We start from the raw sequence: 222,958 nt of genomic DNA, 5'->3' as shown, positions 1-222,958 counted from the left end.
ACCGCCAAGGCGTCAGTGGTCGCCGAATGGACGCTGCCGCCATCGGCGACGCTCGGCTCCTCCTTGCGCCTGAAAGGGATCGAACGCGAAATTCGAGCCCGCCTGCCGTGGGCAGTGAGGACGTTTGCCAAGGCCGATACCGGCCGCATCATATTGCGTATGTTGAAAACCGACACGGATGCGTTCCGGGCCGCCTCTGAAACCATATCCAGGACGCTGGAGGGCATCGAATCCCTGCCCGTGCTGCCGCGCGAGGCAGAGGACATTCTCACCATCTCCGCCCGCGAGCGCCACAAATGGCTGAAGGACGGGCGCCTGAAGAGCATCGGCACCCGCACCGTCAAGATGCGCGGGCGATCCAAGGCGGTGACCTTCCATGTTTTCGATCCGCGCCACATCGAGGACATTCTCGATCGTGACCTGGCCAGCGCCTGGCGCGAGGAAGATACGCGGGAAGTCACCGAGAACAGACGGCGCGGCGCCGGCAAGGCCGCCCAGACGCGAGCCGGAAAACGGCAGCGCAAGTCAGTGAAGAATGACGCTCAGACGCCGAATCTGGAAGGCTGGGACACATTCGAGGCCGAAGGCTTGTTGCGCTAGAACCAGAACCGGCGACGCATCCAGCCCGTCCGGACCGTCAAATCCAGCAGTGAAGTCGCCGCAATCTCATCTTGTCCGGCTTTACAACGCCGATCCCGGCCACGTGGCCGATCCCGTCATTAACAGGTATCGCTGAGCCTGGCCCGGGTTAACGATCGTGTGGCGCCTCTAGGCAATCGCGCAACCTGATTCGTTGGCCGCGTATCGCTGAAGACGCTACGCCATCAGGAGGTACAAAATCCTGCCCAATGCGCCGAAGAGCAGTGCAAATGCCGCAACGGCCTGGATGAAAAAGCCAGGATATCGTTTCAAGGGCGCGGTGCGATAGCCCACGAAATACACGATGCGGCCAGCCATCCAAAGTACGCCGAACACCGCGGCCCAGTTTGGGCTCCAATAGATCGCGAACAGCCACATGGACGGCAGGAAAATCGGCAGCCATTCGACCGTGTTTGCATGCGCCCGGATTGTTCGTTCAAGCAGCGGATCACCCGTCATCGCGGGGGCGAGGATGCCGGTGCTCTTGTGAGTTCGCGCGACGGTAAGCGCCATCCCGAAAATCATGAGGCTGCAAAACAGGGTCACGATAGCGTCCGCGTAGTACATCTCCATGTTCTCCTCCTTTCCATGGCAGCACGGATAAGCAAGCAAAGGTCGCCTTCACTGGCAATCGGTTGAGAAAATACTCCCCAACGATTGGTATCCGTTATGGGCGCTCGCGTTCAACGCTTCAACCCTGAAACCGGCAACAACGTGTTGCTTGGTGTCGCCAGCGGCATGGTGCGGCAAGAGCGGCCCGCCACGCGTGAGCCAGGCAAGCCGCTCGGTTCTCCGTTCACCGATGTGTGGAAGAAATCGAGCCGATGGAACGGATAGGTGCCCGAATTCAGCCGGCTGATCGCTCGCAGATTTCCGCTGAGCCGCCGCCGGCAACAAGGCCATGGCGCGCCGAACGAAAACAAGCGGCGGCCTGTCGGGACCGGCCCTGGTCGTTCGTCCTTTGTGTGCAAGCACCAGAACTGGACACCACGTGGAGCCTTCCAATGATCCCCACCATCACAGCCTTTGAACGATCGCCCGATGGCGGCAGGGGACTGGCGCGCGATACGCGCGTCCGCTGGGCGCTCGAGGAAGTGGGGCAGCCCTATGAGGTTCGTCTCGTCTCCTTTGCCGGAATGAAGGCGCCTGGCCATCTGGCCATCCATCCCTTCGGCCAGATCCCCACCTATGAGGAGGGATCTCTGTGCCTGTTCGAGACCGGCTCGATCGTCTTTCATCTTGCCGAGCAGCATGCGGGCCTGCTGCCCGGGGATCGCGATGCCCGCGCCCGCGCCATCACCTGGATGTTTGCCGCCCTCAACACCGTCGAGCCGCCGATCCTCGACTTGACGAACGCCAGGATATTCGAAGCCGACAGGCCCTGGGCTCAGCAGCGCCTGCCACTGGTGAAAGACCGTGTTCGGGCAATGCTGGACAAGCTCTCGGCCTATCTTAGCGCCGCGGAATGGCTCGACGGTGCGTTCAGCGCCGGCGATCTGTTGATGGTATCGGTGCTGCTGCGCCTCAGAATGTCAGGCATTCTGGACGAATATCAAAACCTTGCCGCCTATGTCGCGCGCGGAGAAGCGCGGCCTGCCTATGCCAGGGCCTTCGCCGCGCAATTTGCGATAAACGCCCCATCAGCCGGCTGACACACCACGGCGCCTTCAGCCTGACCGGTTGCCCAGGCAGGCACGGTTACGGATATTTCGCCTGTGCGGTCGCCGGGCTCGGATCACCCTGCAATTCCTTCGGCAAGGGCAGGCTCGAGCATTGCAGGTGCACGTTGCGGGCGAACAGCTTTCGCTGCTTGTGCTCGGCCTCCGTGGTTGCCGCGATGATGCCCAAGCCGTACGGGCCAAGCGCCACGAATTCCCAGCCCGGGTGCTGCTTTTCGCGAACCGCATAGTCCGCGGCCGCCGCGCGGGCCTGCTGGCATCCCGGCGATGCCCATTTCGGGTCTCGCGGCGAAAGCGACGCGCCATAGTCGACGGGAGAAGTCGCGCATCCAGCCACCGTCGCGGCCAGTGCGGACATTGCAATGCGTATCGCAAGTCTCATGCCGGAAGCCTCTGCTGTTGCCGTTCCGCTTTCCACGGACATTTCCGGCCGCGCCATCACGTATACGCGATGTCCCGCCCCAGCGCTTGCCATAGGCCTCGCTTCATGTCGATCTTCCCACGGCCAGATTCGGGCCGCGTGCCTGGAACCAAATGACCGGCGAGACTGTTCAGTTGTAACTTCGACACAGCGCTGACGCGCCCGGCCGGTTGGGCAAGCGGCGATTTTAAGGAGCTTTCATCATGAAGATTTCGTCCGGATTTCGGTCCGTCGCAATTGCCGCCATCGCCACGGCGGCAGCCAGCGTCGCCAGCGCCGCCCATGCCGACAGCGGCACGATCCGCTTTGCCGTCTACAAGGCCGCCTTCTTCGTCGGCGGCTCCGGCGGCGAAGGCACGTTCACCTTCCACGGCAAGACCTATCCGATCTCGATCGGCGGCGTCTCGGGCGGCCTCGCCTTCGGCGTTTCCAAGACCTATTTCCACGGCACTGTGCGCCACATCAGGCGCGCGCGCGACGTGACGGGGGTCTATGGCGCGGCGGGTGGCGGCGGCACGCTCGGCAAGGGTGCCCAGGTGATCGTCATGACCAATGACAAGGGCGCCCAGCTCGAACTCACCGGCAAGCAGGTCGGGCTGCAGGTCAACGCCGATCTCAGTGGCATGGCCATCTCGCTGCGGTAAGGGCGCTCATTCCGCCCTTTTAACAGCAAGCTGGTTCCAAGGGCGGCGTCGGCTCGACGGCCGCCCTTTTTGTCAGCTTCGCAAGCCCGGTGCTTCCTGCCCGGTGCGCTCGACATATTCCGTATAGCCGCCGCCATAGGTGTGGATGCCTTCGGGCGTCAGTTCCAGCACGCGGTTGGAGAGCGCGGCCAGGAAGTGCCGGTCGTGCGAGACGAACAGCATCGTGCCTTCATATTGCGAGAGCGCCTCGATCAGCATCTGCTTGGTGGTGATATCGAGGTGGTTGGTCGGCTCGTCCAGCACCAGGAGGTTGGGCGGGTCGAACAGCATCAGCGCCATCACCAGCCGCGCCTTCTCGCCGCCCGACAGCACCCGGCACTTCTTCTCGATCTCGTCGCCTGAAAAGCCGAAGCAGCCGGCAAGCGCGCGAAGCGGCGCCTGGCCGGCCTGCGGGAAATTGTCTTCCAGCGTCTGGAACACGGTGCGTTCGCCCTCAAGCAGCTCCATGGCGTGCTGGGCGAAATAGCCCATCTTCACGCTCGGCCCCCGCGCCACCGTCCCGGTGTCCGGGTCGGAAGCGCCGGCCACCAGCTTGAGCAGCGTCGACTTGCCGGCGCCGTTGACGCCCATGATGCACCAGCGTTCGCGGCGGCGGACCTGGAAGTCGAGCCCCTCATAGATGATGCGGCTGCCATAGGCCTTGTGCACATTCTTCAAGGTCACGACATCCTCGCCGCAGCGGGGCGCCGGCTGGAACTCGAAATTCACCACCTGGCGGCGCTTGGGCGGCTCGACGCGGTCGATCTTGTCGAGCTTCTTCACCCGGCTCTGCACCTGCGCCGCATGCGAGGCGCGCGCCTTGAAGCGCTCTATGAAGGCGATCTCCTTGGCCAGCATCGCCTGCTGGCGCTCGAACTGCGCCTGCTGCTGCTTGTCGGCGATCGCCCGCTGCTGCTGGTAGAATTCATAGTTGCCGGAATAGGCTGTCAGCGAACCGGCGTCGATCTCGACGATCTTGTTGACGATGCGGTTCATGAACTCGCGGTCGTGCGAGGTCATCAAGAGCGCGCCGTCATAGCCCTTGAGGAACTGCTCCAGCCAGATCAGGCTTTCCAGGTCGAGATGGTTGGACGGCTCGTCGAGCAGCATGACGTCGGGCCGCATCAGAAGGATGCGCGCCAGCGCCACGCGCATCTTCCAGCCGCCGGAGAGCTTGCCGACATCGCCGTCCATCATCTCTTGGCTAAAACCGAGGCCATCCAGCACCTCGCGCGCCCGGCCGTCGAGCGCATAGCCGTCGAGTTCCTCGAAGCGATGCTGCGCCTCGCCATATTTCTCGATGATCTCGTCCATGCGGTCGGCCTGGTCGGGATCGGCCATGGCGGCCTCGAGTTCCGCCATCTCGGCCGCCACCTCGCTCACCGGGCCGGCGCCGTTCATCACTTCGGCGACAGCGCTGTGGCCCGACATGTCGCCGACATCCTGGCTGAAATAGCCGATGGTGACGCCGCGATCGACCTGCACCTGGCCCTCGTCGGGCTGCTCCTGGCCGGTGATCATCCGAAACAAGGTCGTCTTGCCGGCGCCGTTCGGCCCTACAAGGCCGACCTTCTCGCCCTTCTGCAGCGCGGCCGACGCCTCGATGAAGACGAGCTGACGGCCGTTCTGCTTGCTGATGCTTTCAAGTCTGATCATGCGGTTTCCGGGGAATTGGAACTTGGAGGATTTTCCCGGGGCCATACGCGATGGCGCGCGTCAAAGGAAGAGGCGCTACCGCCGCAGCGGGCACGACACTCATCCTTCTCCCCCTGCGGGAGAAGGTGGCCTCGCGAAAGCGAGGTCGGATGAGGGTGCTCCAGCTTGGCGCCGACGGCACTCCGTCACCCACCCCTCAACCGTCTCAGCGCTACGCGCCGATCCACCTTCTCCCACAAGGGGAGAAAGAAAAACCCGTCAGACACACTTCAGAAACAAGATTCAACATCCGGGAAAAACTGAGGAAAACATCATCTGCGATAACCATCCTCGCGGCGGCCGGACAGAGACCGCCACACCAACGCAAAGGGATGGTCCCGACAATGCAACGACGTTCGACCGGATGGATGGGTGCCGTTTCAGGCATTTCACTTGCCATGCTCGCGGTCGCATCGTCGGGCGCGGAGGCGGCGGTTACCCGGAGCGAATATTGCAGCCGGCTCGGCCTCCAACTCGACGGAGCCATCCAGACCAAAGCCGAACCCGGTGCCAGCGTGAGTGAGATCGCGGAGGCAACGGCCCTCAAGGAAAAAGCGAACCGGTTCTGCGCCGAGCGCAAGCAGGCGCAAGGCATCCGGACCTACGCCAACGCCTTGAAGCTGCTGGGCGTGACACCGATCGACCTCAACCAGTGACAGCAACCCTCGAAGGAAAGCCCATCATGAACAAGCCCCTCCTCTCCGCGCTCGGCCTGGCCATCGCTCTCGGTCTGGCAATGCCTGTTGTCGGCACCGCCAACGCGGCGGCCACGACCACCACGACGACGACTGCTCCGGCGACGACGACCGCCCCCGCGACCGCTCCTGCCGTGGAGGCGGCGAAGACGCCGCTCAAGGCGGCCGCGCACAAGCGTCACCGGCACCACAGGAAGCACCACAGGCATGTGCGCAAGCACGCTCACCGGCACGCGGGCAAGAAGCACGGCCACCGGCACGCCGCCAGGAAGCATCACCACATCCGTACCCACAAGAAGCACGGCCACAAGCACGCCAAGGCTGCTTGAGCTGCCCTGACTTCCCCCTGACTTCCTCCCGGGAAAAAGCCGCCACTCGCATGAAGCGGGGGCGGCTTTTTCTTGCGCGTCAGGATGCGCGCGCTGCCCCTTGCATGCGCTATTTCTCGCCTAGATACTGGAAAACGGCCTGCTTCCACCAGTCGCTCTCCATCGTCTGCAGCAGGGCGACATCGAGAGGTTTGCGCAGCGGGCTGCCGAGCGGCAGCGCGATGGCGTATTGCTGCTGGTCGAAGCTCGCGTCGAGAACCTGCAGGTTGGTCGCGTAGTTCTGCCCGACCAGCCAGCCAAGCAGCGGCTTGTCGTGGACCAGCGCATCGATCTTGCCGGCGCGCAGCGTGTCGAGGCCCTGCTCGACCGTGGCGAAGTCCTGATGACGGGTATGGGTCGAATCCAGATAGGACGCCGTCGACGAATTCCGCACGGCGCCGACCCTGACCTTGGCGAGATCGCTTTCGCCCTGCACCATGCCTTCCATCTGCGTCACCGTCAGCACCGATGTGACGCCGGCGGTGAACACCGCGATCGCGATGATAGAGCCCATCATCCAGATCGCGGCGAGCACGCGTCCCGGCACGGTCCGCGGCCCGAAATCGCCGGTGCTGGCCTGTGTCGCGGCGATGGTCGACCACCACATGCTGGAAAACAGGCCCCTGGCGACGCCGCCGCCGAAATCATCATTGTGGCGGCGTTCGAACATCCAGATCAGCACGCCGACCACCACCGATATGACGATCAGCCCCAGCACCGCCTGCAGGAATCCGAACGAGGTCAGCGCGCGCAACACCGGCCGCCAGGAGGGCTGGCTGTTGAGCGGCGTGGCGATGCCGAGCCCGGTCGAGAAAAAGGGCTGCGTGAAATCGACGACCTTTTCGCGGTCGGCGGTGACCGTGATCGCGGCCATCGCCGCATCGAACTTGCCGCTGACGACGCCGTCGATCTGGTCCTGCACGCTTGGCACTTCGACATAGCGGAAGCGAAGGTTGAGCCGCCCGGCTATTTTCTGCCAGAGATCGATGCTCAACCCCGACCAGGTGCCGTCCTGCAGCTTGAAGGCGAAGGGCGGCGCGGCCTTGATCCCGACCGCTATCTCCTTGGCGGACAGGGACGAGGACTGATCGGTCTGCGCGGTGGCGCCGGTTGCGGCACACGCGACGGCGGCGACGAGGAACAACGTCATCGCCCACGAAGCAACTCTTCTCAACGGCAAGGACTCCGCGACCGGTTTCGCCGCGCGATCGTCGCGGCGTTCGAAAAGGTAGCGGTCATGCAGCCCTTCGTCCACCCGCGATGTTGGCGCCAACCAGGAAGCGAGGCACGGCAGCCCCGCGCCGATTGAAGCAAAAACAGGCAGTTAGCGCGATTTCGCGATTCACCTGTTGAACCGTCATCAGGCAATGCCGAGTGCGGCCCGAACCTGCGGACCGCTCATGCCGCTGTCGAAGACGGCAGTACCGGGATCGAAGCGGCGGGCCTGCGACAGCGGTCCGGCCACGACCGGATCGAAGCCGGCATCGCCCACCAGCCGCGCCGTGGTGGCAACGGCCCCGGCATCATCGCCGGCGAGCGGAATGCCGATCCTGTCGCCGGCGCAATGCGCCTGCGATCGCAGCGTCGTCCACATGACGGTGCTGAAGACGCGAACAAGCCGCGCGCGCGGCACGAGCGGCGTCACGGCAAGAGCCACGCCGTCCTCGCGGGCAAGCGCGGCGTCGCCGAACGCGCCGTCGCGCGGCGGATCCGGCACGGTGGCGTCGAGCAGCACCTTGTCGCCGAGTGCCGCCTCGATCTCGGCCGCGACATCGGGCCATGCCCGAAACGGAATGGCGGCCAGCACGGCGTCCGCGCCGGTGACGGCGTCAAGGACCGGTCCGGCGGTGGCGCTGCCGCCGAATTCGCCAAGCATCTTGCGCAGCCTTTCGGGATGCCTGACGCCGAAGGCCACGCTGTGTCCCGCCCCGACCCACAGCCGCCCGACCGTGCCGCCAATCATGCCGGCGCCCAGAATTCCTATTCTCATCGTCGCCTCCTGTCTGAAATCGCCCTCACCACGGCAGTCTTTTGCCGTCGCGGAAGAAACCGCCGGTCGGGCCATCATCGGGCAGGGTCGCGGCCCAGACGATGCCGGCCGCGCCTTGCGCTACCGGACGACCGCCCGGCCCGCCCATATCGGTGGCGACCCAACCAGGGCAGATGGCATTGACCAGCACGCCGGAGCCGCGCAGTTCAGCCGCCAGCACGCGGGTCAGCGCGTTGAGCGCCGCCTTCGATGTCGAATAGGCCGGCGCCCCTGCCCCCATCGAGGCCAGCGAACCGCCTTCGGACGACACATTGACCAGCCGGCCATGACCGCCCGCGCCAAGCAGCGACGCGAAGGCGGCCGCCACCCGCCAGGCGCCGAAGACATTGGTCTCGAACGCCTCGCGGATCACGGTCCAGTCGGGCCGCAAGGCGCGCGAGCCGGTGTCGTAGTGGATGGCGGCATTGTTGATCAGCACGTCGAGCCGGCCGAAGCGGCGTTCGACATCCATGGCGGCCCGCATTGCTACCTCCGGCGCAGCGACATCGAGCGCGATGGCCTGCGCATCGCCATCGATCTCTGTCGCCGCCGCCTCGCCCTTGGCGAGATCGCGCACGCCGAGCAACACGGTGAAGCCGAGTTCCGCCAGTTGGCGGCAGGTCTCCAGCCCGAGGCCGCGATTGGCGCCGGTGACGAGGGCGACTTTGCCATGATCTCCGTTCATCGGGGGAATGCCTCTGCTGTCGATCGTCTCGGGGAAAGATGGCATGGCCGACATTGATTTATTAGATGGTGGAGATCGCAGTCGTTGTGCGGCCGGATGCATGAATTGATTGCGCGGGAATCGGGTGTCGGCCGGCATCGCGCCATGCGATCGTTGATCCGTCACGAGGACCCGGCCATGCTCACGCTTCACGATTATCTGCCATCGCAAAATGGCTGGAAAGTCAGGGTTCTGCTCGGGCTGCTGAAGATCCCTCACAACACGCGCATCGTCTCGATTTTCGAGAGCGAAAGCCACACCGATGCTTTCCTTTCGCTCAACCCGGCCGGCGCGGTTCCCGTGCTTGAGCTCGAGGACGGCAGCGCCATCGCCGAATCCAACGCGATCCTCACCTACCTCGCCGAAGGCACCCCCTTGTTGCCTTCGGATCGCTATCAACGCGCCAAGATCATGCAGTGGCTGTTCTTCGAGCAATACAATGTCGAGCCCGTCATCGGCTCGCTGCGTTTCTGGACCTTGACCGGGCGGCTCGAGCGCAACCAGGCCATGGTTGCCGGCAAGCGCGAGGCAGGCGCGCGCACCCTCGCCGCCCTGAACCGCGGCCTTGGCGAGACGCCATTCCTCACCGGAAACGACCTCACCATCGCCGACATCGCTATCTATGCCTACAGCCACCGCGCGGAGGATTGCGGGTTTTCTCTTGCGGACTACCCGGCATTCCTCGCCTGGACCGACCGCGTGCGCGACGCCATCGGTCCCGGCTTCCCCGTCCACCTTTACGGCATCGATCCGCACGCGGGCGCCTGAGCCTATTTCTTCCCCTGCGGATGGATCGTCTCGCCGCGCTTCAGCATCTCGACAAACGTCTCAATCTTCTTCCGGCGTCCCGCCTCGGTCTTCATGTTGTGGGTGCGGAAGGCGAGCGAGAAGCGGTTCTGCGCGCTGAGTTTTTCCAGCATCGCCTTCGCAGCCGGCTCGGCATCGATTGCCGCTTGCAGATCGTCGGGGATTTTCATCTCCTTGCCGCTGCCATAGGCGCGCGCCCAGCGCCCGTCGGCCTTGGCGGCCTCGACCTGGCTCAGCCCATGCCCGGTCATGCGGCCCTCCTCGACCAGCCGCGCGACATTGTCGATGTTGATCTTGCTCCAGATGCTCTTCCTGCCGCGTGGCGTGTAGCGCTGCAGGAAACTGTTCTCGTCCAGCCCCTTGCGCACGGCGTCGATCCAGCCGAAGCACAGCACGACGTCGATGGCCTCCTTGGGCGTGATCGACTTCAGCCCCGAGCCGACCTTGTGCATCTTGATCCACACTTCGGTTTCCGTGGCGTGGTGCTGGCCGAGCCAGGCGTGGAAACTGGCCGCGTCGGGGAATTCCCGGACCTTGGCGGGATCGACCTTGACCGGCGCCATCAGCCAGCCCGCCGGTTCGGTATCATTGTCGCTGGCGCCACTTTCATATTGCCTCCGTCATGGTGCGATTGCCCGCATCATGGCGCAGTCCACTGTCAGTTTTAGGCAGCAGTGGGGCACGCCGACGCGAAGCAACGGAACGGCCCATCCATCGCCGCGTTGCGGCTTCGGTGCAACCGCCCGATGGAGGTCCCGATGGCGATAGAGACCATTTTCGCCCATGTCAGCTGTTCCGATCTCGAAGCGAGCATCGGCTGGTACGAAAAGCTCTTCGGCAAGCCGCCGCTGCGCCGGCCGATGCCGGGGCTGGCCGAATGGCACTTCACCGAGAGCGCCGAGCTGCAGCTGTTCGAGGACAAGGACAAGGCCGGCACCTCGACGTTGACGCTCGGCGTCCTGCCCCTGGCACCCGAACGGCAGCGGCTGGTGGCGGCCGGCCTCCAACCCGGCCCGATCGAGGAGGCCGACCATTTCTGGATCATGCGCATGCGCGATCCAGACGGGAACCTGGTGGTGTTCGCGAGCGCGGAACGCGAGTAGGAGAGCCAAACGGCTCGCGCGGGACGGCATTTCGCCAGCACAAGCAGGCGATTAACCGGCAGCCTCGAAGACTATGGTTATCTCGTCCGCTCCGACGGCGAAGGCGGCCACCGCTTTCTGGAAGATGGTCGACATATTGCGCGACATCGAGGAAGAGTGGCGCACCGGGCCGGAGCGCCTCGCCCAGTTGAAGGCGCTGCTGTTCGCCGTCTGGGACAGCCCGCGTTGAACGAGACGTCCCTCTGCCCGGCATCATCGGCATTTCCGATGGCGCCATCGGTTTCTTCCGTTTCCCTTGGCCCGCGCCGAACTGCCAATCCCTGCCTGCGTCCAATCCAGCAAAGGCAGAGCGAAATGAGCATTTCGAACCAGAAGATCCTGATCGTCGGCGGCGGTTCCGGCATGGGCCTGGCGCTGGCCCGGCGTTGCGTCGAGGCCAGTGCGACGGTCACCATCGCCGGACGTGGTGAGCAGAGGCTGCAACAGGCGCGCGAAGCGCTTGGCAACCCAACGAACCTCGATGTGTCCGTGGTCGACATCGCCCGGGAAGACCAGGTCGCCGATCTCTTCGCGCGCATCGGCGGGCTCGACCACATTGTCAGCACGGCGGCCGATATTCAGGGCGCCTACAGGTTGCTTCCGGAACTTGACCTCAAGGCGGCGCAACGCGTGGTCGAGAGCAAGGTCTATGGCCCATTGCTGCTCGCCAAGCACGGCGCGCCACGGCTGGCCGGAGCCGGCTCGATGAGCTTCGTTTCCGGCATCGCTGCCTACCGGCCGGCGGCGCGCGGCTCGGTCGTCGCCGCGGTCAACGCCGCGCTCGAAGGGTTGGTGCGGGCGCTTGCCGTCGAACTCGCGCCGATCCGCGTCAACGCCGTTTCGCCCGGCTGGGTCGATACCGAGATCTGGGCGCAGGTCGCTGGCGACCGCAAGGCCGAGACGCTTGCCGCGATGGCCGAGCGGCTGCCCGTCGGCAGGGTCGGCCGACCGGACGACATCGCCGACGCCATCGTATTCCTGATCGGCAATGGCTTTACCACCGGAACGACGCTGCATGTCGAGGGCGGGCACCGGCTGGTTTAGCTGGTGGCGCCCGTCTTCAGGGAGTTGTTTGGAAACAAGGCCTTGGACCTATCACCCGATTCAAGACCTGAACGAGCCCCGGAGCGTTCCGGCGCCAGCATGTCGCGCGCCGCGGCGAGCAATTGCCCGAGCGCCGGCGGCTGGACGCGCCGGCGCCGCCAGATCATCGCCAGCGCCGCCGCCCGCATCCGGCCGGGCCATGGCAGTTCGACAAGATCGCCACGCGCAAGCGCGTCGCTGACGGCAAGGCGTGGAACGAGGCCCAGGCCGGTGCCGGCCGCCACCAGCCGGACGATGGCGCCGATGCTGCCGACTTCGGCGGCAAGCCTCGGCGCCGCCATGCCCGCCTCGGCGAAAGCAGTGTCGACTATATGACGGTAGACGCACCCGGGCTCCGTCGCCACGAAACGCAGCGCGGCAAGGTCTTGCAGCACGCATGGCGCGGTGGCCTGCCCCGGAGCCGCGACCAGCACCAGGGGTTCGGCCCCGATCGTGCGGCTGGCCAGGCGTTCATCGGCGGCAGCGCCCCCGCCGTCGCGACGCTCGAAGCAAAAGGCGACATCGATATCGCCGTCCTCCAGCAGGTGCCGCAGCGTGCCGCTGTCGGCCACCTTCATCCGCACGGTGATCTCGGGATGGCTGGCCTGGAACCCCGGCAGCCAGGGCGCCAGACGGGCCGAGGCGATCGTTTCCAGCGCGCCGATGGTCAGCGCCCCGCTTGTCTGCCCGGCGGCCAGCAGCACTGCCGCGCGCGCCTCGCCGTCGAGCCGCAGCAGTTCCTCGGCGATCGGCTTCAGCGCCAGTCCCGCCGGCGTCAGGTCCAGGCCCGACTTCGAGCGCGTGAACAAGGCAGCGCCAAGCTCGGCCTCGAGGGTCTGGATCTGGTCGCTGACACTCGATTGCGCGAGATGAACCGCCTCGGCCGCGCGCGTGATGTTGCGGCCGCGCGCCACCGCGAGAAAGGTCCTGAGCAGTCTTGGATGCATCGCCCGGCCGACGCGCCTACTGCAACTGCGGCTTCTTCAAAAAACTGCCCCGGTCCGCGGATTTGACGCGCAGCCAGGTCTCGCGGCCGTCGCGCACCACGCGCATCGGGATTTCGGCACCGGCCGAGCCGCTGTCCCATAGCTTGCGATAGAAATCGGCGAGCCCATCGACGGCGCCGTCGCGGACCTCGGAGATGACGTCGCCCTGGCGCAGGCCGGCTTTTGCCGCCGGGCCGCCCTCGGTCACGCTCATCACCACCACCTTGCCGTCGCTTTCGGCCGACAGGGCGCCAAGCCATGGACGTGGCGGCCTGGCCACCTGTCCGCGCGTCAGCAGATCGTCGAGGATCGGCGGCAACAGATCGATCGGCACCACCATGTTGATATCGGCGACCTCGCCGGCGCGGCTCATCTGCAGGCGCAGCGAGCCGATGCCGAGCAGTGCGCCATCGGCGCCGAACAGCGGCGCGCCGCCCCAGGACGGATGCGCGGGGGCGATGAAGATCGCCTCATCGAGCAGATACTCCCAGTAGCCGGCGAATTCCTGCTTGGTGACGATCTTGGCCTCGACCGCCCGGCCGATGCCGTCGGCAAGCACCACCGCGTCGCCGATCCTTGCCTTGCCGGCATCGCCCAGCGGCACGGCCGGCAGGCCGGTCGGCGCCAGCGCCTGGACCAGGCCGAAGCCCGATTCCTGGTCATAGGCCAGCGCGTGCGCCGGGATGACACGGCCGTCATGCGCGGTCAGCCAGACCTCCTCGGCCTCGGTGATGAGATAGCCGATGGTCAGCACCAGCCCGTCATCCCTGATGACGACGCCGCTGCCCTCCCTGAGCGTGCCCAGCGCGCCGGCCGTGAAGGCATCGTCCGGAACGGTGGCGCGCACGGCAACGACGGAGCGCGGATTGGGATTGATGGCCATGATTTTGTCCTGCGATGCAAATGCCTTGGCGGCTTCTTCTATAGGTATGCGCTGGGGGAGATCGCGCAAGGGTAGAGGGTTCAATTGTAGAAGTCGGCGCCGCCCCTCACCTGCCTGCCGGCATCCTCTCCCGTATAGTGACGGGGAGAAGGGAAGCCGCGCTGGCCTCGGCGCTCTTCTTGCGACATTGGTGATTGGCGAAAGAGCCAATGAGAGCGTCTTTCTCCCCGTCACTGTACAGGGAGAAATGTCCGGCAGGACAATGAGGGGCAGCGCTGACATTGACAATAGTTCAACGCAAGTTGAACTTCCCGCCCTGCAGCCCTAGCTGTAGATGGATCTGCTCAATCCCGTTCTTCCCTCCCCCACCATTCGAGGCCGACATGACAGAGTACACCCCGCCGAAAGTATGGACCTGGAACAAGGCAAATGGCGGCGCCTTTGCCAGCATCAACCGGCCGATCGCCGGGCCGACGCATGACAAGGAATTGCCCGTCGGCAAGCACCCGCTGCAGCTGTACTCGCTGGCGACGCCGAACGGCGTCAAGGTGACCGTCATGCTGGAGGAGCTGCTGGCGCTTGGCCACAAGGGCGCCGAATACGATGCCTGGCTCATCAGGATCAACGATGGCGACCAGTTCGGCAGCGGCTTTGTCGAGGTCAACCCCAACTCCAAGATCCCGGCTCTGATGGACCGCAGCGGCGCCACGCCGGTGCGCATCTTCGAATCCGGCTCGATCCTGGTCTATCTCGCCGAAAAGTTCGGCGAATTCCTGCCCACCGAGCAGCCGGCGCGCGCCGAAGTCTTGTCCTGGCTGTTCTGGCAGATGGGCTCGGCGCCGTATCTTGGCGGCGGCTTCGGCCACTTCTACGCCTATGCGCCGCAGAAATTCGAATATGCCATCGACCGTTTCTCGATGGAGGTGAAGCGGCAGATGGACGTGCTCGACCGCCGGCTGGCCGAGACCGAATATCTCGGCGGCAAGGATTACTCTATCGCCGACATGGCGGTGTGGCCCTGGTATGGCGGGCTGGCGCTTGGCCGCATGTACAATGATTCCGGCGAGTTCCTGTCGGTGCAGGACTACAGCCATGTGCAGCGCTGGGCGAAGGCGATCGATGCCCGCCCCGCGGTCAAGCGCGGCCGCATGGTCAACCGCGCCTTCGGCGAGCCGGCCCTGCAGCTGCACGAGCGCCACGACGCCGGCGACTTCGACACCAAGACGCAGGATAAGCTGGCCGCCGAATAGACGGCGGCAAGGGCCACTTCACAAGAAAGCCCGCCACGAACCGTGGCGGGCTTTTCCCAAGGCTGGACTGGTGTCGCACCCACTATGGCCGAGCCATGGATCAGTGCAGCACTTCGACGATCTGACGCGTATCGGGATCGACCAGGACAGTCTGGTCGTTGATCACGGCGACGCGGTACTTGACATTCGGCACCTCGCGCAACTCGACCTTGTCCGGCACCGCGGAGCCGAGCTTGAGCTCGACGCCGAGCAGATTCACCGACGCCAGCGGCTGCTTCTTGACGTATTCGCGAACCACCGTCTCCTGCTCGGGTTGGACGACGATTGTGTCCGCCATAGCCACACCCATGCCGCCCATCAGGACGATCGCGGCTGCCGCACTCGAAAGATAATGTTTCATGGTAACCTCCATTGTATATGTCCTATTGCCACCCGGAAGGAAAACTCGGCCGGCGCCATGAGGTTCCATTGCGCTTTGTGGAATAAATGCGGCACGCCCAACAAAAGACAATCTTAGTTGATTTTACGCATGAGCGGTATCGCTCGGATTATGACGCAATAACTGGAAATTAATTCTCAAATTTAATGAAATCAATCAAAGATACACTTGGTCCGGAAAGATGCGTATAGCGCTTCTTCCGTAAGCACGATTCCGCGATTGCCTTAGCGATAGCTAACGTGAAGCGTGCGATGTCGTTCCGCATGCGGTTGCGCAATGCGACGAAAAAGGCCCGCCCTGCCGGGAGCAGAGCGAGCCTCAGACGATGCCGGCGGAGGTGGCAGCCTCACCGGGTCACATCTGGAAAACGCCTGCGCCGGCATCCGGTTCCAGCCACGGCGGCATGGCCTTGCCCTCGATGCAACCAGGACGCCCCGGCGACGTTGTGCACGCATTCGATGAAATCCCAGCAAGGATATGGCGCCATGGCTCCCCGCCCTCCCGTGACCAAGCATCCCTTCACGCTGATGTTTGTCGTTATCGCGTTGATGGCGCCCTTTGCCGGCCTTGCCTGGCGCACGCGCGAATGGATGGGCTGGTAGGCCTTCCAGGCAGCCGAAACACCAGGCCACGGCCACGCCGGACGGGCATATCTGGCGGCAACATGGCCGCCTGAGTGGCCGCTTGGATATATCTCTTTTAGCTAAAATAACGGAACGTCCAATGGACATTGCCGGAACTGAACAGGGCCTCCCGGACCTTTGCTGCAGCCACCTAAGACCTTGGTCCTGCAAGGAAACGCAAAGGGCCGGTAACACTCTTCACCAGGAACATCCCGCCCCCGCCGTCGTTTGCCGCAAGGTCCCAGACCTGATCATTTCGGAGGAAGAGTGATGTCACATCGGTCCATCATCACCAGGACAGGCCACGGCCCGGGTACGGCCATCGCCGTGTTGATGGTCGGGCTGGTGGTGGTGGGGATTGTGTTCCTCGTCCTTGGCGGCGCGCTCTATTTCGGCGATGCGTCCTCGGACTCACACGCCCTGTCTTCGGTGCCGGCGCGATCGTTTCAGCAAGCTGATCGCGAAGCGGCTAATTGACCGATCCGCGCTCCGGAGCGTTCCAGCGCCTTGGAACGCCGCCTCAGCGCGCTAGTATCGTCCCGTCCCCGGCCACCACCTTGCCCCGACGATAGACCGTGCGGTCCTTCGGCACGGCCACCACCGCCTCGGGCACATGCAGCGCCCGCATGGCGACAAAATCGGCCTTGGCGCCAACCATGATGCCGTAATCCGCCAGCCTGAGCGCCTTGGCGCCGGCATGGGTCACCACATCGAAGGCGTCGGCCAGTTCGCGGTCCTCGTAGAAGCCGGAGCGGTAGCCGATCATGTTGGCGCGCGAAAGCATGTCGCCATCGCCATAGGGCCACCAGGAATCGCGGATGTTGTCGGAGCCGCCGAACACGGTGACCCCCGCCTGTCGCAGGGCCGCCACCGGCGGAAAGGCATGGTTGCCGGGCGCGTTGGTCATGATCGCCACGCCGGCGGCGGCCAGCATCTCGCCGGCCTTCGCCAGCGCGTCGGCCGGAATATCGCCAAGGCCATAGGCATGGCTGACCGTGACATGGCCTGCCATGCCGAGCGCCTTGGTCCGCGCCGCGATCTCCTCGACCTGGAACAGACCGAGCGTGCCGCCATCATGCAGATGGATATCGACGCCGGCGCCATGCTTTTGCGCCAGCCCGAACACCGCATCGAGATGACCCTTCACATCGCGGTCGAAACTGGCGGGGTCGAGCCCGCCGATGAGGTCGCAGCCGAGCTTCAGCGCCTCGTCCAGAAGCTCCGCCGTGCCGGGCGAGGACAGAATGCCGCTTTGCGGGAAGGCGACGAGCTGGATGTCGATGAGGTCGCGGTATGTCTCGCGCACGGCAAGGACGGTCTCGACATGGCTGAGCCCGACCGAGCCATCGACCATGACATGGCTGCGCATGGCCAGGCTGCCATGTCCGATACACAGTTCGAGCTGGTTCTTGGCGCGCTCGGCCATCGGCGCGGCGGCGGCAAGGTTTTGCGCTTGGAAGGCAACGCGCTCGCGCACGTCGAAACCGTTGGTGCAAGGAATATGCGGCCGCCAGGCGTCGCCATGGAACGATGTGTCGAGATGGATATGTCCCTCGACAAAGGCCGGCACGACAAGCTGGCCGCCAAGGTCCACCATGATGGCTGCAGGACCGGCCGGCGGCGCGTTGCCGGCGGGCGCGATGGCGTTGAAGCGGCCGTCGGTAACGCAGAGATCCGCCAGCGACCCATCGGCCAGTTTCGCGTTGCGGAAGATCGTCTGTTCGCTCACCGGTGCCATTCCTGTTGAAAGCGCCAGTCCTCGCCGCCCGCCCGCCGCGGGTCAATGCGGCAGAGTCGAGAAACTGTTTCACGCAACAGCCCCGGCGAACCGGCTATCAGATCCTAGCTCCTGCCTATTCCGCTTTCGCGGAAGTTTCGGCGGGCCCGCGATATGCAATGATGCTGTCGCGGTGGTACGAGCCGCCCTGGTTGACGCGGGCGCCCAAGCACACCCCAACAATGCGCCCCCCCGCCCGCGTCGGCCACGGCAGACCCTTGGTCACATCAAGGCTTTCCCGTCAGCCTGGCAAAAGCCAGCAATGGACCGATGTCGTGCCGGTCGGCTGCCTTCAATGCCGAGATGTAAGCCGCCCGCCTTTCGTTCATTTTCAGAAGATCGGCCCCGGCGGTCCAGTCGACCGGCCCGACGCCGTACAGCTTCTCAAGCATGGCATCAGCCAGGATGCGGGCATGGCGCCCATTGCCGTTTGCAAACGGATGAATGAACACCATCCGGTGGTGAAGCCGAATGGCTGCTTCCAGCGGCGCGTAGGTGTCACGATCCACCCAGTACAGCGCATCATCCAGCGCCGCACGCAACTGCACCCCGATCTGCACCGGATCGACGCCGATGTTCTTGCCCGTCGTCCTGAATGTTCCAGCCCAGGTCCACACGTCGCCGAACAGCCGCCGATGAAGCTCGACGGCAAAACCGGGAGTGAGCACGTCCTTCCTCCGTGTCCTGGAAAGCCACAGCAGGCCGGAGGTGATGTTGGCCTGCTCCAGCTCATCAAGCTCGGCCTGAGTGGTGATGTGCCTGTGCTTCAGTCCGGCGAGCTCGTTGAGATCAAGTGGCGTCGCGCCGTCGGGATAGTCCGGTGCAATCATTTGTCCTGCCAGAAATCGGACGGCATTTCATGGATCAGCTCGTTCATCAGCCGGGTCATTTCTTGCCGAGTCCGGCCCTCGGTCACGGTCTGGTCTTCCAGCGCCATATGTTTGCCCGCCGTCGCGACAATCGCCTGCGCCTTCTTCCGCGCCTGCGCGATGATGAGGTTCTCGATGGTCTCGGGCGGCACGAAAGCATAGACGAAGCGGCACCCCATCGCCTCGGCCGTGGCCTGCATCGACTTCAGGGTGACGCCGCCTTCCAGTTCGGCTTGTTCCACCTGGGCAATACGGGCGCGGGTTACGCCCATCCGCCTCGCCAGTTGGGCACCGGACATGCCGAGCGCCTTTCGCACCGTCCTTATCCAGCCCTCCGAAGGGACCTGGATGTTGCCGCCTTGGGTGAGATCCACAACGGCCTGGTATTGTCGGCGAACGGCCTGCTTAACGCTCATTGTAAACTCATATATTGTCAGAAAAGGACAATCTGTAAATATATACATATACAAAGAATACGATAATGTCAATTTATGTGTTGACATATCAACGAGGCTGACGCTTTTCGGCATTCACTGCGGCGCACCGGCAAACAGCACCACGCCGTCGCCGCCGGCCGCTGGCCAATCCCTGATGGTGCGGTCGTAGCCGCCGGTCAGCACCGTGCCGTCGGGGGCGAAAGCCACCGCGTAGATCGGGCCGGTCTGGCTGTCGAACATCGCGATCTGGTTGCCGGTTTCCATGTCCCACAGCCGCGCCGTGCCGTCGAGCGAACCCGACAACAGGCGCTTGCCGTCCGCCGACAGCGCCAGCGTGTAGACCGTGCCCTCATGGCCCTCGAAGCGCTTCACCTCGCGGCCGCTGTCGAGATCCCAGACCTTGATCGTCAGATCGCCGCTGCCGGTGATCAGATGGTGCCCGTCGGCGGTGAACACGGCGCCATAGGTGCCTTGCTCGTGGCCATGCCAGCTGCGTAGCTGCTTGCCGCTTTCGACGTCCCAGAGTTTCAGCGTGCCGTCGATGCTGCCGCTGAGCGCCTGCTTGCCGTCGGGCGAGACGGCCACCGCGCTGATCGACCAGTCGTGTCCGGTCAGCACATGCAACACCGAATCGTCGACGAGATCCCAGACGATGACGTTTCCGGTATCGTGTCCGCTGACGGCGCGCTTGCCGTCCGGGCTGATCGCCAGCTTGTTGACGCCGCCATTCTGGCCGGCCTGGAAGACATGCAGCACGGCGCCATCGGCGAGTTTGCGCAGCACGATCTCGCCGTCGTCGCCCCCCGTCAGCGCGCTGACGCCGTCGGGCATGTAGAGCGCCGTGCGCGCCATGTCCTTGTGGACGCCGAGGTTGCGGATCAGGTGCTTGCCGCCAATGTCCCACAGCTTGATCAGATGGTCGGTGCTGGCGCTCATGATCGATTGGCCGTCGGGCGCCACCGCCAGCCACACGACCGCGTCGCGATGGCCGTCGGGCTGCGTTGGGACCGCCGGCGGCGGTGGCGGCAACGGCGCCACCGTGGGCGGCGGAATGACCGCGACCTCCGGCGGCGCCGGCGCGACGGGAGCGGGTGGCGGTACGGCCACGGGCGGCGCTGGCGGCACCGGTGCCGGCGGCGGGTTGGCGGCTACCGGCGGCGGAGCTGGTTGCGGTGCAGGCGCGGGTGCCGGCTCCGCTGCCAATGGCGCGGCGGCCACGTCCTGGCCTTTTGGTTCGCCGGGTTTGGGCTCGGCAAGTTTGGGTTGATCTGGCTTGGGCTCACTGGGCTTGGGTTCAGCCGTCTTCGGTTCATTTGGCGGTTCGCTCGGCTGGCTGGCAACCTCGCCGCCGCCATCATGCCACGGGCCGAACCGGTCGGCGGCCAGCGCCGCCAGCACGATCAACGGCAAGGCGAAAAAGATCTTGCGCAGGCCGGGCCTGCCGGTCTCCCGCACCTCGGCCGCGCGGCCGAACAGCGGTGTCCCGCCCAGATGCGCCGGCCGCCCCGGCAACAGACCGGCCCAGAACAGCACCGCGCCGAGCAGGCAGGCAAGTGCCGCCACGGAGAAAGCCGCCAACCGGGGCAAATCCGCGCCCGGCCCGGAAAAGCCATGCGAGGCAACAGCGCCGAGCAGCGGAGAGACCAGCGCCAGGCAGGCGATCGCAAGCGCGGCAAGGACAAGCGCAGCCAACCTGTCAGCCAATCTGTTCATCGCGCTTCCCCTCGCCTGGCTCTCGGGCCAGACTACCAGCGTCAACCGTCTATCGCAAAACGCATCGGTGCCCGCATGCGACGGATGGATGCGTCTGAAATCCCGAAGAAGATCGGCTAGTGACCTCGATCAAGAGATCAGTTCGAAGCTGATCACGACCGCCTGCGTCGCGGCGCAAAAATGTGTTCTTCGGCTTGATCAATCGCCACAAAAAGAACCGGTGTTAATTTGCCACAGTCATCACTGATACGCGTTGGACTATCCCCGGCGAAATATTGACACCAGGCGGCGTTGTGTCACTGTCCTCGTGGGATATAGTGGAGAGCTTGCGTTATGAAGAAGATTTATGAACGGCCCGTATTGGTCAAGAAGGACAATCTGAAATCCATCGTCGCTGCGGTGCCCTCGACACCCTCGCCGCAATAAGAATATCGCGCCTTCGCCGGATTTTCCGGCATGGCCTGGCTGTCAACGGTGTTGATATGACGCTTTAAATGATTTTACGCCATCGCCATTGTCGAGAGCTTGAAACATGAAGAAAACCTATGAACGGCCCGTCCTGGTCAAAAGGGGCAATCTGAAATCGGTCACGGCTACCGCCTCGGCTCCGCCGGTCCTAATAGATTGAGCCTCGGAACCTGATCGACCAACACCGCTGGGGCTGGATTGACGGCGAGCACGGATAGGCCGCTGAAGCGGTCTACGCGTTGGCATTGCTTGTTCGTGTGACGATTGTCGCGCGGCCGCTCACTTCAGCTCCACCCAGACAGGCGCATGGTCGCTGGCGCCGTCCTGTCCGCGCACGTCGCGGTCGATGCCCGCCCCCTTCAGCCGGCGGGCGAGCGTTTTTGACAAAAGGATGTGGTCGAGCCGCAAACCCGCATCGCGCTGCCAGCGGTTACGGCGGTAATCCCAGAAAGTATAGAGCGTCTCCTTCGGATAGACTTTTCGCAGCGCGTCGACCCAGCCCTGCTCGATGAGGGCAGCGAACGCTGCCCGGCTCTCCGGTTGCACGAGCGCGTTGTCGTCATAGGAGCGCGTGGTGTAGATGTCGCGCGGCTCGGGCACGATGTTGTAGTCGCCGGCCAGCACGACAGGCAGGCCGGTGTCGAGAAGCTGTTCGGCATGCGCTTCCAGGCGCTTGTGCCAGGCGAGCTTGTACTGGAATTTCGGCCCCGGCTGCGGATTGCCGTTCGGCGCGTAGAGGCAGGCGATGACGATGCCGTTCACCGCTGCCTCGATGTAGCGGCTCTGTTTGTCGGTATCGTCGCCGGGCAAGGCGTCGCGGGTCAGCACCGGTTCCGCGCCGCGCGCGAGGATGGCGACGCCATTCCAGGTCGGCTCCCCCTTCCACACCGCGCCGTAGCCGGCATCGGCGAGCGCGGTGCGCGGAAACTGCATATCGCGCGCCTTGAGTTCCTGCAGGCAGACGACATCGGGTTTTGCGGCCGCCAGCCACGCCAGAAGGTTTTCCAGCCGGCTGTTGATGTTGTTGATGTTGAAGGTGGCGATTTTCATTCAGTGCATGAAAGCAGGAAACGGAAGACGGTCGCAAGGGGCTGACGAAACGGGTTCCTAGAGCAATTCCAGGAAAAGTGTGAAACGGCTTTCCGTCCGGAGTTGCGTTAAAACAATGAGTTAGAGCAGTTCGCCGTTTCCGTGAAACGGTGAAATGCCCTAGGCCTCCGCCAATTGCAGATGGTGGCGCTGCCCCTCATTGCCCTGCCGGGCATTTTTCCCCGTAAACGGGGAGAAAGAGGCTGGCCGCATCGCCACGCCATTTCTGAAACGTTGGCGATTGGCGAAAACCGGCGACGAGAGCGCCCTTCGCCCCGTTTACGGGGAGAAGATGGCGGCAGCCAGATGAGGGGCGGCGCCGACTGTCGAAAAGGGTGCGAGGCGTACGCGCCCTAAAGCCTGCCCGCCCACGCCCTCACCGTCTCCGCCAGCGTCTTCAGATGATCCGCCGCCGAAAATCCGGAAATGCTCTTGCGCGGCTTGAGATCATGGTCGCCATCTTCCAGCCACACCACCTCGATCGCATCGGACAGCCCATAACCGGCCACCTCGTCGCGCGTGCCGAACTCGTCGCGCGTGCCCTGGAAGATCAGCGTCGGCGTCTTCAGGCCTATCAGATGCTTCGTGCGCAACTGATCAGGTTTGCCGGGCGGATGGAAGGGATAGCCGAGGCAGACCAGCCCCGAAATCTCGCCCTTGGCGAACATCTCGTCCGCGACCATGGAAGCGACGCGCCCGCCCATCGACTTGCCGCCGATGATCAGCTTCCCGGTCACGCCCCTGGCGCGCAAGTCGGCGATCGCCTTGACGTATTCCGGGTTCACCGTCTCGGCGCGCGGCGGCGGCTTGCGCTGGCCGTAGCGGCGCGCCGCCATATAGTGGAATTCGAAGCGCGCCACCTGGAAGCCCGCGGCGGCCAGGGCCTTGGCGGTGGCGGTCATGGAGGGCGAATCCATCGATGCGCCCGCGCCGTGGGCGAGCAGGATGGTGGCGGGGGCGGTGTCGAAGCCGTCGAAGAGGAAGCTGGTCATGGAAACTCCGGCGTTGACGACCCCTTCTCCCCTTTTGGGAGAAGGTGACCGAGCGAAGCTCGGTTGGATGAGGGGTGTTCCAGCTTGGCGCACACGGTCATCAACGCCTCTGCAAACAACAAGCTCGTCAACCTCTCATTCCTTCCAGCACCCCTCATCCGTCTCGGCGCTGGCGCGCCGATCCACCTTCTCCCACAAGGGGAGAAGGAAAGGGCCTCAACCCGCCGTCCGCGCCAACTGCATATCCACGAACTGCACGCCCTTGGCCGCCACCCCCGCCCATTCGGACTCCGCGTCGAGTTCCAGATACCGCACCCACAGCCGCCGCGCCTCAGGCAGATTGCCGGCGTCGAATTCCAGCCGTGCCAGGTTGAACACCGGGTCGGCATAGGCCTTGTCGAGAGCGATCGCCTTCTGCAGGTGCCGTCGCGCCGAGGCGTCGCGGCCTTGCTCGCTCATCAGTCCGGCGAGGTTGAACCAGGCTTCGACGAAAGCGGGGTCGAGTTTTATCGCCCTGGCATAATCATGCGCGGCATCGGCCGCGTGGCTGGCGGCGCGCAGGCAGTTGGCGCGGTTGAAGGCGGCGATGGCGTCATTCGGGTCGATGGCGAGGCAACGCTGGTAGAGCGCGGCGGCACCTTCATGGTCGCCCCCCTCCTCCACCGCTTCTGCCTCGGCGAACAGGTCTTCCAGCGTGTCGTCGCCTTGTGGCGCGCTGCCCAGGTCAAACAGCAACTGCCCGTCGAGTTCGCTCTGGCCGCCCTCGAGATAGATCCCGTCGGCGCGGCCATGCTGCGAGCCGACAGCGAGCGACTTGGCGGTGAGCGAAGCCACCGGGCCGGAGCGGTGCACGGAGCGCGCGATCGCTCCCCAAGTCGCGCCGCTGGCCACCAGCCCGGCATATTTGCGCGCCAGGATCAGGTCGCGGAAGGAATAGGGCTCCGCATCATGCTCGAACGCGTCGAAGAGCGACAGCAGATCGAGGTTGTCGCCGGACAGCCGAGACTGGTCGATCAGCGACTGCCGGGACAGCGACGATGCTTCCGGCGCCATCATCAAGCCGAGCAGGCGCAAGAAGCCGTTCTCGCTGATCAGGATGCGCCCTGCCGCACGTTCGGCGGCGACGCGGCGCTCGATCCCGGCATCGCCGTTTTTCGTGAGGCCAGCCTTGGCGAGAAGCGTACGGCCGAACACGACATGCGTGGTGCGCCGGGTGATGCCGCGCCTGAGCTGGCCATGCCGGCGCTCGACCTCGCGAGCGGCGAGCCTGAGCGGAAACGCCGCCAGCGCGCCGATCGTGCCGAAGACGCCGCCCGCGACGGCCGGTGCCGTCATTTCTTGCTCTTGCCGACCGCCTTCAGCAGACTGGCCTTCAGCGGATTTTCAGGAGCCCCGCCCGCTGCCGCCTTCTTGGCGGCAGGCTTCGCCGCCTCGTCGGCCTTGCTCTTCGACTTGGCCGGCGGCTTCGACTGCGACAGGCTGGCCTTCAGCGCATCCATCAGGTTGATGACATTGCCGCGCTCGGGCGCCGCCGCGATGATCGGCTTGTGGCCCTTGAGCTTCTCGCGGATCATCGCCATCAGCGCGATCTCATAGCGGTCCTCGTAATTCTTCGGATCGAAGGTGGTTTCCTTCTGCTTGATCAGCGCTTCGGCGAGTTCAAGCATTTCCGGGTCCGGTTTGCCGGCCGGAATGTTGCCGAAATATTCAGCCGTGCCACGCACTTCGTTCGGGTTTCTCAAGGTGCACACGAACATGCCGTTCTCGCGTGCGCCGATCGTCACCACCCGTTCGCGGCTGGACAGCACCAGCCGCGCGATCGCCAGCTTGCCGGATTTGCGCATCGCCTCGCGCAGCACGGCGAACGTCTCCTCCGCCATCGCCCCATCCGGCGCCAGGTAGTAGGGCGCGTCCTGGTAGATGACGTCGACCTCGCCCTCGTCGACGAAGGCCTCGATGTTCATCGTGTGATTGGATTCGATGCGCACCGCGTCGAGGTCGGCATCATCGATGATGATGTACTGCTTGTCCTCGTACTCGTAACCCTTGACCAGATCCGAGCGCTCGACCAACCCGAGTTCGGGATCGACGGGCTTCATGTTGATGCGGTTGTGGGTCTTCTTGTGCAGCTGGTTGAACGAGATGCGTTCGCTCGCGCTGGTCGCGGGGTATAACCGCACCGGACAGCTGACGAGGCTGAGCTTGAGATAACCCTTCCAACTTGCCCTGGGCGCCATGATACACTCCTACGCGGCCATGCACTGACATTTTCGACTGAGCATGATCTTGTCCAAAAACCGGTTCCCGCTTTTTGGGATCATGCTCTCCGCAGCGCTTTCGTCCGAAGGACGATTGGCGCCGTGGAAATCCTACACCGACCCCGCACAATACCGGCAAATCCCTGACGAAATCTTCCGCTGCGTCTTTTCAGGTCGCGGGGAGAGAATAATTCAAATTGTCGGAAGCGTCGATGGCGGTTTAGGCGCTGGTGATTGGCCGAACGCCTCGAGGCTTCGTCATCCTAGGGCGAAGCAAGGAGCGAAGCGACGCGGCGCAGACCCTAGGATGACGAACGCAGTGTCGGCAAATCCCGCGCAAACTCGTCGATCTCAGCCCACGGATCGCCCGACGTCTCCAGCAAGCCCGGCAGCGACGAATAGTTCAGATCCTGCGGAGCATCGATCGCTTCCAGGTCGCTCCAGCTCACCGGCGTCGAGGCCGGCAGATTGGTGCGGGCGCGCAGCGAATAGGGCGCGGCGGAGGTGTGGCCGCGCGCGTTGCGGTGGTAGTCGATGAAGATGCGCTTCTTGCGGTTTTCCTTGCCCATGGTGGTGGTGAAGGTGTCGGGCGCGGTTGCCGTCAGATGCGTGGCGATCGCGCTGGTCGCCTGGTGCAGTTTCTTCCAGTTCTGCCTTGGCGTAACCGGCACGGTGATATGGATGCCGCTGCCGCCGGACGTCTTGGCGAAAGGCACCAGCCCCAGCCCCTCCAGCTCGCCCTTGATGTGGACGGCCGCCTCCACCACCTCGCGCCACGAAATCCCCTCGCCCGGGTCGAGGTCGAAGACGATCTGGTCGGGCTTGTCGAGACTGGCGCGGTGCGTGCCCCAGGTGTGGAACTCCACGACGCCGAACTGCGCCAGCGCCAGATAGCCCTTGGCGCCTTCGACCGAGAGATAGGATTTGGTTTCGCCTTCGGAATTGGTCGACTGGAACGTCACCACCGAGGGCGGCATGCCGGTGAAGGCGTGGCGCTGGAAGAAGCAATCCTTGGGCAGGCCGGTCGGGCAGCGCACCAGCGACACCGGCCGGCCGAGGATGTGCGGCAGCATGAAATCGCCCACCAGCGCGTAATAGACGGCGATGTCGAGCTTGGTCGGCCCGGTCTTGCCGAACAGCCGCCGCTCCGGATTGGTCACCCAGATGGTGGCGAGGTCCGCCTCGGATATCAGCCGCTTGCGCTTGGCCGAGACCGGCGTCGACAGGCCGACATCCCTGAGGCCGCGAAACACGCCATGGCGCAACGAATTGTCCGCCGTGCGGTTGGCATAGTGGATGCGCGCCGAAAACAGCGGCTTCACCCAATGCATCTCGCGCATGATTTCGCGCGGCACGCCTTCGGGCGCGGACGCGCCTGACGTCAGCGGCTCCAGCCGGGCCAGCAAATCCTCCGCCGTATCGCGGTCGAAGCCGGTGCCGACCTTGCCGCGATAGTGCAGTTCGCCGTCCTCCCACTCGGCCATGCCAAGTGCGGCCAGCCCTTCCGCCGCTTGCGAGGTCGTGTAGCCCGCGATGACGAAATCGTCCTTCTGCAGCGCCTTGCATTTGGTCCAGCTCTTGGTGCGGCCGCTCTGGTAGATGGCATTGGCGCGCTTGGACACGACGCCTTCCAGCCCGAGCTCCGTCGCCTGGTCGTAAAGCCCCTGCCCCGAGCCTTCGACATGGTCGGAGAACTGGATGGCGGAATTGGCGCCGAGACCGGCGAGCAACTCGCCCAACATCGCCTTGCGCCGGATGAGCGGCACCTTCGTCAGGTCCCAGCCGTCGAGATGCAGGAGATCGAAGGCATAGAAATGCAGCTTGCTGCCGGCGCCTTCGGCCAGCGCGTCCTGCAGCAGCGCGAAGCGGCTGATGCCCCGGCCATCCAGCACGACGATCTCGCCATCGATGATCGCCTCGCGGCACGGCAATTTGGCGAAGGCGTGCGGCAGGTCGCCGTAGCGTCTTGTCCAGTCTATGCCGCCACGGGTGATCAACCGCACCTGCCCGTCGGAAACATGCGCCATGGTGCGGTAACCGTCGAACTTGATCTCGTGCAGCCAGGGCTCGTTCGTGTTCTCGGCAACGCTTTCGCCGCCCGGCGGCTTTGGCACCTGCGTCGCCAGCTGCGGCTCGATGCGGCTGAGCGCCGGTGCCTTGACGGCGCCAGGCAGCGTGCTTGGTTTCAGCGAACCCGGCTTGGGCGCGGACTTCGCGGCCGGCTTCGCCGCCGCCGCCAGCTCCTCGATGCGCAATCCCGATTTCACGCTTTCCGGCCGCGCTTCGAGGATGTTCAGCGCCGTGTCGGCGGCAAGGTCGCGCTCCTTGAACAGCAGCCAGTTTTTCTTCTCCGCGTCCTCGCCGGGCTTGGGCTTCAGGCGCGTCAGCATCCAGCCGCCATTGAGCTTGTCGCCGGCCAACCGGAACTTGAAGGCGCCGGTCCTCAGGCTCTTCTCCACATCGTCCATCGGCGCCCATGTGCCGGCGTCCCATACGATCATCGGCCCGCCGCCATACTCGCCCTCGGGGATGACGCCCTCGAAGTCGATATATTCGAGCGGATGGTCCTCGGTCTCCACCGCCAGCCTCTTGTCGGCCGGGTTGAGCGAAGGCCCGCGTGGCACCGCCCAACTCTTCAGCACATCGCCGACCTGCAGGCGCAGGTCATAGTGGTCCGCCGTGGCGTGGTGCTTGTGGACGACGAAGCGGTTGCCGCCGCCGGCAATGAGCCCGCCCGCCGGCTCTGGCGTCCTGGAGAATTCGCGCTTGGCGCGATAGGTCTTGAGTTTGGCGGGAGCCGGCATGGGTCAGCGCCCAAGGCGTTTGGCGAGCGGGAGCAACCGCCGCGTTCCGGAACCGATGGAAATCACGCTCTCAATCGTCGGTGGCCGGCGTCAGTTCGAGCTCGGCCGGCGACAGGCCCTGCTGCAGTTGGCTCAGCCGGAACTCATCCACCCAGTAGGCCTCGCCGTCGACCAGCACCCGTGCCTTGTAGGCACCGTCCGAAAAGCTCTGTGCGGTGATGTAGACCTTGTGGGCGTCGAGCGCCTTGCGCACCGCGGCGCGCTTGGCATTCTGGCTGGTTACGGGACTGAACATGACGCTGCCCTCGGTCGCCCTCACACATCGGGCGACTGGGCTCAAGGATGACGGAGACAAGCAGTCCTGTCAATTTCGGGCGCGGGGCCATGCCGCCGGTCCTGCGAAAATCCGGCATGCCTGTCGAAATCCGCTCCCGGCGAACGACATTGGTGCGGCGCCGACGCGGCGCGATCACCTCAAACAGGGAGCACCACCATGGCCAAGATGCTCGTCATCTACAAAACCCCCGCCGATCCCGTCGCCTTCGAGCGCCATTATCACGACATTCACGTGCCGCTGGCCAAGCAATTGCCCGGACTGCGGCGCTACGAGATCAGCCGTTCGCCGATCATGAATGTCCTGCCGGGCGAGACGCCCTACAGGGTCGCCATCCTCTATTTCGACAGTCCGGAGGCCATTCGCACGGCCTTTGCCAGCGAGATCGGCCGGGCCTGCGCGGAGGACCGGCGAAAGTTCGCCAGCGATGACGATCTGGTGACGATGCTGCTCTTCGACACCGAGCCGCTCTGAACCATCACCTCATCGCGCACGGCCATCAATTCCTGCTCCCGAAGCCGCTTCGGGAGCCGTTCGTCAAGTCTTCAATCGCCGCAACCGGCGCATCACACCCTGCACGGCCTTGTACAGTTCCGGCTTGGAGCGCACGAAAAGCTCGATCCTGTTGCGCAGCTTGATATAGGCGGTCGCCCCGCTGCCCCGCAGCGTGATCGGCTCGCACAACTCCGCCAGTACCGAGCTTGAAGCGCCGATATGCTGCTTGTAGCCCTGGCTGCCGACCGACAGGTCGAAATAGCCGAGCCCTTGCGTCACCCCCCACATCATCAGCTTGCCGATTGTCGTCAGGCCCGGCGAGGCGTTGGGCACCGCGTCGTGGTCGATCCCGAGCAGAAGCGCATGCAAGGTGCCCTTCATGACCAGCACGTAGATGACGGCGAGATAGGTTTGCCCGACACGCAGCCCGAACAGCCGCACCGAGCCGTCGGACAGGCCTTGCAGGGCGGCGTTGCGATAGAACTCGACGACCGGTGCCTGCGTCAGCAGGTCGAAACGCCCGAGCTCGCGGAAGCGATTGAGCCTGAGTTCCAGCAGCGTCGCGAACTGCTTTTCCACCATATCCGGTGTCTCGGCCTCGGCCAGGTCGAGCCTGCCCATCTGTTCGAAGCGGCGGCAGTGCTTGTGGAAATTCTTGGCGAAGGACGATTTGCAGATGCGCTTGATCAGCGTCGCCGGCTCGCCATGCATGGCCAGGCCCGAGGCGATCTGGATGGAGTCGCGCGTCGCCGAAAGCAGCGCCAGCGGATTGGCGACGCCGTGGATCTGTCGCGGAATGCCCGCGATGTGAATGCGGTCCGCCGGCGGCAGCACGGCGCGGACCGCTACCCATGCCGCATCGGCACCTTGCCTGGTCCAGGGTCTCGCATCGGCCAGCAGCGGCGCTGAGTAATCGCACACGCCGCAGCTCAGCCATTCGATGACATGGTGTCCAAGCGCCCGGCGCCGCATCAGGGGCAGCAACATGGCCGGCGCGCCCGTGACGGCGTCGTTGACCTCGACGACCAGCAGCTCGGCACTTCCGGGCATCAGCCGCTTGGCGATCCCTTCCACCCAGGCAAGGCCTTGATGGCCGGTGCAGAGGCCGGTCGCCTCAAGGCGCTGCCACAGCGGCCTTACGCTGTCGAAGCTGGAGTGCAGACGCGCCGTATAGTGCGCGATGGCGCCCAGACCGACGACATCGGGGGAAGCCGGTTGGCCCGCTTGATCCGCTACCGCTACTATTCGCATTGCCTGGCCTGCCACGTCCTTCTCCCGTCGTTCAGGCCCGCCCTCGTCATCCTCCGCGAAGACGCCGCAAACCCCGCATCATCCCCTGGGCCGCGCTGCGCAGCCGGGGGTTGGAACGCACGAAGGCCTCGGTCCGGTTGCGCAGTTCGATGGCGGCGCTCGCGACACGGCCCCGCACCGTCAACCCATGGCGTAGTTCGGCCAGCACCGAAGCCTTGGCGCCCATGCGTTCCTTGTAGCTCTGGTCGCCGACCGACAGGTCGAAATAATCGAACCGCCGCTCGCGCGCCCAGCCTATCAGCCGGCCCATGATCAGGAGGCCCGGCGAGACATTGGGCACCACGCTCTGGTCCATAGCTATCAGCAGAGCATGAACAGTCCCTTGATGGACCACCGCATATTGGACGGCTATCAGGGCATCGCCGACGCGCAGCCCGAAGAGCCGCACCGATCCGTCCGGCAGACCCTGCAGGGCGGCGTTGCGGTAGAAATCGACAACCGCCTCCTGCGTCAGCAAGTCGAAGCGGCCAAGCTCGCGAAAGCGGCTGAGCCGCATGCGGATCAGTTCGCCGAAGAGTTGCTCCACTTCGGCCTGCGTGGCGGCCTCGACCAGCTCCACGCCGCCGAGCCGTTCGAGCCGGCGCCAGTCCTTGCCGAATTCCTTGACGAAGGATGGCCTGCACAGGCGCTTGAGGACGGTTTCCGGCTCGCCGTCGATGGCCAGGCCGAAGGTGGTCTGGAGGGAATCGCGCGTTGCCGGAAGCAGCGCCAGCGGGTTGGCGACGCCGCCGATCCGCCGCGGAATTCCCAGGATGTTGACGCGGTCCGCCGCCGGCAGCACGGAACGCACCGCCGCCCACGCGGCCTGCGCGGATTGCGCCGTCCACGCGCTCGCATCGGCCAGCAGCGGTGCCGAATAGTCGCAGACGCCACAGCTCAGCCATTCGATCACCCGATGGTGGAAGGCTGGCCGCAGCATCAGCGGCACCAACATCAAGGGCGCGCCCGTCACCGCGTTGTTCACTTCGACGATGAGCGGCTCCGCGCCTGCCGGCATCAGCCGCGCCACGATCCCCTCCACCCACGCGAAATGCTGGTGGGCGGTGCAGACGCCATCCGTCTGGAAGCGCAGCCAGAGCGGCCTGACCGCTTCGAGACTGGTGTGCAACCGCGCCGTGTAGGCGTCGTTCGCCGCGACGATGGCGGGATGAGAAGCCTGCCCGTCGGGCAAGTCGGCCACCGCGGCAATGTGCACTGCCTGTTCTGCCACATCCTTCTCCTATCGCTTTGCCGCGGCGAATGTGACCGCCCGTCGCCAGGAGCCCAGGCGGCTATACCGCTGCTGGTCCGGATGCTCGATGTTCCACATGCGGTGATGCGCGAAATACCATGATGCCACGAGCACGAAGGTCTCGGAGACCGCCGAGCCCAGCAGCGCCCATGGCGGGGACGCGACGGCCAGCAGGATCGCGATCAGCGCCAGCCCGACGATCGCGCCGCCCATCGTGATGAACGCGACGATCCGGAAATCGCCGAAGATCTCGAGCACGATGCGGGGCATGATGTAGAGCATGATCGGCACGAAATTCGCGATCACGAAAAGCCCGATGAACCCGACCGAGGCATCCTGCAGAGCCTGGGATTTTATCATCGGCAGGACGAACATGATGGCGCATCCATAGGCCAGGCCGCCGAGCCCCATGACGAGCGACCAGATCTTCGCCTGCGCCCAGACGCGGCGCGTTTCGTTGGCCTGCATCAGCTTCGCGAGTTCCGGCTGCGTCATGTTCACGAAGGCAAGGCTGATGATGCGCAGCGGCGCGAACAGCACGAGGACCGCCGCCAGCGGCGCGTAGGCGGCCGGTCCGGCAATGCCCGCGACCAGCAGCGCCAGGCTTTGACCCTGGATGTTGGTGGTGGTCGCGCTGAAGGCCGACCAGCACAGCTGGCGCCAGAGCCTGGTGTAGCGCCGGCGCGTTGGCATGCGGAAACTGACGCGAACCCTGCGGCCAGCCAGCCGGACCAGGACGAAGATGCCAAATAGATTTGCCGCCGCAAGGGCGTAGAACACGGTCTGCAGCACGTCCGTGGCAAACCAGATCGCCAGCCCGGTGAGCACGGTGCCGGCGATCGTGAAGGCGGCGTCGCTGATGGAGACGACCACCTGCTGGCGACGCGTGAAGAATGCCGTGCGCATATGGCTGCGCAGCGACCAGGCGCCGACGAAGCAGCCGGCGGCAATGCCGCTTGGGTCGCCCAGGAGATGCATCAGGATAGCCGTGCCGGCGGCCATCAGCAGCGCCACCACCAGCGCCGCCGTTCCGAAGGCCACGTCATGGGCATCGACGCCGGCCCTGTTGCTGCTCTTGCTCATCCATATCGAGGCGGGGACGGCGGTGAGCGACCTGATGTAGGACAGGCCGACGCCGCCCATCACCATGGCGAGGGCGAAAAGGCCGTAGCCTTGGGCCGACAGCATGTGCAGCAGCGCGAGGTTGAGGGCGAAGTGGAAGCCGCTCTGCATTGCCTCGCCGCCGATCATCAGCACGAGGCGCCGCACCAGATGGACGGGGAACTTCACGGCTGCGTCTCCGCCTGGCGGGTGGTTGCCGCCTTGCCCGGCCTTGCCATGGCCGTCTTCAGTTTGTCGGCGGCGATCGCGGCGATCGCCGCGGCCGCGACCGGCTCGCTGAACATCGTCTCGTAGCGCTTGCGCCCGGCGGCGACGAACCCGCGCCAGGCTTCAGGGGCAAGGACGATCTCCTGCAATTTCGCGGCAAGCGCGGGGGCATTGTCAGGCGGAACATGCCAGCCGGTCTCGCCGTCGCTGACCACCTCGACCAGTCCGCCGATCGCCGACACCAGAGGCGGCCGGCCATAGGCCATCGCCTCGATGGCGACGCGGCCGAGCGATTCCGGGCGCCGCGACGGCACGGTGACGATATCGGCCCAGCGGTAATGCTCGGAAGGGTCGGAGATGAAAGGCAAGGTGCTGACCTGATCGGCCAGCCCCATGGTCCCGACCAGTTCGGCCAAGGCGCGCTCGCGCTCGACGCTTTCGAAAGCGCCGCCGACCAGCCGCACCTCGATCCTCGACTTCAGCTCCGCCGGCATCGAGGCGATCGCCTCCAGAAGCACTTCCTGGCCCTTGATCCGGTTGATGCGGCCAAGCAGCAGCACCCGTAGCGGGCGCTTGCCGTCATAGGTCATCGCCTCGGCCGCCGCCGGGCCGGCAACGCCGTTGTAGACGACGTATGAGCGCGCGGATTTGGGATCGCCGAACGCGGCGCGCGTGGCGCGCGAGTTGAAGATGAGATCGGCACGGCTCCAATGCATCAACCCGACCAGGATCCGGCGCAGCACGCCTTCGGGAATCTCGTGGATGTGCAGCAGGGCCTTCGTCGGCAGCAGGCGCGAGGCCAGCGCATAGTCGGCGACGATCGAGGTGTTGACGTAGACCAGGTCGCAATCGCGCAGGCGCCGCCATGCCCGCCACAGCGCGACCGGCAGCCGCGCCATCTCGATGGTCGCCAGCCGCAGCATCGCCTGACGCCTCAGCACCCAGAGCGGTTCAAAGACGATCCGGCTGGCATGAGGTTCCAGGATCCGCAGGATCGGCCCGCCGCGCGGCAGGACCACTTCGATGTCGGCGGACGGAAACGCGGCGCGCAGCGCCGCCACGCTCTCCGCGAAGCTGCGGTCGGAGCCGTAGAGTTCGTAGCCCTGGTGGATGCAGGCAATCCGCATCTTCACATGCATCTTTCTGTCAGGGGTGGTGTGACGATCCCGCCGCCTGACGGTACCGGCGACCGGAAACACCCCTTTGGACTTCACTGGTTGCGAGTGTGGTCATGAACGGGATCACCACACCAATGCTGCACGCCCTCCGCCGATTCCGGCGCGCAGAAGTCCATCAGCAAGGATCATACCGGGCTAATGTACCCATCTGCGGGCCGGCCGGCCCCGGCATTGCCTCGTTTCGATACACATACGTGCGGAAAGTTGACCGATAGTGAAACAACTCCGGCGGTTGGAAGAAATATTTTACAACCCCGGTGCGATGATGGCCGGAACCCGGTCTGGCATGGATATCGCTAGGCTGCGGTTCTGAGATGACACAGCCTCGCATCACGGATCGAGCGGACCTGAAAGTACCAGCAGCCATGAAACCGGAACAGCCTTCCATCCTGATCCTGGGAACGCGCGGCATTCCCGCGGCTCATGGCGGCTTCGAGACCTTCGCCGAGAAATTGGCCCTTTTCCTGGTCGCACGCGGCTGGAAGGTCGGCGTCTACTGTCAGGAAGAGGTCGAACGGGTCGACCAGCGGGTGCGCCTCGACAGCTGGCGCGGCATCGACCTGATCCACATCCAGGTCGCCTCGAAAGGACCGCGCGCGACGCTGGAATTCGACTGGCAGTGCGTGCTCGACGCCGCGCGCCGGCCCGGCGTCTGCCTGGTGCTCGGCTATAATGGCGCGGTCTTCCTGACCTGGCTCAGGCTGATGCGGCGCAAGATCATCACCAATATGGACGGCATCGAGTGGCGCCGCCCGAAATGGGGACCAGCGGCGCGCACCTGGTTCTGGCTCAATGAATGGATCGGCGCCTGGGCTTCGCACCGGCTGGTCGCCGACCATCCTGTCATCGCCGATCACCTGGCGACGCGCCGGCCGCGCAGCGCCATTGCCACCATCACCTATGGCGCCGACCCGGTGACGTCGGCGCCCGAGGCGCCAGTACGCGCGCTCGGGCTCGAACCTGGAAAATACCTCATCTCGATCGCGCGCATCGAGCCCGACAACAACATCCTGCCCATCGTCGAAGCCTTCTGCAGCCAGAAACGCGACATGAAGCTGGTGGTTCTGGGCACGCTCTCCGACCAGAATCCCTATCATGTCGCCATCCGCAAGGCCGCGAACGCCTCGGTGGTGCTGCCGGGCGCCATCTACGATCAGGCGGCGGTGAAGGCGCTGAGGTATCACGCGCGCGCCTACATGCACGGCCACACCGTCGGCGGCACAAACCCGTCGCTGGTCGAGGCGCTGGCCGCCGGCAACATGGTGATCGCGCACGACAATCCCTACAACAGGTGGGTCGCCGGGGCCGCAGCCGTCCACTTCACCGATACGCAAAGCTGCGCCGAGCGGATGCGGCAGGCGATGGAGGATGACGCGCTGGTCAAGGCCTGCGGTGAAGCCGCCAGGACGCGCGCCCGCGAAGCCTTCCGCTGGGAGGATGTGCTGCTGGCCTATGAGGATGAAGCCTACCGGCTTCTTGGGGTGACATCGGAGCGGACAACGGCAATCGACCGCCCCTCGCCCGGCGCCGTATGACGGGCTGGTCGCGGCGGCGGTTGCTGCGCGCCGCGCTGTCGACGGCGCTGGTGCCCGCGGCGATGGCGCAGCTTCCCGCGCCGTCCGCGCTTGCCGCCAGCGGCGAATGGCGTTTCCGCCGCGGCGTCAACGCCTGGCCCTGGTTTGCGCTGACGCGTGAATTCCCCGCCCCGCGCACCGACTATGACTGGCCGCCCTTCCAGTCGCAGCGGCCGGTGCCAACCCCAGACGACCTCCGCCGGCTACGTGCCACCGGGCTCGATTTCATCCGCCTGCCCGTCGATCCCGGCCCGTTCCTGGCCGCCGACGCCACCACGCGCGGCAAATTGCTGGATATGCTGGACCCCGCCGTCGCCGCCACGATCGACGCCGGTCTCGGCATCGTCGTCAACGTCCAGGCCAACGGCGCCACCCATTACTGGAACCCCGACCGCATGGTCTCCAGCACCGCGGCACCCGAATTCGCGGCCTATCGGGCGCTGGTCGGCGAACTTGCCGGCATTCTGGACCGGTTCACACCCGGAATGGTCGCGCTGGAGCCGGTCAACGAACCGGCGCAGTCCTGCGATTCCAACGTCTGGTCGCAGGTTCAGGCATCCCTGCTGACGGCGGCGAGATCGTCATCCCAGGCCTTGCCGCTGGTCGTCACCGGCGGCTGCGGCTCGATGGTGAGCGGGCTGGCCGCGCTCGATCCGGCGCCGCTGGCGGCCTTCGAGCCGATCCTGTTCACCTTCCACTTCTACGAGCCCTATCTGTTCAGCCACCAGGGCGCGCCGTGGATGCGCGAGCCCGTCTACCGCGCGCTGAACAATGTGCCGTGGCCGGCCTCGGCGGGCTCGCTCGAACAGACGCTGGCCTCCGTCCGGGCGCGCATGGCCGCGGATACCGAAACCTCCGAAGCGGACAAGAAGGCGGCCTACGCGGAGACCGAGCGCGTGCTGAAGGTCTATTTCGACGCCCAGCCCGACCGCTGGTTCATCGACAAATATCTCAGCCAGGCGCGCGACTGGGCCGACAGAAACGGCATCGCGCCGCAGCGCGTCATCATGGGCGAATTCGGCGCACTGCGCACCGACGCGCGTTACGTGGCGGCACCCAACCCCGACCGCGCCCGCTACATTTCCGATGTCAGGCAAAGCGCCGAGGCCGCCGGCTTTCCCTGGGCCTTCTGGGACCTCTTCGACGGCATGGGCATGATGGACGACAAAACCCGCGCGCTGGACCCGGCGATGGTCGAGGCGCTGGGGTTGAGGATGGCGGAGCAATAACGCCGACCGTCCAGATCTTCGTCATCCCAGGGCGGAGCAAGGAGCGAAGCGACGCGGCGCAGACCCTGGGATGACGAAAAGCGGAGGCCTGACGCTAACTGCGGGGGTTCAGCCCGCGCACCTTTTGCCTCACCCCACCCCGCACCGGCCGATACAGCACCAGAGCGATCACCACGAATTTGGTCATGAGCGTCGTCTTCGACGCCAGGCTCTCTGAGGTGTTGAGCAGGATCAGCCAGCCCAGCATCAGCAGCCAGATGCCGGCATGGCAGCGGCGCGCCACTTCATGCATGAACAGCGCGAAGCCGACGAACAACAGCAAGGTGAAGAAGGCGCCCTGGTAGAGGACCGTGCGGATGATGGGGTTCTCGATGCCCTGCTCAAGGCCGCTGATGCGGCGCAGGCTCTCGATGAGGTCGATGTCTGGCCCCACGATCACGTCGCGCAATTCCAGATGATTGAACAGGTCGAACATCTCGACGCGGGCATTGGCGCTGCCGGAGTCCGACACGAAGCGCTCGAGCAGCGCGTCGAAAAAGCCGTAGGACGCCGCGACCGCGATGACCACCGGGACCAGCGCGGCAAGGATGAGGCCGAGGGCCGCGCCAAGCAGGTTGACGCGCCCCGTGCGCAAGCCGCGCAGGCCCTGGATGAGCAGGTAGCAACCGCCGAGCACGATGGTCAGCACCATCGCGGAGCGGCCGCCGAAGGCGACGAGAGCCGCGCATTGCAGGCCGATCATCCCGAGCCGCAGCGGCATGGACAGCGATTTCGAACCGGACAGCAGCGCCAGCACATAGATGGAGGTCACCGTGGCATTGGACAGCGGATGGCCCTGAAGCGCCGTCGAGCGCAGGTCGGTCATGAACGCTTCGCCGTCGAGCCGATAGGGAAAGATCAGCGTCTTGGTGGCGAACTCGAACAGGGCCAGCAGCGCGTTCACGGTCATGATGGCGTGAACCACGGTCTGCATCCGGGCGAAGGTCTTCTCGTTTTCCTCGGCCAGCATCATCACCAGCAGCGCCGGCGCCACGAACGTGTCGATCATGCCGGCCATGCCGGGGCGCTGGCGCGCGATGACGACGACCAGGAGCACGATCGACATGACCGCCATCAGCGCGCTGGCTGGCCGCCGGTCGGCGACGGCAACCATGTAGCCGACCGGATTGCCGAAGGTGCAGGCGCGCCAGGCAAACACGAGTATCAGCAGGTAGGTCGAAGGATGGATCTTGGTCGCGGGGTTGCCGGTCAGGCCGTCGTAATTATAGCCCACCAGCCACAGCATGCCGCCGGAGATGGCGAACAGCAGCGCCACGACCGTGACCAGGCCGAAGCTGGTCAGCCAATCGACGGAGCTGCCGGCGCGGGCCTGACCCGGACCGGCCCAGCCGGCTGCCGGGTTGGCGGTCCGGATCGCAGCCATGTCAGGCCGCCTCGTCGACCAGCAAGGCGCCGGTCGGCAGCCGCCCCATGACGGAAATGGCCTGCGAGGCCGTCGTGACATCGCGCATCGGCGTCGAGTTGAGCGTCGCGACCATCACGATCTCGTCGACCATGGCGACCAGAGGCGAGGCGTTGAGATTGTCGGCCAGCGCGCCGCCGTCGACGACGACGAGGTCGAAATTGCGGCCCGCCTGCGCCAGCATCTGCTGCGTGAAGTAGACGCCCTGCGCCTCGGAAAAGACGGCCTTTTGCCGACCCCTGCCCAGCACCGCGACATTGCTGCCGGCCGTGTACTGGCTCAACGCATCGAAGGCATATTCGCCGCGCAGAACGTCGAGGAGACCGGGTTGCGGCTCCTTCTTGCCGCCGCCGGCATTGTTGGTGTCGATGAACAGGACACGGCTACCCCTGGCCGCCGCCGCATTGGCGAGCAGGCGCGCCACCCTGCCCCGCTGCGCGGCGTCCTCGGGCGGCGATGTCAGCAGGATGGACGGCACCAGCGGCCAGTTCGGCGGACGCCGGCTGGAGGCGAACAGGCGCCGCAGCGCCAGGCCCGCGACCGCATCCGTCTTCTGCCCGGCCGAGGCGGCGGCGCCGCCGAAAGGCCACCAGCGGCGGCGCGCCGATTTCGCCGGCAGAACGCCAAACACCGGCGCGTCGATAGCCGACTGCATCTGCGCGCTGGAAAGCACCGTCGGCGAGGAATATTCCGCGATCAGCGCCAGCGCGGTGCCCAGCCCCAGCCCGCCGAAGAGGGCACCGAAAAGCAGCAGCGGCAGCGGCGGCCAGCTCTTCTTCAAGGCAGGCATGGCCTGCGAGATGATGCGCGCATTGGTGCTGTCGACATTGATCTGCTCGCGCGTTTCCTGCGCCCGCTGCAGATAGGTGGCGTAGACCGAGCGCACCGCCTCGAGGTCGCGCTGCAATTCGCGCAGCTTGACCGAGGCCTGGTCGGTGTCGAGCGACTTGCTCTTCATGCCGGCGACCTTGGCTTCCAGCGCCTGCTGGTTGGCCAGCGCCCGCTCGTAGTCGGTCTCGGCGGCCGCACTGATGCGGCCGAGTTCGCGCGCGATGAGGGCGCGCGTGTCGCGCAGCTGCTGCTGCGCGGCGATCATCGAGGGGTGGCGCGGCCCGAGTTCGGTGCCAAGCTGCGAGACCTGGTCGACAAGCGTCGCCTCCTGCGCCCGCAGGCTCGATATCACCGACGAACGCATCGCTTCCGAGGTCGCGTCCGGCGCGCCGCCGGACCGGCGCAGCTGGTCGACCTGCGCCTTCAGCGTCGCGGTACGGCTCTGCGCGGCGGAAAGCTGCGTGTTGATCTCGGTCAGCTCCTGGTCGCTGACCAGGTTGCCCGCCGCCATCACCATGTTGTGGGCGGATTTGTAGGCCTCCACCGCGTTCTCGGCCTGCTGGACGCGCTTGCGCTGTTCGTCCAGCCGCGCGGTGATGGAATCGGAAGCGTCGGTGGCCATCTTCGCGCGCGCGCTCGCCTGGTCGGCGAGGTAGGCCTGCGCGATGGCATTGGCGAGCTTCGCGGCCTTGTCGGGGCTCTTGGCGGTGACGATCACATCAAGGACCAGCACCTTGTCGGCCCGCTTCACCGCCAGCCGCCCGCGCAGCGCATCGAGCGTCTTTCCGGTCCTGTCGGTTTCGGCCGACCCCGAACCCAGCAAGCCGCCAAGCAAACGGCCCACCAACCCGCCCTGCCCGTTGAATTCCGGATCCTCGGTCAGGTTGGTTGCCTCGATGGCCCTGAGCAGCACGCCCGTCGACTGGACGACGCTGACCTGGCTTTCCACCATGGTGATGCCGCCATCGGGCGGAACGCGGCTTGGATTGACGTCGTTGGTGACCACCTGCAGGTCTTGCGGATCGATGATGATCTCGGCCACCGAACTGTAGAGCGCCGGCGTGAACAGGCCGTAGAGCAGCGTCACAAGGGTCAGCAGCGCGGCGGTGGCGAGGATCAGGAAACGGCGGCGCACCAATATGCGCTTCAGGTCACCCAGCTCGACTGTCGAGGATGCATAGGACGCCGTCGGCGCCGGCTCCGGGGCGTATTGCGTCACCTCTGGAGCGTGTTGTTGCGGCAACGAGAGCAGGGATGATTGCAAAGGTCGCTCCGACAACACTCCATGTGCCTGCAAGGATTAATTGCGGCCTCAGCCTAGCTATTCCTCCAACTGTTAAAACACTGTTAATTATGTTGGGAGCTCTTCTGATTTTTGGCACGGAGTTTGCCTAATAGAGGCACGAGCGTGGTGACGCGGGCGCGGGCGAGCAGGAGACGGACGCAAATGGGGCAACACTTCACTTCAACCCATCCGTCCGGGCCTCTCGCGTGTCCAATTTTCGAACACCGGCCAGATGCGCAACGTCGCAATGCCAGGGGTGCGACATGCGGGTGAGCCTGCGCCTGGACGGCGAGCGCGTCCGTGCTTTTCACCTGCTGCTCCTGCGGCGTCTGGCCGAGCTGGCCCCTGTCGAGGTTTCCGTCGACGCCAGGCCGGCCGGGGGCGGCATTCCAGGCAGCGCCACGGCGCTGTTTCAGCTTGAGACGGCCATCCATGGCCTGCCGGCGGACGGGCTGGCCAAGCGCCTGCCGCTTTCGGCTTTGGCGCCCTATCGGACGCAGCCGCCCGCCTCCCCCGACCTGGTGATCGACCTCTGCGGCGACGTCCACCTGGAAGGAACGCGGGTCTGGCGCGTGACCTATGACGGCGCCGCCGGCGAAGCGGCCCTGCTGGCGCTGATCCTCGACGGCCGCACGCCCATCGCCCGCATCGAGGAGAACGGCGCCGCCGTCGCCGAAGGACGCCTGGGCACCGAATATGGCGGCATCGCGCTTGCCTCGTTCCAGGACATGCTGGCGCGCACGGCAAGCCTGATCGTCGCGGCGATGCCCCCCTCGGCAATGAATGGCACGGCGCGCACCGTGCCCGTCCTGCCTGAGCCGGCGCAGGCCGGGGCCTCACCACGGATACCCTCCACCACCAGGCTTGGCATCAGGGCGGGCAAGGCGCTGGCGCGGCGCATTGTCCAGAAGATCTATCACCTCTGCTACAATGCCCCGCACTGGAAGGTCGGCTGGCGCCAGACCGACGGCCGCGACCTGTTCGACCTGCGCGCCCATCCGGCAACGGGCTGGCAGGTGCTGCCCGACGACGGCAGCCGCTTCTACGCCGATCCGTTTCCGATCCTCCATCAGGGACAGGTAACCCTGTTCGTCGAGGATTATATCCACCGCCTCGGCAAGGCCATCATCTCCGCCGTGCCGTTTGGCCCATCGGGGCCGATCGGACGTCCCGAGCCGGTGCTCGACCTGCCCTACCACCTCTCCTACCCCTTCGTCTTCGAGCGCGACGGCGAGGTCTGGATGGTGCCGGAAAGCTGCGCCAACCGCACGGTCGACCTCTACCGCGCCACCGCCTTCCCCGGCGGCTGGGTCAAGGAAGCGACGCTCCTGTCCGATATCGTCGCCAGCGACGCCACGCTGGTCGAGCATGGCGGCCGCTGGTGGCTGTTCGCCACCGTCCGCGACGGCGGCGGCGCCTTCTCCGATGCGCTCCATCTGTGGTCGGCGCCGGACTTTCGCGGGCCGTGGGCGCCGCACCCCAGGAATCCCGTACTGGTCGACATCGCCTCGGCGCGCCCGGCCGGCCGCATGGTCAAGCGCGGCAACGACCTGCTGCGCCCGGTGCAGGATTGCCGCAGGAGCTACGGCGCGGCCCTCGGCATCGCACGCGTCGCTCACCTTGATGTGAACGGCATGGAGCAGGTTGTCGAGACCATCTTAACCCCAGGCGCGCTATGGAATGGGCGCAAGCTGCACACGCTCAACGAGGCGGGCGGCCTGGAATTCATCGATGGCTCGGCGATCGCGCCGCGCTGGAAACAGGAGAGGCGCCCACCATTAACCTAAACACTGGTTACCACCAGCCACCCGTGCTGGTTGCTTGAGGTTGCTATGGGCCCGGAAGATATTTCCACCAGGGATTGTGGAGACGAAAGATGACTAGCATAGAGGGCGTCGACATACCCCTCGCCGAGGCTCCCCCGGCCGAAGTCGACGTAGCGATCATTGGGGCCGGAATGGCCGGCACCACCCTGGCAACGCTGTTGGGAAACGCCGGCCGCAAGGTGGCGCTGATCGATCCGCACCGCGTCCATCACGACGAGTTCCGGGCCGAGAAGATCGGCGCGAACCAAATGCGGCTGTTCGAGAAGCTCGGTCTCGACAAGATGGTCATGCCTCTCGTCACCCCGTTTACCGACGTCGATGTCTTCCGCCTCGGCCAGTTCTTCGCCCGTGAAAAGAAGTGGGAATACGCATTTTCCTACGGCGCGCTGATCAACGGCCTGCGCGACGCCTTGCCGCCACAGGTGCCACTGACGGTCGGCAAGGTAACCGAGGTCTCGACCGGGCCGGACCGGCAGCGGCTGGTGCTGGCCGACGGTACCGTCATCAATGCCCGCCTGCTGGTGGTGGCCACCGGCTACAGCGAATTGGTGCGGCGCGCCATCGGCGTCGAGCGCATCGAATTGTCGAAGGCGCATTCGCTCTCGATGGGATTCGATCTCGCGGTCGCGCCGCGTGACTGCGCCTATCGCGCCGTCACCTGCTATGGCAAGCGGGCCTCCGACCGCGTCGCCTATCTCACCGTTTTTCCCATCGGCGACAGGATGCGGGCCAACATGTTCGTCTATCGCACCGTCGCCGACCAGTGGACGCGGGATTTCCGCGCCGATCCGCAAAAGATGCTCTGCGAGCTGATGCCCGAAATATCAGCGCAGTGCGGCAATTTCGAAGTGGCGAGCCCCGTCGAGGTCAGACAGGTCAATCTGACCACGACGCAAGGCCATCGCCGCGATGGGGTCGTCTTCATTGGCGATGCCTTCGTGACGACATGCCCGACGCCGGGCGTCGGCATCGGGCGGGTCATGATCGATGTCGATCAGCTCCATTCGGTTCACATTCCGCGCTGGCTGGAAACGCCAGGCATGGCGGCTGACAAGATCGGCGCTTTTTATGACGACCCGGTCAAGGTGGCTTCGGATGAGGAAGGTATGCGGGTGAGCATCTACGCCAAGCGGATCACCACCGAAACAGGGCTGGAATGGCGCGCGCGGCGCCTGCGCAACAACACGGCGCGCCGGCTGATGATCATCGGCCGCAAGGTGCGCCATCTGGGACCAAGGCGGGCGCCCGGCATGGCGTGAGGGACCTCCCCTGTCCCGCCAAAAAGCAAAAGGCGCGATCGAGCGACCGCGCCTTGCACCTCGCCCCATCGGGCGAAAGCGTCGTTCCGGCCCGCTCAGGGCGGCGGGAGCAAACCTGATGATGGGCTCGTCTGGGCCGTGACGGCCGAGAGCCGCTCACGCTTCTGCCAGCTTGGCTTCTCGTATTTCTTCACCGGATAGTGCCCTCCGCGTTGGATACCGCGCCATAAGAAATGCTTCGGCACGCTGTGTCAATTATGCCAGGACAGGCTTTCACAACCTCGCACTGCCTGAACGATCTCCCTCGGAGGCCAGCGGATCCAGGCGGAAGCCCAATTGCTCGACGGCATCAAGGACGCGTTGCGCGTTCTCGGGCTTTACCGTGGTGACGCCGGCCACGACCTTGGAGACGGTGGCGGCCGACACGCCGGCGCGGCTCGCCACGTCGTGGATCGACGGACGCCGCGGCTGTCCTGCCTGTGTGCCATGGCTCCTCCTCCCGAGGCGCGGCCGGGCGCATTTTCTTGTCCGCCGAGGGCATGAATAGTCGATTTTTCCGAGTTGTAAATCGGTTCACGCGAGGTGATTATTGCCTTGAGTGCGCGGGCCGCGCCGGGAGGAATCATCATGTCGAACAAGGATTTGCCGCTGGTGATCAGCGCGCCGGAACCACGCACGCTCGAGCTGATCTTCACGCCGCCGCAGCTGGCGCGCTTCAGGGCGAAATACCGCGTCGTCGAAACCACGGCCGATGGCGTCGCCGGGCTGCCGGCCGATGTGCTGGCGCGGGCCCGCTACATCGTCGGCCAGCCGCCGATCGCGCCCGGAACGCTGGACGCCATGCAGGCGCTGCGCTGCGTCTTCAACGTCGAGAGCAACCTCCTCGACAACATGCCTTACGAGACGCTGTTCGCGCGCGGCATCCATGTCGTCACCACCGGCCTCGTCTTCGCCGATCCGGTGGCCGAGCTTGGCCTTGCCATGGCGCTGAACCTTGCCCGCGGCATCGTCGATGCCGACCTCGCCTTCCGGCAAGGCAAGGAGTTGTGGGGCGGCGACGGCAATTTGACGGCGCGGCTTTTGTCGGGCGCCGATGTCGGCATCGTCGGCTTCGGCGATCTCGGCCGCGCGCTGAACCGCCTGCTGTCGGGCTTTCGTACCCGCACCCGGGTCTTCGACCCCTGGCTGCCGCCATCGATCCTGATCGACAATGGCGTCGAGCCGGCCTCGCTCGACGAGGTGCTGTCGCGCAGTGACTTCGTCTTCGTCGTCGCCTCGGTGACCTCCGAGAACCAGGGCTTTCTCGGTGCCGATGCCTTTGCCAAAATGCGCAAGGGCGCCGCCTTCATCCTGCTCAGCCGCGCCGGGGTGGTCGACTTCCCGGCCCTGATGGCGGCGGTGAAAAGCGGCCATATCGTCGCCGCCAGCGATGTCTTTCCGGAAGAACCGCTGGCGCCGGACCATCCCGTGCGCACCCTGCCCGGCTTCCTGCGCTCGGCCCACCGCGCCGGCGCGCTCGACATCGCCTTCAAGCGCATGGGCGACATGGTGCTGGAGGACATGGACCTGATCGACCGCGGCCTGCCGCCGCTGCGCTCCAAGCGGGCCGAGCGCGAGACGGTGTCGAGGATGCGCTCGAAGCCGGTGGACAGGAACTGACGGGAGAGCGGAGAGCGGAACCTTTGCGCGGCGTTTACGTTTCAGAGGTGGATCGTCTCCCATTCGATCCGTTACTCCTCCAATCAAGCCCCGCCAGGCTCCTGCCGGCGGGGTTTCTTTTATCTGGCGATCAAGGTCGCCCGCATGCGTCGCGGAAGACGGGCTTTTCGTCACCATGGAACGATCGCCCCGCTGACAGGTTTTGCAAATGGCCGGGCGGTGGGACGCCCGGTCTACTCCAGAAGGCCCGTCACCTGTCGCGTCGGTGGCGGGCCTTTCCGTTTGCCGCGCTCTCCGCGGCATGCGGAACCTTCCCGACAAAGCGACGTTGGTCCTCGCCGATCAGGCAGACAATTTGCAAAAAGGAACATTCCATGGGAAGCACCAGTGACAAGGCCGCGGGTCTCGCCAATCAGGCTGTAGGCAAGGCCAAGGAAGGTGTCGGCAAGGCCGTCGGCAATGATCGCCTGCGCGCCGAAGGCGCGGCACAGGAAGCCAAGGGCAAGGTCCAGAAGGCTGTCGGCGACGCCAAGTCCGCCGTCAAGGACGCGACCAACAAGACCGCCGCCGCGATCAACAAGAATCTCTGAGAGCTTCTTTGCTCTTGGGACGTTTGGAGGCCGCCGCGCCAACCGGCGGCCTTCTTCACGTCGGCATTTGAAATCGGCGGGGAACACATTGCCCTGCCAGAGATTGAGGAACCAGCGCAGCCCGCGCATTGACCCCTCGAGGACTTCAGTCATGGCCAAGCAAACATCCAGGCCGGCCGGAACGGCCGCGACCATTCACGATCAGAAACCGCAGCGCGGCGAAGGCGGCGAACTGCACCAGACCGCATCCGGCTCGACGCCGGTGCTGACCACCGCGCAAGGCGGGCCGGTTTCGGACGACCAGAACTCGCTCAAGATCGGCGCCCGTGGCCCGACGGTGCTGGAAGACTTCCATTTCCGCGAAAAGATATTCCATTTCGATCACGAGCGCATTCCCGAGCGCGTCGTCCATGCGCGCGGCTATGGCGCCCACGGTTATTTCGAAACCTATGAATCCCTGGCCAAATACACCCGCGCCGACATCTTCCAGCGCGCCGGCGAGAAGACACCGGCTTTCGTGCGCTTCTCCACGGTCGCCGGCAACAAGGGTTCGGCCGACCTTGCCCGCGACGTGCGCGGCTTCGCCGTCAAGCTCTACACGCGGGAAGGCAACTGGGACATTGTCGGCAACAACATACCGGTGTTCTTCATCCAGGACGCGATCAAGTTTCCCGACCTGATCCACGCCGCGAAGGCCGAACCCAACAGCGATTTCCCGCAGGCGCAGACGGCGCACGACAATTTCTGGGACTTCATCTCGCTCACGCCTGAAAGCATGCACATGATCATGTGGGTGATGTCCGACCGCGCCATCCCGCGCTCGCTGCGCTTCATGGAAGGCTTCGGCGTCCACACCTTCAGGCTGCTCAACGCCAAGGATGAATCGACCTTCGTGAAATTCCTCTGGAAGCCGAAGCTCGGCCTCCAGTCGGTCGCCTGGAACGAGGCGGTCAAGATCAACGGCGCCGACCCCGACTTCCATCGCCGCGACCTGTGGGACGCCATCCATGCCGGCAATTTCCCGGAATGGGAACTGCAGCTGCAGCTCTTCGACCAGGCGTTCGCCGACAGTTTCGACTTCGACATCCTCGATCCGACGAAACTCATTCCCGAGGAGGTGCTGCCGCCGATCGCGGTCGGCCGCCTGGTGCTCGATCGCATGCCCGACAATTTCTTCGCCGAGACCGAGCAGGTCGCTTTCATGACGCAGAACGTGCCGCCCGGCGTCGATTTCTCCAACGATCCATTGTTGCAGGGCCGGAATTTCTCCTATCTCGACACGCAGATCAAACGGCTGGGCAGCACCAATTTCACCCACATCCCGATCAACGCGCCGAAATGCCCCTTCCACAATTTCCAGCAGGACGGCCACATGGCGATGCGCAACCCGGTCGGGCGCGCCAACTACCAGCCCAACTCATGGGATGAAGGCCCGCGCGAATCCCCGCAAAAGGGTTTCCGTTCCTTTGCCGAGGTCGAAGCCGGACCGAAGGCACGGCTGCGGTCGGAAACCTTCGCCGACCATTACAGCCAGGCGCGCCAGTTCTACATCAGCCAGGACCCCGTGGAGCAAGGCCATATCGCCGCCGCACTGACCTTCGAACTGAGCAAGGTGCAGACGCCTGTCATCCGCGAGCGCGTCGTTTCCCACCTTCTCAACATCGATGACGGCCTGGCCGGCAAGGTGGCGGATGCGCTCGGCTTGAAAGCCATGCCGAAGCCCGCCGACGCGGCGGTGCCGACGCGCGGGGATCTTCCCGCCTCGGACGCGCTCAGCATCCTCAAGAACGGCCCCGGCCGTTTCGAAGGCCGCAAGCTCGGCATCCTGGTGACCGAGGGAACGGATGCCGGTTTGCTGAATGCCTTGAAGCAGGCGCTGACCAAGGCCGGCGCCAAGTTCGAGATCATCGCGCCGAAGGTCGGCGGCGCCAAGGCGAGCGACGGCGGCTGGATCGACGCGCAGCAGATGATCGCGGGCGCACCGTCGGTTCTTTACGACGCCATCGCGCTCCTTCCGGCAAAACCCGCAATGGCCGACCTGTTGAAGGAATCGACCGCCCGCGACTTTGTCGCCGACGCCTTCGCGCACTGCAAGTTCATCGGCTTCGTCGAAGCGGCGGCACCTCTGCTGGAGAAGGCGGGCGTAGCCGAGGACGAGGCGGTGATCCCGCTTGCATCGGCCAAGGACGTCGCGGGCTTCGTCGCCAGTCTCGGCGACCTGCGCTTGTGGGCGCGCGAACCCAAGGTGAAGCTGGGCTGAAGCCGGTCTTTGGTGACATCAGCTGGAACCGGCTTCCTTCTCGGACATTACATTAGCTGGTCCGATCGGCGGGTTGCCGATCGGGAAGGAGCCCGCCGCCTCCACGGGGATGGCGGGCTCCTTGCATCCTCAGGCGGAGATTTGGGTGGACAAACCTCTCTATGCCCTCGCCGAGTTCTTCTCCAAGCCGCCGGGCTTCTACGTGATGCTGGCCGCCGCCCTTGTCTGCGCGCTGCTCACCAGCGCCACGCTCGGAACCTACATCATATCGATTTCAGCGATGTGCCTGACAGGCGTGGTCCTGATCCAGAACTACCGAGACACCTCGGCCATGCAGGCGAAACTCAACGAGATAATCGTCGCCCTGGACGCCGCCCGCAACGAGGTGGTGGGGCTTGAACATGCTTCGCCCGCGGCCATCGACGCAGAGCTGAAAGACATAGAGAACAGGGCCTCGGCCGCGTCCTCACGCGAGGTTCAAGGAGGCTAGAGCAATTCCAGGAAAAGTGTGAAACGGTTTTCCGTCCGAGTTGCGTTAAAACAATGAGTTAGAGCAGTTCGCCGTTTCCGTGAAACGGTGAAATGCTCTAGCCCCTTTCCGCCTTTGCCGTCTTGGCCCGCTCGCAGGCGGAGCGAAATTCCTCCACCTCCCGCTCCGTGAGATGCTCGATCCCGATAAAGTCATTCTTGCCCATACCGGACCGTATGAGTTCGTCCAGCTTGGCCTGGATGGCCGCGCCATCCCGGTTCTGGGTGTTCTGGATGAGAAAGACCATCAGGAACGTGATGATCGTGGTTCCGGTGTTGATGATGAGCTGCCAGGTCTCGGAATAGTGGAAGACCGGACCGGTCGCCGCCCAGATCAACACCGATGCCAGGCAGAGGGCGAAGGCCGAAGGTCTGCCGGCGGCCCGGGCGACCGCGCCGGCCATGCGGTTGAACGTTTTTTCCATGCGGGAGCTTTCGAAAGGTTGGAGGAACTTCGCCACAACTTCCCCGTCGACCCCCGGTTCCGGGCAATGAGTTCGTTTTCGTCCCATCCTTCCGGGACATTCTTCCCAAGACGCGCACCTGGCTGCATCGAAGGAGAATTCCCTTGGCCGACCGCCGCCGGACAAAGCGGATTGAACGCGCCACCCGCGAATCTCAATCCATCATTGCCGGAAAACGTCGGGCGCGTGAGGCCAAGACTGCTCGGCCGCGGACACAGCGGCTCTCTTCCGACGGACCAACTCCGGCCCAATCCGCCGGCTCGAAGCCCAGGAACGCCGCCCGCAAATCTTCACAAAAAATCATCGACGCCGACTGACGCCGCGCGGGTCTCTTCGGCGGACGGCAAGCCTACTTGGCCACAATCCAGTCCAGAACGTCCGGGTCGATCTCGTCAATGCCGGTCAATTCGCGCACCAGCTCCTCGGCGTGCATTCGCCATTGCTGTTCGGCAATGCGATTTTCCACGACCGATTTCCTGAAGGCGCCGCGAAGAATCTCGCAGTCCAGGGCGGATATATTCTTGCTTGAATGGTTGTCAGCCATTTTAGCCTCCGCATTGGTGGCGGTAGCACCTGATTTGGCTTCCAAGCGTCCGGATGCCGTGAAAGGCGGACGACCGGGGGACTGTACGCCCCCATGCGGCAATGGCGAGTCAATTCATCATGGGGAACGTTGCAACCACTCGGTGGTTGTAGCGTGAGGAGGGCTGCCCGTGTCAAACCAACCCAGCGTTGTCGAGACCTTGCGGATCGTCAGGGGATTTTTGATCCTCGCGCGAAAGGCGGTCATCGATGCGCACCATATCGAAGCCATCATCGAGATCGATACGCTGATGCAGGTCGCGCAGGCGGAGACCGACAGGCGCATTGCCGTCCTCGAACGGGCGGCGGCATCAAAGACATAGGTGCCGCGCGCGATCCCCGAGGGCACGGCGCGAGCCCATGCCCCTGGACGGTTGCCGGACCAGCGCAGCCGTCGAACAGTGCAAGGGCCTATTGGCCAAAGGTCCCATTCGCGTCAGCGCCATGGTGTGAGAGATTGATAAAATATAAGCAATTGCTTGAATAGTGGTCCGAACGGCTGTCGAGAGGCGTGTCGTGCCAATCCGCAGGAATCTTGCCGAGAATCTCCGACGGCTGTCGAGCAGCCATGCGTCGGTGGCCGCCGTATGCCGCGGGCTGAACATGAACCGCACCCAGTTCGACCGCTATTTACAGGGCAAGAGCGTGCCCAACCGGGCGACGGCCAAGCTGATCTGTGACTATTTCCGGATCGACGAGGATGAATTGTACCGCGCGCCGGAAGCGCCCGAGCCAGCGGACGCGGGCCTGTCACCAATCCACCGGATGCTTTACGAGAACATGGTGCGCGGCCCGTCCCCCGCCCTCGCCGGCGGCACCTATTTCACCTATTTCGCGGTTCCGGACCGCCCCGACCTTGTGATGCAGTCGGTCACCTTCGTGCGGCGCGAGGCCGAGCGCGTGACCTTCAGGCGCGTGACCCGATGGGCCGAAGGCCATCGCCAGGGTGGAGCGCGGGTGCCGGGCTGGCACTATGGCGTGGCGGTGTCGCGGCTGAACTGGATTTATTTCGCCGGCATCAACCGCCGCCAGACACGCGAACCGTCGATCGTGGCCGTGCAATGGGCGCCTTACTCGGAGCCGGTTCTGGTCGGCAACGCCTTCGTCCTGACCGGAGCTGGACCGCTCTGCGTAAAGGTCATCATGCGCCAGGAGGTCCGCGGGATCAGCCTTCGGCAGGCGCTGCGCATGTCCGGCGTCGTCAGCCTCGACGACCCGCGCCTCGACCAGCTCGTGGCAAGCCTTGCGCGCGAGGGCTAGAGCAATTCCAGGAAAAGTGTGAGCGGTTTTGCCGGGACAAGCGCGTAGAGCTTGCCCTTGGGAAATGCGTCAAAACAAAGAGTTAGAGCGGTTCGCCGTTTCCGCGAAACGGTGAAATGCTCTAGAGTGCTGTCCCGGGTCAATTGGCCCGGAGCAACAAGGGTTCGCGATGCTCAGCAGTTTCGACTATGGCGGCAAGGAAGCCGACACCGTGCACGCGCTGGAGGAGGACATCATCTTCGGCCGGCTGGCGCCCGGCACGCGCCTGGTCGAGGATGTGCTCCTGGCGCGCTTCCCGGTTTCGCGCCACTCGATCCGCCAGGCGCTCTACCAGTTGGAGAGGCTGGGCATCGTCACGCGCGAGCGTAACAAGGGCGCCATGGTGCGCCGGCTCTCACCCGAGGAGGTGCGGCAGATCTATGAAGTGCGCGAAATGCTGCAGCGCCAGGCGGCACTGATGATCCCCCTGCCGGCCAGCGACGCGCTGATTGCCGAACTGACCGAGATCCACCGCATCTACAGCGGCCATGTCGACGCAGGCCACCTCAGGGGCATCCACGAGACCAATGACCGTTTCCACCTCACCATGTTCTCGGCCTGCGGCAACGCCTATCTCGTCTCGTCGATCGAACATTACATGCGCCTCAGCCTGCCGGTGCGGGCCAACTCGCTGGCCGACCGGGAAAAACTCGACATCTCCCGGCAACACCACTTGATGATGATCGAGGCGCTGAAGCGCAGGGACAATTGGGTGCTGGCGCAGCTCTGCGTCGACCATCTGCAGCCGAGCAAGGCGTTCTATCTCCAGGAGATCGAAGCGGCACCGGCGGGCAGCGACGCCGGCTAGGGCAATTCCGGGAAAAGTGTGAAACAGCCTTCCCTGGAAAAGCGCGACAGACCGGCCCGAACAACAGCCCTGCCGGTGGGGCCTTTTTTCAGCGTCCGCCAGGGAACAATCACGGGGCCGGGAAATTCTGAAATTGGCCTGATGCTGCTGCGGCCGGCCCTCTAGCGCACCCGCGTTTCGCGTCGGCAGTGCACTGTCGTCATGCGGCAAGAGTATTTTTATGCAGTCTTATGGCAAAAATCAGGAAAAATTTCAAGATTTTTAGAATACGTTTGCAAAATCAAGCGCGCCTCGCGCCATAAACCGGAACTTTACCAAAATTCTTCCGTTAAGACATTGATCGTTGCTTAGACGGTCACGAAGCAACAGGGAAGGATCCTATCATGAATATCAAGATCATCTGTCTTGGCGCCATGGCGCTTTCAATGGCCGCCGGCTCTGCTTTCGCGGGCGGCAGCACTGGTACATCCGCTCTCGACGACCCGGCCAAGATGCAGCCCTTCTACACGGATTCCAGCATGAAGACGCTGCGCGGCAATGACGATTTCGTCAAGGCCTGGAAGGCGCTGACGCCGGGCGACCAGGCGTCGATAAAGACGGCTTGCGCGGACGAGGCCAAGAACGCCACTCCCGCCAATTCCCATCCGGAATTCTGCAGCAGCGTGAAATTGAACGGCGGCAGCTGATAGCTTGCCCTCCATTGAAAAACAGCCCCGTTGCGGGGCTGTTTTGTGATGGCGGGCTGCCGAAGAGTCGAGGTACCCGACAACGGTGCGCCTCGCCGCCTGCGAGCGGCGAAGCCCACCCGGGCTTAGACGGGCGTTCCCGATGGCGCGGCGATCGCGGTAACGCGGGAAAGTTGCTCGCGCTTCACGAGCACCGGCTTTTCGTAGGTCTTCTTCATCATGATATCCCCTTGCCCAAGTGACGAGCCGGGATCGCATCGCCGCCGCATCGCGTCAAGCAATGGCCAGACACGGTTCCGTGATCGACCGCGCGGCCTTCGCACGCCTTGAGTCTCCCGTCTCCTTTTTCTGGCCATGTTGCACTGCGAAAAACTTGCTGCATTGCGATAACGGCCTGCCCGGCCGAGAGTGGCGGGCGCTGGGCAGGGTTGTTGGGCTTGGGGGCAAGAAGGAGGCCTCGTGGCGGCATCATTCCGTCCAGACATACAGGGGTTGCGCGCGCTGGCCGTCGGCGGCGTCGTTGCCTATCATTTCGGCCTCACGGCCCTGCCCGGCGGCTTTGCCGGCGTCGACATCTTCTTCGTCATTTCCGGCTGGCTGATCACGACGCATCTGATGGGCGAGATCACCACGACCGGCCGGATCGACCTCTGGCGCTTCTACGCCCGGCGCGCCCGGCGACTGCTGCCGGCGGCCCTGTTCGTCATCCTGGCGACGCTTGGCGCGGGCTATTTCATCCTCGCGCCGCAGGAGCAGGCGCTCTATTCGCGCGGCGCCATGTATGCCTCGGCCTACGCCATCAATCTGTGGCTGCTGCGCTGGTCGTTCGACTATTTCGCCGCCGATGCCTTGAGCAACCCCTTCATCCATTTCTGGTCGCTGTCGGTGGAGGAGCAGTTCTATCTCGTCTGGCCGGCGCTGCTGCTCTTCGCCGCCTGGCTGCACCGGGGCAAGCGCATGGCGGTGGTGGTGATCGGCGTCGCCGGCCTCGCCTCCTTCGCCGCCTGCCTGTGGCTCACCAGCCTTTCGCCGGCCTGGGCCTTCTACTTCTCGCCGCTGCGCGCCTGGGAGTTCGCCGCCGGCGGCCTGGCGACACTGGCGCCGGCGGCCTTGTGGCAGTGCCGGCCATGGCTGCGCGCGGCGCAGGGCTGGCTCGGCCTGGCGCTGATCGCGGCGGCCTATCTCACCTTGAGCGAAGACCTGCCCTTCCCCGGCTGGTACGCGGCTCTCCCGGTGGCCGGCACGGTGCTGGTGCTCTTGAGCGGCGCCGGCGAAGAACGCGACGCGGCGGCAGCCAGCCCGGCCGGCTGGCAGGCGCTGGCGCCCGCTTCCGTCCTTTCGCTGCCGCCCTTGCAATGGATCGGCACGCTCTCCTATTCGCTCTATCTCTGGCATTGGCCTGTCATCGTCTATGCCGGGATGCTGGCGCCGGACCTCACCACCCCGCAGCGCCTCGGCTGCGCCGCGCTGGCGCTGGTGCTGGCATTCCTCACCTACCACCTGATCGAGAACCCGGCGCGCCTCGGTGGCGGGCTGATGGCCGGCGCTCGAGCGCTCGCCCCCGCGCTGGCGCTGACCGGCGTGGGCGTGGCCGTGGCCTATGCCAACGCGCATCTGGCCACGCGCAACATCGACTGGGCCCAGCGCGGCATCGAACAGGCCGCCGAACAGCCCTCCATCGCGCGCGCCACCGACAAGAACTGCCTGCTCGATTTCCACACGGTGAAGCCCAAACCCTGCACGTTCGGCCCGGCGGACGCCGCCCACACCATCGTGCTGTTCGGCGACTCGCATGCCGATCACTGGTCGACGCCGCTGGTCGAGGCGGCGAGCCGCAACGACACCAAGGTGGTCACCTATCTCAAATCCTCCTGCCGCGCCTCGCGGCTCTCCACTTTCAACACGGTGCTGAAGCGCGACTACACCGAATGCGACGCCTGGCGCGAACAGGCGATAGCGGAAATCATCCGCCGCAAGCCGCGCCTGGTGGTGATCTCGGAATTCTCGATCGGCAATCTGACGCGCGACATGACCGCCGCCGGCCGCAAGCAGGAAACCGCGCGCTGGCAGGCCGGCCTGCGCTCCACCTTGCAGGCCTTCAGCCAGGCCGGCGTCGAGACGGCGGTCATCCGCGACACGCCGATCGGCGACAGTTTCGCCGATTCCTGCGTGGCCCGCGCGCTGTGGTGGCGCGAGGCTCCCTCGCGCTGCGACACGCCGAGGGCCCAGGCCGCCAATGACGGCACCGCGGCGCAAGAGCGCGCCGTGGTGAAAAGCGTGCCCGACACGCTCTATGTCGACCTCACCGACCGCTTCTGCGGCCCGACCGAGTGCCACGTCTACATCGGCGGCAAACTAGCCTTCCGCGACCGGCATCACCTGGCGACCGCGTTTGCCGAGACGCTGGAAGGGCCGCTGGAGAAGGCGCTGTTTTAGGGGGGCTCAGCTTCCTTTTTCACCTGCGGGAGAAAGGAGGACCACGCCTCTACCGCCACCCGCCAGACGCCGTGATCCGCTCTCCGCTCACCCACGCAGCCTCGTCGGATGCCAGGAATACCGCCACCTTGGCGATATCGTCCGGCTGGCCGAAGCGGCCGAGCGGGGTGACCGCCACCAGCGCCTTTTCGGGCTCGCTGCCGACGATGCCGGCATGCCGCAGCCCCTCGGTGTCGACGCCGCCCGGCGCGATCGAATTGACGCGGATGTTGCGGCGGCCCAGTTCGCGCGCCATCGACAGCGTGATCGAATCCACCGCAGCCTTCGTGGCGGCATAGACCAGTGAATTGGGCTGCGGATTGAAGCTGGCGACCGAGCTGATGTTGACGATGCTGCCGCCTTGCGGCCCGAAATGCCTGGCCGCCTCCTGGATGGCCAGCACGACGCCCAGCACATTGGTGTCGAATTGCCGGTGGAACTCGGCCTCGCTGACCGCCTCCAGCGGCTCGAAGCGGAACACGCCGGCATTGTTGACCAGGATGTCGGCGCCGCCGAAGGAGGTTTTCGCCGCTTCGAACAGGCCGCTTATGTCGGCCGCCCGCGCGACGTCGCCCTGCACGGCGACGGCACGGCCGCCGCCTGCCTCGATTGCCGCGACGACGCGGCCGGCGCCTTCCCGCGACGAGGCATAGTTGACCACCACGGCCGCGCCCGCCGCCGCCAGGCCCTTGGCGATGGCCGCGCCGATACCCTTCGAGGCGCCGGTGACGATGGCGACCTTGCCGCTCAGACTGCTCATCCATTCTCTCCTTGTGACGATGACGAGCGCTATTTAAGCTTGCCGGAAATGCGTATTAGCTGGGCATCAGGCCGATCTTTCCTGCCTGGAATTCCGTAATCGATCCCGTCCCGACATGCGATGTTGCCGCCATGACCACCATCCTCGAAAAGACCGCCGGCCTCGTCGCCTTCGTGCGCACGGTGGATGCCGGCTCCTTCCAGGCCGCCAGCCGGCTGATCGGCTCCAGCCCGTCGGCCGTGTCGAAGAGCGTCGCAAAGCTGGAACGCCGGCTCGGCGCGAAGCTCATCCGGCGTTCGACGCGCCGGTTGGGGCTGACCAGCGAAGGCATCGCCTATTATGAGCGCGTCGCGCCGCTGCTGCGCGCGCTCGACGATGCGCAGGATATCGTGCAGGGCACCGGCACGGCGCGCGGCCTGTTGCGCGTCACCGCTCCTGTCGAGCTCGGCCGCGGCCTGATCGCCTCATGGGCCGAGGGGTTCCTGGCCGAACAGCCCGACGTGAAGCTGGAGCTCAGCGTCACTGACCGCCACGCCGACCTGATCCGCGAAAACTATGATGTGGCGGTGCGCATGGGCGCGCTGGCCGATACCGGGCTGACCGCACGCCGCATCGCCAGCCTGCCGATCGTGCTGGTGGCCGCGCCCGCCTATCTCCAGCGTCGGGGCTTTCCAGCCTCGATCGCGGATTTGCGGGACCATGATTTCATCCGCTACGTCTCGGCCGGCCGGCCGCTGCCGATCACCTTCGCCGACGGCACGGAGATCGTGCCCGACGGCCGCCTCGACACCGATGACGGCGGCGCCATCCGCCACGCCGCCCTTGCCGGCACCGGCATCGCCCATCTCATGCGTTTCGCCGTGCAGGACGACCTCGACGCCGGCCGCCTGGTTCGCGTCTTGCCCGAGGTGCCGATGCCGACCATGCCGGTGCATATCGTGCATGCCTTCGGACGGCAGTTGCCGGTGAGGGCAAGGCTGTTCGTGGAGTTTCTGGCGCTGCGGATGGGGAGGCTCGGTCGCTAGGGCAACGCGGCCCCCAGTCCCGGTGCACCCTACGCATGCCGCCTGTAGCGCAAATGCTCGACGAGGGCCGCAAGCGCGGCCGATTTCTGGTGCCTGCTCGGGTAGTAGAGATGGTAGCCCGACCAGACGGGGCAGAACGTTTCCAGGCACGTTTCCAAACGTCCCGAGGCGAGATGCCCGGCAACGTGTGGTTCGAAGATGTAGGCCAGCCCCAGGCCAGCCAAGGCGGCTTCGATCATCACGGGCGCATCGTTGACGATGACGGCGCCCTCGACCGGCACGTCGACCGTGCGCGCACCGTCCCTGAACATCCAGCGGTAAACGTCGCCATGGCTTGCCGTGCGAAAGTTGATGCAGCCATGCGCGGCAAGATCCTCGAGCCGGACAGGCCGGCCTTTCCTGCGAAAGTAAGCCGGCGCGGCGACAATGGCCGCGCTGACATCCGGCCCCAACGGAACGGCCACCATGTCCTTCTCCAGATGCGCTCCGAAGCGAATGCCGGCGTCGAACCCTCCCTGGACGATGTCGACGAACCGATCGCTGACATGGATGTCGACCCGCACGCCCGGATGGCTGGCCAGGAATTCGCTCAGCGCCGGCACCAGGATGGCGCGCGCCGGATATTCCATCACGGTCAGCCGCAACGTGCCTGACGGCTGGTCGCGGCTGTCCTGCAGCTCCAGCAGCCCGCTTTCGATCTGGCGCAGCGAAGGCGTGATCCGATCGAGCAGGCGGCGGCCCGCCTCGGTTGGCCGCACGCTGCGGGTGGATCGCGCAAGCAGGGGTACGCCCAGCCGCGCCTCCAGCGCACTGATGGTCTGGCTAAGGCCGGACTGCGCACGCCCCATGACGGAAGCGGCCCGTGTGAAGCTGCCCGCCTCCACAATGGCCTGGAATACGAGCAGGTCGGCGATATCGCGACGATCCATTTATCAGCCTGAGTGATAGACCCATTCATATAAATCACCCTACTGGCGAAATGCAATTCGCCTTAGGTCTCTGGCTCCCACCAACCGGAGCTCCAAGATGGACAGGATCAGCACCCTTCTCGCCTCGCTCATGATTGTTGCCGCCGCCGCGACACTGCCCGCGCCCGCCGCGGCGAAAGCCGGCAATATCGTGCTCGTGCACGGAATGAACATGGATGGCGGTGCCTGGCGCGGCGTCTACGACCGCCTGACAGCCGACAAGTACCGCGTCACCGTGGTGCAGCTGCCGATGACCTCCATTCAGGACGATATCGCCGCCACCCGCCGCGCGATCGACGCGCAGGATGGTCCCGTCGTGCTGGTCGGTCACTCCTATGGCGGCATGGTGATCAGCCAGGCCGGCACCGAGCCCCAGGTCCGTGCCCTCGTCTACGTGGCGGCGTTCCAGCCCGAGATCGGCGAAAGCCTGGGCTTCCTCAACGCCTCCATCCCCGGCAAGCTGCCGGCGGACGCGCTTACCGTGTTCAAGGACGGCTTCTACCTTGTAAAGCCCGACGCCTGGATCGCCGATGTGGCGAACGGCCTGCCCGAGGCCGAGGCACGCTATACCGCCATGTTCCAGGCGCCCGCGAACACGGCGATTTTCGGCTACAAGGCCGAAGCCGCGGCATGGCACAATGTGCCAAGCTGGGCAGCCATTGCCACGGAAGACCGCACCATCGCGCCGGAGCTGCAGCGGCGGATGTCCAAACGCTCGGGCGCCAAGGTCGTCGAGATCCACGGCGGCCACTTGCTCCCGATGTCGCATCCCTCGGAAGTCACCTCGGTAATCGAGGATGCGGCCGCTTCGGTAAAGTGAAGCGGGTCTTGCGCCCGGCGCCGCATGGGTTGCCTTGCGAATCCATGGAACGAGGTCCCGCCTTGCGGGTTATATTAGATCAGCCTTGAAAAGGAGGTAGCCATGAAGAAGCTCCTGTTTGCCTCGGTTATCGCCATTGCCTCGGCTGCGGCGATGATCGCCCCCGCCGAGGCCCGCAGCCACGTCTTTATCGGCATCGGCGGCTACGACAATTATTACGGCAACGATTACGGCAATGACTATTACAATGGGGACTATGGCGGCCGCTATGTCTACGGCCCCTACGACCCTTATGACGACGGTTACAGGTACAGGCCGCGTTATTTCCACCGGCACCACCGCTGCCACCTCGAACTGGTCAGTCATTGGCGCCACCACCACCGGATAGTCGAGGAAGTCCGCGTCTGCGGATGACCTGATCCTGGTGAAGCGGATCCGGCCGGCATCGCCGGCCGGATTTTCGCGGGTCTCACCCCGCCCGCCGCTCCATCATCATCCCGTAATGCACCGCCAGCAGATCGAGCCCGATCTTCAAGAGCTTCGTCATCACGTCGCGGCCCTCGCCGGTCTGTTCCGCCAGGCTCTTGATCGACTCCCCCGCGCAGCAGACTTTTTGCACCACGACGGCCACCTCCCAGTGGCCGAGCGCGCGGGTGGCGGCGGCATGCGCCCGGCCGGCGTCGAGCACGCTGTCGGCGATGCCGCCGCCCTTGCGGCCGCCGTCGACCCGTTCGCTCCAGCGCATCGGTTTCACCCCGGCCTGCTGGCTGCACTGGAAATCCTCGCGGTAGCGCTGGCCGGCCTCGCGCTGCTGGCGCGACAGCGAGGTGATGCCGATGAGCGGATCGACCGTGCGGACCCGCACGATGCCGCCGGTCGAGGTATGGCCGTCATTCGACACCTCATAGACGCGCCGGGCTTCGGCCGTGCCGGCCGCCAGCCGCTTGCGGTCGAAGGCATCGTCGCTCAGCGCGAAATCATGGCCGATCTCGCGGCGGATGCGCACCTGCTCGGCCTCGCCCTTCGGCAGTTTCGGCGCCTGCGGCTTGGCGGCTTTGGTTTTCCTGGGCATGGGGTGGCTCCTTGGTTTTGGGGTGTGGTTTTTGGTTGAGAGGGCGCTGTCCCGACGACCTGTCCGAGATGATCATCCAGTCACCTGCTTCACGGGTGCCTGCACCGCCCTTCTCGCCATCAGTTCCCGCATCGTGCGTCGCTCCCGCACTTCGATGCAAAGCTGGGCGCTCGACGGGCAGAACTGGGCGTTGCCGTTTCTGACCTCGCCGCGGACGAAGCGCTGGATGGCGGCCTGCAGATCGGCAAGCTCGGCGTCGCGCACCGCGCCGAGATAGCCGCGCATCTGCATCTCGACATCAGTCAGGGCGGATTGCGGGAAGCATGAGAACATCGCGGCCAGCGCCTTCGTCGCCTGCTGCAGTTCGGCTGCGGTCATGGCTGCGGATCTCCTCGATGATGGCGTTGGCGGCGTCGGTATGGGTTTTCGGCCTGACCCAGCCGGGTTTCTTCCCCGGGAAAACGGGAGCTGTATTGCCCGCGCGGGACAAAGGCTCCGCCTTCTCCCGGGAGAGCGCCGCCGCTTGTTCTCCATGCGCCGAAAAAGCTTCCGCATTTTCAGGCGAAAAAGCGGAAGCTTTTTCATTCTGGTTTCTGGAGTCTGGAGAATGCCGCGGCAACACGCCGGCATTTGGTGCCGCATGCGCCTTTGTTTTCAAGGCGGTAGCGGCCCCGCCGCGTGCGCCGGCGGCGGCCCTCGCCTCGCTTTTGACCAGTGCCTTGTGCAGTTCCTTCGTCAGCCTTTTGTGGCCGATCTCGCCCGCCTCGCGCTCGAAGAAGGTCAGAAGATCGGCGCTGATGGCACGCCATCTCTTCAGCGACAGGCGCGCCACGCGCGCGAGCTTGGCGTCGTCATCGGGAAGCCGGCCGCCGGCATTCCACATCGCCATCAGGATGAGCATGTAGGCGCCGATCTGCTCGGTGGAGAGCTGCAGCGTGTCGCCGACGAAATCGGAGACATAGAGCTGCATGAAGGGCCGCTCGCTCATGCAGCACTCCACGCCGCGTCGCCCGCCAGGTGGATGGAACCAGCCGCCTGCCTGCACGTTATGACGCGTCCACGCCAAGGGGAGGTTTGCCGATGACAGCTTTCATACCGGTTACGCTGCGCTTTTGCGACAACAAGACCATGCTGGTTGGGTCCGTGGCCGAAGCCGAAACGGCGTTGCAGCACCAGTGGCCCGACAAGACAGCACCCGCCTTTCTCGACGCCGCGCGGCTGGTCAGGCAGGCGGTAGAAGGCAATTGCTGCCCGCGCACCGCCTTCGAAGCCTTCACTGGCGTCGCCGGGCAACAAGGCATATTGGTGGTCAAGCCGCGAAGCCGCGCGCATGACTGGCTCGACGCCGCCGCCAGCCCCTGAGGCAGGCACGAAGGCAATGCAACCGCCTGACGGTCTCGCGCGTTTATAAGCGCAGGCTTGGAAGCCGCGCCCAGAGCGAAGGTGAATGCCGTGGGTACGATGAAAACCGGAGTGCCGCTTAAAGTGTCGATGGACGGACATGTCGAGGAGATCGACAGCGTCAGCGACGCCGCGGATTTCCTGCAGCGCTGGCCGATCGAGCGGCGTGGCCATGTCTACCGCAGCGCACTCAACGCCTGCAGCGCCGCGATCGCGGCGCAGATTTCCGAATCCGACGCGATAAAAGTGTTCACCGGCTTCGCCCGCGTCACCGGCATTCTGGTTGCCGACAGCGGCCCGGCCATGAGGCTTGAGGCACGCACGGTGCAGAGCCGCATGCCCAAACAGGGCCGCCAGATGCCGAAATAGGTTTGTGAGGGCTCTTTCTCCCCGTTTACGGGGAGAAATGCCCGGCAGGGCAATGAGGGGCGACGCCAGCGCTTCGGTAAGTGGCATTCGCGCTGTCCAAATCCATCTCACGACGCTTAATCCTGTTAGCTTGAGCTGCCCCTCATCCGGCACCTTCTCCCCGTGAACGGGGAGAAGAGACCAAGCCTCACCCCGCCTCAAAAACCCTGCGTTGAAACCGCGCCTGGTGGTAGCCGCAGTAGCTCTTCAATGCCTTCGTGCGCATGCCGCAGCACAGCATCTCGGCGCCAGGCCGGCCACCCGGCGCATCGCTCTGCGGATCTTCTTCCAATGTCAGGTCGAGCGGCGCCCGACAGCGGGAAAACAGGCAGTCGATGAAGCGCATCGCCACGCCATGCGGCTGGGGGCCGATGGGTCCGCGCTGCGGCGCCGGCACCTTGAAGCGGTAAGCTTCGCCATCGGCGATCAGCACCCCCACCTCGCGCACGAACAGGCGCGGCGGCAACCATGCCGGCGACGAATCGTGCCTGGCCCGGACCTTGTTCTTGCGCGCGACGGCGGCCTTGGCGGCGTTCGCTTCGGCGGTCGCCCCCGCTGCCACCTTGCCGTTGGCCTTGTCCTTCGCCGGCTTTGCGGCGGCCGGCTTGCGCATCGCCCGTTCGGCACCCGGCAACACCCCACGGCCATTGGCAAAGCCGATCGCGCCCAGCATGGCGTTGCGATGCACGATGCCGATGATGGCGTTGCGCGAGACCGGAGTGCCGCGCAGCGCGCTGAACGCCGTCGCGATTCGCGAGGCTGAAAGCCCATCCTTCAGCCAGCGGGCGATCTCTTGCAATTCGGCGTCGCTGTAGCTTGCCATGTCCAGGCTCCATCCAGGGCTCCGCCTTCGGCAGCGCTCGGGAGCGCGCTGTCGGCCAGGCGTCAGGGCTCGGGCCCGGTCAGGGCCTCGGTCAGGGTGTTCGGTGCGAAAGCCGGCTCGCCGCCGGCATCAGTCGGAGGCGGATCAGCCGGAGCGGATCGAGTGCCCGGCGGTCAGGCGCGCCAGCCGCGCCTCCGCTGTCTTTCTGTCGGGGGCGGAAACCGCCCTGCCCGTCATCGGCTCGAACAGGATGACGGTGCCGTCCTGCGTGCGGATGCAGGAGCGCGCACAGGGACCGGCGGCATGCCGGTCGAATGGGGGGCCGGAGCCGAGGGGAGCGGCGGCTCCGGCCGTTCCGGCCGCCGGTGACGGGCGGGCCGGACCCGAGGCATCGAAGCGCTCGGGCTTCGCCCCGGCCGGGGAGGAGGACGGCCGGGACGGAAGGGAATGGCTGGCGACTTCGGTCGCCGGGTGCGCCTCACGGGAGGCCGGCGCTACCGCGCCATCAAAGCTGGACAGGTTCTGCATGGCCAGATATAAGCATAACTCAAAAATAGATGCAAGCCATTCTTTCATAGACGAGAGCCGCTTTCATCGCTCACATGGGCGCCATGGCAAAAACGGAACTGTCGATCAAGGTCGGGGCGGCGATACGCCAGGCACGCAAGCAGCGCGGCCTGGTCATGCGCCACATTGCCGAGCACAACGACACCGATGTCGCCGCCGTCGGCAATTGGGAAACCGGGCGCAACCTGCCCAAGACCGAGAACCTGTTGAAGACCGCCGCTTTCCTGCGCGTCGACCCGGTCGCGCTCGGCCAAGGCCAGGTCGTCTTCCTCGACGATGCCGGCCCCGTGGCCGACGCCGAGATCGTCACCGATGCCGGCCCGATGCCCGCCGGGTCAATGGATATCGAAGTGCTGGGCGCCGCGGTCGGCGGCGATGACGGCGACTTCACCTTCAACGGCGAGCCTGCCGGCTACGTGCAGCGCCCGCCGGGCGTGCGCAACCTGCCGAAGGTCTTCGCGCTGCATGTGCTCTCCGATTCCATGGTGCCGCGCTACGAACCCGGCGACCTCATCTATTGCGGCGGCCGCGACGCCGTGCCCGGCGACCATGTGGTGATCGAGACGTTTCCGGAAGAAAACGAGCGCAACGGCAAGGCCTTCATCAAGAAGCTGGTCAAGCGCACGGCGGGCGAGCTGGTGGTCGAGCAGTACAATCCCCCCAAGACAATCACCTTCAACCGCTACGCGATCAAGCATGTCTGGCGGGTTATACCGCTGAAGGAATTGCTGGGGTATTAGTGGCTGGGCGGTTTTTCCTTCTCCCCTTGCGGGGGAAGGAAGAATCAGCGCCTGCCCCGCCCGCCCTCAAGCCCGCCTCGCCTCCACCAGCACCTCGCGCTCGCTCAGCATCTGCGCTTCGCTACGCACCCGCTGGCGCTCGTCGACGAACGCGGCCTGGATCGACACCGCCGTACCCGGCAGCCCGTCGGCGCGGCAGGCCGAGCAGACGATGCGGCCCGAAAGCTCCGCCAGCGGCGTGCCGCCCGTCACCCCGAAGCGCCGCAGTTCATCGGGTTTCCACCACCTGTTGCGGCCGCAATCGGCGCACTCGACCGATATCGAGACGACATGCGCGATGACTGGTTTCCTGCCCGGCAATGCCATTGCCTCTCCGCCCCATTTGTTCCTGATTTGTTCTTATATTCCTGCCTTTTCAGCCCGGAGTCGAGTCGCAGTTTCAACACTTGGCCAAAAGTTTCACTTCTATAGTTTTTTGAGTTATGCTTATATATCCAAATAAATGTGAGTCACCTGCCGCACTGACCCGGGAGCAATGATGGATGCCGCCGATTTCGCCCGCGCCTGCGGTTACACCGGCGACAGCCCTGCTTTGCTCGAAGCCTTCGAGGCGATCCGCCGCAACGGCATCGCGCAGGCTCGCCAGGACCATTTTCGGCGCAAGGCCCTGATTGACGAGCTGAAACAGTCCGAGCCGCTGTTCCTGGCCGCGATCGGCCCGGCGCTGTCGGCCGACGAGGCCATCGAGGACACCACCCGCTTCATCGCCTTCTGGCGCGCCATGCCGCGCTGGCGCCAGGAGCGGCGCCTGCCCGACCTCGCCAGGGCCAGGCAGCAGCGCCTCCTGGCGCGCTTCTTCCGCCGCTACGGCCACCGCCTGTGGGCGCTCGAAGCGGCCTGAGGCCCGGGGGGCGTGGCTGGACCTGCCATTTGCGGGTTCGATCAGCCGAGTTTCTTTCCAGATTGCGTGCGGGTGCCCTCCCCGCGCCGGCAGCACGTCGGCCCTGATTCCGTCGGATTGCTGCGCTGATTGGTGGCCTCGAAAAAAGCGCCCGAGGGACCCGCTATGACTCGCACCGTTCTCGCCGCCCTGTGGATGCTGGCGCTTGCCCTGTCCGCACACGCCGCCGGCGACGGCACATCAGGGCTCGCCGACGCCACCGTGCTGATCGTGCGCCATGGCGAAAAGCCCGACAGCGGCACCGGCCTGTCGCCCGAAGGCGAAGCCCGCGCGCAGGCCTACGTCGCCTATTTCCAGCCCTTCATGCTCGACGGCGTGCCGTTCCGGCCCGACATGCTGGTGGCCAGTACCGATTCCACAAACAGCGCGCGCGAACGGCTGACGCTGACGCCGCTCGCGGAAGCCCTGAAACTGCCCATCGACCAGCGCTTCGCCGACAAGGACGTCAAAGCCCTCGTCGCGGCGCTCTCCAGCGAAACCCACGGCAAGTCGATCCTGATCGCCTGGCATCACGGCCAGCTGGGAAAGCTCATCAAGGCCTTCGGCGCCGACCCCAAAACGCTGCTGCCGGACGGCAAATGGCCCGGCGATGTCTTCAACTGGGTGGTGGTGCTGCGCTTTGATCACGCCGGCCAGTTGGTGCCGGGGTCGACGCGGATCATCGAGGAGAAGTTGCCGGGATAGCGACCTTGCCTTCTCCCACAAGGGGAGAAGGCAGACCCCTACCGCCTCACCCGCGACTTCAGCCACCGGTCGAACGCCACCGCCAGGATCAGGATCAGCCCGATCACGATGCTCTGCGTGTAGGACGACACATTGTTGAACTGCAGCCCGTTCTGCAGCACGCCGATCAGCGCCGCGCCCACCACCGTGCCGCCGACCGAGCCGATGCCGCCGAACAGCGAGGTGCCGCCGATGACGACGGCGGAAATGACCGTCAGCTCGTAGCCGATGCCGGCGACCGCTTCGGAAGAGTTCAGCCTGGCCGACAGCACGAAGGCGGCCAGCCCGGCAAAGAAGCCGACGATGACATAGACCGAGACCAGGATGCGGTCGACGCGCAGGCCCGACAGCCGTGCCGCCTCCGCATTGCCGCCGACGGCATAGACGGCGCGGCCGTAACGCGTGTAGCGCAGCACGATGTGGCACAGGATGGCGGCGATGGCGAAGATGATCGCCGGCACCGGCACCGGGCCGATCAGCCCCGTGCCGAACCAGCGCATCGAAGCGTCGAAGCCCGAGATTGGGCCGCCATTGGAGATGGTCAGCGTCAGTCCGCGAAACACCGTCAGCCCGCCCAGCGTGACGACGAAGGGCGGCACTTTCAGCCTGGTGATGGCAAGCCCCTGCACGCCGCCGGCGGCGGCACCGACGATGACGGCGGCCAGCAGCGCGGCGAACCAGCCATAGCCCTGCGTGCCTGATGTCGACAGCGACAGCGTGTTGGCCGCGCCGCCCTTGGCGACGACGGCCGCCACCATGCCGCAGAAGGCGAGCAGCGAGCCGACCGACAGGTCGATGCCGGCGGTGAGGATGACGAAGGTCATGCCGAGCGCGATCAGCCCGGTGATCGAGATCTGCCGGGTGATGTTGAACAGGTTGATCGGGTCGATGAAGCTCGGCTTCAAAACGGTGAAGACGATGACCAGTGCCGCCAGGAACAGCAGCGGCCCGAAACTCATCAACAGCCGCGCGATCGTCGCGCCGCCGCGCTGGCTCTGCTCTTCGGCGATGCTCATCGTGCCTGCCCCTCCGCTGGCTGTCCTTGCGCGTCCTGGCTCAGCCCATCCTGCCTGTCGAGCGCCATCAGTTCCATCAGTTTTTCCTCGTTTGCCTCGACGCCCGGCATTTCGCCGGTGATGCGCCCCCGGCGCATGGTGACGATGCGGTCCGACACCGCCAGCACCTCGGGCAGTTCGGACGAGATCATCATCACCGCTATGCCGCGCGCCGCCAGTTGCACCAGGATCTGGTGCACTTCCGCCTTGGCGCCGACATCGACGCCGCGCGTCGGCTCGTCGACGATCAGCACTTTGGGATCGCGCGCCAGCCAGCGCGCCAGGATCACCTTCTGCTGGTTGCCGCCCGACAGGCCCTCGATCGCCTGCTCGGGCGAGGCCATGCGGATCGACAGCATTTTCCTGAAACCCGACAGCGCATCGCGCTCGCGCCCCTCGGCCATGAAGCCGAAACCGTTGCTGAACGTGGCCAGCGAGGCGACGGAAAAATTCGGCAGGATACCCAAGGCGGCAAAGATCGCCTGGTGCTTGCGGTCCTCCGGCACCAGGCCGATGCCGAGCGCGATGGCGTCGGCCGGCGAGGCCGGCGCGATGGATCTGCCCTCGAGCGTGATCGTTCCCGCAGCGATGCGGTCGGCGCCGAAGATGGCGCGCGCCAGTTCCGTGCGGCCCGAGCCGACAAGCCCGGCGACGCCGAGGATCTCGCCCGCCCTGAGGTCGATGTCGACGCCGTCGAGCACGATGGCATGCGGCGCCTCGGGGTCGCGCACGGTGCGCAGGCCGCGCACCGACAAAATGACATCGCCCGCCACCGCGCGCTGCGCGGGTCGCGCGTAAAGTTCGGAAGCCGCGCGGCCGACCATCTTCTCGATGATCCGCGGCAACTGGATCGGCCGCCCTTTGTCACGGTCGAGATGCCCGGCCAGCCTGCCGTCGCGCAGCACCGTCATGCGGTCGCAGATGGCGGACGCTTCCTCCAGCCGGTGGGTGACGAACATGATGGCAACCTTGTCCTGGCGCAGCCGGTCCATGATCGACAAAAGCCGCTGCACCTCGGTCTCGGTCAGCGCCGAGGTCGGCTCGTCCATGATGATCAGCCGGCTCTTCAGCGACAGCGCCCGGGCGATCTCGACCAGCTGCTGTTCGGCCACCGACAGTGCCGAGACCGGCGTCATCGGATCGATGGAAAGCCCGACGCGGGCGATGATCGCGCGGGAGTCATCCTCCATCTTGCGCCAGCTCACCAGCCCGAGCGGCCCCGTCGGCGCGCGGCCGATGAAAATGTTCTCCGCCACCGTCAGCGTCGGTATCAGGCTGAGTTCCTGGTAGATGGTGACGATGCCGAGCCGCTTGGCATCCTGCGGGCTGGATGGCGCGTAGTCGGCGCCGTCGAAAGTGATGCGGCCGCTGGACGGCGGCATGACGCCCGACAGGATTTTCAAGAGCGTCGATTTGCCGGCGCCGTTCTCGCCGAGCAGGCCGAGGATTTCGCCGGGACGGATATCGAGCGAGACGTCGCTCAGCGCGGTGACACCGGCGAAATGCTTGGTGACGCCCTCGACGGCGAGCAGGACGGGCGATGGCGATGCGGTTTCAGCTGCGGGCAATGGTTGCTCCCCGAGACACAAGACGACGGCGCCGCCCCTCACCCTTACCCTCTCCCCGTGAAGGACGGGGAGAGGGAGATCGCCAGCGTGGCGGCCATCTCCTTCTCCCCCTCACTATACGGGGAGAAGGTGCCGGCAGGCGGATGAGGGGCGGCGCTGACTTCGGCCGGCTCGTCGCCCTACTTCGTCTCGTTCAGCCTCTCGGCCTTGTCGAGATTGTCCTTGCCGATGACGATCGGCGTCAACAGCACCAGCTTCTCCTTCGGCTCGGTCTTGTTCTTGGCGTAGGCGACCGCGATCTGCACGGCGGTGCGCGACTGCTGGCCGGGGAACTGTTCGACCGTGCCGGCGAGCTTGCCGTCGCGGACCGCGACCAGCGCTTCCGGAAGCGCGTCGAAGCCGTAGATCTTGACGTCGGTGAAGTTGCGCGCCGCGCACGCCTCGAGCGCGCCGAGCGCCATGTCGTCATTGGCGCAGATGATGGCGTCCGGCTTGCCGTTGGCGGCAAGGCCGGCTTCCGTCACCGACAGCGCCTCGGCGCGGGCGAAGTTGGCGGTCTGCTCGAAGATGATCTGGTACTTGTCCTTCAAGGGATCGAGCACGTTGTGGACGCCCTTGTTGCGGTCGATGGCCGGACCGGCGCCCGGCTGGCCCTGCAGGTGGAAAAGCTTGGCGCCATTGGGGAACGCCGCCACGACCGCCTGGGCTTCCGCCTCGCCGCCCTTCACATTGTCGGCGCCGACATGGGCCAGTATGCCCTCGACGCCGTCGACGCGGCGGTCGATCGTCACCACGGGAACGCCGGCCTTGACCGCTTCCTCGATGGCCGGAGCCAGCGCGTTGACGTCGAGCGGCGAAATGACGATGGCGTTGACCTTCTGCACCAGGGCCGCCTCGATGTCAGCGGTCTGCTTGGTGGCCGAGTTCTGGCCGTCGCTCTCGGTCAGGTTGACGCCCTGCGCCTGCGCTTCCGCCTTGATCTCGTTCAGCATGTGCACGAAGAACGGAAAGCCGAGATTGGGCACCGAGCCCAGTATGGTGAGCTTGTCCTCGGCGAACGCCGAACGTGCGGCCAGCACCATGGCGCCCGCGGCCACGGACGTCATCAGGAATTCACGTCTGTTCATGGTTGATCCTCCTCCACAAGAACGCACGATCCCCAGGACCGGGATCGGCCTTGGGAAGGGATCATGCGTCGGTTCAAAGTGTTGGAGCATCCTCCTTGCGCCCGATCACGCATGCCGCTCCAGCTGATCGCCGTTGCAAAAAACTGCCTCCCATCGGCATCAGCAGATGGATGCTAACCCAGGGTCAACCATTTGTGCAACATCGATATAACAGTGCCAGGCGACGAATTATCGGAATTGTCGGATTTTTGACCAAACCGACCTGTCCGGCTTCCATTCCGGGGCCGCGACCCTAATTTGAATCGCCGAGTCCATCCTGAAGATCGGTCCACCCTGGAGAAATCATGAAGCCGCACATCATCTGCCATATGCTCGCCTCGCTCGACGGCGGCCTTCACCCCAGCCGCTACACCACCAGCCCGGACGGAACCCGGGCGGAGTGGTCAGGCCTCTATGAGCAGATCCACGGCGACCTCGAAGGCGATGCCTGGATCGTCGGGCGCGTCACCATGGCCGAGATGAGCAAGGCGGTGGCGCACCCGCCGGCGCATTCCGGCAAGGTCGAGCGGCCGCACCATTTCGCGCAACGCGATGCGGGACCCTATGCCGTTGCGCTCGATGTCTCCGGCAAGCTCCACTTCGCCAAGCCGGATGTCGGCGGCGACCATGTCGTGGTGCTGCTTGGGCATGATGTCGCCGACAGTCATCTGGCCGAGCTCGCCGCCGACGGCGTGTCCTACATCGTGTCGGAAACGGCCGAGATCGATCTCGCCGCCATGCTCGACGTGCTCGGGCGTGAACTCGGCATCCGCCGGCTGCTGCTCGAAGGCGGCGCCAGCATCAACGGCTCCTTCTTCGCGGTCGGGCTTGTCGATGAGCTCAGCCTTCTCATCGCCCCCGCGCTCGATGCGCGGGCGGCAAACCAGGGCTTTGTCGAGTTCGGCGAAAGCGGCCTCGCCGGCAAGATGCAGCTGTCGCTGACAAGCTGCGAAACGCTGGCGCATGGGCTGATCCACCTGCGCTATGCCGTCAGTCCCGGCTGATGCCGCTTTATCAGCCCCTCAATAGCGCATCGCATCCAGATCGGCGATCAGCGTCGGGCCGGTCGGATGCCAGCCGAGCCGGGCCTGGGTCAGGGCGCTCGAGGCAGGCAGGTCCATGGGGGCGAACATCGCCATCCAGCCGAAATGCTCCGCCGCCTTTTCCGGCGGGATCGAGACGACCGGCAGGTTGAGGCCGCGGCCAAGCGCCTCGGCGATGGCACGCACTTCGACGCCTTCCTCGCCGACCGCGTGATAGCGCGCGCCCGGCTGGCGCTTTTCCACCGCGAGCCGATAGAGCCGCGCCGCGTCCAGGAGATGCCCCGCCGAATAGCGGTTGCGGCCTTCGCCGACATAGGCCGAGACGCCTTTCTGCCGCGCGATCTCGATGAGCGGCGAGATGAGCCCCTGCTTGACCGGATTGTGGACCTGCGGCAGGCGCACCACCGACAGATTGACACCGGCCTCCAGCAAGGCATTGCCGGCGAGTTCCGAGGCGATACGGGGATTGGGATGGCTGGCATTGAAGACATCCTCGACCGCCAATTGGCCATGTCCGGGGCTGCCCATGCCGACGCCCGACGTGATCACCAGCGGCCGGTCGGATCCGGCAAGGGCCGCGCCGAGGCCTGCGATGACATGGCTGTCCTTTTCGCAGTTCTCGACGAACCGCGAAAAATCATGGTCGAACGCCGTGTGGATCACGGCATCCGCCTTCGCGGCGCCGTCGCGCAGGCCCTCCGGCTCTTCGAGGGTTCCGCGATGCACTTCGGCGCCAGCGGCGGCGAGCGCCTCGGCGCCTGCCTCGGAGCGGGTGACGCCGACCACCTGGTGGCCGGCCTGGATGAGTTCGGGAACGAGCGCCGAGCCGATGAAGCCGGTCGCGCCGGTCAAAAAGATACGCATGCAAATCTCCTGCGGTTGCCTGCGTAATATCGACGGTCTATTATTCCATTAAAGTAGTGACCTTATCATGGTATAATCTTTAACAGGGTGCCTGACAGAATGCCTTCCCCCGGTTCGCTCGCAGCCTTCCTGAAAGACCGGCGCACCCGGCTCGATCCGGCCTCGTTCGGCTTTTCCGGGCGCCGGCGCACGCCGGGGCTGCGCCGCGAGGAGGTCGCCCAGCGCGCCAACATCAGCCCGACCTGGTACACATGGCTGGAACAGGGCCGCGGCGGCGCGCCTTCGGCCGATGTGCTGAACCGCATCGCCAAGGGGCTGCTTTTGACCGAGGCGGAGCGCGAACATCTCTTCATGCTCGGGCTCGGCCGCCCGCCCGAGGTCCGCTACCGGGGCGACGAGGGCGTCAGCCCCCGACTGCAACGCCTCATCGACACGCTCGATGCCAGCCCGGCGCTGGTCAAGACAGCGACCTGGGACGTCGTTGCGTGGAACCGCGCCGCGGAGGTCGTGCTGACCGACTATGGCACCATCCCCGCCGGCCGGCGCAACATCCTGCGCTTCATGTTCCTCACGCCCCACATCCGCGCCAAGCAGCACGATTGGCAAAACCTCGCCCGTTTCGTGGTCGGCGCCTTCCGCGCCGATGCGGCGCGTGCCGGCGCGGTCTCCGAGGTCACCCAGCTGGTGGACGAACTGTGCAACGGCAGCCCCGAATTCGCCACCCTGTGGCGGGAGAACGACGTGCTCGCCCATGGCGACGGAACAAAGCGCCTGAAGCACCCGGAATTGGGGGACATCGAGCTGGAATACTCGTCCTTCGCGGTCGACGGCAGGCCGGATTTGAACCTGACCGTCTACAACCCGATCGACGGCAAGGTCGCCGACCGCATCCGCGCGCTGGCCCGGCACCCCAAAGCGCAAAGCCTTTAGGCAGTCACCCGCCAACGACACTGCTGGCACCTGCCTGGCAGCCGACTGGCCGGTCAACGCCGCCGAGACGTTCTTGTCCTCCTGCCAGGACCCGACGTAGAAGTGACCGAACAGGAGACACAGGCAACATGGTGGGCGACACGAACCTTCGGGCTGGGCAGTGCCATTGCGGCGCGGTGCGTTTCGAGGCGACGCTCAGCGACGGCTTCAATTCGATCCGCCGCTGCACCTGTTCTTACTGCCGGATGCGAGGCGCCGTCGTCGCCATGGCTGAAATGGGCGGGGTCAAGATCCTCCAGGGGGAGGATGCCCTGACGACATATCGCTTCCATACCGGATCGGCGCAGCACTTCTTCTGTTCCCGCTGCGGAGTATACACACACCACCAACGACGCTCGAACCAGAACCTGTATGCCGTGAACGTGGCCTGCCTGGACGGGGTAAGTCCGTTCGATTTCCCGGAAGTGCCCGTCATGGATGGCGTCAATCATACGAACGACACCGGCCGGCCGACGCGCCGGGCAGGCACGCTGCGCTTCATCCCGGCTGACTGACCGCCGTCATCAGTGCCCTTCGCAGACCGTCTTCAGGATCCGCAAGGTCGGGCCCCAATAGAGATCGGCATGCGGGCGGATCGCCGGTTCGGCGAAGTCGCTGAGCGTCAGCGTCAGCAGCGTTCCGCCGTCGGCCGGCGCCAGGGCGAAACTGACCAAGGTGTGGTTCTCGGGCAAATCCGCCAGGCGCGAGGCCGACAGCGTGCTCCAGTAGCTGTAGGCGAACCGCCTCTCCGGCTCGAAGGCGCGCACGGTGCCATGGTTCTCGAACGGCATGCCGTGCAGCAGCCCGCGTATCACGATCATACCGCCTTCATGTCCCTGCAAGCTGACGGTCAGCTCCTCGTCCGACATCCATTGCGGGATCATTCGAGGCGTCGTCAGCACCCGCCAGACCTTCGCCGGCTCGGCATCGATGGCGATCGCCTTGACGATCGGCGCGGCGCCGGCGGAACCGTTCACGGGTACACGGTCCGCGCGGTTGCGGCAGCGATGGTGCCGGGACCATGCCGGGCGTGGCCGGCCGTCAAAGCGACCGCATTCGCGCGCCGCATCATCCGACAGATCACACTTGCAAGATCCGGCCCTGGAGGGTAGCGAGGCACCATCCCGCACCCATCCGCACAGGTAGACAGCTGACTGCGTTTTGCGCCTATGCCGGCCTGTTCCTGAGCGCCCTGGTCGCGGCCACGATCCTTCCTGCCCAGTCCGAGGCCGTTCTGGCCGTCATGCTGGCCAGCAAGGCCTATTCGGCCCTGCTGCTGCTCGCCGTCGCCAGCGCGGGAAATGTCCTGGGCGCCGTGATCAACTGGTTCCTTGGCCGGGAAGTCCGGCGCTTCGCGGGTCGCCGCTGGTTTCCGGTCACGCCGGCCGCCCTTCAATCCGCCTCGAAATGGTACCATCGCTACGGCAGATGGTCGTTGCTGGCCAGTTGGCTGCCGGTTGTCGGCGACCCGCTCACGGTCGTCGCCGGCGTGTTGCGCGAACCGTTCTGGAGCTTCCTTGTCCTGGTCACGATCGGCAAAACGGCGCGCTACGCGGTGCTGGGCTGGATCGTCCTCAGTTGGACATGACAAGCAACCGCTTGCCGGCGACGTCCCCGGCAGCGTCATTGCGCCGGCTCGGGCGCCAGCACCAGCGCGATCTCCCGCGCCGCCTCCGCCGCGTGGCGGCGCACGGTGGCAAGGTCGAGCATGCTGTAGGTGGTCGCCACATAGGGCACGGTAAGTGCGGCGACCGACTGGCCGAACGGCCCGATGACCGGAAAGGCAAGATCGATGACGCCAGGCTGCAGCCCGTCCGCCACCTCCTCATGACCGGCGGCGCGGATGCGGGCAAGCGCGTCGTGCATCTCCGCCTTTTCGTCAGGGATACCAGAGGCTTGCAGCCATTGGCTGATTCTGTCTTGCGGCTGGAACGCCATCAGCGTGCGGCCTGTCGCGGTGCCGAACAGCGGAAATTCGGCGCCGACGCGGACACGGAAGCCGAACGCCGCCGGGCTTTCCACCTGCGCCAGGATCAGCACCCTTCCGGCATTGTGGACGCCGAGATTGCAGGATTGCTGGATGGCGTCGGAGAGCCGCCGCATCGACGGCAGCGCCGCCTGGACGAGGCCACGCAACGGCTCGTGCCGGTGTGCCAGTTCGAACAGGCGCGGCGACAGGAAATAGAGCCCGGCCGGGCGGTCGCGGAAGATGTAGCCGCGCCGCTCCAGCGCCTGCAGCACGCGGTAGATCTGGTGGATGGAGCGGCCGACCGCTTCGGAAATCTGGCCCTGGTTCAGCCCGTCCTTCTGCTCGGCCAGCAGTTCGATGATGTCGAACGCCTTTTCCAGGGCCGGTACCGAATAATCCGGCGCTTCCGCGGTCTTGCCAGCCATGCCCCACAACCTTCCCGGATCATCCAGAATCAGGGGCCTAGTATAGTTACAAGGCGGCCCCCATCGTAGCCATCATCAGCCGGGCGATGCGCCGGTTGATGTCGTCGGGCACCGGCTGCGCGCCCCCCACCAATCCCTCAGCCCTGGCCACCCGCTCTAGCGACAGCGCCTGCAGCATGAAGCCGATATCCATGGATTCGATCGAATTGCCCTTCGGCTCGACGCCGGCAAGGTTGAACATGCGCCCCTCGGCCACGAGGATGACATGGCGTCCATTGGCAAGGTCGAGGCGCCGCAACGTGCCGTCCAGGTCCGTGGCGGACGTGGTCATGGCGTTGAGACCTTCGGTGTCGATCTCCCACGGGAAATGCCCGGAATTGGCCAGCACCGCGCCGTCCTGCATGACGGCGACCGCTTGCGCCGGCAGCACGCCTGCGCGGCCGGTGGCGGTGATGAACACTTCCGCCCACGGCGCGAGGTCGGCGAGCGGCGCCACGCGGTAGCCGTCGAGTGCCGCCTCCAGCGCCTTGATCTCGTCGATTTCGACGATGGCCACGCGGCCGCCCAGCGCCCGCAAATATTGCGCGATGCCGCGCCCGCACCAGCCATAGCCGATGACGCAGAAGCGTCGGCCGGGGATCATCAGGTTGGTGATGCGCATGAAGCTCTCCACCACCGACTGGCCGACCGCGTGCTTGTTCTCGCCGATCGCCTTCAGCGGGCTGTCGTTGATGACGATGGAGGGGAACGGCACCTTGCCGGCCAGTTCGCCGCGCAGCCGGTCGCCGCCCGAGGTCGTCTCCTCGGTGCCGCCCAGTATGGATGCAGCCCTGCCCCGCTCGACGATGCCGGAGGCGAGGTCGGCGCCATTGTCGAGCAGCATGTCGGGCCGCGCGTCCAGCACCCGCGCCAGATTGGCGTGATGGTCGGCGAGCGAGTCGGCGCGGCGGCCGAAAATGCCGATGCCCTGGCTCTGCAGGAAGGCGACGACATCATCCTGCGTCGAGCCGTGATTGCCGGTGCCGACGATCTCGGCGCCGCCTTCGGCCAGCACTTCGAGCAGCACCGCCGTCTTGGGCTCGACATGCAGCGACACGCCGATGCGCCGGCCGGCAAATGGCCGCGTGCGGCGGAATTCCCCGCGCAGTCCGGCCAGCAACGCCATGCGCGAACGGATCCAGGCGATGCGGGCGCCACCGCGCTCGACCAGCTCGGGGGTCGCCGGATTGGCCTGGGCGTGGGTCATTCGAAGTCTCCGATCACGATTCAGATTCAGCACTTGCAAAAAAGTTTTTTGCATGTGACAAATCTTGCAGAGGGTCGTCAAGCCCCCACGAGAAGGGGCAACGGACAGCAGCGCGGCGCGCCCCAAGGCGTTCGGCGCGCCATCGGCTTTGCATGTGAAGGGGTACGAAATGGGAAATCTGGATATAGCTGTCGTCGCCATCTATCTCGTGGCGGTCACCGGCATCGGGCTGTTCTTCGCCCGCTCGATCAAGACCGAGGAAGACTACATCGTCGCCGGCCGGCGCATGGGGCCGCTATGGCTGACCATCTCCGCCTTCGCCTCCTGGACGGGCCTGGCCGGTCTGTTCGGCACGCCCGAAATGGTCGTGCGCTACGGCATATCGGGCACCTGGTGGTGGTTCACCTTCCCGATCGGCCTGCTGTTGATGGGCATCTTCCTGGCCAAGATCGTGCGCCAGCGCATGCATGTGACGACGCCCGACATCGTCGCTCGGGATTATCCCGATTCAGTGCGTGTCGCCGCCTCGCTGGTGACGAGCTGGAACTATCTCGCCTGGGCGGCGGCTCAGGTGTTCGGCATCTCCATGGTGTTCACCCTGTTCTCCGGCATGGATCCGAAGACCGGCGCCATCGTCGCCTTCCTCGTCGTCATCGTCTACACCATGCTCGGCGGCTTCCTCGCCGTGGTGGCGACCGACGTGCTGCAGGCAGTCATCTTCCTCATCGTCATCGGCGTGGTGGCGCCTCTGTTCGTCATCTTCGGACCCGGCGTCCCGCACATCTATGAAGCGACCAGGGACATTCCCGGCTTCTACAATTTGTTCGCCAACGTGCCGCCGGCGACGCTGTTCGTCTGGTTCCTGCTCCTGCCCGCCGGCTTCATCGACACGATCGGCTTCCAGCGCGTCTTTTCCGCCAACTCGCCCGAGACGGCGCGCCGGGGCATGATCAACGGCTTCCTCGTCATGGCCGTGTTCGGCGTCATCCTCACCTTCCTCGGCGTCGCCGCCAAGGCGCTGCTGCCGGCCGACACCAACCCGGTCAACGCCATGCCCGACCTGATGGTGCAGCTTCTGCCGCATGGCGTCATCGGCGTGCTGGTCGCCGCCTTCCTGGCGGTGGCGATGTCGACGGCGAGCACGACCCTGCTGGTGACAGCCACCACGCTGCAGCGCGACGTGATCTCGCGGCTGCGCCCCGATGCCAGCGACCGGGAAAGGCTGTGGACCAGCCGCATCCTGCTGCTCGTGCTCGGCCTCATCGCCCTGGTCGTGGCGCTCAGCGTGCCCGGCATCGTCACCATCCTGATGCTCGGCTTCTCGGTCTATGTGCCGGGCCTGCTGCTGCCGGTGCTGTCGGCCACCTTCGGCTGGCGCATCCCGTCCTGGTCGATGCTGGCGACCATCGTCATCGGCTCCGGCTCGACCGCGATCCTGGTGCTGCTGGGCGAACCGGGCGGCATTCCGGCCTCGCTGGTCGGCTTCATCCTCTCGGTCGTTCCCTTCGTCGCGGGACTTGTCACGCGATCGGAAAGGCAGCCGGCCTGAGCCAGCGAAAGACCGGGAAAAGCAATAAGATAAGGCTCCATCCTGAATCAGTGCGAGATGGAGCCCGAATGCGGAGAAACCAATGCTGAAGACCACTTTCGACAGGCTTTCGAGTGCCGACCAGGCGCTCGTCACCGCCGCGGCGCAGGCGCGCGACAAGGCCTACACGCCCTACTCCAACCACAAGGTCGGCTCGGCTGTGCGCACCGCATCGGGCCGGCTTTTCGCCGCCTGCAATGTCGAGGTCGTCACCCTGCAGCAATCGGTCCATGCCGAGCGCAACGCCGTGATGCAGATGGCGGCGGCGGGCGAGCGCCAGATCGAGGCCATCGTCTGTCACGGTCCCTATTCGGGCGTGCCCTGCGCCGAATGCCGGCAAGTGATCTGGGAGTTCTGCTGCGACGATCCGGAGGTCAAGATCATCGGTTCGACGCTGGACGGCGAGATCGAACTGATGACCATCGGCGAGATCTATCCCAGCCCCTACGGCCCGGGCACCAAGGGCATCGACCCGCGCAAGTTCTGAGGCGGGAGGCGCGCCCTCCCGCAAGGTCACTTGCGGACCACCTTAGGCAACCGCACATTTCACCGCCGAGCGGGACACGTATGTGCTGGGCGAGGCACTCGACGGCCGCATGTCATCCCGGCATAGCCCCGGACAGGAAGCGTGCGCTATCGACCCGGATGCCCGAAAATGCGCGATGTCGATGTCCTCTGCCGCTGCATCGGCGCGTTCATCCTGGCGGCCGATCCGGAGTCCTGGACAGGCGTCTGAGCCGGATTCCGTATCATCCCTTGTGTTCGAACACCGCCCCGTAATGATACGGCGGCAGATCAACCATTCGCAGAAGCCGGAAACCGGCAGCCTCCAGCACCGCCGACACCGCTTCAGGTGACATGCGCATCTCCGTCCTGGGCCCGCGCGGCTGACCAAGCACGGTCGTTTGCTCTCGCGGCAACTGGTGCCAATTGACCAGCGCGAACAGGCCGTGCGGCTTGAGCGTACGGGCGACGGCCTTGACGAGGGCCGGCTGATCGGGCACCCCGTGGAAGGTGTTGGCGATCAGCACGAAGTCGACCTTTTCAGGGATGAGGTCCGCGACGTCGCCGGCATCCGCGACGATCCACTTCAGGACCGAAACGCCGAGCCGCTTCACCTCGGCCTTGGCCGCCACGATCATGTCCGGGTCGAGGTCGAGCGCATAGACACGGCCGCCGACGATTTTCGCAAGCGGTGCGGTGAAATAGCCGTCGCCGCAGCACAGGTCCAGGGCCGTCATGCCTGGCTCGACGCCCAACGACAGCAAGAGGCCCGACGGGTCTGGCCAAAGCGCCTCCCACCAATCGCGGTCGGGCATGGAGGTGGCGGGAAACATTCCAGTCATGGGCGGACGCTTTAGAGCAATTCCAGGAAAAGTGTTAGCGGTTTTCCGTCTTGAATTGCGTCAAAACAAAGAGTTAGAGCGGTTCGCCGTTTCCATGAAACGGTGAAACGCTCTAGAATTGCGCTGGGGGACAGCTTTGACCGGCACACAGCCAAAGGCAACGCCTCCGTTGCCGACGGCGGGTCGAACCGGCGAAATCCGCCCGAGCATTGTCGCCCCGACACCAAAGGCAGCCCCCGGCATGGATTCTGATGACTGGGGCACCGGCCCGGTCATCCAGCCGCGTGTGGCGCGACCGCGGCCGTGCCGCTCTGCGCACCCTTGCGCGATTGCCGGCTGATCAACGCGATGGCGGCGAAGGCCGCGATCCCGAACAGGCCGACCACGACATTGAGCCACAGAGCCGGCAGGACGCCGAGGCCTGATATCATCAGCGTCAGGCCGAACGGGGCGAAGGCGGAACTGAACTGGCGCGCCGCCGTGATCCAGCCGACATGGGAACCGAAGCGCTCCTGGCCGAACAATTCGAGCGGCAGCGTGCCGCCGACAATGCTCATCAGGCCCGAGCCGAATCCGAAAAGCACGGCAAACAGCATGGCGCCGGGAACGGAGGGCGCCGCCACCAGCAGCACCGCAAGGCCGCCGGCCAGCGCGGCGGTCGCTCCGAGCGCCAGCGATGTCTGCGACAGGCCCCGGCCGAACAGCATGTTGACCAGCCGGCTCGCCACTTGCGACGGCCCAAACAGGCTGGCGACCAGCACCGAGGCCCCGCCGAGACCGACCAGTGTGAGCAGCGGCACCATCCGCACAAGGATCGCTGAAAGCACGAACCCCTCTATGGCAAATCCGGCCAGCACCAGGATGAACAGAGGCGACCATCGCCGGTCGGGCGCGGCGGCCGACAGGCTTGATGTCGCCGGGATGACCCTCTCCCGCGGCTTGCCGGTGCGGCGCGAGAGCCGGGCCAGCCACCAATGGATCGGCAGGCAGACAAAGGCGTTGAGCGCGGCAAAGAGAACCAGCACCTCACGCCAGCCGAGATGCTGGTGCAGCAGCGTCGTCAAGGGCCAGAACAAGGTCGAGGCGAAGCCGGCGATCAAGGTGAGATGGGTGATGCCGCGACGCGCCCCGCCGAGCTGCACGATGGCGACGAAGGCCGTGCTGTAGAGCACGAAGCAGGAGGCAAGCTCCATGGCCAGCACGCCGATGGCAAAGCCGGCACGCCCCGGCGCCAGCGCGCACAACAGCAATGCGCCGGCCGCGGCCAGCGATCCCGGCACCATCAGGCGCCCTGCCCCGACCCGGTCCGCGAGGCTGCCCGCGAACGGCGACAGGATGGCGCTCGCCAGCAGCGACACCGACAGCACGGCGAACACCCATTGCTGCGACCAGGCGAGTTCCGCCGCCACCGCCGGCGCCAGGATGCTGTAGCTGTAGTAGAGCGTGCCGTAGCCGATGATCTGCGTGGCGCCCAGCGCCCAGATGGCGGAAGCGGGGATCTTGCCGTCGCTCACTCGGCGGCTTCCATCTTGCCGGTGCCTGCGCAGCCGCAACCGCCTTTGCCGGCGGCCTTGGCGTCGGCATCCGCCGCGCAGCAGGCATCGGTCGCCGCCGGCACTGGTCCGCCGCAACAGCCCTTCGACAAGCGGCCCGCCGGCACCGTGCAGACGCCGGTTTCGGGCAGCACCAGCTGCACCATGTCGGCCGCCGCCATGTCGCCGGCGATCGCCGCCGCGACCGAGCGGACCTGTTCGTAGCCGGTCAGCAGCAGGAAGGTCGGCGCCCGGCCATAGCTCTTGATGCCGACCGTGTAGAAGCCGGGCTCCGGATGGCTGAGCTCGCGGTGGCCATGCGGCGGCACGTCGCCGCAGGAATGCTCGTTGGGGTCGATGAGCGGACCAAGCGCCTTGACGCTTTCCAGCCATGGATCGAGATCGAGCCTGAGCTCCCGGGTCAGCGACAGGTCCGGACGCTGGCCGGTCGCGGCGATGATGCGGTCGACAGGCCCCAGTTGCATCAGGCCCTCCTCGCTTTGCCCCGCCACGACCAGCCGGCCATCGCGCTCGCTTATCGCAAGCGTCGCAAAGCCCGTCACCAGCCGAACGCCACCGCTTTCGGCGAGGTCGCGCACATCGGCGCCGAGTTCGCCGCGCGCCGGCAACTGGTCGGCATCGCCGCCGCCATAGATGCGCACGAGGTCTGTTCCGCGCACCGCCCAGATGAAAGCCGTGCCGGGCTCGTCATCCGCCAGCCTGGCAAGGTCGAGCAAGGCGTTGGCCGCCGAGTGACCCGAACCGGCAACCAGCGTCGTGCGGCCGGCATGGAGCGCACGGTCGCGGCCAAGGATGTCGGGGATGCCGTAGGCGATGCGGTCGGCAAACTCCGCCTCGCCTTCCGCCTCGATGCCGCCGGCGCCGAGAGGATTGGGCGTGCGCCATGTTCCGGAGGCGTCGATGACGGCCCGTGCGCTGTCGCGCCTGGTGCCGTCGGCGGTCTCGACAACGAGCATGAAGGGCCGCGTCCCGCGCTCACTGCCGCGCACCTTGTCGGCGCCCCAGCGCGATATGGCCACGACACGCGCATTGGTCTCGATCGCCGGCGCAAGTTCCGCAAGCCTGGCAAGCGGCTCGAGATAGTGCGCGACGAGTTCATCGGCGGTGGGAAAGGCTTCCGGGTCCGGCATCCGCCAGCCATGGCTTTCGAGCAACCTGCCGGCCGCCTGGTCGATGCAATAGCGCCATGGCGTGAACACCCGGACATGGCCCCAATCCCGCAGGCTGGCCGCGACGCCGCTGCCGGCCTCGTAGAGTTTTACCGGCAGGCCCCGCGCCATGAGATGAACGGCGGCCGCCAGCCCAACCGGACCGGCGCCGATGACGGCGATTGGCGGATCGTCTCGCGTGGCCATAGCTTCCATCCTTCCGGTATTATCGAAATAAAAGGCAAAAAATCAGGCGGCCGCGTCATCCGCCGCCGGATTGCAAGCCGCATCGGCGCAGCATTCGTCGGCCAGGAAGCCGATGAGATCGTTCATCATGGGATAGTTGGCGCGGCAGATCAGCGTCGTCGCCTGCCGCTCCTGGCTGACCAGCCCGTTGAGTATCAGGCGGTGCAGATGGTGCGACAGCGTCGAGGCGGCGATGCCGAGGCTCTCCTGCAGGAAGCCGACCGGCCGGCCCGCTTCGCCGGCCCTCACCAGGAGACGATAGAGGTTCAGCCGCGTCGGATTGCCGAGCGCTTCCAGCTGCTTCGCTGCTTGTTCGAGTTTCATGGAAATAGCATGCGGCCGGCGACAGGACTCGTCAAGGGCTATTTCGAGAAATATCGAAATAGCAAGTCAGACGACCCGCTTGCCGCCGGCATCGACGACAACCTCGCCGTCCTCCTTGGTGAACGGGCCGATGTCTGGATTGGGCAGGATATCGAGCACCCTTTCGGATGGCCGGGCCAGCACGACGCCGAGCGGGCTCACCACGATCGGCCGGTTGATCAGGATCGGATGCGCCAGCATGAAATCGAGGATCTCGTCGTCGCTCCATTCGGGGTCGCCAAGGCCGAGCTCCGCATAGGGCGTGCCCTTCTCGCGCAGCAGCGCGCGCGGCGTCATCCCCATTGCCGCGATCAGCCCGACAAGCTTTTCGCGCGACGGCGGGTTCTTCAGATACTCGATCACCTCCGGCTCCTCGCCGGACTGGCGGATGATCGCCAGCGTGTTGCGCGACGTGCCACAGGCCGGGTTGTGATAGATGGTGATGGTCATTGCGGGGCCCTCTCGCTGGACGCGGCGTGGCGGACGGCACTCCCCCGCTCGTACCAGCCTTTGCTTCGGTTCACGATCCACACCACGGAAAGCATGACGGGAACCTCGATCAGCACGCCTACCACGGTTGCGAGCGCCGCACCGGAGTTCAGCCCGAAAAGCGCGATCGCCGCCGCGACCGCCAGTTCGAAGAAGTTGGACGCGCCGATCAAAGCCGATGGTCCGGCCACGCAATGCCGCTCGCCGGACAGCCGGTTGAGCATATAGGCAAGACCGGAGTTGAAATAGACCTGGATCAGGATCGGTACCGCCAGCAGCGCTATCACCAACGGCTGGGCGATGATCTGCTCGCCCTGGAAGCCGAACAGCAGCACCAGCGTCGCCAGCAGGGCAATCAGTGACAAGGGCTGCATGGCAGCCAGCAGCGCATCGAGCCCGCCCTGCCCCTTGGCCGCCAGCAGGCGCCGGCGGATCAGTTGAGCGACGAGCACCGGCAGGATGATGTAAAGGGCAACCGACAGCACCAGCGTGCCCCATGGCACGGTGATCGCCGACAATCCAAGCAGCAGCCCGACGATGGGCGCGAAGGCAACGATCATGATCGCGTCGTTGAGCGCCACCTGCGACAGCGTGAAGTTCGGCTCGCCGCGCGTAAGGTTGGACCAGACGAACACCATGGCCGTGCACGGTGCGGCTGCGAGAATGATCAGTCCGGCTATGTAGGAATCGATTTGCGCGGCTGGCAACCAGGACCGGAACAGCCAGCCGATGAAGAGCCAGCCCAGCAGCGCCATGGAAAACGGCTTCACCGCCCAGTTTATGAACAGAGTGACCCCGATCCCGCGCCAATAGGTGCCGACACTGGCCAGCGAGGCGAAATCGACACGCAGCAGCATCGGCACGATCATCAGCCAGATCAGCACCGCGACGGGAATATTGACCTTGGCGATCTCGGCGGACGCGATGGCGCCGAACGCACCCGGGAGCGAATGGCCGAGGACAACACCGGCGACGATGCACAGGGCCACCCACACCGTGAGGTATTTTTCGACGAAGCCGATGCTCGGCTGCGCCGTTTCGCCGGCATTCAGGATGTGATCCGACATCGCTATTCCTCCTGGGCCGGCCGGCCTTGGCCAGGCTTCCGCCGATCTCGTCCAGCCGCTTCCGCGGGGCGAACCGACCACTTCAACATTTACAGGTCACGGCCTGGATGATCGGCTGGCAAAGCTCCGGGGCGCCATTGCAGCAATCCTCCATCAGATAGGCCAAGAGATCGCGAAACCCGGTCATGTCGGCCGTGTAGCGGATGCTGCGGCCCTCGCGTGCGGCATGCACCAGCCCGGCCTGGCCGAGGATTTTCAGATGCGCCGACATGGTGTTCTGCACAATGCCCAGTCGCGTCGCGATCTCGCCTGCCGGCACCCCCTCGGCCCCGGCCCGAACCAACAGCCGGAACACCTCCAGCCTTGTTTCCTGACCGAGCGCGGCGAGCGCCAGCAATGATGTTGTCTTGTCCATGAATCCATATATCCGGATTTATGGATTAATAGCAACCGACGATGACGTTGATATGACAGCCAAGGCTCACGCCTTGCGCTGGGGCGCGGTCGAGCGTGGTTCGCTGAGATGCGGGCGCCAGCCATGCACGCGGTCCCGTCCGGCGGCCTTGGCGCCGTAGAGCGCCTCGTCGGCGCGCCGAAGGAGATCGGCGATCTCGATATCAGCGCTGCCGTCGAACGTGCCGACCCCGATGCTGACGGTGACAACGCCCTTTTCGCTGCCGGCATGCGCGAGCCCGAGGTCGCGCACCCTGGCCCGCAGCGTTTCGGCGATGACGAAGGCGCCCCTTGCGTCGGTTTCCGGCAGGACGAGCGCGAACTCCTCGCCGCCATAGCGGGCCGCCGCGTCGGCCGGCCGCCGCGCCGTCGCCTCGATGCAGCGGCTGACGGCGCGCAGGCATTCATCGCCCGCCGGATGGCCATAGTGGTCGTTGAAGCGCTTGAACCAGTCGACATCGATGATGAGCAGGCTGACCGGCGCCATGGTGCGCCGGCCGCGGCCGAATTCGCGCGCCAGCGCTTCGTCGAAGGCCCGCCGCGTCAACAGTTCGGTCAGCCCGTCGCGGTGCGCCAGAAGGTTCAGCTTCTCGTTGGCCGCCAGCAACTCGGCCTCGACCTGCTTGGCCTCGGTGATGTCGGAAAACACACTCAGGCTGCCGCCATCGCCAGTCGGCCGGGTCCGCACGTCGAGCCAGCGGCCGTCGGCGAACCGGACCTGGCGATGGTTGGCAACCGTCTGCATGGCCATGATGTCGGCGATCCACTCCTCGACCGCATCGGGCGGCGTGACGCTTTCGCCGCGCGCCGCCGAGGCGCGCAGAATATCGCGGTAGTCGGCGCCGGGCACCCTTATGTCGGCCGTTTTCGGAAACAGGGCGCGGTATTGGGCGTTGCACAGCACCAGCCTGCCGTCCGGGTCGAACATCACCAGCCCGTCCGCCATATGCGTCAGCGCGTCTCCCAGCCTGGCCTGGCTTTCCGCCAGTTCGGTCTCCAGCCGCTTGCGCAGGGTGATGTCGCGATTGTGCGTGATCAGGCCGATAACCGCCCCGGCCTTGTCGCGGAACGGCGCTTTCAGCGTCGCCAGCCAGGCATCGGTGCCATCCTCATGAAGCAAGCGCTGCTCGATGGTGGAGGAGACGCCGGATGCCAGCACCGCAAGCTCGTCCTCGCGGAATTCCCGCGCCGTTTCAGGCGGATAGAAGTCGAAATCCGTCTTGCCGATGAGTGCCTTGGTATCAGCCGCCTGCATCAACTCGGCCGTTGCGGGATTGGCGGCGATGAACCGCCCATCGAGGTCCTTGACGTTGAGGCAGTCGGGCAAGGTCTCGACCACCGCCTTGAAGATGCGCCTCGACCGAAGCGCCTCGATGCGCCGCCGCTCCTGGTAGATCGCCAGCCCCGACATCGCCACGGAGACAAAGATGAGCAGGCTGGACGGGAACACCACCTTGGGCAGAACCGTCTCGATGACGGACCGCGGCAAGACGCTGAAGCCAAGCAGCGATCCGCCCGCGGCGGCGACGCCCAGGATCATGATATCGCCCATGCCGGGCGAACGGCCCCTGAGCGCAAGATTGCCGACAATGCCGACCAGCATGGTGACCGCGATGCCGACCGCGCCGGCAAAGGCGCCGACACCGCCCTCGAAGGTCCGGTAGGCGCCGGCCATGACCCCCGCGACGATACCGGCGACAGGACCACCGAAGAAGCCGGCAACGGCAATCATCGTCGCCCTGAGATCGACCAGGACGCCCGGCTGCAACTGCATGGGCGTCAGCATCAGGATGATGGCGCCGGCGCCCATCAGCAGGCCGAAGGCCGTGGCCTTTACAGCGGCCGGCCTGCGGTCCAGCCACACATGCGTGTGGATCCAGACCGAAACGAACATCGCAACGACCGCGAGATTGGCCAGCAATTCGGACCAGGGCGAACCCATGGCTGGTCCTTTCCTTATACCGGGCTTTCGCCGGATCGGCTCTTCGATAGGCCCTCAATGACAACAAAGTGTTACATCAGGCATTTGACCTTTGGTCGAAAGAGACCGTGGCGGGCAAATTCCGGCGGCTTGCATCGAACGTTGCGGCAGAAGCATGTCAGCGCTCCCCGCGATAGCGGTGCTACGACATTCGCGGTTTCATGCGGGCAAGAAGAATCTTGGCCAGCGCGGGGTAGTTTTCATCGAAGTGATGTCCGCCCTTCATTTTCAGCGTCTGGATCCCCGCAAGCAAGGGATCGGTGCAGGCCGTGTCATCCTCGTCCTCGCCATAGACGCACAGCAGCCGGTCGCGCGGAATTGTGGCGATCGCCGGTGCGACGACATGGTCGCCTCCACCGCCGAGCCAGCTACCAACGGTCACCTGGAAGGTAATCGTCTTTTGGGTGGCGAGGAGGCCGACAAACCGGATGCGATCCTTTATCCGCTTCGGCAGCAAGGTCCAGGCGAACGGAAAGACATCGGCGCCAAATGAATAACCGTAGACCGCAACGGGCATTTTGCCCGAGGGATCAGCGCGGTCGATCATGGATACGGTATCGTTTGCGATTTGTCGTGGTGTGCGTTCCGCCCAGAAGTAGCGAAGCGAATCGATGCCCACCACATGAACGCCGTGTTTGCTCATCTCATCGCCGATCACCTTGTCGAGGTCGCGCCAGCCGCCGTCGCCTGAAAAGAACAGCACAAGGGAATCTGGCTTCGAACTGGCGGGGATATCGATGGTCGGCAGGTCATTTGACGATGCATCGCTGGCGGCGATCGAAACCACGGCTTCAACCGCCGCGTCGAGGCGGCCGGACACGCTATCGACAACAACCGCCTTTGCCCGCATCGCATTGTCGGACGATTGCGTGGAAATACCCGCAAGCGGTGCGGCCGAAACCAGTGTCGCGGGTGAGGGCAAGTCCGCGTCGAGGGCATAGTTGAAGCCGCCCGCCGGATCCGGCGTCGGTGCGGCGCCGCCCGGGCATGTTGGCAGCGGCGTAACCAGGCTGCGCGTCGGCTCGAGCGCGACGGCGCCGGCCAGTGTCGTCACCGGTGCATCGGCCAACGCTGCATATGCGAGCGTGCCTCCTTCGCCGATACCCGCCACCACCGGATGAAAATAGCTGGTGCCGCCGGTGGCGCGGATGGCCGCCTTGGAAAGCGCCTCCAGATCGGACCCGAGATACATGCACTCGCCACCGGCCGCGCTCAGCCTCTTGCGATATTTTTCGAGGTCGACCGGCAGCACGATCAAGCCCTTGTCGACCAGGGCGGCCGCCAGATCGACGTCACGCTGACCAATGCCGCCTTTTTGCGAGAACAGGATGACCAGCCCCACCGGATCCTGTTGCGGCAGCTGAACGGGAACATCGACCAGACGCTCGGCGGAAACGCGGATCTGGCGCGGGACGGCCCGTGTCCGGTTGAAATGCAGCGCCAGGCCAAGGCCGGCAGCGACGACCAGAGCCGCCAGAACCAAGCTCGCGCGGCTCTTCGTCATCTGCGCGAAATACGCAATCATTTCCGAACGAGTTCCATCGGACCGCCGCCGATCAGAGTGGTGACATCGAACAAGGATCGTATGGTGTCCAGTCCGGGCGGGCATATGAAATAATGCGGGGTCCAGACGGGATCGAACTTGTCCTTGAAAGCCTTGAGCCCGTCGAAACGATAAAAGGTCTGGCCACGCCGGTAGAGAAAGGACCCGAACCGGTTCCACCGGGAAGCCAGCCGGCCCGCGGACAATCCCGAAAGCGGTGCCGCGCCCAGATTGAACCAGCGATAACCCTGCGACTTGCCATGAAGAAGCAGTTTGGTCAGCAACGCGTCCATGACGATCTTGGGCGAGTCAGGCGCATGGCGCATCAGGTCGACGGTCAGTTCGCTTTTGTCGGCGCTGCCCCACAAATTGGCAAAAGCGATGATGCGGCCCTGCCAACGAATGACGGCCATGTCAAATCTGCTGACATAGTCGTCTTCGAAATAGCCCAACGAAAAACCCTTCTCGGAGCTCGCCTTCATCTGGAGCCAGGCATCCGACACCTCTCGCAATTGGCCAAGAAGCGGTCTCACATTGGCGGCTTCGACGATCTCGAAAACCAGACCATCCTTCTCGGCGCGTCGGTTGGCGTAGCGCAGCGGCTGGCGGCGTGGGCCGTCGAGGTTGAAAGCCGCCAAGTCGACGCGCGCGACCTCGCCGAGCTTCAGCGCGACGAGGCCCATGTCCAGGTACATGGGCAATTGGTCAGGTTGCACACCGTAAAAGGCCGTACGGACCGCGCAACGGTCGGCGAGGTCGTGAAAGGCCCAGGCGAGCTTGCTGTCGCCCGCGACAGGCCCGATCGGCCCGCCGAGCGCGATAAGGCTGCCGCCCGAGCGCGCATACATGATGAAGCCCCGGCCGTCCGGCGACATCAGGAATTGCTTGTCGCCGAGCATTGCCAGAGCCGCATGGGTCACGTTCGAGGCGGCGACGATCGCGCTGACGGCCGTAGGGATTTCGGCGCGCTGTTTGCGGTCGATGGCTTTTCGATTGATGGCCGTGTGAAGCGCCGCCGCTGCCGTAACGATCAGGATCACGATGCTGGCGCGCAGGAAGCGCGGGGCGTCGCCGTCGACGGCGAATTGCCAGAACAGTTGATTGGAATAGTCTATGTCGCGATAGCTGAAGAACCCAAGCCAGATCGAGATGGCGACGATGCTGATGACGCTGGCGAGCCAGCCCCATGACAGCGTTCCGATCCCCTCGATCGGGCGGCGATAGAAAGCCTTGCGGAAGCTGATCAGGACTGTCGACAGGATCAGGAGGACGCTCGCATCCTCCCAATTCAGACCCTTGCCGATCGAAAAGGCGGCCCCCAGGACGAACAGAATGAGCGAGGCCGCCCATGCCTGCTGAAGCCGCCGCGCCAGCCCCCGCGCAAGGATCAACATTGCAATGCCGGCGAAGCTGGCCGCCAGGTGCGAGACCTCTATGAATGGCAGCGGCAGCAGGTCGGACAGGAGGTCGAGGCGTTCGGCAGCACCTGGAATGGAACTCGAAAACAACAGCATTATCCCGCCCAGGAAGGTCGCGCCGGCGGCAAGCGGCGGGATGAGAGGCTCCAGGACGCGGCCTGCGTAGAGCACCCGCTGCGACACTTCGGCGTGCCGCGCGTAGATCTCGAACGACAGGACACCGATGGCGGCAACCAGAAAGGGCAAAAGCGTATAGATGATACGGAAGGCAAGAAGAGCTGCGATAGCATCCGGATTGTTGCCCAGGCCAAGGCCGGCGATCATCGATGCCTCGAAGGCGCCGAGACCGCCTGGAGCGTGGCTGGCGATGCCGATGATGGTCGCCACGACAAAGACAAGCGCAAAGACAGCTGGACCGGTGGTGACCGTCTCAGGCATCAACACGTAGAGCGTTCCGGCGGCGGCGCAGACGTCGACCAGGCCGGCCACGATCTGTGTCAGCGCGCCGCGTGAATTGGGCAATTTGATGGAAAACTTTCCCATCGTCAGCGTGCGTTCGCCGCGCGACAGCCACCCGACCAGCAGACCAACCGAAAGCATCAGTGCGATGCCGAGCGTCAAGCCCAGGCGAGGATCAAGCTGGTCGACAAACGGTGTACGAGCCGGGTCAAGGACCAGGGCAAGAGCGATCATCACGGTGAAAGCGAACCAGATCGCTAGCCACGAGGTGGCGATGATGCGACCGATATCGGACAAGGCAATGCCTTCGCCGGCATAGATGCGATAGCGCAGCATCCCGCCTGTCAGCAGCGAAAAGCCCAGCGCATTGGAGATGGCGTAGCCCGCGGCACCGACGCATGCCGACAACAGCTTTGGGACGCGGCCTGGCGCGATCGTCTCCACAGCCACGACATCGTAAAAGGCGACAGCGGCAAAACTCAAAAGTGTAAGTGCAAGTGCGACCAGGAGGTGCTTGCCGGGGATGCTTCGCGCCGATTGCAGGACATGGTCGAGCGAAAGGTCATTCAAGAACCGCTGCAGCACCACCACGGTGATTGCCGCTATGGCCACGCCCGCGACGGGCATGGCAAAATGCTGGTAGCGCCCCCAGAAGCCGAACATCTGCAAGCGCGCATCCCGTGCGGTCATCGGATCGGCTGTGGGATCCAGAGCGCTCGGATTGGGGAATTCAGGCTTCGGAATCATACTGTTCAAAAAGTCCTCGGTCTTGTCGGAGCTCGCGGGGCTCACGATAAGGGTTTTCAAGATTGATGCTCGCTGGGGCCGGACGTTTGCAGGCAAGGCCCGCCTTCGGCAGCGAGACTCTCGTATCCTTCATCCCGAAAGCCCATGGCTCAACGGGCGCTTCCCAGCTTCCTCGCCTAACGTTCTTGTCGCTTTTGTGTCCCTAAGCGCCGGCTGCAATACAGATGACGGCGTTCGCCGGGGCATTTACAGCACGACGACGACAGCACTACGACGAATGAACGACGGTATAGGTCGTCTCAATGGTGGGAGGAACAGCGGACCGTGCGGCCGGGACTCTTCGAGTGAAGCGAGAAACGACATCGCCATGACGGTGTTGCCGACGAAGCCTCGGCGTGGTCGCAACAAGCGCAACGATCGGTATCGCGACGATTGCAAGCGCCACGCTCAGAACCGGCACGAACACAATTCGAAAGGTTTTCGCGATCCTGTTCATTGAAACGACTCCATTCCCCCGAAACAATGGACCTTTGAAATTTCCCCCGCATTGCCGCTGGCATAAATATCCGTAAGGTCCCTTCGACAGGTCGGGCACGAAAATATGAGAAAGGCTCGCTTTCCTTCATCGCCGCTTCGGTTCGACGAGGCAAGCATGCGACAGGCGAATCACCGGGCAAGACAGCCGGCACACCCGGCGCCACGATGCCCGTCCGTCACCCCCAGCGCATCGTGCCGACAAAGTCGATGAAGGCGCGCAGCGGTGCCGGCGTGAGGCGGCGGCCGGGATAGTAGAGGAACGGCCCGGAAAATTCCTGCCACCAGGGCTCCAGCACCGGCTCCAGCCGGCCATCGTCGAAATAGGGCCGCAGCCAGTCCTCGAACAGCGAGACGATGCCGCCGCCGGCAACCGACACCTCGAGCGCAAGGGCCATTGCCGTGCCGGTGCTGACCAGCAGCGGGCCGGTCGGTTCGACGCTCACCACCTCGCCGTCGCGTTCGAATTCCCAGGCCGGCGTCAGGCCGCTGGCGAAGCGGCCGCGCAGGCAGGCATGGTCGAGCAGGTCGCGCGGGTGCTCGGGCCGGCCGCGCCTGTCGAGATAGGCCGGTGCGGCTCCGGTGGCGAAGCGCTGCCGGCGCGGGCCGATCGGCACGGCGATCATGTCCTGTTCCAGCCGCTCGTCATAGCGGATGCCGGCGTCGCAGCCGCTCGCCAGTATGTCGACGAAACTGTCCTCGGCTGTCACTTCCATGCGGATCTCGGGATAGGCGGCGAAGAACGGCGGCAAGAGGCGCGGCAGCACCAGTTTCGCCGCGACGACAGGCACGTTGAGCCGCAGCGTGCCGGCCGGGCGTCCGCGAAAGCCATTGACCACGTCGAGCGCCGCCTCGACCTCGCCGAGCGCGGGACCAAGCCGCTCGAGCAGCCGGGCCCCGGCCTCGGTGGGCGCCACGCTGCGCGTGGTGCGGTTGAACAGCCGCACGCCGAGCCCGTTCTCCAGCCGCCGCACCGTTTCGCTGAGGCTGGAGGCGCTGACGCCGCCCACCCGCGCCGCTTCGCGAAAGCCGCCGGCGCGCGCCACCGCCATGAACGCCTGGAGGTCGCCGAGATCCGTCGCCATTGTTCGCCTTTCCGCACAGGGTGTGCCGATTGCACCATATTATCGTGCAGGCGCGCTTTGTCTACATTGGGCCGATCCAAAGGAGATGAGACCATGACCGACATCAGCAAGGCCGGAACCTTCAAACTCGGCGACCGCACCGTGAAGCGCCTCGGCTACGGCGCCATGCAACTGGCGGGACCGGGCGTCTTCGGTCCGCCGAAAGACCATGACGGCGCCCTCGCCGTGCTGCGCGAGGCGATCGCCAGCGGCGTCGACCACATCGACACATCGGATTTCTATGGCCCGCACGTCACCAACCAGATCATCCGCGAGGCGCTGCACCCCTACCCCGCCAACCTCACCATCGTCACCAAGATCAGTGCCCGGCGCGGCGCCGACGCATCGTGGCTCCCCGCAATGTCGCCGCCGGAGCTGACCCAGGCCGTGCATGACAATCTGCGCAATCTTGGCCTGGACGTGATCGAGGTCGTGAACCTACGCTCCATGCACGGCATCCATGGCCCCGCCGAAGGATCGCTCGAGCCGCAATTGAACACGCTCGCCGAATTGCAGCGCCAGGGCCTGGTGCGCCATATCGGCATGAGCAACGTCACCCGCGCCCAGATCGCTCAGGGGCGCGGCATCGCCGACATCGTCTGCGTGCAGAACCAGTACAACATCGCGCATCGCGAGGATGACGCGCTGATCGACGAGCTGGCGGCCGACGGCATCGCCTATGTGCCCTTCTTCCCGCTTGGCGGCTTCACGCCGCTGCAGTCGGACACGCTGGCCAATGTCGCCCGCAAACTTGGCGCGACCCCCATGCAGGTGGCGCTCGCCTGGCTGCTGCAGCGCTCGCCCAACATCCTGCTCATCCCGGGCACTTCGTCGGTCGGCCATCTCCGTGAGAACCTTGCGGCGGCCGAACTCGACCTGCCTCGCGAGGCGATCGATGTGCTGAACGGGATCGGCGGCGAAGCCGAGCAAGCGGCATAAGGCGGGTCCTGCTGCCGGTCGGCAGCCTACCGGCTGCCGACCTTGGCGATCCTTGTCAGCGGATCGCAATAGATGCCATAGAGCGTCTGCAGGATTCGCTCGACCTCCACCGATGCCAACCGGTAGTAGACCTGCTGGGCGTCGCGCCTCGTGTCCACGAGCTTGAGCGCGCGCAACTTTGAAAGCTGCTGCGACAGCGCCGACTGGTTCATCCCAACCAGTTCGGCCAGTTCGTTCACGCTCGTCTCGCCGTCCAGCAGATGGCACAGGATCATCAGCCGTTTTTCATTTGCCATCGCGGCGAGCAGTTCGGACGCTTCGCGCGCCTGCTTGTCCAGTTCGGCTATTTTTATGTTGCGCATATGAACACATTATCATATTAAGAGTTACAAATAATATTAGCCTGACGCCGGCGCCTGTCAAGCCGATGGATCGATGCGCTGGAGAGTCACGCCAGCGCGCTTGTTTGATCCGCATCAAGTCGCGGCCGGCCACAACGGCGCAGGATCAGCCAATGCCGTTCCCTACGTGGGAACCGCAATATCGGCGTTGCGCCAAAGGCCACGCCGCGAAGGAGGAAGAGCATGGCGCATGTTGTCGTCCTTGGTGCCGGACTGGGGGGCACGATCATGGCCTATGAGCTTCGCGACGAACTGGCCGGGGAACACAAGGTCTCCGTAATCAACAATGGCAGCCACTATTCATTCGTGCCATCCAACCCCTGGGTCGCCGTGGGCTGGCGCGACAGGCAGGCGGTCGAGATCGACCTTGCTCCGGTGCTCGCCCGGCGCAACATCGGTTTTCATCCGCAAGGAGCAAGGCGCGTCCACCCGGCCGAACGCACGGTGGAACTCAACGACGGCTCATCCGTCTCCTATGACTATCTGGTGATCGCCACCGGCCCCGAACTCGCTTTCGACGAGATCGAAGGCCTCGGGCCGGAGCACAACACCCAGTCGGTCTGCCACATCGACCACGCACTCAAGACCAGGGAGGCCTTCGACGCGCTTGTCGCAAGGCCGGGTCCGGTCGTCATCGGCGCGGTCCAGGGCGCGTCCTGCTTCGGGCCCGCCTACGAATTCACCTTCATTCTCGACAAGGCGTTGCGCGACGCCAGGGTGCGCGACCGCGTGCCCATGACCTTCGTCACCTCGGAACCCTATATCGGCCATCTCGGCCTCGACGGCGTCGGCGACACCAAGGGCCTGCTCGAGAGCGAGATGCGCCAGCATCACATCAAGTGGATCTGCAACGCCAGGGTCGACAAGGTCGAGCCCGGCAAGATGTTCGTCCAGGAAATCGCCGACGATGGGTCGGTCAGGCAGGCGCATGAATTGCCGCACGCCTTTGCGATGATGCTGCCGGCCTTCCGTGGCGTGGCGGCGGTGCGCGGCATCGAGGGCCTCACCAATCCGCGCGGCTTCATCGTCGTCGACAAGCACCAGCGCAACGCGGCCTTCCCCGAAATATTCGCGGTCGGCGTTTGCGTCGCCATCCCGCCGATCGGCAAGACACCTGTACCGGTAGGCGTGCCCAAGACCGGCTTCATGATCGAATCCATGGTCACGGCGACGGCGCGCAACATAGGCCGGCTGGTGAAGGGCGAGGAGCCCGATGCCCAGGGCACGTGGAATGCGGTCTGCCTCGCCGATTTCGGCGATTCCGGCGTCGCCTTCGTGGCGCAGCCGCAGATCCCGCCGCGCAACGTCAACTGGTCGTCCTCCGGCAAATGGGTGCACACCGCCAAGGTCGGCTTCGAGAAGTATTTCCTGCACAAGATCAGGACCGGCAAATCCGAGCCCTTCTACGAGCGCCTCGCACTGCAGGCGCTGGGCATCGACAAGCTCAAGCAGATCAAGGTCGAGGCGGCGCCGGATGTACCGGTTGCCTGACCGGGGCAAGCCACCGCGGCTGGCCCTCGGGCGGACGGCGGCTGGCGGCCCAAACGAAGGCCCGCAACCGCCGGCGGAAAAGTCGGCGCCACCCCTTGCGGCCAATTATAACATTCATATATTTACATATGATCATATACAAATGGAGATGACGATGTCCCTTGACCGTTCCATTCTCGCTTTCGCCGGCACCATGGTGCTTTTGTCCGTGGTGCTTACCGCCTTTGTCTCGCCGCTGTTTGTCTGGCTGACGGTCTTCGTCGGCTTGAACATGCTGCAATCGGCGTTCACCGGCTTCTGTCCGGCGGCGATGGTCTTCCGCAAGCTCGGCGTCAAGCCGGGATGCGCATTCTAAGGATGACCCGCATGCGCATGCCCCTTTTGGTCGCCGCGTTGCTGGCGACCTCTCCAGCGCTTGCCGGCACGCTGACGCTGGCGCCGACGACCGTGACCGAATGGAAGGCGGTCTATGGCCGTGTCGAGGCGCGCGACACCGTTCCGGCGCGCGCCCGCATCGGCGGGCTGATCGTCGACCTGGCCGTCACCGAGGGTGAAGCGGTCAAGGCGGGGCAGAAGATCGCCACCGTTCAGGACGACAAGATCGCCTTCCAGGTCGCGGCGCTGGACGCCCAGTTGCGCGCGCTGCGGGCACAGCTGGACACCGCGCAATCCGAACTCGCGCGCGGCCAGACGCTGGTCGACAAGGGTGTCATGACCGCGCAGCGTCTTGACCAGCTGCGCACCGAGGTCGACGTCGCGCGCAACCAGCTTGCCGCGACCCAGGCCCAGCGTTCGGTGATCGTGCAGCAGGGCGCCGAAGGCGATGTCTTTGCTCCCGGCGATGGCCGCGTGCTGACCGTGCCGGTGACGCGCGGCGCCGTCATCATGGCTGGTGAAGTGGTCGCCACCATCGGTGGCGGCGGCGTGTTCCTGCGGCTGGCCGTTCCGGAGCGTTACGCTGCGTCCCTGAGGGAGGGAGCCGCCATCCGCATCAATGCCGGCGGCAAGGGAGCAGCCGGCCGCCTCGCCAAGATCTATCCGCAGATCGACAATGGCCGCGTCATCGCCGACGTCGAGGTCGACAATCTCGATACCAATTTCATCGATGCCCGTGTCCTGGTCGAGCTGCCGGTCGCCGAGCGCTCCGCGCTGCTGGTGCCGGCGTCGGCGATCGCAACCCGCTCGGGCATCGACTTCGTCCGCGTCACCGCCGGCGGCACACAGGCCGAACGGGCGGTGGTCGCCGGCGAGCGGACCAGGCGCGCCGACGGCGACTATGTCGAGATCCTGACAGGCCTCGCGGCCGGCGATGTCGTGATCACGCCATGAAGGGCCCTGCCTCGTTCGGTATCGCCGGCGCGCTGACGCGGGCTTTCATCGCCTCGCCGCTGACGCCGCTGTTCCTGGTCGCCGCATTCGCCTTCGGGCTGGTGGCGCTGCTCACGCTGCCGCGCGAGGAGGAACCGCAGATCTCGGTCCCGATGGTCGACATCTTCGTGCGCGCCGACGGGCTGAAGGCCGACGATGCCGTCAAGCTGATCACCGAGCCGCTGGAGACGATCGTCAAGGGCATCGACGGCGTCGAGCATGTCTATTCGCAGACGCGCGACGACCAGGTGATGGTCACCGCCCGCTTCGTCGTCGGTACCTCGTCCGACGCCGCCGTGCTGCGCGTCCACGACAAGGTGCGCGCCAACATGGACCGCATTCCCGTCGGCGTGCCCGAGCCGCTGATCGTTGGCCGCGGCATCGACGACGTCGCGATCGTCACGCTGACACTGTCGCCGAAGGCGGAGGCGGCCGCGCGCATGACGCCGAACGACCTGACCCGCGTCGCGCGCGAACTTCGCACCGAGATCGCCAAGATCGACAATGTCGGCCTGACCTACCTGGTCGGCGACACCGGTGAGATCATCCGCGTCGATCCGAACCCCGAAAAGCTCGCCCTTTACGGCGTCACCTTGCAGCAGCTTGCCGCCAAGGTGTCGGGCGCCAACAAGGCCTTTCCGGCCGGACGCGTGCGCGACCGGGGCGAGCAGATCGACATCGTCGCCGGCGAAACGCTGGCCTCGCCGGACCAGATCGGCAACCTGCTCCTGACCTCGCGCGACAACCGCCCCGTCTATGTTCGCGACGTCGCCGACGTCGCCTTCGCCACCGACACCGGTGATGCGCTGGTGTCCACGGTCACCAGGGCTGGCGCCGGCGTGGAGCGCGTGCCGTCGGTCACGCTCGCCATCGCCAAGCGCGCCGGATCGAACGCCGTCGCGGTCGCCGACGCCATCCTGCACCGGGTCGCCCTGCTCCAGGGCGGACTGATCCCTGGCGATATGGCGATCGACGTGACGCGCAACTACGGCGAGACCGCCAACGACAAGGCCAATGAGCTCCTCTACCATCTCGGCCTGGCGACGATCTCGATCATCGTGCTGGTCTGGGTCGCCATCGGCCGCCGCGAAGCCATGGTCGTGGCCGTCGTCATCCCGGTGACCATCCTGCTCACGCTATTTGCCTCGCGCGTCATGGGCTACACGCTGAACCGCGTCTCGCTGTTCGCGCTGATCTTTTCCATCGGCATCCTCGTCGACGACGCCATCGTGGTGATCGAGAACATCTCGCGGCACTGGGCCATGGGCGGCGGACGCGACCGCCGGCAGGCAGCGATCGAGGCGGTGGCCGAAGTCGGCAACCCCACCATCGTCGCCACCTTGACCGTGGTCGCCGCACTGCTGCCGATGCTGTTCGTCTCGGGAATGATGGGGCCTTACATGAGCCCGATCCCGGCCAACGCCTCGGCGGCGATGATCTTCTCCTTCTTCGTCGCGGTGACGGTGACGCCGTGGCTGATGCTCAAACTCGCCGGACGGGCGCCGGCACATGCCCATCGGGATCATGGCAATGGCGGCCCGCTCGGCCGCGCCTACACCGCCGTCGCCCGGCCGATCCTGGCCTCGAGGAAGGCGAGCTGGGCCTTCCTGCTTGTCGTCGGCCTGCTGACGCTCGGCTCGCTCGCGCTGTTCTACACCGAGCATGTCACGGTCAAGCTCCTGCCCTTCGACAACAAGTCCGAATTGTCGGTCACCATCGACCTGCCGGAAGGATCTTCCGTCGAAGCGACCGATGCGGTTGCACAGGCCGTCGCCGCCAGGGTTCTCGAGCTGAAGGAGGTCCGGTCGGTGCAGACACATGCCGCAACGGCGGCGCCCTTCAATTTCAACGGCCTCGTGCGCCATGCCGTCCTGCGCACCGAGCCGCGGCAGGGAGACGTGGCGCTCAACCTGCTGCCGAAAGCGAACCGTACCCGGTCCAGCCACGAGATCGCGCTCGACGTGCGCCAGCGCATCGCCACGATCCCGGTGCCGCAAGGCACCAGCCTGAAGGTGGTCGAGCCGCCGCCCGGTCCGCCCGTGATGGCAACGCTGCTGGCGGAGGTCTATGGACCCGACGGCGACACGCGCCGCAAGGTCGCCGAAAAGATCGAAACGGCATTCCGTTCCGTGCCCTTCATCGTCGACGTCGACAATTCCTGGGGACAGCCGGCACGCCGGCTGCGCGCCACGATTTCCACCGACGATGCGGAGTTCTTCCATGTCGAGGAAAGCGACGTCTTCGACACGCTCGCCATCCTCAATGGCGGCAAGACCGTCGGCTATTCGCATCGCGGCGGTGGCCGCCAGCCGATCCCGATCCGCATCGAGCGGCCGAAGGGTGAAAGGACGCTCGACGAGCGCTTCCTGACCACGCCCATCCCGGCCAATGTCCTGCCCGGCGGCCGCGGCGTGGTGGAACTCGGAGATGTCGTGCGGGTAACGCCGGAGCGCGCCTCGTTCCCGGTGTTCAGGCACAACGGCCGCGCCGCCGAAATGGTGACAGCCGAGCTTGCCGGCAGCTTCGAGGCGCCACTTTACGGCATGCTCGCCGTCAGCAAGGCCATCGACGCGCAGGACTGGACCGGATTGCAAAAGCCCGCGATCTCGCTGCATGGCCAGCCGGAAGATGAAAGCCGGCCGACGCTTCTGTGGGACGGCGAATGGGAAGTCACCTGGGTGACCTTCCGCGACATGGGCGCGGCCTTCGGCGTCGCCCTGCTCGGCATCTACATCCTGGTCGTCGCCCAGTTTGGCTCGTTCAAGGTGCCGCTGGTGATCCTGACGCCGATCCCGCTGACCTTCATCGGCATCCTCGGCGGACACTGGCTGTTCGGAGCGCCGTTCACCGCCACCTCGATGATCGGCTTCATCGCGCTGGCCGGCATCATCGTGCGCAATTCGATCCTGCTGGTCGACTTCATCCGTCACGCCGCGTCGCCCGACAGGCCGTTGCGCGAGGTACTTATCGAGGCCGGCGCGATCCGGTTCAAGCCGATCCTGCTGACAGCACTTGCCGCCATGATCGGCGCGGCCGTGATCCTGACCGACCCGATCTTCCAGGGGCTGGCGATCTCGCTACTGTTCGGCCTGGCCTCCTCGACGCTGCTGACGGTGCTGGTCATCCCCGCGATCTACCGGGTGCTGCGCACGTAAAAAGGGTCAGGGCGACCTGATTCTGACCTGGATCAACTTCTGCTTCCTGCAAAGAGGCTAGAAACACTGGAACGGCGCCCGCCAGGCGGGCTGCGAAGCAGGTGGCACCATGTTCGAATACAGCATTGAAGCCAGACGGACCGATGCGCGAGGCAGCGTGGCCACGACCAAGAACGCCGCGCTTGTTCTCGACACCTGTCTCGAGGGCCGGGCCGATGCCTTCAATCCGGCCGAACTGCTTCTGGCGGCCGTTGGCGCCTGCATGATCAAGGGCATCGAGCGCGTCACCCCGATGCTCGGTTTCAAGCTGCGCGGCGTCAGGGTCGCGTTGCATGCCGTTCGGCGCGACAGCCCGCCGGGGATTGCCTCCATCGACTATGAGCTTGTCGTCGACACCGATGAAACCGACCAGCGGCTGGAGCTGCTGCACAAGAACGTCCGCAAATACGGCACGATTTCCAATACAGTCGCCGTCGCCACGAAACTCGAAGGCACGATCCGGAGAAAAGCATGAGCCGCCTGCATGTCGAAAACCATTTGGTGTCACGCATCGGCTGGCTGCGCGCCGCCGTGCTGGGGGCCAATGACGGGATCGTCTCGACCGCCAGCCTGATCGTCGGCGTGGCGTCGGCCGCGGCACCGACTTCGCAGGTTCTGGTCGCCGGCATAGCCGGCCTGGTGGCGGGCGCCATGTCGATGGCGGCTGGCGAGTATGTCTCGGTCAGCTCCCAGTCGGACACCGAGAATGCCGACCTCGCCCGCGAACGCGAGGAACTCAGGTCCCAGCCCGAATTCGAGCGCGAGGAACTGGCGCAGATTTACGTCAAGCGCGGGCTGGAGGCAGGCCTGGCGCGCCAGGTCGCCGAGCAGCTGATGACCAGGGATGCTCTGGCCGCGCATGCCCATGACGAACTCGGCATCTCCGAAATGACCACGGCGCGGCCGATCCAGGCGGCGCTGACCTCGGCGGCGACCTTCAGCGTGGGCGCGGCCATGCCACTGCTCATGGTGCTGGTGTCGCCCGCCTCCATGCTGGTGCCGGCTGTCTCGGTGGCGTCCCTGCTTTTCCTCGCCTTGCTGGGCGCCATCGGCGCCAGGGCGGGCGGAGCCAACATCCTTCGAGCAACGCTGCGCGTCACCTTCTGGGGTGCCTTCGCCATGGCGCTCACCGCCGGCATCGGCGCGCTGGTCGGCACGGCGGTGTAGACGCCCGACAGTCGCGGCCCGCATCGATGCGTGGGTGGTTGAGGCGATGCCATTGAGCCATAAGGTCAACTTCAGACAACGTCCTTCACCTTGATGTCGACGCCAATCTCGCCTTTACCGACATCAAAGCGCGTCACGCAATCGTTCAATCAGGCGTCGAGGACCAGACAACGGATGCTCGAGCAATGGAGGCATCTGCGAATCCGGAATGACTTTAGGTAGCGGCGGGCCGGGGCAGCCGTCCTGAACCTTGGTCCAGGACGAAGCATTGAGCACGGTGTCGCAGCGCGCCAGGTGCGCGCCGCCGGCCACGACGAGGCAGGCAAAACCGCCGCCCGGGATGAACTGGCCGTTGGCCCGGCAGACCGATGCAGCCGGAGCGGGCCCCGGCGCCGGATCGCCCCCCGGGCAATGGTCGAGGACCTGTTTCCAGGACAGGATATTGAGGTTCACCTCGCAGCGGGCCAGGTGGCTCGCCCCGCCGACCCCCAGGCAGGCATATTGCCCGGGTTCAAACCGCCCGATGTTAGCCATGCATACCGCATCGGCCCACGCCGGCACCGTCATACCGGCAAGTAGCACGGCGGCAGGAAATACGGCGCTCTTCAACTTGTTGGATCCATAGCTGATGCTGGCTCTATCGCATTGTCCGATTGTGGCAACATGAGGTCCGCTTGCGATGCCCACATCACCCGTGCCATCTGTCCGATGCAACCGACCGACCCGGATCAGCATGGCATCAAGACCACCACCCACCGGCAGGCCGTCCAAAGCCGGCGTCAGCCTGAACCGCGCGCTCTCCAAGCTCGGCCTGTGCTCGCGCACGCAGGCCGAGGTGCTGATCGCCGCGGGCCGCGTGCGCGTCGGCGGCAAGGTGGTGCGCGATGCCTCGCTGCGCGTCGACCTCGGCCGCGACCGCATCGTCGTCGATGGCGAGCATGTGGTCGCCGAGCGCAAGGTCTATGTCATGCTCAACAAGCCGCGCGGGCTGGTCACCACCCGCGACGACCCGCAGCAGCGCGACACCGTCTATGCCTGCCTGGAAGGGCTCGATTTGCCTTTCGTCTCGCCGGTCGGCCGCCTCGACAAGGCGAGCGAAGGCCTGCTGCTGATGACCAACGACACGCATTTCGCCAACCGGCTGATGGACCCGGGCTCGCACCTGCCCAAGACCTACCACGTCCAGATCGGCGCGGTGCCCGACGAAGCGATGCTGGACAAACTTCGCGCGGGCGTCACCGTCGACGGCGAGACCCTGACGGCCAATTCGATCGCGCTTTTGCGCAGCGGCGGCCGCACCGCCTGGCTGGAGATCGTGCTCGATGAAGGCCGCAACCGCCACATACGCCGGTTGCTCGCCGCGCACGGCATCGAGGTCAAGCGCCTTATCCGCATCGCCATCGGCCGGCTGCCGCTGGGCGACCTCGCCAAGGGCGCGGCGCGGCATCTGACGCCGGAGGAACTGGCGCTGCTGGCGGGCTGAGCGGCGAGGTCGCGAAGCACTATTCGACGTCGATGCTCACGACCGTCTTATGGGCATTTCCCATATAGGTATGGGTCGAAAACGTGACCTCGTCATGCCCTTGAACCCAGGATTCGACCGGTAGAGCCCCTTGATGCCATCGACCTTGTGCGTGTTGCATTTCCAGCGCTCGTTCGATTTGGGGAAACCGGAATAGAGCTTTGCGTGCACAAGCCTGACCTTGCCGTGGCTTGGGCCGGCGATGACCCTGACATCGTTGGCGCCCGCGCTCGAACAATCCTCATTGAGGCTCACATCCCTGAGGATATAGATCTCCTGTCCGGACAGCGCCGTCTTTCGATAGCTCTCCGTCCCCGCGGCCGCGGGCCAGGCCGCCAATCCCAGAACCGTCAATGCGGCGACGAAGCCTGCGGTTTTACGCACCATCTTTCAGCGATCTCCCTGGCTGCATGAAGTCTCCTCCCGGCCGAGAGGCGGGCGGTTGCGGCACCGCCGCTACTCGACCTTGATGTTGGCGACAAATCTGAAGGCATTGCCCTCATAGGTGTGGACCGAGAACGTGACCTGGTCCCACCCCGTGAAACCGGGTTTCGACCGGTAAAGCGCCTTGACGCCATCCGCCATGCGGGCATTGCATTTTGAACGCTCGTTCGATTTGGCATAAGACGGATGCACCTTGCCGTGAACGAGTTTTACATTTCCATGGCTCGGGCCGGAGACCACTCGCACGTCATCCTTGCCGGCGCTGGAACAGTCCGGGTTCAGGGTCGTACCGCCGAAGACATAGATCTCCTGACCCGAAAGCGCGGTCTTCTGGTAGGTGGACGAGTGGGTGTAGGCAGCCGCGGGGAAGGCCGCAAATCCCAGAAGCGCAAGCCCCGCAATGACACTTGTCGTACGGAAAACCATGTCACCCCCTCAGCCGATGAATTCTCCACCGACGACGCTATGATGACGCCAAGCAAACGGCCAATCACGGAAGCGGTACGTCCAATCAATTCTTGGTTATCAGAATAGAGCCCTGATACGACGCTGATGCATTTTGATTTTTACAATAAATCCGCCCTGGCGCCTCCGACGGACGAACAGCGTCGCACCGGCCAGGCCGGAAGCGGCCTGGGCCGTTCAGTGCGCATGTGCAATCGGACAGGCCGGGCGATCAATCAAGCCTTGTTGGTGATCCACATGCTTGGCGCGCCGACCACGCCGGCGCTCGCCATCGCCTCTTTCAATTTTGGGTTTTTGATGAAGGCCTGCGCCTCGGCGACACTGGCGAAATCATGCGTCACGGTGACGTCGTTGGGGTTGTCCGCCGCCTGATAGACGGTCTCGGCTTTCACGCCACCGGCCTTTTGCACCGGCGCGAACCCGTCATAGACTTTGCGCCAGGCCTTGTAGTCGGACACGGTATGTCTCACGAACAAAGTCGTCATCATCCATTCCTCCCAGTTACCGTTGCGCCCAAGAGATCGACGATGGGCCGTCCAGTTTATCGCCCCAATCGGGCCCCTGGCAAACCCGCGAACGAATGAGAGCCGCCCGACAGGCGCCCGCAAAAGATTTTTTACCGTCGCACCGATGATTTCCACCCGCCTCGACTGTCCTGATCATCAGGCGCCGGAATTGTCCGGGCCGGAAAAGCGAGGTGATCCATGGGATCGTTGCAAGGTCAAAATGTCGTCGTGGTCGGAGGCAGCCGGGGTGTCGGCCGCTCGATCGTGGAAGCTGCCCTGGGTGAAGGCGCGACCGTGCTCGCCGTCGCCCGCGGCGCGGAAGCCCTGAAGGAGCTTTCCTGGGAGGCGTCCGGGGTCAGGACGCTGGCCGCCGACGCCACGCACGACACCGCGCCCGACAGGGTGTTCGCCGCGCTGGAGCCGGACGTGCTGGCGATCTCGGCCGGCGCGTTCGCCCCGTCGGCCCCGATCCAGGACCAGAGCTGGGAAGACTTCTCGGCGAATTGGGAGACCGACGTCAGGGCCTCGTTCCTGTTCTGCAGGGCCGCCCTCCAGGGCCGGCTGAAGCCGGGCAGCCGCGTGGTGCTGATTTCCAGCGGCGCGGCGCTGAGCGGCGGCCCCCCGAACTCCGGCGGCTATTCCGGCGCCAAGCGCATGCAGATGATCCTTGCCGCCCACAGCCAGAAGGAAGCCGACCGGCTTGGCCTTGGCCTGCGCTTCATGGCGCTGGCGCCGATGCGCATCATGGCCAGCACCGGCGTCGGCGAGCGCGGCATAGCGGGCGTCTCCGCTTATCTCGGCATCAGCCCGGCCGATTTCCTGGCCAGCATGAGCGATGTGCAGACACCCGCCGATGTCGGGCGCGCGGTGGTCGCGATGGCTGGCGGCAAGATGCCGGGCACGGCCTTCACGGTGAGCGGCAGCGGCCTTGCCGCCGCCGCGTGAGGCGCGCAGGATGCCGGCCGCAATGAGCATGGCGGGTTCGACATGACAGACGCTCCCGGCGCTTCCGAGCCCCAGGATCGGATAGGCCGGCCGGTTCTCGACCGGCCGGCCTTCGAGCGCCTGGCGACGACCCACCGGCGCGAACTCAAGCTCCACTGCTACCGGATGATGGGTTCGCTGCACGAGGCCGACGATCTCGTCCAGGAAACGTTCCTCAAGGCCTGGCGCGGCCGCATGCAATTCGACGGGCGCGGCTCGCCGCGCGGCTGGCTCTACACGATCGCCACCAACGCCTGCCTCAACGCCATAAAGGCACGATCGTCGGCGCACCGCGTTCTCGAAGAGCCCGCACGGCCGCCGACCGAAGGGCCCGCCGCGGCCGGGCCGGCCGCCGGGCTTTCCTGGCTGGAGCCCTACCCCGACGCCGAGTTGCCGGACCTTGTCGATGGCGAGCCCGGCCCGGACGCGCGCTACGAGACCGGCGAAGCCGTGCGACTGGCCTTCGTCGCCGCCATCCAGCTGCTGCCGCCCCGGCAACGCGCGGCGCTTCTGCTGTGCGATGTGCTGGGCTGGTCGGCGCTGGAGACGGCGCAATTGCTGGGCGGCACGACCGCCTCGGTCAACAGCGCCCTGCAGCGGGCGCGGGCGACACTTGGCAAGCGTTATCCGCAGGGACGTCCCTTGCAGCGATCGCAACCCAACCCCGAAGAGGGCCGGCTGCTCGAACGCTATGTCAGGGCCTGGCGGGCCGCCAATCTCGACGGCTTCATCGAACTGCTGCGCGAGGACGCCACCTACCACATGCCGCCATGGCACGACTGGTATCGGGGCCGCCCCGCGATCCACGATTTCTTCAAGACCGTCTGGGGCAATTTCGCCGGCTACCGCGCCGTGGCCACGCGGGCCAACGGCCAGCCCGCCGTCGCGATCTACGCGCGGCGCCGCCAGGACCCGGAATGGCGCGCGCAATCGCTGCACGTCATCGAGCCCGCCCAAGGCGCCATCGCCTCGCTGACCGTCTATGTCGGCCCGCTCGGCGCCGGCTTGTTCGCCGCCTTCGGCCTGCCGCCGACCTGGTCCGAACCGGAGGCGTGAAGCCCGCATCTCTCTCCTGACGGAAAGGTGGCAGGAGGCCTGGCCTATAGGGAGGCCGGGAGCCCGGCCGCGGCTTCGACGATCAAGGAGCCCTGCGATGAATTTCGTCTCTGTCCGCATCATCACATCCGACGTCCAGCGCCTCGTGCGCTTCTACGGCGAGATTACCGGCATGCCGGCGACGGTCTACACCGAGGACTTCGCCGAACTGGCGACGCCTTCCTGCACGCTGGCGATCGGCAGCACGCGCACCTTGATGCTGTTCGGCGGCGACATCGCCCGCCCCGCCGACAACCACACCGCCATCCTCGAATTCCGCGTCGGCGACGTCGATGCCGAATTCGCCAGGCTGTCCGACTTGATCAGGAACGTGACCGTGCAGAAGCCGACCACCATGCCCTGGGGCAACCGCTCGCTGCTGTTCCGCGACCCCGACGGCAACCTGGTGAACTTCTTCACGCCGGTGACGGCGGAAGCCATCCGGAAGTTCGACAAGTAGGAGGCGGGCCGTGCGGTTTGAGTTGCTTCAGCGCCCGGCATCTGGAATTAGCCGAAGCCACCAACGCGTTCGTCATCCCAGGGCGAAGCAGGAGCGCAGCTCCGTCGCGGAGACCCTGGGATGACGAACGCGAGGAGACGTCCGCGCCGAGCCTGCGCCGCTGCCGCTACTTCAGGTTCCACTTGCGCACGACAGGCTCGCTGAGGTCATGCTCGTAACCGAGCACGCTGATGCTGGCCGTATCGAGCACGAACAGCGCGCCGCCTTCTGGCGGCAGGCCGAGCCAGCGGGCGGCGAGCACGCGCAGGAAATGCGCGCTGGAAAAGATCAGGATCGAGCCGCCGGCGTCGCGAAGCCGCCTGATGATCCTGTCGGCGCGGACGCCGACATCGGCCGCCGTCTCGCCTTGCGGGCAGCCGTCGCGAAAGACGGTCCAGCCCGGCCGCTCGGCCAGGATGTCCTTGGTGGTGCGTCCTTCATAGGCGCCGTAGTCCCACTCCTGCAGGTCATCCATCTTGACGCTCCGCGCGCCGAAGCCGGCCAGCACGCTGGTGTTGTAGGCGCGCTGCGACGGGCTCGACCACACCGCCGAGAACGAAAGGCCCTTGAGCCGCTCCGCCACGCCCCGCGCGGCGGCCTCGCCGGCCGGCGTCAGCGGCATGTCGGTGCGGCCGGTATGCTGCCCCGAAAGGCTCCACGCCGTCTCGCCATGCCGGACCAGATGGATTTGCGGAAACGCGCTGCTCATACGCTCGGCCTTTCGTGGATGTCGGGCCAAGCTGTAGCGGTCCGTACGGCACAGCGAAAGGCCCGGCGGCAATGGCGGCGCTGGCCGGGGCAATCTTTGCGCTGCATCACCGCTGGCTTACAAATCCGTAAGGTCCTCGCCAGCGCGTTTTCATGAACCTGTCATATCAACGCGCCTATCCTTGATCCATCGCGAGGCTGCGAGACGAGGGACACTTCAATGAAAATGCTATCTCTGGCGCTGGCGGCGGGCACGCTGACGGCGGCGTTCGCTGGCGCGCTGTCTGATTCCAGCGCCGTCGCCGCACCCTACAAGCACGTACTGCTCATCAGTATCGACGGGCTCCATGCGCTCGATCTGGCAAACTATGTCGCCGCGAATCCGAAAAGCTCGTTCGCCACGCTCGCCCATACGGGGATTTTCTATCCCAACGCGCTGACCAGCGCCCCGTCCGACTCGTTCCCCGGTTTTGTCGCACAGGTGACCGGCGGCACGCCCAAATCGACGGGCGTGTTCTACGACGACAGCTACGACCGCACCTATTTCGCCCCGGCTTCGGATTGCAAGGGCGAGCCGGGTGCCGAAGTGGCCTTCGCCGAGAATATCGACGTCGATCCGACGCGCCTTGATGGTGGCGGCAGGCCGGGCGATTTCCGCAGCCAGATCGACCCGGCAAAGTTGCCGATGACGCTGGTCAAAGGCAAGTGCTCGGTGGTCTATCCGCATGATTTCGTGCGGGTCAACAACGTCTTCGAGATCGTGAAAGCCCATGGTGGCCGCACAGCCTGGTCCGACAAGCACCCGGCCTACGAATGGCTGAACGGACCTTCGGGCAAAGGTGTCGACGACCTCTACGCGTTGGAACAGGACAGCCTGATCCCCGGTACGAAGGTCAAGACGACGGGCAGCTTCAAGGCCGAACGTGACTTTGACGAAGCGCGGGTCCAGGCGGTGATCAACGAAATCAAGGGCCTCGACAGCACCGGCGCGCATCACGTTGCGGTTCCCGCGCTTTTCGGCATGAATTTCCAGGCGGTAAGCGTGGGGCAGAAGCTTCCCAAGGCCGGTCCTGGCGACGAGGCCGGTCTGGTCGGCGGCTATGTCGATGCCAGCGGCGCGCCGGGCAGTGGTCTTGCGGGGCAGCTCGCCTATGTCGACGGCGCCCTCGGCGAACTGATGGCCGCGCTCAAGGGCAATCATCTCGCCGACTCGACCCTGATCATACTGGCCTCGAAGCATGGCCAGTCGCCGATCGACCCGGCGACGTTCCAGCCACTGGACGATGATCCATACACGAAGACGCCGGGCTATGCCTTCCACATCGCCGACGACGCCGCGCTGATCTGGCTCAAGCCGCAAGACAGGGTGAAGAACCTGGCGGCGGCGCAGGATTATCTCGAGAAATCGAGCAAGGCTGAAGGCATCGCCCAGATCCAGCCGCCGAATGCGCTGGCTCTCGCCTATCAGGATCCAGCCACCGACAGCCGTACGCCGGACTTCATAGCCACGGTCAATCCGGGTGTGGTTTACACATCTGGTTCGAAGATTGCCGAGCATGGCGGCGCCAATGCGAACGATCGCAACGTGGCGCTCCTCATCAGCGGTCCTTCGCTCAAGCCGAGGTCGGTGCCAGCCCTGGTGCAGACGACGCAGGTGGCGCCCACCATCCTGCGGGCCCTTGGCTATGACCCGAACGAGCTCCAGGCCGTGAAGCTCGAAGGCACCCAGGAGCTGCCGGCGACGCCGTTCTAGGCCTGGAACGGGATCATGCGGTTTCACATTGGCCGCCGGGCCTGCCCGGCGGCCAATTGTTTGCGACCGGCATTGTTTGCGCAAAGGCGACCGCATCGCCAATGGCAGGCTGCATCGGACCGGCCCGACGCTGGCTTCAGGCCCTCCTCGCCTGGCCCTGATCCACATGAAGCTGGCCCTGTGAGGAGGCCCACCGCGCAACTATATCAGGCCAAGCCGTTCCAAGGCTCCCGCCACCCCAAGGGCATCGGCCCTTGCACAACAGGTCAGATCACCATGTACAAACATCTGCTCATCGCCACCGACGGATCGGAACTGGCGGACAAGGGCATCGCCCATGGCCTCACATTGGCCAAGGGCATCGGCGCCACAGTCACCTTCGTCACCGTCTCGGAACAATTCCCGATCTTCGCCTGGGGCGGAGCCATGGCCGGCTATGCCGCCGGCGATGAACTGGCCGTCTACCAGGAAGAATCGCGCAAATACGGCAAGGAGGTTCTGGCCAAGTGCAAGGCTTCGGCCGATGCGGCCGGCGTCTCCGCCGAGGTGGTCCATGTCGAGGACAAAAGGCCCGCCGAGGCGATCCTGGACCTGTCGCAGGCGCTGGGCTGCGATCTGATCGTGATGGCCTCGCATGGCCGCCGCGGACTGGGCAAGCTGCTTCTGGGCAGCCAGACGGCGGAAGTGCTGTCCTACACCGCAATCCCGGTGCTGGTCGTTCGATAGAGCGCCGCAAGCGCGGCTAGTGCAGCGCCTCCCCCGCGAGGTAGGCGCCCAGCACCAGCAGGCCGATCAGGAACACCGTGCGAAACGTCTCGACGCTCATTGTCCGGCGCAGTGCCTGGCCGATGAACAAGCCGGCCAGCGCCGGCGCCAGCGCCAGGACCGATCCCGTCAGTTGCGTCGCCGGCGACGCCAGGGCGCCTGTCCGCAGCAGGCCGATGGCGAGCGCGACCGTCGATATGGTGAAGGACAGGCCGAGCGCCTGGATCAGGTCCTCCTTCTCCAGCCGCAGCGACTGCAGATAGGGCACCGCCGGGATGACGAAGACACCGGTGGCGCCGGTGACCAGCCCGGTCGCCAAGCCGACCAGTGGTGAGGCCCACACCTCGTGACGCGCCGGCGCGGTGAAGCCAGACTTGAACAGGCCGAGCAAGGCATAGAGCACCAGCGCCGCGCCGAGCCCTGCCGAGGCAGCGCCCGAATGCGCGCCGGTGAGCACCCCTGCCCCGGCGACGGTGCCCAGCATGATGCCGGCCATCATCGTCCACAGCCGCCTGATGAGCCCACCGAAGGAAGGACCGGTGAACAACTGCCAGAGATTGGTGACCAGCGACGGAATCAGCAGCAGCGCGGCGGCCTCGGCCGGCGGCATCGTCACCGCCAGCAGCCCTATCGCCACGGTCGGCAACCCCATGCCGACGATGCCCTTGACGAAGCCGGCGGCCAGAAAAACGCCGCCGATCCACGCGATGACGCCGGCGCTCAGCACGACCGCACCTTCTCCGCGGGATCAGTCATGCTGCAGCATGTCCGCCGCGTCGGCATCAGGGCTGAGTCTTGGCGCGGCATCGCGGCTGACGGCAACGGCCGATGCCGTGCATTCCCGCAAACCAGGCTGCGCCTGCGCCACGGCAAGCGAGGCCACCGCGACCGCCAGCACGATCGCCGCGCTTTCAAGGATGCCGGGCCGGCCCGAGGTCTTGTCACTCATCGCACATCTCCATGGCGAATGATTCTCAGGCAATGAGAGCGTTCTGCAAGGCATGGACTTTTGCCCTATGCCCTTCGCCCAAGCGGGACGATGAATCGGCCTGTCGGCGAAACCACCCAAGGCTCGCATAGTTCTTGCGCGGCCCCTTGACCCGCCACGCCTCCACCCATTCGTCCCGGCCGCGAAAGAAGAAACGCCCGACATAGAGATCGGCGCCACAGAGATGGCGGACGGTCTGCGCCGGCTCCGGCCCTAGCTCGATGAAGTCGCGGCCGTCGGCATGAAGGATGCGCACCGAGCGCTCGCCCGGCTCGAGCCGGTAGCGCCGGCTTGCCGGCATTTCCTGGGATCCGATGCGCATGGTTCCATACTCGGTGAAGGCATCGGCCGTGACGACGGCGTCACCGGCGAAGCAATGGGTCGCGCCGGTCAGGAAATCGATCATGGTGCGGCGGACTCTCCAGTCGCCGACGAGGTGGTCCGCCATTGCCCCCTTCCTCGTCACAGGGATCAAGCATGCTTCTCCGGTCAAATGCGATAGAGCCCCATGTCGACTTGATCAGGCAAATTCCCTATCGCCGCAAGTCACCGTGGAAAAGAAATCCGGTCAAGTCAGGCCAGTTCAATGCCCGCGCGTCTCGGCCAAATCCGGCCGCGCATCAGCGCGATGGCGGCCGGCTCCCCATCGAGAGCCGGCCGTTCCGATGGGCGGCTCAGGCCGCCGTCGGATAGTCCGTATAGCCCTTGGCATCACCGCCATAGAACGTCGCCTTGTCCGGGGTGTTCAGGTCGGCATTGCGCTTCAGCCGGCTGACGAGGTCGGGATTGGCGATGAACAGCTTGCCGAACGCGACAAGGTCCGCATAGCCGTCGGCGACAGCCTTTTCGGCCAACTCCTTGTCGTAGCCATTGTTCACCAGCCAGGCACCTGTGCCGCCGGCCTTGCGATAGCTGGCCTTGAGTTCTTCGTAGTCGAACGGCTTGTCGCCCTGGCTGAAATCGCGCGCGCCGCCGGTCGCGCCTTCGACGATATGGACATAGGCCAGGCCGCGGCCGCCCAGGCCTGCCACCGCGTGGTTGAAAAGCGGCTGCGGATCGGCATCCGAAGTGTCGTTGGCGGGCGTCACCGGCGACAGCCTGATCCCGGTCCTGCCGGCACCGACAGCGCCCGTCACCGCGTCGACCACCTCGAACAGGAATCGCGTCCGGTTCTCGATGGAGCCGCCATAATCATCGGTGCGATGGTTGGTGCCGGAACGCAGGAACTGGTCGATGAGATAGCCGTTGGCGCCATGGATCTCGACGCCGTCAAAACCCGCCACCTCGATCGCCGCTTTGGCGGCGCGGCGAAAATCATCGACGATGCCGGGGAGTTCGGCCGCATCGAGCGCGCGCGGCTCGGAGGTCTCGACGAACTCACCGCTGCCATCGGGCTTGACCAGGAAAGTCTTGGAGTTCGCCCTGATCGCGGACGGCGCCACCGGCTTGCCGCCGCCGGGCTGCAACGCGGTGTGCGAGATGCGCCCGACATGCCAGAGCTGGACCACGATCTTGCCGCCGGCTTTATGGACGGCGTCGGTGACGCGCTTCCAGCCGGCAAGCTGATCCGCGCCATAGAGACCGGGCACGTCGGCGTAGCCCTGGCCCTGATGGCTGATGGCGGTGGCCTCCGTCACGATCAGCCCGGCCGTGGCGCGCTGGCTGTAATAAGTCACCGACAGGTCGCCGGGCACCGCATTGGGTGAGCGATTGCGCGTCAGCGGCGCCATGACGATGCGGTTCGCCAGCGCCAGGTCGCCGACCCGCAGGGGATCAAAAAGGGTAGCCATGAGAAATGCCTTTCATGCATTCGGGGGAGGAAGCGGGGAGGATCGTCAGAGATCGGACAAGGCGGCCTGAAAGGCGGCGATGGTTTCTTCGTTGCGCTTGTAGAACACCCATTGGCCGACCCGCCGCGTGGTGACGAGGCCGGCCGACGCAAGCGTCGCCAGATGCGCCGACACGGTGGACTGCGCCAGGCCGCAACGTTCGAACTGGCTGGCGCAGACGCCCATTTCGAGCGGATGCTCCTGCGCGGTGAAGTGCTTTTCAGGCTCCTTCAGCCACGCCAGGACATCACGCCGAACCGGATGCGCCAGCGCCTTCAATATGATGTCATGTTCCATCTTCACCCGCATCGATCTCGATCGATATATAGATCGGGCGGAGGCGATATGGCAGGAAATCCATGCCCTTATTTGCGGCAATCACGGCATATTGATCTCCGGCCAGGGCACGAACCGGAATTGCCGCCGCCAGCGGCGAAACGCGCCGCCATGCAGTCACACGACCGCCAGCACCTTGCCGGTATCGTGCTGGCGCACGAAGTCGACGCGCGCACCGTCCCAGTGGTAGCTGTAATGCCGGCCCTGCACCGGAACAGGGATGACATCAGGCCAGAAGATGCCGATGCATTGCCCCCCAGGCATGCGCACGCTGTTCCACACCAGCCCGTCGCTGCCTTGCGCCCGCAGCGCCTGCCCTTCCGCCTGCGAGGCGGTGTAATCGTCCGGGTCGAGCACGCCGGGCACGGCGTTGACGTCATCGAGATCGCGGTCGACGCTGCCGATCAGCACGCGAAAGTCAGCCGTCCAGCCCGGATCTTCCTTGGTGGCGCGCATGAAATTCTGGTGATGGTGGATGGTTTCGGCCAGCGCCACATCCTCGCTGTCGCCGGCATAATAGAGGCCGTAGCTGCCATCCGAGAAGCGCCCGGGCCGCAGCGTCGAACAATGCACGAAGGGCGCCATGACGAAGCTGGCGCCGGGGCCGGACACCCGCCTTGCCGCCGCGACCTTGCCGAGGTCGCCGATCTCAAGCCGGATCCGCGGATTGGTCTTCTCCTCGACCGAGGCCAGCGCCTCCCAGTCGCGCGGATCGGCGATGTCCTCGAACAGGTCGATCGGCGGATGGATGGAACGGATGATGCGATAGGTCTGGGGCCAGTGGACGCGGCGCCGGACCGCGAGTCCACTCACCATGCACCACGCTCCGCATCGAGCCATTCGCGCATGGCGGCAAGATCGGAGATTTCGCCGCGCAGCATCAGGTCGAGCGCCGACTGGCCGCCGAAAGTGGCATTGGGCTTGCGGATCCAGGCATAGCCGCGCGCCGGCTCGGTGAAGAGATAGCGCAGGCCCTTGTGGATGCCCATCAGATGCGCCATGCGGGTGCGCAAATCGCGGTCGATCCGCCCGATGCCGCCCTCCTTCCACCGCGCCCAGGTGCGCGCCGACATGCCGCCGAGCAGGATGCAGGCCTCGAGGTCGGTGAGGCCCCACGCCTTGAACAAATTGACCGTGGTGCGCGCAAGCGCCCCCGCCTCCTCATCCGAGATGGCGCTGCCGACCGTGGCCGGCGTCGTGACGATCGATTGAAGCTGCATTTGCTCACCCTGCTATTGGCATACATATAGCATGTATTTGCCAATTGGCAAGAAACGGCTAGCGGAGCTCAAAAGGCGATTGCTCCGGATCAACGATCGCTTTGGCTTGTGATGAAGGCCACCCATCGCCGAAGCTGGCGCCGCCCCTCATCGCCCTGCCGGGCACTTCTCCCCGTATAGTGACGGGGAGAAGGGGCTGGCCGCAACGCTGGCGTCCACCTTTGCAACGCTGGTGATTGGCGAAACCGGCTATGACAGCACCCCTCTCCCCGTCACTATACGGGGAGGATGCCGGCAGGCAGGTGAGGGGCAGCACCGGCCTCGGGCGATTGCCCAAGTCCCACAAAGTCGCGCGCCGCCTGTAGGGGCTCTATCGGTCCTTACTCAGCCGCCTCATACCCCGCGATGCCCTTGATCTCGAGGAAATCCTCGAGGCCATATTCGGCGTATTCGCGGCCATTGCCGGACTGCTTGTAGCCACCGAAGGGCAGGCCGGCGTCCCAGGTCGGGTAGTTGATGTAAACATTGCCGGAGCGCATGCGTGCCGCGACGTCGCGCGCCTTCTGGATGTCCTTGGCCTGGATGTAGGAGGCAAGGCCGTAGACGGTGTCGTTGGCCTGCTCGACCGCCTGTTCGACCGTGTCATAGGGCAGGATCGCCAGCACCGGCCCGAAGATCTCCTCGCGCGCGATGCGCATGTCATGGGTGACGTCGGCGAACACGGTCGGCCTGATGTAATAGCCGCGGTTCAGCTCGGCCGGGCGGCCGGGGCCGCCGGCGACCAGCGTCGCACCCTCGTCGATGCCGCTCTGGATCAGGTCCTGGATCTTGTCGAACTGGACCTGGCTGACGACAGGGCCAAGCTTGGTGTTGGCGCCGTCGGCCGGGCCGACCACGAACTTTTCCGCTGCCGCCTTGGCGTGAGCAGCGGCCTCGTCATGGCGATCGCGCGGCACGAACATGCGCGTCGGCGCGTTGCAGGACTGGCCTGAGTTGCCGAAGCAGCCGGCGACTCCCTTGGAGACGGCGGTGGCGAGGTCGACATCCGGGAACAGGATGTTGGCCGACTTGCCGCCAAGCTCCTGATGCACCCGCTTGACCGTGTCGGCGGCGGCCTTGGCCACCAGGATGCCGGCCCGGGTCGAACCGGTGAACGACATCATGTCGATGTCGGGATGGCTGGACAGCGCCTGGCCGACGCCTGGGCCGTCGCCGTTGACGAGGTTGAACACGCCCTTCGGCACGCCGGCCTCGTCGATGATCTCGGCGAAGATGATGGCGTCGAGCGGCGCGATCTCAGACGGCTTCAGCACCATGGTGCAGCCGGCGGCGAGCGCCGGGCCGACCTTGCAGGTGATCTGGTTCAGCGGCCAGTTCCACGGGGTGATCAGGCCGACGACGCCGATCGGCTCCTTGACGATCAGCGCGCTGCCCTTGACGTGGCGGAACTGGAACGTCTTCAGCGTTTCGGCCATCTTCTGCAGATGCGCGAGGCCAACGCCAACCTGGCTGTCGAGCGCGAATTGGCGCGGCGCGCCCATTTCGCGCGATACGGCAAGAGCCAGATCGGAGCTGCGCTTCTTGTAGACCTCGATGACGCGGTTGAGGATATCGAGGCGCTCTTCCACCGAGGTGAAACCGAACGTATTGAAGGCGCGCTTGGCGGCGGCCACCGCCTTGTCGACATCGGCCTTGGAGCCGAGCGAGATCTGCGCGAAGGCATCCTCGTTCGAGGGATCGATGACATCGAGCGTGTTGGGCACGACAGGATCGACCCACGCGCCATCGATATAGAACTGCAGATTGTGTGACATGGTTTTCTCCTTGGGGGGCCGCGGGGCCGTTCCGGCCGTGATATCCAGCTAGAGATAACGATGCACAAACGCCGGTGTCAAACGCAACCCCCGAAGTGGTTGAGCCAGCACGCCAGTGATTGAGCCACAGACGTCGGGCCATGTAGCGGCTCGACGGCTACCTGCATCACGCCAGTATTCGCTCAAATTGCAAGCGTATGTCCCGCCTCGCCCAACAGCCGCCTCGCCGCTTCCTGATCCGCCGCTTTCACCAGCAGATGATCGCCGTCGAAGGTGGATACCAGGAAGATGCCCAGTCCGTTCTCAGACAGCGGCTGGATGACCGACAACACGATGCCGGTTTCGTCGAAAGCAAAGGGCCCCTGCAATTTGAAGGCGACCCAGTCGCGATCGTGCTTGACCGTGCCGGGAACGCGATCCTGCAGGCACGTGACCGAAAGCTCGTCATCGGTCCTGGTGATGCTGACGAAGCCCGGCCCATCCGCCCAGCCGGGAATCCCGTCGCCCGCCCCGAGCCGTGAAATCGCGTACAGCCCGGGAAGTTGCTTCAATTTGACCCTGGCAGCCACCGTCGTTTCCTCCGCTTGCCCGCTATCGCGCCAGTTTCTTGCTCATATAGACCGTCATGCCGCCCATGAACGGCTCCTCCCGGTCGATCACATAGCCGTGCCATTTGTACAGCGACACATTGGCGGCGAAAGCACCGTTGGTCAGCAGGCGCAGCTCCGGGCGACCGGCTTCGAGCGCCTTCTGTTCAGCCCGCTCCAGCAACAGCCGCCCGATGCCCCTGCCCTGCGCCTGCGGCGCCACGCAGACATTCTCGATCCACAGGTGGTCGTCGGCCAGCACGGTTTCGATCATGCCCACGACGCGGCCGTCCGCGATTGCAAGATCGAACGGATGCTCGGCCACGGCCTTGTCGTAGTCGGCGCGCATCGGCAGCGGCTCGCGGCCGATCACCGGCACCCATTTCGCATAGGCTGCGCGCACGATGTCCCGGATCGCGGCGGCGTCGGCGGTTTCGGCCGGCCGAAACCGGATGGAATTGTTTGTCATCACAAGGCTCCAGGCATGAAAAACCCCGCCGGCGTTGTCGCGGGCGGGGCTGGAAACGAACGAACCGGATCTATCCTGCCGGCCTTCGTCGTCGCGCACTCAGCTTGCCGCTCCGTGCAGGGCGGCGGCGTCGGTTGGTGTTGGTGGGCGCGAGGGTGAACATGGCGCCAAGCTGGAGCAGGAAAGGCATTGCTGTCAAGGTTTGGAAATTTGCAACGCCCCCAACACTTCGTCATCCACGGGCGGAGCAAGGAGCGAAGCGACGCGGCGCAGACCCGAGGATGACGAAGTGTTGGACGTTTGCGCCAATCACCGAAGGCGTGCGGCGCTTCAATGCGAGCGAGCGTCAAACATCCCTGCCGCGCCCTAATACTCCTGCGCCGTCGGCCTGAACAGGATCTCGTTGATGTCGACCTCGTCGGGCTGGCTCATGGCGAACACCACCGTCCTGGCGAACGAATCGGCGGGGATGGCCACCCGGTCATAGAGCGCGCGCACGCCCGCCGCGACATCGGCCTCGGTGACGCTGTCGGGCAGCTCCGTCGCCACGGCACCGGGCGAGATGATGGTGGTGCGGATGTTGTAGGGTTTTACCTCCTGCCGCAGCCCTTCGGAGATGATGCGCACCGCGTGCTTGGTGGCGGCATAGACCGCACCGCCCGGCCCGACCTTGTGGCCTGCCACGGAAGACACGTTGATGATATGGCCGCTCTTCTGCGTCTTCATATGCGGCAAGGCGGCGGCTATGCCGTAGAGCACGCCCTTGATGTTGACATCGATCATGCGGTCCCAGTCCTCGACCTTGCCGCGCTCCAGCGGCGAGTGCGGCATCAGGCCTGCATTGTTGATGATGACGTCGACGCGGCCATGCGTCTTCACCGCCTGGTCGACGAGCCGCCGGACCTGGCCGACATCGGTCACGTCGGTTGCCAGGACGGCATCCTTGCCGAGCGACAACTCGCCAGCCAGTGCCTCGAGCCGGTCGAGGCGGCGCGCGCCCAGCACCAGCTTGGCACCCTCTTTCGCCAGCAGCCGCGCGGCGGCTTCACCCAGCCCGCTGCTGGCGCCGGTGATGACGACGACCTTGCCCTTGATGTTCTCGGTCATGATGATTTTCCTTCCTGTTCCGCCTCAGCGATCGATCCTGGCCGCCTGTTGCGGCGAATAGCGTTCGCCCTGCACCGCAATCGCCGAGACCGCGTTTTCGATGCCGGCAAGATCGTCCGCCGTCAGCGCGACGCCGCACGATCCGATGTTCTCCTCGAGACGATTGAGCTTCGTCGTGCCGGGGATCGGAACGATCCATGGCTTTTGCGCCAGCAGCCAGGCGAGCGCGACCTGTGCCGGGGTCACCTTCTTTTCGCCCGCGGTCGCGACGATCGCGTCGACCAGCGCCTGGTTGGCCTTGCGGGCCTCTTCCGCGAAGCGCGGAACGGTGTTGCGGAAGTCGCTGCTGTCGAAGGTCGTGCTGGCGTTGATGGCGCCGGTGAGGAAACCCTTGCCCAGCGGGCTGAACGGCACGAAGCCGATGCCCAGTTCCTCGAGCACCGGCAGGATCGCCTCCTCGGGTTCGCGCCACCAGAGCGAGTATTCGCTTTGCAGGGCCGCGACCGGCTGCACCGCATGGGCGCGCCGGATGGTGCGCGCACCCGCCTCTGAGAGGCCGAAATGCTTCACCTTGCCTTGGCTGATCAGGTCCTTGACCGTGCCCGCCACCTCCTCGATCGGCACGACCGGATCGACGCGGTGCTGATAGAGGAGATCGATGCGGTCTGTCCTCAGCCGCTTGAGCGAGGCCTCGACGACGTCGCGAATATGCCGCGGCCGGCTGTCCATGCCTTCATGTCCGGCCGTGCCGGCGATGTCGATGCCGAATTTGGTGGCGATCACCACCTGGTCGCGGATCGGCCGCAGCGCCTCGCCGACGACCTCCTCGTTGGTGAAAGGTCCATAGACCTCCGCGGTGTCGAAGAAGGTGATGCCGCGCTCGAACGCGGAACGGATCAGGCGGACGGCATCCGGCGTCGCCATCGGTGCCCCGTAGGACTGGCTCATGCCCATGCAGCCGAGCCCGATGGCCGAGACTTCGAGGCCGCTTGTTCCAAGTGTGCGCTTTTGCATTGTCTTGCTCCTTTGTTCAGGCCTGGTACTGCGCGTCGCTGACGTGCTCCATCCAGTCGACGGCCTTGCCGTCGAGCGCCTCCTGGATGGCGATATGGGTCATGGCGGTGGTGGGCGCCGCGCCGTGCCAGTGCTTTTCACCGGGCTCGAAGCGGACCACATCACCGGGCCGGATCTCCTCGACTGGCCCGCCCTCGCGCTGCACGCGGCCGCAGCCGGCGGTGACGATCAGCAACTGCCCGAGCGGATGGGTGTGCCACGCCGTGCGCGCGCCGGGCTCGAAGGTAACGGCATTGCCGGCCGCGCGGGCAGGCGCGATGGCCGCAAACAGCGGGTCGATGCGCACCGTGCCGGTGAACCAGTCGCCCGGGCCTTTCGCCGAAGGCTGCGAGCCGCTTCGCTTGATGTCCATGGGTTTTCCCTTTCGAAGCCGGGGCAGGACGCCGCCGGTTTTCAAGGCCGCCGTCCTCGGGCAGCCGATGGCGCTTATTTAGCGGCTGCGATTGGCCTGGATTAGGTGCTATATCCGGCATGTACTTATGAGACAGGCTCATCAATGCCGCGAGACAACCTCAACGAGCTCACCGCCTTCCTTGCGGTTGCGCGCGAAAAAAGCTTCACCAGGGCGGCGGCACAGCTTGGCGTGTCGCAATCGGCGCTCAGCCACACGGTGCGCGCGCTGGAGGAGCGGCTGGGCGTGCGGTTGCTCACCCGCACCACGCGCAGCGTGTCGCCCACCGAGGCCGGCGAGCGCCTGGTGCGCTCCGTCGGGCCGAGGCTTGACGAGATCGAGACCGAACTTGCCGCCTTGAGCGCCTTGCGTGAAAAGCCCGCCGGCACCATCCGCGTCACCGCCGGCGAGCACGCGGCCGACGCCGTGTTGTGGCCGGCGATATCAAGGCTTTTGCCCGACTATCCCGACATCAGGGTCGAGATCATCGTCGACTACGGCCTGACCGACATCGTCGCCGAGCGCTACGATGCCGGCGTGCGGCTTGGCGAACAGGTGGCGTACGACATGATCGCGGTTCGCATCGGTCCCGACATGCGCATGGCCGTGGTCGGCTCGCCGGCCTACTTCGCCCGGCGCCCAAAGCCCCGCACGCCGCAGGACCTGACCACTCACAATTGCATCAATTTGCGTTTGCCGACCTATGGCGGGCTCTATGCCTGGGAATTCGAAAAGGCCGGGCGCGAGCTGAAAGTGCGCGTCGAGGGACAGTTGATCTTCAACACGGCGGGGCTGCGCATGAATGCCGTGCTGGCAGGCCTCGGCCTTGCCTACCTGCCGGAGGATCAGGTGAAGGCGCAATTGACCGACGGCCGACTGGTGCGGGTGCTGGCCGACTGGTGCCCGCCCTTCCCCGGCTACCACCTTTACTACCCCAGCCGCCGCCAGGCGACGCCGGCCTTCTCGCTGCTGGTCGACGCGCTGCGGCACAGGGAATAGTCCCGCTCCATCTGGACTGTCTCCACGGTCGTTCTATCTTTGCCGGATCTGACGAACCCGGAGCCGTTGCCGTGACCCAAACCGACCTCTATCGAGGCTATATCGACTGCCTCAACAACCAGGATTGGCAAAGGCTGCATCGCTTCGTCCATGACGAGGTGCACTATAATGGCGACCGGGTCGGCCTTTCGGGCTACCGCGCCATGCTGGAACGGGATTTCCGGGAAATCCCGGATCTCTATTTCGACGTCCAGCTGCTGATTGCCGAGCCACCGTTCATCGCCAGCCGCCTTCGGTTCAACTGCACGCCGAAGGGGACCTTTTTCGGCTTGCCCATCAACGGCAAAAAGGTCTCCTTCAGCGAGAACGTGTTTTATGAATTTCTCAACGACCGGATCAGGAACGTCTGGTCGGTCATCGACAAGGCGGCGATCGAAGCGCAGCTCTGATTTCAGGTGCGATGAATGTCTCTCCTCGCAGCTGGTGGTAAACTTGCCTACCTTGCGTCGCAGGAGACACACAGATGGCCAATGTCGAGAAAGTGAGCGTTGCCCTCACCCCTGAAATGGCACGCATGATGCGCCAGGTCGTTGCGGCGGGCGAATACGCCTCGGCGAGCGAAGTCATGCGTGAGGCGCTGCGCGAATGGAAATTTCGCCGGATGCAGCGTGATCAGGCTGTCGACGAGTTGGGCCGGCTTTGGGATGAAGGCATGGCAAGCGGCAACGCCGTCGACGGTGGCGAAGCCTTCGCCCGGATCAAAAGCAAGCTCGACGCCAGGATCGCCGAGCGCACGTCGCGATGACGCTGCGCCTACGGCCGGAAGCCGAAGCGGATATCGAAGCCATCGCGCTCTATATCGCCGAGCATAGTCCCTCGGCGGCACTGCGCTGGTATGACGAAATCCATGCCCATTGCCAGCGGATCGCCGACATGCCGGGAATGGGTGTTGCCCGGCCGGACGTGCGGCGGGGCTTGCGCACCCTGCAGGAAATTACCTGATCCTCTATCGCCAGATTGACGACGGCGCGGAGATCGTGCGCGTGGTTCATGGCGCGCGTCGGTGGCAGGAATTGTTGTAGCCGGACTTGGTCCCCCACTACGATCGTTCGTAAAAATCGATCATTCTAACCACAACAATTCGTTGGAAAGATCGATTGTGAAATGGCATTCCTCCGGCATACCCGCCTGGAGAATTGCATTGTCTTCCGCCGCCCGCATCGCGAACGATATTCCGAAAACCACGATTTCCGCCGACCTGGCCGCCGGCCGCAAGCGCCTCGATTCGATGTCGAACGGCATCATCCCCGGCATCGTGCTGGTGGCGATGATCACGGCGGTCGCCTTCTCGGCGCACAATGTCTCCGGCTTTGCCCTGTTCAGCCCGATGATCCTGGCCGTCGTCGCCGGCATGATCTATTCCAACGTGCTCGGCACGCCCGCCCATGCCAAGGCCGGCATCGCCTTCTCGCAAAAGCGCCTGCTGCGCTTCGCCATCGTGCTGCTCGGCTTCCAGCTGACGCTCGGCCAGGTCGTCTCGATCGGCGCCAGCGGCGTCGGCATCGTTGCCCTGACCCTTGGCGCCACGTTCGTCTTCACCACCACGCTCGGCCGGCTGATCGGCGTCGACCGCAAGCTGGCGCAGTTGATCGCCGCCGGCACCTCGATCTGCGGCGCCTCGGCCATCGTCGCCACCAACATCGTCACCGATGCACGCGATGAGGACGTGACCTACGCCGTCGCCTCGATCACGCTGTTCGGCACCGTCGCCATGCTCGGCTTCCCGCTTTTGGCGCCGCTGCTCGGCCTCGACCAGCACGCTTTCGGCCTGTGGGCCGGCGCGTCCATCCATGAGGTGGCGCAGGTCATCGGCGCCGGCTTCCAGAACGGCACCCAGTCCGGCGAGATCGCCACTGTGGCGAAGCTGACGCGCGTTGCCATGCTGGCGCCGATGGTCATCGCGCTCGGCCTGATGGCGCGCCGCAAGACGAGCAGCAGCCAGCCAGGCGATCAATCCGGGGCGCGTCCGCCCATGCCATGGTTCGTCGCCGCTTTCGTCGCCATCGTGGCGCTGAACAGCCTGGTCACCGTGCCCGCCGAAGTGAAGTCGGCGGTGGCGCTCGCCACCACCATCATGCTGACCATGGGGCTCGCCGCCATGGGCCTGCAGGCCGACATCTCGCAACTGCGCTCGCGCGGCCTGCGCCCGCTGGCGCTCGCCTTCTGCGCCTTCCTGTTCATCGGCGGCTTCAGCCTGATGCTGGTGAAGTTGGTCTAATTTCAGCTTGCTATAGCGGCCTCTTCATCACGTCGAACATCGTCCGGACACCTCCACCCTGCCGACGGGGCGCCAGCCAAAATTGCTGTATCAGGCAGTCAGCCACCGGCTGGCCGCATAGAGATGATAGCGCGCCCAATTAGCCCAGAGTTGACCGTGGCAAAAAGTCAGACCTTAATCCGGACTTCGTCGCTTAATCGGAGGCCACCGTGCAGAGCTTGTCCAAGTTGCTTTGTTTCATCTCCGGCATGCTGGTGGCCGGCGTCGCCAATGCTGGGCAAGCGGAACGGGCCTATAAGAGAGGAGACTACGCAGCGGCTGTCTTGTTGTGGCGCGTCCTTGCTAACACCGGTGACCCCAAAGCGCAGGACAATCTTGGCACCGCCTACGCCGAAGGCCACGGTGTTACAGAGGATTACGTTCAAGCTGCCGCTTGGTACCGTAAGGCAGCGGACCAGGGTGATGCTCAGGCAGAGCACAATCTCGCCTACCTCTACGACCGTGGGCTGGGCGTCAAGCAGGACTATGCCGAGGCTGAAATTTGGTATCGCAAAGCGGCTAGTCAAGGACTAGCGGACGCTCAAACCAATCTCGGGTTGCTGTACAGAGATGGAAGGGGCGTCCCGCAGGACTATCGAGAAGCCGCCACTTGGTTCCGTGAGGCCGCTGAACAAGGAACATCCGTTGCCCAGTACTTTCTGGGTTTGGCTTATTTCAAAGGTCAAGGTGTCGCCCAGGATTATCCTGATGCAATCGCATGGTATCGCAAAGCAGCGGAGCAAGGGAATGCCCTCGCCGAGCATGATCTTGGTGTGGCCTATGGGGAGGGTCTCGGCGTTACGCTCGACTATGCCCAAGCCGACTCGTGGTTCCAGAAGGCAGCGGACCAAGGAGATGCAGGTGCTCAGTACGACCTTGGTATTTCGTACTTTAAGGGGCTAGGGGTTCCTGTAGACTATGTGCAGGCCGTGGCCTGGGTAAGAAAGGCTGCCGAGCAAGGATACGCTAAAGCTGAGAATAGCCTCGGAGTAGCATACCTCGAAGGCCGTGGTGTAAAGCAGGACACCGCCCAAGCTCTTATCTTATTTCGCAAGGCCGCTGATCAAGGTGATCCAACTGCTAAAGCCAACCTTATCAAGTTGGAGCCGCCGGCAAAAAAGGCTTGAGATTCGCTGTTTCCTGCGATTTCGGCGCTCATAACTGGCGGGCACGGCCTGCCAGAGCTATGGCCATCCGCCAACCCTCGCCGTTTCCAATGGCCGATACCAAGGGCCGGTCAGGGCGCGGACTAATCCTCGAACGAGCTCGACGCGGCATAGATCGCCGCGAGCTTCTCGATGCCGGCCTGGTCGGCCTTGTCGAAGCGGCCAGGCAGCGGGCTGTCGAGATCGAGCACGCCGAACACACCTTCCTCGTCTTCCAGAAGAACGACCAGTTCCGAGCGTGAATCGGCGTCACAGGCAATGTGGCCGGGGAAATCGTTCACGTCCTTGATCAGCATGGAGGTGCCGAGTTCGACCGCCGTCCCGCACACACCCTTGCCGACGGCGATGCGCACGCAGGCCGGCTTGCCCTGGAATGGTCCGAGCACCAGTTCCTCGTCCGAGGCCAGGAAATAGAAGCCGGCCCAGTTGAGGTCGGGCACCATCTGGAAGATCAGCGCCGCGGTGTTGGCGGCATTGGCGATCGAATCACTTTCGCCTTCGAGCAGCGCCTTCAGTTGAACGGCGAGGTCGCGGTAGAACGCGGCCTTGTCCGTGATGTCGATGGCCTTGGCCGCAAACATGGCTTGTCTCCGAACTGAGAATCGCGGTTCCGTTTCCGCAAGCTCTGTGCACCAAACGACCACCGGGCGATACTATCTTGAATTCACGTCGCCGCGAAGTCGAAACAAGATGCCCTGTCCGGTGCTCGGCAGCACGGCATCGAGCCGTGCTGCCTTGATCAGGAAGGCAAGTCCATCAGCCGGCGGGTTTGTACGCGCCGGCAGCCTTTTTGGCGGCCGCGAGCACTGCCTTCATGTCGAGTTCTTCCAGTACGACCATCTCGGTCAGCGAGCCGCTCGCCCGCACCGCAAGGGACATGCCAATCCCAGCCGACTGGTCCGGCACCTCGCCATTGACAACGACGTCATAGATGCCGCGCGTGAACATCACGCTGGTCACCTTGCCGCCAACGCTTTCAAAAAGCGCCTTGACCGCGGCCTGCCTGTCCGAGCCTTGCATCAATCCTTTGGCGGCATGGGGCGCATAGTTTGCCAGGATAGTCACTTTCATGGGTATTTCCTCCAAATGTCATGTCTCGTGCTGCTCGACAGTTCGAGCGTCACGGAGCGATTTATTTTTCGGAACAATTGCAGGCGCCCTTCGACGCGTTGGCGGCCAAGGGCACACCGCCGGATAAATATGCGCTTAAGCTAATATAATGACAATACCGGACACGCCGACACCGCCGGCAGGAAGGTGTCTGGCTGGACCACGCTCGGCCCGCGACGATCGAACCCGCGCCGTTGACCCGCGATGTGGTCTTTGAGGTTGAACGGCCGGCAGCGCCGTGGCGCAGCCTTACATCGGGCGCTTCGGTTCGCCCTTTTGTGGCGTTGCCGTATCGGAATCGGATTTCTTGTGCTTGTCGGCGGCAATCCTGCGGATGCGGTCGAAGCGGCTTTCCTCGGTGGTTTCGGTCGTGACGACCGTCTGTGGCTTCTGCGCGAACACGATCATGGATCGATCTCCTGGGCTAGAGGCCTGTGCGCCGGGAGGCAATCCCCCGGCGGTAGTCTTCCGGCTCACAGAAGAGCCGACTTGGCGAGATTCAGGTCAGGTCGAAAGGCGGCTTTCATGAAGCCGCCTTTCGGCCAGCTGAGCCTTAGTAGCCGCCCATGCCACCGCCATTACCACCCGCAGGCGCGGCATCCTTGGCCGGGATGTCGGTGATCATGGCTTCGGCGGTGATCAGCAACGCCGCGATCGAGCCGGCGTCCTGCAGGGCGGTGCGCACCACTTTCGCCGGGTCGACGATGCCGGCCTTGATCATGTCGACATAGGTCTCGTTCTGGGCATCAAAGCCCTGATTGTGGTCCTTGCTGTCGGTGAGCTTGCCGACGACGATGGAGCCTTCGACGCCGGAATTCTCGGCGATCTGGCGGATCGGCGCCTCGAGTGCGCGCAGCACGATCGAAATGCCGGCGGTGACATCGTCATTGGCGCCGGTCAGGCCTGATAGCGCCGACCTGGCACGCAGCAATGCCACGCCGCCGCCGGGCACGATGCCTTCCTCGACCGCCGCGCGCGTCGCGTTCAGCGCGTCGTCGATGCGGTCCTTCTTCTCCTTGACTTCCGACTCGGTGACGCCGCCGACGCGGATGACGGCAACGCCGCCCGACAGCTTGGCCAGCCGCTCCTGCAGCTTTTCCTTGTCGTAGTCGGAGGTGGTCTCCTCGATCTGGCCCTTGATCTGGGCGACGCGCGCCTGGATGGTCGCCTTGGTGCCGGCGCCGTCGATGATCGTCGTGGTGTCCTTCTCGATCAGCACGCGCTTGGCGCGGCCGAGCATCTCGATGGTGACGTTCTCGAGCTTGATGCCGAGATCCTCCGAGATCATCTGGCCCGATGTGAGCACGGCGATGTCTTCGAGCATTGCCTTGCGGCGATCGCCGAAGCCCGGCGCCTTGACCGCCGCGACCTTGAGGCCGCCGCGCAATTTGTTGACGACCAGCGTGGCCAGCGCCTCGCCTTCGACATCTTCCGAAATGATCAGCAGCGGCCTGCCGCTCTGCACCACCGCTTCGAGGATCGGCAGCATCGCCTGCAGATTGCCGAGCTTCTTCTCGTGGATAAGGATGTAGGGCTCTTCCAGTTCCGCGCGCATCTTGTCGGCATTGGTGACGAAATACGGGCTGAGATAGCCGCGGTCGAACTGCATGCCCTCGACGACGTCGAGCTCCGTTTCGGCGGTCTTGGCCTCTTCGACGGTGATGACGCCGTCATTGCCGACCTTGTCCATCGCCTTGGCGATCATCTCGCCGACGGTAGCGTCGCCATTGGCGGCGATGGTGCCGACCTGCGCGATCTCGGCCGACGACTTGACCTTCTTGGCCTTGGCCTTGATTTCCCCGACGACGGCGGCAACCGCCTGGTCGATGCCGCGCTTCAAGTCCATCGGGTTCATGCCGGCGGCGACCAGCTTGGCGCCTTCGCGCAGGATCGAGGCGGCCAGCACCGTGGCGGTGGTGGTGCCGTCTCCGGCGAGGTCATTGGTCTTGGAGGCCACTTCGCGCACCATCTGCGCGCCCATGTTCTCGAACTTGTCGGCAAGCTCGATCTCCTTGGCGACGGTGACGCCGTCCTTGGTGATGCGCGGCGCGCCATAGGCCTTGTCGATGATGACATTGCGGCCCTTGGGGCCGAGCGTGACCTTCACCGCATTGGTGAGGATCTCGACGCCGCGCAGCATGCGGTCGCGCGCGTCGGTGGCGAATTTGATTTCCTTGGCAGACATTTTTTCAATCCCGTTCGAATTTGGAGTGGACGAACCCCGCGCGGAACGCGCGGCGCTCCAGTCAGGCGGCCTTCTTGGCTTCGACGCTCTTCTCGATCACGCCCATGATGTCGGCTTCCTTCATGATCAGCAGGTCCTCGCCGTCGATCTTGACCTCGGTGCCGGACCATTTGCCGAACAGGATCAGGTCGCCGGCCTTGACATCGAGCGGCACAAGCGCGCCGTTTTCGTCGCGCGCGCCGGGGCCGACGGCGATGACTTCGCCTTCCTGCGGCTTTTCCTTGGCATTGTCAGGAATGATGATGCCGCCCTTCGATTTGGTATCGCCTTCGGCGCGCCGGATGACGACGCGGTCGTGGAGTGGCCGAAATTTCATGAAAACTTCTTTCTGGGGCCGGCATAGGCGGCCGCTGCTCTGCTATAGGCGCTTTGGCACTCGATAGATAGGAGTGCCAAAAATTATTCGCGAGCCGATGAAATATTTAAAAGTATTATTTCGGGAAGCCGTTTCGTGATATCGCCCATGGCATAAATAATTCAAAAAATTGAATTTTGCCGGTCGAGTGCCTATTTATCGGACAAGTTCATTTTCACGATTTCACACACTAGGGAGATTTGCTCTATGGCCGATGGCAATCAGACGATCATGGAAAAAGCTGAAGCCCGCTTTGTCGACAAGCAGAAGAAGACGGCCGAGCGCAACAAGGCAACCGCCGAATATATGTCCGAGGCAAGGGCAAGGGAGATCAAGACGGCAAGGCTGCGGGAATTGCGGCTGGCCAAGGAAGAAGCCGACCGCGTCGCCGAAGCCCTGAACCCGACGCCGAAGAAGAAGCGGGCGACCAAGAAGGCCGCCGCAACGGAGGTCAAGACATGAGCCTCACCTTCCCCAATCGCAGCCGCAGCTATGACGAAGCCGGCAAGCGCATCCGTTTCGTCGGCCATGACGGCATGTTCCAGATTTCCTTCTCGGTCGCGGCCGATGCGATGACCCGGATGCAACCGGCGACCGCCGCCAACGAGGCAGGCTACCTCGCCACATTCGACACGCAAAGCAGCACCATCCGCGACGTGGCGTCGAAGGCTTACGACCGCACCCGCAAGAGCATGTATGTGTTGACGGCCGCCGACTTCGGCTGAAGCTGCAACGGTCCAGATGGCCCGGGACGGCCAGAGGTCAGGGCTTGCGCTCGGCCCTCTCCCGGCGCTTGATGTCGCGGACATTCATCTGATCGAGCATGGCGTGGGCGTCGCGCGGGTTCATGCCGACCATGACTCTTTGCCTGACCTCGACCGGCTGGCCGGTGAAGACATCGATGATGGCCCAACTCTGGGGCAAGTCCATGCGCAGTGCGTATCGATTTGCCATGCTGGTCAGCCCTGCATCATGAAAAACACCGTGCCCAGGACCAATATCGTCCAGGCAATCACCGACAGCTTCAGCGCCATGCCGCCATGCGTGGCCATTGCCTCGCGCAAGCGCGACACGATCCCCGTCGAAGCGGCCGGCGTCGCCTTGACCGCGACGGACGGCTTGGTGCCAAGTTTTCCAAAGACAGGCAGCAGCGACGGTTCACGCACGAAAACGACCTCGAATGTCGGGGAAAATCCGAGCAAGCATGCCCGCCCCTTGCCATAGCACTCTTTTGGCGAGCGCCCTGCATGCCAAATTCAAATAGATGGTTTTAAGCTCGGCCCCGCGCCTTCGTGGCCGGAACGCGCAAATCGGCCGCGACAAGGGTCCGGCGCCGGGTCTCTCTAAATGATTTTGGAGGCCTCGCCTCGGGATCGAACCGAGGCTTCAGAGATTTGCAGTCTCCAGCGTCGCCGCTCCGCCACGAGGCCATCGCGGTCGACCTAACCGGCAAATGCTTGCGGAAAAGTTAAGCGTGGAGCGCGTTCTGTCGGCACGTTGCAAAATGCCTTCCCGGGTCGTCATCACCGGCAGCAGCGACAATCCGCGCACGATATTTGCATCCCTGCCAACGCATCCTTTTCGCGAGCACCCGCATGACAAAAGAAAACGCGGCTCTGGCAGGCGGCTGCAGCTTGCCCCTCACGCGGCGGCACTGCGGCCTTTCGCGCCGGTTTCCGCCTTGAAGATGCGGAACGTGTTGCGGCCCGCCGCCTTGGCGGCATAGAGCGCGGTGTCGGCCTGCGCGAACAGGTCGCAAGGCAAGCCCGCCCCGGCGAACGCGATGCCGACCGAGGCGCCGAGCCGCAGCGACTGGCCGCGGATCGCGACCGGCCTGCTCATCGCCTCGATGATGTCGCGCGCCACGCCGGAGACGGCACCGCGGTCGAGATGCGACCCGACCAGCACCGCGAATTCGTCGCCGCCGACACGCGCCACCAGTTCCGCCTCGCCGCACCCGCCGGCAAGGCGCTCGGCCGCCGCCTTGAGGCACTCGTCGCCGATGACGTGGCCGAACGTGTCGTTGACGGCCTTGAAGCCGTCGAGGTCTATCAAAAGCAGCGCGCCGAGCGGACGTGCTTCATCCGCATGCGCCAGCCGTGCCTGGAAGCGGGCGCGGTTGGCAAGCCCGGTCATGGCGTCGAATTCGGCGAGATAGCGCATCCGGTCCGACAGGATCTTTTCCTCGGTGATATCCTGCTTCATGCCGAAGATGCGCACCGGCTCGCCGGCTTCGCACTCGACGCTCGCGGTGATACGGATCCAGCGGCTATGTCCCGCGAAAGTGGTGATCTCCGCGTCGAGGGTAAAACCGCTGCGTTCGGCGATGGCGTGGCTGCGCAGACTGTCCAGCGCCTTGCGCGACTCCGCCGGATAGCACTTGATGATTTCGCTTCGATCGAGCGCCGCGCCGCGCGGCAGATCGAACAGATCATAGATCACATCGGTCCAGGTCAGCCGCTCGTCGGGCAGGCTGCATTCCCAAACGCCGATGCGCGCCGCGACCGACGCCCGGTCGAAGATCTTGCGGCTGTGGGCCAGCGAAACCTGCTGCGTGGCGATCAGCGCGGCCTGCGCGGCGAGTTCCGCCTTGAGCCTGGCGATGGTTGCGGCGTCGCGGCGCGGTTCGTCGGCGCTGCCCTGCCCCACCCGCTTGCCGGGCTGCGGGGCCGGGCCTTTCGGGGTGTATGATGTATCGGGCATGGAGAAACTCCTGGCGGGCGACCACCATGGCGCAACAGCCCTTAAAACTTCGCTGACAAGCCGTCCTCGCCTCCACGAGAGTGGCAATGGCTGCGCTGGTCGACCCCCACCCCGTCTCGGCTTCGCCGAGCCACCTAGCCGGGGCGAGCCACGGGTCTCGCCCGTCCTTCGGCCCCCCGATCGACGGGGTAGAGGAAGGTGCCAGGCTTTCCGTCATCAACGCTCGTTCGGCAAAGCTCCCTTCCTTTCCCTCCGAAGGGGGAAAGGTGGCGCTGCGAAGCATCGACGGATTGGGGGAACCACGTGGCAATCAAGCCTCGCACCGATCAGTCCCGCCAGTCACCGAAGATGCGTGCATGGCATAGTGGAACCCATCGTCGATCGGGCTTGGCCGTGCGCCGAGCCTCATTTCGCGAACCCAGCGAGATGCTGGTGTGGCTGCGGGACGGCTGGGCCGGCCTCCCGTTGCTCGACTATGGCCGGCTTGATTGGGCGGCGGCGGCAGGCAGAGCCGCCTTCGATACAGCTTGCGGCGCGCTGTTGTCGACATGCGCCCAGGCCGGCCGCTCGAACAGGAACATGCCGAAGCCGACGCGCTGGATGATGAGGTAGAGCACGACAGGGCTGATGATCGAGACCAAAAGCACCGCCAGGCTGAGCATGCCGGTGTCGGTCAGCAGGCCGCTCGCGAGTGCGGCGCCGCGGAAGAGTGACATCGGGATGGTGAAGGCGACGTAGACGACCAGCGAATGTTCGCCGAGCCAGCGCAGCCACTCCATGGCGGCAAATTGCGACAGGAAGCCGCCGAGCACGCAAAGCGCCACGGCGCCCGCGACGGCCAGAGTGAGATGCAGCGGCGGCCATGCCGCCAGGCCCATCTGCATGCCGACCGGCTGCATGGCATAGCCCGGCGAATAGACGAGCAGCCCGTTGACGACAGCCCACAAGAGCAGGCCGCCGACGGCCAGCATTGGGCGCGGTTGCGTCCACTCGACGAGGCGGAAAATCAACGGCGCCAGCACGAAGCCGAGATAGAAGAACACGAAATAGGCCGCGAATTGTTCAAGCGCGTAGCTGTCGGGATGCGGCGCCCACATCTGCAGGCCGGCAGCGGCCGGGATGACGATCCAGGCCGGCACGCGGAATTGCCGCAAAAGCTTCGCGACGAGGCCGAACACCGCCAGCATGTAGATGAACCACAGCACGCCATAGGGCTGGACGACGGCCATTGCGAGATCGTGCAGCATGCCGCCGGGATCCCGGCTGAAGATGCCGATCTTCAGCCCGATCGAGATGATCGCCCACAGCACGTAGAAATAGAGATAATGGACGACGCGCCGGTCGACATAGCGCCGCCACGGCCGGTCGATCACCTGCGACAGGAACAGTCCGGAGATCAGGAAGAATTCCGGCATGCGAAACGGCGTCGCGAAGCCGATGACATAGTGCAGGAAGCCGACGCCGCCCGTGTACTCGCCGGTGTTGTAGGCGGAATACATCATGACCACGAGGATGATCGAGAGGCCTTTGGCCGTGTCCACCCACGGCATGCGCATCGGGCTGTTCATGGCAAATCCATCCGGGGCCGGCCAAGGCGGCCAGCCATCATTCCGAGATGTCTAGCACCATCAAGCTTCCCAGATCGTAAACGCGGCTGGTTTTGTGGAGTGGCTGGCGGCCCAATCTTCCGGCGTCGGCGCTGCCCCTCACTGTCCTGCCTGACATCTCTCCCCGTATAGTGACGGGGAGAGAGGGCTTGACGCGCTGTCGGCGCTTTTCTTGCGGCGTTGGAGATTGGCGAAATCACCGATAACAGCCTCCCTCTCCCTGTCACTATACGGGGAGAGGTGTCCGGCAGGACAGTGAGGGGCAGCGCTGACGTCGGAAGATCGATAACAATCTACGACGCAGCTACTTTCTGCCCTTCGACTTGTTCAGCGCCACCGCAGCCCGCACCAGCGCCTTGAAGGCCTCTTCGTCGACCTCCTCGCCCTTCTGAAAATCAATAGCCCGCCTCGTGTTGCCTTCGAGGCTGGAGTTGAACAGGGCCGCGGGATCGGGCAGCGCCGCGCCCTTGGCGAAGGTCAGCTTGACGACGCTCTTGTAGGTCTCGCCGGTGCAGATCATGCCGTCATGCTCCCACACCGGAACCCCGCGCCATTTCCACGTCTCGACCACATCGGGATCGGCCTGGTGGATGAGCGCGCGCAGCCGGCCGAGCATCTCGCCGCGCCAGTCGCCGAGTTCCGTGATCCTGCCGTCGATCAGTTCGGAGGGGGATTTGCTCTCCTGCGATCCGGTCATGCCGTTCTCCTCAAAAAATGAACAATAGCACTCACATGCGCTCGCCAGGCAATTGGCTGGCCTGCTTCACCCAGGCGCTGAATTGCGCCTCGTCGAACGGCTCGTCCTCACGGATGTCGAGGTAGCGCGTGTCACGGCTCCGGGATTCGCCCGGTGGCACCGGATCCAGCGACATGCCGCGAAAGAAGGCCACCTTGATATACCTGGTGAAGCAATGGAAGCTGAGGAACCAGCCCTCGCCTTCGATGCCATAGAACGGCGAATTCCATTTCACCGCCTTGTGCACGCCGGGCACGGCGCGCTCGATGAGCGTGTCGAGGCGACCGCCCATTGCGCGCTTCCAGCCCGGCATGGCCGCGATATAGGCCTGCACCGGGGCATCGCCATGGCCCTTGGCGATCTGTGGGTTGCCGCCGGAAAGCAGCTTCGGCTCAGGCTTGATGCCGGTCGACTTGGCCATACCCTTCCCTTCCTATCCCGCGTCCTTTCCCGACATAGGGCAGCACGAACATATAGAGGCCGCTGAACAGCATAAGGAAAAGCGGCGGCAGTGGCGAATAGACCACCCAGGCGGGCGGCTGTCCAAACGCCATGGTGACGAAATTGGCGACGACGGTCGCCGTGAAGATGATCGACAGCCAGCGATGCGCCTGCCTGATCCACTTGCTCCAGTCCAATCTTACCTCCCGTGAAAACGCGTGAAACCGTGCGCGGCTACCAACGCGCCAGCTGTGTGATCTGGATGAGATTGCCGCAGCCATCGTTGAGCTTGGCGATGGTCGAGCCGGTCACCTCGGTCGGCGCCATGGCGAACGTGCCGCCATTGGCCGTGATGCGCTGGTGGTCAGCCTTGATGTCATCGGTGAAGAACATCACCGCCGGCTGGCTCTGCTCGAACATCGCCTGCTGGTAGGCCTTGGCGGCCGGTTGGTTGTTGAGGGCCAGCTGCAGCTCGGTGCCTTCGGGCTCATCCGGCGAGGCGACCGTCAGCCAGCGGAACGGCCCATTGCTGAAATCGGCCTTCTTGGCCAGGCCGAGCACGCCGGTGTAGAAGGCAAGCGCCTTGTCCTGGTCGTCGACATGGATGCTGGTCAGTTTGATCTTCATCGTCTTCCTCCATAGGCTTTGCTGGCGGCCAGGCCGCCCGGTGAAGTCAGGTGTTGGGTTCGTTCGGCCGGAGCTCAGTCCGTCCGGTCGAGAAGCTGCTCCAGCTTCTCGAAGAATTGCGGCCAGCCGGTTCTTGCGCCGCCATAGGCGCGCCGCTGCTCGGGCCGGAAGCCGGATTGTTCCATGCGTAGATGCGTTCCCGTTGGCGTAGGGGTGAGCGTGAAGGTCACCACGCTCCTGAGATCGAACGCCGGATCCTGATGCACGAGGTTCCAGCTGTAGGACAGCGTCTTGTTCGGTTCGACGGCCAGCACCTCGCAATCCAGCACGCCGCCCCAATCGGCGCTGATGTTGAAGCGGTGGCCGACAGCGGGCTTGAAATCATTCCTCATCAGCCACTCCTCGATCAGATGCGGTTGCGTCAGCGCGCGCCAGAGCTTTTCCGGCGGATGGGAAATCTGCCGCTCGACGACGACAGTGCGGGTCTCCTGGGCACTATCGTTCAATGGTCCATCCTTTTGAGCAAATCCTCGAGATCGTCGAACCGGCTTTCCCAGAACCCGGCCATCTCACGTGTCCAGTCCATCAGCGGCGCCAGCGCGCCAAGCTGCGCGCTGTAATGCGTCTGGCGGCCCTCATGGCGGTCGCGCACCAGACCGGCCTGCTTGAGCACGCCGAGATGCTTCGACACCGCCGGCTGCGAGACCCCGGACTGGCTCGTCAGCGCCCCCACCGTCTGCTCGCCCTGCCGGCACAGCCGTTCGAAGATCGCCCGCCTGGTCGGATCGGCGAGTGTCCTGAAGAGCATGTCATGAGCGTCCGGCATGTCGGATCGATAACCCGTTGGCTATTGGTTGATGTATAACCGCAGGGATATATGTCCGTCAAGAGCGAGATTGGAGCGGCAGGAATGATCCTCGTCACCGGAGCCACCGGCCGTATCTCCAGCGATTTCACCGCGCTTACCGGCAAGCCGCCGGAAAGCTTTCGGGATTTCCTGGTTCGCGTGGCCCCCGCAAGTCCCGCGGGCGGCTAGAGAGCCGCTTGGGTACGCCCGATCTCCTGCGCCACCAGTTCCTGCAGCTGCCACAGATTGCGATCGCGTATGCCGCAGGCGTCGAGGTGGCGGATCGTCTCGAACAGATATTGCGCGCCTGAGCCCCAATGGCCGACGGCCCTGGCCAAAGTCGCCGCCACCGCGGCCTTGTCCAGCTTGCCGGCATAGCGCGGATTGGCCGGATCGACGACGAAGCCCAGCGCCCGGCTCGCCCCGCCTTCCGTGCTGACCCGCAGCCAGCGCGGCACGTTGACGGCGGGCAGGATGGTCATTTCGCGGCGCAGCAGCGCCTCCAGATTGGCCGCGACCGGCTCGGCGATCTCGAACACCATGCCCTGGCACTGGCCACCACGGTCGAGCGCCATCATCAGGCCGGGTTGCTCGAGCGTGCCGCGAAAGCGCTGAACCGTGAAGCAGAACGACCGGTGCCAGCCCCGCGCCACCGCCCGTTCGCCACCCCGCACCTCGCCGGCCGGCTTCCACAGCAGCGAGCCATAGGCAAACAGCTTCAGCGGTCCAGGCGGCGCCGAGGCCAGGATCTCGTCGCGAAACCGCGCATAGTCGGCGTCCAGCATATAGACCATGCCCGGCGTCGGCCCGGCATCCTCGACCACCCGCATGGTGCGCGCGACGAGTTCCTCGGTCAGCGCCATTTGCGATTTGCGCGGTGGGGTGGAAGTCGGCTTGTGCATGTTCGTCATGTTGCTGAAGGCAGAGGGATTCTCAAGGGCAAGCCGCCGGGCAATCTCTTTCGGTTTCGAGTTCGGCTGTGACATTCAACAGACGTCAGCGCCGCCCCTCACCTGCCTGCCGGCGTCCTCTCCCCGTATAGGGACGGGGAGAGGGGCGCTGTCATCGCCGCTTTCGCCAATCACCGACGTTTGCAAGAAGAGCGCGGCATCGCGGCCAGCCCCTTTCTCCCCGTCCCTATACGGGGAGAAATGCCCGGCAGGGCAATGAGGGGCGGCGCTGACGCTGACAATCGGGGACGACCGCGCAGACTCAAAACCTGAGCCGCCTGGCCCAAGCCCCTGAAAAGACTCTGCTCTCCTACCGCCCCGGCGCGGCACTCAGCTCGCTGCGCCGCCAGGCGGCCGGCGAAATGCCCACAGAGCGTTTGAACTCGCGCCCGAAATGGTAGACGTCGCAGAAGCCGCAGGCTTCCGCCACTTCGGCCAGCGGCTGATCACCCTGCACCAGCAGCGATTGCGCTTGCATCAGCCGCTCGCGCATCAGCCATTGGTGCGGGCTGGTGCGCAGATGTTTCTGGAACAGCCGCCGCACCTGCGAGGCGCCGAGCCCGGTGACGGCGGCAAGGTCGGATGCCGCCCACGCAAAGCCGGGTTCGGCGCGCATGGCGTCGAGCGCCGAGGCAAGCGGCTTCGGCAGATCGTCATTGCCGGCGCCGTTCACCGCGCGGTCGACCAGAAGCAGGAACTCGGCGACCAGCTGGTTCAGCCGCAGGTCGAGGCCGGCGTCGCGCCGGCGCAGCGCCGAAAACAGCCGCTCGAACCATGGCGCCGGGCTGGTCGCTTCCGTGAAGCCGGTGCGCAACACGCCCTCGCCGAACAGCTTGCGCCGCAGGATCGCCGGGTCCGGGCCGTCGAGCCGAAACCACAGCAGCGTCCACGGCTCGTCCGGATCGGCGCAATGCACATGCGGCGCCTCGTTGGCCATCCACACCAGCTGGTGAGCACGCACGTCCAGCCGCTGCCCAAGCGTCTCGACATGGCCCCTCCCCGACAGGCAGTAGAGGATGTCCTGGCCGGGATAGACCGGCCGTTCTATGCGGTAATCGCGCGCCGCCGCCACCTTGCCGGCGCGCAGCACGCTGAAGGCCGTGCGCGTCCAGCCGGCGGCCGGCACATAGTGGAAACTCTCGAAAACATCCGTCTTGTTCATATGCGCGTTTTATACAAAACAAGCGTCTTGCTGTCCATTTTGTTCGCCGCCCAGCGTCGCTATGGTTGCTCGCATGAGGTCGGGGATTTCTGCGGGCTTTTACCGAGAACCCCAGTTTCACGGGTTTTCCCGGCGCCTTGCGCCGCTGGCGGCCCGACAGTCCAGGGAGGCAAGACGATGCTGGCGATGACGAGGAAAGAGGCGGAAGACTACGCCCGTGATGGCTATATTATCCGCAGGGGACTGCTCAGCGTGGCGGAAGTGGAGGATTTTCGCGACCATGCCCGTGCGCAGCTGGAAGCGGAAAACAAGAATGGCGCCGTGATGGCCAAGGGCGACAAGGAGGGCAAGACCACCCTTCTGAAGATGTGGACCAAGGCCGAGGACGACAAATACGGGCTGCTCGCCCGCGACGAGCGCATGGTCGATCTGGCGGAAGACGCCGTCGGCAAGCCGATCTACCTTTACAGCCACAAGATGACGATGAAGCAGCCCAATGAGGGCGGCGCTTGGGAATGGCACCAGGATTTCGGCTACTGGTACAATTACGGCTGCCTGGCGCCGGAGATGATGAGCATCTATGTCGCGCTCGACAAGGCAACACGGGAGAATGGCTGCCTGCAGGTGCTGAAGGGTACGCACAAGCTCGGCCGCCTCAACCATATCCGCGAGAACGACCAGACCAATGTCGAGCAGGAACATCTGGAAGCAGCACTCAAGCGCTACGAGCACATCTATGTCGAGATGGAAGCCGGCGACGCGCTGATCTTCGACGGCAATCTCCTGCACCGCTCCGATGCCAACCGGTCCGACACCTATCGCTGGGGCTACATCTGCTCCTACAACGCCGTCGAGAACGCGCCGTTCAAGAAGGTTCGCGAATACGGGAATTTCGACGAGCTGCGCAAGGTGCCGGCCGGTTCGTTCCGCCAGGCGTCCTGACGCGGCGAGAATAGCGGCATGGGCGGCGACGCCCACGCCATGGCCATGATCCCTTTTCGAAAGATCATGGCCGAACAGGGGGATAGAGCCCGACCCTGAATCAGTTTGGGATCGGCACGAATGCATCGGCCCGCGCACGAGCTCGGCTCGGGTCGATGGAATGGAAGAGTGGTCACGCTGGTGAGGACCGGCCGATCACGCTGAGGGAGGATGCTGTATGGCCCATGCGGTCAGGACCGGCGCGCGCGCGCCAGCCACGGACCGATTCACGCTGGCGCGGCTTTTGCGGGCGCGCGAGGCAGGTGTGTTCATCGCCCTGCTCGTGCTGTGCCTGTTCCTGTCCTTCGCCACCGATGGATTCCTGACATCGCTCAACCTGCTCAATGTCGGGCGCCAGATCTCCTTGCTCGGGATCATGGCGGTCGGCATGACGTTCGTGCTGATCGCGGGCGAGGTCGACCTGTCGGTCGGCTCGACCTATGCGTTCTCGGGCCTCTCCACCGGCATGCTGATCATCGCCGGCTGGGCGCTGCTGCCGGCGATCTGCGTCGGCCTCGCCACCGGCGTCGTCATCGGCCTCATCAACGGCGTGCTCTCCACCTATGGCCGCCTGCCCTCGCTGATCGCCACGCTCGGCATGCTGTCCATCGTGCGCGGTGCGGCGCTGATCCTGACCAACGGCCAGCCGGTGACGGTCAACGCCCGCAATGGCGCGCTGCCCGATGTGCTGCAGGCCTTCTCCTTCATGGGCCAGGGCTATCTCTTCACCATCATTCCCATGCAGCTGGTGTTCCTGGTCATCGTCGCGGTGCTGGCCTGGCTTGTCCTGTCCTTCTCCAATTTCGGCTTCCGGGTCTATGCCGTCGGCGGCAGCGCCAAGGCTGCGCGCGTTTCCGGCATCTCCGTCAACAAGGTCAAGATATCGGCCTTCATCCTGATGGGCGTGCTTGCCGCCTTCGCCGGCATTCTGGGCCTTGCCTTCCTGCCGTCCAGCCAGGCCGGACGCACCGGCCTTGGCCTCGAGCTCGACGTCATCGCCGCCACCATTGTCGGCGGCGCCTCGCTGTCGGGCGGCGAAGGCACGATCCTCGGCACCATCCTGGGCGTGCTCATCATCGGCGTCATGCGCAACGGCCTTGTGCTGCTCGGCGTGTCGCCCTTCGTGCAGGAACTGATGATCGGCCTGGTCATCATCATCGCGGTCGGCATCGACAAATGGAGCACGCGCCGAGCGGGTTAATCGCAGAAGACAGAAGCAACCAGAACCAAAAAGGGAGGACTATCCATGAACATCAGACACGTCATTCTCGCGGCAGCGATCGGCCTTCTTCCGCTCTCGGCCCATGCCGAATCCAAGCTCGCCGATTTCCAGCTTGCGCCCCGCATCAAGGCCAAGATCGATGCCGGCCAGCCGCTCGACTTCTACGTCTCCTACCATGACGTCTCCAACGAATTCGCGCCGTTCATGAAGGCGGGCGTCGAGCGCGCCGCCAAGGAGGACAAGGTCGGCGCTCAGTTCATCGGCCCGGTCGGCGCCGATGCCGACGGCCAGATCTCGGAGATCGAGACGCTGATGGGCAAGATGGACGGCCTGGCGATCTCCTCGGTCTCGACCGACGCGCTGGCGCCGGTGATCGACCGCGTCATTGCCGCCGGTATCCCGGTCGTCACCTTCAACACCGACAATCCCCAGAGCAAGCGCCTCGCCTTCGCCGGCCAGGACCTCGTCCAGTCCGGCCGCGAGGCGGGCAAGCTGATGTCCAAGGTGCTGGGCGGCAAGGGCAAGGTGATGATCACCACCATCGACGCCGCCGCGCAATGGTCGCTCGACCGCGAGAAAGGCGCTCGCGAAGCGCTCAAGGCCGAGCCCGGCATCGAAGTTGTCAACACGCTCAACACCGGCACCGACCCGCAGAAGATCTATTCGGCGATCGAGAACGCCATGCTCGCCAACCCGTCGATCTCGGGCGTGCTGTCGCTCGAATGCTGCTCGACGCCGGCCGCCGGCACCTGGGTGGAACGCAACAAGGCCGCCGACAAGGTCAAGGTGGTCGGCTTCGACCTGCTCGACCAGACGGTGCAGCTCGTGCAGGACGGCAATGTCGATGCCACGATCGACCAGGCGCCGGAAAAGCAGGGCTTTGCCGCCGTCGACCTGCTGGTGAAGTTCCTCAAGGGCCAGCCGATCGACAATGTCGACACCGGCGTCGGCATCTACACCAAGGAGAACATCGCCGAAGTCGCCAAGAAAAAGTAATCGACAGCCCGCACGGCCGCCGATCCCAGTGGACCGGCGGCCGCTTGCACGCATTCAGCCAGCCCCAAGCCAGCAGGTTCATGACAGACACCCAGACCCCTGCCCCGATCGTCGAAATCTCCGGCCTGACCAAGCGGTTCCCCGGCGTGCTGGCGCTTGACCGCATTTCCGTCGCCTTCCGCGCCGGCGAGGTGCATGCCGTGATCGGCGAGAACGGCGCCGGCAAATCGACGCTGATGAACATGCTGGCCGGCGACCTGCAGCCCGATGGCGGCGAGATCCGCATCGACGGCAAGCCGGCAATTATCGCCTCACCGCTCGCCAGCCGCGCCGCCGGCATCACCGTGGTCTACCAGGAGCTGGCGCTCTGCCCGACCCTGACCATCGCCGAGAACATCATGATGTCGGACATGGCGACGCGCTCCGCCGTGTCGCTGGTGCCGCGCGACGAGATGCGGCGCGAGGCGCGCGCGGCGCTGACCCGGCTCGGCATGGGCACGCTCGATCCCGACACCAGGGTCTCGCGCCTGTCGGTGGCCGAGATGCAACTGGTCGAGATCGCCGGCGCCATCCGCCAGCGCGCCCGCGTGCTGGTGCTGGACGAACCCAATTCGGCGCTCTCCAAGCGAGAGAGCGACCGCCTGTTCGAGATCGTCAAACAGTTGCGCGGCGAAGGCGTCACCGTCATCTACGTCTCGCATCATTTGAAGGAAGTGCTCGACCTTGCCGACCGCATAACCGTGATGCGAGACGGCCGCACCATCGAGACCATGGACAATGACGGCCTGTCGGAGGACCGGTTGATCCGCGCCATGGTCGGCCGCGAACTCGACACGGCGGCGCAGTGGTCGCTGCAAGCCGAGGCGCGCTCGCATGAGGCGCCGATCGTGCTCGCCGTCGAAAAGCTGACCGCGCCGAGCCTGGACGAGCTGAGCTTCCATGCCCGCGCCGGCGAGATCCTCGGCATTGGCGGCCTGCCGGATTCCGGCAAGGACATGCTCGGCGAAGCCCTGTTTGGCCTCTGCGCCCGGCGCGGGCGCGTCACCATCGACGGCACGGAATTGCGCGCCGCCGACCCGCGGGCCTCGATCCGCAACGGCATGGCGCTGGTGCCGGCCGACCGGCGCGGCGCCGGCGCGCTGCTGAGCATGAGCGTCGCCAACAATGTCGTCTCGGCCTCGCTGCCGCGCTTTTCGCTGGCCGGCTTCATGCGGCGTGGTGCCGTGCGCCGCGAGGCGCGCGCGCAGGTCGCCCGGCTCGATGCGCGCATTTCACATCTCGGCCAGAAGCTAGCCACGCTGTCCGGCGGCAACCAGCAGAAGATCATCCTTGGCCGCAGCCTCGTCACCAATCCGCGCGTGCTGGTGCTGCACGAGCCGACGCGCGGCGTCGATGTCGGCGCCAAGGCCGAGATCTACGCCATATTGCGCGGCATTGCCGGCGAAGGCGTGGCGGTGGTGATGATCTCGTCGGAGATTCCCGAATTGATCATGAACGCCGAACGCGTTCTGGTGCTGCGCAATGGCCGCGTTTCCGGTGAACTGACCGGAGCCGGCATCAACGAGGAAGCGATCCTGGCGCGCGCCATGGCGTCCTGAACGAGGCGATTGATGAGCAAACCCCAGACCGCACCAAGGATCACCATCGTCGGCAGCTTCGCTGTCGGCCTGACCATGCGGGCGCCGAAACTGCCGATCTTCGGCGAAACGATGCTTGGCACCGATTTCGACATGGGCGCCGGCGGCAAGGGCTCGAACCAGGCGGTGGCGACATCCAGGCTCGGCGCCGCCTCCTCGCTGGTCGCCATCATCGGCACCGACAAGCTGGCCGGCATCGCCACCGACCTCTATGCCGCCGAGGGCGTCGATGCGAGCTTTGTGACGACACGGACGGAACGCGCCACCGGCGTCGGCTTCATCATCCTCAACGACAAGGGCGAGAATTTCATCATCCTCGACATGGGCGCCAACGAGCTGATGGACGCGGCGGTCGTCGACACCGCCGAACAGCGCATTGCGCAGAGCGATGTGGTGATGACCGTGCTCGAAGTGCCGATACCGGCCGCCGCCCGCGCCATGGAGCTTGGCCGCAGGCACGGCGCCCGCACCATCCTCAATCCAGCGCCCGCGCGCCAGCTTCCCGACGCGATCTTCGCCAATGTCGATTATCTCACGCCCAACGAAAGCGAATTGCGCATCCTGCTTGGCCTGCCCGCCGACGATCCGCGCTCGTCACGCGAACTGGCCGGCGAACTGCGCCGCCGTGGCGTGCGCAACGTCGTGGTGACGCTTGGCCGCAGCGGCGCGCTCATCCTCACCGACGAACTCGACATCATGGTGCCGGCCGTGCCGGTCGAGGTGGTCGACACCACCGGCGCCGGCGACGCGTTCAACTCCGGCTTCGCCGTGGCGCTGGCCGAGGGCCGCGACATTGTCGACGCCGTGCGCTTCGGCGTCGTCTGCGGCGGCATAGCCTGCACAAGGCTCGGCGTCATCCCCGGCCTGCCCGAACGTGGTCAGGCCGACGCGCTGTTCGCCGAAGCCCTCAAGACGACATGGCCCCAGAAATAACACGGAAGGAAAAGAGATGAACCGGAACCGCCTGCTCAACGCCGAACTGTCGCATGCCATCGCCTCGATGGGCCACGGCGATCTGATGATCGTCTGCGACGCGGGCTTTCCGATCCCGTCGAGCGCCTGGCGCATCGACCTCGCCATCTCGCCCGACGTGCCGGACCTGGAAACGGTGCTCGGCCCGATCGCGGCGAACCTGATTGCCGAGCGCGTCGGCTATGCCGACACGCTGCCGGTGCACAACGCGCCGCTGCTGGCGAAGCTCAAGCGCCTGTTTCCCGACGCCGATTTCGAGACGACCACGCACGAGACCATCCTCGGCGAGATGGCCAGAAAGGCCAAGGTCATCGTGCGCACCGGCGCCTTCGACCCCTGGGGCAACATCCTCATCTATTCCGGCGTCGACGTGCCGGCCTGGTTCTCCAAGCCCGGCGTTGTCGCGCCCGACTACTACGCGAAGAAGCTGAAAGGCTGACATGCCCCGCATCTTCGACTTCGGCGGCCGCGAGGTCGAGCGCTCCGCAACCGTCGCCAGCCTGCGGGCGCTGAAGGGCAGCGGCCGGCACGTCGCGCAGGTGACGGCCGAGACGGCGGACGAGGCCGCGGCGGCGGAGGCCGCCGGCATCGAGATGGTCGTCTGCCGTGCCGCCAATGTGGCGCGCGTGCGTGAAGGCTCGCGCCGTGTCTTCGTCACCGCCGCCCTCGGCTTCGCCGACGCGGTGACATCGGACGAGATCCTGCGCACCGCTTTCAGCGCGATCACGACCGGCGCCGACGCCGTCATCACCGGACGCGGCCATGAGACCGTGCGCATGCTCGCCAACGAGCAGATCCCGGTGATGGGCCATCTCGGCTTCGTGCCGCGCAAATCGACCTGGGTCGGCGGCATCCGCGCCGTCGGCAAGACCGCCACCGAGGCGCTCGAATTGTGGGACCGCTTCCGCCGGCTGGAAGATGCCGGCGCCTTCGCCGTCGAATGCGAGATCATTCCAGCCGAGGTCATGGCCGAGATCAACCGCCGCACCGGGCTGGTCACGGTCTCGCTAGGGTCCGGTCCATCAGCCGATGTGGTGTTCCTGTTCACCTCGGACATATCAGGCGAAAGCGCCCGCCTGCCCCGCCACGCCCGCGCCTGGGGCAATCTGGCCGCCCTCCACAAGGCCGTCCGCGAAGCCCGCGTCGCGGCGCTGTCAGGCTTTCGCAAGGAGGTCGCCGCCGGCAGCTACCCGGCCGAGGCCGAGATCGCCGGCATTGCCGATGCCGAGCTGGAGGAATTTCGCACCCGTCTCGAGTCGGGCGAGATTAGCTAGGGATAAACAAGCGGATAGAGCCGTACCTTGAATCGTTCAGGGCCGGTTCTCGATCATCTGCCGCAAGCTGCGATAGGTCCGCTCCAGCCGCTCGAAACCGCCCTCGGCAAGCGTGATCGGCGCGGCATTGTCGGCTATCACCGCGAACAGCAGCGCGGCATCGGCCGGCACCACATTGGGCGCAAGCTCGCCGCGCCGATCCGCCGCCGACAGCGCCTCCGCGAAGAGCGCCGAGAGCTCGACGCCGAAATGGCCGAGCATCTGCCGGCCGCGGTCGCCCAGCAGATCTGCATCCTGGCGCAGCCGCGAGATCAGGCTCCAGCCGCGCCCTTCGGTGCCGGTCGGATTGAAATGGCTGAAACGCGCGCGGCTGTAGGCGATCATCGCCTCGACCTGATCCGAGAGGCTGGATCCTTGCGCCGACCAGACCGCGCGCAAGCCGCTCAGCGTCTCCTGCATGTAGTCGCCAAGCACCTCGTCGACCAGCGTCTGCTTATTGCCGAAATGATAGTGGATGTTGGCGCGCGTCGTGCCGAGCGCCGCCGAAATATCCCCGAAGCTGGTTCCGCGATAGCCATGGCGCACCAGAAGCTCCAGCGCCGTATCCTTGATCGCCTGTCTGGTGTCGGTCTCGTCCATGCCTTCCATCATAGCCAAATGCGTTGGCCTTGGACGCCGAAGCTTTGCGGCATCCCCAGCATTTGACGGAACACTGACTTGCAGGTAAGTAAGTAGAAAATCGGCGGGAGGATACGTGGTGCGGATGCAGACATTCAGCGATATCGAGGGATCGGCGCCGCAGGCCGTCCGCGCCGGTGATCTGGTCTTCATCGGCGGGCTGATGGCGACGGACGCCAGCGGCAATATCGTTGCAACCGGCATAACGGGTCAGGCGCGCGTTATTTTCGACCGGCTGGCGGCCCTTCTCGCCCAGGCCGGCGCCGGCATGGCCGATGTGGTCAAGCACAACATCTATTTCAGTTGCGAGGCCGATGCCGTCGGCGCCTTCCTCGACGAACTCGATGCCGTGCGCGCCGGCTGTTTCGCCGCCCCCGGCCCGACCACCACGGAAATCCGCTGCGGCCTCGACCGCGAGGGCGCGCTGCTGATGGTCGACGCCTGGGTGGTGGTCGGCGGCAAGCGCGAACAGCTCGACCCGCCGGGTCACTGGCGCTGGCGCAGGCAGTTGCCCTTCGTCCATGGCTGGAAGGTCGGCGACATGCTGTTTGTCGGCGGCCAGCGCTCGCTCGATGCCGAAGGCAATGTGCTTGGGCTCGGCGATATCGAGGTGCAGACCGACGAGGCCTTCCGCAATCTCGACACCATGCTGCGGTCGGGTGGCGGCGACCGCCACAGCCTGATGCGCCAGAACACCTATTTCCGCTTTTTCGGCGAGGGCCGCGAGGTCACCGACTACTGGGAGAAGATGACCAATGTGCGCCGCCGCTACATGTCGGTGCCTTCGGCGGCCGGTGCCGGACTGCGCATCCAGGGCATGGGCAATGCCGACGAACTGATCCAGGTCGAGGGCATCGGCATGCTCGGCGACGACAAGCAGCGCCTGCAGCCGGCCAACCATTGGGACTGGAGCATTCCCAACACCCAGTTCACGCAAGGTTGGAAGATCGGTGGGCTCGCCTTCATCGGCGGCCAGATCTCGGCCGACAACAAGGCGCAGGCCGTCGGCGACGACATGGAAACGCAGACCCGCAACGTCTTCGAGTTCATCCGCCGCACGCTGGCCGAAGGCGGGCTCGACGAAAGCGACGTCGCCAAGCTCTATATCTACTATCATGCCGAAGGCAGCTGGGCCGGGATCGAGGCGACGCGCGCGGTGATTGCCAGCGTGCAGCGCGAATTCTACCCCGAGCCTGGTCCGGCGGTGACCGCGATCCGCGTCGCCGGCTTTGCCTTCGAGAACCTGCTGATCGAGATCGAGGCGATGGCGGTGACGCGAGACTGATGTCGAAACACGATTTCACCGCCGCCGAATTCGCCGATCGGCTGGCGCGCGTGCGCGCCGCCATGGCCGCACGCGACCTCGACTGGCTGGTTGCCGTCCACCCCGCCTCCATCCATTGGCTGACCGGCAGCGACGCCAAGAGCTACCAGGAATTCCAATGCCTGCTGGTCGGCGCGCGTGACGAGCCGCTCGTCGTGCTGACACGCCAGGGCGAGGTGCATGAATTCGAGACGGACGCCCTTGCCGGCGAGGTACAAGGCTATGGCGGCGGCGAGAACGAGGATCCGGTCGCGGCCTTCGCCTGCATGGCGCGGCGCCACGGCGTGCTCGGCAGGCGCGTCGGCCTCGAAGTGCCGGCCTACTACCTCCACCCGCATCACTATCTCGGCCTTCGCGCCGTCATCGGCGATGCACTGCTCACCGAGGCGACCGAGCTGATCGCCGGCCTGAAGCTGGTGAAGTCGCCGGCCGAGATCGACTATATCAGGCGCGCGGCGGCCCTTGCCGACCTTGGCATGGAGCGTTTTGCCGGCGAGCTCGCGGCGGGCCTGTCGGAACTGGCGCTGGCCGGCGGCATCCACGAGACCTTGCTGCGCAATGGCAGCGGCATCGCCGCCAGCCCGATCAACCTCGTCTCCGGCCCGCGCTCCGCCTACAGCCACGGCGCGCCGACCGCGCGCCGGCTTGAACATGGCGATTTCGGCAACATCGAATTCGGCGCCACCTTCAACCGCTACACAGCCACCATCGGCCGCAATTTCGCGCTGGGCAAGCCGACGCCGCGCATGGCCGAACTGCACGACATCGTGCTGCGCGCCGGCGACGCCATGATCGCGGCCATTCGCGACGGCGTGCCGGCAACCGTGCCGCACCAGGCGGCTCGCGCCGTCATCGGCGAGGCCGGGCTCGAAGCCTGCCGCGTCCACACGTCCGGCTATGCGCTGGGGCCGGGCTTTCCGCCGAGCTGGGCCGAGCCGCTGCACATGATCGGCGACAGCCCGCATATTCTGAAGGCCGGCATGGTGGTCACCATCGAGCCGCCGGTCTATATCGGCGCCGAGGGCCTTGGCGCCCGCATCATCGACAATGTGCTTGTCACCGCGACCGGTGCGCAGGTGCTGTCGCGCACGCCGCGCGACATCATCGTCGCGGGCTGAGCCCCCTACCCTCCAAGCTCATGCGCGATCTCGGCGCAAGCGAGCTTCAGCCGCGCCAGCATGGCCTCGAAATTGGGCGCGGCGCTGCGCCGGCTGACCGCCGCCACCGTCACGCAGGCCACGGCGCGCCCGTCGCCGGCGATGATCGGGCAGACGACGTCGGTCACGCCGATGATGTCGCGGCTCTCATGGATGATGGCACCGCGCTCGCGCACCGCGTCGAGTTCGGCGGCGAGCGTCGTCGGATCCGGCGGCTCGCGCATCAGCATCAGGCATTCGGCGATCATCCGGTCACGCACGGGCTTGGGCTGGAACGCCATCAGCACCAGGCCGGAATGGGCATCCGCCAGCGGTCGGCGATAGCCGAGCTTGAGCGAGAAGTTCATGTCCGCCCCGCCCGATGCCGCCGCGATGATGACGGTTTCACCGCGATGCGCGACGACCAGGTGCGCCGCCTGGTGCACCTCCTCGGCGAAACGCTCGACGATGGGGGCCGCCGTGCTGACCAGGTCGCGGGCGCGCGCCGTCTGCATGCCGAGCCCGAACAGCTTGTTCGACAGCATCAGCCCCTCGCCGCCCTCATCGCGCTGGAGGTAGCCGCGCGCAAGCAGCACATGGACCATGCGGAAGATCTCGTTCTTCGATCGCCCCAGTTCCTCCGCGATCTGGCGCGTGCCCATGGGCTGGCCGGCATTGGCCAGCAATTCGAGGATATCCAGCCCCTTTTCAAGGGCCGGCGCGCTGTAATTGAGCTTGTCGTCCGTCATTTGTATCCGCTTCATAGATGACGCTTGACGTCACATATGAAGCGACGATAGCGTGGTGTCCAGCAAATCCGAGCGGAAAATAGCGATCTGCCTGGAGTTGCATAGGGGACGCTCTGCATCCATGAGCTATAATTTCAAATTTGATGTCCTGCTGCGCTATATCCCCGAGATCGTGCAAGGCGTGCTGCTGACCTTGCAGTTCTCGGTCGTCACCATGCTCTGCGGCCTTGCCATCGGCTTGATCGTCGCCATGGCCTCGATCAGCCCGCTGATGCCGCTGCGCGCCTGCGCCCGCGTTTATGTCGAGGCGCTGCGCAACACGCCGCTGCTGGTGCAGCTGTTCATCGTCTTCTTCGGCCTGCCTTCGATCGGCATCAAGCTTGGCGCCAACACCGCCGCGCTGATCGCGCTGTCGATCAACATGGGCGCCTATGGCGCGGAAATCCTGCGCGCCGGTTTCCAATCGGTGCGCCAGAGCCAGGTCGAGGCCGGCCGCTCGCTCGGCCTCACCGCCGGCCAGACCTTCCGCCATGTCGTGCTGTTCCAGGCGATCAAGACCATCTATCCGGCGCTGGCCAGCCAGTTCGTGCTGATCATGCTGACCACCAGCGTCGTCTCCTCCATCGGCGCCACTGAGCTGTTCCACCAGGCCGCCTTCATCGACTCGCGCACCTACCGCTCCTTCGAGACCTACACGCTGATCACCGTTTCCTATCTCGTGCTGACGCTGGGCTTCCGGGCCTTCTTCGCCGGCGTCTACTGGATGGTCTTCGTCAGGAGGCCGCGCCGATGATCCGCGAATTTGGCGGCACCGATATCGTCTACCTGATCGAGGCCGCGCGCTGGACGCTGCTACTGGCGCTCACCGCCACCGTGGGCGGCGGGCTGCTTGGCATCGTCGTCGCCGTCCTGCGCGTCATCCCGTTCAAGCCGCTCAACTGGCTGGCGATCGCCTGGATCAACCTGATCCAGGGCACGCCGCTGCTCGGCCAGCTCTTCGTCTTCTTCTTCGGCCTGCCGCTGGTCGGCCTCTCGGTCGACGCCTGGACGGCGGCGGCACTTTCCCTGTCGATCTACGCTTCGGCCTTCTTCGGCGAGATCTGGCGCGGCAGCCTGCAATCGGTGTCGCAGCGGCAATGGGAGGCGGGCGCCGCGCTCGGCCTCACCTACGCGCAGCGCCTCGGCCATGTCGTGCTGCCGCAGGCGATCCGCATCTCGGTCGCGCCGACCGTCGGCTTCCTCGTCCAGCTGGTGAAGAACACCTCGCTCACCGCGCTGATCGGCTTCGTCGAACTGACCCGCGCCAGCCAGATCATCAGCGGCGCGACGTTCGCCCCGCTGCCGGTCTACCTCACCGCCGCCGCCATCTATTTCGTCATCTGCTTTTCCCTCTCCCAGCTCGCCCGCATGCTGGAAAGGAGACTTCATGTCGCTCGTTGAGATCGCCGACATCCGCAAGCGCTTCGGCGCCGTCGAGGTGCTGAAGGGCATCTCGCTCAACGTGGAGAAAGGCGAGATCGTCGCCGTCATCGGCCGCTCGGGCTCGGGCAAGTCGACCATGCTTCGCTGCATCAACGGGCTGGAGAAGGTGCAGGCCGGCCGCATCGTCGTCGACGGCATCGACGTCACCGCGCCCAGGGCCGACCTCAACCTGCTGCGCCAGCGCGCCGGCATGGTGTTCCAGAGCTACAATCTGTTCCCGCACCTCAATGTCGAGCGCAATGTCACGCTGGCGCTGAAGCTGGTGCGCAAGCTCGACACGCCGGCCGCCCGCGAAGTCGCCCGCGCCGTGGTCGCCAAGGTCGGCCTCGCCGACAAGCTGCTTGCCTATCCCGACGAATTGTCCGGCGGCCAGCAGCAACGCGTCGCCATCGCGCGCTCGCTGGCCATGCAGCCGACCCTGATGCTGTTCGACGAGATCACCTCCGCGCTCGACCCCGAACTGGTCAGCGAAGTGCTGCGCGTGCTCGAAAGCGTCGCCAGCGAAGGCATGACCATGATGCTCGTCACCCATGAGATGAACTTTGCCAAGAACGTCGCCGATCGCGTGATCTTCATGCACGAGGGCCGCATCCACGAGGATGGGCCAGCGCGTGAGACCTTGCTCGAGCCTCGTACGGCCGAACTCAGGAGCTTCCTGAGCGCCGTCCTTCACTAAGAAAAGAAAGTCCAACCAGAAAAAGGGGAAGTTCCATGTTCAAGCATCTCACCAGGATCGTCACAGCCGTGCTCCTGGCCGGCGCCGTCTCGGCGATGCCGGCGCGAGCGGCCGACCTGCAGAAAATCCTGTCCGCCGGCACGGTGCGCATCGGCGTGCCGATCGACGTGCCGCCCTTCGGCTCGGTCGACGCCAAGAACGAGCCGGTCGGCCTCGATGTCGACATGGCCAGGAAGATCGCCGAGGCGCTGGGCGTCAGGCTCGAGCTGCAGCAGATCACCGGCGCCAACCGCGTGCCCTACCTGGTCACCGACCGCCTCGACATCGTCATCGCCGCCATGGGCGCGACGCCGGAACGCGCGCTGCAGATCGCCTTCACCTCGCCCTATGCGGCGCTCTCGATCGGCGTCTTCGGCCCCGACAGCATCACGGTGAAGAGCCCGGCCGAACTCAAGGACGAGACCATCGCGGTGGCGCGCGGCACGACGCAGGATCTCGAACTGACCAAGGCCGCGCCCAACGCCAAGATCGTGCGCTTCGACGACGACGCCACCGCCGCGGCCGCTTTCACCTCCGGTCAGGCGCAACTGCTGGCCACCGCCGATGTCGTGGCCAAGGATTTGATGGACAAGGACGCCAAGGTGCAGCTGAAGCCCAAATTCATCCTGCAATTCTCGCCCTGCTACATCGGCATCCAGCATGGCAGCCCGGAGCTGCTGCGCTGGCTCGACACCTACATCCATCTCGGCATGCTCGACGGCTCGCTTTCGGCGCTGTCGCAGAAGTGGATCGGCACCACGCTGCCGACCCTGCCGCCGATCTGACGTCTTCGGCGGCGGGGGCCTTCCCGCCCTCGCCGCCTCTCCCTCGCCACCTCCATCCCTAGAGTTTCAAAGAGAAACATGGCCCGCATGTCCACCGCCCGCACCACCATCGATTTCGACCGTTCCGGCAAGCAGATCGGCTTCGTCGACATTCCGCATTCGCCGCATGACGATGCCTGGGGCGCGACCCGCATTCCGCTCGCGGTGATCCGGAACGGCAACGGGCCGACCGTCATCCTGCAGGCCGGCAACCATGGCGACGAGTATGAGGGGCCGATCACGCTCGGCGAACTCATCCGCGATCTCGACCCTGGCATGGTCAGTGGCCGCATCATCTTCCTGCCGGCGATCAACCTGCCGGCCGTGCTGGCCGGCCGCCGTACCTCGCCCGTCGACGGGCTGAACCTCAACCGCACGTTCCCGGGCGATCCGACCGGCACCATCACCCAGCAGATCTCGGCCTATGTCAGCGACGTCGTCATGCCGCTTGGACATGCCTATGTGGATCTTCACTCCGGCGGTTCCTCGCTCAACATTCTGCCCAGCGCCATCATCGAGCCGGCGCCCGACGCCGCCCACCGCAAGCGCAACATGGAAGCGGTGCTCGCCTTCGACGCTCCGCTCACCGTCGTCATCGACAATCTCGGCGAGCCGCGCACCTCCACGGCCACATCGGTGCGGGCCGGGCTGACCACGGTCGGCACCGAGATGGCCGGCGCCGGCACGGTCTCGCTCGACGCGCTCGGCATCTGCCGCAAGGGCGTGCGCAATGTGCTGAGCCACCTCGGCGTGCTGCCGCCGACAGGTGGGCCGCCTGCCGCGAGGCCCGAAAACATCCTGCGCATTCCCGGCCATGACGGCTATGTGCTGGCCACCACCAATGGCGTGTTCGAACCGTTCCACGCGCTGGGCGCCGAGGTGCATGCCGGCGAGGACGCCGGCCGCATCCACAATCTGGCCGACCCCGGCCGCGCGCCCGAGACCGTGCGCTACCTGTCGGACGGCATCGTCTATGGCCGCCGCCAGCCCGGCCGTGTCGTTGTCGGCAATTGCTGCGTCACCGTCGCCACGCGCTATGAAGGAGAGCTGGCGTGATCGCGCTGGAAGACATCCGCACTGCCGCCGCGCGCATCGAAGGCAATGTCAGGCGCACGCCGATGATCGCCGCCGGCAACCTCAAGACGCCGCTGGCCGGCGGCGTCGACCTGACGCTGAAGCTCGAACTGCTGCAGGTCACCGGATCGTTCAAGGCGCGCGGCGCCACCAACAGGCTGCTCTCGCTCGACCCCGCCGCGCTTGCGCATGGCATCGTCACCGCGTCGGGTGGCAACCATGGCATAGCCACCGCCCGCGCGGGCTTCATGGCCGGTGTGCCGGCAACCATCTTCCTGCCGACCAACGCCTCGCCGGCCAAGATCGAGAAGCTGCGCGCCTGGGGCGCGGCCACCCGCATCGTCGGCTCGGCCTGGCACGAGTCCAACGAGGCCGCGCAAGCCTTCGTCCGCGAAACCGGCGCCGTCTATTTCCATCCCTTCGCCGACCCGGCGGTGGTCGCCGGGCAAGGCACGGTCGGCCTCGAAATCCTCGACCAGATGCCGGATGTCACCACGGTGCTTGTCGCCATGGGCGGCGGCGGTCTGGTCAGCGGCGTGGCGACAGCGATCAAGGCGCTGGCGCCGCATGTGCGCGTCGTCGGCATCGAGGCGACGGGCTCGCCGGTGCTGCTGCGCGCGCTCGAGGCCGGAAGCAATGTCGCGCTGGACAGAGTGACGACCTCGGTGGCGACCATGGCCTGCGCCAAAACCGACGACCGCATCTTCGACATCGTCCGCGACAAGGTCGACGAGATCGTGCTGGTCGACGACGACGAGATGCTGCGCGCCGCCAGAAGCCTGTGGTTCGAGATGGGCCTCGCCGCCGACCTCAGCGGCGCCGCCGCCATCGCGGCGCTTGCCGAGGACCGCGTGCGGATAAAGCAAGGCGAGCGCGTCTGCGCCATCGTCTGCGGCGCCGGCCCGGATGCTATTCTGGGATGATGGCGAGTGGCGATGCGAGAATGGACACGCTTCAGTCCTTCGCGCCCGCTCTGTCCTGCCGACTGCCAGTTGATCGGCCAAAACTACGACAGCACCGGCACCGGCGCCTCCAGCCCCTCCAGCAACGCGTCGCGAAACAGCGTGATCGGCCGGCTCAGCCGTCCGGCGGGTGGGCGATGCAGCATCCAGGCACGCACCCGCGGCCTGAAATCGGTGCAGTCGATGATCTCGACCTTGTCGCGCCACGGGCTGTCGGCGAAAGCGGCCGGGGTGACGAGGCCGATGCCATGGCCGCGCGCCACCAGTGACATGCGCAGGTCCGCGCTCATCGCCTCGACCCCGACCTGGAAAGGCAGCCGCGCCGCCTCCAGCGTGTGGCGGATGAAGGCGCGGAAGCCGCAGCCATTCTCGTTCATCACCCAGGGAAAGCGCGAAAGCATGGCGAGATCAACGGGCTTCGGCACGCCGAGACCAGGTGCGGCGACCAGCAGCACCGACTGCAGGCCGAGATCGTCGCAGACCAGTTCGTCCGGCGGCTTGACGCCGTCGGGAAGACAGACCGCGACCGCGTCGAGTTCGCTGCGCACCGCCTGCTCCACCAGGCGTGGCGACCAGCCGGACGTGATGCGCAAGGTGAGGTCCGGAAACGCCGCGCGCAGCCGGTCGAGCGGCAGCGCGAGGGCCGCATCCGACAGGTAGGGCATGATCCCCAGCCGGAACTCGCCGTTCAATTCGCCTTGCGGCGACACGCCGGCCTTCAGATCCTCCAGCGAACGCAGCACGCGCCTTCCATGCTCATAGGCCTGGCGCCCCGAGGCGGTCGGCTTCAGCGGCTTCGACTGGCGGTCGAGCAGTGCCGTCGCCAGCCCGTCCTCGAGGTTCTGGATGCGGCGCGTGACGCCCGGCTGGGTGAGGTTGAGCCTTGCCGAGGCGCCGACGATCGAGCCGGTCTCAACCACCGCGATAAAGGCTTCGAGATCATGGATATTCATGCGTATCTCGCATAATCATTATCGAATTGATTGAATTGTAGCATGATAATCCTTCGGCATAAAGTCCTCGCTCAATATGCAACTTCATTGAGGACCTTATGCTCGACACCAATGACGGCCAATTGTGCGAGCGGCTGCCCGCCGGCACCATCACCGGTCCGCAGACGCTGCTTTTTGCCGCCTCGACCGGCATCATCGTCACCAACCTGTTCGCGCCGCAGACGCTGGTCGGGCTGATCGGCCCGTCGCTCGGCGCCAGTGCCGCGAGCGTCGGTCTCGTCGCCATGGCCACGCTGCTCGGCTATGCCGCCGGCCTGTTCTTCCTGGTGCCGCTGGCCGATCTCGCCGAGAACCGCGCCTTGATCCTGCGCATGCTCCTGGCGGCCGCCCTTGCGGCCGGCATCGCCGCCTTCGCGCCCACGATCGCCTCGCTGCTGATCGTCCTGTTCGTCCTCGGCGCCGCCTGTTCGGCGATCCAGATCCTGGTGCCCATCGCCGCCTCGATGGCGCCGCCCGGCGCGGCAGGCCGCGTCATCGGCGATGTGATGAGCGGGTTGATGATAGGCATCCTGCTCGCGCGGCCGCTGGCCAGCCTTGTCGCCGGCGCCTGGGGCTGGCGAGCCTTCTACGGCCTCAGCGCCGCGGCACTCGTCCTGCTCGCCTGCGTGCTCGCCTTCACCTTGCCGCGCCGGCGCCCGGAGGCGAAGTCCTCCTACGGCGCGCTGATCGCCTCACTGTTCGACCTGCTGCGCGACGAGCCGATGCTGCGGCGCCGCGCACTGACGGCGGCCCTGGTGATGGCGGCGTTCAGCCTGTTCTGGACCGCGGTGGCCTTGCGCCTCGCGGAGCCGCCCTTCGCCCTTGGCCAGCGCGGCATCGCGCTGTTCGCATTGGTGGGCGCCGGCGGTGCCGTGGTCACGCCGCTGTTCGGCCGCGCCGGCGACCAAGGCTGGACGCGATCCGCAACCATTTTCTGCCATCTCGTGCTGATCGGCGCGATGGCGCTCGCCGCCTGGGCCGGCTCCTCCCAGTCCGGAGCGTCTTGGCAACCGCTTATGCTGATGGGCACCAGCGCCGTGCTGCTCGACATCGGCGTCACCGGCGACCAGACGCTCGGCCGCCGCGCCATCAACCTGTTGCAGCCCAGGGCGCGCGGGCGCCTGAACGGCCTGTTCGTCGGCATCTTCTTCCTTGGCGGCGCCGTCGGCTCCTTGCTGGCCGGCATGGCCTGGAGCTGGGGCGGATGGCCCTGTGTCTGTGCCATCGGCGCGACCTTCGGCCTTGCCGCCCTGCTGGTCGACTGGATCGGCGGGCCGCGGTGACGGCCAGCCGGCTCAGGGAAACACGTTCACCTTGCTGACCTTCACCTCGGCCGATCCGTGGTTGTGACGGTAGAAGAAGTCGAAGACCCAAGGCAGGCCGAACACGGCATCGTTGACATAGACATAGAGCTCACCCGATGCCTTGGGCTTGATCTCGGCGGTCAGCTTCATGTTCGCGCATTGGCCGGGGATCACCGGCTCGACGGCGTTGAGGACATACTCGTCATTGCCGAAGCGGCCGACGCGGGCGATGGGCTTGAAATAGGGCTCCGCCCACCAGCGTTTCATCAGCGTTCCCAGATAATGCGCGACACCGCCGCTGGCGACGCCGCGTGTATCGGCACACGCTTTGACCTTGTCCCCGTCGCCGTCGATCCATGGGTCCCCTGCGATGATGGAAATCTCCACCTCGTAGCGAACCCCTTGCTGTAGCCAGTTGCCGGTGTCGCCGCACATGTCGGCGGTGTGGAGGAGATAGGGTGTGCCCGTCAGCCTTTCGCCTTCCGGCGGGTCGCCAAGCCCGGGTTTGGCGCAGAAGGCGCCCATCGAATCGGCGACCTCGAATGTGGCCTTGTTGACGGCAAACAGGATGAGGCCGATCGACAGGATAAGGAATACCGCCGGCAGCACGAACTCCCTCAGCTTGTCGTAGACCCACTGGGCGAGCGGGTTCGTCCGCACGGCGCGGGCGAAGCGGAGCGAAACCGGGGTCGGCGCGACCCCGTGGCGCGGTCCCCTGCGGGTCAGCAGGAGATAGGTCGCGAACGAGCCGAGCGCGCCTGCGGCGAAGACCCAGCCGGTGTAGTAATTTCCGCCAAGCCACACGGCCAAGGCGCCGATGCCGAGGCTGACCGCTCCCAACAGCGACGTGCGGCGATGCGCATCATTCCTGCTCGATTGCAGCATTGTCGCGCTGCGCCCGGCGTTGACATTCCAGGCGGCCCGCGCACGGTCGTTGATACGCGTGCGCAACACGCCGTTGACCCAAAGGAGAATGCCAAGCAGCGCGGCCAGGATTGCGGCCGCCGGCGGATGATTGACCACCGCATCGATCCATGGCGCGGCAAAACCAGGCAGCAAGCCGCTGACCAGGCCAAAGATCGGCCCGATGAGGCCGGAGGCGGACTTTCCGAGCTCACCGCCGACATCGAGCGTGACGTAGCCGGCAAACAGCGGAAACGCCAGGAACAGCACCCCGATCGACAACAGCGCATAATACAGCCCACGGCGCCACCACACGGTGTCGCGCATCAGCTGCGCGCGTTCCAGGCGGCCCTTCGAATGATCGCGGCCGGCGGCGTTCTTTTCGCCGGGCGCCGGCGCCTCGCCATTGTCGTTCTCCTGAAGCTTGCCCAGCGCTTCGCGGAAGTTGTTTTCCATGTCGGCCAGATCGCGCCTGCGTCCGGCCGGGAGCGGCAATTTGTCGATCGGGGCGGCCTCGCTCATCGGCGTCAAGCGATTGTCCGGCAGGCCGGTAAAAGGTATCCGCGCGCCGAGCGGCGACAGCACGTCGATATGTTCGGGCAGCGCGATCGGCGCGTAGTCGTCGCATCCCTTGGCCATCCGGATTATGACGCTCGCATCGACCAGCGGCTTTACGCCATGATTGATGCGCTGGCCGTCACGCTGCATCAGATCCTGGGCGTCGCGCGGATGGTAGCGGTAAAAGACGCTGACGCCGGATCGCGAATCGTAGATGCGCCCGGCCTCGGACGCGTAGTCCCAATAGTCGGCGACCAGGTCCTTCTTGAATTGCAGCCCCTGCTCCGCGGCTTCGCCGATCATCCAGCACAGCGGTATGTGGGCAAGCCTGTCGTCCGGGTAGCCGCCGCCGACATTGGCATGGCAGCCGGCGAACCAGACCTGCAGCAGGCGCGGATCGGCCATTGCCGCCGCGCGCTCATTCCAGGGAATCGGAAAGAATGTGCGCCGCTCATCGTCGATGCTGAAGGCCTGCCGGGCACAATCGACGGCACCGAGAAGGTCCCTGTTGGCGAATGTCATTGGCCAGACCCATTTGTCCACCGCCTTGGTCAGCTCGTCGACCGGCAGGCCATAGGCGGAGACGGTGTCCCACACACCAATGAAGGCGACGCGGATCCTGGTGGCGGAACGGTCTTCGTCATTCCCGGGTTTGACCGCGCTGTAGGGGCGGCTCCCCGTGATCTCATTCCAAAGGTCGACCGCCCTGTCGCGCACGAAGCGGGCGAACACGACCCAGGGCAGCGAGGAACCGAAGGCCTGGGGGCGGTATGCCCGATAGGTGGCGAGCGCGTTGCGGTCGAGTTCCTCTTCCGACTTGAAGTTGACCAGCCCTTCGCGGGCGATCATCCCGACCAGCACGCGAATGGTGAAGGCGCCGCGGCTGAACCCGAAGGCGAAGATCCTGTCGCCCGGCTCATAGTTGAGGCAGAGAAACTTGTAGAGCGCCAGCACGCGGCGCTTGACGCCGAAGCCAAGCGCCAGGCCGATGATCTCGAACGGCTTGAACTGCGAGGTCCCGACGCCGTCGCTGAACACGGCGATCTGATCACCCCCGGTGAGGTCCAGCGCTTGGTAGAGGCGCCAGACATTGGTCTTGAACGCCTTGGCGGCGCTGTTGCCGGTGCCGTCGGCGAAGACGACGATGTTCCTGCCCATCTCCTGCCCCTCCAAGACGTTACACTGCTTTGCCACTCCTGTTCGATCGCCGGCGCTGCCGGCTTCAAGCCATCAATCGGCCGCGCCGCCGATACCCAGCCGCGCAACACGGATGCGCACGGCTCGCCCTTTATCCTGTCCTGCGAACGGCAATGGACATGCCGCGCCTGCGCGCCGGGTCTGGAATGAGGCAGCCAGGGCCAGAAGCCTCCTGGCGACCCACCTGATTTTCACTCGAACCCCAGTTCGTTGGCGTCACTATCCAACAAGCAGGGGCGGCGTGCAAGTTGAGGCAGTAAAATCGTCGCTTTGACTTCCGCGAGTGGAAAATCCACTGGAATAGAACCTGACTGTATCTTTCCGGACGGCCTCTCGGCACGAATTTCCGGATTCTCCCAAAGCAAACGGCGCTCCCCACCGCGGGGGAATGTCTTTCCGTCTTCAGAACCGCGTCGAGAAGCTTGCCTTGAAGGCGTTCTCCATGGCCCCGGGGGCGAACTGGCCGTCATGGGAACGGTCGCCGGCTCGCGATTGCCGTCACGGCGCTGTCGCCGGGACAGAATCGCTCCTTTATCGCGCCGATCGGCGATCTGGGCGCTGGCCGCGCACGCCCGGAACGATATTGCCGGCAAACTGTTTTAGTCCTTGCCGGAGGATGCCATGAACGACGCGTCGGCAAAGCCTGCTGGCCCCGCCCTTTCATCGACGGAGCGCGTGAACACGCTGTCGCATTTCCACCGTGCCGAGATCGCGCGCATGGCCGGATGGCGCGATCGTCTGGACAGGACGACGAACTGGGCGATCACCGTCGTGGCGGCCATGCTGTCGGTGTCGCTGTCGACGGCCAGCGCCCATCATGGCGTGCTGCTGTTTGCCATGCTCCTGATCCTGCTGCTGTTGTGGATCGAGGCGCGCCGTTACCGCTTCTTCGACTTCTACCGGGCACGCGTGCGCCAGTTCGAACGCCATTATTTCGCGCAGATATTCTCTCCGCAGCCCGACTTCGCCTCGGATTGGCTGCTCATTGTCGGTGAAGGTCTGCGTGCGCCGAAGTTCCTGCTGTCGCAGCGTGCCGCCCTGGCGCGCCGCCTGCGCCGGAATTACATCTACCTGCTCCTCATCCTGCTGCTGGCCTGGGTGCTGAAAATATCGACACCCAGCCTTCAGTCCGTCGGCGTCAGGACCGGTTTTGTCGGCTCGCTGCGCGAGGCGGTCGACAGCGCCGCCCTTGGTCCCATTCCAGGCGTCGCCATCGTCGCGATCGTGGCCGCGTTCTATGTGGGACTGCTCGCCATCGTCCTTTTCGCGGCGGGCGACGACGGCGAACTCTCCTTCGGCGATGTCCATGTCTGAGTTCGATGCCTGAGGCCACGCGGCTGCAACAGGCCACGCGGCTGCAACGCAAACACCGATCGCGCGTTGTGATGGCCAGTCCGCCGCGGCGCATCTCGAGGGAACCCATGAACCGTCAACCGGCTACAAGGTCACACGGCATCGTGGCCGCCCTTCTGCCCGCCCTTGTCGTGCTGGCGCCGGCAAGCCAGGCATTGGCCGCGCAACCGGCCGGACATGCCTCGGGCATGGGCGGCTCGGCCGAAGGCGTGTTCGTCGCCGAGATCGTTCTTCTCCTGCTGGTCGGCCGGGGCCTGGGCGAAATCTTCCAGCGCCATGGCCAGCCGGCGATCATGGGGCAGTTGATCGGCGGCATCCTGCTCGGGCCATCGCTGTTCGGCTGGATATGGCCCGACGCCCAGCACCATATCTTCTCCAACGACCCGGCGCAAAAGAGCATGATCGATGCCGTCTCCCAGCTCGGCATCCTTCTCCTTCTGCTGCTGACCGGCATGGAGACGGACCTGCGCCTGGTGCGCCGGGTGGGCGCAGCCTGCTTCTCGATCTCGATCACGGGCGTCGTCGTACCTTTCGCCTGCGGCTTCGCGCTGGCGCGGTTCCTGCCGGACTCGCTCTTGCCGGACCCAACGCAGCGCGTCGTCGCCGGCCTGTTCATCGGCACGGCGCTGTCGATCTCCTCGGTCAAGATCGTCGCCATGGTGGTGCGCGAGATGAACTTCATGCGCCGCAATCTAGGCCAGGTCATCATCTCCTCGGCCATTATCGAGGACACGATCGGCTGGCTGATCGTCGCCGTCACCTTCGGCATCGCCACCAATGGCAGCCTGCAGGTACTGCCGCTCTTCACCACGGTGGCCGAGGTGGCGCTGTTCATGGTGTTTTCCTTCACCATCGGCCGTCGCCTGGTATTCACGCTGATCCGCTGGAGCAATGACTCCTTCCGCAGCGAATACGCCGTCATCACGGTCATCCTGATCATCATGGGCGTGATGGCGCTGATCACCAACCTGATCGGCGTCCATACCGTGCTCGGCGCCTTCGTCGCCGGCATATTGGTCGGGGAATCGCCGATCCTGTCCGATCACATCGAGGGCCAGCTGCGCGGCCTCATCACGGCTCTGTTCATGCCCGTGTTCTTCGGCATGGCCGGCCTCTCGGCCGACCTCACCGTGCTTACCGACCCGACGCTTGCGTTGCTGACGCTTGCGCTGGTGGCGATCGCCAGCGTCGGCAAGTTCGGCGGCGCCTTCCTCGGCGGCCGGCTGGCCGGCATGTCGCTGAAGGAAGCCACCGCCGTCGGCAGCGCCATGAACGCGCGCGGCTCGACCGAGGTGATCATCGCAAGCATCGGCCTGTCGATGAACATCCTGTCCCACAATCTGTTCACAATGATCGTCACCATGGCCGTCATCACCACGCTCGCCATGCCGCCCATGTTGCGCTGGGCGCTCGGCCGCCTGCCCGTCGACGATGCCGAGAAGCAGCGCGTCGAGCGCGAACTGCTCGACGAGCGCGGCTTCGTCTCCAGGCTGGAGCGGCTGCTGCTGCTGGTCGACGACAGCCCGGCCGGCAAGTTCACAGCTTACCTCGCAGGCCTGGTCGGCGGCGGCAGCGGCATGCCGACCACACTGCTTCATCTCCAGGATGGCAAGCTCGCCCGGCAGGTCAGCGACCAAGGTCCGGAGCGCGCGTCCAGGGAAGTCAAGAAAGGTGCCGCCAGGAGTGCAAAGGCCGTCAGCAAGGCCGAGGACACGCCTGTCGACAAGGTTCATCTCACAGCCCGTACCGAGCTTGAAGCCAGCGCCGAGACAATCGCGGCGGAAGCGCGCAAGGGCTATGGGCTTCTGCTGGTTGGGCTGGAGAACACTGTGAGCGACGAAGGTACCTTCAGCGGCACGCTGAAGGACATCAGCAGTGGCTTCGACGGCCCGCTCTGCCTCGTGCTGAACGGCGCCAAGGCGAATGGAAAGATGCCCGTGCTGCGCGCCGGAACGACGATACTGGTCCCCGTCAACGGCACCGAGGTCGCGCGCCGCGCCGCCGATTTCGCGCTGGCGCTGGCGCGGCCGCACCAGGCCCGCGTCAAGGTGCTCTATGTCTCGCAAGCCAGGCAGGGCAACCGGCCCGGCTCGGTTTCGCACCGCCGGGAGGAAGCCGTGCTCAAGGACGTCGCCGATCTCGCGGACCGCTACGGCGTTGCCGTCGACACCGCGATCCGCACCCGGGCCACGGCGGACAGATCGATCGCCAGGGAAGTGGCCAAGGGGGCCGCCATTGTGGTGATGGGCGTCACCCAACGGCCGGGCGAGGAGCTATTCTTCGGCGACACGGCGACAGCGGTACTGGCCGCGGTCGCCTGCCCGGTCGTGCTTCTGGCCAGCGAACGCGTCAGGCGGGCTGACGCCAGCGCCGAACAGACGGCGGCCGAAATCGGCGCCTGATACCCTCGCCCGGTGTGCTGGAACCTATATGCCGAAGAACTGCCGCCCGATCATGTAGCCCAGCGCCGCCACGACGAGCGGGAACAGCGCCGGCGCGGCCTTGCTGATGAAGGACGCTTTCGTGTCCTTGGGCGGCATATAGCGTGCATTGCCGAGATTCTTGGTCATTGCGTACCCCGCGCGCCAAACCAATCAGTTTCGCGCATATCGTTATCCCGAAACCGTCACGAGGTTTCGGTGGACATGCATTAGAATGAACTTATTAACAGCATGGCCGAATTAACGGCTTGCAAAGAAATTAGATCAAATAGCCGGCTTTCCCTCCTCGATCCGACAACCCTGTCGAAGGAAAATCGACAGGCACCGGGAACCTAAGGGCCTGTCCCGGGGTTGTGGCGATCGGGGGAGGAAATGCCGGTTCACGTCTCGCCAGAATACTATCTGTCATGGCCACGGTCGCCCGTGCCGCGATGTCGCGCGGCCCGGGATAGAGCGAACGATCGACAGAATCCGGCACGTTAGCCAGCACAATCGACCCCTCGAACAACGCCGACCGATCCGGGACTTCATGCCGCAAACCAGCACAGCGACCGTAGGCAATCCTCACCTCGCTTTCCTGTCGGGCGGCGGAGAGCTTGGCCGCCTGATCGCCGCGTTCGACTGGGCCTCGACGTCGATCGGACCGATCGGGGGCTGGCCGCAGAGCCTGAAGACGGCGATCTCGCTGATCCTGCGCTCCAGGGTGCCGATCGTCATGCTGTGGGGCGAGGACGGCGTCATGATCTACAATGACGGCTATTCGGAGTTCGCCGGCGGCCGCCATCCGCAATTGCTCGGCTCGAAAGTGCGGGAAGGCTGGCCCGAGGTGGCCGACTTCAACGACAACATCATGAAGGTGTGTCTGGGCAAAGGCGGCACGCTTGCCTATCGCGAACAGGTGCTGACCCTGAACCGTACCGGCAAGCCCGAGCAGGTCTGGCTCGATCTCGACTACTCACCGGTGCTCGACGAAAGCGGCGAGCCGGCCGGCGTCATCGCCATCGTCATCGAGACGACCGCCAAGGTCGCCGCCGAGCGCTGGCGCGCCGGCGAGCGCGACCGCCAGCGCCAGATGTTCGAACAGGCGCCGGGCTTCATGGCCATGCTGTCCGGTCCGCAGCATGTCGTCGAACTGACCAATGCCGCCTACATGCAGCTCGTCGGCCACCGCGACATCATCGGCCTGCCGATCCGCCAAGCCTTGCCGGAGGTGGAGGGCCAGGGCTTTTTCGAGCTGCTCGACCAGGTCTTCACCAGCGGCGAGGCATTCATCGGCTACGCCTTGAAGGCGGAGTTGCAGCGCACGCCGGGCGCGGCGATCGAAGACCGCTTCATCGACCTTGTCTACCAGCCGGTGCGCAACCCCGCGGGCGAGGTGTTCGGCATCTTCGTGCAAGGTGTGGACGTCACCGACCGGCTGATTGCCGAACAGGCGCTCCGCCAGAGCGAGACGCAGTTCCGCACCTTCGCCGAGGCGATGCCCAACCACGTCTGGACAGCCACGCCGGAGGGGTTGCTCGACTGGTTCAACCCCCGTGTCTATGATTATTCCGGCGCCAGGCCGGGCGAGCTTGACGGTCATGGCTGGGCCGATATCCTGCACCCCGACGACATCGCCGCGGCCTCGGACAAGTGGCAACAGACGGTGGCCGCCGGCACATTCTACGAGACCGAGTTCCGGCTGCGCCGCCATGACGGCATCTATCGCTGGTTCATCGCGCGCGCCGTTCCGATCCGCGATACCGACGGCGCCATCCTGCGCTGGATCGGCACCAACACCGATATCGACGACCAGAAGCAGGCGGCCCAGGCCCTGCTGCAGAGCGAGCGCCGCCTGCAGCTGTCGCAGAACGCAGCCGGTATCGCGGCCCTCGAACTCGACATCGCCAGCGGAACCGTGGTCGGCTCCGAGGGCTTCTGGGGTCTCTGGGGGCTTTCGCCGCGCGACAGCGTGCACATCTCCGTGCTGGAAAACATCGTCATTCCCGCCGACAAGGACGTCCGCTCCAACCCGGAAACGCGCGAGAAGGGCACCGCTGTGCCCGCCGTGGAATACCGCATCAGGCGGCCCGACACCGGCGAGCTGCGCTGGCTGTCGCGCCATATCGATTTCGTCCACGACGAGACGGGCAAGCCGGTCAAGATGTTCGGCGTCATGCAGGATGTCACCGACCGGCGCGAGGCGCAGGCGCGGCAGGAGCTCCTGACCCACGAGCTCGAACATCGCATCAAGAACATCCTGGCAATGGTCGCGGCCATCGCCTCGCAGACGCTGCGCAACACCGACATCGCCACGGCAAGCGCCACCTTCAACGAACGGCTGCGCGCGCTGGCCAATGCCCATGACATCCTGAACAAGACCCGCTGGACCAGCGCCTCGATCCGCGAGGTGGTCGACAACACCGTCGCCACCTTCCCGCTCGAACAGATGTCGATCTCCGGCCCGGCGCTGCCGATCAATCCCAAGATGGCCCTGACGTTGGCGCTCGCCGTCAACGAGCTCGCCACCAACGCGCTGAAATATGGCGCGCTGTCGACACCGGACGGCAAGGTGGCGATCGAATGGTCGCTGCAGCCATCCCAAGACAAGCCGAGCGACATCAGGCTGATCTGGCGCTGGCGCGAGAGCGGCGGTCCGCCGGTGACGCCGCCCAGCCGGCGCGGCTTCGGCCGTTTCCTGATCGAGCGGGTCTTCGGCACCGATTTCGGCGGAACCGTGCGGATCGACTACCACCCCGACGGCGTCGAATGTGTGTTGAACGCACCGGCACCCCAGTTGCCGACAGCACCGTACTGACTACATAGGGCATGCCATGATCACTCAGAGCCCCGTCACCGTCCTCGTCGTCGAAGACGAAGCCTTTCTGCTGTTCGCCATCGCCGACGAACTGCGCGAGGCGGGGTATGACGTGCTCGAAGCCAGCAATGCGGACCAGGCGATCAGCCTGCTGGAAGTCCATCAGGACATCCGCATCCTGTTCACCGACATCGACATGCCCGGCTCCATGGACGGGCTGCGCCTGTCCGCCGCCGTGCGAGACCGCTGGCCCCCGGTCAAGATCATCGTCACCTCCGGCAAGCAACAGCCGGCGCGGGACGCGATGCCGAGCGGTGGCGTCTTTCTACCCAAGCCCTATGCGGCCGCGGCGGTTGCGGCCACCATCCAGGGCCTGCTCGGCTAGGCTCCACGACTTACTTGTCGTTGTTCTCGAAGGCGCCGATGCTTTGCGCGATGAGGTTGGTGGCCATCACCAGCGAGATGATGGCGGCTGAATTGAACACCACCACCCACCATTTGCCGCCGGTGAGGAAGCCGTAGCCGTCGGCGATCGCCAGCCCCCAGTCGGCCGATGGCGGCTGGATGCCGAGGCCGAGGAAGCTCAGCGTCGCGATCGAGAAGAAAGCATAGCCGAGCCGGGTGATCAGCTCGATGAGGATGGTTTCCCGCACATTGGGCAGGATTTCCAGGAACATGATGGCCAGCCGTCCTTCGCCGGCGAGCCGCGCGGCGCTGACATAGTCGCGCTCGCGCTGTTCGCGCGCTGCGGTGCGCACCGTGCGCGCCACCAGCGGCGCATAGGCAAGGCCGATCACCAGGATGACGGTGAGGTTGGACGGGCCGATCGCCACCAGCGCCATCGTCACCAGCACGATGAAGGGCAGCGACATGACGGCGTCGAGCAGCCGCGCGCCGACGGCATCGACCAGGCCGCCAAAGGTGCCGAGCACCAGCCCGATGATGCTGCCCGCCGTGACGCCGGCCAGTGTCGCCAGCGGCGCCACCAGCAGGATGTCGCGCGAGCCGACGATGATGCGTGAAAGCACGTCGCGCCCAAGCTGGTCGGTGCCGAACCAATGCACCGCGTCGGGCGGCGTCATCATCGAGAGGAAATCCTCGGCATAGGGGTCGAACGGCACGAACCGCGCACCGAACAGCGCGCAGGCGACCCAGAACAGAAGCACCACCGAGCCGACCAGGGTCGAAGGCGCCACGTCAGGCACAAGACCACGCAGCCGGCCGATCCAGGAAAGCCTGATGTCGCTGCGCACGGGAGACTGCGCGAGATCGGTCATGGCGCGTTCCGGCGGCGCTGGCGCGGATCAAGCAGCGCCTGCAGGAGATCACCGATCGCCGCCGTCGACACGAAAATCGTCGCCATCACCAGCACGCCGGCCTCGAGCATCGGGAAGTCGCGCGCCTTGGCCGCGCTCAGCACGAGGTTGCCGAGCCCCTGTATGCCGAACAGCGCCTCGATCACCACCAGCCCGCCGAGCAGGAAGCCGCTCTGCGTGGCGATGACGGCCACCGTCGGCACCAGCGCGTTGCGCAGCACATGCTTGAACAGCACTTGCGACGGGCTCAGGCCCTTGAGGATCGCGGTGCGCGTATAGTCCGCCGCGCGGGCCTCGATCACCCCTGCCCTGGTCATGCGCGCGACATAGCCGATGAGGTTCAGCACCAGCGGCAGCGCCGGCAGGATGAGATGGTAGCTGGACGTCCAGAAGCCGGCCCCGTCCGGCGCCGCACCTGTGATCGGAAACCAGGCCAGCCACAGGCCGAAGACCATCAGCAACAGCAGGCCGGAGACGAAGTCCGGCACGATCGAGAGCGAAACGCCGGTCAGCACGATCAGACGGTCGGCAAGGCTCCCCGAGCGCAGGCCCGCGACGACGCCGGCGCCGATGCCGATCGGCACCAGGAACAAAAGCACGACGCCGGCCAGTGCGGCGGAATTCTTGATGCTCGACACAACGAACGGCGCCACCGGCGCGCGCATCGACAGCGAGTCGCCGAAATCCCCTGAAATAGCCCGGCTGAACCAGTGCCAGTATTGGGCAAGGATCGGCTGGTCGGTGCCGAGCTTGCGATTGAGTTCGGCGACCGCCTGCGCATCGGCGAACGGTCCGAGCATGACGCGGCCGACATCGCCGGGCAGCACCTGCCCGGCGAGGAAGACCAGCGCGCTGACCAGCCACAGCGTCAACAGCAGCGAGCCCGCGCGTGCCGCCAGCGGCCGGACGATCGCCATCGAAACGGTGCCGTTCAAACGAACGACACCTTGTCGAGCAGCAGGTGCGAGATCGCGGTGAAGCGCACGCCTTCGACCTTCGAGGAGACGATGCGGCTGTATTGCGAGAAATAGCCGATGATCAGCGGCGTCTCGTCGAGCAGCAGGGTCTGGATCTTGCCGGCTGCCACGCGCTGCGCCTGCAGGTCGCGCGCCTTGCCGTAGTCGACCAGCAGGGCATCGTAGTCCGGGCTGTTGAAATGCGCCGCGTTCCAGGCGCCCGAACTCTTCAGCGTCGCGTTGAGGAAGATGTCGGGCGTGCCGCGATGGCCGAAATCGGTGATGCCGAGATTGGAATCCAGCCATGGCGAGCTGCCGAATGTCGCCGAGCCGTAATAGGCATCCTGCGGCAGCACGTTGAGCTTGATGTCGATGCCGGCCTTCTTGGCGAAATTCTGGATCAGCACCGCATAGTCGGGAATGTCGTAGGCGCGCTCGGTGGTGAGCGTCACCTCGAAGCCGTTGGGCACGCCGGCCTCGCCAAGCAGCCGCTTGGCCTCCTCGATGTCCTGCTTGCGCTGCGGCACGGAGGGATCGGCCGAGGGGAAGATCGGCGCGAACGGAGTGTCGTTGCCGACGATGGCGCGGCCCTTCAGCAAGCCCTTGACCACGGCCTCGCGGTCGATGGTGAGCGCCAGCGCGCGGCGCACGCGCTTGTCGGTGAACGGCGCCTGGTCGGTCCGCAGATGCACTTCGTCATGCGAGCTTGCCTGCACGCTGAGCAGCTTGAAGTTAGGATTGCCTTCGATCGCCAGCTCCAGCCGCGTGGTGGAGGGGATGACGTCGAGCTGGCCCGCCTGCAACGCCAGCACCTGCGCCTGCTCATCGTCGAAGAACTTGATCTCGACCCGGTCCGGCAGCGCCTTGTCACCCCAGTAGTCGGCATTGCGCACAAAGCTGGCGCCCTGCTTGGGACGGAAGGATTCGAACTTGAACGGGCCAGTACCGATGAAATTCTTTTCGAAATCGCCGGCATAATCAGCCGGCAGGATGACGGCGTTGAACACGTCCGACGAGACATAGAACGGAAAATTGCTGTTGGGCTGGTCGAGATCGAAGGCGACCGTCTCGTCGTCGACCAGCTTGGCGCCGCCCTTCGACAGGATGCCCTTATAGGCCGACAGCGCCCCGGAGCCGGTGCTCGGATCGACAAGCCGCTCGAATGTCGCGACCACATCCTTGGCCGTCACCGCGCGGCCATCGTGGAATTTCACCCCGGGTCTCAGCTTGAAGGTCCAGCGCTTGGCCGTCTCGTCGGCCTCCCATGACAAGGCAAGTTTCGGCTGCACGCCGTCCTTGGGGTCGTCGAGGATCAGATATTCGCCGACCTGGCTGATCACGCCGATGCTGGCCGGATCGGTCACCGTAACCGGGTCGATCGCCTTGGTCGGCTGGCCGAGCCCGACGCGCACCGTGCCGCCGCCGGCCCCGGCCGCGCGGGCAGCCCCCGACGTGAACAGCCCTTGCGAGGCGGCAAAGCCGGTGAGACCGAGCAGTGCCGCGTATTTCAGGAGGTTGCGGCGCTTGAGAAACCCCTGCGCATATTCATCGACAGCGACATTCCAGATGTCGCGGGACGGATTGCGGGGGGACTGGCCGCGCAGAAGATCGATGTCGGACCGTTTCGTCATTTTTTCTCTTTCTTGAACTGGATGATGAGCATGGATGGGTGGGAAAGCCGCCGTCAGGCCGGCTGACCGTCGAGATGGATGCGGTCGACCGCTTGCGGATAGAAGGCGATCAGCCCTTTGATTTTCGGCATCTCATCGATCGGGTCGCGGTAGCTCCAGGCGATGTCGGGGCGAACCGACCCGTCCTTCAAGAGACCCGACCAATAGGAGGCGATGCCCTTGTAGGGACATCGCGTCGTCGAGTTGGACGCCGTCAGCCGGTCCAGCCGGACATCCTCCGGGGGAAGGTAGAAACGCGTCGGCAGATGGGTTTCGAACAGCAGCACCGGACGGTGGCTGTCGGCGATGATGTCTCCGTCGAACCAGACCTGGACATGGCTGGAACTGTGCAGCACGTCGATGCGCGCATAGGGGTCGCGCGCGTGGACGAAGACCTCTTCCTCCTCCTCGAACCACTGGTCGACCGCCTTCCAGGTGAAGGCGATGCGGCCGGCGAGCGGCGCCAGGTTTTCATCCGGCGGTGCCGTGAACGACCACGCCGCATTGGCGGCGCGCCTGCCGCCGCTGTCGATGTCCCAATAGGCGGTCTCGCCGCCCACCGCGTGCGGCTCGCGATGCAGTGACGGCTTCAGCACCGACGGATCGACCGAGGACGGCGGGAAGAAATAGATCGGCAGGAAATGATTGGAGCGCAGCACCAGCACATTGCGACTGTCGGCGATGGTGCGGCCATCGAATTTGACGCGGATGCGCTTGGGGCTGTGCAGCACGTTGACAAGACGCGGAGCCGTGGCTTCGCGGGGCTGAAGGTTCGGCGATGCGGTCATGGCCGTTTCCCTCAGGACACGGCGCGCGCATTGGCGCGTTGCTCGGCGAAGCGGTTGGCCGGGCGGGCGAGCCCGAAGCGGTCGCGCAACGTGCCCGGCGCATACTCGGTCGGGACCAGGCCGCGGCGCTGCAGTTCCGGCACCACTTGCCCGGCGAAATTCACCCAGTCCTCGGGCAGCAGCGGGAACATCAGGTTGAAACCGTCGGCCGCACCCGCGACGAACCAGTCCTCAAGCTGGTCGGCGATCTGCTTCGGCGTGCCGGCAACCGTCGGCACCGAGCCGCTGTTGGCGAGCTTGCGGGCGATGTCGCGCAGGCTGAGATTCTGTTTCGACCATTGCTTGACGCGGTTGAGCGAGGTGCGTCCGCCATTGAAGGTGCTTTCATCCGGCAGCGGCGGCAGCGGGCCGTCCGGCGGGTAGGCCGAGAGGTCGATGCCGCTCCAGCTCGACAGAAGATCGATGCCGACCTGGTCGGGAAGCAGCGTCTGCAGATATTCCTGCTTGTCGCGGCCTTCGGCCTCGGAAGCCGCGACGATCGGCAGGATGCCGGGCAGGATCTTGAAGCTTTCCGGCCGCCGGCCGTGGCGCGCCAGCCGCTCATTGATGTCCTGGCGGTATTTGATGCCGTCTTCCCTGGTGCTGTAGATGGCGAAATGCGCATCGGCCTGGGCGGTGGCGAAATTCTTGCCGTCCTCGGACGAGCCGGCCTGGACGATCAGCGGATGGCCTTGCGGCGGGCGCGACACGTTGAGCGGCCCGCGCACCTTGAAGTGCTTGCCCTTGTGGTCGATCGGATGGACCTTGTCGGGGTCGGCGAAATAGCCCGTCTCCTTGTCGATCAGGAGCGCCTCGTCCTCCCAGCTGTCCCACAGCGCCTTTACGATATCGAGGAACTCGCCGGCCCGCTCGTAGCGGAAAGCGTGCTCGATGTTGCCGTCGCGGCCGAAATTGCGCGCCTCCTCGTCCATGGCCGAGGTGACGACGTTCCACGACGCCCTGCCCTTGGTGATATGGTCGAGCGAAGCGAACAGGCGCGCGACATTGTAAGGTTCGCTGTAGGAGCTCGACGCCGTGGTGATCAGGCCGATATGCTTGGTCACGCCGGCCAGCGCCGACAGCAGCGTCAGCGGTTCGAGGCGGGCATTGGCGTAATGCGCGACGCCGCTCTTCACCGAATCCCAGATCGACACGTGATCGGCGACGAAGATGGTGTCGATGCGTGCCCGTTCGGCCGCCTGCACCAGCTCGCGATAATAGTCGAAATCGAGCACTTCACGGCCCGGCGCGCGGGGGTGGCGCCACGCCATGCGATGGTCGCCCTGCGGGTTGAAGAAGAACGCGCTGAGGATCATGTGCGACATCTGGATACCCTTCCCTGCGGATGCGGAAAACCGCCGGCGCCGCGGCCTGTGGCCGTGCCCCGAAAATCTTCCAGTCAGCGAAAGTTAGATTGCGCTCGGCCTTAATTCGAGTAATTTTATAGAGATTGTTCCATATGAAAGCGGAAGCGATTGCCCCTGATCGCCGCGCGCGCAGAAAGTGGTTTCCGGTCCCCAATGCCTTCGGTTTTGCCAACCATGTCTTCGGTTCTTGATGTCGAGCACCTCTCCGTTTCCTATGCCGGAGCCAGGCGCATCCACCGCGCGGTCGATGACGTCTCGCTCTCCATCGCCCAGGGCGAAGCGCTCGGGCTGGTCGGCGAATCCGGTTCCGGCAAGAGCTCGGTGGCGCTGGCCGTGCTGCGCTACCTGCCCAGGCACGCCCGGGTCGAGGCCGCGCAACTGGCCTTCGAAAATCGCGAAATCCGCGACCTCTCGACCAAAGAGTTGCGCCGGCTGCGCGGCGACCGCATCGCCGCCGTCTACCAGCATCCGGGCTCGGCGCTGAACCCGAGCATGACCATTGGCGGGCAGATCACCGAGACGATCCTGCGCCATCGCCCGATACACCGTGACGATGCGCTTGGCCGCGCCGCGCAACTTCTCGGCCGCGTCCGCGTCGCCAATCCCGAACGCGTGCTGCGGCTCTATCCGCACGAACTGTCGGGCGGCATGCAGCAGCGCGCCAACATCGCCATTGCCATCGCGCTCGACCCGGCGCTGCTGGTGATGGACGAGCCGACCACGGCGCTCGACGCCAGCGTCCAGTCCGAGATCATCGCCATTCTCGACGATCTGCGCCGCGAGCACCGGACCAGCATCCTTCTGATCAGCCACGACATCAACCTGATCCGGCGTTCCTGCGACCGGGTCTCGGTGATGCAGGCGGGCTCGATCGTCGAAACCGGCGCCGCCGGGGAAGTTTTCGACAACCCGCGCCATGCCTACACAAGGGCGCTGGTCGCCGCCATTCCGACGCTCAACCGCACCAAGCGCGACGGCAGGCTGGCCGAGGATGCCAGCGCCGTGGACCTGAGTTCGAACGTGCCGCCCGGCGAGCAGGCGGAAAGCGCCCTGCCCGCGCCGCAGCGCGAAATCGCCGTGTCTTGCCGGGGCATAAGACAATCCTTCGGCGGCCAGCCGGTGCTGCACGGCATCGATCTCGACATCGCCAGTGGCGAGACTTTCGGGCTGATCGGCGAATCCGGCTCCGGCAAGTCGACGCTGGCCCGCATCGTCACCGGGCTGCAGCCGCCGACGGCGGGCACGGTCGAACTGTTCGGCAAGACCGTGGCGCCACTGGTCGAACGGCGCCAGCCAGGCGAGCGGCGCGATGTGCAGATGGTATTCCAGTCGCCCGACCGCACGCTCAACCCGCGCCAGCGCATTGGCCGCATCCTCGGCCGCCCGTTGCGGCGGCTGGCCGGCCTGCCCCGCCGCGCGGTGCCGCGGCGCGTCGGCGACCTCCTGACCTCGGTGCGCCTCGCCCCCTCCACGGCGGAACAAAAGCCCGGCACGCTGTCGGGCGGCCAGCGCCAGCGCACGGCCATCGCGCGCGCCTTCGCCGGCCTGCCGAGGCTGGTGGTGCTGGACGAGCCGACCTCGGCCCTCGATGTCTCGGTGCAGGCGACCGTGCTCAACCTGCTCAACGACCTGCAGAAGAGCAAGGACACCGCCTACCTCTTCATCAGCCATGATCTCAGGGTCGTGCGCTACATGGCCGACCGCATCGGCGTGCTCTATCGCGGCCGCCTGGTCGAGACCGGTTCCTCCGACCAGATCTTCGCCGGCCCCAACCATCCCTACACGCAAGTGCTGCTGGCGGCGTCCTCGAACGATGGGCTAGCGACGACCATGGCCGAAGCGCAGGCCGCCATCGAAGCCGGCCCCGGCGGCTGCGCCTTCGCCGGCCGCTGCCCGCTGGCCGATGCCGGCTGCCTTGAGGCCGAACCTGTTGCCCGGGAGGTTGAAGCAGGCCACTACATCGCCTGTTGGAAGCGCGCCGGCTGAGGTTGGCCTACCCGCCGAGATGAAGCGGGTGCACCGGCGACTCGAGCAGCTTCATGCTGAGCGCCAGATCCGGCAGACCGCCATGACGAAGAACTCGCGGTAGCAGAAGTCGGGATCATCGAAATGAAGATCAAGCCAACCGGCCTCGCTCGCTTCGTGGCCGGTGGACGTTTGGTTCCTGGCGGACAAATGATGCCCCCCCATGGCGCGGCGGGGATAGAGGCGCACCCAACGGAACCGACGCCGGCCTACGCCGGCAGCGATGGCTCGGTGTTCGGCTCCAGCGGCTCTTCCGCCTCGTGGTCTTCCGGAAGCACGTCGCCATGCACCCCCAGCGGCCGGCCGATCCAGACCGGATCGACCAGATGGTCGCGCTTGGGGTTCTCCGTATTCGGGTGGATGAGGATGCTCAAGCCGCCATGATTCAGCATCAGCCAAGGCACGAGCGTGCCGAAAATCTCGTTGGCGAAGGAGACCTGGTACATGGCCTGGTCATGCGGGCCGACTTTCCCGTCGTGCCAATTGCCCAGGCGCACCCGGAACCGCTCGCCGATGCGAAGACGCAGCCATTCGGCATGTTGCCGCTCGGTCTCTCCGTCATAGTAGATGTGGGCGTGATAGCTGGCGATTTCCGCGAGAGGCCTTGGACTGGCTTCGTTGATCACAGTGCTCTCCTTCGATGCTTGTCGCGCCCGGCAGGCCGAAGCGCGGAGGCGGACCCTGTTCCACTTGTTTCGGCAACGTGGCGAATGTCCAGGCATTCAGCCCAAGAACGAGGTTTTAAGCAAGGTCATCCGACCGCCCCGAGGTTCTCGGCACCACGGCCGATGCGAAGCTCACCAGCGGACGAGAGATCGGGACGGCCTTGCCGCCATCGCGCGACATTGCGCGCAAACGTTTTTGTTGTTTGAGGGCGAGCGCGCTCGGGCCGACGTCGGGAGTCCGTCCGGCTATGCAGTGATTTCCTGTCGCCCCGCTTACGCCACGGCGGTCTCATTGACATGCTCTCCCAGGATTCGCTTGATGATCTTGTCGAAATCGTGAGAGTCGGCGCCGTTGACTTTAATCAGGGGCCATCCGCCCTGGCGCAGGCATTCGCCGACCTCCCGCGATATACTGGCTTGCTTCAGGCCCCTCTCCACGCCGAGTTCGAACAGGAGGACCTCGATGAGCGGTTGCGCGGCATGGCGGTCCATAAGACGGCGGCGCAAGGTTTCCTGCGGCGCATCGATTTGGATAAGGACATCCGGCCGCGGCAGGAACGCCAGCGTGTCACGAACCGCGTCGATGCTTGGACTGCGCGCCAGCAGAACCAGCGCGCATAAAGCCTGGATCAGGCCTTCCTCGAAAATGAAGTAACCTTCCGATTCCTGCGCCTTGCGCCAGGACTCGCATAGCTGGGCGATGTCGACCTTCATGCGCCACGACCATGTGCGGCTCCGCAGGGGGATTGATGCCAGAAGCCGCGCCGCTACCCCGTCCTTTGGCAAGGTCGATAGCAAGACAGGGGCGGAGGTGGCGATCTTTTTGCCAATACGGCCAATGCCATGACGTACCTCCGGGCCGTCATCCTGGGCCGAGCCGTATTCGATCAGGCGATAGCCGTTCACTGTCTTGACGTTGATGCCTTGCTTCGCCATCCCTTGGCAGAGGCCGCGAAGAAGTGTGGTCTTGCCTGCACCAGGCGGCCCAAACAACTCGATAATCATGCCGAAATGCCCAACGTCTCCAAGCAGGCACACACCCACCTGCGACCCAAAGCTTAGCCGGATTACACCCCCCACCAACATTCATTTGAATGACCCTTCAGCCCCGTGGACTCTTGGGAAGGCTCAGAGGTTCCCACCGCCGGAGACACGCGGCATTGGCCCTGGGCAAGCGTCTCGCGGCCGGGGAAATTGAGGCGGACCCGGCCGTTTTCCGGAGGGGAATTAGAGTAGTTCCGGCGAGGATGGATCGGGAAAAAGCTGCCCGGTCAAGATCGAGACATCATCCGAATGATTGATGAAAAGATTCCGGTGGCGAGCGATGGTCGACATTCAGCTTGGTGGGGCTCTGAATGTCTCCAGCGTACTTGCAATCGGAAGCGGTGGATCAGGATCTACAGGCGGAGTGTCGAACAACGACACTCCGCGGATGGTCAACCGTGCCCGAATATGCTCTCGACGAGGGTGGGCCAGTCTGGCGCCCCTATCAGCGGATGGGCGCCGATTTCGCGGACATTCCCATCTTCGATCACCTTGCAGACGTCGCAAGGCAATATCCGGACAAGCTCGCGATCAGCGACGGCGCCGACCGCCTGACTTACTCCGAGCTTTTGCGGGCTGTCGAGACACTGTCACGCCGTCTCGCCGCCGTCGTCCCCGAGGGACAGGCGGTCGGAATCCTTCAGGCCAACTCGGTCTGGTACCCGGTGGCAATGCTGGCGAGCATGGCGGCCGGACGGCCTTCGGTCCCGCTCAACATCAGGGACCCGGGCTCCCGGATCATCGAGATCGTGAATGCCGCGCGGCTCGGCGCCATCATAGGCGCCGGAAATGGCCGTCCCATCGATCTGGCGCGGCACGTGTTGTGGGTCGACATTGCCGCCGGCGTCGCGCCGGACGCTCAACGGGCATCACAACAACCGCCGCCCGTTTCCGTCGATGCGCCCGCAATGGTGCTTTACACCTCGGGTAGCACCGGACGTCCCAAGGGGATCGTCAACAGCCAACGCAGCCTGCTCTGGCGGGTCCTGCAATATGTCGACGCGTGCCATATAAACGCGGATGACGTCTTCCTGCCGCTGACCGGGCCAGCCACGATTGCCGGTTGCCGGGAGATTCTTGCCGCGCTGCTGACGGGCGCCGCGTTGCATCTTGTCGAGGTGGAGGCGGTCGGCCTGCGCGCGGTGCGCGCCCGCGTGCAAGCCGAAGGCGTAACGGTCGCCTATCTTGTGCCGGCGCTGCTTCGGGCGCTCTTGACCGAGGCCCCCGCCGACGCTTTCCACTCACTCAGAGTGGCCCGGATCGGCGGGGAGAAGGTGTCGTGGACCGATATCGCGTTGCTGCGCAAGGCCGTTTCGGACCAGTGCCTGATCCAGATCGGCTACTCGTCGACCGAGACCACCGGTTCGCAATGGTTCTTGCCGGCGGACTGGCCGGAGCAGGACACGTCGGTCCCTGTTGGCAGGCTGCTTCCCGGGATGGCATTCGCCATTGTCGACGAAGCGGAGCGCAGCGTCGGGACAGGAGAGAGCGGGGAGCTCCTGATCAGGAGCCCCTATGTTCTGCTTGGTTACTGGGAGAACGGTGTCGTCGTTCCCGTGCGACCGGACCCGGACGATCCCCGTGTTCGGATTTTTGCGACGGGCGACCTGGTTCGGCTGGACGATGACGGGTTGTTGTGGGTCGTCGGCCGCAAGGGGCGCCAGATCAAGATCAATGGCCGGCGCGTCGAACCCGCCGAGCTCGAGCGGGTCCTGCGGGGCGCGCCTTCGGTCGCGGATGCGGTGGCAATCGTGACGCCGGAGAAAGAACTCGTCGCGTTCGCGGTTCCCAGGCACCTGGCCGGGGCTGCTTTCGCGGAGGAGCTTCGCCAGCTCGTCAGAACGACGCTGCCGGCGCCACTGCGCCCCTCGCGGTTGCACACCATCGCCGCCATCCCGCGCCTGCTGGGCGGCAAGGTCGACCTGGCGAGCCTCACCCAAATGGATCGTTCGGACAGAAGGACGGCGCCAGCCGCCCAACCGCCGGCTGCCAGACCGCCGCCCGCCGGAGGCGAACCGAACACCCGGCAAATCGTACAGCACGCCTGGATGCAGGTTCTCAACACGAGCGTTGCGGCGGGAAACTGGGACGATGCGGGAGGAGATTCGCTGCAGCTGCTGCATTGCGTCATGGCGATCGAGAGCGCCATCGGCCAGGAACTGGGCCTTGAGGCCTTCACCGTCGGAATGAGCTTCAACGAGATGGTTGAGGCGGTCGCATCCGCACAGGCAGGCGACCGGCGCGAGAAGAAGCAACACCCCCCGGTTCTTTTCCTGTTTCCGGGATCCGTCGGCTATGGTCCGAGCCTGGCCGCCTTCGCGGCCGCCATGGGCAAGGTCGCCAGGGTCAACCCCATCAGGTACCCTGGCCTCGCCGCGATATTGGACGGGCATAACTCACTTTCCGCCATGGCTGCCGCCGCGCTCGAACAGATAGGGCGCGCCCAGCCTGCCGGGCCCGTGCGACTTCTCGGCCATTCGCTTGGCGGCGCGGTTGCGTTCGAGGTTGCCGCACGGCTGCTGGCCGCCGGTCGACCGGTCAGGTTTCTGGGCATCCTCGACACGAGCCTTCTGAACGAACCGAGCGACCCCTGGGCGACGCTGACCCGCACATTCCATCGCATTCGGACAAATCGCATATCCGCCCACCGGATGGCTTGCCGGGCCCTTGCGAAGATCACCGTTGCAATGGGCTGCGAGGGATATCTCGCCAGGTTCCTCGACCGCTCTGCCAAGGGAGAATTCAACCCGACGAGCTTCAGAACCAAACTGGAACTGCAGGAGGTGCTGCGAGCACGGTCTTTCTTCCAGTGGCTGGACGCACCGAAACCGGCCCTGCCGATCGGCGGCACCTTGTTTCGATGCCGCCGGGAGGGAATGCCTCAGGCCTTGGGCTGGGATAGCGCCTTGGCCCGGCTGGACGTGGTTCCGATCAACGGCAACCATATCGACCTTGTCGTGGAGCCGCATCTTGCCACCAACCGTCCCCTCATCGAGAGGGCCGTTGTGCAGACCTACTCCCCGGCCGAGTCTCGCAAAAGGGAGGATTTGTCATCGACGTGATCTCGCACTTCGGCAAGGACGCGCTGCTGCTCGATGCTCCCGCGGAGGTCGATCGCATCGTGGACACCTTGCGCACGCAGGTCCTTGGCACGCTCCATCGTCGCGGCGTGGTTGTCGGCCTTTCCGGCGGCATCGACAGCTCCGTCGTCGCCACCTTGTGCACGCGCGCGTTCGGCAAGGACAAAGTCTTGGGACTGTTCATGCCGGAGCGGGATTCCTCCGGCGATTCGCTCAGACTTGGCCGCCGTGTCGCGGCACAGCTTGGCATTGAAAACGTCGTGGAAGACATAGCACCGGCACTCGAGGCCACCGGCGCCTACAGCCGGCAGGTCGAGGCGATCCAAACCGTCGTTCCCGACTATGGAGAGGGCTGGAAATGCAAGCTGGTGCTCGCATCGGTTCTGGAGAGCAACGGCCTCAACATCACCCGGCTCACGGTCCAGGATCCAGAGGGCAAGGTCGACACGGTGCGCCTGTCGCCTGCCGCCTACCTGCAGATCGTCGCCGCGACCAACTACAAGCAGCGCCTGCGCAAGATGACCGAATACTACCACGCCGACCGCCTCAAATACGCGGTTGCCGGGACACCGAACCGCCTTGAGTACGACCAGGGCTTTTTCGTCAAGCAGGGCGACGGAACCGCCGACGTGATGCCGATCGTCCACCTTTACAAGACCCAGGTTTATCAACTCGCGGACTATCTCGGGGTGGACGAGGAAATCCAGCGGCGGCCACCCACCACCGACACCTTCTCCATGGCGCAAAGCCAGGAGGAGTTCTATTTCGCGCTGCCCTATCACCTGATGGATCTATGCCTCTATGGCCTGAACCACGGGATCGCCGGCGATGAGGTCGCGGCGGCGGCGGGCCTCACCGAGCCCCAGCTTCAGAAAGTCTTCAAGGACATCGACGCGAAACGGCGGGCCGCCCACTATCTTCACGCGCGGCCCTTGCTGTCCGCCGGAATTGACGAGGATTGACCGGGGATGTGCGGCATCGCTGGAATAGTGGCGCTGAACGCCGCGGCGGCTTCTCCTTCGCGTGAAGCGCTGATGCGGATGGTGGGCGCGCTGGCGCATCGCGGCCCCGACGAGCACGGCCTTTACCGGGACAGACGCGCGGGGCTGGCGCATGCGCGGCTTTCCGTCGTCGATCTTTCCAGCGGCCAGCAGCCGCTCGCCGACACCGGCGACACGACCTGGATCGTGTTCAACGGCGAGATCTTCAACTACGTCGAGTTGCGGGAAAAGCTGATCGCGCTCGGCCACCGCTTCCGGACTCGCAGCGACACCGAGGTCGCGCTCCATGCCTACCGTGCGTGGGGCGAAGCAGCCTTCGAGCGGATGAACGGCCAATGGGCAATCGCAATCTGGGACTCGATGGCGGGGCGTCTCGTATTGTCGCGCGACCGGTTCGGCATTTGCCCCCTGCATTTCTGCGAGCACGCGGGCCGGCTTTATTTCGCCAGCGAGGTGAAGGCCATCTTCGCGGCCGATCGAACCATATCTCGCGCCTTTGATCCGGCCGGCATCGACCAGACTTTCACGCTCTGGACGGTCGTTCCGCCGCAAGGGGTATTCCAGGGGATCAATGAACTCGAGCCGGGGCATGTCCGCACCTACCAGGATGGCACCGTTCGCGAGCGGGCCTTTTGGCGACCTTCCTACCCCGAGATTTCCGGAGCGCGGCAGGGCGAGTTCACCGGGTCGTGCGATGAGGCGGTGGACCGCGTGCGTGGCGCCCTAGAGGCCGCGACGGCGCTCAGGATGGTACGCGCCGACGTGCCCGTCGGGTGCTACCTCTCCGGAGGACTGGACAGTTCGCTCGTGGCCGCGCTGGGAAGGCGCTTCGCCGGCGAACGCTTCCAGACCTTCTCGCTGCGTTTCGCCGACGCCGAATATGACGAGACCCGCTTCCAGCGCCTTGTTGCCGAGGCAACCGGCAGCGAGCACCATGAGGTGGTGGTTTCGCGCGGCGATATCGCCGCGATCTTTCCGGAGGTGATCCACCACACCGAGCGCCCGATCCTGCGGACCGCCCCGGCGCCGCTGTTCCTGCTCTCGCGGCTGGTGCGCGAGCGTGGCATCAAGGTCGTGCTGACCGGCGAAGGGGCTGACGAGATGTTCGCCGGCTACGACCTGTTCCGCGAAGGCAAGATCCGCCGGTTCTGGGGCCGCCAGCCGGCATCGACACGACGCTCGCGGCTGCTGGAACGCCTTTACCCCTACCTCACCCGCTCGCCGGTGCAACAGCAGGCGATGGCGCGCCAGTTCTTCGGACGCAACATCCAGGCCCATGACGCGCCCGGCTTTGCCCATGACACACGCTGGCACACCACCAGCGCCATCAAGCGCTTGTTTTCCGCCGACATGCGCGCCGAGACCGAGCGCCGCGACGCCGTGTCCGAGTTGCTCGCCCGCCTGCCCGCGGAGTTCCCGCGCTGGAGCCCGCTTGCGCAGGACCAGTATCTCGAGGTCCAGACGCTGATGTCGGGCTATCTGCTCTCCTCGCAAGGCGACAGGATGCTGATGGCCCACTCCGTCGAGGGGCGTTTCCCCTTCCTGGACGATGAGCTTGTGAGCCTCGCGAATTCGCTTCCGGCGGCCTACAAGCTGCGCGTCCTCGACGAGAAGCACGTGCTCAAACGCGTGGCGGAACCGATCGTGCCCTCCGAGATCGTCACCCGCAAGAAGCAGCCGTTCCGCGCGCCCAACGCGCTTTGCTTCGTCGCCGGCGACGCACCGGAATACGTTCGCGAGGCGCTTTCGGAGACGGCGCTGCGCGAGGCCAATATCTTTGATCCGAAGGCGGTCACGCGCCTGCTCGGCAAGTGCCAGGCCAGGACCGGCGACGGCGATCTGTCCAATGCCGACAACATGGCGCTGGTCGGCGTGCTGTCGACCCAGCTCCTTCATCGACAGTTTGTCGCGAGCTGCCCCAGTGCAACTCGCGAATACGCGCTCAGCGTCGACGTCGACCGCGAACATCGGGAAGAACGCTTGCATGTTGCATGATGCCGTACCCCTGCTGCATGACTACCTCGCCCATTCCGCCGGCCGGCTCGGCGGCAAGGTTGCGCTGGTGTGCAACAAGCAACGTGTCACCTATGGCGAGCTTGAAACCCGCGCCAATGCGATCGCCGGGGATCTGGCCGCGTCAGGGGTCGTGCGCGGCGATCGCGTGATGATCTTCGCCGACAACACCGTCGAGACGGTGGTGAGCTTCTGGGCGGTGCTCAAGGCGAACGCGGTGGTGTGCATCGTCAACCCGCTCACCAAGAGCGACAAGCTCGATTACCTGCTCAACGACTGCAAGCCGACGGCGCTGATCACGGATGGGCATCTGCAGGCGGTCTTCCGCGAGCCGGCGCGCGGCTGTCCCTCGCTTCTGCGCATGATCGTTTCCGGGACGATCGACGACGTCGAGCTCTCCCGATTGCCGCATGCCGTGCGCTGGGCCACCGCGGTCGCCATCGACGGCGGCGCGCCGCCGCCACGGCGCTGCATCGATGTCGATCTCGCCGCCATCATCTACACCTCCGGTTCGACGGGTGAACCCAAGGGCGTGATGCTGACGCACAGGAACATGATGACCGCCTGCACGTCCATCGCCTCCTACCTCGAGCTTGGCGAGGACGAGGTGATCCTCAACGTCCTGCCCCTGGCTTTCGACTATGGCCTGTACCAGATGATCATGGCGTTCCGCACCGGCGCCCGGCTGGTGCTCGAACGTTCCTTCGCCTTCCCGGCGCGGGTCCTTGAACTGATCAGGCAAGAGGGAGTTACCGGCTTTCCCGGCGTGCCGACCATCTTTGCGGCGCTCTCCGAGCTCAAGTCGCTCAAGGACCAGGATTTCTCACGCATTCGCTACGTCACCAACACCGCGGCCGCCTTGCCGCTCAAGCATATTCTCATGCTTCGCGAGCTGTTTTCGAGTGCACGCATCTATTCGATGTACGGCCTCACCGAATGCAAGCGTTGCACCTATCTGCCGCCAGAGGACCTCGAGCGAAAGCCGTTGAGCGTCGGGATCGCGATCCCGAACACGGAAATGTGGATCGTTGACGAACATGACAGGCGGGTCGGCCCCGGCGTCGTCGGCCAGCTCGTCATCCGCGGCGCGACGGTGATGAAGGGCTATTGGGGCAAGCCCGAGGCGACGGCCAGGAAGCTCAAGCCCGGCCCGCTGCCGGGCGAGCAGGTCCTGTACACGGGCGACTACTGCCGGATGGACGCGGAGGGTTACCTCTACTTCGTCGGCCGTGGCGACGAGATCATCAAATCGCGCGGCGAGAAGGTGGCGCCGAAGGAGGTCGAGAACGTGCTCATGAATATTCCAGGGGTGCGGGAAGCGGCGGTCATCGGTGTTCCGGACGAACTCCTCGGCCAGGCGGTGAAGGCGTTTGTCGTAATGGAGAATGGACGAACCATCGGCGAAAAGCAGTTGCAGATGGAGTGCCAGAAACGGCTGGAAAACTTCATGGTGCCGAAGTCCATCGTCGTCGTGGCCAGCCTGCCGATGACGGACACCGGCAAACTGAAGAAGACGGCCCTGTCATGAGGCGGGCTGGCGCATGTCGCTCGAAAGTGACCCCGGTCCTGGGAGAACGACATGCATGAAAACAAGGACCTGGAAGGAGCGTCGCATGAATCCGTTTCAGCGCGATGCGCTTTGGGGGACGAAGTCGCTAGATTTACGAGGCCGCAACGGAGGGCGAATTCATGTTGACTACCAAGGAACGCACCGGAATCTACAGCGAGCAAATTCGCAGTTTCCTGATTTCGAATTTCTACGTGAGCGACGCGAGGGCATTGGTGAACGACACGTCCCTGCTCGATCAGGGCATCGTCGACTCGACGGGCGTGCTCGAGATTATCGGCTTCATCGAGGAGACCTTCGGCATCATCGTCGAGGACAGCGAGCTCTTGCCTGAAAACCTCGATTCCATTCAGGGCATCGAGCAATACATCCTGCGCAAGATGAACTGATTGCCGGGCTTGACGCATGCCGCCCGGAAGCGACCTCGGTTTTGGGACAACGGCATGCATGAAAACAAGGACTTGAAGCGCATCGCATGAATCCGTTTCAACGCGAAGCGCTCCATGTCTTTGTTTTCACGCAATTCCGGACGGAAAACCGCTTCACACTCTTCCTCGAATTGCTTTTGTTTTCACGCAATTCCAGACGGAAAACCGCTCACACTTTTCCTGGAATTGCTCAGGCGCACGCTCATGCCTGCGCCCGGGCCTGACCCAGGACCACCCGGCCCTCGCCTGCTTCGTTGGAGACGGCGCGGATGTTCTCGTATGCCTTGCTGCGCTCCAGCAGGGCCATCACCTGCCGGTCCTGGCCAAGGCCGACTTCGAAGAGCAGGACGCCGCCGGGCCGCAAATATCGCGGCGCGTCCTTCACCACCCGCATATGGATGCTGAGGCCGTAAGGGCCGGCCGCGAAGGCTTCACGCGGTTCGAGCTCGACCAGATGCGCGCGGTCGCCCTCGAGCCGCTTTTCCGAAATGTAGGGCGGATTGCAGACGATCACGTCGATCGCCCCTTCAAGTCCCTGGCCCGCGAGGGCGCCGAACAGATCGCCCTGATGCACCGAGACGCGGTCGGCCATGCCGTGATGGGCGGCGTTGCGTCGTGTCGCCTCGACGCATCCATCGGTGAGGTCGCTCGCCCAGACGCGCGCGGCGGGCACGCGGTGGGCGATGGCACAGGCGAGGTTCCCGGCGCCGCAGCACATGTCGATGATGCGCGGCGTTGGCAGGTTCATCCGGTGCAAGACACCAAGAGCCGTCGTGCCGAGCAGCTCCGTCTCCGGCCGCGGCACCAGCGCACCGGGCGCGACGAGCAGTTCAAGTCCCATGAAGACGGCGCGGCCCGTGCCATAGGCGTCGGCGACACTGAACTCCTTGCTCATGGCAACCCCACGCGGCTGATGTTCCCAGTATAGGTGTTCGGCATCCGCGCGCCAGTCAAACCTGCGCCGAAGCCATGAATTTCTCCGGCCTTTGCCTCGAAACCGGGGCACGCTTGACCCGGAATCACGGAGGCTTCCCGCGGTCCTCCGCCACGGCCCGCCGCCCGCCCCTATTTGAGAGATACGCCGTAAACCGCTGAAATCCTTAACAGGATTTTCATTCCACTGTCCTAATCACCATGCCATGGCAGGGCATTTCGAGCGCTTGTTTGCTGGCCCCTCTCGCCAGGGGCAGAGCGAAGCCGTGGCAACCGGGATCCTCCGCGATCAGTTCGCTGATCTGCGGAAAGGGATCTTCATTTCCATGCCGATCGCCACGGTGCTTTCGGCGCTGATCCTGGCCGTGCAGATGCTTTCGCATGGCGGTGTTGGCGCGGTGCTGTGGTTCGCCGCGGTCAGCATCATCAACAGCGCCCGCCTGGCGCTTGCCGCCGCCCAGCCCGACATTTCCGGGAGCGGCGCGAGGCCGGTCAGCGCCCGGCTTTCCCTTTACGGCGCATTGGCGCTGGCATCCGGCATTGCCTGGGCTTTCCTGGCCGTGCTGGCGGACGGATACACCACGGCACAGGCGCCGCTCTATCTGATCGTGCTCGCGGGCCTGTCGGCCGGCTCCGTCACCTACTCGGCCTCCTATGCGCCGGCGGCGATCAATTTCATGACGCTGCCGCTTCTGGCCGCCGCCGGATGCGTGCTGGCCAGGGGCGGCATCGAGAATTACGTCCTGGCTTTCACCATCGTGCTGTTCCTCGGCGGAATGGTCAGGAGCGCGCTGATCGGGCAGGCCGGCTTCCGCGAGACGAGCCGCCTCAAATACGAGGCGCGGGAATTCGCCGCCGAGATGGACCGCAATTCCAGGCGCGATCCGCTGACGAATTTGCTCAACCGGTACGGGCTCGAGCAGGCGATCCGACAGCTAGGGCCTTCCGACGGCCCGTTCGTGACCATGCTGGTCGACCTCGACGGCTTCAAATCCGTCAACGACACCTATGGCCACAACATCGGCGACGACCTGCTGGTCAAGGTCGCGCGCAGGATCGAAGACCATGCGCCGCAAGGCGCCACGATCGCGCGCATCGGCGGCGACGAGTTCGTGCTGCTGTTTTCCGCCGCGAGATCCGCGCGTCCGGCCGGCGCGCTGGCCGGCGCGCTCATCGCGGCGATCGCGCAACCGGATCCGGCGTTGAACTCGGTGCGCGTCGGCGCCTCGGTCGGGATCTACGTTTCGGACAATCCACGCTTGACGGAAATGCTGCTGCGGGCCGATTTCGCGCTCTATGCGGCCAAGCGCAAGGGCAGGAACGAATACTGCGTCTTCGATGCCGGGCTCGACCAGGCGCTGGAGCGCAAGCACTGCATCGAGCGCGACCTGCGCGGCGCCATCGAGGCCGGCGCGCTGTGCTCATGGTTCCAGCCGCTGGTGCGCCTGGACACCAGCGCGGTGGTCGGCTTCGAGGCGCTGCTGCGCTGGCGGCACCCGCTCCATGGGGCGATCTCGCCGCCCGAGATCGTCACCGCCGCGCGCGAGACCGGCCTGCTGCCGCTGCTGACGGAAACGGTGTTCCGCAATTGCTGCGCCATGATCGAGGCGCTGGCCGGCAGCGGCCGCGGCGATGTGCGGGTCGCGATGAACCTGTCGCCGCGCGAGCTCGAGGCGGGCAATGTCGACGACATGATCCTGGACATGCTGAAGGTGAGGCACCTGCCCGCGGCGATGCTGGAGATCGAGATCACCGAGGAAGCGCCGGTCGACCGCGAGCGGGTCGACGAGAAGATCGGCCGCCTCGCCGACGCCGGCATATCGATCGTGCTCGACGATTTCGGCACCGGCTTTTCGACCCTGGTCGCGCTGAAGGACAGCCGCATCCGCAAGATCAAGATCGACAAGCATTTCGTGCGCGACCTGGCCAAGTCGGTCGAGGACCAGGCGCTGGTCAAGACGGTCATCGATCTCGGCCGCGCGCTGGGCATAGAGGTGATGGCCGAGGGGGTGGAGACGGACGCCGACCGCCTGATCCTGCGCTCGCTCGACTGCATGGTCGCGCAAGGCTTTCTCTTCTCGCCGGCGCTGCCCGCGCCCGAGGCGCTTGCCTACGAGGCGGCCCATCCGAGCCGCACGCTCGCGGCGGAAGCGCTCTTCGACCCCGCCGCAAGGCGCCAGAGCGGCAGCGCGGCCTGACCCGCCGTCACGCCGCTCGCGGCGCGAGGCTTTCGGCCCCGCGCGCATCGTGTAGTCTGACGATCTCCTTGGGAACATGACAAGATGAACAACCAGTCCCCCGCCGCCGAAACGCTGCCCTATCTGTCGTCGGCGGTTCTCGATCGCCTGGCGATCTCCACGCCCGACATAGTCGACGAGATCGAACGCCAGATATCAGGCCAGAGGCGCGGCGAAGTCTGGTGCGCGCCCAAGGCCGCCGTGTGGCCGGGCGACGACCGCTACTTCATGGCAACGCTCGGCGTCGCCTCCGTTCCGCCGGTGCTGGCCACCAAGTCGCTGGTGGTGAACCCGCGCAACGCCGCGCGCGGACTGGCCACGATCAATTCGCTGATCACGCTGCTCGACGCCGAGACCGGCCTGCCGCTCGCCCTTGTCGACGGCAATTGGGTGACGGCCAAGCGCACGGCGGGTCTGAGCGCCGTCGCCGCCAGGCGCATGGCCCGGGCCGACTCATCATCCGTCGCCTTCATCGGCTGCGGGGTGCAAGCGCGCGGCCATTTGGAAGCCTTCGCCGACCTCTTTCCCCTGCGCGAAATCCGCGCCTTTGGCCGGGGAAAAAGCAATCGCGACGCGCTCTGCGAAATGGCGCGCTCGCGCGGCCTGGAAGCAATCGCCTGCGACACGGCAAGGGAAGCGGTGGAAGACGCCGACATTGTGGTGACGACAGTGACCCTGGTGCCCGAGCCCGAACCGTTCCTCGACGCCAACTGGCTGAAACCGGGCAACTTCACCGCCATCACCGACCTGGCCCTGCCCTGGCTGCCCGAAACGATGCACCGCTTCGACCGCATCGTCGTCGACGACCTGGAACAGGAAAAGAAAATGCCCAAACCCATGGTCGACGCAGCACTGGTCGCCGGCGACCTGACGGGCCTGGTGTGTGGCGACTTTGCGGGGCGGGAGAGTGCGGGTGAGGCCACGGCGTTTGTGTTCCGTGGGATGGCTGTGGGGGATCTTGCGGTTGCGGCGCTGGCGTATATGCGGGCGCAGGCGGCGGGGGTGGTTGGGGCGTAGGGAGCGGTGGGAACGCGAAGCAGTTCGGCAATGGGCACGGCAGACCAATCTGGCCCTTACGGGCAAGCCGAGCGTTGGGCGTGCATGATCCGAGAAGCGCTGGAGCGCCTAAGGTGGTGGCCCATCCACCTACTCATCCCTTCGCGGTCCACCCCGAACGAACGCTCAATCCATCACACCCGTCCGCCCTTATTCAGGACTTCACTGGCATCAAACGCGCCTTGGGCGCCGGCTTCATCGGCATGGAACATTATCACGGTCACACCAATATCGGCCGTCGGAGCATACATGGGCGTGCTGATGGTTGTTCCACTATAAGTGCCATAAGCCGTATTGCCCATGACTGTTGCATTTGCGCTCCCAAACGTATTGCTGGACATACCGACAAACCGAGAGCCGCTTGCAGTTGAGGCTTGGTCAAAACGAAAATGTGTATAGCCACGAGACAGTGTTGCCTCGGCGGCCTTCTTCATTGTGATCGCACCGGCAGCTCCCGTGAAAAGAGCGCCGCTGGCGTGAGTATCCAATCGCACTGCATTCGGAGCCAGTGGCATTTCTGATGTGGTTGCGCAGCCAGCAAGCGCCAGCGCGGCGGTCAAAGCGACAGCCCGGTACATTTTGTTCCCCCTCCCAAGATTCGGTAATTTAGAGCACAGATCTTCCAATGCGTCGATTCCGGTGAAGACGCTGCCAGTTTAAGGCACTTTCGGAGACCACCCGCTATCACGCCCCATATCAACTATGACGGGCGGACCGAGCGGGAGCATGACGAATGGCTGCGCCTTACGTTGGCGTGCACGGAGAGAGCCTTGGCAAGGACGGTGAGGCGAAGAGGCGCTGGAGGTGAATACGAAGCCCGCGTTGGAGGCTTAGGGGGGTGGGCGAGTAAAGGCCCCAAAATTGAAGTGCATCTGAGCCGCCATGAGGTTTTCCTATCTGGTCACTTATAGCCTCGTTGTCCTTCATCGAATAACAACCACATTGAGCCAATCTATCTGCCTTGAATTGCCAAGAAGGTGAGATTCCAGCGTATTATACTTTTGATAACCACGCGATGTCAGTATAGCGCGTGGGACAAGGGCAAAATGTTAATAGAGGATTATCGATCGCCGATTTCATCGGGCGGTGGTCTAATCTTGACGGCGGCCAGGAGCGCGCCAACTACTCACTTTTCCTGGCGGAGCTTTGTGATGTGATTGGGGTAAGAAGACCCGATCCAGCCTTGGCCGAACATGACTTCAACGATTATGTATTCGAACGGCGCGTTCAGCGAAAACGCCCAGACGGAACAACGGAAGCCGGCCGGATCGACCTCTACAAACGAGGTTGCTTCATTCTCGAAGCAAAGCAGAGCCGCCTCCGTGGCGGCAAGAAAGCCGTTCCGGAAGGCCAGGCGGATTTATTCGCCGAGACGGAGAGCAGTCTTGACACCGCCGCATCAGGTCTTGATCACGTGATGGTCCGGGCTCGCCGGCAGGCAGAACGGTATGCTGCGTCGTTGCCTGCTGATCACCCTTACCCGCCATTCATCATCGCATGCGATGTCGGGCGCGCTATCGAACTCTATGCCGATTTTTCCGGCCACGGTCGCCACTATGCGCAGTTTCCCGACGCGCGGCAGTTCCGCGTAGAAATCGACCAGTTGGCAAATTCCGAGACGCGAGACCTACTTCGCGCCGTCTGGGAAGAGCCTCAATCCCTAAATCCCGCAAAGAAGACGGCAAAGGTCACCCGTGAGATTGCCGGGCGGCTCGCTGAAATCTCCAAGGCCCTTGAAGGGCGAGGCTTTGAAGCTCGTAGCGTCACAGTTTTTCTCATGCGTTGCCTTTTCACAATGTTCGTTGAGGACGTCGGCCTCCTTCGCAAGAAGGGTTTCACGGAGCTTCTGACGAAGTGCCTCGATGATCCCACGCGGTTTACGTTCGAGATCGACGACCTTTGGCGTCACATGGATCGTGGAGACTATTCACCTGGCATTGGCGAAAGGCTGCTTCGATTCAACGGCAAGCTGTTCAAGAACGCCGCCTCCCTTCCGCTGATGGAGGAGGAAATACGTCTGCTTCGCGACGCGTCGGATGCAGATTGGCGTGATCTGGAGCCGGCTATATTCGGCACCCTGTTCGAGCAGGCGCTGGATCCCGATGAAAGAAAACGCTTGGGAGCGCACTACACGCCGCGTGCCTACGTCGAAAGGGTCGTTGATGCGACCATCATGGAACCGCTGACCAAAGACTGGATCGGCCATCAATCGGCGGCTGCGCGCGAAATCCGCGATGGTTCCAATGCGACGGCCATCCGCGAGATAGAAGATTTCCTGAGGCGTCTGGCATCGGTACGGGTGCTCGACCCGGCATGCGGTACGGGGAATTTCCTCTATGTCGCCCTGCGCAGGATGAAGCAGTTGGAAGGCGAAGCGCTCAAGCAATTGCACGATATCGGCGGCGATGAGGCGGTTGCACGAGTAGCCGATATTTCGGTGAAGCCGGAGCAATTCTTCGGAATGGAACTCAACAAGCGAGCTGTCGAGATTGCCGAACTAGTCCTCTGGATAGGATACATCCAATGGCACATGCGGACACGCTCTACAGTGCCCACTGAGCCGGTTCTGGGCAGCAGTGACCATGTTCACCAGAAGGATGCCCTCATTACCTGGTCAGGGTACCCGCATCCGCAGCTCAAGCGCGACGCGCTGGGCAAGCCTTTGGCCGACACTCAAGGGAGCGAGATCTACGTCTATCTAAACGCAATCAATGCGGACTGGCCGGAGGCCGATTTCATCGTCGGGAACCCACCGTTCATTGGCGGAAAGGATATTCGCGCGCGCCTCGGCGCAGGCTACGCAGAAGCGTTGTGGGCCGCGAATCCACAGATGAATCCGGCAGCGGACTTCGTGATGTATTGGTGGGACCGCGCGGCCGATCTGCTTGCGAGAAAGGGAACCCGGCTACGTCGCTTCGGCTTTGTTACGACGAACTCCATAACACAGGTATTTCAGCGGCGAGTTCTTGAGCGGCATCTGTCGGGCACTTCGCCAGTTTCGCTTGTATTCGCCATTCCGGATCATCCTTGGACGAAGACGTCGAAGGATGCTGCCGCGGTCAGGATCGCGATGACCGTAGCTGAAGCCGGCGAACGTGATGGCGCACTGCGCATCGTTACGAGAGAAGAACGCCTAGATACCGACGAACCCACGATCGAGTTCGTTGAGCGTGAAGGCAGGATCAATGCGGACCTGTCGATTGGGGCAAACACGGACAGGGCCAGCGACCTCGTTAGCAACAGCGCGATCGGCTACCGAGGCGTCCAATTGATGGGTGCGGGTTTCATCATCACCAAAGAGAAGGCCGTTCAACTCGGCGTTGGAAAGCGACCTGGGCTCGACAAACATATCCGTGAATATCGGAATGGCAGGGATCTGACATCACGGCCGCGCGGAGCGATGGTCATAGACCTGTTTGGTGTCTCTTCCAATGAAGTTCGACGCGACTTTCCCGAGGTCTATCAACATCTCTTGGACACGGTGAAGCCGGAGCGGGACCGGAACAATCGAGCCTCTTACCGAGACAAATGGTGGTGGTTTGGTGAGCCACGAAGGGAACTCCGGCCGGCAATCGAAGGTCTGCCCCGCTACATCGCCACCGTCGAAACGATGAAGCATCGGATCTTCCAGTTCATTGATGGCCAGGTCCTTCCAGACAACAAGCTTGTAGTGATGGCACTCGATGACGCTTTCGCTCTCGGCGTACTTTCATCGCGCGTACATGTGGCTTGGTCACTGGCGACGGGCGGCAGGCTCGGGGTTGGAAACGACCCCGTCTATGTGAAATCTAAGTGTTTCGATCCCTTCCCGTTTCCTCACGCCAACGCATCGGCGAGCGCCGAAATTGGCACGATTGCTGAGGAACTCGACGAGACACGCAAACGAGTCCTTGCCGAGCATCCCGACATAACCCTAACCGCGCTCTACAATGTTCTTGGAGGCGTCGTTGCTGGTAACCAACTCTCCCGCAAGGAGCAAGATGTGCGAAGCCGCGGCTGTGTTCTGATCCTGCGGGAGCTCCACGAGCGGCTCGACGCGGCTGTTCTGAAATCCTATGGATGGCAGGCGGATGCTAACGTCGAGCAAATCCTCGATGGCCTTGTCCGTCTGAACGAAATCAGGGCGGCTGAAGAGCGCCGTGGCTTCATCAAATGGCTGCGTCCCGAATACCAAATCGAAAGGATCGGCCCGCTGGCACACCGCGGCGACCGCATCCAAGCGATCCTCTCCACCAAAGCGAAGAGCAGAAAGACAGCGTTCCCCGCCGCGCGGCTGGAACAGGCTCAGATCGTACTAGACATCATGAGTCGCGCGAAGACGCCTCTTTCGGCGACGGACATCGCCGCAACGTTCTCATCATTAGAACAGACAGTCACCGAAGTGCTAGATGTGCTTCAGTCCTTGGTTCGCCTTGGCCAAGCGGAAAGCTATGACCACGGAAGAACCTTCTTCCGGGCGGCATAGGTGCGACATCACGACGGCGACAACGGACGTGCATCATTCGTACGCTAACGGCAAGGGGACAGGCTAGCTGCCGCGAGTGCGAGAGCCGAGCGCATCATGCGGGCAAGCGTCAGCATGCGTTCCTTGAATTGCATTGTCACCCTACCTGCTCAATCCGCCAGCTGCTCTTGACTTTGGCCGAGAGCATCCGATTCAGATAGGCAATGAGCATGCTGGCGTGCTGTGGCTTCGGAACGAAGAACATCACTGCGCCTCTATCGAGTTCAACCAGCTCGTGATGGACTCGGGGGACCTGAACACCGCCCTCTGTCATGAAGTCACGGGCCGAGAGGTCGTGCCAAGGCATCGAGTCCAGGGCGTAATAAGAGCCGACCGACTTGAAATAGGCGAACAATGTGTCCCTATCGGATCCGTATTGGTCAAAACGGGCTGCGTAACGCAGATCAATCACCGACCTAGGCTTGTTAGACAGGACAGCCTTCTGAAGCGTCCGGCCATGGACGGTATCCATGGCAACGACGAAAACGCGCAAATCGGGAAGAGCAGGCGCGTCGAACAGATCAAGCTGATCGGCACGTGGTAAGCTCTGGACAGTATGACGGGTGGCTACCTCATGCGTTTGTGCGACAACGCGACCATCGACGCGGCCATGCCAGCTTCCAGTATTCTCGACGAGTGTCAGTTGCGGTTTCGCCACGCTATTTCGCCAAGGCTGCTTCGAGTTCGGGATAGCCTACCGTTAAGGTGGCCCATTCGCTACCCCATTCTGGTGCCCTCATCTCAAATTCTCCGCTTGTCTTGTTCTTGAGTTGCCACGTCTTCTCGAATGCACGGACGTACATCCGCGGTGCGACCCCTACAAACGGCCTGAAGAGCACCTTAGGCTCGTTGAGCTTAACGTCGTCCTTATCGACGTCCTGAGCCGTACGCATCTGAGCCCGCGCGGCACCTATGCTCTTTGCGACCGGCGGTATCCACTCGGACGGGGTCACCTCGATGGAATCACTGTGCAGCTTTCTGGCCAGGCTCTTTGGATACGGCTCAATGAACTGCACTTCGTACACGCCGGCACTGACGATGTGCCTAGCGCAATAGTGGCACGGATATGTTGTGACGAAGAGGCGGGTACCCACAGTCGAAACACCTTCGCGCCCAGCCGACAACAACGCATCCATTTCAGCATGGACCGCACGACTGAACTCGATAAGGCCACCCAGCCGAGTCTTCCGGATGCGCGCAGCCAGGTCGATCTTGTCCGCAACCTTCTTCAGCTCTGGAAGGACCTCGATCAAGTTGTCGATGATGTCGTTTTGCTCGCGATTGCTGCTGCAATATGCCTCGGCCCGGAAAGCACAACGATGATCGTCATTGCCTCTGCTTGACGTCGCGAAACGCTCGCCATAGACGCCGCCACCCGCCGCTGGCACTTCGTTCGTTCCGGTTGCGACCACGGTACCATCGGAGTCGACCAATGCCGCTCCCACCTGCCGGGATAGGCAGGCGCTACGTACGCGCGCGGAGTGGGCATGGTGCATCGCGGTCTCCTCAATGGAGGGCCGCTCCACACGATCATGCGAGATGATGCTAACGAACCTGCTCAAATCGGTGTCGAGGAGGTTCTTGGTGCCGTTCGGGTCGTCACGGGTATTATCGATAAAGAAATCCGCCTCGTAGAACGCTTCGGTCACATGCTGGCCATGCTTGCGGTTGGAGTCGTCCGAGTCGCGGTCCATAAAACGATCGACGGCGCTCTGGGTTTCAGGCAGCGCCTTCTCCGGCCCGCGGAAGTATTTCTCGAGGATCCGTGCGCGACGCACGCCCTCCTCACAAACGACGCCGATCAGCCCGAAGGCGTTACCGTAGGTTCTGCGCAACAGGTGAATTTCGGCCGGGTGCCTTATCGAATCGATAAGGTAGACGCGCTTGACGCTGTCAGGAATCACCTTTTCGCCCTTGACATACGTCTGACCGGTGCGATTTGCACGTCGCTGTGCGATTTCGCGCATCGCCGCCTTGGCGACTTCGGCCATGTCGTGCTCGCGCATCGAGTCGCCAAAGTTCTGCAACTCGGTGATCACTTCCAAAGTCTTGGGCCCCACACCAGGGAAGGCGAGGCCATTATCTTTTGCCCAGGTTCGGATCAAATCGCTTGCCTTGATCAGCTCAACTTCGTAGCCGCCGGACTTGCAAACGCGTTGCAGTGCCTTGATTGCCTGTGACGCGCCTGCCCCTACCGGACCGACAACGGCAAAGAAAAGTTCTTTCGAGTGACTCCCGGCCAAGACGGTCTTGCTATCCGGCTTCTGACCACCCTTCTGTTCAATCTTCTCTACGGCCGTCGATCTCGCCATGCCACCACCTCCGTTCCCGATTCCAACTATTCTTTTCTATGTCAAAGAATTCGCAAAGTGATAAGCACGTATATCATTGGACACAGCCACGAAATCCAGAAAAACCTTCAGATTCATCCCGTTTGGGGTGGCCACACCTTTTGCGGTTCCCGGCACTTAAAGAAGGGAGCCAGATATTATATATTGTACTATCTTGCTGAGAACCTAGGAAAGCTGCGACCATTCGGAGCTGATGTGCAACGTCGGCAGAGGTGGCCGACAATCGTCAATGCAACGGGCCCGCAAAGATTCAGGTTAGGAGCCCCTTTTCACAATGGCGCAAGGAGGCGCCAGCGGAGCGGCCGCTTCAGCCAAGTGTATCTCTATAGTGATCGGCTTATGGCCCCCAAGCAAGACATTCTAGACCTTGACGCTCAAACAATGGCAGAGCGGCACTTCCCTCACCCCCCAGCCAACCGCGGCAGCAAAAAAATCTCCGCCCCCTGCGGCAGCTCCTTGCTCCACGTATCCCGATAAATCACCCCGTCGATCGCGACCGCAATGCCGCGATCGATCCATGGCTCGAAGCCGGGATACTGTTCAGCCAGTTTCCTGAACAGTTCCCTGATGTCCTTGGCTTCGACCTCGACCTTGCTCTTGCCGCCGGCGAGCTGGCCGAGCGCGCCCCAGAGGGTGACTTCGACCAGACTTAACCTCCCCGTTCCGCCTCGATGGCCGCCAGGATGCGTGGCGGTGACATCGGAATATGCGTCATGCGCACGCCGGCCGCGTTCGACACCGCGTTGGCGATCGCCGCCAGCGGCGGCACGATCGAGGTTTCGCCGACGCCGCGCACGCCATAGGGGTGGTTGGGGTTGGGGATTTCCAGGATCTGCGTGTCGATCATCGGCAGGTCGGAGCACACCGGGATGCGGTAGTCGAGGAAGCCGGCGTTCTGCAGCCTTCCGTCCTTGCCGTAGATATACTCCTCGTTGAGCGCCCAGCCGATGCCTTGCGCCGCGCCGCCCTGGTACTGGCCCTCGACATAGGTCGGGTGCACCGCCTTGCCGGCATCCTGCACCACCGTGTAGCGGATCACCCTGGTCGAGCCCGTCTCGGGGTCGACCTCGATGTCGCATATATGGGTGGCGAAGGAGACGCCGGCGCCGTCGGCGACGAGCTCGCTGTGGCCGGCGATCGGCCCGCCGGTCTTGCCGGACTGCGCCGCGATCTCCTTCAGCGACAGCTTGCCGAGATTGCCGTGCTTCTCGCCCTTGGCGACCGCGTGGCCCTGTTCCCAGATCACGTCGTCGACGGAAATGTCCCACATCTGCGCGGCGCGCTCGCGCAGGATCTTGATCGCGTTGCGGGCGGCCGAGATAGTCGCCATGGAGGACGAGAAGGTGCCGCGGCTGCCGTCGGTCATGTCGTTGTAGCCGAGGCTCGACGTGTCCGCCACGATAGCCTTGAGCTGGCTGTAATCGATGCCGAGCTCTTCCGCCGCCACCAGCGACAGCGACGCGCGGGAGCCGCCCACGTCCACCGTGCCGACGGCCAGCGACACCGAGCCGTCCATGCCGATGTTGAGGTCCACGCAGGTCTGGCCGCCGAAATTGAACCAGAAGCCGCAGGCCATGCCCCTGCCCTGGTTCTTCTTGAGCGGCGCTTTCATGTGCGGATGGTTCTTCACCGCTTCCAGCGTCGGGCCAATGCCGATCGGTCCGTAGACCGGACCGTAGGACGAGCGCGTGCCTTCCTGCGCGGCGTTCTTGATGCGGAAGTCGACCGGGTCCATGCCGATCTCCTTGGCGAGCTCGTCGACGGCGCTTTCCACCGCGAAGGCCGCCATCGGCGCCGACGGCGCGCGATAGGCCGCGGTCTTCGGCCGGTTGACCAGCACTTCGTAGCCGACGGTCTTGACGTTATCGAGCTTGTAGCAGGCGAACGCCGTCATGGCGCCGATCTCGGCCCAGGCGCCGGCATAGGGGCCGCAGGAGTAGCGCAGCGTCGCTTCCGCCGCGGTGATGGTGCCGTCCTTGCGGGCGCCGATCTTGACGTCGATCGAGGTGGCGCTGGTCGGGCCCGAGGCGCGGAACACCTCGTCGCGGGTCATGACGAGCTTCACCGGCCGTCCGGCCTTGCGTGACAAGGCAAGCGCCACAGGCTCGGCCCAGACATGGGTCTTGCCGCCGAAGCCGCCGCCGATCTCCGACGAGGTGACGCGCAGCTTCGAGGCTTCCATGCCGAGCAGCTGGGCGCAATGCTGGCGGTAGACGAAATGGCCCTGCGTGCAGACCCACAGGTCAGCGGTGCCGTCGGACGAGACGCTCGCCACGCAGGCATGCGGCTCGATATAGCCCTGGTGCGTCTGCTCGGTCTTGAAGGAGCGCTCGACGATGAAATCGGCGTGGCCGAAACCCTGATGCACATCGCCATGGCCGAACTGGCTGCGCTTGGTGACGTTGGAGGGTTTTACCGGCTTTTCCTCCAGCCCCTCGGTGAAGATCGTGTCGTTGATCAGCGGGGCATGGTGCTGCATCGCCTCGTCGACATCGGTGACATGCGGCAGGATCTCGTAGTCGACCTCGATCAGCTTCAGCGCCTGCCTGGCCGTGCGGGCGTCGACGGCGGCGACCGCGGCCACCGCATGGCCGTCATAGAGCGCCTTGGTGCGCGCCATGCAATTGTCGAGGATGTCGTACATGGCGGCATCGCCATCGGTCAGGTCCGGCAGGTCCTTCGCCGTGATCACCGCCTTCACGCCGTTCAGCTTTTCCGCCTTCGACGTGTCGATCTTCCTGATGATCGCATGCGCGTGCGGGCTGCGCAGCACGCGGCCGACCAGTTGGCCGGCCATGTTGAAGTCGGCGCCGTAGCGGGCGCGGCCCGTCACCTTGTCGACGCCGTCGGGACGGATGGGGCGCGTGCCGACGGATGCGAATTTACGCCCGGAAAAACGCGGATCGAAATTCATCTTCAGGCTCCCTTCATCACATGTGCCGCGTCCTGGACGGCGCGCACGATCTTGTCATAGCCGGTGCAGCGGCAGAGGTTCCCGGCCAGGCCGAAGCGGATCTCCTCCTCGCTCGGGTCGGGGTTTTTCGCCAGAAGGTCCTTGGCCGCGATCAGGAAGCCCGGCGTGCAGATGCCGCATTGCAGGGCGGCATGCTCGAGGAACTTCTGCTGCAGCGTGTGCAGCTGGTCGCCATGCGCCATGCCTTCGACGGTCTCGATGCGCCGGCCCTCGGCCTCGGCACCAAGCACCAGGCACGAGCAGACCAGCCGGTTGTCGAGGATGATCGAGCAGGCGCCGCAGTCGCCGGTGCCGCAGCCTTCCTTGGCGCCGGTCAGGCCGAGCCGGTCGCGCAGCACGTCGAGCAGCGTCTCGTCAGGCTGGCAGAGATACTCGATTGTGTCGCCGTTGATTGTCGTCGAGACTGCTATGCCAGCCATCATTTGCCTCCTGCACGTGCGTAGGCGGTCGTGGCGGCACGTTTGGCCAGCACACCCGCGACTTTCCGTCTGAATTCGATGGTACCGCGCTTGTCGTCGATGGGGCGGCAGGCGCCGGCGCAGACTTTTGCCAGCCGCTCAAGGGCCGCCTCGTCCAGCTTCCTGCCGATAAGCGCCTCGGCGGCCTCCTCGACCAGCAGCACGGTCGGTGCCGCGGCCCCCAGCGCCACGCGCGCGGCGGTGATGACGCCGTGTTCGTCGAGCGTCAGGTTCACCCCGGCGCTGACCACGGCAATGTCCATCTCGGTGCGCGGAATGAACCTCAGATAGGCGTCGCCCGAGCGCGGCGTGCGCTTGTCGAGCAGGATCGCCTCGATGATCTCGCCCTTGGCGAGCGAGGTCTTGCCCGGCCCCACCGGCACGGCCTCGACGGGGATGGTGCGCTTGCCCGAAGGCCCGGCAACCACGGCCCTTGCACCCGCCGCCACCAGCGCCGGCACGCTGTCCGCCGCCGGCGAGGCGTTGCACAGATTGCCCGTGATGGTGCAGCGTCCCTGCACCTGCTTGGAGCCGATCAGCTTGGCCGCCTCGACCACGCCGGGCCACGCCTTCTTCAAGGCGGTGTTCTCGCCCAGCACGGCGCAGGGAACGGCCGCCCCGATGCTGAAGCCGTCGGCCGTCTCGCGGATTTCGCTTAAGGACGCGATCGACTTGATGTCGACGATCAGGTCGGGCTCGACAAAGCCCCCCTTCATCCTCACCAGAAGGTCGCTGCCTCCGGCCAGGATGGCTGATATGCCAGACGCTCCGGCCAGTTGGCCGACGGCATCTTCGATTGAAAGCGGACGTATGTAGCGCATCGTCTCCCCTTGGATATGGCGATTTCAGCGACCGTTATAAACACTCTCCTCATAATGGCTATCCGGTTCGTCATTTGCGACGATTGGTCCAGCCGCCGCAAAATCGAGTCCCAAATCGACCGGAATTGCCGTAGGCCAGGCCTGCAAGGCCGCATTGCCGCCGGTTCTCGAAAAATCTGAGAGCCTGTGTCGGATCGGTCAAGCCCCGTTCGTCCTTGGGACATCGAACACGCATCATGAAAGGACACGATATGCCCGGAACCGTACGTTTGCACCGCGTTCTCACCACCAGCCCGGAGAAGGTCTATCGCGCCTTCGTCGAAGCCGACGCGCTGGCCAAGTGGCTGCCGCCGAACGGCTTCACCTGCACGGTCGATCATCTCGAGGCAAAGGTCGGCGGCACGTTCAAGATGTCCTTCCGCAACTTCACGACGGGCGGCAGCCATGCCTTCGGCGGCGAATATCTCGAACTCGTTCCCGGCGAGCGCCTGCGCTACACCGACCGGTTCGACGACCCCAACCTGCCCGGCGAGATCCAGGTGACCATCGCCTTGAAAAAAGTGTCGGTCGGCACCGAAATCGACATTATCCAGGCCGGCATTCCCGACGTCATCCCGGTCGAGGCCTGCTATCTCGGCTGGCAGGAATCGCTGCGGAACCTGGCAAAGCTGGTCGAACCCGAGATCAATCAATAAGGCCATTCAAGAAAGTGCGCGCCGCCGCCGCCGACGGCATGCCCGTCGGCGGCGGTCGTGCGTCGAGGGCCTTGACCGCACGATCGTGGGCGTGAATCCTTTCCCGGCCAAAGGGAGGAGTTCCATGCGACATCTGTTGGTTGTGTTGCCCGCCTTGATCCTGGCGACCGCGGCGCAAGCGAGCACGATCTACTACGGCAACAAGGTGGGGATGGAACTGACCATCGTCAAAAAATCAGGCATCGGCTCCACGCATGCCAGCATCCTGGCCAAGCACGACCGACGCAAAGCGGGCGTCTACTGCCGCGAATATGGCCACGATTTTTCCAAGGAATGCATTGACGCGGAGATGAAGGCGCCCCTGCACTTCGAGATCACCGCCAACTGCAAGACCGGCAAATTCACCACCTTCTATGGCGCCAACATGCTGTTCCAGGGCCGCAACAAGGGCACGGACGTGACGACGGACTACCGCATCACGTCGATCGATGACAATGTGGTGCTCGATGGCTCCGGCGCCTCGTCATACGATGTCACGCTGGACCAGTTCAAAGCGCTCTGCCCCAATCGCGTACGCTAGCGGCGTTTGCGACACTGCGCCGATCGCAACAAATGGCGGAGGAAACGCGTGACCCTCACCAACCGGGATATCGTCGAGATCACCGAGTGGCGGCGCAAGCTGCACCGGCAGCCGGAAATCTCCAATGAAGAGGAGAAGACGGCGCAGGAAGTCGTCTCCTTCCTTGCCGATACCGGCCCGGACAAGGTGCTGACCGGATTGGGCGGGCACGGCGTGGCGGCGGTCTATGACAGCGGCAAGGCCGGCCCGACCGTGCTGTTCCGCTCCGAACTCGACGCGCTGCCGATCGAGGAGCTCTCGGGCGTGCCGCATGCCTCGCAGGTGCCGGGCAAGTCGCATATGTGCGGCCATGACGGGCACACCGCGATCCTGGCCGCCCTTGGCCGTCAGCTCGGCCGCGAACGGCCGGCCAGCGGCCGCGTCGTGCTGATGTTCCAGCCGGCGGAGGAAACCGGCAATGGCGCGGCCGGCGTCGTCGCCGACCCCCGCTACGGCGAGATCGCGCCTGATTTCGCCTTCTCGCTGCACAACCTCCCCGGCGTGCCGTTCGGCGAGGTGCGGCTCAAGCCCGGCGTGGTCAATTGCGCCTCGCGCGGCATGCGCATCGTGCTGGAGGGCAAGACCGCGCATTCCTCCATGCCGGAGACCGGTATTTCGCCCATGCAGGCGATCTCGGAGCTGATGCCGGCTTTGCCCGCGCTCGGCCGCGCCACCTTCGCCGATGACGATTTCTCCATGGTCACCGTCACCCATGCCGAAATGGGCGAAGCCGTGTTCGGCATCGCGCCCGCGCATGGAGAGGTCTGGGCAACGCTGCGCACCCGCCGCGACGAACGCATGGCGGATCTGTGCGCCGCCGCCGAGGCGCTGGTCGGGGAGATCGCGGGCAGGCACCGCCTTTCCGCCCGCTGGGATTATCACGAGATCTTCGTCGCCAGCGTCAACGCGCCGGATGCGGTGGAACACCTGCAACGCGCGCTTCAGGAAGAAGGCGTCGTGCATGGTGAGGAAGCCCTGCCGATGCGCGCCTCGGAAGATTTCGGCCTGTTCGGCCACGGCGCCAGGTCGGCGATGTTCTTCCTGGGCGCCGGCGAGCGCCACCCGGCGCTCCACAATCCGGACTACGACTTTCCCGACGACCTTATTCCGATCGGGTCGAGGATCTTCATGCGCACGGCACGCAATCTGCTGGGGTGAGTCCGCGCGTCGCCGCGAGCCGGTAGCGGCCTCGCGAACCGCGTCTGCCCGCGCCTGTCAGGCGGACCTGAGGAACGGGCGTTTGTGGATGGCCTTCTTTGCCTGGAAATTCGCGGCGGGAACGGGTCGGCCGACGCGAAAGCCCTGGATCTTGTCGATGCCGAACTCGCGCATGAGGGCGATCTGCTCGTCGGTTTCCACCCCTTCGACCAGGATCTGGTGGCCGCGATTGCGGACCAGGGCAATGATGTCCTGGAGCATGGCCATGCCCTTCGGCGTGCCGCAGTCGTGAAGAAACGAGCGGTCGATCTTCACTGTATCGAAATCGATCAGACGCAGCCATGAGAGGCCGGCGAAGCCGGTTCCGAAATCATCGAGCCAGATCTTGATGCCAAGCAGCTTCAGGTCGCTGATGCAGCGCAGGATGTCCGAGTGCATCTCCATCTCGAGCCCTTCGGTGATTTCGAAGGCCAGCCTGTTGCCGGTCACGCCCGTCTCGCCGAGAATGGTCGCGACGGACGCCGCGAAGCCGGGCGTCTTGAGCTGGATCGGAGAGACGTTGACGCTGACGAGACGGATGTGGTCGTCCGCCAGGAGTTCGGTGCAGACCGTCCTTATCGCCCAACGCCCCAGTTCCAGGATCGCGCCGGTTCTCTCCGCGACGGGAATGAACAGGCTCGGCGGAACCAATGTGCCGTCCAGCATCTTGAGACGCATCAGCGCCTCCGCGGCTTCGACCCGGCCCGACACGACATCCTGGATCGGTTGATAGACGAGCGAAACGAGGCCCTGCCCGATCGCGATCTTCAGCAAGGCCGCGAGGTTTTCGCTCTCGTCGCTGCTTTGTGGATCGGTCGGGTCGAACAGCCGGGCACAATTGCGGCCGCTGGCCTTTGCCAGATAGAGCGCGCGATCGGCCTCATGGATGATCTTCTCCAGCTTGGCGCCGGCCTGCGTCCTGGTGAAGGCGGCCCCCACGCTCGCCGTGACGATCGAGATCCCGTCGCGCCTGAGTTCGTGGGTAAGCGCCAGGTTCTCCACCGTGCGGCAGATGGCTTCCGCCAGCTCCGCCACCTGGCTCTTCTTGTCCATGCGGGCGAGCACGATGAATTCCTCACCGCCATAGCGCCCGATCGAGCCATCGTAGTTCTTGATCAGATCGCTCAGCGCATTGGCGACATGGATCAGGCAGCGGTCGCCTTCCTGGTGGCCGTAGCAGTCGTTGAATTTCTTGAAGAAGTCGACGTCGATGAGGATGGCCGCGAACTTGCTGCCAAGCTTTTGCCAGTCGCTCCAGTAATCGCGCAGCTTCTCATCGATAGCGCGCCGGTTCTCCAGTCCTGTCAGCGGATCCGTCCGCGACAGCCTCAGCAGGGCCTTGCCGCGTTCGGTGGCCTCCTTGTGCTGTATCTTGGCCTCGAGAGCGTTCAGGAAGACGTTGTAGCGCTCCTCGTTCAGCTTCCAGTTCACATAGGAGGTGAACGTGAAGCACGAAACGTAGAAAGTGCCAAATACCATCTTGTACGTCAGCGACGCGGGAACAAAGTAATTTGCCAAATACAAGACGCACAATATAATTGTCGACGTTATAATCGAAACTTTAAACCTGAACGTAAAAAATAGATTGGCACTCATCATGAAAATGGTGCCGAAGACCATGTAATAGGCGACGCTTTCCTTGTTTGCGCCCATGGATGCCGGTAACAGCCAACCGATATAGCCAAAGATGATGGCCGAGGCGCAAGTCACGTCAAGCCATTCCGTCGCGGCTCCCCGGCGAAGCTGTGCTTCCAGGACCAGCAGTGCGGTCAGGCCCACCGCGAAGCGCGCGGTGATCGTGTAGGCCGCCACGTCAGGTATCAGCAGCAGATCAGATGCAGAAAACAGCAAATAGATGACGACCGCGATCCACAGGCCCGGCCTGGCTTCCGCCCTTCGCTTCGCCTGGGCTTCCCTGCGGTAAAGGATGCGGAGTTCGTCGGCCCCCAGCTCTTGGCGCGGATCATACGGTTCCACATCCACCGTATCAGCCAATCTGGATGACGCGCGCTCGTTCACAAAGCCCTCCCGAAGGGGACTTTGCAATGCGAACTCTTTTCCAGCTTCTGCCCCCACGCAGGACGACTCCCTGGGACGCGACACGATTGCCACGCGGTAAAATGCAGTGGCGCCAGACAAGTTTGCGTTAACTCGAACCCAGAATCTTATCTGCAAGATCGCTAATAAATTGAGATGGTTAGCGGGAAATTAATCATAACAATAAAATGCGGTCGACCCTCCGTTGGCAAATGGAGCATTCTAAGTAATAAGTTAACTGACTGTTAACCAAGGAGTCCTGGTGTGCAAACCGTGTTCGATGGCCAAAGCCTGATTACCGCAGAGATGATCGCCAGCGGTCTGCCAAAAGGCACGCTTGAGCATCATGGCGAAGCGTTCGAAACCGCCCGCGCGGAACTGGCGCTCATCCTCCACGCGACACAGCAACAGATCGAGCAGCAGAAATTTCCCGCCGAGATCGTGCGCCGCCTGCTGTCGCTGCTCAATGCGCTGCGCGCCAAGGTTCATCCCGATGTCTGGCAAGCCCTGATACCGGTGGCGCAGAACCACCCGATCCTGAACTACTTTCTCCAGGATCCGCTGACGCACTGGTCCTTCACCAAGCCCAGGGGGTATTCCGGCGACGCGGAACTGCTCGACTACATCTATTGCGACCCGCACGTGGCCGAGAGCGTGGCCAACGCCTCGGAGGTCGGCAAGGCGCTCTACAGCCATACCCAGAACGTTCCGTCATGCGTCGCGGCGCGGGAACGGCGCGATCTCCTGACCCGCTATGTCGATGAGGCGGCGGCCAGGAACGGACCCGAAACCGAGGTGCTGGCGATCGCCGCCGGCCATTTGCGCGAAGCCAATCGCTCCGTCGCGCTCGCCGAGGGCCGGCTCAAGCGTTGGGTGGCGCTCGACCAGGATCCGCAGAGCGTCGGACTGATAGCGCGCGACTTCCAGGGCACCGCGGTCGAGGCCATCGACGGCTCTGTGCGGACGGTGCTCACCAGGGGCCACAAGCTCGGCAAGTTCGATCTGATCTACGCCTCCGGCCTCTACGACTACCTGCAGCACAACGTCGCCGTGAAGCTCACCAAGACCTGCCTGCAGATGCTGAAACCGAACGGCACATTCCTGTTCGCCAACTACGCCGAGGGCACGCCCGACGCCGGCTACCGGGAAACGTTCATGGATTGGGTGCTGCTGCTGCGCTCGGAAGTCGACATGTGGAACATCGTCAATGCCAGCGTCGACCGCAACACCGTCGAGGCGCGGGTGTACTTCGGCGAGAACCGCAACGTGCTATACGCCGTGATTGAAAAGCGCGGGTAACGACCTCCGCCAAACCTTGCCATCAGGCCGGCGGTGATGCTCGTGCATCGCTGCCGGTGGTCAGGACGTCGCCAAGCGAGATCGGCGCCAGGTCGCCGCTCATCATTATCCGGTGCCGCGGCCGAAGGATCCGGCGTCGCCTGGCAGCACCAGTTCGGCATCGTCGGTAACATAGCCGACGTAGCGATAGTCGCGGATGAAGCTGATCCGCCCTTGCCGCCATTCCAGCCACATGAAGTGGATAGGTTTCGGGGCGGTCCGGTGCTCGAACACGGCGATCACCTCGCGGCCCTCGACCCATGCCGGCTTGAGCCACAAGCCATCGCTCTTGGCATAGATGGTGAAGAACATGCCGACATCGGCGGCACCCGAGCGTGGCGGGTGCATGGACTGCTGAAGCCTCACATCGTCGGCAAGCAGCGCGCGCAAGCCATCCCAGTCGCGCTGGTTGAACAGCGTCACATAGCGCGCCACGGCGGCCGACGCGATGCGCGCGTCGGGAAGCGGCTTGGCCTGGGCATTGATCTGCCGAAGCCGGGCGCGGCCGCGCGCCAGATGCGCCTTTACCGCATCGACCGAAATGCCGAGCAAGCCGGCAATCTCGGCCAGCGGCTCGCCCAGCACATCCTTGAGGATGACGACGCTGCGCTGAAGCAGCGGAAGCTCCGCGAAGCGCGACACGGCGGTCTCTATCGCCTCCCTGCGCATCAGCATCTCCACCGGATCGACCTTGCTGTCATCGGCAACTTCAAGCGCGGCCTCGATGGGTTCCGAGGCGCGGATCGCGCGGCTGCGCAGCACGTCCAGCGCGCGGTTGTGGGCGATCCGGAACAGCCAGGGCCTGAGCTGCGGCACCTCGCACAGCTCGTCCAGGGCGACGAAGGCTCGCGCGAACGTGTCCTGCACCACGTCCTCGCCGTCGATGACCGACCCCATCAGGCGCGCGCAATAGCGATGCAGTTCCGGCCGCAGCACGGTCGCAAGGGCAAGCAGCCCTTCCTGTCGGTCGCGATCCACGGCAGGCTCCCGCTCGCTCAAGCCGCTGTATCCTCCATGACCGTTACGCCCGCGTCGCCGTTGAGGCCGAAGACGACGCCCTCGGCATATTGCGGGTCTTCCAGCACGGAAACCACCCTGTCGCCGAACGCCCGGGGCGGCATCGGCGCGCCGAAACGGGTGACGAATTGTTCTGGCGTGATGCCCATGGAGCCGGCATAGGCGCCGGCTGCCGCATCCCCGATTCCCGTGCCGAGGATCATCTGCCGCGGCACGATCGCCTGGAAGCGGATGCCGAGCTTCTTCTCCTGCGCCACGCCATTGGCATATTTGGCCATGAACCACAGCATGCGCTTGGAGCCGCCATAACCACCCGACATCTGCGACCCGCCAACGGCGGCGCCACTCGATCCCACCAGCACCCGGCTGCCGGGCTTGAGCGGCAGGTTCAGCGCCGCTTGCAGCCAGTAGAGTCCGGCCTTGACGTCGGTTTCCCAGGCGACCGAGAAATCCTCCCACTTCAACTGATCCAGCCGGCCCATCCGGGGGGCGGCACCAGCGTTCAGCACCACTATGTCGGGGCGAACCTCGCCGAGGATTCGATAGGCGGCGTCCTCGTCCGTGACGTCGGCGCGGATCGTTGCGACCCCAAGCCGCGCACCGACCGCCTCCAGCGCCTCGGCGCCGCGCGCGACGACCGTCACCTCGGCGCCCTGCTCGACCAGTGCTTCTACCAGCCCGAGGCCCAGTCCCCGGCTACCACCGGTGACCACGATTTTCTTGTCCTTGAGGCTCATTTGACCCTGCTCCATTGCTTCACTGTAGCCAAGACGTTCGAGCTTTCGGAAAAGAGTCAGCGCGGCCGGAAGAAACTTGGCGGCGACGACCGATTTGGCGGCAAGGGCCGCGGCACATGCCGCGCGTTTCATACGATCCCGGTGTCACAAGGACGATAGCGGACGGCGCTATGGTGACGCGCGACGGTTGATTCGTGGAACATAAGCCACCGACCTGTCCGTCCGGGTCAGCGCCCCCGCAACTCGTTCACGCCAAGCTACAGGACCTGCGATGGCCATACAATTTTCGCCTGATTGATCGTCCCTCGTGCTATCGATCCCGGCCCGGCAAGGTCCTCGAGACGCATCTCCCCGATGATGTCGCCGGCCATGCCGACCGCGAAACCCACCTTGAAAACCGCTTCCTTCAAGAGACATCAGATGTGGCTGAGTGAATTCGAGATCGTCCTGCGCGACCGTGTCGTCCCGAACGGCGCCGTCAGGATCGAAGACGGCCGGATTGCCGAAATCCGCGACGCGCCGGTCGAGCATGCCGACATTGAGGGCGGCGGGCGCCTGCTGCTGCCGGGCTTCATCGACATGCATGGCGACATGGTGGAGAAGGAAGTCGAGCCGCGCACCGGCGTCCACGTGCCGATGCGGATCGGCATCGCCGAGCTCGACAAGAAGCTTGCCTCATGTGGCGTCACCACGGCCTATGCCGCGCTCTCCTTCATCGGCGCCAGTGTCACCAGCGGCGTGCTGCGCTCGGAAGATCATACGTCGGCGATCATCGAGACCATCGCCGAACTGAAGGACGACCTGCTGGTCGACCACCGCATCCATGCCCGCTTCGAGGTGACCTTCACCCCCGCGATCACCATGCTGCAGAAGCTGATGGACGCGGGCCGGCTGCACCTGATCTCGCTGATGGACCACACACCCGGACAAGGACAATACCGCGACGTCGAACTCTACATCGCCCGCATCGCCAACGAGCGCGGCATGTCCGTTGCCGCGGCCTCCGAGGTCGTCGGCAAGCGCATGGCCGGCCGCAAGGGCCAGGGCGATGTGCTGAACGCGCTGCAGGACCTGTCGGCCCGCGCGCGGGCCCATGGCGTCGTGCTGGCCTCGCATGACGACGACACATTGGAGAAGGTGGAGCTCGTCCATGGCCTGGGCGCCGCGCTCAGCGAATTCCCGGTGACACTCGAAGCAGCGCGCGAAGCCCGCAGGCTCGGCATGTACACCGCCATGGGCGCACCCAATGCGTTGCGCGGGGAATCCTATTCCGGCAATCTTTCCGCGCGACAGGCCTACGAGGCCGGGCTGCTCGACATGCTGGCCAGCGACTACCACCCGGCCTCGATCCTGCCGGCCGTGCTCGGCCTGGCGGAGCTGCGTGGCCAAGGGCTGGTGACAGCGGCGGCGCTGACAAGCGCCAATCCTGCCGGGGCCCTGGGGCTCACCGACCGCGGCGCCATCGAGCCCGGCCTCCTGGCCGATCTCGTGGTGGCCGACCGCCATCCGGTGCCACGCGTCCGTGCCACCTTCCGCGCCGGCCGCATGATTTACGGCGACGGCACGCTGGCACCGGCGCGGCAACGCGCTGGCCATGCGGCTGAACGGGTACCGGCTGGGTTCGAATTGCGCTGAAGCTGCTCCAGGAAAGTGTGAGACGGCGACTTGGCTAGACGTCGAGCGTGACCGCCATGCCGCGCACCTCGGCCATTTCCAGCAGCAGGTCCTGCAGGGTTTCGACGGTCAGCGCGGCACCGGTCATGGCCAGGAGCTCGGCGATACTCTCTTTCATGGAAATGACCGCGACTCCGGTTTTCTCCGAAAGCAGTCGTCCAATGGCCGCGCGGATAAGGGCATTCTGGTCAGACATGATTCCCCCTCATGCTGGGATAATGGCGGTGTTTTCTTCAATGATATGCTTTTGGCGCAACTTCTGCGAGCTTCAACTTACGCTTGCAAGCCGTCCAGTTGACGATCTTTCAAGCCATTTCGTTGGCGCCAGCAGCCCAGCATCGTGAGTGACGGCGGCATTGACCCGGCTCCAGGCCGGAAAGCATCCATGGCGGCGAGCAGGGCCAGCGGCACTTCGTGCCGGTAGAGCCCGATGAATGTCCTGCCTCCCACCGTCGCCGGCAATTCCGTGAATCGGTCGAAAATCGAATACGTGCCTGTCGGCTCGTTCAGGATCTCAAAACGGTCCAATGCAAACCTCGCGTCCCCCCGGGGGCCGTTAACGCAACCGCTCGCCGGAGGTTGCAACGGGTGATGCTTTTCTTATCCTAATGGAACGTATATGCCAGCAGCCTCGCCTGCCGGGCCTACGTCACGCGGGGGACGCACAAAAATCGCTTGGCAACCGCCATCTGAACACGGCTGGCGGCCGCAGGAACAACACGTTCCGACAAAGACTGCTTGTTGGCCCTTGCCGAAGCCGGCGGCCTCGCTCATCCATGGCCTGGAAACGCCCAGGGACCAGAAGATGACCGATGCCAGCCTTCACATCGTCGAAGCCACCATCGAACAATTGCGCCATGCGCTCGACGAGGGTCTCGTCACCAGCGTCGAATTGGTCGGGGCGTATCTCAGGCGCATCGCGCATTTCGACCGTCACGGCATCAGCCTCAACGCCGTTCCAGTACTCAATCCTGATATGTTCGAGGAGGCCGCCGCTTCCGACCGGCGGCGCCGCGACGGCGCTTTGCTCGGGCCGCTCGACGGCATCCCCTACACCGCCAAGGACAGCTACAAGGTCAAGGGCCTGACGGTCGCCGCCGGCTCGCCGGCCTTCGAACATCTCGTCGCCAATGAGGACGCCTTCACCATTGCCCGGTTGCGCGCCGGCGGCGCGGTGCTGGTCGGCCTCACCAACATGCCGCCAATGGCCAATGGCGGCATGCAGCGCGGTGTCTATGGCCGCGCCGAAAGCCCCTACAATGCCGATTACCTGACCGCCGCCTTTGCCTCGGGCTCGTCCAATGGCTCCGGCACGGCGACATCGGCCAGTTTCTGCGCCTTCGGGCTTGGCGAGGAAACCTGGTCGTCCGGGCGCGCGCCGGCCACCAACAACGCGCTGGTCGCCTACACGCCCTCGCGCGGCGTGATTTCCGTGCGCGGCAACTGGCCACTGGTGCCGACCATGGATGTCGTGGTGCCGCACACGCGCAGCGTGCCCGACATGCTCGAACTGCTCGATGTCATCGTCGCCGACGATCCTGAGACGCGAGGCGACTTCTGGCGCGCGCAGCCCTGGGTCGCGCTGCCCACGAGTTCGGAGGCGCGGCCGCCACGCTACACCGAATTGACGCTCGCGGGTTCACTGAAGGGCAAACGGCTCGGCGTGCCCCGCATGTATATCGGCCGCGACAGCGAGGCAGACCGGCCGATCGAAACCCGGGCCTCGGTGCTTGCGCTGTGGGAGCGGGCAGCGGCCGACCTTGGAAGGCTGGGCGCCGAGGTGGTGGAGGTCGATTTTCCCGTCGTCTCCAATTATGAACGCGACCGCCCCGGCGCGCGCACCATGGTAGAGCGCGGGCTGGTGCCGCCGGATTTCGCCGACCGCGAAATCTGGGACCTCTGCATCTGGGGCTGGGACGATTTCCTGCGCGCCAATGCCGACCCGGCGCTGCTCGATCTCGCCTCGGTCGACGGCCCCAGTATCTTTCCGCAGCCGCCCGGCACGCTGCCCGACCGTTATGAAGGCGGCTTCGATGTCGCTGAATATGTCGAGCGCGCGAAATCCGGCGTCACGCCGTTCAGGGACATTCCGACTATTGCGGATGGGCTGAAGGGGCTGGAAACAACGAGGCGCGTCGATTTCGAGGACTGGCTGGACACACAGGGCATCGACGCCGTCGTGCTGCCCGCCGTGGCCGATGTCGGCCCCGCCGACGCCGACATCAACGAGGCGTCGGCCGCGCTCGCCTGGCGCAACGGCACCTGGGTCGCCAACGGCAATCTGGTCTGGCGTCACTTCGGCATCCCGACCGTCACCGTGCCGATGGGCACCATGGCCGATATCGGCATGCCCGTCGGCCTCACCTTCGCCGGCAAGGCCTATGACGACGAAAGGCTGCTGCGCATGGCCGGCGACTATGAACGCGCCACGCAGCGCCGCACGAGCCCGCCACGCACGCCGGAACTGGCCGATGATGTGTTTTCAGGCCGGCCCGCTCAAGCCGGCGGCGGCAAGGCGCCACCGCTGGCAATCGCGCTTGCCGCCGAGACGCGGACTTCGGGCGATCGGGACGAGATCGCGATCACGCTCGACCTGCCGGTCGAGGCGGAGAACGCCAGCATCAAGGTGCACGTCAACGGAGAGCCCGTCGCCATGCACCGCAGCGGCGGGCGCTTCAGCGGGCGGGCGCTGGTTCCCATCGCCGAGCACAAGCAGTTCCACAGCGTCTGGCGCGGCTCTTATGGCTCGATCGTGACGGCGGTGGTACGGCTCCATGATGGGCGCGCCGCCGGTGCCTATCTTGTCACCGGCGGGATTGGATGAGCGCCGGGGACTAGGAAGGCAGCGAAGCCAGCCATTCTTCCCAAAATTCCTGTTGCATATGAACGAAAACCGGAATCACGTCGACGCCATCATCAAAGAGATGTCGACCAAGTCGGTCTCCTGGGGAAACCGCCCCATCTTCACCTTGCAGGCTATCAATCCGCGACTTTTCTCCATCACGGTATTCTCGGGATAAACATTGGCACTTGCCCCGTAACAGAAGGGCAGCAAACCGTCGGCTTCGAGTGCCTGACGGATCTGGAACAGAGCCTCGAAAAAGTTTTCCTCTTCGGCCTTGATGACCTTGTCTCGGTAGCCGCATGTGAGGCTGCAGACGGCGCCGTCGACATGCAGTGTAAACACGGCTTCCTCGTCTCCGCCCGTGCCGCCTCCGATCAAGAATACAGTCCGCTGATGATCCATTCCATCCCCCCTTTGCTATTCAGCGGATGGTAGTGCGGTGATGGCCGCTTTTCCAGCATGGCAGGGATGCGGGTACCGCAGCGGCCAGAGATCAACCTCGCGCCGCCCAGAGCAAACCGCGTTCCACGATCAACGCCATCTCCGGCACCGCGAACTCATCCGCCGTGTGCCCAAGCGAACTGTAGAAAACCTTCCCCGCGCCATACCGCCGCTTCCACACCACCGGCATGACGACCCCGCCAATGCCCGGGAAATGCGCATCGCTGAAAATCGTCGTCGCGAGCACCTCGTTGCTCGGGTCGACATGCATGTAATACTGCTCCGACCGGTAGGCGAAGTCGCCGATCCCCCTGGTGATCGGATCGTCCGGCCGGGTAATGACCACCTGATAGTCGATGATGTTGCCGGGATGCGCGACCCACTGGCCGCCGGTCATGAACTGGTAGTCGGGCTCGTTGCGAAAGCTGTCGCCCATCGTGCCGTGGAAGCCGCCGAGCCCACTTCCGCCGCGAACAGCCTGCGTCAGGTTCTGAAGCTCGGCCTTCTCGATCGTCGACATGGTGATGACGGGCACGATCAGATCGAAGGAAGGCAATTGCGGATCGGCGAACATCGCCGTGCCCTCGCCCAGAGTGACATCAAATCCGTTGCGCTCAAGCAGTTTGCGCACAACCTCTGCGCTGCGCTCGGGCGTGTGGCCTTCCCAGCCGCCCCAGGCAATCAGGGCCTTCTTCGCCATGCCGTGAACCTCCCTGAACCGCGCGCCCCGGGGATGGTTACACGGCGTGGCCGTCAGCGCCAGCCCAGTGCCGGCGCGACATGGGTCAGGATCGCCTCGATGACATGGGCGTTGTAGTCGACGCCGAGCTGGTTGGGCACGGTGAGCAACAGCGTGTCGGCCTCGGCGATCGCTTCGTCCTGCGCCAATTCCTTGATCAACACATCCGGCTCGGCGGCATAGCTGCGGCCGAAGATCGCCCTGGTGTTCTCCTCGATGAAGCCGATCTGGTCGCGGCTTTCGTTGCCACGCCCGAAATAGGCGCGGTCGCGATCATCGACCAGCGCGAAGATGCTGCGGCTGACCGAGACGCGCGGCTCGCGCTCGTGCCCGGCCGCCTTCCAGGCTTCGCGATAGATCCGGATCTGTTCGGCCTGCTGGATGTGGAACGGCTTGCCGCTTTCGTCGAATTTGAGCGTCGAGCTCTGCAGGTTCATGCCGAGCTTGGCCGCCCATTCCGAGGTAGCGTTGGTGGCGGCGCCCCACCAGATGCGCTCGCGCAGGCCTTCCGAATGCGGCTCGAGCCGAAGCAGGCCGGGCGGGTTGGGGAACATCGGCCGTGGATTGGGTTGTGCAAAGCCTTCGCCGCGCAGCGTGTCGAGAAAGACCTCGGCGTGATGCCGCGCCATGTCGGCGTCGCTTTTGCCTTCCTGCGGCTGGTAGCCGAAATAGCGCCAGCCATCGATCACCTGTTCGGGCGAGCCACGGCTGATGCCGAGCTGCAGGCGGCCTCCGGCGATGATGTCGGCGGCACCCGCGTCCTCGGCCATGTAGAGCGGGTTCTCGTAACGCATGTCGATGACGGCGGTGCCGATCTCGATGCGGCTGGTCTTGGCGCCGACAGCCGCCAGCAGCGGGAACGGCGAGGCGAGCTGGCGGGCAAAATGATGCACGCGGAAATAGGCGCCGTCCGCGCCGAGCTGCTCGGCGGCGACGGCGAGATCGATGGATTGCAGCAGCGCGTCGGAAGCCGAGCGCACCTGCGATTGCGACGAGGGCGTCCAGTGCCCGAATGACAGGAAACCGATTTTTTTCATGGCCCTGAAGTATATGCGAGCAGCGCGTGCTTCAATGCCAAAACAGCGGGGTTACACACCGTCGCCTTGAGCAACACCAAAGGACGCCGTACACAGGGGTTGACCGGCCGCGTCGTGTCTCATGCCGAGGGGCCGTCGATCGCCTGCGGTCCCGCTGAAAGGCAATGATTGGCGATTTGTGAAGTGGTCCATGGCGGTTCGGCAGATCATAAGGTTCCCCAATCCCCTCCTCCGCGCCGTGGCGGAACCTGTACAGCTGTTCGACAGCGACCTGCACGGATTGGCCAGCGACCTCGTTGACACCATGCACGCGGCGCCCGGGATCGGCATCACCGGCCCGCATGTCGGCATTCTGAGACGCCTGGTCGTGATCCAGCTTCCTTCCGCCGCAAAACCGGGGATCTATGTAAATCCGTCGATCATCCAGGCCTCGACCGAAATGATCCGTCAGGCGGAAGGCAGTGTTTCGATGCCCGGCGTCACGGAGGACGTCGAGCGCCACGCCCGCATACGGGTCCGCTATCAGGATCTGGATGGCAACGAGCGGTTCGAGGACGCCGATGGCCTGCTGGCGGTTTGCCACCAGCATGAGATCGATCAGCTGGACGGGCTCTTCTGGACGCAAAGGCTGACACGCCTGAAGCGCGACCGGCTGGTCAAGCGATACGGCAAACTGATGCGAGCGTCGTAGACGCCACGACTAACCGCGGGGAACCGGCACTGGCCGGCAACATCGTGCGGCGCTGATTGCAAGGCAGCCGGAAACCACGGCGCGCTGGCTGGTCGATGCCGTGCTTTCCGGCGACGGTAATCCAGGCCAGGAATGGCTGCGCCCCGACCGCTTTGCGGGATGGGGAGCAGCCTGAACCTCTCCGGCCTTCATTTCCCGCAGTGATGGTCGTTGATCTTGTTCGTCGCGTTCGCGTCCGGGCTCACCCTGTCGTAGGAGCAGGCGCCGGCGGCGGTCGTGAAAAGCTGCCGGTCGTAATAGCGCGGGCCACCGAACAGGAAGCCGATGAGATCGTCATCGGCGGGAACGTAGCGTTCGGACCCAGCCTGGCTGTAGTATTGGCTCTGGGTGTGGTGGTGGCGATGTTTGGCTCCGGCAAATGCCGGCGCGGACACGCCACAGGCCATCGCCAGGGCAAGAGCGCAGATCGCAAAGCGTTTCGTCGTCATCGGCAACACCCTTCTGGCCATTTGCATTCCTATATAGGCAAAATCACCAGCCGAACAAAGGTTACCAGGCAGCGGTTTACCTGTCCCGCGATTTGCCGTCCGCCGGAGCGAACTGCACAGCGCATCAGAAAATCGAAATTGCCCCTTCCGCCCCGAGCCGCAATGGTCTTCAGGGAGGCAGCCGGCTCAGGGCTGTGGAGGAAACGCCGGAGCGGCAACGCCGCTCGGGCAAGCTGCCGCTTGAGGCTGGCAGCGAGGGAGGAATGAAATTGGCTGGTTCGGGCAAATCCGACGGCGCGCGCATGGGCATCAAGATGTCCCAGGAGCTCGTCGTCGTCGCGATCTCGGTCATCCTCTTCCTCGTCTTCTCCGCGACGCTCAACAATTTCCTGACCCAGGGCAACATCATTGCCATCCTCAAGAACGTCTCGATCCTCGGCACGCTGGCGGTCGGCATGGGCTTCATCGTCGTCGGCCGCGGCATTGATCTCACCATGGTGGCGGTGATGGTGGTCGGCGTCGCCTTCAGCATCTGGATTTCCACCTGGGGCGTGGACTTCACGCTGGCCGTGGTCTGCGGCGCCCTTCTTGCGGCGGCCATCGGCCTGTTCACCGGCATCATGGTGGCGATTGCCGAAATCCCGCCGATCTTCGCCACGCTGGCCATCGCCTCCTCGGTCTATGGCTCGGGCCGCATCGTCTTTGCCTCTGACGTGCTCTATGCGCCATCAAACATCGCCTGGCTGAAATTCATCGGCAGCGGCACCATCCTCGGCATCCCGATGGTCGTGGTCATCTTCGCGGCGGTGGCGGCGCTGATGGGCTTCTTCCTGCGCAAGACCCGCTTTGGACGGCTGGTCTACGCCACCGGCGACAATCCGAACGCGGCCCGCACCACCGGCCTCCCGACGCGCCCGATCATCGTGACGCAATATGTGCTGAGCGCGCTCATCGCCTTTACCGCCGGCATCATCATGCTGGGGCTTGTCACCGGCATCGACACGCGCCTCTACAATTCCAGCCTGATCTACGACGTGCTCTTGGTCGTGGTGCTGGGCGGCATCGGCCTCTCCGGCGGCCAGGGCGGTGTGCGCAACGTCATCGTCGGCACCATCCTGGTCGGCATCCTGACCAATGGCATGACCATCCTGAACTTCAGCTACACCAGCCAGAACCTGATCAAGAGCGTGATCCTGCTGGGTGCGCTGGCGATCGACGCCATCATCAATCCGCGTGACGAGCAGACCTCGCAAAGCGGCGACATCTGAAAACATCAAGCCGAAACATCAATCAGGGAGGAAACCATGAAGTTGTTCAAGAACTGCCTGTTCGCGGGCCTGACGGCGCTGACACTGCTCAGCGCCGCGAACGTCACCACCGCGCAGGAAACCGACCAGGTCGGGCGTGCGCCCTACCTGGAATCGCTCAAGGGCAAGAAGGTGATCTTCGTGCCGATCTCGCAAGGCATGGACCTCAACCAGTCCTGGGTGGTGGTGTGGCAGCGCCATGCCGCCCGCTATGGCTTCAGCATCGAAGTGCGTGACCCCAACGGCGACACCAATGCCGGCATCCGCGCCATGCAGGGCGCCATCGCCGAGAAGCCGGACCTGATCATCGTGCAGAACCCCGACGTGCAGACCTATGCCCGCCTGCTGAAGCAGGCGCAGGCCGCCGGCATCAAGGTGCTGCAGGTCAACATGCAGTCGGCGACCCAGACCGACTCCTATGTCGGCAATGACTGGATCGAGATGGGCCGCCTCGAAATGGGCGAACTGGCCAAGCACTGCACCGGGCCGAATGCCGTCTCGCACAAGGTGGTCTGGCTTGCCGGCGTGCAGACGGGTGCGGCCAACATCTACATGCGCACCGGCATCGATGAGGTGCTGAAGGCCAATCCCGAACTGCAGCTCGTCTCCGACCAGCCGGCCGACTACATGAGCGAAAAGGCCCGCCAGATCACCGAGACGGTCCTGCAGCAGCATCCGGACCTGTGCGGTATCATGGGCATCTGGGACAACGCCGAAGTCGGCGCCGGTGCCGCTGTCGCGGCCGCCGGCAAGCAGGACCAGGTGACCATCGTCACCAATGGCGCGGGCAGCGCCACCGGCTGCGAGAGCATCAAGAACGGCCTGCTCGATGTGATCTTCAACTTCAACTCGCCCATCCAGGCGGAGATCGCCGCGCAGCAGATTTCGGAATTGCTGCAGCATCCCGAGCGGCAGGCGGGCAGCGAGAAGACCATCTTCTTCGGTCCGATCACCCGTGTCGACAAGACCAATGCCACCGGCAGGAACTGCTGGAAGCTGGACGAGCTCAAGTAACGGACTGTCCTGATGAGCATGGCCGAAAGCCTTGTGCGCTGGCGCTACCGCCTGCTCCCCGACCACGTGGTCGGGGAGATCCTGACCAAGAAGTGGATCGACAGCGTCATCCCCTTCACGGCGCTGGTCATTCTGTGCGCGATCTTCGGCTCGATCGTGCCGGGCTTCTGGAGCGTCGCGACGCTGACCAATCTCAGCGGCCAGACCGCCGAGCTCGGCCTGGTCGTGCTCGGCATGACCATCGTCATGGTCTCGGGCGGCATCGACCTGTCGGTCGGCTCGACCTTCGCTCTGGCCGTGCTGGTGACGCTCTACGGCATGAATGTCGGGCAATGGAGTTTCGGCACCGGCCTGCTGGCCTGCCTCGGGCTGGGCATCGTCTGCGGCGCCATCAACGGCTTCCTGGTAGGCTTCCTGCGCATGCGGGCATTCCTGACCACGCTGGTGACGCTCATCATCTACCGCTCGACCTTCGACGTCATCTTCCCGCGGGTCTCGACGCCGATCGTCACCAGCGGGCCGGATTCGCCGATCTATGATTTTCTCGGCTTCGGCACGATCTGGGGCGTGCCGACCTCCTTCGTCGTCTTCGTGGTCATCGCGCTGGTGATCCATCTCGTCCTGTCGCGCGCCCGCTATGGCTGGCGGCTGTTCGCGGTCGGCGGCGCGCGCCGTTCCGCCTACAATGCCGGCATCAATGTGCGCTTCACCTTGTTCAGCGCGTACGTGCTGTGCTCGGTGCTGGTCGCGCTCTCCGGCTTCTTCTTCTCGGCCCGCATCGGCAGTGCCGCTTCCGATATCGGCACCGGGCTCGAACTGCAGGTGCTGACCGCGACGGTGCTCGGCGGCATCTCGCTTGGCGGCGGGCGCGGCTCGGTGGCCAAGGCATTGATGGGGACGATCTTCGTGCTCGTCCTGTCGAACAGCCTGCTCGCCCTGGCCGTGTCCGGCCCGGTCAACTACCTGATCCTCGGTCTCGTGCTGCTGTTCTCGGTCCTGCTCGACGTCCGCTGGGTGAAGAACCGTCACAAGATCCTGCGCAGCGTCTACATCTCGCCGACCTTCGCCAAGATGCGCGAGCCGATCTCCACCGCGCCGGGCACGCCGATAGCGGTGAACGACAGGCTGAAGGATGTCGGCGTCATCGGCCTTGGCGTCCTCGACGGCGCGGAGGATGTCATCTTCGACCGCCAGGACCGGCTCTACACCGGCACCCGCCAGGGCGACATACTGCGCTTCAAGCCGCCGCATTACACCGAGAGCGAAGTGTTCGCCCATATCGGCGGTTCGCCGCTCGGCATGGCCTTCGACCGCGACGACAATCTGGTCATCTGCGTCGCCGGCATGGGCCTCTACCGGGTCGCTCCGAATGGCGATGTGAAGCTGCTGACGGCCGAGACCAACCGCTCGCTGACATCGGTCGTCGACGACTCGACCATGAAGCTCGCCGACGACTGCGACATCCTGCCCGATGGCCGCATCGTCTTCTCTGAGGCCACCGTGCGCTTCGAGATGCATGACTGGTACGCCGATGCGCTGGAAAGCCGCGGCAACGGGCGCATCATCGTCCACGATCCGAAATCCGGCTCGACCCGCACGCTGCTGTCGAACCTGGTCTTCCCCAACGGCATCTGCACGGCCTTCGACGGCCAGTCCGTGCTGTTCGCCGAAAGCTGGGCCTGCCGCATCAGCCGCTACTATTTCGACGGCCCGAAGAAGGGCAAGGTCGAGCGTGTCATCGAGGGCCTGCCCGGCTATCCCGACAACATCAACAGGGCTTCGGACGGCACCTACTGGCTGGCCCTGATGGGGATGCGCACGCCGGCGCTCGACCTGTCGCTGGAAATGCCGGGCTTCCGCCGCCGCATGGCGCGGCGCGTCTCGGAAGATGCCTGGCTGATGCCCAACCTCAACACCGGCTGCGTGCTGCGTTTCGACGAAAAGGGCCAGATTCTCGAAAGCCTCTGGGACCGCGCCGGCGAGAAGCATCCGATGATCACCTCGATGCGCGAGCACAAGGGCGTGCTCTATCTCTGCGGCATCTTCAACAACCGCATGGGCACGCTGCCGCTCAAGGGCGTCGATCCCAACTGGTTCAGCTCGGATTCCTACTGGGGTAAAAAGGCATGAGCGCCGTGAGCCAGCTTTTCGACCGTTTTCTCGGCCGTGGCGACTGGGCGGTGACGGTGCCGACGCTTGACGGCCCCTTGCTGCCCAACCAGGGCCTCGAGGAAGCCGAGACCTTCGCCAGCCTCGCCGAGGCTGACAATCTCGTGCGCACCGACAAGGGCGTGCTGGCGACCAGTGCCGCCTCGCTGGTGCGCTTTGGGGCCGACGGCCATGCGGAGGTGCTGCGGGAACTCCCCGGTGAGATCACGGCACTTGCCCATGCCCGCGGCATGACCGCGCTGGCGATCGACGGCAAGGGTGTCGTCATTCGTGGCGGCCTGCATGACGGGCGCGAGGCAACAGGCGACGAAGCGCGGCGGCTCTCCTGCATCACCGCCCTCACCTTCCTCGACAGCAATAGCCTGCTGATCGCCAATGGCTCGGCGTCGGTACCCGCGGCCGGCTGGCGCCGCGACCTGATGCAGAAGAACGCTTCCGGTTCGCTCTGGCGTCTTGACCTGAAGAGCGGCCGGCTGGAACTGATCCGTGACGGCCTCGCCTGGCCGGCCGGCATCGCCACCACCGGCTCGAACCGCATTTACGTCACCGAAGCCTGGCGCCATCGCGTGCTGGCCATCGACCTTGCCACCAAGGCGACAATGCCGGTTCTGGAACACCTTCCGGCCTATCCCGCGCGCATCGCGCCCGCCTTCAATGCCGGCTACTGGCTGACCTTCTACTCCGTCCGCAACCAGCTGGTGGAGTTCATCCTGCGCGAGGAGGCCTACCGCAAACGCATGCTGGCCGAGGTCCCCGAAGCCTATTGGATGGCGCCGTCGCTGAGTTCATGGCGCGACTACCGTGAACCGATGCAGGGCAGCCAGCTCAAGCAGATGAATGTGCTGAAGCCTTACGCGGTCACCCGATCCTACGGGCTGGTGGTGCACTGCGACCAGAACATGAAGCCGCTGTCGAGTTTCCATTCGCGCGCCGACGGCACGGTGCACGGCACCGTGAGCGCCTGCGAGGCGGGTGACGACCTGCTGGTCGCCTCGCGCGGCGGCTCGAGGGTGGTGCGCGTGGCAGGCGCCGCCGGCGGCAAGCGGGGTTAAGCGATGTCGGATAACATCATCGAGCTCAGGGACGCCACCAAGGCCTTCTCGCGCATCCCCGCCTTCAAGAACGTGAACTTCGACCTGCGCAAGGGCGAGATCCACGCGCTGCTCGGCGAAAACGGCGCCGGCAAGTCGACGCTGACCAAGGTCATGGCGGGCGTGTTCAAGCTGACCGAGGGCAAGATGACCTTCGACGGCAAGGACGTGTCCTTCGCCACGCCCGCCGAAGCGTTGCGCGCCGGCATCGCCATGGTGTTCCAGGAGACCAATCTGGTGCCGGCCATGACAGTTGCGCAGAACCTCTATCTCGGCGAGGAGAAGATGTTCAACCGGCTGCGCGGCCTCTACATCCAGGCCCGGCAATTCCTCGCCGGCATGGGCTTTCAGGTCGACCCGACCGCGCAGGTCAGCACGCTGGGCGCGGCGCACAAGCAGATGGTGGAGATCGCGCGCGCCGTCCACCACAAGGCTCGCGTCATCATCTTCGACGAACCGACCGCGACGCTGACGCCTGAGGAGAAGAGCCACTTCTTCAACCTGCTGCAGCGCCTGGTCAAGGAAGGCATCGCCATCATCTTCATCAGCCACGCGCTGGAAGAGGCGCTTGATGTCGCCGACCGCATCACCGTCATGCGCGACGGCGAGATCGTCGCTTCCGGAGACGCCAAGGGCTTCACGCGCGCCACCATCGTGCAGGCGATGGTCGGCCGCACCCTGACCGAAACGCTGCATGGCGAGGTCAAGCGCGCGGCGCGGCCCTATGGCGACAAGGTACTTTCGGTGGAGAACCTGTCCTGTGCCGGCCTGGTGCGTAACTCGTCCTTCTCGGTCTTTTCGGGCCAGGTTACCGGCATGTTCGGCCTCGTCGGCGCCGGCCGCACGGAAATGGCCAAGGTCGTTGCCGGCCTGTTGAAGCGCAACATCTTCCACGGCGGCGAAATCCGCCTGCTTGGCAAGTCGGTGCGCTACCGCGTACCGAGGCCGGCGGTACGCGACGGCATCGTCTATGTCACAGAGGACCGCAAGCTCGACGGCTTCTTCGAGACCATGACGGCCGGCGAGAACCTGCAGATCGGTGAACTCACCGAAGGCGCCAACCCGGTCTCGATGGTGTCGCTGGCGCGCGCCAGGCAGCTTGCCCGCGAATGGGGCGAGCGGCTCAGCCTGCGGCAGACCAGCGACCGCGCCCGGATGATCGAACTTTCCGGCGGCAATCAGCAAAAGGTCGTGATCGCCAAGTCGCTGATCCAGAAGCCGAAACTGGTGATCTTCGACGAGCCGACGCGCGGCGTCGACGTCGGCGCCATCGTCGAGATCCACCAGCTCATCAGCGATCTCGCCGACCAGGGCATGGCCGTCGTCGTCATCTCTTCCTATCTGCCTGAAATCCTTGCCGTTTCCGACCGCATCCTGGTCGTCAAGCGCGGCCGTGTGGTCGAGGAGATGATGCTGTCGGAAGCGACCGAGGAACGCGTCATGTTCGCCGCCGTGCACTGAGCGCCGCCAAGAGGAAAAAGGTTCGCTGGCTAAGCCAGGACCAATGCCTGGCCAGCCCTATTGCCTTGCAATCGGTTCCGCGTCTGAATAGGTCAGGAGGTCAGATCACCTGCCCGAGCGGACATGTCGAGCATCAACCTCAAACTTCTGCAGACGTTCCTGCTAGCCGCCGAAAACGGCAGCTTCCGTCGTGCCGCCGAAGAGAGCAACCGCTCGCCATCGGCGGTCTCCATGCAGATCCGCGACCTCGAGGAGCAGATCGGCATCTCGCTCTTCATCCGCACCGCGCAGCGCGCCAGCCTGACGCCGGAGGGCCAGGTCCTGTTCGAGGAGATCGCCAATGCGATGTCGCAGGTGCAGACCAGCCTCGACCGGCTGACCGAGATCGCCGCGCGGCGCAAGGGCAAGGTGCAGATCGCCTGTGCCCCGACGCTTGCCGCGAGCCGGCTGGGCGACATATTGGCCACCTTCAAGCTGCGCTATCCCCGCTCGGTCGTCGAGGTCATCGAGACCCCGCCGCAGGCGGCCCTTGGCCTTTTGCAGCAGCAGGAGGTCGAGTTCTACATCGGCCCCGAACTGCCGAACCTGACCGACTTCCAGTTCGAATCCATCCTCGACGATCCGCTGATGGCCTGCATTCCCACCGAAATATACGGCGGCGAGAAGAAGCTGCTGCTCTCCGACCTGCTGCGCTATCCCTTGATCCTGCTCAACCGCAAGACGGCGGTGCGCGGCCTCGTCGACCGGCTGACGGCGGCCGAAGGCATCGAGCTCAAGCCGCAATACGAGGTCGAGAGCGCGCAGACCGCGGTGGCGCTCGCCTCCTCAGGGTTGGGTGTCTGCGTCGTGCCCGGCATCGCCATCTCGCGCAATGACGAGCGCATGCGCGTCGTGCCGATCGACCACCGCGACGCCCACCGCTCCGTCGGCATCATCACGGCGCGGGGCTACGTGCACCACTCCTTTTCCGAACAGCTGATGAACCTCATCCGCACCAACCTGCGCGAACTGGCACACTGAGCACCGCCCACCCAGCGCGCACGCCAGGGGTGTGTCGAGATTCAGGTCAGGCCGAGTCGAAAATGGCTGATGCCGAGAACCGGAGCGGAGCGTACTTTTCGTACGTGAGCGCGGAAGCGCAGGCATCAGCCATTTGCAGGCCGGCCTCACCTGAATACCGGCACACCCCGTCAGTCGGTCTGGATCCAGACTGCCTTCGTCTCCAGATACTCGTGCAGGTGCTCGATGCCGCCCTCGCGGCCGTAGCCGGACATCTTCATGCCGCCGAACGGCACGGCGGGATCGATGGCGTGGTACATGTTGACCCAGACCGAGCCGGCCTTGATGCGCCGCGCCAACTTGTGCGCGGTGCCGAGATGGGTGGTGAAGATACCGGCCGCCAGCCCATAGGGCGTCGCATTGGCGCGCGTGACCGCTTCGTCGAGCGTGTCGAAGGGCATCGCGGAAATGACCGGCCCGAAAATCTCCTCGCGCGCGATGGTCATCTTGTCCGACACCGCGCCGAAGACCGTCGGCGCGATGAAATTGCCGCCATCGTAGAGCTCGCCCGTCAGCCGCGAGCCGCCGGCGACCAGTTCCGCGCCCTCGGCGCTGCCGGCCTTGATGTAGCCCTCCACCTTGCCGGCCTGCCTGGCATTGATCAGCGGCCCGATTTCGGTCTCCGCCTCGATGCCGTGGCCTATGCGCAGTTTGCTGGCGAATTCGGCCACCCGGCGCACGAACTCGTCGTGGATCTCGCGCGCCACGAACAGCCGCGAGCCGGCGATGCAGATCTGGCCGGAATGCACGAACACCGCCATCGCCGCGACCGGAACGGCCTTGTCGATGTCGGCGTCGCGGCAGACGATGATCGGCGACTTGCCGCCGAGTTCCAGCGACACGCGCTTGAGATTGGTGACCCCTGCCCGCGCGATGGCTTGGCCGGTCAGCGTCGAGCCGGTGAAGACGATCTTGTTGACGTCTGGGTGTTCGGCCAGCCGCGCGCCGGCCTCGGCCCCGGTGCCGGTGACGATGTTGACGACGCCGTCGGGCACGCCGGCTTCCTGCATCAGCCTGGCGATCAAAAGCGGCGTCAGCGACGCATCCTCGGAGGGCTTCAGCACGATGGTGCAGCCGGTGGCGAGCGCCGGCGCGATCTTCCAGATCGAGGCGGCGGTCGGCGCGTTCCAGGGAATGATCGCGCCGACGACGCCGACCGGCTCGCGCCTTGTGAAGGAGACGATCTCGCCTGGGATCGAATTGTCGATGGATTCGCCATGCAGCGCTGTCGCCATGCCGGCATAGAAGCGCAGCATGCCGATGACGCGGCGCCGGTTGGCCAGCGTGCGCGTGATCGGCAGGCCCATGTCGAGCGTGTCGGAAACGCTGAGCTCTTCCCAATGCGTCTCGAACAGATCGGCGATGCGCAGCAGCACGCACTGCCGCTCGTAGGGCGAGAATTTTGACCAAGGTCCTTCGAACGCCGCGCGTGCCGCCTTGACCGCGGCATCGATGTCGGCCGCGCCGCCGCGCGGCACCGTCGCCAGCACCTCGCCCGTTGCCGGGTTGAGCGCCTGCATTTCCTGGCCGGACTGCGCCGCGACCCACTTGCCGCCGATGAACATCGGCCGGAATTCGCCATGGTAGAGCGTCGTGGCCTTCGCCCTCGGGTCGAAATTCAGCGTCATCGCGTCCTCCTCACGAATTCCGTGGCGACTATTACTCCCGCTGCCGGGGACCTCAAACAAGGAAAGCTAAAAGGGCGTTCAGATAATCGGACTGTGCAATCACGGCGACTTCCCCGATGGTGCCGGCAACGGAGGAACAGATATGAGACTTGCTGGCAAGGTCGCCATCATCACCGGTGGCGGTTCGGGATTTGGCGAAGGCATCGTCAGGAAATTCGTCGCCGAGGGCGCCCTGGTCGTGCTGATGGACCGTGATGAGGCGGCAGCGGCCAGGGTCGCCAGCGAGATCGGCGAAAAGGTGCGGCCGATCACCGGTGACGTCTCGACACTGGAAAGCTTCGAGGCGGCCGCCGATCTCGCCCGGTCGGCCTTTGGCGGCCTCGACATTCTGGTCAACAATGCCGGCGTCGCCCAGCCGCCCTTGCCGCTGGAGACGATGGACGAGGGCCTGTTCGACAGGATCGCCAACGTCAACATGCGCTCGATCTACAATGGCTCGCGCGCCGTGGTGCCGCATTTCAAATCCATCAAGTCGGGCGCGATCCTCAA

At 64.9% G+C, this 222,958-nt stretch carries 228 protein-coding genes, 1 tRNA gene and 1 pseudogene (2 of these 230 cut by a window edge); 105 read left to right on the top strand and 125 right to left on the bottom strand.

What is annotated here, in order from left to right:
- A protein-coding gene (locus EB815_RS16360) for a hypothetical protein (protein ID WP_081294859.1) crosses the window boundary here: on the top strand, window positions 1-600 show its 3' portion. 99 nt of this gene lie to the left of the window's left edge; only the last 600 of its 699 coding nucleotides appear in the window; its start codon lies off the left edge, out of view; it ends in the stop codon at window positions 598-600.
- Window positions 601-816: 216 nt separating this feature from the next.
- Here EB815_RS16360 and EB815_RS16355 read toward each other — a convergent pair whose 3' ends face one another.
- Window positions 817-1,212: an MAPEG family protein gene (locus tag EB815_RS16355; RefSeq protein WP_081294858.1), complete on the bottom strand. Its 396-nt coding sequence runs from the start codon at window positions 1,210-1,212 to the stop codon at window positions 817-819.
- Window positions 1,213-1,643: 431 nt separating this feature from the next.
- Between EB815_RS16355 and EB815_RS16350 the strand changes: the two genes are divergently transcribed.
- A complete protein-coding gene (locus tag EB815_RS16350; RefSeq protein WP_056571170.1) occupies window positions 1,644-2,291 on the top strand; it encodes a glutathione S-transferase family protein in 648 nt (215 codons plus the stop codon).
- Between the two features lie 46 nt (window positions 2,292-2,337).
- On the opposite strand, the gene EB815_RS16345 is transcribed toward EB815_RS16350, so the two are convergent.
- The gene (locus EB815_RS16345) at window positions 2,338-2,700 is read right to left on the bottom strand and encodes a hypothetical protein (RefSeq protein WP_056572092.1); all 363 of its coding nucleotides are present in this window, start codon (window positions 2,698-2,700) and stop codon (window positions 2,338-2,340) included.
- Between the two features lie 242 nt (window positions 2,701-2,942).
- On the opposite strand from EB815_RS16345, the gene EB815_RS16340 reads away from it, so the two are divergent.
- Window positions 2,943-3,383, top strand: coding sequence for a hypothetical protein (locus tag EB815_RS16340; protein WP_056571168.1), 441 nt, complete (start codon window positions 2,943-2,945; stop codon window positions 3,381-3,383).
- A gap of 72 nt (window positions 3,384-3,455) precedes the next feature.
- Here EB815_RS16340 and EB815_RS16335 read toward each other — a convergent pair whose 3' ends face one another.
- A complete protein-coding gene (locus EB815_RS16335) occupies window positions 3,456-5,078 on the bottom strand; it encodes an ABC-F family ATP-binding cassette domain-containing protein (RefSeq protein WP_056571166.1) in 1,623 nt (540 codons plus the stop codon).
- A 383-nt stretch (window positions 5,079-5,461) separates the two neighbouring features.
- On the opposite strand from EB815_RS16335, the gene EB815_RS16330 reads away from it, so the two are divergent.
- Both EB815_RS16330 and EB815_RS16325 read left to right on the top strand, forming a co-directional pair.
- The gene (locus EB815_RS16330) at window positions 5,462-5,773 is read left to right on the top strand and encodes a hypothetical protein (protein WP_056571164.1); all 312 of its coding nucleotides are present in this window, start codon (window positions 5,462-5,464) and stop codon (window positions 5,771-5,773) included.
- Window positions 5,774-5,799: 26 nt separating this feature from the next.
- Entirely contained in the window at window positions 5,800-6,141 is a 342-nt protein-coding gene (locus EB815_RS16325; protein WP_056571162.1) for a hypothetical protein, read from the top strand.
- Between the two features lie 109 nt (window positions 6,142-6,250).
- Here the strand turns inward: EB815_RS16325 and EB815_RS16320 are convergent, their stop codons facing one another.
- The 3 genes from EB815_RS16320 to EB815_RS16310 form a co-directional block, all read right to left on the bottom strand.
- Window positions 6,251-7,354: a transporter substrate-binding domain-containing protein gene (locus EB815_RS16320; protein ID WP_244494072.1), complete on the bottom strand. Its 1,104-nt coding sequence runs from the start codon at window positions 7,352-7,354 to the stop codon at window positions 6,251-6,253.
- A 186-nt stretch (window positions 7,355-7,540) separates the two neighbouring features.
- Entirely contained in the window at window positions 7,541-8,170 is a 630-nt protein-coding gene (locus tag EB815_RS16315) for an NADPH-dependent F420 reductase (protein ID WP_056571160.1), read from the bottom strand.
- A 25-nt stretch (window positions 8,171-8,195) separates the two neighbouring features.
- Complete coding sequence (locus EB815_RS16310; RefSeq protein ID WP_065005371.1) at window positions 8,196-8,894, bottom strand: SDR family oxidoreductase; 699 nt, start codon at window positions 8,892-8,894, stop codon at window positions 8,196-8,198.
- A 177-nt stretch (window positions 8,895-9,071) separates the two neighbouring features.
- Between EB815_RS16310 and EB815_RS16305 the strand changes: the two genes are divergently transcribed.
- Window positions 9,072-9,701, top strand: coding sequence for a glutathione S-transferase family protein (locus tag EB815_RS16305; protein ID WP_056572086.1), 630 nt, complete (start codon window positions 9,072-9,074; stop codon window positions 9,699-9,701).
- A 2-nt stretch (window positions 9,702-9,703) separates the two neighbouring features.
- On the opposite strand, the gene EB815_RS16300 is transcribed toward EB815_RS16305, so the two are convergent.
- Window positions 9,704-10,303, bottom strand: coding sequence for a YdeI/OmpD-associated family protein (locus EB815_RS16300; protein ID WP_056571158.1), 600 nt, complete (start codon window positions 10,301-10,303; stop codon window positions 9,704-9,706).
- A 195-nt stretch (window positions 10,304-10,498) separates the two neighbouring features.
- Between EB815_RS16300 and EB815_RS16295 the strand changes: the two genes are divergently transcribed.
- The 3 genes from EB815_RS16295 to EB815_RS16285 all read left to right on the top strand — a co-directional run bounded on the left by EB815_RS16295 (window position 10,499) and on the right by EB815_RS16285 (window position 11,926).
- Window positions 10,499-10,843 (top strand): VOC family protein, encoded by a 345-nt coding sequence (locus EB815_RS16295; protein WP_065005370.1) that lies wholly within the window; start codon window positions 10,499-10,501, stop codon window positions 10,841-10,843.
- 73 nt (window positions 10,844-10,916) lie between these two features.
- Window positions 10,917-11,072 (top strand): hypothetical protein, encoded by a 156-nt coding sequence (locus EB815_RS16290; protein ID WP_244494071.1) that lies wholly within the window; start codon window positions 10,917-10,919, stop codon window positions 11,070-11,072.
- A 125-nt stretch (window positions 11,073-11,197) separates the two neighbouring features.
- The gene (locus EB815_RS16285; protein WP_056571154.1) at window positions 11,198-11,926 is read left to right on the top strand and encodes an SDR family oxidoreductase; all 729 of its coding nucleotides are present in this window, start codon (window positions 11,198-11,200) and stop codon (window positions 11,924-11,926) included.
- Here EB815_RS16285 and EB815_RS16280 read toward each other — a convergent pair.
- Window positions 11,923-12,912: a LysR family transcriptional regulator gene (locus EB815_RS16280; RefSeq protein WP_056571152.1), complete on the bottom strand. Its 990-nt coding sequence runs from the start codon at window positions 12,910-12,912 to the stop codon at window positions 11,923-11,925. The two genes, EB815_RS16285 and EB815_RS16280, sit on opposite strands and share 4 nt — an antisense overlap.
- A gap of 16 nt (window positions 12,913-12,928) precedes the next feature.
- Entirely contained in the window at window positions 12,929-13,834 is a 906-nt protein-coding gene (locus EB815_RS16275) for a S1C family serine protease (RefSeq protein WP_056572084.1), read from the bottom strand.
- A gap of 383 nt (window positions 13,835-14,217) precedes the next feature.
- Between EB815_RS16275 and yghU the strand changes: the two genes are divergently transcribed.
- Window positions 14,218-15,084, top strand: coding sequence for a glutathione-dependent disulfide-bond oxidoreductase (gene yghU / locus EB815_RS16270; RefSeq protein ID WP_056571150.1), 867 nt, complete (start codon window positions 14,218-14,220; stop codon window positions 15,082-15,084).
- Between the two features lie 100 nt (window positions 15,085-15,184).
- Here yghU and EB815_RS16265 read toward each other — a convergent pair whose 3' ends face one another.
- Window positions 15,185-15,484, bottom strand: a complete 300-nt coding sequence (locus tag EB815_RS16265; RefSeq protein ID WP_056572083.1) for a DUF1236 domain-containing protein — start codon at window positions 15,482-15,484, stop codon at window positions 15,185-15,187.
- A 932-nt stretch (window positions 15,485-16,416) separates the two neighbouring features.
- Here EB815_RS16265 and EB815_RS16260 point away from each other — a divergent pair.
- The gene (locus EB815_RS16260; RefSeq protein WP_056571148.1) at window positions 16,417-16,623 is read left to right on the top strand and encodes a hypothetical protein; all 207 of its coding nucleotides are present in this window, start codon (window positions 16,417-16,419) and stop codon (window positions 16,621-16,623) included.
- 43 nt (window positions 16,624-16,666) lie between these two features.
- Here the strand turns inward: EB815_RS16260 and EB815_RS16255 are convergent, their stop codons facing one another.
- From EB815_RS16255 to EB815_RS16210, 10 genes are all read right to left on the bottom strand, one after another.
- The gene (locus tag EB815_RS16255) at window positions 16,667-17,884 is read right to left on the bottom strand and encodes an amidohydrolase family protein (RefSeq protein ID WP_056571146.1); all 1,218 of its coding nucleotides are present in this window, start codon (window positions 17,882-17,884) and stop codon (window positions 16,667-16,669) included.
- A gap of 266 nt (window positions 17,885-18,150) precedes the next feature.
- Window positions 18,151-18,753 (bottom strand): mobile mystery protein B, encoded by a 603-nt coding sequence (locus EB815_RS16250; RefSeq protein ID WP_056571144.1) that lies wholly within the window; start codon window positions 18,751-18,753, stop codon window positions 18,151-18,153.
- The gene (locus EB815_RS16245; RefSeq protein WP_056571142.1) at window positions 18,750-19,208 is read right to left on the bottom strand and encodes a mobile mystery protein A; all 459 of its coding nucleotides are present in this window, start codon (window positions 19,206-19,208) and stop codon (window positions 18,750-18,752) included. The genes EB815_RS16250 and EB815_RS16245 overlap by 4 nt, the downstream gene beginning before the upstream one ends.
- A 114-nt stretch (window positions 19,209-19,322) precedes the next feature.
- The gene (locus EB815_RS16240) at window positions 19,323-20,942 is read right to left on the bottom strand and encodes a WD40 repeat domain-containing protein (protein WP_056571140.1); all 1,620 of its coding nucleotides are present in this window, start codon (window positions 20,940-20,942) and stop codon (window positions 19,323-19,325) included.
- Window positions 20,943-21,689: 747 nt separating this feature from the next.
- Window positions 21,690-22,460 (bottom strand): exodeoxyribonuclease III, encoded by a 771-nt coding sequence (gene xth, locus EB815_RS16235; protein ID WP_056571137.1) that lies wholly within the window; start codon window positions 22,458-22,460, stop codon window positions 21,690-21,692.
- 392 nt (window positions 22,461-22,852) lie between these two features.
- On the bottom strand, window positions 22,853-23,491 hold the full coding sequence (locus EB815_RS16230) for an alpha/beta hydrolase family protein (RefSeq protein ID WP_065005290.1): 639 nt from the start codon (window positions 23,489-23,491) through the stop codon (window positions 22,853-22,855).
- Window positions 23,492-23,707: 216 nt separating this feature from the next.
- The gene (locus tag EB815_RS16225) at window positions 23,708-24,826 is read right to left on the bottom strand and encodes a tetratricopeptide repeat protein (protein WP_065005289.1); all 1,119 of its coding nucleotides are present in this window, start codon (window positions 24,824-24,826) and stop codon (window positions 23,708-23,710) included.
- Window positions 24,823-25,728: a Ku protein gene (locus EB815_RS16220; RefSeq protein WP_056571131.1), complete on the bottom strand. Its 906-nt coding sequence runs from the start codon at window positions 25,726-25,728 to the stop codon at window positions 24,823-24,825. The genes EB815_RS16225 and EB815_RS16220 overlap by 4 nt, the downstream gene beginning before the upstream one ends.
- Before the next feature lie 323 nt (window positions 25,729-26,051).
- Complete coding sequence (gene ligD, locus EB815_RS16215; protein WP_065005288.1) at window positions 26,052-28,553, bottom strand: DNA ligase D; 2,502 nt, start codon at window positions 28,551-28,553, stop codon at window positions 26,052-26,054.
- A 70-nt stretch (window positions 28,554-28,623) separates the two neighbouring features.
- The gene (locus tag EB815_RS16210; protein WP_065005287.1) at window positions 28,624-28,848 is read right to left on the bottom strand and encodes a hypothetical protein; all 225 of its coding nucleotides are present in this window, start codon (window positions 28,846-28,848) and stop codon (window positions 28,624-28,626) included.
- Between the two features lie 198 nt (window positions 28,849-29,046).
- Between EB815_RS16210 and EB815_RS16205 the strand changes: the two genes are divergently transcribed.
- Window positions 29,047-29,361 carry an EthD family reductase gene (locus EB815_RS16205; protein WP_065005286.1) on the top strand — a complete coding sequence of 105 codons (315 nt, stop codon included), beginning with the start codon at window positions 29,047-29,049 and terminating at the stop codon, window positions 29,359-29,361.
- 63 nt (window positions 29,362-29,424) lie between these two features.
- Here EB815_RS16205 and EB815_RS16200 read toward each other — a convergent pair whose 3' ends face one another.
- The 4 genes from EB815_RS16200 to EB815_RS16185 are packed head-to-tail and all read right to left on the bottom strand — an operon-like array spanning window position 29,425 to window position 34,380.
- Window positions 29,425-30,648, bottom strand: coding sequence for a GNAT family N-acetyltransferase (locus EB815_RS16200; protein ID WP_081294856.1), 1,224 nt, complete (start codon window positions 30,646-30,648; stop codon window positions 29,425-29,427).
- Window positions 30,649-30,679: 31 nt separating this feature from the next.
- Window positions 30,680-31,903 carry a GNAT family N-acetyltransferase gene (locus EB815_RS16195; protein WP_056571123.1) on the bottom strand — a complete coding sequence of 408 codons (1,224 nt, stop codon included), beginning with the start codon at window positions 31,901-31,903 and terminating at the stop codon, window positions 30,680-30,682.
- Between the two features lie 9 nt (window positions 31,904-31,912).
- Window positions 31,913-33,214 carry a hypothetical protein gene (locus EB815_RS16190; RefSeq protein WP_065005284.1) on the bottom strand — a complete coding sequence of 434 codons (1,302 nt, stop codon included), beginning with the start codon at window positions 33,212-33,214 and terminating at the stop codon, window positions 31,913-31,915.
- Complete coding sequence (locus EB815_RS16185) at window positions 33,211-34,380, bottom strand: glycosyltransferase family 4 protein (protein WP_081294904.1); 1,170 nt, start codon at window positions 34,378-34,380, stop codon at window positions 33,211-33,213. Before EB815_RS16185 ends, EB815_RS16190 begins: the two co-directional genes overlap by 4 nt.
- A 416-nt stretch (window positions 34,381-34,796) precedes the next feature.
- Here EB815_RS16185 and EB815_RS16180 point away from each other — a divergent pair, with 416 nt between their 5' ends.
- A complete protein-coding gene (locus tag EB815_RS16180; RefSeq protein WP_056571116.1) occupies window positions 34,797-35,966 on the top strand; it encodes a DUF1972 domain-containing protein in 1,170 nt (389 codons plus the stop codon).
- Window positions 35,963-37,234: a glycoside hydrolase family 5 protein gene (locus tag EB815_RS16175; RefSeq protein ID WP_065005283.1), complete on the top strand. Its 1,272-nt coding sequence runs from the start codon at window positions 35,963-35,965 to the stop codon at window positions 37,232-37,234. Before EB815_RS16180 ends, EB815_RS16175 begins: the two co-directional genes overlap by 4 nt.
- Window positions 37,235-37,328: 94 nt before the next feature.
- Here the strand turns inward: EB815_RS16175 and EB815_RS16170 are convergent, their stop codons facing one another.
- A complete protein-coding gene (locus tag EB815_RS16170; RefSeq protein ID WP_065005282.1) occupies window positions 37,329-38,657 on the bottom strand; it encodes a VpsF family polysaccharide biosynthesis protein in 1,329 nt (442 codons plus the stop codon).
- A 1-nt stretch (window position 38,658) separates the two neighbouring features.
- The gene (locus EB815_RS16165; RefSeq protein WP_056571110.1) at window positions 38,659-40,791 is read right to left on the bottom strand and encodes a GumC family protein; all 2,133 of its coding nucleotides are present in this window, start codon (window positions 40,789-40,791) and stop codon (window positions 38,659-38,661) included.
- Between the two features lie 284 nt (window positions 40,792-41,075).
- Between EB815_RS16165 and EB815_RS16160 the strand changes: the two genes are divergently transcribed.
- A complete protein-coding gene (locus EB815_RS16160; protein WP_056571108.1) occupies window positions 41,076-42,599 on the top strand; it encodes a glucosamine inositolphosphorylceramide transferase family protein in 1,524 nt (507 codons plus the stop codon).
- A gap of 89 nt (window positions 42,600-42,688) precedes the next feature.
- Window positions 42,689-43,897 carry an FAD-dependent oxidoreductase gene (locus tag EB815_RS16155; protein ID WP_056571106.1) on the top strand — a complete coding sequence of 403 codons (1,209 nt, stop codon included), beginning with the start codon at window positions 42,689-42,691 and terminating at the stop codon, window positions 43,895-43,897.
- Window positions 43,898-44,170: 273 nt separating this feature from the next.
- Here EB815_RS16155 and EB815_RS16150 read toward each other — a convergent pair whose 3' ends face one another.
- A complete protein-coding gene (locus EB815_RS16150) occupies window positions 44,171-44,341 on the bottom strand; it encodes a LacI family DNA-binding transcriptional regulator (protein WP_244494070.1) in 171 nt (56 codons plus the stop codon).
- A gap of 183 nt (window positions 44,342-44,524) precedes the next feature.
- Here EB815_RS16150 and EB815_RS16145 point away from each other — a divergent pair, with 183 nt between their 5' ends.
- From EB815_RS16145 to EB815_RS16130, 4 genes are all read left to right on the top strand, one after another.
- Complete coding sequence (locus EB815_RS16145) at window positions 44,525-45,556, top strand: hydroxyacid dehydrogenase (protein ID WP_056571104.1); 1,032 nt, start codon at window positions 44,525-44,527, stop codon at window positions 45,554-45,556.
- Between the two features lie 374 nt (window positions 45,557-45,930).
- Window positions 45,931-46,146: a CsbD family protein gene (locus EB815_RS16140; protein WP_056571102.1), complete on the top strand. Its 216-nt coding sequence runs from the start codon at window positions 45,931-45,933 to the stop codon at window positions 46,144-46,146.
- 151 nt (window positions 46,147-46,297) lie between these two features.
- Window positions 46,298-48,406 carry a catalase gene (locus EB815_RS16135; RefSeq protein WP_056571100.1) on the top strand — a complete coding sequence of 703 codons (2,109 nt, stop codon included), beginning with the start codon at window positions 46,298-46,300 and terminating at the stop codon, window positions 48,404-48,406.
- 145 nt (window positions 48,407-48,551) lie between these two features.
- Window positions 48,552-48,896, top strand: a complete 345-nt coding sequence (locus tag EB815_RS16130) for a low affinity iron permease family protein (protein WP_056572079.1) — start codon at window positions 48,552-48,554, stop codon at window positions 48,894-48,896.
- Window positions 48,897-48,993: 97 nt separating this feature from the next.
- Here EB815_RS16130 and EB815_RS16125 read toward each other — a convergent pair whose 3' ends face one another.
- Window positions 48,994-49,359 (bottom strand): low affinity iron permease family protein, encoded by a 366-nt coding sequence (locus EB815_RS16125; protein WP_056571098.1) that lies wholly within the window; start codon window positions 49,357-49,359, stop codon window positions 48,994-48,996.
- A 143-nt stretch (window positions 49,360-49,502) separates the two neighbouring features.
- Between EB815_RS16125 and EB815_RS16120 the strand changes: the two genes are divergently transcribed.
- The gene (locus EB815_RS16120) at window positions 49,503-49,715 is read left to right on the top strand and encodes a hypothetical protein (protein WP_155772438.1); all 213 of its coding nucleotides are present in this window, start codon (window positions 49,503-49,505) and stop codon (window positions 49,713-49,715) included.
- Window positions 49,716-49,747: 32 nt separating this feature from the next.
- Here the strand turns inward: EB815_RS16120 and EB815_RS16115 are convergent, their stop codons facing one another.
- On the bottom strand, window positions 49,748-49,942 hold the full coding sequence (locus EB815_RS16115) for a hypothetical protein (protein ID WP_056571097.1): 195 nt from the start codon (window positions 49,940-49,942) through the stop codon (window positions 49,748-49,750).
- A gap of 169 nt (window positions 49,943-50,111) precedes the next feature.
- Between EB815_RS16115 and EB815_RS16110 the strand changes: the two genes are divergently transcribed.
- The 4 genes from EB815_RS16110 (at window position 50,112) to EB815_RS16095 (ending at window position 52,773) form a co-directional block, all read left to right on the top strand.
- Complete coding sequence (locus tag EB815_RS16110) at window positions 50,112-50,303, top strand: hypothetical protein (RefSeq protein WP_155772437.1); 192 nt, start codon at window positions 50,112-50,114, stop codon at window positions 50,301-50,303.
- A gap of 193 nt (window positions 50,304-50,496) precedes the next feature.
- Window positions 50,497-51,240 carry a helix-turn-helix domain-containing protein gene (locus tag EB815_RS16105; protein ID WP_065005369.1) on the top strand — a complete coding sequence of 248 codons (744 nt, stop codon included), beginning with the start codon at window positions 50,497-50,499 and terminating at the stop codon, window positions 51,238-51,240.
- Window positions 51,241-51,409: 169 nt separating this feature from the next.
- Window positions 51,410-52,087: a GntR family transcriptional regulator gene (locus EB815_RS16100; RefSeq protein ID WP_056571095.1), complete on the top strand. Its 678-nt coding sequence runs from the start codon at window positions 51,410-51,412 to the stop codon at window positions 52,085-52,087.
- 383 nt (window positions 52,088-52,470) lie between these two features.
- Window positions 52,471-52,773, top strand: a complete 303-nt coding sequence (locus EB815_RS16095; RefSeq protein WP_065005281.1) for a hypothetical protein — start codon at window positions 52,471-52,473, stop codon at window positions 52,771-52,773.
- 125 nt (window positions 52,774-52,898) lie between these two features.
- Here the strand turns inward: EB815_RS16095 and EB815_RS33420 are convergent, their stop codons facing one another.
- Window positions 52,899-52,994: a putative RiPP precursor gene (locus tag EB815_RS33420; RefSeq protein ID WP_244494069.1), complete on the bottom strand. Its 96-nt coding sequence runs from the start codon at window positions 52,992-52,994 to the stop codon at window positions 52,899-52,901.
- A gap of 238 nt (window positions 52,995-53,232) precedes the next feature.
- On the opposite strand from EB815_RS33420, the gene EB815_RS16090 reads away from it, so the two are divergent.
- Window positions 53,233-55,209: an acyltransferase family protein gene (locus tag EB815_RS16090; protein WP_056571090.1), complete on the top strand. Its 1,977-nt coding sequence runs from the start codon at window positions 53,233-53,235 to the stop codon at window positions 55,207-55,209.
- Between the two features lie 49 nt (window positions 55,210-55,258).
- Here EB815_RS16090 and EB815_RS16085 read toward each other — a convergent pair whose 3' ends face one another.
- On the bottom strand, window positions 55,259-56,008 hold the full coding sequence (locus tag EB815_RS16085) for an SDR family NAD(P)-dependent oxidoreductase (protein WP_065005280.1): 750 nt from the start codon (window positions 56,006-56,008) through the stop codon (window positions 55,259-55,261).
- Between the two features lie 131 nt (window positions 56,009-56,139).
- On the opposite strand from EB815_RS16085, the gene EB815_RS16080 reads away from it, so the two are divergent.
- Window positions 56,140-57,033 (top strand): LysR family transcriptional regulator, encoded by an 894-nt coding sequence (locus EB815_RS16080; RefSeq protein ID WP_065005279.1) that lies wholly within the window; start codon window positions 56,140-56,142, stop codon window positions 57,031-57,033.
- Window positions 57,034-57,062: 29 nt separating this feature from the next.
- Here the strand turns inward: EB815_RS16080 and EB815_RS16075 are convergent, their stop codons facing one another.
- Entirely contained in the window at window positions 57,063-57,962 is a 900-nt protein-coding gene (locus tag EB815_RS16075) for a LysR family transcriptional regulator (protein ID WP_065005278.1), read from the bottom strand.
- Between the two features lie 97 nt (window positions 57,963-58,059).
- Here EB815_RS16075 and EB815_RS16070 point away from each other — a divergent pair, with 97 nt between their 5' ends.
- Complete coding sequence (locus EB815_RS16070) at window positions 58,060-58,821, top strand: alpha/beta fold hydrolase (RefSeq protein WP_065005277.1); 762 nt, start codon at window positions 58,060-58,062, stop codon at window positions 58,819-58,821.
- Between the two features lie 102 nt (window positions 58,822-58,923).
- A complete protein-coding gene (locus EB815_RS16065; protein ID WP_056571082.1) occupies window positions 58,924-59,235 on the top strand; it encodes a hypothetical protein in 312 nt (103 codons plus the stop codon).
- Window positions 59,236-59,290: 55 nt separating this feature from the next.
- On the opposite strand, the gene EB815_RS16060 is transcribed toward EB815_RS16065, so the two are convergent.
- The 3 genes from EB815_RS16060 to EB815_RS16050 form a co-directional block, all read right to left on the bottom strand.
- Window positions 59,291-59,893: a DUF6456 domain-containing protein gene (locus tag EB815_RS16060; protein WP_065005276.1), complete on the bottom strand. Its 603-nt coding sequence runs from the start codon at window positions 59,891-59,893 to the stop codon at window positions 59,291-59,293.
- A gap of 72 nt (window positions 59,894-59,965) precedes the next feature.
- Window positions 59,966-60,178, bottom strand: a complete 213-nt coding sequence (locus tag EB815_RS16055) for a hypothetical protein (RefSeq protein WP_155772436.1) — start codon at window positions 60,176-60,178, stop codon at window positions 59,966-59,968.
- Between the two features lie 13 nt (window positions 60,179-60,191).
- Entirely contained in the window at window positions 60,192-60,881 is a 690-nt protein-coding gene (locus EB815_RS16050; protein ID WP_056571077.1) for a YdaU family protein, read from the bottom strand.
- A 92-nt stretch (window positions 60,882-60,973) separates the two neighbouring features.
- Between EB815_RS16050 and EB815_RS16045 the strand changes: the two genes are divergently transcribed.
- On the top strand, window positions 60,974-61,255 hold the full coding sequence (locus EB815_RS16045) for a DUF982 domain-containing protein (RefSeq protein WP_056571075.1): 282 nt from the start codon (window positions 60,974-60,976) through the stop codon (window positions 61,253-61,255).
- 99 nt (window positions 61,256-61,354) lie between these two features.
- Window positions 61,355-61,663, top strand: coding sequence for a DUF982 domain-containing protein (locus EB815_RS16040; RefSeq protein WP_056572073.1), 309 nt, complete (start codon window positions 61,355-61,357; stop codon window positions 61,661-61,663).
- 187 nt (window positions 61,664-61,850) lie between these two features.
- On the opposite strand, the gene EB815_RS16035 is transcribed toward EB815_RS16040, so the two are convergent.
- Together EB815_RS16035 and EB815_RS16030 are read right to left on the bottom strand one after the other, a co-directional pair.
- Window positions 61,851-62,525: a GcrA family cell cycle regulator gene (locus tag EB815_RS16035; protein ID WP_056571073.1), complete on the bottom strand. Its 675-nt coding sequence runs from the start codon at window positions 62,523-62,525 to the stop codon at window positions 61,851-61,853.
- A gap of 144 nt (window positions 62,526-62,669) precedes the next feature.
- Window positions 62,670-63,101, bottom strand: a complete 432-nt coding sequence (locus EB815_RS16030; protein WP_056571072.1) for a hypothetical protein — start codon at window positions 63,099-63,101, stop codon at window positions 62,670-62,672.
- Between the two features lie 26 nt (window positions 63,102-63,127).
- Between EB815_RS16030 and EB815_RS16025 the strand changes: the two genes are divergently transcribed.
- The gene (locus EB815_RS16025; protein ID WP_056571070.1) at window positions 63,128-63,832 is read left to right on the top strand and encodes an XRE family transcriptional regulator; all 705 of its coding nucleotides are present in this window, start codon (window positions 63,128-63,130) and stop codon (window positions 63,830-63,832) included.
- A 66-nt stretch (window positions 63,833-63,898) separates the two neighbouring features.
- On the opposite strand, the gene EB815_RS16020 is transcribed toward EB815_RS16025, so the two are convergent.
- Window positions 63,899-64,198: a hypothetical protein gene (locus EB815_RS16020; RefSeq protein ID WP_056571069.1), complete on the bottom strand. Its 300-nt coding sequence runs from the start codon at window positions 64,196-64,198 to the stop codon at window positions 63,899-63,901.
- A 172-nt stretch (window positions 64,199-64,370) separates the two neighbouring features.
- On the opposite strand from EB815_RS16020, the gene EB815_RS16015 reads away from it, so the two are divergent.
- Both EB815_RS16015 and EB815_RS16010 read left to right on the top strand, forming a co-directional pair.
- Window positions 64,371-64,733 (top strand): hypothetical protein, encoded by a 363-nt coding sequence (locus EB815_RS16015; protein WP_056571067.1) that lies wholly within the window; start codon window positions 64,371-64,373, stop codon window positions 64,731-64,733.
- Window positions 64,734-64,898: 165 nt separating this feature from the next.
- Entirely contained in the window at window positions 64,899-65,477 is a 579-nt protein-coding gene (locus tag EB815_RS16010) for a phosphoglycerate mutase family protein (protein WP_065005275.1), read from the top strand.
- A 38-nt stretch (window positions 65,478-65,515) separates the two neighbouring features.
- Here the strand turns inward: EB815_RS16010 and EB815_RS16005 are convergent, their stop codons facing one another.
- The 3 genes from EB815_RS16005 to EB815_RS15995 all read right to left on the bottom strand — a co-directional run bounded on the left by EB815_RS16005 (window position 65,516) and on the right by EB815_RS15995 (window position 69,266).
- Window positions 65,516-66,532: an ABC transporter permease gene (locus tag EB815_RS16005; protein WP_056571062.1), complete on the bottom strand. Its 1,017-nt coding sequence runs from the start codon at window positions 66,530-66,532 to the stop codon at window positions 65,516-65,518.
- Window positions 66,529-68,139 carry a sugar ABC transporter ATP-binding protein gene (locus EB815_RS16000; RefSeq protein WP_056571061.1) on the bottom strand — a complete coding sequence of 537 codons (1,611 nt, stop codon included), beginning with the start codon at window positions 68,137-68,139 and terminating at the stop codon, window positions 66,529-66,531. Before EB815_RS16000 ends, EB815_RS16005 begins: the two co-directional genes overlap by 4 nt.
- A 179-nt stretch (window positions 68,140-68,318) precedes the next feature.
- On the bottom strand, window positions 68,319-69,266 hold the full coding sequence (locus EB815_RS15995) for a substrate-binding domain-containing protein (protein WP_056571059.1): 948 nt from the start codon (window positions 69,264-69,266) through the stop codon (window positions 68,319-68,321).
- Between the two features lie 344 nt (window positions 69,267-69,610).
- On the opposite strand from EB815_RS15995, the gene EB815_RS15990 reads away from it, so the two are divergent.
- Window positions 69,611-70,309 carry a RibD family protein gene (locus tag EB815_RS15990; RefSeq protein WP_056571057.1) on the top strand — a complete coding sequence of 233 codons (699 nt, stop codon included), beginning with the start codon at window positions 69,611-69,613 and terminating at the stop codon, window positions 70,307-70,309.
- Between the two features lie 18 nt (window positions 70,310-70,327).
- On the opposite strand, the gene EB815_RS15985 is transcribed toward EB815_RS15990, so the two are convergent.
- The gene (locus tag EB815_RS15985) at window positions 70,328-71,212 is read right to left on the bottom strand and encodes an SDR family oxidoreductase (RefSeq protein ID WP_056571055.1); all 885 of its coding nucleotides are present in this window, start codon (window positions 71,210-71,212) and stop codon (window positions 70,328-70,330) included.
- 99 nt (window positions 71,213-71,311) lie between these two features.
- Between EB815_RS15985 and EB815_RS15980 the strand changes: the two genes are divergently transcribed.
- Together EB815_RS15980 and EB815_RS15975 are read left to right on the top strand one after the other, a co-directional pair.
- Window positions 71,312-72,142: a helix-turn-helix transcriptional regulator gene (locus EB815_RS15980; RefSeq protein ID WP_056571053.1), complete on the top strand. Its 831-nt coding sequence runs from the start codon at window positions 71,312-71,314 to the stop codon at window positions 72,140-72,142.
- A 128-nt stretch (window positions 72,143-72,270) separates the two neighbouring features.
- Window positions 72,271-72,696 carry a GFA family protein gene (locus tag EB815_RS15975; RefSeq protein ID WP_056571051.1) on the top strand — a complete coding sequence of 142 codons (426 nt, stop codon included), beginning with the start codon at window positions 72,271-72,273 and terminating at the stop codon, window positions 72,694-72,696.
- A 9-nt stretch (window positions 72,697-72,705) separates the two neighbouring features.
- Here EB815_RS15975 and EB815_RS15970 read toward each other — a convergent pair whose 3' ends face one another.
- On the bottom strand, window positions 72,706-73,158 hold the full coding sequence (locus EB815_RS15970; protein WP_056571049.1) for an SRPBCC family protein: 453 nt from the start codon (window positions 73,156-73,158) through the stop codon (window positions 72,706-72,708).
- A gap of 173 nt (window positions 73,159-73,331) precedes the next feature.
- Between EB815_RS15970 and EB815_RS15965 the strand changes: the two genes are divergently transcribed.
- On the top strand, window positions 73,332-73,769 hold the full coding sequence (locus tag EB815_RS15965; RefSeq protein ID WP_056572071.1) for a YqaA family protein: 438 nt from the start codon (window positions 73,332-73,334) through the stop codon (window positions 73,767-73,769).
- A 35-nt stretch (window positions 73,770-73,804) separates the two neighbouring features.
- On the opposite strand, the gene EB815_RS15960 is transcribed toward EB815_RS15965, so the two are convergent.
- Together EB815_RS15960 and EB815_RS15955 are read right to left on the bottom strand one after the other, a co-directional pair.
- Complete coding sequence (locus EB815_RS15960; protein WP_056571047.1) at window positions 73,805-74,575, bottom strand: IclR family transcriptional regulator; 771 nt, start codon at window positions 74,573-74,575, stop codon at window positions 73,805-73,807.
- A 46-nt stretch (window positions 74,576-74,621) separates the two neighbouring features.
- Window positions 74,622-75,821, bottom strand: a complete 1,200-nt coding sequence (locus EB815_RS15955; RefSeq protein ID WP_065005274.1) for an adenosylhomocysteinase — start codon at window positions 75,819-75,821, stop codon at window positions 74,622-74,624.
- Window positions 75,822-75,990: 169 nt separating this feature from the next.
- Here EB815_RS15955 and EB815_RS15950 point away from each other — a divergent pair, with 169 nt between their 5' ends.
- Together EB815_RS15950 and EB815_RS15945 are read left to right on the top strand one after the other, a co-directional pair.
- On the top strand, window positions 75,991-77,370 hold the full coding sequence (locus EB815_RS15950; RefSeq protein ID WP_056571045.1) for a sodium:solute symporter family protein: 1,380 nt from the start codon (window positions 75,991-75,993) through the stop codon (window positions 77,368-77,370).
- 82 nt (window positions 77,371-77,452) lie between these two features.
- The gene (locus EB815_RS15945) at window positions 77,453-77,896 is read left to right on the top strand and encodes a cytidine deaminase (RefSeq protein ID WP_056571043.1); all 444 of its coding nucleotides are present in this window, start codon (window positions 77,453-77,455) and stop codon (window positions 77,894-77,896) included.
- Between the two features lie 262 nt (window positions 77,897-78,158).
- Here the strand turns inward: EB815_RS15945 and EB815_RS15940 are convergent, their stop codons facing one another.
- The 12 genes from EB815_RS15940 to EB815_RS15885 all read right to left on the bottom strand — a co-directional run bounded on the left by EB815_RS15940 (window position 78,159) and on the right by EB815_RS15885 (window position 91,841).
- Window positions 78,159-78,755, bottom strand: a complete 597-nt coding sequence (locus EB815_RS15940) for a class I SAM-dependent methyltransferase (RefSeq protein ID WP_056571041.1) — start codon at window positions 78,753-78,755, stop codon at window positions 78,159-78,161.
- A gap of 272 nt (window positions 78,756-79,027) precedes the next feature.
- The gene (gene arsK, locus EB815_RS15935) at window positions 79,028-80,269 is read right to left on the bottom strand and encodes an arsenite efflux MFS transporter ArsK (protein ID WP_056571039.1); all 1,242 of its coding nucleotides are present in this window, start codon (window positions 80,267-80,269) and stop codon (window positions 79,028-79,030) included.
- Window positions 80,266-81,663, bottom strand: coding sequence for an FAD-dependent oxidoreductase (locus tag EB815_RS15930; RefSeq protein ID WP_056571037.1), 1,398 nt, complete (start codon window positions 81,661-81,663; stop codon window positions 80,266-80,268). The genes arsK and EB815_RS15930 overlap by 4 nt, the downstream gene beginning before the upstream one ends.
- Window positions 81,664-81,705: 42 nt before the next feature.
- Window positions 81,706-82,026, bottom strand: coding sequence for an ArsR/SmtB family transcription factor (locus EB815_RS15925; RefSeq protein WP_056571035.1), 321 nt, complete (start codon window positions 82,024-82,026; stop codon window positions 81,706-81,708).
- A gap of 66 nt (window positions 82,027-82,092) precedes the next feature.
- Complete coding sequence (gene arsC / locus EB815_RS15920) at window positions 82,093-82,515, bottom strand: arsenate reductase (glutaredoxin) (RefSeq protein ID WP_056571034.1); 423 nt, start codon at window positions 82,513-82,515, stop codon at window positions 82,093-82,095.
- Window positions 82,512-83,621: an ACR3 family arsenite efflux transporter gene (gene arsB, locus EB815_RS15915; RefSeq protein ID WP_056571032.1), complete on the bottom strand. Its 1,110-nt coding sequence runs from the start codon at window positions 83,619-83,621 to the stop codon at window positions 82,512-82,514. Before arsB ends, arsC begins: the two co-directional genes overlap by 4 nt.
- Before the next feature lie 82 nt (window positions 83,622-83,703).
- Window positions 83,704-84,036, bottom strand: coding sequence for an ArsR/SmtB family transcription factor (locus EB815_RS15910; RefSeq protein ID WP_056571031.1), 333 nt, complete (start codon window positions 84,034-84,036; stop codon window positions 83,704-83,706).
- Between the two features lie 66 nt (window positions 84,037-84,102).
- On the bottom strand, window positions 84,103-86,016 hold the full coding sequence (locus EB815_RS15905) for a diguanylate cyclase (protein ID WP_056571029.1): 1,914 nt from the start codon (window positions 86,014-86,016) through the stop codon (window positions 84,103-84,105).
- 181 nt (window positions 86,017-86,197) lie between these two features.
- Window positions 86,198-87,559 (bottom strand): virulence factor family protein, encoded by a 1,362-nt coding sequence (locus EB815_RS34260; protein WP_065005368.1) that lies wholly within the window; start codon window positions 87,557-87,559, stop codon window positions 86,198-86,200.
- Between the two features lie 17 nt (window positions 87,560-87,576).
- The gene (gene mprF, locus EB815_RS15895; protein WP_155772456.1) at window positions 87,577-90,165 is read right to left on the bottom strand and encodes a bifunctional lysylphosphatidylglycerol flippase/synthetase MprF; all 2,589 of its coding nucleotides are present in this window, start codon (window positions 90,163-90,165) and stop codon (window positions 87,577-87,579) included.
- A gap of 325 nt (window positions 90,166-90,490) precedes the next feature.
- A complete protein-coding gene (locus EB815_RS15890; RefSeq protein WP_155772435.1) occupies window positions 90,491-90,718 on the bottom strand; it encodes a hypothetical protein in 228 nt (75 codons plus the stop codon).
- 217 nt (window positions 90,719-90,935) lie between these two features.
- Window positions 90,936-91,841 carry a LysR family transcriptional regulator gene (locus tag EB815_RS15885; RefSeq protein WP_056571025.1) on the bottom strand — a complete coding sequence of 302 codons (906 nt, stop codon included), beginning with the start codon at window positions 91,839-91,841 and terminating at the stop codon, window positions 90,936-90,938.
- A gap of 93 nt (window positions 91,842-91,934) precedes the next feature.
- Between EB815_RS15885 and EB815_RS15880 the strand changes: the two genes are divergently transcribed.
- Complete coding sequence (locus tag EB815_RS15880; RefSeq protein ID WP_056571023.1) at window positions 91,935-92,819, top strand: aldo/keto reductase family oxidoreductase; 885 nt, start codon at window positions 91,935-91,937, stop codon at window positions 92,817-92,819.
- A 26-nt stretch (window positions 92,820-92,845) separates the two neighbouring features.
- On the opposite strand, the gene EB815_RS15875 is transcribed toward EB815_RS15880, so the two are convergent.
- Window positions 92,846-93,181, bottom strand: coding sequence for an ArsR/SmtB family transcription factor (locus EB815_RS15875; protein ID WP_056571021.1), 336 nt, complete (start codon window positions 93,179-93,181; stop codon window positions 92,846-92,848).
- Window positions 93,182-93,403: 222 nt separating this feature from the next.
- On the opposite strand from EB815_RS15875, the gene EB815_RS15870 reads away from it, so the two are divergent.
- The 6 genes from EB815_RS15870 to EB815_RS15845 all read left to right on the top strand — a co-directional run bounded on the left by EB815_RS15870 (window position 93,404) and on the right by EB815_RS15845 (window position 100,440).
- Window positions 93,404-94,711: an NAD(P)/FAD-dependent oxidoreductase gene (locus EB815_RS15870; protein WP_056571019.1), complete on the top strand. Its 1,308-nt coding sequence runs from the start codon at window positions 93,404-93,406 to the stop codon at window positions 94,709-94,711.
- A 154-nt stretch (window positions 94,712-94,865) separates the two neighbouring features.
- Window positions 94,866-95,066 (top strand): YgaP family membrane protein, encoded by a 201-nt coding sequence (locus tag EB815_RS15865; RefSeq protein ID WP_056572065.1) that lies wholly within the window; start codon window positions 94,866-94,868, stop codon window positions 95,064-95,066.
- 11 nt (window positions 95,067-95,077) lie between these two features.
- Entirely contained in the window at window positions 95,078-96,040 is a 963-nt protein-coding gene (locus tag EB815_RS15860) for an efflux RND transporter periplasmic adaptor subunit (protein WP_244494067.1), read from the top strand.
- Window positions 96,037-99,234, top strand: coding sequence for an efflux RND transporter permease subunit (locus tag EB815_RS15855; RefSeq protein WP_056571016.1), 3,198 nt, complete (start codon window positions 96,037-96,039; stop codon window positions 99,232-99,234). The genes EB815_RS15860 and EB815_RS15855 overlap by 4 nt, the downstream gene beginning before the upstream one ends.
- A gap of 109 nt (window positions 99,235-99,343) precedes the next feature.
- Window positions 99,344-99,748 (top strand): OsmC family protein, encoded by a 405-nt coding sequence (locus EB815_RS15850; RefSeq protein WP_056571014.1) that lies wholly within the window; start codon window positions 99,344-99,346, stop codon window positions 99,746-99,748.
- Window positions 99,745-100,440, top strand: coding sequence for a VIT1/CCC1 transporter family protein (locus EB815_RS15845; protein ID WP_056571012.1), 696 nt, complete (start codon window positions 99,745-99,747; stop codon window positions 100,438-100,440). Before EB815_RS15850 ends, EB815_RS15845 begins: the two co-directional genes overlap by 4 nt.
- 123 nt (window positions 100,441-100,563) lie before the next feature.
- On the opposite strand, the gene EB815_RS15840 is transcribed toward EB815_RS15845, so the two are convergent.
- Window positions 100,564-101,049, bottom strand: a complete 486-nt coding sequence (locus EB815_RS15840) for a hypothetical protein (protein WP_244494066.1) — start codon at window positions 101,047-101,049, stop codon at window positions 100,564-100,566.
- Between the two features lie 124 nt (window positions 101,050-101,173).
- On the opposite strand from EB815_RS15840, the gene EB815_RS15835 reads away from it, so the two are divergent.
- A complete protein-coding gene (locus EB815_RS15835) occupies window positions 101,174-101,923 on the top strand; it encodes a pseudouridine synthase (protein WP_056571008.1) in 750 nt (249 codons plus the stop codon).
- Window positions 101,924-101,959: 36 nt separating this feature from the next.
- Here EB815_RS15835 and EB815_RS15830 read toward each other — a convergent pair whose 3' ends face one another.
- The 3 genes from EB815_RS15830 to EB815_RS15820 form a co-directional block, all read right to left on the bottom strand.
- Window positions 101,960-102,349: a hypothetical protein gene (locus EB815_RS15830; RefSeq protein ID WP_065005273.1), complete on the bottom strand. Its 390-nt coding sequence runs from the start codon at window positions 102,347-102,349 to the stop codon at window positions 101,960-101,962.
- A gap of 69 nt (window positions 102,350-102,418) precedes the next feature.
- Window positions 102,419-102,832 (bottom strand): hypothetical protein, encoded by a 414-nt coding sequence (locus tag EB815_RS15825; RefSeq protein WP_056571003.1) that lies wholly within the window; start codon window positions 102,830-102,832, stop codon window positions 102,419-102,421.
- Window positions 102,833-103,086: 254 nt separating this feature from the next.
- Window positions 103,087-103,356, bottom strand: a complete 270-nt coding sequence (locus EB815_RS15820) for a hypothetical protein (protein WP_056572063.1) — start codon at window positions 103,354-103,356, stop codon at window positions 103,087-103,089.
- A gap of 219 nt (window positions 103,357-103,575) precedes the next feature.
- Here EB815_RS15820 and EB815_RS15815 point away from each other — a divergent pair, with 219 nt between their 5' ends.
- From EB815_RS15815 to EB815_RS15805, 3 genes are all read left to right on the top strand, one after another.
- Window positions 103,576-104,322, top strand: coding sequence for an SDR family NAD(P)-dependent oxidoreductase (locus EB815_RS15815; protein ID WP_056571001.1), 747 nt, complete (start codon window positions 103,576-103,578; stop codon window positions 104,320-104,322).
- A 42-nt stretch (window positions 104,323-104,364) separates the two neighbouring features.
- Window positions 104,365-105,417, top strand: a complete 1,053-nt coding sequence (locus EB815_RS15810) for a sigma-70 family RNA polymerase sigma factor (protein WP_081294853.1) — start codon at window positions 104,365-104,367, stop codon at window positions 105,415-105,417.
- A gap of 97 nt (window positions 105,418-105,514) precedes the next feature.
- Window positions 105,515-105,916, top strand: a complete 402-nt coding sequence (locus tag EB815_RS15805) for a VOC family protein (protein WP_056570998.1) — start codon at window positions 105,515-105,517, stop codon at window positions 105,914-105,916.
- Between the two features lie 166 nt (window positions 105,917-106,082).
- Here EB815_RS15805 and EB815_RS15800 read toward each other — a convergent pair whose 3' ends face one another.
- Window positions 106,083-106,664 (bottom strand): histidine phosphatase family protein, encoded by a 582-nt coding sequence (locus EB815_RS15800; RefSeq protein WP_056570996.1) that lies wholly within the window; start codon window positions 106,662-106,664, stop codon window positions 106,083-106,085.
- Window positions 106,665-106,883: 219 nt separating this feature from the next.
- Between EB815_RS15800 and EB815_RS15795 the strand changes: the two genes are divergently transcribed.
- On the top strand, window positions 106,884-108,416 hold the full coding sequence (locus tag EB815_RS15795) for an alkaline phosphatase family protein (RefSeq protein ID WP_056570994.1): 1,533 nt from the start codon (window positions 106,884-106,886) through the stop codon (window positions 108,414-108,416).
- A 276-nt stretch (window positions 108,417-108,692) separates the two neighbouring features.
- On the top strand, window positions 108,693-109,142 hold the full coding sequence (locus EB815_RS15790; RefSeq protein WP_056570992.1) for a universal stress protein: 450 nt from the start codon (window positions 108,693-108,695) through the stop codon (window positions 109,140-109,142).
- 16 nt (window positions 109,143-109,158) lie between these two features.
- Here EB815_RS15790 and EB815_RS15785 read toward each other — a convergent pair whose 3' ends face one another.
- The 14 genes from EB815_RS15785 to EB815_RS15720 all read right to left on the bottom strand — a co-directional run bounded on the left by EB815_RS15785 (window position 109,159) and on the right by EB815_RS15720 (window position 118,957).
- Window positions 109,159-109,908: a sulfite exporter TauE/SafE family protein gene (locus EB815_RS15785; protein WP_056570989.1), complete on the bottom strand. Its 750-nt coding sequence runs from the start codon at window positions 109,906-109,908 to the stop codon at window positions 109,159-109,161.
- 21 nt (window positions 109,909-109,929) lie between these two features.
- A complete protein-coding gene (locus tag EB815_RS15780; protein WP_065005272.1) occupies window positions 109,930-110,130 on the bottom strand; it encodes a hypothetical protein in 201 nt (66 codons plus the stop codon).
- Window positions 110,131-110,155: 25 nt separating this feature from the next.
- Window positions 110,156-110,617 carry a DUF6314 family protein gene (locus EB815_RS15775; RefSeq protein WP_056570985.1) on the bottom strand — a complete coding sequence of 154 codons (462 nt, stop codon included), beginning with the start codon at window positions 110,615-110,617 and terminating at the stop codon, window positions 110,156-110,158.
- A gap of 226 nt (window positions 110,618-110,843) precedes the next feature.
- Window positions 110,844-111,959: an alkene reductase gene (locus EB815_RS15770; RefSeq protein ID WP_056570983.1), complete on the bottom strand. Its 1,116-nt coding sequence runs from the start codon at window positions 111,957-111,959 to the stop codon at window positions 110,844-110,846.
- A gap of 45 nt (window positions 111,960-112,004) precedes the next feature.
- The gene (locus EB815_RS15765) at window positions 112,005-112,295 is read right to left on the bottom strand and encodes an ArsR/SmtB family transcription factor (RefSeq protein ID WP_056570980.1); all 291 of its coding nucleotides are present in this window, start codon (window positions 112,293-112,295) and stop codon (window positions 112,005-112,007) included.
- Window positions 112,285-112,455 carry a hypothetical protein gene (locus EB815_RS15760; RefSeq protein WP_155772433.1) on the bottom strand — a complete coding sequence of 57 codons (171 nt, stop codon included), beginning with the start codon at window positions 112,453-112,455 and terminating at the stop codon, window positions 112,285-112,287. The genes EB815_RS15765 and EB815_RS15760 overlap by 11 nt, the downstream gene beginning before the upstream one ends.
- Window positions 112,452-113,150, bottom strand: a complete 699-nt coding sequence (locus tag EB815_RS15755; RefSeq protein WP_056570978.1) for an RES family NAD+ phosphorylase — start codon at window positions 113,148-113,150, stop codon at window positions 112,452-112,454. The genes EB815_RS15760 and EB815_RS15755 overlap by 4 nt, the downstream gene beginning before the upstream one ends.
- Window positions 113,144-113,554, bottom strand: a complete 411-nt coding sequence (locus EB815_RS15750; protein ID WP_056570976.1) for an MbcA/ParS/Xre antitoxin family protein — start codon at window positions 113,552-113,554, stop codon at window positions 113,144-113,146. Before EB815_RS15750 ends, EB815_RS15755 begins: the two co-directional genes overlap by 7 nt.
- Window positions 113,555-113,934: 380 nt before the next feature.
- Window positions 113,935-115,368: an aldehyde dehydrogenase family protein gene (locus EB815_RS15745; RefSeq protein ID WP_056570974.1), complete on the bottom strand. Its 1,434-nt coding sequence runs from the start codon at window positions 115,366-115,368 to the stop codon at window positions 113,935-113,937.
- A 182-nt stretch (window positions 115,369-115,550) separates the two neighbouring features.
- On the bottom strand, window positions 115,551-115,937 hold the full coding sequence (locus EB815_RS15740; protein WP_056570972.1) for an ACT domain-containing protein: 387 nt from the start codon (window positions 115,935-115,937) through the stop codon (window positions 115,551-115,553).
- Between the two features lie 22 nt (window positions 115,938-115,959).
- Window positions 115,960-116,427, bottom strand: a complete 468-nt coding sequence (locus EB815_RS15735; RefSeq protein ID WP_162258923.1) for a GNAT family N-acetyltransferase — start codon at window positions 116,425-116,427, stop codon at window positions 115,960-115,962.
- Window positions 116,428-116,790: 363 nt separating this feature from the next.
- Window positions 116,791-117,531 carry an SDR family oxidoreductase gene (locus tag EB815_RS15730; protein WP_056570968.1) on the bottom strand — a complete coding sequence of 247 codons (741 nt, stop codon included), beginning with the start codon at window positions 117,529-117,531 and terminating at the stop codon, window positions 116,791-116,793.
- A gap of 24 nt (window positions 117,532-117,555) precedes the next feature.
- Window positions 117,556-118,545 (bottom strand): aldo/keto reductase, encoded by a 990-nt coding sequence (locus EB815_RS15725; RefSeq protein WP_056570966.1) that lies wholly within the window; start codon window positions 118,543-118,545, stop codon window positions 117,556-117,558.
- Window positions 118,546-118,561: 16 nt separating this feature from the next.
- Window positions 118,562-118,957: a (R)-mandelonitrile lyase gene (locus EB815_RS15720; protein WP_056570964.1), complete on the bottom strand. Its 396-nt coding sequence runs from the start codon at window positions 118,955-118,957 to the stop codon at window positions 118,562-118,564.
- 144 nt (window positions 118,958-119,101) lie between these two features.
- On the opposite strand from EB815_RS15720, the gene EB815_RS15715 reads away from it, so the two are divergent.
- From EB815_RS15715 to EB815_RS15690, 6 genes and pseudogenes are all read left to right on the top strand, one after another.
- On the top strand, window positions 119,102-119,995 hold the full coding sequence (locus tag EB815_RS15715; protein WP_056570962.1) for a LysR family transcriptional regulator: 894 nt from the start codon (window positions 119,102-119,104) through the stop codon (window positions 119,993-119,995).
- Window positions 119,996-120,066: 71 nt separating this feature from the next.
- Complete coding sequence (locus tag EB815_RS15710) at window positions 120,067-120,444, top strand: ester cyclase (protein ID WP_056570960.1); 378 nt, start codon at window positions 120,067-120,069, stop codon at window positions 120,442-120,444.
- A 74-nt stretch (window positions 120,445-120,518) separates the two neighbouring features.
- On the top strand, window positions 120,519-120,800 hold the full coding sequence (locus EB815_RS15705; RefSeq protein ID WP_056570957.1) for a type II toxin-antitoxin system ParD family antitoxin: 282 nt from the start codon (window positions 120,519-120,521) through the stop codon (window positions 120,798-120,800).
- Window positions 120,797-121,077: pseudogene (locus EB815_RS15700) on the top strand (type II toxin-antitoxin system RelE/ParE family toxin). The gene EB815_RS15705 and the pseudogene EB815_RS15700 overlap by 4 nt, the downstream one beginning before the upstream one ends.
- A 119-nt stretch (window positions 121,078-121,196) precedes the next feature.
- Window positions 121,197-122,273: a YeiH family protein gene (locus EB815_RS15695; RefSeq protein WP_056570955.1), complete on the top strand. Its 1,077-nt coding sequence runs from the start codon at window positions 121,197-121,199 to the stop codon at window positions 122,271-122,273.
- Window positions 122,274-122,482: 209 nt separating this feature from the next.
- The gene (locus EB815_RS15690) at window positions 122,483-123,439 is read left to right on the top strand and encodes an SEL1-like repeat protein (RefSeq protein WP_056570953.1); all 957 of its coding nucleotides are present in this window, start codon (window positions 122,483-122,485) and stop codon (window positions 123,437-123,439) included.
- A gap of 122 nt (window positions 123,440-123,561) precedes the next feature.
- Here EB815_RS15690 and EB815_RS15685 read toward each other — a convergent pair whose 3' ends face one another.
- The 5 genes from EB815_RS15685 to EB815_RS15665 all read right to left on the bottom strand — a co-directional run bounded on the left by EB815_RS15685 (window position 123,562) and on the right by EB815_RS15665 (window position 127,149).
- On the bottom strand, window positions 123,562-124,059 hold the full coding sequence (locus EB815_RS15685; protein WP_056570951.1) for a GAF domain-containing protein: 498 nt from the start codon (window positions 124,057-124,059) through the stop codon (window positions 123,562-123,564).
- A 175-nt stretch (window positions 124,060-124,234) separates the two neighbouring features.
- Window positions 124,235-124,549: a GYD domain-containing protein gene (locus EB815_RS15680; protein WP_056570949.1), complete on the bottom strand. Its 315-nt coding sequence runs from the start codon at window positions 124,547-124,549 to the stop codon at window positions 124,235-124,237.
- A 288-nt stretch (window positions 124,550-124,837) separates the two neighbouring features.
- Complete coding sequence (locus EB815_RS15675; protein ID WP_019859659.1) at window positions 124,838-124,996, bottom strand: hypothetical protein; 159 nt, start codon at window positions 124,994-124,996, stop codon at window positions 124,838-124,840.
- 145 nt (window positions 124,997-125,141) lie between these two features.
- Window positions 125,142-126,773 carry a chaperonin GroEL gene (gene groL, locus EB815_RS15670; RefSeq protein ID WP_065005271.1) on the bottom strand — a complete coding sequence of 544 codons (1,632 nt, stop codon included), beginning with the start codon at window positions 126,771-126,773 and terminating at the stop codon, window positions 125,142-125,144.
- A gap of 61 nt (window positions 126,774-126,834) precedes the next feature.
- The gene (locus EB815_RS15665) at window positions 126,835-127,149 is read right to left on the bottom strand and encodes a co-chaperone GroES (RefSeq protein ID WP_019859661.1); all 315 of its coding nucleotides are present in this window, start codon (window positions 127,147-127,149) and stop codon (window positions 126,835-126,837) included.
- A 246-nt stretch (window positions 127,150-127,395) separates the two neighbouring features.
- Here EB815_RS15665 and EB815_RS15660 point away from each other — a divergent pair, with 246 nt between their 5' ends.
- Together EB815_RS15660 and EB815_RS15655 are read left to right on the top strand one after the other, a co-directional pair.
- Complete coding sequence (locus EB815_RS15660; protein WP_056570945.1) at window positions 127,396-127,650, top strand: hypothetical protein; 255 nt, start codon at window positions 127,396-127,398, stop codon at window positions 127,648-127,650.
- Window positions 127,647-127,913, top strand: a complete 267-nt coding sequence (locus EB815_RS15655) for a DUF1488 domain-containing protein (protein ID WP_056570943.1) — start codon at window positions 127,647-127,649, stop codon at window positions 127,911-127,913. Before EB815_RS15660 ends, EB815_RS15655 begins: the two co-directional genes overlap by 4 nt.
- A gap of 37 nt (window positions 127,914-127,950) precedes the next feature.
- On the opposite strand, the gene EB815_RS15650 is transcribed toward EB815_RS15655, so the two are convergent.
- The 11 genes from EB815_RS15650 to EB815_RS15600 all read right to left on the bottom strand — a co-directional run bounded on the left by EB815_RS15650 (window position 127,951) and on the right by EB815_RS15600 (window position 134,128).
- Complete coding sequence (locus tag EB815_RS15650; RefSeq protein WP_056570941.1) at window positions 127,951-128,142, bottom strand: hypothetical protein; 192 nt, start codon at window positions 128,140-128,142, stop codon at window positions 127,951-127,953.
- 5 nt (window positions 128,143-128,147) lie between these two features.
- Window positions 128,148-128,390, bottom strand: a complete 243-nt coding sequence (locus EB815_RS15645; RefSeq protein WP_244494064.1) for a hypothetical protein — start codon at window positions 128,388-128,390, stop codon at window positions 128,148-128,150.
- 152 nt (window positions 128,391-128,542) lie between these two features.
- Window positions 128,543-128,618 (bottom strand) — tRNA-Cys (locus EB815_RS15640).
- A gap of 211 nt (window positions 128,619-128,829) precedes the next feature.
- Complete coding sequence (locus tag EB815_RS15635) at window positions 128,830-129,891, bottom strand: diguanylate cyclase domain-containing protein (protein ID WP_056570939.1); 1,062 nt, start codon at window positions 129,889-129,891, stop codon at window positions 128,830-128,832.
- Window positions 129,892-130,364: 473 nt separating this feature from the next.
- Window positions 130,365-131,459, bottom strand: coding sequence for an acyltransferase family protein (locus EB815_RS15630; RefSeq protein ID WP_056570937.1), 1,095 nt, complete (start codon window positions 131,457-131,459; stop codon window positions 130,365-130,367).
- Window positions 131,460-131,802: 343 nt separating this feature from the next.
- Window positions 131,803-132,195 (bottom strand): DUF1801 domain-containing protein, encoded by a 393-nt coding sequence (locus EB815_RS15625; protein WP_056570935.1) that lies wholly within the window; start codon window positions 132,193-132,195, stop codon window positions 131,803-131,805.
- 31 nt (window positions 132,196-132,226) lie between these two features.
- The gene (locus tag EB815_RS15620) at window positions 132,227-132,655 is read right to left on the bottom strand and encodes a DUF1801 domain-containing protein (protein WP_056570933.1); all 429 of its coding nucleotides are present in this window, start codon (window positions 132,653-132,655) and stop codon (window positions 132,227-132,229) included.
- On the bottom strand, window positions 132,627-132,872 hold the full coding sequence (locus tag EB815_RS15615) for a hypothetical protein (protein WP_056570931.1): 246 nt from the start codon (window positions 132,870-132,872) through the stop codon (window positions 132,627-132,629). Before EB815_RS15615 ends, EB815_RS15620 begins: the two co-directional genes overlap by 29 nt.
- A 37-nt stretch (window positions 132,873-132,909) precedes the next feature.
- Complete coding sequence (locus EB815_RS15610) at window positions 132,910-133,302, bottom strand: VOC family protein (RefSeq protein WP_056570929.1); 393 nt, start codon at window positions 133,300-133,302, stop codon at window positions 132,910-132,912.
- A gap of 74 nt (window positions 133,303-133,376) precedes the next feature.
- Window positions 133,377-133,808, bottom strand: a complete 432-nt coding sequence (locus EB815_RS15605; protein ID WP_056570927.1) for an SRPBCC family protein — start codon at window positions 133,806-133,808, stop codon at window positions 133,377-133,379.
- Window positions 133,805-134,128 (bottom strand): ArsR/SmtB family transcription factor, encoded by a 324-nt coding sequence (locus EB815_RS15600; protein WP_065005270.1) that lies wholly within the window; start codon window positions 134,126-134,128, stop codon window positions 133,805-133,807. Before EB815_RS15600 ends, EB815_RS15605 begins: the two co-directional genes overlap by 4 nt.
- Window positions 134,129-134,212: 84 nt before the next feature.
- On the opposite strand from EB815_RS15600, the gene EB815_RS33955 reads away from it, so the two are divergent.
- Window positions 134,213-134,338: a hypothetical protein gene (locus EB815_RS33955; protein ID WP_280940265.1), complete on the top strand. Its 126-nt coding sequence runs from the start codon at window positions 134,213-134,215 to the stop codon at window positions 134,336-134,338.
- Here EB815_RS33955 and EB815_RS15595 read toward each other — a convergent pair.
- Window positions 134,335-135,012, bottom strand: coding sequence for a gamma-glutamylcyclotransferase (locus EB815_RS15595; RefSeq protein ID WP_432430893.1), 678 nt, complete (start codon window positions 135,010-135,012; stop codon window positions 134,335-134,337). The genes EB815_RS33955 and EB815_RS15595 overlap by 4 nt on opposite strands.
- A gap of 397 nt (window positions 135,013-135,409) precedes the next feature.
- Window positions 135,410-136,261, bottom strand: a complete 852-nt coding sequence (locus EB815_RS15590; protein WP_245303350.1) for an AraC family transcriptional regulator — start codon at window positions 136,259-136,261, stop codon at window positions 135,410-135,412.
- 177 nt (window positions 136,262-136,438) lie between these two features.
- On the opposite strand from EB815_RS15590, the gene EB815_RS15585 reads away from it, so the two are divergent.
- From EB815_RS15585 to EB815_RS15555, 7 genes are all read left to right on the top strand, one after another.
- Complete coding sequence (locus EB815_RS15585) at window positions 136,439-137,203, top strand: phytanoyl-CoA dioxygenase family protein (RefSeq protein ID WP_056570923.1); 765 nt, start codon at window positions 136,439-136,441, stop codon at window positions 137,201-137,203.
- 217 nt (window positions 137,204-137,420) lie between these two features.
- Complete coding sequence (locus tag EB815_RS15580) at window positions 137,421-138,443, top strand: ABC transporter permease (protein WP_056570921.1); 1,023 nt, start codon at window positions 137,421-137,423, stop codon at window positions 138,441-138,443.
- A gap of 45 nt (window positions 138,444-138,488) precedes the next feature.
- Window positions 138,489-139,460 carry a sugar ABC transporter substrate-binding protein gene (locus EB815_RS15575; RefSeq protein ID WP_056570919.1) on the top strand — a complete coding sequence of 324 codons (972 nt, stop codon included), beginning with the start codon at window positions 138,489-138,491 and terminating at the stop codon, window positions 139,458-139,460.
- Between the two features lie 80 nt (window positions 139,461-139,540).
- Window positions 139,541-141,058 (top strand): sugar ABC transporter ATP-binding protein, encoded by a 1,518-nt coding sequence (locus EB815_RS15570; protein WP_065005269.1) that lies wholly within the window; start codon window positions 139,541-139,543, stop codon window positions 141,056-141,058.
- Between the two features lie 12 nt (window positions 141,059-141,070).
- Complete coding sequence (locus EB815_RS15565; protein WP_065005268.1) at window positions 141,071-142,030, top strand: ribokinase; 960 nt, start codon at window positions 141,071-141,073, stop codon at window positions 142,028-142,030.
- A 16-nt stretch (window positions 142,031-142,046) separates the two neighbouring features.
- Window positions 142,047-142,508, top strand: a complete 462-nt coding sequence (gene rbsD / locus EB815_RS15560) for a D-ribose pyranase (protein ID WP_065005267.1) — start codon at window positions 142,047-142,049, stop codon at window positions 142,506-142,508.
- Between the two features lies 1 nt (window position 142,509).
- A complete protein-coding gene (locus EB815_RS15555; RefSeq protein WP_065005266.1) occupies window positions 142,510-143,343 on the top strand; it encodes a 3-methyl-2-oxobutanoate hydroxymethyltransferase in 834 nt (277 codons plus the stop codon).
- Window positions 143,344-143,379: 36 nt separating this feature from the next.
- On the opposite strand, the gene EB815_RS15550 is transcribed toward EB815_RS15555, so the two are convergent.
- Entirely contained in the window at window positions 143,380-143,982 is a 603-nt protein-coding gene (locus EB815_RS15550) for a TetR/AcrR family transcriptional regulator (protein ID WP_171883294.1), read from the bottom strand.
- A gap of 124 nt (window positions 143,983-144,106) precedes the next feature.
- Here EB815_RS15550 and EB815_RS15545 point away from each other — a divergent pair, with 124 nt between their 5' ends.
- The gene (locus EB815_RS15545; RefSeq protein ID WP_065005264.1) at window positions 144,107-145,306 is read left to right on the top strand and encodes a RidA family protein; all 1,200 of its coding nucleotides are present in this window, start codon (window positions 144,107-144,109) and stop codon (window positions 145,304-145,306) included.
- Window positions 145,306-146,463, top strand: a complete 1,158-nt coding sequence (locus EB815_RS15540; protein ID WP_065005263.1) for a M24 family metallopeptidase — start codon at window positions 145,306-145,308, stop codon at window positions 146,461-146,463. Before EB815_RS15545 ends, EB815_RS15540 begins: the two co-directional genes overlap by 1 nt.
- A gap of 5 nt (window positions 146,464-146,468) precedes the next feature.
- On the opposite strand, the gene EB815_RS15535 is transcribed toward EB815_RS15540, so the two are convergent.
- Complete coding sequence (locus tag EB815_RS15535) at window positions 146,469-147,230, bottom strand: IclR family transcriptional regulator (protein WP_065005262.1); 762 nt, start codon at window positions 147,228-147,230, stop codon at window positions 146,469-146,471.
- 121 nt (window positions 147,231-147,351) lie between these two features.
- Between EB815_RS15535 and EB815_RS15530 the strand changes: the two genes are divergently transcribed.
- From EB815_RS15530 to EB815_RS15505, 6 genes are all read left to right on the top strand, one after another.
- Entirely contained in the window at window positions 147,352-148,023 is a 672-nt protein-coding gene (locus EB815_RS15530) for an amino acid ABC transporter permease (protein WP_056570901.1), read from the top strand.
- Window positions 148,020-148,670 carry an amino acid ABC transporter permease gene (locus EB815_RS15525; protein ID WP_065005261.1) on the top strand — a complete coding sequence of 217 codons (651 nt, stop codon included), beginning with the start codon at window positions 148,020-148,022 and terminating at the stop codon, window positions 148,668-148,670. Before EB815_RS15530 ends, EB815_RS15525 begins: the two co-directional genes overlap by 4 nt.
- Window positions 148,657-149,388, top strand: coding sequence for an amino acid ABC transporter ATP-binding protein (locus tag EB815_RS15520; protein WP_065005260.1), 732 nt, complete (start codon window positions 148,657-148,659; stop codon window positions 149,386-149,388). Before EB815_RS15525 ends, EB815_RS15520 begins: the two co-directional genes overlap by 14 nt.
- Before the next feature lie 35 nt (window positions 149,389-149,423).
- Window positions 149,424-150,212: a transporter substrate-binding domain-containing protein gene (locus tag EB815_RS15515; protein ID WP_065005259.1), complete on the top strand. Its 789-nt coding sequence runs from the start codon at window positions 149,424-149,426 to the stop codon at window positions 150,210-150,212.
- Window positions 150,213-150,290: 78 nt separating this feature from the next.
- Complete coding sequence (locus tag EB815_RS15510; protein ID WP_065005258.1) at window positions 150,291-151,307, top strand: succinylglutamate desuccinylase/aspartoacylase family protein; 1,017 nt, start codon at window positions 150,291-150,293, stop codon at window positions 151,305-151,307.
- The gene (locus EB815_RS15505) at window positions 151,304-152,248 is read left to right on the top strand and encodes a threonine ammonia-lyase (RefSeq protein WP_065005257.1); all 945 of its coding nucleotides are present in this window, start codon (window positions 151,304-151,306) and stop codon (window positions 152,246-152,248) included. The genes EB815_RS15510 and EB815_RS15505 overlap by 4 nt, the downstream gene beginning before the upstream one ends.
- Window positions 152,249-152,331: 83 nt before the next feature.
- Here the strand turns inward: EB815_RS15505 and EB815_RS15500 are convergent, their stop codons facing one another.
- Window positions 152,332-153,240 carry a LysR family transcriptional regulator gene (locus EB815_RS15500; RefSeq protein ID WP_065005256.1) on the bottom strand — a complete coding sequence of 303 codons (909 nt, stop codon included), beginning with the start codon at window positions 153,238-153,240 and terminating at the stop codon, window positions 152,332-152,334.
- A gap of 98 nt (window positions 153,241-153,338) precedes the next feature.
- On the opposite strand from EB815_RS15500, the gene EB815_RS15495 reads away from it, so the two are divergent.
- Window positions 153,339-154,562 carry an MFS transporter gene (locus tag EB815_RS15495; RefSeq protein ID WP_065005255.1) on the top strand — a complete coding sequence of 408 codons (1,224 nt, stop codon included), beginning with the start codon at window positions 153,339-153,341 and terminating at the stop codon, window positions 154,560-154,562.
- A gap of 12 nt (window positions 154,563-154,574) precedes the next feature.
- On the opposite strand, the gene EB815_RS15490 is transcribed toward EB815_RS15495, so the two are convergent.
- Window positions 154,575-157,202 carry a DUF2235 domain-containing protein gene (locus EB815_RS15490; RefSeq protein WP_065005366.1) on the bottom strand — a complete coding sequence of 876 codons (2,628 nt, stop codon included), beginning with the start codon at window positions 157,200-157,202 and terminating at the stop codon, window positions 154,575-154,577.
- A gap of 660 nt (window positions 157,203-157,862) precedes the next feature.
- Here EB815_RS15490 and EB815_RS15485 point away from each other — a divergent pair.
- On the top strand, window positions 157,863-158,555 hold the full coding sequence (locus tag EB815_RS15485) for a DUF2270 domain-containing protein (protein WP_065005365.1): 693 nt from the start codon (window positions 157,863-157,865) through the stop codon (window positions 158,553-158,555).
- 107 nt (window positions 158,556-158,662) lie between these two features.
- Window positions 158,663-160,996: a cation:proton antiporter gene (locus tag EB815_RS15480; RefSeq protein WP_413814131.1), complete on the top strand. Its 2,334-nt coding sequence runs from the start codon at window positions 158,663-158,665 to the stop codon at window positions 160,994-160,996.
- Window positions 160,997-161,020: 24 nt separating this feature from the next.
- Here EB815_RS15480 and EB815_RS15475 read toward each other — a convergent pair whose 3' ends face one another.
- On the bottom strand, window positions 161,021-161,164 hold the full coding sequence (locus tag EB815_RS15475) for a hypothetical protein (protein WP_081294848.1): 144 nt from the start codon (window positions 161,162-161,164) through the stop codon (window positions 161,021-161,023).
- A gap of 400 nt (window positions 161,165-161,564) precedes the next feature.
- Between EB815_RS15475 and EB815_RS15470 the strand changes: the two genes are divergently transcribed.
- Together EB815_RS15470 and EB815_RS15465 are read left to right on the top strand one after the other, a co-directional pair.
- The gene (locus tag EB815_RS15470; protein ID WP_056570881.1) at window positions 161,565-163,832 is read left to right on the top strand and encodes a PAS domain S-box protein; all 2,268 of its coding nucleotides are present in this window, start codon (window positions 161,565-161,567) and stop codon (window positions 163,830-163,832) included.
- A gap of 16 nt (window positions 163,833-163,848) precedes the next feature.
- Entirely contained in the window at window positions 163,849-164,217 is a 369-nt protein-coding gene (locus EB815_RS15465) for a response regulator (RefSeq protein ID WP_056570879.1), read from the top strand.
- A gap of 10 nt (window positions 164,218-164,227) precedes the next feature.
- Here the strand turns inward: EB815_RS15465 and EB815_RS15460 are convergent, their stop codons facing one another.
- The 5 genes from EB815_RS15460 to EB815_RS15440 are packed head-to-tail and all read right to left on the bottom strand — an operon-like array spanning window position 164,228 to window position 169,926.
- Window positions 164,228-165,109, bottom strand: coding sequence for an ABC transporter permease (locus tag EB815_RS15460; RefSeq protein ID WP_056570877.1), 882 nt, complete (start codon window positions 165,107-165,109; stop codon window positions 164,228-164,230).
- A complete protein-coding gene (locus EB815_RS15455) occupies window positions 165,106-166,059 on the bottom strand; it encodes an ABC transporter permease (protein ID WP_413814134.1) in 954 nt (317 codons plus the stop codon). The genes EB815_RS15460 and EB815_RS15455 overlap by 4 nt, the downstream gene beginning before the upstream one ends.
- A gap of 20 nt (window positions 166,060-166,079) precedes the next feature.
- The gene (locus tag EB815_RS15450; RefSeq protein ID WP_065005254.1) at window positions 166,080-167,735 is read right to left on the bottom strand and encodes an ABC transporter substrate-binding protein; all 1,656 of its coding nucleotides are present in this window, start codon (window positions 167,733-167,735) and stop codon (window positions 166,080-166,082) included.
- A 53-nt stretch (window positions 167,736-167,788) separates the two neighbouring features.
- Window positions 167,789-168,562: a DUF427 domain-containing protein gene (locus tag EB815_RS15445; protein WP_056570872.1), complete on the bottom strand. Its 774-nt coding sequence runs from the start codon at window positions 168,560-168,562 to the stop codon at window positions 167,789-167,791.
- Between the two features lie 11 nt (window positions 168,563-168,573).
- Window positions 168,574-169,926, bottom strand: coding sequence for an LLM class flavin-dependent oxidoreductase (locus EB815_RS15440; protein WP_081294847.1), 1,353 nt, complete (start codon window positions 169,924-169,926; stop codon window positions 168,574-168,576).
- 216 nt (window positions 169,927-170,142) lie between these two features.
- On the opposite strand from EB815_RS15440, the gene EB815_RS15435 reads away from it, so the two are divergent.
- On the top strand, window positions 170,143-171,954 hold the full coding sequence (locus tag EB815_RS15435; protein WP_155772431.1) for a dipeptide ABC transporter ATP-binding protein: 1,812 nt from the start codon (window positions 170,143-170,145) through the stop codon (window positions 171,952-171,954).
- Between the two features lie 248 nt (window positions 171,955-172,202).
- On the opposite strand, the gene EB815_RS15430 is transcribed toward EB815_RS15435, so the two are convergent.
- Both EB815_RS15430 and EB815_RS15425 read right to left on the bottom strand, forming a co-directional pair.
- Window positions 172,203-172,616: a DOPA 4,5-dioxygenase family protein gene (locus tag EB815_RS15430; RefSeq protein WP_056572047.1), complete on the bottom strand. Its 414-nt coding sequence runs from the start codon at window positions 172,614-172,616 to the stop codon at window positions 172,203-172,205.
- 315 nt (window positions 172,617-172,931) lie between these two features.
- The gene (locus tag EB815_RS15425; protein WP_056570869.1) at window positions 172,932-173,663 is read right to left on the bottom strand and encodes an AAA family ATPase; all 732 of its coding nucleotides are present in this window, start codon (window positions 173,661-173,663) and stop codon (window positions 172,932-172,934) included.
- Window positions 173,664-174,013: 350 nt separating this feature from the next.
- Between EB815_RS15425 and EB815_RS15420 the strand changes: the two genes are divergently transcribed.
- From EB815_RS15420 to EB815_RS15400, 5 genes are all read left to right on the top strand, one after another.
- Window positions 174,014-176,764: a non-ribosomal peptide synthetase gene (locus tag EB815_RS15420; protein ID WP_056570866.1), complete on the top strand. Its 2,751-nt coding sequence runs from the start codon at window positions 174,014-174,016 to the stop codon at window positions 176,762-176,764.
- Window positions 176,761-177,744, top strand: coding sequence for an NAD(+) synthase (nadE, locus tag EB815_RS15415; RefSeq protein WP_081294846.1), 984 nt, complete (start codon window positions 176,761-176,763; stop codon window positions 177,742-177,744). The genes EB815_RS15420 and nadE overlap by 4 nt, the downstream gene beginning before the upstream one ends.
- Before the next feature lie 6 nt (window positions 177,745-177,750).
- Complete coding sequence (gene asnB / locus EB815_RS15410; protein WP_056570864.1) at window positions 177,751-179,778, top strand: asparagine synthase (glutamine-hydrolyzing); 2,028 nt, start codon at window positions 177,751-177,753, stop codon at window positions 179,776-179,778.
- Window positions 179,768-181,324: a class I adenylate-forming enzyme family protein gene (locus EB815_RS15405; protein WP_056570862.1), complete on the top strand. Its 1,557-nt coding sequence runs from the start codon at window positions 179,768-179,770 to the stop codon at window positions 181,322-181,324. The genes asnB and EB815_RS15405 overlap by 11 nt, the downstream gene beginning before the upstream one ends.
- A 161-nt stretch (window positions 181,325-181,485) precedes the next feature.
- Complete coding sequence (locus tag EB815_RS15400; RefSeq protein ID WP_056570860.1) at window positions 181,486-181,752, top strand: acyl carrier protein; 267 nt, start codon at window positions 181,486-181,488, stop codon at window positions 181,750-181,752.
- A 241-nt stretch (window positions 181,753-181,993) separates the two neighbouring features.
- Here the strand turns inward: EB815_RS15400 and EB815_RS15395 are convergent, their stop codons facing one another.
- Window positions 181,994-182,686: a N5-glutamine methyltransferase family protein gene (locus tag EB815_RS15395; protein WP_056570858.1), complete on the bottom strand. Its 693-nt coding sequence runs from the start codon at window positions 182,684-182,686 to the stop codon at window positions 181,994-181,996.
- A 364-nt stretch (window positions 182,687-183,050) separates the two neighbouring features.
- Here EB815_RS15395 and EB815_RS15390 point away from each other — a divergent pair, with 364 nt between their 5' ends.
- Both EB815_RS15390 and EB815_RS15385 read left to right on the top strand, forming a co-directional pair.
- On the top strand, window positions 183,051-184,922 hold the full coding sequence (locus tag EB815_RS15390; protein WP_244494061.1) for a putative bifunctional diguanylate cyclase/phosphodiesterase: 1,872 nt from the start codon (window positions 183,051-183,053) through the stop codon (window positions 184,920-184,922).
- A gap of 84 nt (window positions 184,923-185,006) precedes the next feature.
- Window positions 185,007-185,978, top strand: a complete 972-nt coding sequence (locus tag EB815_RS15385) for an ornithine cyclodeaminase family protein (protein ID WP_056570854.1) — start codon at window positions 185,007-185,009, stop codon at window positions 185,976-185,978.
- Window positions 185,979-186,151: 173 nt separating this feature from the next.
- On the opposite strand, the gene EB815_RS15380 is transcribed toward EB815_RS15385, so the two are convergent.
- A complete protein-coding gene (locus EB815_RS15380; RefSeq protein ID WP_056570852.1) occupies window positions 186,152-186,595 on the bottom strand; it encodes a hypothetical protein in 444 nt (147 codons plus the stop codon).
- 452 nt (window positions 186,596-187,047) lie between these two features.
- On the opposite strand from EB815_RS15380, the gene EB815_RS15375 reads away from it, so the two are divergent.
- Window positions 187,048-190,482: a class I SAM-dependent DNA methyltransferase gene (locus EB815_RS15375; protein ID WP_065005252.1), complete on the top strand. Its 3,435-nt coding sequence runs from the start codon at window positions 187,048-187,050 to the stop codon at window positions 190,480-190,482.
- 136 nt (window positions 190,483-190,618) lie between these two features.
- On the opposite strand, the gene EB815_RS15370 is transcribed toward EB815_RS15375, so the two are convergent.
- The 6 genes from EB815_RS15370 to EB815_RS15345 all read right to left on the bottom strand — a co-directional run bounded on the left by EB815_RS15370 (window position 190,619) and on the right by EB815_RS15345 (window position 197,125).
- Window positions 190,619-191,179 carry a hypothetical protein gene (locus EB815_RS15370; protein ID WP_056570851.1) on the bottom strand — a complete coding sequence of 187 codons (561 nt, stop codon included), beginning with the start codon at window positions 191,177-191,179 and terminating at the stop codon, window positions 190,619-190,621.
- 1 nt (window position 191,180) lies between these two features.
- A complete protein-coding gene (locus EB815_RS15365) occupies window positions 191,181-192,833 on the bottom strand; it encodes an anti-phage dCTP deaminase (protein WP_056570849.1) in 1,653 nt (550 codons plus the stop codon).
- A gap of 440 nt (window positions 192,834-193,273) precedes the next feature.
- Complete coding sequence (locus EB815_RS15360; RefSeq protein ID WP_081294896.1) at window positions 193,274-193,519, bottom strand: MoaD/ThiS family protein; 246 nt, start codon at window positions 193,517-193,519, stop codon at window positions 193,274-193,276.
- A gap of 2 nt (window positions 193,520-193,521) precedes the next feature.
- Complete coding sequence (locus EB815_RS15355) at window positions 193,522-195,786, bottom strand: xanthine dehydrogenase family protein molybdopterin-binding subunit (protein ID WP_056570847.1); 2,265 nt, start codon at window positions 195,784-195,786, stop codon at window positions 193,522-193,524.
- A 2-nt stretch (window positions 195,787-195,788) separates the two neighbouring features.
- Window positions 195,789-196,265 (bottom strand): (2Fe-2S)-binding protein, encoded by a 477-nt coding sequence (locus EB815_RS15350; protein WP_056570844.1) that lies wholly within the window; start codon window positions 196,263-196,265, stop codon window positions 195,789-195,791.
- Complete coding sequence (locus EB815_RS15345) at window positions 196,265-197,125, bottom strand: FAD binding domain-containing protein (RefSeq protein WP_056570842.1); 861 nt, start codon at window positions 197,123-197,125, stop codon at window positions 196,265-196,267. Before EB815_RS15345 ends, EB815_RS15350 begins: the two co-directional genes overlap by 1 nt.
- Before the next feature lie 251 nt (window positions 197,126-197,376).
- Between EB815_RS15345 and EB815_RS15340 the strand changes: the two genes are divergently transcribed.
- From EB815_RS15340 to EB815_RS15330, 3 genes are all read left to right on the top strand, one after another.
- Complete coding sequence (locus tag EB815_RS15340) at window positions 197,377-197,820, top strand: SRPBCC family protein (RefSeq protein WP_056570839.1); 444 nt, start codon at window positions 197,377-197,379, stop codon at window positions 197,818-197,820.
- A 124-nt stretch (window positions 197,821-197,944) separates the two neighbouring features.
- On the top strand, window positions 197,945-198,400 hold the full coding sequence (locus EB815_RS15335; RefSeq protein ID WP_056570837.1) for a hypothetical protein: 456 nt from the start codon (window positions 197,945-197,947) through the stop codon (window positions 198,398-198,400).
- Window positions 198,401-198,448: 48 nt separating this feature from the next.
- Window positions 198,449-199,597, top strand: coding sequence for an amidohydrolase (locus EB815_RS15330; protein ID WP_056570835.1), 1,149 nt, complete (start codon window positions 198,449-198,451; stop codon window positions 199,595-199,597).
- A gap of 57 nt (window positions 199,598-199,654) precedes the next feature.
- Here EB815_RS15330 and EB815_RS15325 read toward each other — a convergent pair whose 3' ends face one another.
- A complete protein-coding gene (locus EB815_RS15325; RefSeq protein ID WP_081294845.1) occupies window positions 199,655-201,655 on the bottom strand; it encodes a putative bifunctional diguanylate cyclase/phosphodiesterase in 2,001 nt (666 codons plus the stop codon).
- A 282-nt stretch (window positions 201,656-201,937) separates the two neighbouring features.
- Between EB815_RS15325 and EB815_RS15320 the strand changes: the two genes are divergently transcribed.
- Window positions 201,938-202,972: a class I SAM-dependent methyltransferase gene (locus EB815_RS15320; RefSeq protein ID WP_056570830.1), complete on the top strand. Its 1,035-nt coding sequence runs from the start codon at window positions 201,938-201,940 to the stop codon at window positions 202,970-202,972.
- Window positions 202,973-203,077: 105 nt separating this feature from the next.
- Here EB815_RS15320 and EB815_RS15315 read toward each other — a convergent pair whose 3' ends face one another.
- Both EB815_RS15315 and EB815_RS15310 read right to left on the bottom strand, forming a co-directional pair.
- Window positions 203,078-204,010 (bottom strand): sigma-70 family RNA polymerase sigma factor, encoded by a 933-nt coding sequence (locus EB815_RS15315; protein WP_056570829.1) that lies wholly within the window; start codon window positions 204,008-204,010, stop codon window positions 203,078-203,080.
- Entirely contained in the window at window positions 204,007-204,765 is a 759-nt protein-coding gene (locus EB815_RS15310; RefSeq protein WP_056572041.1) for an SDR family NAD(P)-dependent oxidoreductase, read from the bottom strand. The genes EB815_RS15315 and EB815_RS15310 overlap by 4 nt, the downstream gene beginning before the upstream one ends.
- Window positions 204,766-205,185: 420 nt before the next feature.
- Here EB815_RS15310 and EB815_RS15305 point away from each other — a divergent pair, with 420 nt between their 5' ends.
- Window positions 205,186-206,400 (top strand): alpha-D-ribose 1-methylphosphonate 5-triphosphate diphosphatase, encoded by a 1,215-nt coding sequence (locus EB815_RS15305; RefSeq protein ID WP_056570828.1) that lies wholly within the window; start codon window positions 205,186-205,188, stop codon window positions 206,398-206,400.
- A gap of 34 nt (window positions 206,401-206,434) precedes the next feature.
- Here EB815_RS15305 and EB815_RS15300 read toward each other — a convergent pair whose 3' ends face one another.
- On the bottom strand, window positions 206,435-206,635 hold the full coding sequence (locus EB815_RS15300) for a hypothetical protein (RefSeq protein WP_056570827.1): 201 nt from the start codon (window positions 206,633-206,635) through the stop codon (window positions 206,435-206,437).
- Window positions 206,636-206,712: 77 nt separating this feature from the next.
- Window positions 206,713-206,967 (bottom strand): hypothetical protein, encoded by a 255-nt coding sequence (locus tag EB815_RS15295; RefSeq protein WP_056570826.1) that lies wholly within the window; start codon window positions 206,965-206,967, stop codon window positions 206,713-206,715.
- A gap of 277 nt (window positions 206,968-207,244) precedes the next feature.
- Here EB815_RS15295 and EB815_RS15290 point away from each other — a divergent pair, with 277 nt between their 5' ends.
- Entirely contained in the window at window positions 207,245-209,263 is a 2,019-nt protein-coding gene (locus EB815_RS15290) for an amidase (protein ID WP_065005364.1), read from the top strand.
- Window positions 209,264-209,338: 75 nt separating this feature from the next.
- Here EB815_RS15290 and EB815_RS15285 read toward each other — a convergent pair whose 3' ends face one another.
- From EB815_RS15285 to EB815_RS15275, 3 genes are all read right to left on the bottom strand, one after another.
- A complete protein-coding gene (locus EB815_RS15285) occupies window positions 209,339-209,686 on the bottom strand; it encodes a hypothetical protein (RefSeq protein ID WP_244494060.1) in 348 nt (115 codons plus the stop codon).
- 91 nt (window positions 209,687-209,777) lie between these two features.
- The gene (locus tag EB815_RS15280) at window positions 209,778-210,425 is read right to left on the bottom strand and encodes a ThuA domain-containing protein (RefSeq protein WP_056570825.1); all 648 of its coding nucleotides are present in this window, start codon (window positions 210,423-210,425) and stop codon (window positions 209,778-209,780) included.
- 53 nt (window positions 210,426-210,478) lie between these two features.
- Window positions 210,479-211,501, bottom strand: coding sequence for an LLM class flavin-dependent oxidoreductase (locus tag EB815_RS15275; protein WP_056570824.1), 1,023 nt, complete (start codon window positions 211,499-211,501; stop codon window positions 210,479-210,481).
- 190 nt (window positions 211,502-211,691) lie between these two features.
- Between EB815_RS15275 and EB815_RS15270 the strand changes: the two genes are divergently transcribed.
- Complete coding sequence (locus EB815_RS15270) at window positions 211,692-212,192, top strand: peptide deformylase (RefSeq protein ID WP_056570823.1); 501 nt, start codon at window positions 211,692-211,694, stop codon at window positions 212,190-212,192.
- A gap of 188 nt (window positions 212,193-212,380) precedes the next feature.
- Here the strand turns inward: EB815_RS15270 and EB815_RS15265 are convergent, their stop codons facing one another.
- On the bottom strand, window positions 212,381-212,680 hold the full coding sequence (locus EB815_RS15265; RefSeq protein WP_056572038.1) for a hypothetical protein: 300 nt from the start codon (window positions 212,678-212,680) through the stop codon (window positions 212,381-212,383).
- Between the two features lie 263 nt (window positions 212,681-212,943).
- Between EB815_RS15265 and EB815_RS15260 the strand changes: the two genes are divergently transcribed.
- From EB815_RS15260 to EB815_RS15235, 6 genes are all read left to right on the top strand, one after another.
- Complete coding sequence (locus tag EB815_RS15260; protein WP_056572036.1) at window positions 212,944-213,948, top strand: ABC transporter permease; 1,005 nt, start codon at window positions 212,944-212,946, stop codon at window positions 213,946-213,948.
- Between the two features lie 36 nt (window positions 213,949-213,984).
- Window positions 213,985-215,001 carry a sugar ABC transporter substrate-binding protein gene (locus EB815_RS15255; RefSeq protein ID WP_056570822.1) on the top strand — a complete coding sequence of 339 codons (1,017 nt, stop codon included), beginning with the start codon at window positions 213,985-213,987 and terminating at the stop codon, window positions 214,999-215,001.
- 12 nt (window positions 215,002-215,013) lie between these two features.
- Window positions 215,014-217,131, top strand: a complete 2,118-nt coding sequence (locus EB815_RS15250) for an ABC transporter permease (protein ID WP_056570821.1) — start codon at window positions 215,014-215,016, stop codon at window positions 217,129-217,131.
- Window positions 217,128-218,222 (top strand): hypothetical protein, encoded by a 1,095-nt coding sequence (locus EB815_RS15245; protein ID WP_056570820.1) that lies wholly within the window; start codon window positions 217,128-217,130, stop codon window positions 218,220-218,222. Before EB815_RS15250 ends, EB815_RS15245 begins: the two co-directional genes overlap by 4 nt.
- 3 nt (window positions 218,223-218,225) lie before the next feature.
- The gene (locus EB815_RS15240) at window positions 218,226-219,722 is read left to right on the top strand and encodes a sugar ABC transporter ATP-binding protein (RefSeq protein WP_056570819.1); all 1,497 of its coding nucleotides are present in this window, start codon (window positions 218,226-218,228) and stop codon (window positions 219,720-219,722) included.
- 123 nt (window positions 219,723-219,845) lie between these two features.
- Entirely contained in the window at window positions 219,846-220,742 is an 897-nt protein-coding gene (locus EB815_RS15235) for a LysR family transcriptional regulator (protein ID WP_056570818.1), read from the top strand.
- A 170-nt stretch (window positions 220,743-220,912) separates the two neighbouring features.
- Here EB815_RS15235 and EB815_RS15230 read toward each other — a convergent pair whose 3' ends face one another.
- Window positions 220,913-222,409 carry an aldehyde dehydrogenase family protein gene (locus EB815_RS15230; protein WP_056570817.1) on the bottom strand — a complete coding sequence of 499 codons (1,497 nt, stop codon included), beginning with the start codon at window positions 222,407-222,409 and terminating at the stop codon, window positions 220,913-220,915.
- Between the two features lie 142 nt (window positions 222,410-222,551).
- Between EB815_RS15230 and EB815_RS15225 the strand changes: the two genes are divergently transcribed.
- Window positions 222,552-222,958: the 5' portion of a glucose 1-dehydrogenase gene (locus tag EB815_RS15225; protein WP_056570816.1), read on the top strand. It continues 337 nt past the right edge of the window; only the first 407 of its 744 coding nucleotides appear in the window; the start codon lies at window positions 222,552-222,554; its stop codon lies off the right edge, out of view.

It is taken from the genome of Mesorhizobium loti (genome assembly GCF_013170705.1).
Classification (GTDB): domain Bacteria; phylum Pseudomonadota; class Alphaproteobacteria; order Rhizobiales; family Rhizobiaceae; genus Mesorhizobium; species Mesorhizobium loti_D.
Note: the sequence above shows the minus strand (reverse complement) of the source record. Positions and strands in the feature narration are given on the sequence as shown.

Excerpts from the sequence above, each read along its gene's own strand:
- EB815_RS16355 (WP_081294858.1), bottom strand. The coding sequence starts at position 1,212 with ATGGAGATGTACTACGCGGACGCTATCGTGACCCTGTTTTGCAGCCTC.
- EB815_RS16350 (WP_056571170.1), top strand. The coding sequence starts at position 1,644 with ATGATCCCCACCATCACAGCCTTTGAACGATCGCCCGATGGCGGCAGG.
- EB815_RS16345 (WP_056572092.1), bottom strand. The coding sequence starts at position 2,700 with ATGAGACTTGCGATACGCATTGCAATGTCCGCACTGGCCGCGACGGTG.
- EB815_RS16340 (WP_056571168.1), top strand. The coding sequence starts at position 2,943 with ATGAAGATTTCGTCCGGATTTCGGTCCGTCGCAATTGCCGCCATCGCC.
- EB815_RS16335 (WP_056571166.1), bottom strand. The coding sequence starts at position 5,078 with ATGATCAGACTTGAAAGCATCAGCAAGCAGAACGGCCGTCAGCTCGTC.
- EB815_RS16330 (WP_056571164.1), top strand. The coding sequence starts at position 5,462 with ATGCAACGACGTTCGACCGGATGGATGGGTGCCGTTTCAGGCATTTCA.
- EB815_RS16325 (WP_056571162.1), top strand. The coding sequence starts at position 5,800 with ATGAACAAGCCCCTCCTCTCCGCGCTCGGCCTGGCCATCGCTCTCGGT.
- EB815_RS16315 (WP_056571160.1), bottom strand. The coding sequence starts at position 8,170 with ATGAGAATAGGAATTCTGGGCGCCGGCATGATTGGCGGCACGGTCGGG.
- EB815_RS16310 (WP_065005371.1), bottom strand. The coding sequence starts at position 8,894 with ATGAACGGAGATCATGGCAAAGTCGCCCTCGTCACCGGCGCCAATCGC.
- EB815_RS16305 (WP_056572086.1), top strand. The coding sequence starts at position 9,072 with ATGCTCACGCTTCACGATTATCTGCCATCGCAAAATGGCTGGAAAGTC.
- EB815_RS16300 (WP_056571158.1), bottom strand. The coding sequence starts at position 10,303 with ATGGCGCCGGTCAAGGTCGATCCCGCCAAGGTCCGGGAATTCCCCGAC.
- EB815_RS16295 (WP_065005370.1), top strand. The coding sequence starts at position 10,499 with ATGGCGATAGAGACCATTTTCGCCCATGTCAGCTGTTCCGATCTCGAA.
- EB815_RS16290 (WP_244494071.1), top strand. The coding sequence starts at position 10,917 with ATGGTTATCTCGTCCGCTCCGACGGCGAAGGCGGCCACCGCTTTCTGG.
- EB815_RS16285 (WP_056571154.1), top strand. The coding sequence starts at position 11,198 with ATGAGCATTTCGAACCAGAAGATCCTGATCGTCGGCGGCGGTTCCGGC.
- EB815_RS16280 (WP_056571152.1), bottom strand. The coding sequence starts at position 12,912 with ATGCATCCAAGACTGCTCAGGACCTTTCTCGCGGTGGCGCGCGGCCGC.
- EB815_RS16275 (WP_056572084.1), bottom strand. The coding sequence starts at position 13,834 with ATGGCCATCAATCCCAATCCGCGCTCCGTCGTTGCCGTGCGCGCCACC.
- yghU (WP_056571150.1), top strand. The coding sequence starts at position 14,218 with ATGACAGAGTACACCCCGCCGAAAGTATGGACCTGGAACAAGGCAAAT.
- EB815_RS16265 (WP_056572083.1), bottom strand. The coding sequence starts at position 15,484 with ATGAAACATTATCTTTCGAGTGCGGCAGCCGCGATCGTCCTGATGGGC.
- EB815_RS16260 (WP_056571148.1), top strand. The coding sequence starts at position 16,417 with ATGTCACATCGGTCCATCATCACCAGGACAGGCCACGGCCCGGGTACG.
- EB815_RS16255 (WP_056571146.1), bottom strand. The coding sequence starts at position 17,884 with ATGGCACCGGTGAGCGAACAGACGATCTTCCGCAACGCGAAACTGGCC.
- EB815_RS16250 (WP_056571144.1), bottom strand. The coding sequence starts at position 18,753 with ATGATTGCACCGGACTATCCCGACGGCGCGACGCCACTTGATCTCAAC.
- EB815_RS16245 (WP_056571142.1), bottom strand. The coding sequence starts at position 19,208 with ATGAGCGTTAAGCAGGCCGTTCGCCGACAATACCAGGCCGTTGTGGAT.
- EB815_RS16240 (WP_056571140.1), bottom strand. The coding sequence starts at position 20,942 with ATGAACAGATTGGCTGACAGGTTGGCTGCGCTTGTCCTTGCCGCGCTT.
- xth (WP_056571137.1), bottom strand. The coding sequence starts at position 22,460 with ATGAAAATCGCCACCTTCAACATCAACAACATCAACAGCCGGCTGGAA.
- EB815_RS16230 (WP_065005290.1), bottom strand. The coding sequence starts at position 23,491 with ATGACCAGCTTCCTCTTCGACGGCTTCGACACCGCCCCCGCCACCATC.
- EB815_RS16225 (WP_065005289.1), bottom strand. The coding sequence starts at position 24,826 with ATGACGGCACCGGCCGTCGCGGGCGGCGTCTTCGGCACGATCGGCGCG.
- EB815_RS16220 (WP_056571131.1), bottom strand. The coding sequence starts at position 25,728 with ATGGCGCCCAGGGCAAGTTGGAAGGGTTATCTCAAGCTCAGCCTCGTC.
- ligD (WP_065005288.1), bottom strand. The coding sequence starts at position 28,553 with ATGCCGGCTCCCGCCAAACTCAAGACCTATCGCGCCAAGCGCGAATTC.
- EB815_RS16210 (WP_065005287.1), bottom strand. The coding sequence starts at position 28,848 with ATGTTCAGTCCCGTAACCAGCCAGAATGCCAAGCGCGCCGCGGTGCGC.
- EB815_RS16205 (WP_065005286.1), top strand. The coding sequence starts at position 29,047 with ATGGCCAAGATGCTCGTCATCTACAAAACCCCCGCCGATCCCGTCGCC.
- EB815_RS16185 (WP_081294904.1), bottom strand. The coding sequence starts at position 34,380 with ATGCGGATTGCCTGCATCCACCAGGGCTACGAACTCTACGGCTCCGAC.
- EB815_RS16180 (WP_056571116.1), top strand. The coding sequence starts at position 34,797 with ATGAAACCGGAACAGCCTTCCATCCTGATCCTGGGAACGCGCGGCATT.
- EB815_RS16175 (WP_065005283.1), top strand. The coding sequence starts at position 35,963 with ATGACGGGCTGGTCGCGGCGGCGGTTGCTGCGCGCCGCGCTGTCGACG.
- EB815_RS16170 (WP_065005282.1), bottom strand. The coding sequence starts at position 38,657 with ATGGCTGCGATCCGGACCGCCAACCCGGCAGCCGGCTGGGCCGGTCCG.
- EB815_RS16160 (WP_056571108.1), top strand. The coding sequence starts at position 41,076 with ATGCGGGTGAGCCTGCGCCTGGACGGCGAGCGCGTCCGTGCTTTTCAC.
- EB815_RS16155 (WP_056571106.1), top strand. The coding sequence starts at position 42,689 with ATGACTAGCATAGAGGGCGTCGACATACCCCTCGCCGAGGCTCCCCCG.
- EB815_RS16145 (WP_056571104.1), top strand. The coding sequence starts at position 44,525 with ATGTCGAACAAGGATTTGCCGCTGGTGATCAGCGCGCCGGAACCACGC.
- EB815_RS16140 (WP_056571102.1), top strand. The coding sequence starts at position 45,931 with ATGGGAAGCACCAGTGACAAGGCCGCGGGTCTCGCCAATCAGGCTGTA.
- EB815_RS16135 (WP_056571100.1), top strand. The coding sequence starts at position 46,298 with ATGGCCAAGCAAACATCCAGGCCGGCCGGAACGGCCGCGACCATTCAC.
- EB815_RS16125 (WP_056571098.1), bottom strand. The coding sequence starts at position 49,359 with ATGGAAAAAACGTTCAACCGCATGGCCGGCGCGGTCGCCCGGGCCGCC.
- EB815_RS16115 (WP_056571097.1), bottom strand. The coding sequence starts at position 49,942 with ATGGCTGACAACCATTCAAGCAAGAATATATCCGCCCTGGACTGCGAG.
- EB815_RS16100 (WP_056571095.1), top strand. The coding sequence starts at position 51,410 with ATGCTCAGCAGTTTCGACTATGGCGGCAAGGAAGCCGACACCGTGCAC.
- EB815_RS16095 (WP_065005281.1), top strand. The coding sequence starts at position 52,471 with ATGAATATCAAGATCATCTGTCTTGGCGCCATGGCGCTTTCAATGGCC.
- EB815_RS33420 (WP_244494069.1), bottom strand. The coding sequence starts at position 52,994 with ATGATGAAGAAGACCTACGAAAAGCCGGTGCTCGTGAAGCGCGAGCAA.
- EB815_RS16085 (WP_065005280.1), bottom strand. The coding sequence starts at position 56,008 with ATGAGCAGTCTGAGCGGCAAGGTCGCCATCGTCACCGGCGCCTCGAAG.
- EB815_RS16080 (WP_065005279.1), top strand. The coding sequence starts at position 56,140 with ATGACCACCATCCTCGAAAAGACCGCCGGCCTCGTCGCCTTCGTGCGC.
- EB815_RS16075 (WP_065005278.1), bottom strand. The coding sequence starts at position 57,962 with ATGGATCGTCGCGATATCGCCGACCTGCTCGTATTCCAGGCCATTGTG.
- EB815_RS16070 (WP_065005277.1), top strand. The coding sequence starts at position 58,060 with ATGGACAGGATCAGCACCCTTCTCGCCTCGCTCATGATTGTTGCCGCC.
- EB815_RS16065 (WP_056571082.1), top strand. The coding sequence starts at position 58,924 with ATGAAGAAGCTCCTGTTTGCCTCGGTTATCGCCATTGCCTCGGCTGCG.
- EB815_RS16060 (WP_065005276.1), bottom strand. The coding sequence starts at position 59,893 with ATGCCCAGGAAAACCAAAGCCGCCAAGCCGCAGGCGCCGAAACTGCCG.
- EB815_RS16055 (WP_155772436.1), bottom strand. The coding sequence starts at position 60,178 with ATGCGCGGCTATCTCGGCGCGGTGCGCGACGCCGAGCTTGCCGATCTG.
- EB815_RS16050 (WP_056571077.1), bottom strand. The coding sequence starts at position 60,881 with ATGAGCGAGCGGCCCTTCATGCAGCTCTATGTCTCCGATTTCGTCGGC.
- EB815_RS16045 (WP_056571075.1), top strand. The coding sequence starts at position 60,974 with ATGACAGCTTTCATACCGGTTACGCTGCGCTTTTGCGACAACAAGACC.
- EB815_RS16040 (WP_056572073.1), top strand. The coding sequence starts at position 61,355 with ATGAAAACCGGAGTGCCGCTTAAAGTGTCGATGGACGGACATGTCGAG.
- EB815_RS16035 (WP_056571073.1), bottom strand. The coding sequence starts at position 62,525 with ATGGCAAGCTACAGCGACGCCGAATTGCAAGAGATCGCCCGCTGGCTG.
- EB815_RS16030 (WP_056571072.1), bottom strand. The coding sequence starts at position 63,101 with ATGAAAGAATGGCTTGCATCTATTTTTGAGTTATGCTTATATCTGGCC.
- EB815_RS16025 (WP_056571070.1), top strand. The coding sequence starts at position 63,128 with ATGGGCGCCATGGCAAAAACGGAACTGTCGATCAAGGTCGGGGCGGCG.
- EB815_RS16020 (WP_056571069.1), bottom strand. The coding sequence starts at position 64,198 with ATGGCATTGCCGGGCAGGAAACCAGTCATCGCGCATGTCGTCTCGATA.
- EB815_RS16015 (WP_056571067.1), top strand. The coding sequence starts at position 64,371 with ATGGATGCCGCCGATTTCGCCCGCGCCTGCGGTTACACCGGCGACAGC.
- EB815_RS16010 (WP_065005275.1), top strand. The coding sequence starts at position 64,899 with ATGACTCGCACCGTTCTCGCCGCCCTGTGGATGCTGGCGCTTGCCCTG.
- EB815_RS16005 (WP_056571062.1), bottom strand. The coding sequence starts at position 66,532 with ATGAGCATCGCCGAAGAGCAGAGCCAGCGCGGCGGCGCGACGATCGCG.
- EB815_RS15995 (WP_056571059.1), bottom strand. The coding sequence starts at position 69,266 with ATGAACAGACGTGAATTCCTGATGACGTCCGTGGCCGCGGGCGCCATG.
- EB815_RS15990 (WP_056571057.1), top strand. The coding sequence starts at position 69,611 with ATGAAGCCGCACATCATCTGCCATATGCTCGCCTCGCTCGACGGCGGC.
- EB815_RS15985 (WP_056571055.1), bottom strand. The coding sequence starts at position 71,212 with ATGCGTATCTTTTTGACCGGCGCGACCGGCTTCATCGGCTCGGCGCTC.
- EB815_RS15980 (WP_056571053.1), top strand. The coding sequence starts at position 71,312 with ATGCCTTCCCCCGGTTCGCTCGCAGCCTTCCTGAAAGACCGGCGCACC.
- EB815_RS15975 (WP_056571051.1), top strand. The coding sequence starts at position 72,271 with ATGGTGGGCGACACGAACCTTCGGGCTGGGCAGTGCCATTGCGGCGCG.
- EB815_RS15960 (WP_056571047.1), bottom strand. The coding sequence starts at position 74,575 with ATGGCTGGCAAGACCGCGGAAGCGCCGGATTATTCGGTACCGGCCCTG.
- EB815_RS15955 (WP_065005274.1), bottom strand. The coding sequence starts at position 75,821 with ATGACCCACGCCCAGGCCAATCCGGCGACCCCCGAGCTGGTCGAGCGC.
- EB815_RS15950 (WP_056571045.1), top strand. The coding sequence starts at position 75,991 with ATGGGAAATCTGGATATAGCTGTCGTCGCCATCTATCTCGTGGCGGTC.
- EB815_RS15945 (WP_056571043.1), top strand. The coding sequence starts at position 77,453 with ATGCTGAAGACCACTTTCGACAGGCTTTCGAGTGCCGACCAGGCGCTC.
- EB815_RS15940 (WP_056571041.1), bottom strand. The coding sequence starts at position 78,755 with ATGACTGGAATGTTTCCCGCCACCTCCATGCCCGACCGCGATTGGTGG.
- EB815_RS15930 (WP_056571037.1), bottom strand. The coding sequence starts at position 81,663 with ATGGCCACGCGAGACGATCCGCCAATCGCCGTCATCGGCGCCGGTCCG.
- EB815_RS15925 (WP_056571035.1), bottom strand. The coding sequence starts at position 82,026 with ATGAAACTCGAACAAGCAGCGAAGCAGCTGGAAGCGCTCGGCAATCCG.
- arsC (WP_056571034.1), bottom strand. The coding sequence starts at position 82,515 with ATGACCATCACCATCTATCACAACCCGGCCTGTGGCACGTCGCGCAAC.
- arsB (WP_056571032.1), bottom strand. The coding sequence starts at position 83,621 with ATGTCGGATCACATCCTGAATGCCGGCGAAACGGCGCAGCCGAGCATC.
- EB815_RS15910 (WP_056571031.1), bottom strand. The coding sequence starts at position 84,036 with ATGGACAAGACAACATCATTGCTGGCGCTCGCCGCGCTCGGTCAGGAA.
- EB815_RS15905 (WP_056571029.1), bottom strand. The coding sequence starts at position 86,016 with ATGGGTTCGCCCTGGTCCGAATTGCTGGCCAATCTCGCGGTCGTTGCG.
- EB815_RS34260 (WP_065005368.1), bottom strand. The coding sequence starts at position 87,559 with ATGACGAAGAGCCGCGCGAGCTTGGTTCTGGCGGCTCTGGTCGTCGCT.
- mprF (WP_155772456.1), bottom strand. The coding sequence starts at position 90,165 with ATGACCGCACGGGATGCGCGCTTGCAGATGTTCGGCTTCTGGGGGCGC.
- EB815_RS15890 (WP_155772435.1), bottom strand. The coding sequence starts at position 90,718 with ATGAACAGGATCGCGAAAACCTTTCGAATTGTGTTCGTGCCGGTTCTG.
- EB815_RS15885 (WP_056571025.1), bottom strand. The coding sequence starts at position 91,841 with ATGGCGACGGATCTCGGCGACCTCCAGGCGTTCATGGCGGTGGCGCGC.
- EB815_RS15880 (WP_056571023.1), top strand. The coding sequence starts at position 91,935 with ATGACCGACATCAGCAAGGCCGGAACCTTCAAACTCGGCGACCGCACC.
- EB815_RS15875 (WP_056571021.1), bottom strand. The coding sequence starts at position 93,181 with ATGCGCAACATAAAAATAGCCGAACTGGACAAGCAGGCGCGCGAAGCG.
- EB815_RS15870 (WP_056571019.1), top strand. The coding sequence starts at position 93,404 with ATGGCGCATGTTGTCGTCCTTGGTGCCGGACTGGGGGGCACGATCATG.
- EB815_RS15865 (WP_056572065.1), top strand. The coding sequence starts at position 94,866 with ATGTCCCTTGACCGTTCCATTCTCGCTTTCGCCGGCACCATGGTGCTT.
- EB815_RS15860 (WP_244494067.1), top strand. The coding sequence starts at position 95,078 with ATGCGCATGCCCCTTTTGGTCGCCGCGTTGCTGGCGACCTCTCCAGCG.
- EB815_RS15855 (WP_056571016.1), top strand. The coding sequence starts at position 96,037 with ATGAAGGGCCCTGCCTCGTTCGGTATCGCCGGCGCGCTGACGCGGGCT.
- EB815_RS15850 (WP_056571014.1), top strand. The coding sequence starts at position 99,344 with ATGTTCGAATACAGCATTGAAGCCAGACGGACCGATGCGCGAGGCAGC.
- EB815_RS15845 (WP_056571012.1), top strand. The coding sequence starts at position 99,745 with ATGAGCCGCCTGCATGTCGAAAACCATTTGGTGTCACGCATCGGCTGG.
- EB815_RS15835 (WP_056571008.1), top strand. The coding sequence starts at position 101,174 with ATGGCATCAAGACCACCACCCACCGGCAGGCCGTCCAAAGCCGGCGTC.
- EB815_RS15830 (WP_065005273.1), bottom strand. The coding sequence starts at position 102,349 with ATGGTGCGTAAAACCGCAGGCTTCGTCGCCGCATTGACGGTTCTGGGA.
- EB815_RS15825 (WP_056571003.1), bottom strand. The coding sequence starts at position 102,832 with ATGGTTTTCCGTACGACAAGTGTCATTGCGGGGCTTGCGCTTCTGGGA.
- EB815_RS15820 (WP_056572063.1), bottom strand. The coding sequence starts at position 103,356 with ATGACGACTTTGTTCGTGAGACATACCGTGTCCGACTACAAGGCCTGG.
- EB815_RS15815 (WP_056571001.1), top strand. The coding sequence starts at position 103,576 with ATGGGATCGTTGCAAGGTCAAAATGTCGTCGTGGTCGGAGGCAGCCGG.
- EB815_RS15810 (WP_081294853.1), top strand. The coding sequence starts at position 104,365 with ATGACAGACGCTCCCGGCGCTTCCGAGCCCCAGGATCGGATAGGCCGG.
- EB815_RS15805 (WP_056570998.1), top strand. The coding sequence starts at position 105,515 with ATGAATTTCGTCTCTGTCCGCATCATCACATCCGACGTCCAGCGCCTC.
- EB815_RS15800 (WP_056570996.1), bottom strand. The coding sequence starts at position 106,664 with ATGAGCAGCGCGTTTCCGCAAATCCATCTGGTCCGGCATGGCGAGACG.
- EB815_RS15795 (WP_056570994.1), top strand. The coding sequence starts at position 106,884 with ATGAAAATGCTATCTCTGGCGCTGGCGGCGGGCACGCTGACGGCGGCG.
- EB815_RS15790 (WP_056570992.1), top strand. The coding sequence starts at position 108,693 with ATGTACAAACATCTGCTCATCGCCACCGACGGATCGGAACTGGCGGAC.
- EB815_RS15780 (WP_065005272.1), bottom strand. The coding sequence starts at position 110,130 with ATGAGTGACAAGACCTCGGGCCGGCCCGGCATCCTTGAAAGCGCGGCG.
- EB815_RS15775 (WP_056570985.1), bottom strand. The coding sequence starts at position 110,617 with ATGGCGGACCACCTCGTCGGCGACTGGAGAGTCCGCCGCACCATGATC.
- EB815_RS15770 (WP_056570983.1), bottom strand. The coding sequence starts at position 111,959 with ATGGCTACCCTTTTTGATCCCCTGCGGGTCGGCGACCTGGCGCTGGCG.
- EB815_RS15765 (WP_056570980.1), bottom strand. The coding sequence starts at position 112,295 with ATGGAACATGACATCATATTGAAGGCGCTGGCGCATCCGGTTCGGCGT.
- EB815_RS15755 (WP_056570978.1), bottom strand. The coding sequence starts at position 113,150 with ATGGTGAGTGGACTCGCGGTCCGGCGCCGCGTCCACTGGCCCCAGACC.
- EB815_RS15750 (WP_056570976.1), bottom strand. The coding sequence starts at position 113,554 with ATGCAGCTTCAATCGATCGTCACGACGCCGGCCACGGTCGGCAGCGCC.
- EB815_RS15745 (WP_056570974.1), bottom strand. The coding sequence starts at position 115,368 with ATGTCACACAATCTGCAGTTCTATATCGATGGCGCGTGGGTCGATCCT.
- EB815_RS15730 (WP_056570968.1), bottom strand. The coding sequence starts at position 117,531 with ATGACCGAGAACATCAAGGGCAAGGTCGTCGTCATCACCGGCGCCAGC.
- EB815_RS15725 (WP_056570966.1), bottom strand. The coding sequence starts at position 118,545 with ATGCAAAAGCGCACACTTGGAACAAGCGGCCTCGAAGTCTCGGCCATC.
- EB815_RS15720 (WP_056570964.1), bottom strand. The coding sequence starts at position 118,957 with ATGGACATCAAGCGAAGCGGCTCGCAGCCTTCGGCGAAAGGCCCGGGC.
- EB815_RS15715 (WP_056570962.1), top strand. The coding sequence starts at position 119,102 with ATGCCGCGAGACAACCTCAACGAGCTCACCGCCTTCCTTGCGGTTGCG.
- EB815_RS15705 (WP_056570957.1), top strand. The coding sequence starts at position 120,519 with ATGGCCAATGTCGAGAAAGTGAGCGTTGCCCTCACCCCTGAAATGGCA.
- EB815_RS15685 (WP_056570951.1), bottom strand. The coding sequence starts at position 124,059 with ATGTTTGCGGCCAAGGCCATCGACATCACGGACAAGGCCGCGTTCTAC.
- EB815_RS15680 (WP_056570949.1), bottom strand. The coding sequence starts at position 124,549 with ATGAAAGTGACTATCCTGGCAAACTATGCGCCCCATGCCGCCAAAGGA.
- EB815_RS15675 (WP_019859659.1), bottom strand. The coding sequence starts at position 124,996 with ATGATCGTGTTCGCGCAGAAGCCACAGACGGTCGTCACGACCGAAACC.
- groL (WP_065005271.1), bottom strand. The coding sequence starts at position 126,773 with ATGTCTGCCAAGGAAATCAAATTCGCCACCGACGCGCGCGACCGCATG.
- EB815_RS15665 (WP_019859661.1), bottom strand. The coding sequence starts at position 127,149 with ATGAAATTTCGGCCACTCCACGACCGCGTCGTCATCCGGCGCGCCGAA.
- EB815_RS15660 (WP_056570945.1), top strand. The coding sequence starts at position 127,396 with ATGGCCGATGGCAATCAGACGATCATGGAAAAAGCTGAAGCCCGCTTT.
- EB815_RS15655 (WP_056570943.1), top strand. The coding sequence starts at position 127,647 with ATGAGCCTCACCTTCCCCAATCGCAGCCGCAGCTATGACGAAGCCGGC.
- EB815_RS15650 (WP_056570941.1), bottom strand. The coding sequence starts at position 128,142 with ATGGCAAATCGATACGCACTGCGCATGGACTTGCCCCAGAGTTGGGCC.
- EB815_RS15635 (WP_056570939.1), bottom strand. The coding sequence starts at position 129,891 with ATGCCCGATACATCATACACCCCGAAAGGCCCGGCCCCGCAGCCCGGC.
- EB815_RS15630 (WP_056570937.1), bottom strand. The coding sequence starts at position 131,459 with ATGAACAGCCCGATGCGCATGCCGTGGGTGGACACGGCCAAAGGCCTC.
- EB815_RS15625 (WP_056570935.1), bottom strand. The coding sequence starts at position 132,195 with ATGACCGGATCGCAGGAGAGCAAATCCCCCTCCGAACTGATCGACGGC.
- EB815_RS15620 (WP_056570933.1), bottom strand. The coding sequence starts at position 132,655 with ATGGCCAAGTCGACCGGCATCAAGCCTGAGCCGAAGCTGCTTTCCGGC.
- EB815_RS15610 (WP_056570929.1), bottom strand. The coding sequence starts at position 133,302 with ATGAAGATCAAACTGACCAGCATCCATGTCGACGACCAGGACAAGGCG.
- EB815_RS15600 (WP_065005270.1), bottom strand. The coding sequence starts at position 134,128 with ATGCCGGACGCTCATGACATGCTCTTCAGGACACTCGCCGATCCGACC.
- EB815_RS33955 (WP_280940265.1), top strand. The coding sequence starts at position 134,213 with ATGATCCTCGTCACCGGAGCCACCGGCCGTATCTCCAGCGATTTCACC.
- EB815_RS15595 (WP_432430893.1), bottom strand. The coding sequence starts at position 135,012 with ATGGCGCTGACCGAGGAACTCGTCGCGCGCACCATGCGGGTGGTCGAG.
- EB815_RS15590 (WP_245303350.1), bottom strand. The coding sequence starts at position 136,261 with ATGAACAAGACGGATGTTTTCGAGAGTTTCCACTATGTGCCGGCCGCC.
- EB815_RS15585 (WP_056570923.1), top strand. The coding sequence starts at position 136,439 with ATGCTGGCGATGACGAGGAAAGAGGCGGAAGACTACGCCCGTGATGGC.
- EB815_RS15580 (WP_056570921.1), top strand. The coding sequence starts at position 137,421 with ATGGCCCATGCGGTCAGGACCGGCGCGCGCGCGCCAGCCACGGACCGA.
- EB815_RS15575 (WP_056570919.1), top strand. The coding sequence starts at position 138,489 with ATGAACATCAGACACGTCATTCTCGCGGCAGCGATCGGCCTTCTTCCG.
- EB815_RS15570 (WP_065005269.1), top strand. The coding sequence starts at position 139,541 with ATGACAGACACCCAGACCCCTGCCCCGATCGTCGAAATCTCCGGCCTG.
- EB815_RS15565 (WP_065005268.1), top strand. The coding sequence starts at position 141,071 with ATGAGCAAACCCCAGACCGCACCAAGGATCACCATCGTCGGCAGCTTC.
- rbsD (WP_065005267.1), top strand. The coding sequence starts at position 142,047 with ATGAACCGGAACCGCCTGCTCAACGCCGAACTGTCGCATGCCATCGCC.
- EB815_RS15555 (WP_065005266.1), top strand. The coding sequence starts at position 142,510 with ATGCCCCGCATCTTCGACTTCGGCGGCCGCGAGGTCGAGCGCTCCGCA.
- EB815_RS15550 (WP_171883294.1), bottom strand. The coding sequence starts at position 143,982 with ATGGACGAGACCGACACCAGACAGGCGATCAAGGATACGGCGCTGGAG.
- EB815_RS15545 (WP_065005264.1), top strand. The coding sequence starts at position 144,107 with ATGCAGACATTCAGCGATATCGAGGGATCGGCGCCGCAGGCCGTCCGC.
- EB815_RS15540 (WP_065005263.1), top strand. The coding sequence starts at position 145,306 with ATGTCGAAACACGATTTCACCGCCGCCGAATTCGCCGATCGGCTGGCG.
- EB815_RS15535 (WP_065005262.1), bottom strand. The coding sequence starts at position 147,230 with ATGACGGACGACAAGCTCAATTACAGCGCGCCGGCCCTTGAAAAGGGG.
- EB815_RS15530 (WP_056570901.1), top strand. The coding sequence starts at position 147,352 with ATGAGCTATAATTTCAAATTTGATGTCCTGCTGCGCTATATCCCCGAG.
- EB815_RS15525 (WP_065005261.1), top strand. The coding sequence starts at position 148,020 with ATGATCCGCGAATTTGGCGGCACCGATATCGTCTACCTGATCGAGGCC.
- EB815_RS15520 (WP_065005260.1), top strand. The coding sequence starts at position 148,657 with ATGTCGCTCGTTGAGATCGCCGACATCCGCAAGCGCTTCGGCGCCGTC.
- EB815_RS15515 (WP_065005259.1), top strand. The coding sequence starts at position 149,424 with ATGTTCAAGCATCTCACCAGGATCGTCACAGCCGTGCTCCTGGCCGGC.
- EB815_RS15510 (WP_065005258.1), top strand. The coding sequence starts at position 150,291 with ATGGCCCGCATGTCCACCGCCCGCACCACCATCGATTTCGACCGTTCC.
- EB815_RS15500 (WP_065005256.1), bottom strand. The coding sequence starts at position 153,240 with ATGAATATCCATGATCTCGAAGCCTTTATCGCGGTGGTTGAGACCGGC.
- EB815_RS15495 (WP_065005255.1), top strand. The coding sequence starts at position 153,339 with ATGCTCGACACCAATGACGGCCAATTGTGCGAGCGGCTGCCCGCCGGC.
- EB815_RS15490 (WP_065005366.1), bottom strand. The coding sequence starts at position 157,202 with ATGGGCAGGAACATCGTCGTCTTCGCCGACGGCACCGGCAACAGCGCC.
- EB815_RS15485 (WP_065005365.1), top strand. The coding sequence starts at position 157,863 with ATGAACGACGCGTCGGCAAAGCCTGCTGGCCCCGCCCTTTCATCGACG.
- EB815_RS15480 (WP_413814131.1), top strand. The coding sequence starts at position 158,663 with ATGAACCGTCAACCGGCTACAAGGTCACACGGCATCGTGGCCGCCCTT.
- EB815_RS15475 (WP_081294848.1), bottom strand. The coding sequence starts at position 161,164 with ATGACCAAGAATCTCGGCAATGCACGCTATATGCCGCCCAAGGACACG.
- EB815_RS15470 (WP_056570881.1), top strand. The coding sequence starts at position 161,565 with ATGCCGCAAACCAGCACAGCGACCGTAGGCAATCCTCACCTCGCTTTC.
- EB815_RS15465 (WP_056570879.1), top strand. The coding sequence starts at position 163,849 with ATGATCACTCAGAGCCCCGTCACCGTCCTCGTCGTCGAAGACGAAGCC.
- EB815_RS15460 (WP_056570877.1), bottom strand. The coding sequence starts at position 165,109 with ATGACCGATCTCGCGCAGTCTCCCGTGCGCAGCGACATCAGGCTTTCC.
- EB815_RS15450 (WP_065005254.1), bottom strand. The coding sequence starts at position 167,735 with ATGACGAAACGGTCCGACATCGATCTTCTGCGCGGCCAGTCCCCCCGC.
- EB815_RS15445 (WP_056570872.1), bottom strand. The coding sequence starts at position 168,562 with ATGACCGCATCGCCGAACCTTCAGCCCCGCGAAGCCACGGCTCCGCGT.
- EB815_RS15440 (WP_081294847.1), bottom strand. The coding sequence starts at position 169,926 with ATGTCGCACATGATCCTCAGCGCGTTCTTCTTCAACCCGCAGGGCGAC.
- EB815_RS15435 (WP_155772431.1), top strand. The coding sequence starts at position 170,143 with ATGTCTTCGGTTCTTGATGTCGAGCACCTCTCCGTTTCCTATGCCGGA.
- EB815_RS15425 (WP_056570869.1), bottom strand. The coding sequence starts at position 173,663 with ATGATTATCGAGTTGTTTGGGCCGCCTGGTGCAGGCAAGACCACACTT.
- EB815_RS15420 (WP_056570866.1), top strand. The coding sequence starts at position 174,014 with ATGTCTCCAGCGTACTTGCAATCGGAAGCGGTGGATCAGGATCTACAG.
- asnB (WP_056570864.1), top strand. The coding sequence starts at position 177,751 with ATGTGCGGCATCGCTGGAATAGTGGCGCTGAACGCCGCGGCGGCTTCT.
- EB815_RS15405 (WP_056570862.1), top strand. The coding sequence starts at position 179,768 with ATGTTGCATGATGCCGTACCCCTGCTGCATGACTACCTCGCCCATTCC.
- EB815_RS15400 (WP_056570860.1), top strand. The coding sequence starts at position 181,486 with ATGTTGACTACCAAGGAACGCACCGGAATCTACAGCGAGCAAATTCGC.
- EB815_RS15395 (WP_056570858.1), bottom strand. The coding sequence starts at position 182,686 with ATGAGCAAGGAGTTCAGTGTCGCCGACGCCTATGGCACGGGCCGCGCC.
- EB815_RS15390 (WP_244494061.1), top strand. The coding sequence starts at position 183,051 with ATGCCGATCGCCACGGTGCTTTCGGCGCTGATCCTGGCCGTGCAGATG.
- EB815_RS15385 (WP_056570854.1), top strand. The coding sequence starts at position 185,007 with ATGAACAACCAGTCCCCCGCCGCCGAAACGCTGCCCTATCTGTCGTCG.
- EB815_RS15380 (WP_056570852.1), bottom strand. The coding sequence starts at position 186,595 with ATGTACCGGGCTGTCGCTTTGACCGCCGCGCTGGCGCTTGCTGGCTGC.
- EB815_RS15365 (WP_056570849.1), bottom strand. The coding sequence starts at position 192,833 with ATGGCGAGATCGACGGCCGTAGAGAAGATTGAACAGAAGGGTGGTCAG.
- EB815_RS15355 (WP_056570847.1), bottom strand. The coding sequence starts at position 195,786 with ATGAATTTCGATCCGCGTTTTTCCGGGCGTAAATTCGCATCCGTCGGC.
- EB815_RS15350 (WP_056570844.1), bottom strand. The coding sequence starts at position 196,265 with ATGGCTGGCATAGCAGTCTCGACGACAATCAACGGCGACACAATCGAG.
- EB815_RS15345 (WP_056570842.1), bottom strand. The coding sequence starts at position 197,125 with ATGCGCTACATACGTCCGCTTTCAATCGAAGATGCCGTCGGCCAACTG.
- EB815_RS15340 (WP_056570839.1), top strand. The coding sequence starts at position 197,377 with ATGCCCGGAACCGTACGTTTGCACCGCGTTCTCACCACCAGCCCGGAG.
- EB815_RS15335 (WP_056570837.1), top strand. The coding sequence starts at position 197,945 with ATGCGACATCTGTTGGTTGTGTTGCCCGCCTTGATCCTGGCGACCGCG.
- EB815_RS15310 (WP_056572041.1), bottom strand. The coding sequence starts at position 204,765 with ATGAGCCTCAAGGACAAGAAAATCGTGGTCACCGGTGGTAGCCGGGGA.
- EB815_RS15305 (WP_056570828.1), top strand. The coding sequence starts at position 205,186 with ATGTGGCTGAGTGAATTCGAGATCGTCCTGCGCGACCGTGTCGTCCCG.
- EB815_RS15300 (WP_056570827.1), bottom strand. The coding sequence starts at position 206,635 with ATGTCTGACCAGAATGCCCTTATCCGCGCGGCCATTGGACGACTGCTT.
- EB815_RS15290 (WP_065005364.1), top strand. The coding sequence starts at position 207,245 with ATGACCGATGCCAGCCTTCACATCGTCGAAGCCACCATCGAACAATTG.
- EB815_RS15285 (WP_244494060.1), bottom strand. The coding sequence starts at position 209,686 with ATGGATCATCAGCGGACTGTATTCTTGATCGGAGGCGGCACGGGCGGA.
- EB815_RS15280 (WP_056570825.1), bottom strand. The coding sequence starts at position 210,425 with ATGGCGAAGAAGGCCCTGATTGCCTGGGGCGGCTGGGAAGGCCACACG.
- EB815_RS15275 (WP_056570824.1), bottom strand. The coding sequence starts at position 211,501 with ATGAAAAAAATCGGTTTCCTGTCATTCGGGCACTGGACGCCCTCGTCG.
- EB815_RS15270 (WP_056570823.1), top strand. The coding sequence starts at position 211,692 with ATGGCGGTTCGGCAGATCATAAGGTTCCCCAATCCCCTCCTCCGCGCC.
- EB815_RS15265 (WP_056572038.1), bottom strand. The coding sequence starts at position 212,680 with ATGACGACGAAACGCTTTGCGATCTGCGCTCTTGCCCTGGCGATGGCC.
- EB815_RS15260 (WP_056572036.1), top strand. The coding sequence starts at position 212,944 with ATGAAATTGGCTGGTTCGGGCAAATCCGACGGCGCGCGCATGGGCATC.
- EB815_RS15255 (WP_056570822.1), top strand. The coding sequence starts at position 213,985 with ATGAAGTTGTTCAAGAACTGCCTGTTCGCGGGCCTGACGGCGCTGACA.
- EB815_RS15250 (WP_056570821.1), top strand. The coding sequence starts at position 215,014 with ATGAGCATGGCCGAAAGCCTTGTGCGCTGGCGCTACCGCCTGCTCCCC.
- EB815_RS15245 (WP_056570820.1), top strand. The coding sequence starts at position 217,128 with ATGAGCGCCGTGAGCCAGCTTTTCGACCGTTTTCTCGGCCGTGGCGAC.
- EB815_RS15240 (WP_056570819.1), top strand. The coding sequence starts at position 218,226 with ATGTCGGATAACATCATCGAGCTCAGGGACGCCACCAAGGCCTTCTCG.
- EB815_RS15235 (WP_056570818.1), top strand. The coding sequence starts at position 219,846 with ATGTCGAGCATCAACCTCAAACTTCTGCAGACGTTCCTGCTAGCCGCC.
- EB815_RS15230 (WP_056570817.1), bottom strand. The coding sequence starts at position 222,409 with ATGACGCTGAATTTCGACCCGAGGGCGAAGGCCACGACGCTCTACCAT.